The following is a 230,686-nucleotide window of genomic DNA, read 5'->3' on the forward strand; positions in this document are numbered from 1 at the left end:
GTCGCGGCGTGGCGGAGGCTGTCGCGCATCCGGGTGAGCCGGTCGATCGCGTCGTCGAGCTCGGTCGCCTTGACCGCCATCCGCTCGCGCAGCGCCTCGTCGCTCGGCGTCGCGACGAGGAAGCGCGCGATCTCGGCGATCGTGAACCCGGCGCCGCGCGCGCAGGCCACGAGGTCGAGCCGGCGCAGGACGTCCGGGTGGTAGGTGCGGCGCAGGCCGTTGCGGCCGGCCGGTTCGACGAGCCCGCGCTTCTCGTAGAACCGCAGCGCCGACGGCGCCAGCCCGGACTTCTCGGCGACTTCGGCGATGTCGAGCAGGGTCATGGCGCCTCCCGGAGGTTGACTTGAAGCGTAGTTCAAGTCCGACGATGGCGGCATGAAGATCCACCACCTCAACTGCGGGTCCGTGCGGCAGATCGAAGCCCCCGGCCTGCCATCCGCCCACGCCGTCAACCACTGCCTGCTCGCCGAGACCGAGCGGGACGGCCTCGTCCTCGTCGAGACCGGCCTGGGCCTCGGCGACGTCCGCGACCCCGACGGCACCCTCGGCGGTGACTGGGTCACCATGGCCCAGCCGCTGCTCGCCGAGGAGGAGACCGCCGTCCGGCAGCTCGCCCGGCTCGGCTTCGCCGCCGAAGACGTCCGGCACGTCGTCCTCACCCACCTCGACGTCGACCACTGCGGCGGCCTGCCGGACTTCCCGGCGGCTCGCGTCCACGTCCTGGCCGCGGAGCGCGACGCGGCGCTGGCCGAGGCGCCGAGCTTCCGGTACCGGCCCGCGCACTGGGCCCACGGCCCGCGGTGGGCGACCTACGAGCCGCCCACCGGCGACGACTGGTTCGGGTTCGCGTCGGCGCCGCTGACCGGCGTGGCGGCCGACGTCCGGCTCGTGCCCCTCGGCGGGCACACCGCGGGCCACGCCGGGGTCGCCGTGCACGACGGCACGCGCTGGCTGCTGCACTGCGGGGACGCGTACTACTACCACCGCGAGCTCGCCGCCGTGCCCGAGCCGCACCCGGTGCTCGACGTCGTCCAGACCCGCTCGGAGATCCACCACGACCTGCGTCTGGGCACGCAGGCGCGGCTCCGCGAATTAGTACGGCGGCACGGCGACGACGTGACGATCTTCAGCGCCCACGACCCGTGGGAGCTGGCCCGGCTGAGCGCCTAGGAGTCGAGCCGGGCCCGCGAAGCCGGGGTTTCGCCGGTCAGGTAGGTCATCGTCCCGGTGAGGGCGAGGAGCTTGTCCAGCGCGGGCCGCCGGTTGTCCAGGTGCAGCCGGGCGCCCGCGTCGGCGACCGCGCGGTGGACCAGCAGCAGCGTGGACAGCCCCGAGGAGTCGCAGAAGGCCAGCTCGCCGCAGTCGAGCCGGACCTCCCGGACGCCGGCCTGCCCGGCCAGCTTGTCCGACACCAGCCGCAGCAGCCGGTCGGCTGTGGGGAACTGGAGCTCGCCGACGATCGAGACGCGGGCCGTCGCGCCGTCCGGAGTGCTCCAGTAGCAGGTCAGCGTCATGCCGCCAGCCCCGTCCGGGCCGCGCGGAGCAGGCCGGTGGCCCGCGGGAAGTCCCGCAGCTCCGCTTCGAGCAGCTCGAGCGCGGGCACCAGGGACGCCGCCGGGACACCGCGAGCGGTGAGGATCCCCGCGGTCCAGGTCAGGAAGCCGGTGAACAGCTCTTCGTCGCCGACGTAGAGCGCGGTGGCCAGGAACTCGACGATGTGCGCAACGTCCTCGGCGGTGTGCTGGCGCTGCAGGTCGGTGTAGGCCCGCATGGCCGGGATCCGCTCTTCCAGGCCGGCCAGCACCGCCTTGACGAGCCGGCCGGAGCCGCGGCTGACCAGCGTGTACTCCTGGTCGGCCAGATGCGGCAGGTCGTCGATCGGCTGGTGTCCGGTGTGCGGGCGGGGGAGCGGCTCGGCCAGCCGGTCGGCGGCCGCGCGGGCGTCCGGCGCCCACGCTTCGGCGCCGAGCAGGCGGGCGTACCGGCCGTCGGGCCCGAAGGCCGCGCCGCCGGCGATGACCGGGGTCGCCGCCGCCTGGCACGCGGTGATCGTGGCGTGCGCGGTCGGCAGCCGGGTGGCGATCGAGCCGGACAGCGCGACCGCGTCCGGGCCGGTGCGGTGCAGGTGGGCGACCAGGTGCTGGGCCGGCACCTGCGCGCCGAGGTAGTCGACGCCGAACCCGCGCAGCCGCAGCACCTCGGAGAGCAGCCGGGCGGGCATCGCGTGCCACTCGCCGTCGACGCAGGCGACCGTGACCCGGCCCAGGTGCGGTTCCGGGCGCTTCAGGACGTAGCCGAAGGTGGCGATGACGCGGTCGTTGATCGCGGTCGCCGCGTGCTCCTGGGCGACGGTGAGGCGGTTGGCGGCCCACTCCAGCCCGACCTTCCGCTGCACCGCGCCGATCACGTCGAGCAGCAGGCTCTCCGGGTCGGCGCCGTCCTCGAGCGCCCGGACGACCACGTCGCCGGCGGCGTACTCGTCGCCGGTCGTGACGGCGTCCCAGAGCCGGTCGGCGTGCTCGGCCACGCCCGGCGTGCGAGTGGGGGTGCTCATGCGGTGTACCTCCCGCGACCGTGTCCGCCGACCGCGGCCAGGTGCTGCCCGCGTGGCGCCGTGATCGCCAGCACGGCCATGTCGTCGTGGGCGCCCCGCCCGATCCACTGCGACGCGAGCATCTGGATCCGCTCGACGACGGCGTCGGCGGGCATGTTCGCGCACTCGGTCAGCGCCTGCCGGAGCCGGTCCTCGCCGAACATCTCGTCGCCGAGCGGGCCGCCGCGCGCCTCGACGATGCCGTCGGTGTAGAGCAGGCAGGTCTCGCCGGGCGCGAGCGTGATGTCGGCGCCGGTCGATTCGATCTCCGGCAGCACGCCGATCAGGCTGCCGCGGCTGTCGGCCTCTTCGACCCGGCCGTCGGCGCGGACGATCAGCGCCGGCGGGTGCCCGGCGCAGGTCAGGCGCAGCCGGACGGTGGCGCCTTCCCGGCGGGCCGAAGCGAGCACGAGGGTGACGAAGCGGGCGTCACCGCGGTCGGCGAGCGTGCGGTTGAGCAGGGTCAGCAGCCGGTGGTGGTCGCCGGCCATCGGCAGCAGCGCCCGCAGGGTCGTGCGGATCTTGCCGGTGAGCACGGCGGCGTCGAGCCCCTTGCCGCAGACGTCGCCGAGCACGGCCAGCGCCTCGTCGCCCTCGGTGGTGGCCGGCGGGTGCACGTCGTAGAAGTCGCCGCCGATGCGCTCGCCGTCGCGGGCCGGCCGGTACCGGCCCGCGTACTCGACGCCGCCGATCTGTTCGAGGGTCGGCGGGAGCAGTTCGCGCATCAGCGTGTCGGTGATCGACGCCTGCAGCGCGAACACCCGCGCGGCCGACATCGCCGCGCCGGCCCGCGCGGCGAACAACCGGGCGAAGAGCTCTTCCTGCTCGGTGAACGACGCCCGGTCGTCGCGGCGCAGCAGGATCAGCGCGCCGGCGGGCACGCCGTGCCCCGGCAGCGGCGTCACGACGATCGACCCGGCCGCGCCGAAGCCGGCCGGCCGCACCCAGGCGGGGGCGGCGTCCGGGTCGAGCCAGCGCGAAGGCACCGGTGGGAAGCCCTGCAGGGCCTCGCCGAGCCCGGGCAGGTCGTCGGGGTCGATCTCCAGGCGGGTCCGGACGGGCTCGCCGCCGCGCACGCAGGAGACCGCGGGGAAGTTCCCGCCGGCGGCCGGCGCCAGGACGAGGGCGGCGTCGGCGAGGTGCTGCGCGGCCAGCCGGGCGGCGACCTCCATGCAGCGTTCGAGGTTGAGCGACCCGAGCAGCGCGGCGGAGGCGTCGCTGAGGAAGGCGGTCCGCTCCTGCTCCCGGGCCAGCGCTTCGCGGGCGGACCGGGTGTCGGTTTCGTCGACGAGCCACCAGGTGACGCCGTCACCGTGCGCGACCGGGTGGGCGGCGAAGACCCGCCGGCCGACCTCACCGCGGACGACGTCGGCGGAGCCGTGCTCGTGGGCCCGCGCCAGCCAGCCGGCCACGGTGGCGGACAGGGGACGGCTGGGTTCGGCGGCCGGGAAAAGGCGGCGCGCGGCGGCGTTGAGGAGCCGGACGACGCCGGAGTCGTCGGCGACGATCGCCGCGGTGGGGGCGGCTTCCCAGCCGGGTTCGCGGCCGCGCGCGGCCGCCACCGCCAGGTCGTCTGCGACCTGGGGCGCCGGCGCGGTGCGCGCCGGGTCAGCCACGGGCGCCCGCCGGGCCGGGGTCGGTGGCCAGCTCGGCCCAGAGGGTCTTGCCGCTCGGGCGGCGCAGCTGGCCCCACGCCGCCGCGCAGCGCTCGACCAGCAGCAGGCCGCGGCCGCCCTGGTCGGAGGGGGTGCGGCGGCGGGCGGGCTCGCCCCCGGCGTCATCGACCTCGATGCGCAGCTTCGCCGCGCCCGGCAGCAGGCGGACGTGGTAGGGCGCGCGGCCGTGCCGCAGGGCGTTGGACGTCAGCTCGTCCACCACCATGACCGCGGTGCTGATGACGTTGGCCGGCAGGTCGCACAGGACCGCGCGGACCCAGTGGCGGACCTTGGCCAGCTCGCTGAGCTCGGCCGAGATGCCGATTTCGTGCCGGACCCCACGCAGTTTCACATCCGCCTCCTCCGCCGTGCCGGACCCCGAAGGGAAGCCGTCCCCTTCTTCATGCCCGGATCCAGGCTCGCCGACACGGGTTTCGGAGGTGGTCATCGCGGTTCGCCCCAAGAAGCGCGGGCCGCGTCGATCGTCGGGTGCACCGGCATCACGTCGCCGAGGCCGAGCAGCTCGATCGGGCGGACGACGGCATGGACGGTCGACACCACCGCGAACCGGCCGCCGGCCTCGCGCAGGCGGGCGCTGAGCCGCAGGAAGACCTGCAGGCAGCTGGAGTCGCAGTACTCGACCCCGGTCATGTCCAGCACGATCCGCGCGGCACCGGGTTCGGCCGGGAGCAGCTCGGCGAGCTTCGGGGAAACCGCGAAGTCGAACTCGCCACGCAGTGTGTAGACGTGCGGGTCCCCGGTGTCGAAGACTTCCAGGGACCAGCCGGCACCCGAGTGGCGCTGCCGTGGCCGCGCTGCGTCGGTGGTCATGCGACTCCAGTATCCAAACCAGTATCCAAGATCGGTGTCCCGGGTCAGGGCCGGGAACGGGACGCGGGCTGGCGGCTCAACCTGCTCCGAACGCAATCTACCAGCGCCCCCGAACGGGGGCAGCGCGGTGCCCCATCACCGTCCTTTAAGGACTTCCTCGCGCCGGGCGGGTTCGGGCGCCGGCGCCGGGGTCGTCACGCCGGCCGGCACGATGGCCACGTTGACCGTCCTGGTCAGCCGTTCGTAGGGCGCCCGGTGCTCGTTGTCGAGCAGCACGGCCAGCGGTGTCCAGACGCCGACTACGAACACCGACGCGGCGAGCGCGACCGGCAGGAGCAGCTGCTCGGGGTGGTTGCCGAGGTCCCAGTGGTCCAGGTCCAGCACCAGCCAGCCGAGCCACAGCGGCGAGAGCAGGACGCCGTTGCGGACCAGCAGCGCGATCGGCCCGGCGCGGCGGCCGCCGCGCCGCGCCACGCGCAGCAGCATCGCCCGCTTGCCGGGGGTCGAGCCGGTAACCGAGGGCAGCACCACGAACCACACCAGGGCGAGGATCACCACCGGCGTGTCGCGGTGCGTCAGCTCCTCGCCGAAGAGCGTCAGCAGGCCGAACAGGAAGCCCAGCAGCGCGGCGAACCCGAGCAGGTCGGTGGCCAGGGCGAACAGCCGCCGCGTGAAGGTGACCTTCGCGGCGTAGCGACGTCGTTCGTGCTCCGGCTCGGGCGAGGGCAGCAGCCGGCCGAGCGGGCCCGCGAGCAACCAGCCGGCGACCACGCCGGCGGTGTTGAGGATGAGGTCGTCGACGCTGAAGAGCCGGTACGGGCACGGGTAGACGAACCACAGCCCGGTCAGCTGCGTCAGTTCGAAGAACAGCGAGACGCCGAAGCCGACGACGGCCGCGGGCACGAGCCGCATCCGCTGCGCGTAGCGGACGTAGAAGCCCAGCGGCGCCAGCATCACGACGTTGAGCGCGGTGGTCCAGACCGCCGGGTTGTGCAGCAGCGCACCCGGGCTCCAGTGCCCGCGGGCCCGCTGGGAAACCACTTCGACGAAGTAGAACGGCCGCAGCTGCGGGGAGCTCGCGTAGGTGTGCCCCGCGCAGTACGCCGGGTCGGCGGGCAGCGGCAGGACCGTCTGCGTCGCGATCGCCAGCAGGTAGAAGAGGAACGCGTAGAACACGAACGTCGGCCAGCCTCCGGCGCGGCCTCGGCGCCGGTAGCTGACGAAGGCGGCCGGGAGCATGACGGCCAGCACGAGGAACGGGAAGAGGATGAGGGCCGTCCGGACGGGGACGAGGTAGGTGGCGACCACGGAGCCGGTGGTACCCAGCCGAAGGGGGCGTGAAGCGTGCTTCCCCCGGACGGCTGGGCGGTCACCGGCGTGGGCTCACTGCGGGGGCGCGTCCTGCTGGCCGCCGCCCTGCTTGTGGAGGTAGTCCTTCACCTTCTCCGAGCCCTGGTCGATCTTGTCGGCGTGGTCGCCGAAGCGCTGCTTGGCGGCCTCCGCGGCCTTGTCGACGCCTTGGTCGGCCTTGTCCGGGTTCTTGCCGAGCGCTTCTTTCGCCTTGTCGAACAGGTTCATCGGACGGCCTTTCGTTCGGAATCCGATCATCGGGCCCTTCGAGGAGACCACTGGGCCAACCGGCTCGCAACCGAATGGCCGTGCACACTCACCTGAGGTGGGTATTCCCGTCCCTTTCCCGGGTGAAAGCCCGCCCGGCGGGTTTGAACGCGACGACGTCGGGTAGGGACCGATTCCTTTTCGGTCCGCGCCCGGTCGGTACGGGCATGAGCACTTCCACGAACGAACAACGGGTGGTCGCCGTCGTCGGCGCCACCGGACGCCAAGGCGGCGGGCTGGTCCGGTCGATCGTCGCAGACCCGGACGGCGGGCTCGCCGTGCGGGCCATCACCCGGGACGCGGGTTCACCACGCGCGAAGGAACTCGCCGCGCTCGGGGCGGCGGTGGTGGTCGCCGATCTCGACGACCCCGGTTCCGTCGAAGCCGCGTTCGACGGCGCGTACGGCGCGTTCTGCGTCACGGCCGGCCAGGAACACCCACCGGAGCGGGAAACGGCCCACGCCGCCACGATGGCCGCGGCCGCGCGCCGCGCCGGGCTCGCGCACGTGGTGTGGTCGACGTTCGAGGACACCCGCACCCTCGCCGACGACCGGGTCCCGGTGCTGCCCGGGGGATACCGCGTCCCGCACTACGACGCCAAGGGCGCGGCCGACGCGGCGTTCGAGGGCGTCCCGACGACCTTCCTGCGCACCGCGTTCTACTGGGAGAACTTCCTCGACGGCGGCGGCCCCCGCCGCGGCGACGACGGCGTCCTCGCCCTGGCGCTGCCGCTGGGACCCGCGCGGCTGCCCGGGATCGCGGTGGCGGACATCGGCCGCTGCGCGCACGCGATCCTGCGGCGGCCGGAGCTGGCGGGGCAGACGATCAGCGTTTCGGGGGAAAACCTCACCGGCGCCGAACTCGCGTCCGCGTTCGCGGAATTTCTCGGCGAACCCGTGCGGTTCGCCGACGTCCCGCCGGACGTGCTCCCCGCCGAACTGGCCAACATGTTCCGGTTCACCCGGGAGTTCGAAGCGGTTTACGCCGGCGCACGCGATCCCGCCGAAACCCGGAAGCTGCACCCCGGGCTCCTGACCTTTTCCGCTTGGCTGTCCGAAAGGAACCCTCGATGACCCTCGCCCTGACCGAAGCCGCCCGCGAAGTGCTCGACGGCCCGCACACGGCGGTGATCGCCACCTCGAACGCCGACGGCCGGCCGCAGTCGTCGATCGTCTTCGTCAAGCGCGACGGTGACACCGTCGTCTTCAGCACCATCGAAGGCCGGCTGAAGACCCGCAACATGCGGCGCGACCCGCGGGTCAGCCTGCTGGTGGCGAGCGGCCCCGGCCGGTACGTCGAGATCCGGGGCCGCGTCGAGCTCACCGACGACCCGGAAAAGGCGCTGCTGCTCGAAATGTACGACCGGTACATGGGCGGCAAGACCCCGCCGCCCGAACCGGAGGCGAAACGGCTGATCGTCCGGATCGTCCCCGAGAAGCTCTACGACTGGCCGCCGGCCGCTTGAACCGCACGCGGCCGGGGCCCGTATACCGGGGAGAGGATCGCGGGCCCCGCCGCACGGGCCGCGCGGTCACCGCCGCGAACGACGTGAGGCCCGCATGCTGGCAAGAACCGGTCCGAGCACCCCGGCAGCCGCGCTGCCCGACTTCGGGCTGCCGCGGCCCGGGCTCCGGCGGCACGTCGTCGCCGGCCGGGTCCTGACCACGCTCGCGGCGCTGCTGGTGCTGTTCGCGCTCCTGGCGCCGGACGACCTGAACTCATTCTCCGCCGAAGCCCTGGTCCGGGTGCCGGTGGAGGGCCTGATCGTCGCCGCGTTCGTGCTGGTCCTGCCGCCGCGGGCGCGGCGCGTCGTCGCGGTGCTCGTCGGCCTGTTCCTCGGGCTGCTCACCGTGCTGAAGGCGCTGGACACCGGGTTCTACGCGACGCTGGAGAAGCCGTTCGACCCGATCTACGACTGGAGCTTCTTCCAGGCCGGCCTCGAGTTCCTCGCCGGGCAGATCGGCGACGCGGCCGCCTACGCCGTGCTCGCCGGGGCCGCGCTGCTCGCGGTCGCCGTCGTCGTGTGCACGGTCCTCGCGATGCTGCGGCTGACTCGCGTCGCCGCCGGGCGCCGGACGTCGTCGACCCGGGTGGTGGCCGTGCTCGGCGTCGTCTGGATCGTCTGCTCGCTGTTCGGCGTGGAGATCGCGCCGGGCCAGCCGCTCGCCGCGCAGAACGCCGTCGCGCTGGCCTACGGCGACCTGCGTCAGGTCAGCGCGGACCTGCGCGAGCAGCGCCCGTTCGGCGAGGTGGCCGCCGACGACAGTTTCCGCGCCACACCGGGTAGCCAGCTGCTGAACGGGCTGCGCGGCAAGAACGTCGTGCTCACCTTCGTCGAAAGCTACGGCCGGGTCGCCCTCGACGACCCGGACTTCGGGCCGAAGATCGGCGCGACGCTCGACGCCGGCACCGCGCAGCTGAAGGCCGCGGGCATCGGGGCGAAGAGCGCTTTCCTGTCTTCTTCGACGTTCGGCGGCGGGAGCTGGCTCGCCCACTCGACCGTGCAGTCGGGGATGTGGATCGACAACCAGCAGCGCTACAACGACCTGCTCGCCAGCGACCGGCTGACCCTCGGCGGCGCGTTCCAGCGTGCGGGCTGGAAGACGGTCTGGGACGTCCCCGCGCACACCAAGGACTGGCCGGAGGGGCAGAAGTTCTACCACCCGGACGCCTACTACGACGCGCACCACGTCGGCTACCAGGGGCCCGGCTACGCCTACGCGACCATGCCCGACCAGTTCACGCTTTCGGTGCTGCAGCGCACCGAGCTCGCGAAGAGCACGCAGAAGCCGGTGATGGCCGAGGTCGACCTCGTCTCGAGCCACGCGCCGTGGTCACCGCGGCCCTGGCTGGTGGACTGGAACCAGGTCGGCGACGGTTCGGTCTTCGCGCCGCAGCCGGCCGCGGGCGAGGCGCCGGAGTCGGTCTGGAAGGACCCGGCGAAGATCCGCGCCGCCTACCGCGACGCCACCGACTACTCGCTGAAGACGCTGATCTCGTTCATGCAGCACTACGGCGACGACAACACGGTGCTGGTGTTCCTCGGCGACCACCAGCCGCCGGTCGTCACCCCGCAGGGCGCGGTGCACGACGTGCCGATCACGATCGTGGCGAAGGACCCGAAGGTGCTCGACCGGATCAGCGGCTGGGGCTGGACCGACGGCCTGCACCCGGCCGCCGGGGCCCCGGTCTGGAAGATGGACTCCTTCCGCGATCGCTTCCTCACCGCGTTCGCCCGCTGACCCTCCACTGAGGACTCCCGGGCCGACGGCTTCCCGCGGACCGCCCGGCGCGCCTATCCTGGAGGCGCCGGGCGGGGGAGCCCGGCCGATCCACGGACACGGGAGGGTAAGTGGATCAGCGAGGGGAGTCCGGTCCGGCGCGCCCGCCGCGTGGCGTCATGCCCTACTACCTGGCCGTCGAGGTCACCGCCGTCGCGTTGCTGCTGGTCGCCGTGCCGGCGACCAAGCCGGCACCGCGGGACTGGCTGTTCTTCGCCGTGCTGCTCGGCTCGGCGCTCGTGCAGGCCGAGCTGTCGGCCAAGGCCGAGCGGATGCGGCGGTTCCTTTCGCGGAACCCGCACGTCAGCGTCACTTCGGTGTGGTTGTTCGCCGCGGCGCTGTCGGTGCCGGTGGGACTGGCCGCCCTGCTCGCGATGCTGGTGTACACGCACCTGTGGGCGCGCACGGCGGGCGGCGTGCCCGGCGTCCGGCTGTACCGGGCGACCTGCTCGGCCGCGACCCACGTCGTCACCGTCTTCGCCGCGGGCACCGTCGCCGCGGTCGGCGGGCCGGTGGCGGCCGGGGTGGCGTTCGTGCTGGTCAACACGGTGCTCGTGATGATCGGCTTCAAGCTGCACGAGCCGGGGCGCCCGATCCTCGCGTTCGCGGGATCGGTGGCCGAGAACTTGCTCGACCTGGCGACGCTGTGCCTCGGCGCGGCGGCCGCGGCGCTGCTGCCGGTGCGGCCCTGGCTGGTGCCGCTGCTGGTGCTGCCGGTCGTGCTGCTGCACCGGGGCGAGCTCGGCCGGCGGCTGGAGGTGCAGGTCCACGACCCGAAGACCGGGCTGCTGGCCATCGCGGAATGGCGGTCGCGGGCCGAAGCCGAGCTGGGCCGCGCGACCCGGACCGGCGCGGACTGCGGGTTCCTGATGCTCGACCTCGACCACTTCAAGCACGTCAACGACACCCACGGCCACCTGGCCGGGGACGACGTGCTGCGCGCGGTCGCCGAAGCGGTCCGGGGCGAGGTGCGGGTCTACGACTCGGTGGGCCGCTTCGGCGGCGAGGAGTTCGTCGTGCTGCTGCCCGGCATCGGGCGCGGGCACTCGGTGGCGGTCGCCGAGCGGATCCGTGATGCCGTGGCGAAGCTCGTCGTGGTCGCCGGCGGCACGCGGATCGACGGGCTCTCGGTGTCGATCGGGGTGGCGGTGCACCCCGCCGCCGGGCCGGCGGTGGACGACGTGCTCGGCGCGGCGGACAAGGCCGTCTACGCGGCGAAGAACGCCGGGCGGGACCGGGTTTGCGTGAGCCGCTGAGGACCGGCTCACTCGTCCGTTCTGCGTTTCCGGCGTGGGCTAGCCCGGATGGAGCAGCGTGGTGACTTTCCGCTGCGCTCGTTTTCACTGGCCCGATGAATTGCCGGTAATTCCTTCGCGCTTCTACGCTTCACATTGTCGGGTCCCGCGTGCACTGAGGAGTGCTCATGCGAAGCAATGTATATAAAAAGCTGGCTGTTCTCGCGGTTGCGTTGTTTTCGCTGTTCGGATTGTCGGTCGTGCCCGCGGCCGCCGCCGGTGGCGACTTCGCGCCACCCGGCTGCTTCGGTGAGCGCTACGGCACCCTCTTCGGGGAAGGCGTTTCGGTCAGCTGTTTCCCGGGTGAGGGTTACGGATACCGCGTGATCGCGCACTGCTCGAACGGCAGCGCCTTCTGGTTCGTCGCCGGCGAATTCGTGCCGTACGGGTTCGGCCCCGCCGTCGCGGAATGCTCGGGAGCGCTGCTCGTTCCGGCGCGCGTGTACTCCTACCACGTCGACGAAATCTGATTTCGCGCGCCAACCGTCCGGCCGGCCGTTTTCGGGTGGCCGGACGGTGCTGTGCGGCGCCGCCGGGTGCCCCTCCAGGTGCCGCTCAGGGGGACGGTCATGCACGTCTGGTGCCCCGCAGACTCTGGTTCGGGCCTGCTCGCGCGCTCGCGTGGTGTACTGGTCCAAACCTCTCTCGGGAGGAGGGCAGGACCGTCGGCGCGGACGGGCGAGAGCCGTTCGCGCTCCTTTGGCGTTCACGAAAAGCCCTATGGCGCAACGGGTTCGATCGTGCAGTCCGCAGTGGACAGACGTTCGCCTCCGCAAAATCCGGACAGAAGACCGGACAAATCTGGACCAGCTTCGCAGCCGCGACGCACACTCGCTGGACAGTGTGTTTCTTTCCCCCGGCTCTGGAGGACACCTCATGCGTCGAAGAATCGCCCTGGCTCTCGGCGGCGCGGCCGTCCTGACCGCGTCCCTCGCCTCCGCTTCCCTCAGCCCGGCCGTCGCCGCACCCGGGTTGATCGCCGCCATGCAACGTGATTTCGGCCTGACCGCCGCCCAGGCCGAGACCCGGCTCGGCCAGGAGGTGACGGCCGCGCAGGTGATGCCGGCCGCGCAGAAAGCCGCCGGTGCGGCCTTCGCCGGCGCCTGGTTCGACCCCGGGCGCGGCAAGCTCGTGGTCGGCGTGACCGACCCGGCCGTGGCCGGCGCCGTCCGGCAAGCCGGCGCCGAGACCGCGCCCGCGCGGATCAGCGCGGCGAAGCTCGACGCGGCGAAGGCCGCGATCGACGCCTCGGCCAAGGCGAAGCCGGCGCCCGCCGCCGTCAGCGGCTGGCGCACCGACCCGCGTGCGGGCAGCGTCGTGGTCACCCTGCGGCCGGGCGCGCACGGCGCCGACGTCGACAGCTTCCTCGCGAAAGCACGCGAGGCCGGCCCGGTGACCGTGGCGACCGCCCCGGCCGCCGAGCCGTTCTCGGCCGGCACGGTCGGCGGCGATCCCTACTACATCAACGGGAACACCCGCTGTTCCATCGGCTTCTCCGTGCAGGGCGGCTTCGTCAGCGCCGGGCACTGCGGCGGCGTGGGCAGCTCGGTCGTCGGCTGGGACGGCTCGGCGATGGGCACCTTCGCCGGATCTTCCTTCCCCGGCAACGACTATTCGTTCATCCGGATCGGCAACGGCTGGTGGACCGCGCCGGTCGTGCTCGGCTGGGGCACGGTCAGCGACGCGCTCGTGCGCGGCTCCTGGGTCGCGCCGGTCGGCACGTCGGTGTGCCGCTCGGGCTCGACTACGCACTGGCACTGCGGGGTCGTGGAAGGGCTCAACGAGACCGTCAACTACTCCCAAGGTGCGGTGTACCAGGTGACCCGGACCAACGTCTGCGCCGAGCCCGGCGACTCGGGTGGCTCCTTCATCACCGGTGACCAGGCGCAGGGCGTCACCTCCGGTGGCTGGGGCAACTGCGGCTCCGGTGGCGAGACGTGGTTCCAGCCGGTGAACGAGATCCTGCAGACCTACGGGCTTTCGCTCGTCACTGCTTGACCGCGAGGAGACTGGCGAGCCAGCCGCCGAGGACCTGCTGGACCTCACCGCGCGTGCGGCCGGGGTCCTCGGCGGCGGCGATCATCCTCGCCGCCTCCATCACCGCGCTGAGCACGAGCTGGGCCAGGGCGCGGACGGGCTGGTCGACGATCAGCCCGTCGGCCTTGGCCTGCTCGAGCACGCTGACGAGCAGCCCGAGGCCGTACTCCTCCTCGATCTCCCGCCACGCCTCCCAGCCCAGCACGGCGGGCGCGTCGGTCAGGGAGATGCGGCGGACCTCGTCACGCAGGCAGGCGTCGAGGAAGACGCCGAGGCCGGTCAGCATGCCGGTCAGCGGGTCCGCGGCGCCGCCGAACGCGGCTTCGATCTCTTCGAGGAGTTCGCGTTCGAGCTCTTCGACGACCGCGCGGAACAACCCCTGCTTGTCGGCGTAGTGGTGGTACAACGCGCCGCGGGTGACGCCGGCGGCGCGGGTGATCTCGTCCGCCGGGACGGCCTGGTAGCCGCGGGTGGCGAACAGTTCGCGCGCGGCGGCGACCAGGGCGGCCCTGGTGCCGGCGGAACGGTCCTGCTGGGTACGTCGCACCCGCCTAATCTGCCATGACACCCGCGAACTCGACGATGTGCCCGGCCAGCGCGGCGGGCTGGTCCTCGGACACGAAGGTGTAGGAGTCCGGTATCTCGACGAGCTTCGCGTCCGGCAGCAGCTCGGCGAGCCGGTGGGCCAGCCGGATCGGGAAGAGCTTGTCTTCGCTCGCCCAGGCGAGCAGCACCGGCCGGTCGAACCTCCGCAGCCGCTCCGCGGCGGCCAGTGTGTGCCGCGGGTGGACCTCCCGCAGGAGCTTCCGCAGGTCCCGGCGCACCCCGGCGGACTTCCGCAGCGGTGAGAGGTAGGCCTGGGCGACGTCGTCCGGCAGCGGCCGCTTGGTGACCCAGCCGAAGAGCACGGGCAGCGGGTACAGCGCGCGGATCCGCAGCAGCTGCCCGAGCACCGCCATCGACCCGGGGATCCTGGCGACGGGCGGCAGCGCCTTGAAGATCGGCGGGAAGAAGTACTCGAAGCAGTCGGACGGGGTGAGCACGACCCGCCCGACCCGCTCCGGCCGGCGGCTGAGCAGGATCTGCGTCAGCGCGCCGCCGGTGTCGTTGGCGACGAGCGTGACGTCGCGCAGGTCGAGCGCGTCGAGGAAGTCGGCGATCAGGTCGGCGTTGCCGGTGGGGGAGAGCTCGGCGTCCGCGCGCATCGGGAGGTCGTGCGAACCGAGCGGCAGGTCCGGGGCGAGGCACCGGAACCCCTTGGCGGCGACGTCGGGGACGACTTTGCGCCACAGCTCGGCGTTGGTGAGCACGCCGTGGACGAAGACCACCGGCGCGCCGCTGCCGCGCTCGAAGTACCGCACCTCGCCGGCGGGCAGCCGGACGCGGTGCTCCTGACCCAGGGATTCGCTTCGGTTCGTCATCCCGGCATGGTTACATACGTGATGTATGTATGTAAATGGAGGACGCGGTGGCACCCCGGACTTGGCTTCGGGGAAAGGTCGGATCCGGGGTGTCACCGCCCGCGGGACAGCTGACACGGTGTCCTGCGGTGGACTCACCCTACGAACCGCCGGCGCGCCTGACCAGGGCCTCGATGCGGTGTCGAAGGTTTGTCGCCCGGTCGGTCACCGGCCGTACCGAGAGTGGGTCTCGGTGAGCGTCTCGGCCGGCCCGGGTTCGTCCGGCGGGCGGTCGGCGTGGCGGTGGACGATCTTCCACTCGCCGTCCTCTCTCCGGTACACGTGCGTGGCGCGCAGGGTGTAGGTCGTCGGCTCGCCGTTCACCGACACGGTGTTGTGCTCGAAGCCGATCGTGTACGCGAGGTCGCCGCTCGCGCCCGCGGCGACGACTTCGAAGCGGTATTCCCGGGAGTCGGAGAACTGGCCGGCGACGCGGCGGAACGCCTCACTGACGTCGGCCCAACCCGTCCGGATCGGCAGCCAGGCCCCGAAAAGGCTCACCGGGTCGGCCGTCGACCAGAGTGCGGTGCGGGGTCCCGCGTCCCCGCCGTGGATGGCCCGTTCGGCGGCGGTCTGCCGCGGCAGCATGTCGGTCAGGAACTCTTCGGCGGGTGCTGGCATGATGACTCCAATACAGTTGTGCTGTTTTCAATACAGTGAGGATGTATCCGATGAGCGGGCCCGTCAAGCGGCAGTACGACTCGAGCCGCCGCCAGGAGCAGGCGCGGGAGAACCGGCGACGCGTCATGCGTGCGGCGCACACCCTGTTCGTCACGAAGGGTTACGGCCGGACGACCATCGCGGACATCGCTGCCGAGGCCGGGGTGGCCCCCGAGACCGTCTACTCGGCGTTCAAGAACAAGGCCGGCCTGCTGCACCGGACGTGGGACCTCGCCGTGGGCGGCGATGAACAGGACATCCCGATGATCGAGCGGCCGGAGCTGCGGGCCGGGTTCGCCGAGCCCGACCTGCGGAAGCGCTTCACCGCCTTCGCGGTCGTCAACACCGCGGCCATGCGGCGGACCGCGCGGCTGCACATCGCGGTGCGCGCCGCGGCGGCGAGCGAAGCCGCGGCGGCGGCGCTGGTCGCCGACATCGACCGCGAGCGGCTGGCGGCCATGGCCGAGCACGCGCGGGCGGCCGCGGCCACCGGGCGGCTGGCGGTGTCCGAGGGCGAGTGCCGGGACGTCCTGTGGACCACGACCGACGGGACGCTGTGGCACCAGCTCGCCGAGCGGCGCGAGTGGTCCGACGAGCGCTACGCGGCCTGGCTCGGCCGGCTCTGGGTGTCGGCCTTCGTGCTACCCTGAAGTTGAAACTTCAACCTATTTGCGCGCAGCGCGGCCTGGAGCCCCGATGTCGATCTTCCGCCTGAACCACGCCGTGCTGTACGTCCGCGACCTGGCCGAGAGCGTCGCGTTCTACCGGGACGTGCTGGGCTTCGGCTACATCGAAGGCGGCGACCGCCACCGCGGCGCGGCGTTCCTGCGGGCGCCCGGCTCGACCAACGACCACGACCTCGGCCTCTTCGAGGTCGGCGCGCACGCGACGGACTCCGGTGCGGGGCAGTCGTCGGTCGGTCTCTACCACCTCGCCTGGGAAGTCGACACGCTCGGCGACCTGAAGCGCGTCGCGGAGAAGCTCGAAGCGGCCGGCGCCCTGGTCGGCTCGTCCGACCACGGGACCACGAAGTCGTTGTACGCCAAGGATCCCAGCGGCCTCGAGTTCGAAGTGGTCTGGATCATCCCGCGCGAGCTGCTGACCGACGACGACCGCGCGAAGAGCGCGGCCATCGGCCGGCTCGACCTCGCGGGCGAGCTCGCGAAGTACGGCCCCGACGCCCGCAGTGGGGTCGGGATCTCACGCTCCTAAGCCGTGACGCGGGTGCCTTCCGGCTGCGAAGTCCGTTGCAGTGCCGGAAGGTTGCCGAGCGCGAAGCGGCCCGGGCCGACGAACGCCACCAGCAGCAGGGCCCAGCAGAACAGGGTCGCCGCCTCGCCGCCGTTCTGGATCGGGAGCAGCCCGGCCGGCAGGTGCACGGTGAAGTAGGCGAACGCCATCGAGCCGGACCCGAGGACGGCGGCCGGCCGGGTGGCCAGGCCCAGGAGGACCAGGGCGCCGCAGACGAGCTGGATCACCGCCGCCCACCAGCCCGGCCACGCGCCGAACGCGGCGGTCGTCTTCGCGCCGAACAGGCCGAACAACGTCTTGAGGCCGTGGCAGGCGAACAGGAAGCCCAGGACGATGCGGTAGAGCCCGATGACGTGTTCGCGGGCCGGTTCCAGGCGGTGCATGGTGCCTCCGGGGTCGGGTGCGGGCGGCATCGGGCCGGCCGGCGGGTCGAGCCGGCCACCGCGGATTCAGGTGGTTCACATATACCGCTCGACCGGCGTGGTCACACCCCCCATAAGTTCTGTTAAGCGATTTCCTCGGTAATTGCGTACCGGTGGCCGCAGTGGTTCACTGAGGCGGAGATCTTGCTTAACCGTAAAGGGAAAACCGCCGTCCGGGTGATCTTCGCATTGTGGTCCAGACCAGTTAGCGCAGTGGTCCGGTTGCGGAAATGTTTCCGATTGTTTCGGCGTTGTGGCGACCTGCCGGACAAAGCGGTTGCTTGCGCCCGCTCAGCGGGGGACTAGCGTAGGGCGCGTGGCTGAGGGCGTCGAGCTGCGGTTGCGGTCCCGGACGTCGAGCGCGCTGGTGACCGTGACCGGGGAGCTCGACCTCGCCGGCTGCCCCCTCCTGCGCGACGGCCTCCTCAAGATCGGCGCCGACACCCCGCCGGGCGTGATCGCCGACATCGACGGCCTCGCCCTCGATGTCCGCTCGCCGAGCCTGTTCCCCTTCGTCGCCCAGCGGCTCGAAGAGTGGCCGGGCATCCCGATGGCCGTCGTGACCCGGTGCCCCGCGCACCTCGCCCTGTTCGAGCGCTACGGGCTCGACCGGTTCGTGCCCGTGCACCCGGACGTCGAGACCGCGGAACGCGCGCTGCCGCGGCGGATCCGCCGTCGGGCCGGCCGGGCGCTGGCGCGCGGCGAGGCCGGGATCGCCCAGGCGCGGGCCTTCGTCAGCGACCGGACCCGGGAGTGGGGGGTGCCCTCGCTCGAGTACGACGGCACGCTCATCGCGGCCGAGCTCACCGACAACGCGTCGCGCCACACGACGTCCGAACCGCGGCTGCGGCTCGACCTGCGGCAGGACCTCCTGACGATCGCCGTGAGCGACGACGACCCGCGCCCGGCCGTGCTGATCGAGCGCGCGGACATCCTCGAACCCGGGCTTGGCCTGCGGATCGTCGCTCAGACCGCGCGGGCGTGGGGCAGCAGCGGGCGCTGGACGGGCGGGAAGGTCGTGTGGGCGGTGCTGGCGCTGCCGGAGCGTCGCCGGGGCCGGGCGATCGGCCCCTGAGTGTGACCCGGGTCGCACGAACGTGTTCGTCACGAACGTGTTCGTTATGGTGGTGGCATGGCTCCGGAAAGCACCTACAACCGTCGAGAGCGCCCGGCGAAGCCGGCGTTGACCCGCGATGGGATCGTGACGACGGCCGTCGCGCTGATGCGTGCCGAAGGCGTCGAGCGGGTCACCATGCGCCGGCTCGCCAAGGAGCTCGACACCGGCGCGGCGTCGCTCTACGTGTACGTCAAGGACACCGAGGAACTGCACGCCGCGGTGCTGGACGAGCTGCTCGCCGAGGTCGACCTCGAGGGCGCGGGCGAGTGGCGCGAGCGGCTGTGGGCGGTGCTCGACTCCTACCGGGCGGTGCTGTACGCGCACCCGAGCCTCGCCCGGGTCGCGCTGGTGACCCGGCTGAGCGGGCGGCACTACCTGGCGCTGGTCGAGCGGGTGCTGGCACTGCTCGCCGAGGGCGGCATGGCGCCGGGCCAGGCGGCCTGGGCGGTGGACGTGCTCCTGCTGACCGCCACGGCGACCGCCGTCGAACACGGCACGCGCCGGGAGAAGCCGGGCGCGACCCGGGAGCACGAGGAGATGGTCGGCTCGCTGGCCACGGTTTCGGCCGAGACGCACCCGCACATCGCCGAGCTGGGCGCTGATCTGGTGTCGGGGCCAGGGCCTGCTCGCGCGCGGTGGGCGTTCGACGCGCTGCTGAACGGCGCGCTCGCCACGCCGCGGCCCGGATCGGGGGAGGCCTGATGCCCCGCCTGGCGTCGGCTGCCCGGGATTCCGCGCTGCGAATCGAGGACCCGTCACCCGCCCACGAAGCCGCCACCCCGGCGGCCTGAACCCGAGGAGACCCGATGACCACGATCGCCATCGTCGGGGGTGGGCTGGGTGGGCTCACCCTGGCCCGCGTCCTGCACACCCGCGGGATCGCGTCGACCGTCTACGAGCTCGACGCTTCCCCCACCGCCCGCGATCAGGGCGGCACGCTCGACCTGCACGAGGAGTCCGGCCAGCGGGCCCTCGCCGAAGCCGGCCTTTCTGCCGAGTTCCGCGCCGTGGCCCGGGAAGAAGGCGAAGCGCTGCGGATCCTGGACCGCCACGGCGTCGTCCACTTCGAAGAGACCGCCGAAGCGAGCGGGGGCACCCGGCCCGAAGTGGACCGTGGCACCCTCAAGCGCATTCTCGTCGACTCGCTGCCCGCGGGAGTCGTCCGCTGGGGAACCAAAGTCACGTCGGTCGCGCCCGGCCGGCTCACCCTCTCCTCCGGGGGCGTCGTCGAGGCGGACCTGGTCGTCGGCGCGGACGGTGCGTGGTCGAAGGTGCGGCCGGTGCTCTCCGCCGCCGTGCCCGGGTACTCCGGACTGTCCTTCGTGGAGGCTCATCTGTCCGATGTGGACCAAGAAACAGCCGCGCTGGTCGGCCCGGGCTCGATGTTCGCCCTGGCGGGTGGAAAAGGGCTGATCGCCCAGCGCAACAGCGGGGGCCGGATCCGGGTGTACGCCGCAGTCCGCAACGAGGACCCGGCCGCGGTCGAGCGGCTGGCCGACCGCGAGCGCCTGCTCGACGCCTTCGCCGACTTCAGCCCCGGCCTGCTCGAGCTCCTCGAGCACAGCGACGACCCGCTGATCCCGCGGCCGATCCACGCCCTCCCGGTCGGCCACCGCTGGGACCGCGTCCCCGGCGTGACCCTGCTCGGCGACGCGGCGCACGTGATGTCGCCCTTCGCCGGCGAGGGCGCGAACCTCGCCATGCTCGACGCCACCGAGCTGGCCCTCGCGCTGGCCGCGCACGACGACGTAGAAAGTGCTCTCACCACCTATGAAACCACGCTGTTCCCGCGGGCCGAAGAGGCCGCGCGGGACTCGGCGGACAACCTCGAAGCCTGCTTCCGGCCGGACGCGCCCGCCGCGATGGTCGAGCAGATGCTGGCCCACCACTGACCGAAAGGACACCCCGATGACCCGGACTCTGCGTCCCCATCCGGGACTGGACATCCCCCTCGTCGACACCGGCCGCGGCGAGCGCACCGTGCTGGTCCTGCACGGCGGCGGCGGGCCGGACGGCGTCGCCGGCGTCGTCGAGCACTTCGCGCCGCACGCACGCGTCCTCGCGCCCACCCACCCGGGCTGGGCCGGGACACCGCGGCCGGACTGGTTCAGCGGCGTCGACGACCTGGCCGTCACCTACCTCGACCTCCTCGACGACGAGGACGCCACCGACGTCGTCGTGGTCGCCAGCTCCTTCGGCGGCTGGGTCGCTGCGGAGATGGCCGTGCGGGACCGCGGCCACCGCATCGCCCGGCTGGTCGTCCTCGACGGCATCGGCCCGGCCGTCGACGGCCACCCGGTGCGGATGCCGCAGCCGCCGCCCGGCGCGCCCGGTCCGGACCCCGCCGACATGGCCGCGCTGCGGACCTACGCCGGACCCGAGGTCGCCGACCCGAAGCTGCTGCGCCGGCTCGCCCGGGTTCGCGTCCCGGCCCTGCTGATCTGGGGTGAAGACGACGTCGTCGTGCCGCCGGCGTTCGGCAAGGCCTACGCGGGCGGCTTCGCCGACGCGCGGTTCGAGGTCGTGGCGGGCGCCGGGCACGTGCCCCACGTTCAGGCCCCCGGCGAAACGTTCACCCTGATCGACGAGTTCCTCGCGAAAGCATGATCCACCACCCCGTAGAGTGGCTCCATGGTGGACGAAGAACTCGTCTCGGAGCGCATCCGGGAGATCGCCGCCACCCTCGCGGGCCGCGCGGGTGAGCTCACCGGCGAACTCGTGCAGCTGTACGCCGCCGACCTGCCCCAGCTGGTCAACGACGACGAGCGCATGGTCAGCCTGCTGTCGGCGAGCGTCTACCAGAACATCGAGACCGCCCTGCAGATCTTCCAGCACGGCATCGACCCCGGGATGGTCGAGCCGCCGGCCGCGGCGATGGAGTACGCGCGGCGGCTGGCGCAGCGCGGCACCCCGGTGTTCGACCTGATCCGCGCGTACGACCTGGGCCAGGCCGCGATGCTCGACTTCGGGTTCCAGGAGTGCATCCGGGTGGTCGACGACGCGGCCCTGCTCGGGGCCATGATGCGGCGGCTGCTCAAGGTCGCCTACGAGTTCATCACCCGGGTGGTCCGCCACCTGGTGAGCGTCTACCAGGACGAACGCGACAAGTGGCTGCTCAACCGGAGTGCCGCGCGGGCGGCGAAGGTGCAGGACCTGCTGAGCGACAACGGCGGCCCGCCCGACGTCGACGCGGCCGAGGCGCTGATCGGCTACCGCCTGCGCGGCACGCACGTCGGGATGATCGTCTGGCACGCGTCGGAGGCGTACGTCGACGACGCGCTGTCGCTGCTGGAGTCGGTGGCCGGCGCGGTGCTGGAACGCGCCGGCGGCCAGGGGCGGCCGCTGTTCGTGCCCCGCGACGAGGCCGGCGCGTGGGTGTGGCTGCCGCTCGCCCCCGGCGCGTCGGTCCGCCGAGAGCACCTCGACAGCGCGCTCGCGGAGGCCGACCCGGGGGTGCGGGTCACGGTCGGCGACCCGGCCACCGGCGTCGCGGGCTTCCGCGACACCCACCAGCAGGCCCGCCGGGTGCACGCGCTGGCGCTGGCGGCGGGGGAGCACTGCGACCGGGCGCTGACCTTCCGCGACGTCGGCACGGTGGCGCTGATGACGAGCGACCTGAACGCGGCGAAGCTGTGGGTGGCGAGCACGCTGGGGCCGCTGAGCGCGGACGACGAGAACTGCGGCCGGCTCCGCGACACGCTCCGGGTGTTCCTGGCGACCGGCGGCAGCTACACCGCGGCGGCGGCCGAGCTGACGATGCACAAGAACTCGGTGCAGTACCGCGTCCGCAAGGCGCAGGAGCTGCTCCCGCGGGAGCTCGCCGAAGGCCGGCTGGACATCGAGCTGGCGCTGAACCTGTGCCAGCGGCTGGGCGCGGCGGTGCTGTCCGCGGGCTGAACTGCCCTTTTGGTGCCCCGGACCATCGGGTTCGAAGATCGTTGGGTCGAGGGCACGAAGCTCTTGTACGCCGTTCGGCCTACCGTTCCGGTCATGGGTGAGAACGGTGGGATGCTCGCACTGGTGCGGCTACGCCGAGGCGTCGTCGGCGAGAGCAGACGCGTCTGTCACCTGATCCCCGTGCCGGCGGGCCCGGTGCCGTCGCACCTGACGGCGCTCTGCGGTGAGGCGATCTTCCCCGGCGAGGCCGAAGTGCTCGACGGGCTGCGTGGGATGCCGTGCCACGCGTGTCTGGTCGAGAGCGCGCCGTCCGGGCCGGGGTTCCTCGCCAACGCCGGCTGACGTCCCGGACCTTCTCCCGAGCCGGCCCCGCGGCCTCCGCCGCGGGGCTGGATCGATTTCGTGAAATCACCACCTCCCGCGTGCCGATTCAACAATTGCGCAATCCTCAGTCGGTGAATCTCCGACCACGGGAAAACATCTCCCGACATATCACGGTGGGTAGTCAATCGATTGTCCACGGTGGCCGGTTGTCGGGAATAAGTGGATTCCAGGGCGGATTCCACGGTGGAAGTCGCGGCGAACGGGTGGTCGCGGTCCGGGATAGCTGGTCCATTCGGACCAACTCTGCGGATTACGTATCCCCAGTCGGCGTCGAGAGCCTTAACCTTGCGTGATTCTTCACCATGAATCGCACTGGGGAGTGAGATGAAGACCTCGTCACCGCCGTGGCTGCCGCATGCCCATTCACCGTTGGAGCGGGCACTTCTCGAGCGATGACGCAAGCCGGCTGCATCAGACGTTTCGCGGAAGTCGCGCGGCAGTCGCCCGAGCGGATCGCCGTCGTCGAGGACGGCTCGGTGCTGCGCTACGCCGAGCTGGCTTCGCTGGCCGGTGGGCACGCCGCCCGGCTGCTCGACGCCGGCGTCCGGCCCGGTGAGTTCGTCGGGCTGCTGACCGGGCACGGCACGCCGTCGATCGCCGCGATCCTCGGCGCGCTCGCCGCGGGGTGCGTATACGTCCCGCTCGACCCGACCTTCCCGCGCGAACGCCTCACGCACCAGATCACCGCTGCCCGCGTGGCGGCCGTGCTCGCCGACCCCGAGCACGTCGAGCTCGCGGAAGCGTTGTGCCGCAGCAGCTCCGCGCGGGTCGTCCGGTCCGGGTCGGACACCGCGCCGCTGCCGGTGCCCGACCCGGACCCCGGCTCGCCGGCCTACGTGCTGTTCACCTCCGGCTCCACCGGCCCGCCGAAGGCGGTCGCGCAGACCCACCGCAACCTGCTGCACGTCGTCGACAACCAGATCGCGACGCTCGGCATCACCGCCGCCGACCGGGTCAGCCTCCTGGCTTCCTTCGGCTTCGACGCGGCGATCCCCGACCTCTACCCGGCGCTGCTGACCGGCGCCGCGGTGGTGCCGGTCGACGTCCGCGCCCACGGCGTCGCCCACGCCGCCCGCGAACTCGCGCGGCACCAGGTGACCGTCTACCACTCGACCCCGACGGTCTACCGCTACCTGCTCGACGCCCTCGACGGCGACCTGCCCTCGGTGCGGACCGTCCTCCTGGGTGGTGAGCAGGCGACCTACGCCGACGTCCGCCGCGGCCGGTTCGCCGCGGACTGCGTGTTCGTCAACGGTTACGGCGCCACCGAAGTGACCTTCGCGGCCCAGCACCGGCTGAGGGCGGCCGACGTCGGCCCGGACACCACCGGCCCGCTGCCGATCGGCGCCGCGCTGCCCGGCTACACCCTCACCGTCCTCGACGGCGGCGAGCTCGAAGTCAGCGGCCGGTTCCTCGTCGACGGCTACCTCGACCAGCCGAGCCCGGCGTTCGGCGTGACTGCCGACGGCGTCCGCACCTACCGCACCGGCGACCTCGGCCAGGTGCTGCCGGACGGCACCCTCGGTTGCCTCGGCCGGCTGGACCGGCAGGTCAAGGTGCGCGGGTTCCGCGTCGAGCTGACCGAGGTCGAGGCGCGGCTCGCCGACCGGCCCGAGGTGGCCGACGCCCGCGCGATCGTCCGCGACGGCGAGCTGCTCGCCTACGTCGTCCCCGCCGGGGAAGCCGACCCGGCGGCGTTGCGGGCGGCGCTGGCCGAGGTGCTGCCGCGGTACGCCGTGCCGTCGGCCGTCGTCGTGGTCGGCGCGTTCCCGCTCACCGTCACCGGCAAACTGGACGAGGCCGCCCTGCCGGATCCGCGCCCGGAGACGCCGACGCGGACCGGGCCGAAGAACGGCGCCGAGCGGCGCGTGCACGCGATCTGGTGCGCGGTGCTGGGCCACGACCGGTTCGGGACCGGTGACGCGTTCTTCGACGTCGGCGGGCATTCGCTGCTGCTGGGCGAGGTCCAGCAGCGGCTGGCCGCGGCGGCCGGGGTCGCCGTCCCGCTGCTCGGCCTGCTGGAACGGCCCACGGTCGCGGCCCAAGCCGCCTACCTCGAAGAGTCCACTTCGGACGAACGGCCGATCGCGGCGGCGGCGCCGGCCGAGGACGAGCCGGGCAGCGACCTGATCGCCGTCGTCGGGCTGGCTTGCCGGTTCCCCGGCGCGCCGGACGCCGACGCGTTCTGGTGGAACCTCTGCGCCGGGGTCGACGCGGTCCACGACTACGCCGACGACGAGCTGGCCGCGCTCGGCATCGGGCCCGGCCTGCGCGCCGACCCCGCGCACGTGCGGGCCGGGGGACGGCTGGACGGTGTCGAGGACTTCGACGCCGGGTTCTTCGGGTTCGCCACGGACGAGGCGGCCCGCACCGATCCGCAGCACCGCCTGTTCCTGGAAACGGCCTGGCGGGCACTGGAAGACGCCGGCCGCGACCCGGCGACCGAGCACGGCCCGGTCGGCGTGTTCACCTCGGCCGGGGTCAACCGGTACTTCCTGTTCCACCTGTTCGGGAACCCGGCGGTGAGCGGCGAGCTCGACCCGGACGACTGGGAGGGCCGGCTGCTCGGGCGCCAGCTCACCGACCACCTGCCCGGCCAGGTCGCCTACCGGCTCGGGCTGACCGGGCCCGCGGTCGCCGTCCAAAGCGCCTGCTCCAGCTCGCTGGCCGCGGTGGGACTGGCCGCGCAGAGCCTGGCCGAGTACCGGTGCGACCTGGCGATCGCCGGCGGGGTGAGCGTCACGTGGCCGCGTTACCGCGCCGGCGGCCTGGCGTCGGCGGACGGCCGGTGCCGCTCCTTCGACGTCGCCGCGGACGGCGCCGGGTTCGGCTCGGGGGCTGGGGTCGTGGTGCTGCGGCGGCTGTCGGACGCGCTCGCCGACCGCGACCACATCCACGCCGTGCTGCCCGGCTGGGCGATGACCAACGACGGCGCCGACCGGGCCGGCTACGCGGTGCCGAGCCCGGCGGGCCAAGCCGCGGCGGTCGCCGAGGCGCTGGCCGTCGCCGAGGTCGACCCGGGTGAGGTCCGGCTGATCGAGGCGCACGGCAGTGGCACCCCGCTCGGCGACGCCATCGAAGTGGCGGCGCTGAACCGGGTCTACCGGGACGTCCCGGCGGGCACGTGCGCGCTCGGCTCGGTCAAGACGAACATCGGGCACCTCGACGCGGCCGCCGGGGTGGCCGGCCTGATCAAGGCGGTGCTGGCCGTGCGCCACGGCGTCATTCCACCGAACCTGCACTTCACCGCACCGCACCCGGAGGTCGACCTGGCCGGCGGCCCGTGTTACGTTCCGGTCAAGGCGGCCGACTGGCCGGACGCGCCGCGGCGGGTGGCCGGGGTGAGCGCGTTCGGCATGGGTGGCGCGAACGTGCACGTGGTGGTCGAGGAGGCGCCGGCCGCCGGGCCGCGGATCACCGCCGAGGGCCCGCACGTCCTGCCGGTGTCGGCCCGGGACCCGCGGGCGTTGCGCGAGGCGCTTTCCGCGCTGCGGGACCGGCTCGTGGCCGACCCACCGGACCTCGCCGACGTGGCCTACACCCTGGCCGTGGGGCGCAAGGAGTTCGCGTGCCGGGCGGCGGTGATCGCGACGACGGTCGCGGATGCGGTCTCGGCGCTCGATGAGCTGACCGAGGGTGGGGAGCTGGCCGGCCCGGTCGGCGCGGCGCGCGAGCTGGCGGCCCGCTGGGTCGGCGGCGCGAACGTGGACTGGGCGGCGCGCCACGACGGCGCGACCCCCGGGCGGGTGCCGCTGCCCGGACATCCGTTCCGGCGGGCGCGGTACTGGGTCGATCCGCCGGGTGTGGGGGATCGGTCGTGAGCGCGATGCGAGGCGGGTCGGCGCTGGGCCGGGATGCCGGGGCGGGCGTGGTGGCCCGGCTTCGCCGCTCAGCCCGGGAAGCGGGCGCCGGAGCCGGCTTTCGCGGCCTGGCGGGAAGGGGCGTTGGAGCGGGGGCATCCGTTCTCCGGAGCCCGGCATGCGATCGACCCGGCGGCCGCGGGCGATCTTCCGCGATCGCCGCGCGCGGAGAGCCGGCGCGGGGTCGGACCGGCCGTGCCCGAGTGCGCTGCTCGGCGCGGAAGGAGGCACCGGACCGGGTGCGGTAGCCCGGCTTCGCCGCTTGACCGAAGGGGCGCCGGAACGGGGGCATCCGTTCCACCGCCGTCGAATCGACCCGCCGATCCGGGACACACCCGTGATCCGCACGCACCACCGCCCGGCCGCCACCGCGGTCCCGGGCACGCAACCGAACTGGGGAGTTCACCGTGACCGACACGCTGCCCGTCGCGGGCACGCACGGCCCGCCACTGTCCTATCCGGACACCACGGTCGCCGGACTGGTCCTGGCTCAGGCGCAGCGGACGCCGGACGCGCTCGCCGTGCGGCAGGGCGAGTGCCGGCTCACCTACGCCGAACTGCTCGCCGCCGCCGGGGGTGTCGCGGCTGCCCTGCGCGACCGCGGTGTCGGTCCCGGCACGCGGGTCGGCGTGTGCGGTCACCGGCGGCCCGCGCTCGTGGCCACCGTGCTCGGCGTCCTGCTCGCCGGTGGCTGCTACGTCCCGCTCGAGCCCGGCGGGCCCCGCGACCGGCTGGCCGGGATCGCCGCCGACGCCGGGGTTTCGCTGGTGATCGGTGACGCCGCCGTCGAGGAGTTCGGCGCCGCCGTGGGGATCGACGTCCCGCCGCCGGCCGCGCCGGGGCCGTGTCCGGCGTCGCCGGACGACATCGCCCACGTGCTCTACACCTCCGGGTCGACCGGCCGGCCGAAGGGCGTGCTGACCAGCCACCGCAACATCGTCGCGTTCGTCACCGGGTTCGCCGAGCGCCTCGGCGCCGGCCCCGGCAGCCGCGTGCTCGGCGTCTCCTCCCTGGCGTTCGACGCTTTCACGATGGACGTCTTCGTGCCGCTGGCCGTCGGCGGCTCGGTGCAGCTGGCCGGTGCCGCGGACCGGGCCGACCCCGAACGGCTGCGCCGGTTCGTCGTCGAGCACGACGTGAACTTCGGCTTCATCACCCCGGCCCTGCTGTCCCTTGTGGACCCCGCGGACGTGCCGGGCTGGCGGGTCGTGGCCTGTGGGGGCGAGCCGGTGCCCGCCGAGCTCGCCGCCCGCTGGCTGCCGGGCCGCCGGTTCTTCAACGTCTACGGCCCGACCGAGACCACCGTCGTCGTCCTCACCGGCGAGGTCACCGGCGTCCCGGCCGACCCGCTGCCGCTCGGCACGCCGACACCGAACCACCGCGCCCACGTCGTCGGCGACGACCTGCGGCCGGTCCCGCCCGGCGAGGTCGGCGAACTGCTCATCGGCGGGCCGGGGCTGGCCGAGGGGTACTTGGGCAGCCCCGGGCTGACCGCACGGAAGTTCGTCGACGACCCGTTCACCCCGGGGGAGCGGCTCTACCGCACCGGCGACCTGGCCCGGCTGCGCGCCGACGGCCGGCTCGAGTTCGCCGGCCGCGCCGACCGGCAGGTGAAGGTCCGCGGCCAGCGGATCGAGCTCGGCGAGGTCGAGACGGTCCTCGGCGCGCACCCGGGGATCGACGCCGTCGCGGTCGAGGCCGTGCCCGGCCCGGGTGGCACGCGGCTCGTCGCGTTCCTGACCCCGGCGTCCGCACCGTCCGATGAGGACATCCGCAGCCACGCCGGGGCCCGGCTCACCGAGGCGATGCGCCCGGCGGTCCTCCGGCGCCTGGACGCGCTGCCCGTCAACCCGGTCACCGGCAAGATCGACCGGCCGGCCCTGCGGGCGCTGGTCGAGGAGCAGCCCGAAGCGGACCTCGGGGACTCGCCGGTCGCCGCGGTGTGGCGCCAGGTCCTGGGACCGGGGGCCGGGCCCGACTTCCTGCTGGCCGGCGGGGATTCGATCACCGCGATGCGGCTGGTCGCGGCCTTGCGGAAAGACCTCGCCGCCGACGTCGCCGTCGAAGACGTCCTCATCGGACGGACCTTGGACGGGCTGACCCGGCGGGTCGCCGCGGCCGCGCCGCTGACCGGACCGGGTCTGACGACCGGGCACGCGCCCGCGTTGTCCCCACCGCAGCGGCGGCTGTGGTTCCTCGACCAGCTCGCTCCCGACGCGGCGCCGTACAACATCGCCATGGCGTTCCGGCTGTCCGGCCCGCTCGACATCGACGCGCTCCGCGCGGCATTGCGTGCGGTGGCCGAACGACACGACGTGCTGCGTTGGCGGATCCGGCCGGTCGACGGCGTCCCGGTCGCCGAGTGCCTGCCGCCGGGCGAGGTCGAGCTGCCGGTGGTCCCGGTGGCGGAGGCCGCCGTCCGGGACCGCCTGGCCGCCGACGCGGCGACACCGATCCGGCTCGACCTCGATCCGCCGTGGCGCGTCCGGCTCTACGCGGTGGGACCCCAGGACCACGTGCTCGGGTTCACGCTGCACCACGCCGTGTTCGACGGCTGGTCGCAGGACCTGCTCTGCGCCGACCTCGCCGCGGCCTACCGGGGTGCGGCGCTACCGCCGCTGCCGGCGTCCTATGCGGACTACGCGGTGTGGCGTGCCGACCGCGACCGCCGCCGGGAAGCCGTCGACCTCGCGTGGTGGAGCGAGCACCTCGCCGGGGCACCGTCCACTCTGGACCTCCCACGCGATCGGCCCCGGCCGGCCGTGCAGACCTATCGTGGCGCGACCCGCTTCCAGGCCTTCCCCGACGGTGTCGCGGAGGGCGTCGGAGAGCTGGCCACGCGCACCGGAACCACTCGCGCGGGTGTGGTCCTGGCCGCCTTCGGAGAACTGCTGCGCCGGCTCACCGGTGGCGACGACCACCTGGTCGCCACCGTCGTCGCCGACCGGCAGCTCGCCGAAACCCAGGACGTCGCCGGCTTCTTCGTCGACATCGTCCCGGTCCGGTTGCGCGGCGCCGACACGGACTTCACCACGCTCGTCCGGCAGGGCGGCGCGGAACTGCTGGCCGCCACCGCCCACCCGGCCGCCCCGCTCGACCGGCTCGTCGACGCGCTCGGCGTCACCCGCGACCCCGCGCGGGCGCCGCTGGTGCAGGTGATGGTCAACGTCCTCAACTTCACCGAACCGCGGCTCGGCCTGCCGGAGGTGACCAGCACCTGGCGGCCGGTCGAGAAGCCCGGCTCGCCGTTCGACCTGACCGTGTACGTCCTCGAACGCGGCGTGGAGCTGCTCTACAACCCGGACCTGTTCGACGCGGCACGGATGTCCGCGCTGGCGGAGGACTTCACGACGCTCCTCGCCGCGCTGGTCGCCGAGCCGGCCGGACCCGCCGGAAGCCGGGTGCCCGAGGTGCCACGGCCGTCGGTCCGGGCATCCGCGCCAGGCGCGTCGGCCCGAGAGCGGCCCGTGCCCCAGGTCGCCGTGGACCCGGCAGCCCTGGCGGTGACCGAGGCGCTGATCGCGGCGGTGTGGCGGGAGGTGCTCGGGCTCGACGCGGTGCGCGTGACCGACAACTTCTTCGACGTCGGCGGGCATTCGCTCGCCCTGGCCAAGGTCCACGCCGAGGTGACCACCCGGCTCGGCCGCCGGATCCCGATGGTGGACCTGTTCAGCCACCCCACCGTCCGGGCCCTCGCCACCCACCTGCACGCGGGCGCCGCTCCCCACCCGGAGCTCGCCCGCGCCGCCGAGCGGGTCGCCGCCCGCCGGGGGCGCACCCCGTCCAGAAGACCCCGCCGCAGCGCCGGCACGACCGGCCACGAACAGGAGCGACCGCTGTGACCCACGAACCCGAACCCGGCGCCGAGCCGATCGCCATCGTCGGGATGGCCGCCCGCGTCCCGGGCGCGAGCGACCTCCGGCAGTTCTGGCGCAACCTCGTCGACGGCGTCGAGTCCATCAAGCCGGCCACCCGCGAGGAGCTGCTGGCCCGCGGGGCCGAACCGGCCACTTTGGACGATCCCAGCTGGGTCAACGCGACCACGGTGGTCGACGGCTTCGACGAGTTCGACGCCGAGCTGTTCGGCATGACCAGCCGCGAAGCCGAGATCACCGACCCGCAGCACCGGGTGTTCCTCGAGGCGTGCCACCAGGCGCTGACCGACGGCGGCTACGACCCCGCCCGCTACGGCGGCGCGATCGGCGTCTACGGCGGCAGCGGACGCACCGGCTACCTGGTCGAAAACCTGCTGCGCAACGCGCGTGTGATGGCGTCGCAGCACGGCGGCATCGGGATGTCGACCGGCAACCAGCCCAGCTACCTGACGACGTCGGTGTCCTACAAGCTCAACCTGCGTGGGCCGAGCCTCACCCTGCACACGGCGTGCTCGACGTCGCTGGTCGCGATCCACCTGGCCTGCGAGGCGCTGCGCAACGGCGAATGCGACATGGCGCTGGCCGGCGGCGTGAACCTGGAGATGCCGCACGGCATCGGCTACATGGGCGTCGAGGGCTTCACCTCGCCGGACGGGCACGTGCGTGCGTTCGACGCGGGCGCCAACGGCACGGTGTGGAGCAGCGGTGTCGGCGTCGTGCTGGTCAAACGGCTCGCGCAGGCGCTGGCGGACGGCGACCACATCCGCGCGGTCGTGCTCGGCAACGCGATCAACAACGACGGCGCCACCAAGGTCGGGTTCTCCGCGCCGAGCGTCGCCGGGCAGACCGAGGCGATCGCGCAGGCCGTCGGCATGGCCGGGGTCGACCCGCGCACCATCGGGTACGTCGAGGCGCACGGCACCGGCACCGCGCTCGGCGACCCGATCGAGATCACCTCACTGTCCACTGTGTACGGCCACGGCGTGCCCGAGACCGGCTGGTGCGCGATCGGCTCGGTGAAGTCGAACATCGGCCACCTGTCCCAGGCCGCGGGTGTGGTCGCGTTGATCAAGACCGTGCTGGCGATGGAGCACGGGCTCATCCCGCCGACCATCAACTACGCCGAACCCAACCCGGGCATCGACTTCCCGAACAGCCCGTTCCACCCGGCGACGACGGTGACGAAGTGGGAGGCCGCGGCCACCCCGCGCCGCGCGGGGGTCAGCTCGTTCGGTGTCGGCGGCACCAACGCCCACGTCGTGCTGGAGGAGGCGCCGGCCCCGCACCGGACGCGGCAGCCGCGTCCGGCGCACCTGCTGCGCGTCTCGGCGAAGAGCGCGGACGCGCTGTCCGTCGCGGTCGACCGGCTCGCCGACCGGCTGGCCGGGGACGTCGACCTCGACCTGGCCGACGTCGCGCACACCCTCGCGGCCGGGCGCACGGAGTACCAGCACCGCGCGGCGGTCGTCGTCCGGGATGCGGAAGACGCGGTCGACGGTCTGCGTGACGCTCGCCGCCTGCTCACGGCGCAGGCCGACGAGCTCAAGGTGGCGTTCCTGTTCTCCGGACAGGGTTCGCAGTACGCCGGGATGGGCGCGGAGCTCTACCGCAGTGAACCGGTGTTCGCCGCGGCCGTCGACGAGTGCTGCGCACTCGCCGGCGTCGAGGGCCTCAAGGAGCTGATCTTCGACCGCGGTGGCGACGCGAAACTGCGCGAGACCCGCTTCACCCAGCCCGCGCTGTTCGTCGTCGAGTACGCGCTGGCCATGCTGTGGCGCAGCTGGGGGGTGCGGCCGGGCGCGATGCTCGGCCACTCGGTCGGGGAGTACGTCGCCGCGACGGTGGCCGGGGTGTTCACCCTGGCCGACGCGCTGCGGCTGGTCGTCCGGCGGGGTGAGCTGATGCAGTCGGTGCCCGCCGGCGCGATGCTCGCGGTCCAGCTCGACGAGGAGTCCGTCACCCGGCGGCTGCCCGAGGGACTCTCGATCGCCGGGGTCAACGGGCCGGGGACGTGCGTCGTCGCCGGACCGTCCGATGTGGTGGCGGACTTCGCGGCGTTGCTGAAGGCCAGCGACGTCCAGTGCCGGGAACTCGTGACCTCGCACGCGTTCCACTCGCCGATGATGGACCCGATCCTGGCCGGGTTCACCGAGGCCGTCGCCGCGGTGCCGCGTTCGGCGCCGAAGCTGCCGTTCCTGTCCGACCTGACCGGCGAGTGGATCACCGACGCGCAGGCCACCGACCCGGCGTACTGGGCCGCGCACCTGCGCCAGGCCGTGCGGTTCGGCGACTGCGTGCGGACCCTGTTCGCCGGTGGTGACCGCTGGGCGCTCGTCGAGTGCGGGCCGGGCCACCAGCTGGCCGGGCTGGCCCGCGGCCAGGTGCCGAAGGGCTCACCCGCGCCGCAGCCGAGCCTGCCGGGTCGCACCGAGCGCGACGGTGACGTCGAAACGCTCTTCGCGGCCGCCGGTCTGCTGTGGACACACGGCGTGTCCGTCGACTTCATGACGTCCGGGCACCGCGTGCCGCTGCCGGGTTACCCCTACGCCCGCAAGCGGTACTGGATCGACCCCGATCCGGCGGGCACGGTGACCGAGCCGGCGCGGCCGAGCGGGCCGCTGCCCCTCGACGAATGGTTCGCGGTGCCGTCGTGGCGCCAGGCCGGGCCCGAGCTGAGCCGGGAGCCGTTCGCCACGTGCCTCGCCTTCGTCGACGACGACGTCGTGGCGGGCCTGCTGCGCGACGCCGGCGTGGCCGTCACCGAAGTGCGGCCCGGACCCGCGTTCGCCGTCACCGCGACGGGGTTCACCCTCCGGCCCGGGGCACGCGAGGACTACGACGAGCTGGTCGCCGCCCTCGGGGAACGGCCGGAGCGGGTCGTCCACGCCTGGGCGCTCGGCGGGACCGAGACCGGGATGGCCGCCCAGGACCGCGGCTTCTTCAGCGTGCTCAACCTGGTCCAGGCCTGGGGCGAACCGGTGCGGATCGACGTGCTGAGCACCGGCACCGCCGACGTCACCGGCACCGACCTGACCCGGCCCGAGCACGCGACCCTCGCGGGCATCGCGCGGGTCGTCCCCCTCGAAGTCCCGGGCACGGTCGTGCGCTGGATCGACGTCGAAGCGGTGACCGAAGAAATCGTCGCCGAGCTGTTCGGCCCGGGCGAGGCCGAGGTGGCGCTGAGACGCGGCCGCCGCTGGGTCCTCGACCACACCCAGCTGAGCGTGCCGGAAGCGGCGTCGCCGGTGCTGCGCGAAGGCGGCCGGTACCTCATCACCGGGGGCACCGGTGGCATCGGCATCACCCTCGCCGAGGACTTCGCGCTCCGCGTGCGGGCCAAGCTCCTCCTGCTGACCCGCTCCGGCCTGCCGCCCCGCGAGGAATGGGACGGCTACGCCGGCGACGACCGGGTGGGCCGCGCGATCCGCGCGATCCGGCGGATGGAGGCGGCCGGCGCGGTGGTGCACGTGCTCGCCGCCGACGTCACCGACCCCGCCCGGCTGCGGGAGGTCCGGGAGCTGGCCGAGCGCGAGTTCGGCGGCCTCGACGGGATCGTGCACGCCGCCGGGCTGCCCGGCGGCGGGGTCGCCGAGGTCAAGGAGCGGGCGGCCGCCGAAGCCGTGCTCGCGCCGAAGATCGGCGGCACCCTGGCGCTGGCCGAGGCTTTCGCCGACCTGCCGATGGACTTCGTCGCGCTGTGCTCGTCGGTCACCGCGGTCTCCGGCGACTTCGGGCAGGTCGACTACTGCGCGGCCAACAACTTCCTCGACGCCTACGCCCGCGGTGACCACGGCTGGCAGGCGCGAGTCGTCTCGCACAACTGGGGTGGCTGGGACGAGGTCGGCATGGCCGCCGAGGTGGCGGCGCCGTCGGCGATCCGGTCCACGCGCACGCAGGTGGACGGGCCGGTCACGCACCCGGTGTTGACCACCCGCACCGCCGGTGACGTCCACGGCCTGGTCTCGGCCGCCGGGCACTGGCTGCTCGACGAGCACCGGATCGCCGGCGTCCCGGTCGTGCCGGGCACCGGTCACCTGGAGACCGTGCGGGCCGCGGTCGAAGCGGCGCTGCCGAAGCCCGGCGACGGCCACGTCGTCGAGCTGCGGGACGTCGCGTTCCTGGAGCCGTTCTCGGTGCCCGAAGGCACGGTCGCCGAGTACCGCGTCGGCTTCGACGGCGACGGCTTCGCGGTGACGAGCCGCGCGGCCGGGGTGACCAAGGTGCACGTCCGAGGCAGCGCGGGCTGGGTCCCGGCGCCGACGACGTCCACAGTGGACCTCGACGCGGTCCGGGACCGCACGAGCGTGCTCGACGACGGCAACGCCTTCGGCACCGGCCGGACCAGCATGGTCACCTTCGGACCGCGCTGGGCGGCGTTGCGCACCCACCACGTCGGCACGCACGAGGAGCTGGCGTCGCTCGTCGCGCCGGTCTTCGACCCCGGCTGGGGGCTGCACCCGGCGCTGCTCGACGTCGCGACGGCGTTCGGCCGCGGCCGGGGGAGCGGCACCTACCTGCCGATGAGCTACGGCCGGGTGGTCGTGCACGACGCGCTCCCGGCGAGCTTCCACAGCCACCTCCGCTACCGCGACTCCGCGAGCGACCAGGTCATCGCCGCCGACCTGACGCTGTGCGCCGACGACGGCCGCGTGCTGGTCGAGATCGAGGACTTCGTGCTGCGCCAGGTCGACGAAGGCGCGGTCAGCGGCGGGCTCACCGCACCCGCGGCGAAGTCCACTGTGGACTCCGCCGGGATCCGGCCGGTCGACGGCGCCGAGGCGTTCCTGCGGGCCCTGACGCCCGGCCTGGGTGGCCAGGTGGTGATCAGCACCCGCCCGGTGCACGACCTGTTCGCCCGCCGGGTGACCGCCGAAGCACTGGAGGAGACCGAAGAGGTCGCCGAGGTGACCGCGCCGCAGGCGCAAGACGACTACGTCGCCCCGCGCACCGACCTGGAGGCGGAGATCGCCCGCCAGTGGGCCGAGGTGCTGGGCGTCGAACGCATCGGGATCCACGACGACTTCTTCGCCCTCGGCGGCAACTCCCTGGTCGCCATCCAGCTCATCGCCCAGGTCCGCAAGACCACCGGCGCCCGGCTGGCCATGAAGACGTTGTTCGAATCCTCCACGGTGGCCGCGCTGGTCGAGCGGATCGAGGAGCTGCGGACGGCGGCACTTTCACGTGAAAGTGCCGCTTCCGCCGCGGAAGAGCCCGCCGCCACCACCATTCCCAAGCTCGAGCGCTGAAGCAGGAGATCATGACCGACACGAAGGAATGGACCTTCCCGGCGTCGTTCGGGCAGGAGCGGATCTGGCTGTCCAACCAGCTCGACCCCGCGTCCCCGGTGTACAACCTGCCCTGCCAGGTGCGGCAGGACCTGCCGCTGACCGACGGGCAGTGGCGGGCCGCGCTCGGCGTCATCGTCGGCCGCCACGAAGCCCTGCGCACGGCCTTCCGCATGGACGGCGGCGAGCTCGTCCAGGTGGTGCACGCCGACGTCCCGATCGACCTCGAAGTGCACGACCTGCGAGGCGACGACGACCGCGAGGCCCGGGCGGCCGAGCTGGCCCAGGCGATCGCCCGCCGGCCGATCTCCCTCGACACCGCGCCGCCGTGGCGGGCCCAGCTGTGCCGGCTGGGCGACGCCGACTGCGTGCTCACGTTCGTCGTGCACCACACCGTGTTCGACGCCGGATCCGTCGTGGTGCTGGCGAACGAGCTGAACGAGGCCTGCAACGCGGTCGCCGAAGGCCGGCTGCCGGAACTGCCCGAGCTGGCCATCCAGTACCCGGACTACTCGGCCTGGCAGCGTGGCCAGCTGCCGCTCGTGCGCGCCCAGCTCGGCTACTGGCGCGACCGGCTCGCCGGGCTGCCGCCGGTGCACAGCCTGCCCACCGACCGGCCGCGGCCGGCGGAGTTCGGCTTCGCCGGCGACCAGGTCGACTTCACCCTGCCCGACGGGCTCCTGGACCGGGTCGGCGAAGCCGGGCGCGGGCTCTCGGCGTCGTCGTTCATGGTGCTGCTGGCCGGGTACACGGCCCTGCTTTCGCGGCTGTCCGGTGCGGCCGACGTCGTCGTCGGCGTGCCGGTCGCCGGGCGCGACCTGCCGGAGCTGGCGCCGCTGATCGGGATGTTCGTCAACCAGCTCGCGATCCGGGTCGACTGCGGCGGCGACCCGTCGTTCGCCGAGCTGGTGGGCCGGGTCCGGACCGCGGTGCTGGACGCGATCGAGCACGGCCGGGTGCCCTTCCAGCTGGTCGCCGACGAGGTCCGCCCCGAGCGCGACCCGGGGGTGCAGGCGCTCTACCAGCTCGGCTTCAACTTCATCCCCGACTCGGGCATCGAGCCGGTCCGCTACGCCACGGCCAAGGACGACGTCGCGATCGACCTGACCGCGACCGGTGGCCGGCTGCTCTACCGCACCGACCTGTTCGACCGCGCCACGGCCGAGTCCATGGTGGACCGGTTCCTGCGGCTGCTCGCGGCCGGTGTCGAGGATTCTTCGGTCGCGGTCGCGGATCTGCCGCTGCTGTCCGACGCCGAGCGCGTGCAGGTGGAGTCTTGGAGCGGATCGTCCACTTCGGACTCGCCGCTGTTCGCCGAGCGGTTCGAAGACCAGGTGCGGGCGACACCCGACGCGGCCGCGGTCGACCTCGGCGGAGTCTCGCTGACCTACGCCGAGCTGAACGAGCGGGCCAACCGGGTCGCGCACCGCCTCGGCGGCGGTGGCGTGGTCGGCGTCTGCGCGCCGAACTCGGCCGACCTCGTCGTCGGCATCGTCGGCGCGCTCAAGAGCGGCGCGGCTTACGTCCCGCTCGACCCGGCCAACCCCGTCGCGCGGCAGGCGCTCATCCTCGCCGACGCCGGGGCCCGGGTGGTGCTGACCGCGGGCGGGAGCACGCTCGACGCCGAAACCCTGGCCCTCGACGACCCCGCGGTCTGGGCCGGCTCGTCTTCGGACAACCCGGCGCACCCGGCGGCCGAGGAGATCGCCTACATCATCTACACCTCCGGCTCGACCGGGCGTCCCAAGGGCGTGCGGGTCGGGCAGCGGGCGCTCGCCACGTACCTGGGCTGGGCGACCGCGGCGTACCCGAGCCTGGGCGGCCGCGCGTTGCTGCACACGTCGGCGTCGTTCGACCTGACCGTCACGACCCTGCTCGGCCCGCTCACCGCCGGTGGGTCCATTGTTGACTCCGGACGGCCGGACTTCGTCAAGGCGACGCCGACGCACCTCGCCGTGCTGCCGGCGGAGTCGTACCCGGCCGGGGACCTGGTGCTCGGCGGTGAGGCGCTGATGGGCGAGGCCGTGGCGCCCTTCGCCGGGATCGCCGTGACCAACGAGTACGGGCCGACCGAGGCGACCGTCGGCTGCGTCACGCACCGGGTCGACGGGCCGGTGTCCGGGCCGGTGCCGATCGGGCGGCCGGTCCCCGGCACGCGCGTCCACGTCCTCGACGACCGGCTCCGGCCGGTGCCGCCGGGGGTCGCCGGCCAGCTCTTCCTGGGTGGCGCGCAGCTCGCCGACGGCTACCTCGGCCTGCCCGAGCTGACCGCCGAGCGGTTCCCCCAAGGCCCGGGTGGTCGGCTGTACGCCACCGGCGACCTCGCACGCTGGCGCCGCGACGGCACCCTGGAGTACCTCGGCCGGGCCGACGACCAGGTCAAGCTGCGTGGCTACCGGATCGAGCCGGCTGAGATCGAGGTCGCGCTGCGGGAGCTGCCGGAGATCCGGGACGCCGCGGTGGCGGTCCGGGAAGGCACGCTCGTCGGGTACGTCGTCGGCACCGCGGACGGCGCGGCCGACGCGCTGCGGACCACCCTGCCGGAGTACCTGGTGCCGACGGTGTTCGTCACCCTCGAGGCCCTGCCGGTGGCGGCGAGCGGCAAGCTCGACCGGGCCGCGCTGCCCGATCCGCAGCTCGGTGGGGCGGCGGAGTACGTGGCCCCGGGCACCGCGGCCGAGGAGCTGGTCGCCGAGGTGCTCGGCGAGCTCCTGGGCATCGAGAAGCTCGGCGTGCACGACGACTTCTTCGCCCACGGCGGCAACTCGCTGCTGGCCATCCGGGCGATGGCCCGGATCCGCAAGCAGGTCGGCGTCGACCTGCCGGTGCGGGGGCTCTTCTCGTTCACCACGGTGGCCGGGCTCGCCGCCGAGGTCGAGCGGCGGCTGGAAGAAGACCTCGACCAGCTCAGCGACGAAGAGGTCCGGGCCCAGCTGGCCGAAGGTGAGCAGGCGTGACGACCATCGACGAAACCAGCAGCGCGGCCGCGCGCCGCGCGTTGCTGGAACGGCGGCTGCGGCGGCGCGCCGAGCCGGCCGCGACCATCACCCGGCGCCCGGACGGCGACCCCGTCCCGCTGTCCTACCAGCAGGAACGCGTCTGGTTCATGGAGCAGTTCGCGCCGGGCACCACGTCCTACAACATCCCGGTGCCGATCCGCCTCACCGGCCGGCTCGACGTCGCCGTGCTGCAGTCCGCTTTGGACGCGCTCCCGGCGCGGCACGAGGCCCTGCGGATGCGGTTCCCGGCGGGGGAGGACGGGCAACCCTCCGTCCACATCGAATCCGCGGTCACGGTGCCGCTGTCCCTTGTGGACGCCGGCTCCGAAGAGGTGGCTCGGACGATGGTCGACGCGGCCGCGGCCGAGCCGTTCGACCTGGCGGAAGGGCCGCTGCTGCGGGCCACGCTCGTGCGGATCACCGACACCGAGCACCTCCTGGCGGTGTGCACGCACCACATCGTCGGCGACGGCTGGTCGGTGGACCTGCTGCTGCGCGACCTCGCCGCGCACTACCACAGCACGGCCACCGCGCTCCCGGCGTTGCCGATCGGCTACGGCGACTTCGCGCACTGGCAGCGCCGGACGCTGACCGGCGCCGAACTCGACCGCCAGCTCGACCACTGGCAGGCGACGCTGCGCGGGGTCGAGCCCCTGGAGCTGCCGGCCGACCACGCGCGCCCGGCGACCCAGACGTTCGAGGGTGCGATCCACGAGTTCTTCGTCGAGAAGGACCTGGCCCAGTCGCTCGGCGAGCTGAGCCGCGAACACGGCGTCACGCTCTTCATGACGCTGCTCGCCGCCTACCAGGTCCTGCTGGCCCGGTACTCCGGGCAGGAGGACTTCGCCGTCGGGTCGTCGTCGGCCGGGCGCGGGCTGCCCGAGCTGGAAGGCGTGGTCGGCATGTTCATCAACATGCTGCCGCTGCGCGCCCAGCTCGAGGGCGACCCGAGCTTCACCGAGCTGCTGGCGCGGACCCGGCGGCACGTGCTCGACGCGTTCGACCACGCCGACGTCCCGTTCGAACGCCTCGTCAACGCCCTGGGCGTGCCGCGGGACGTCAGCCGCTCGCCGGTGTTCCAGGCGATGTTCGTGCTGCAGAACTACGAGATGGGCCGGATGGGCGCGGCGGGCGAGTCCGCAGTGGACTTCCGCTGGCTGCCGATGGACCTGCCCTCGACCCGGTTCGACTTCGAGTTCCACGCCATCGAGGTCGCGTCCGGGCTGATCGGCAAGTTCGTGCACAACACCGCGTTGTTCGGCGCGGACACCGTCGCCGGGATGGCCGAACGCCTGGTCACGCTGTTGCGCTCGATCGTCGCCGACCCCGCGAAGCCGGTGTCCGAACTGGACCTGCTGGGCACCCAGCGGGACCTGGTGCTGAACCGCTGGAACGACACCGCGGGCGAGATCCCGGCGGGCACCCTGCACGCGCTCGTCGAGGCGCAGGTGGCGCGGACACCCGACGCGCCCGCGCTGACCTTCCGCGGCGAGTCACTGTCCTATCGGGACCTCGACGAGCGCGCCAACGGGCTGGCCCACCGTCTGCGCGAGCTGGGGGTCCGGCCGGGCACACTGGTCGGCGTCTTCGCGAACCGGTCGTTCGAGCTGGTCGTCGGCCTGCTCGGGGTCCTCAAGGCCGGGGGCGCGTACGTGCCGCTCGACCCGGAGTACCCGGCGGACCGCCTGGCCTTCATGCTCGACGACGCGGCCGCGCCGGTGGTCCTCACCCAGGCCGCCCTGCGCGACAGCCTCCCGGCGAGCGACGCGACCGTCGTCGTCCTCGACGACCTGACCGGCCCGGCCACGCCCGTCGAACCACTGTCCGATGCGGACGATCCCGCGTACGTCATCTACACCTCGGGCTCCACTGGGCGGCCGAAGGGCGTCCCGAACGGCCACCGCGGTATCGTCAACCGGCTCGACTGGATGCAACGCGCCTACGGCCTCGACAGTTCGGACTCGGTGCTGCAGAAGACGCCGGCGAGCTTCGACGTCTCGGTGTGGGAGTTCTTCTGGCCGCTCATGACCGGCGCGCGGCTGGTGCTCGCCGAACCCGGCGGCCACAAGGACGCCGCGTACCTGCGGGAACTCCTCGACTCCGAGGGAATCACGACCGCGCACTTCGTCCCGTCGATGCTGACGTTGTTCCTCGCGGAGCCGGGCATCGAGTCGGTGGCGGCGCTGCGCCGGGTGGTCTGCAGCGGCGAGGAGCTCCCGCTCGACACCGCCCGCGAGTTCGTCCGGCGGCTGCCGCACTGCGAGCTGCACAACCTCTACGGCCCGACCGAGGCCGCGATCGACGTCACCGCCTGGCACTGCACGCCCGAGGCGCTCGAAAACGTGGCCTCGGTGCCGATCGGCGCGCCGATCCGCAACCTCCGGATCTACATCCTGGACCAGCGCGGCAACCCGTGCCCGGTCGGCGTTCCCGGCGAGCTGCACATCGCCGGCGCCGGCCTGGCGCTCGGCTACCACAACCGGCCCGAGCTGACCGCCGAACGGTTCGTCCCCGATCCCTTCCACGACGGCCGGATGTACCGCACCGGCGACCTCGCGCACTGGCGGCCCGACGGCACGGTCGCCTTCCTCGGCCGCCTCGACCACCAGGTCAAGCTGCGTGGCCTGCGGATCGAGCTGGGCGAGATCGAGGCCCGGCTGCGGGAGCAACCCGGTGTGGCCGACGCCGTCGTGGTGGTCCGCGAGGACACGCCAGGGGACAAGCGCCTGGTCGGCTACGTCGTCGGCGACGCGGAAGGCCTGCGGAGCGCGTTGAAGGAGACGCTGCCGGACTACATGGTGCCGCCGTCGTTCGTGCCGCTCGACGAGCTGCCGCTCACCCCGAACGGCAAACTCGACCGCAAGGCGTTGCCCGCCCCGGTCGTGGCCCGCGACACGACCAAGGAGCTGGTCGAGCCGTCGGCACCGCTCGAAGTCCTGCTCGCCGGCATCTGGCGGGACGTGCTCAAGGTCGAGGAGCTGGGCGTCGACGACGACTTCTTCGACCTCGGCGGCCATTCGATGCTGGCCACGCAGGTGGTCGCGCGGATCGCGAAGGCCGGGCACCAGGCCGGCGTGATGGACCTGTTCCAGCACCGCACGATCCGCGAGCTGGCGGCGTTCCTCGACGGCGACCGCGACGACTCCGGCCACCTGCTCCACGAGCTGACCAAGCCGATCGCGAAGCCGACGTTGACCTACGTCTGCTTCCCGTACGGTGGCGGCAGCGCGATCGTCTACCAGCCCCTGGCGGACGCGCTGCCGGGCGGGTACTCGCTGTTCTCGGTGGCGATCCCGGGCCACGACGTCGGCCTGTCCGAGGAAGCCGTCCCGTTCGACGAGCTGGTCGAGCGCCTGGCGGACGAGGTCCTCGAGCGCATCGACGGCCCGCTGGCCATCTACGGCCACTGCGGGGTCGGCAACGCCCTCGCCGTCGGCGTCGCGCGCCGCCTGGAGGAACGCGGCCGCGCACTCGAGGTCGTCCACATCGGCGCGATCTTCCCGTTCGCGCGGATCAAGGGCGCCGTCGGCACGCTGCGGACGCGCCTGGAGAAGCTGCGCAGCAACCGGTACTACTCGAACTGGCTCAAGGGCATGGGCGTCGACACCGACGACCTCGACCCGGCCCAGGCCGACCGGATCATCAGCAACATGCGGGCCGACAGCCGGGCCGCCGAGGAGTACTTCAGCGGCCTGCTCGACGCCCGCGTCGCCAAGCTGCGCGCGCCGATCATCTCCGTCGTCGGCTCGGAAGACCCGGTCACCGACTACTACGCCGAGCGCTACCAGGAGTGGGAGTTCCTCACCGACCGCACCGCGCTCGTGGTGCTGGACCAGGCCGGGCACTTCTTCCTCCGCTACCGCGCCGACGAGCTCGCCGAGATCATCACGAAGGTGCACCCCGCGCTGGACGACCCCGGCGACCTCCACGTCGAGGCCCGGGGCGAGGACGCCGGCTGGGCGGTGCACGACACCCATCGCTCCACAGTGGACGAGAAGCCGGCCGTCGAGCCGAGCATGGGCCGGTTCGTCACGGTGACCGCCGGCCAGCTGATCTCCTCGACCGGCTCCGCGCTGACGTCGTTCGCGGTGCCGATCTGGCTGTACACGAAGACCGGCTCGGTCACCGACCTCGGCCTGCTCTGGGCGTTGGCGCTGCTGTGCGGGGTGCTGATCCTGCCGGTGGCGGGCGCCCTGGTCGACCGCGGGGACCGGCGCAAGATCATGATCGCGGCCAGCGCGATCGCCGGTGTCATCCAGCTCGCGCTGGCGTTGCTGCTGACCGCGGGGAATCTGCAGCTCTGGTTCCTCTACGTGCTGATCCCGCTCGGGTCGGTCGCCGGGTCGCTGCAACGGATCGCCTACCAGTCGTCGGTCGCGCAGCTCGTGCCGAAGCAGTACCTCGGCCACGCGATGGGGCTTGCCCAGCTGTCGAACGGCTTCGCCCAGCTGCTGATGCCGGTGATCGCGGCCGGGCTGCTGGCGGCGATCCAGCTCTCCGGGATCCTGGTCCTGGACATGGCGAGCTACGTCTTCGCGATCATCAGCCTGCTGTTCGTGCGGTTCCCCGACCTGCTGGGCTGGCGCCCGCGCGAGCCGCTGCTGACGGCGATCGCGGGTGGCCTGAAGTACTCGTGGAACCACCGCGGCTTCCGCACGATGCTGCTGTACTTCGCGCTGGCCAACGTCTTCCTGGCGCCCGCGCTGGTGCTCGTCTCGCCGCTGGTGCTCTCCTTCGGCACGGTCACCGACGTCGCCCAGGTCGCGCTGGCCGAGGCGGTCGGCGCCGTGGTGGGCGGCATCGGGATGGCCCTGTGGGGTGGCCCGCGCACCCGGCGGATGGTCGGGGTGCTGGCCGGCAACGTCGGCATCGCGCTCGGCAGCCTGGTGATGGGCCTGCGGCCGTCGTTGGTGGTGGTGGCCGCCGGGGTGTTCCTGCTGGCCGCCGCGATGGCGGTGTCGCAGGGCATCTACGCGACGATCGTGCAGGTCAAGGTGCCGCAGCGCTACCACGGCCGGGTGTTCGCGATCAACCAGACGATCACCTGGTCCACGCTGCCGATCGGGTTCGCGGTGCTGGCGCCGCTGGCCGTCGGCTGGTTCACCCCGCTGCTGCGGCCGGACGGCGCGCTGGCCGGCTCGGTCGGCGCGGTGCTGGGCACCGGCGAGGGCCGGGGTGTGGCGCTCGCCTACGTCGGCTACGCGCTGATCCTGCTGGTGATCAACGCCGGTGGCTTCGCGCTGCGGCTGCTGCGCCGGTTCGACACCGAGGTGCCGGACTCGCTGCCGGACGACCTCGTGGGCGCGCAGGTGCGGGAGCGCAAGCTCGCCGGGAAGGAGGCCGCGTGAGCGTCGTGGCGCTGATCAGGGAAGCTCGCGGGCACTGGGTCGGCGAGGTCGCCGCGGCGGTGCACGCGGCCGGGCACCGCGCGGTGCTGTTCGCGCCGCCGGTGGCCGCCGCCGAACGCGCGTCGCTGCTGACGGTGGTGGACGACGTGGTGGCGGTCGAGGACGTCTACGACGCTTCGGCGGTCGCGGCGAGGATCCGTGCGGAGCTCGGCAACCCCGCCGCCGTGCTGACCGGGTCCGACGGGGCGATCGCGAGCACCGCGCGGGTCGCCGAGCTGCTCGGTGTCGCCCGCTGCCCGGCGTCGGTGTTCGCCTTGTGCGCGAACAAGTTCGCCGTCCGGGAGGTCCTGGGCGGGACCGCGTTCGCGTTGATTTCCTCGGTTGGTGAAGCCGCGTCGGTGGCGGCGCGCGTCGGGTTCCCGGCCATCGTCAAGCCGGTCAACGGCGCCGGGAGCAACCTGGTCCGCACGGTGTCCTCCGTGGCGGAGCTGGCGGCCGCGTACGAGCTGCTTGCTACCCGGCTGCCCGAATCCGCGGACCCGCGGTACCACCGTCCACTGGGGACACTCGACCCGGCGAAGACGTTCCTCGTCGAAGGGTTCCTCGACGGGCCCGAGTACGCGGTGGACGTGCTGATCCGCGACGGCGTCGTCGAACCGGTCGAGATCCTCGACAAGCCGCTGATCGACGAGCGCAAGTTCGAGCTGGCGCTGTCCTGCCCGCCGGCCGGGCTCACCGCCGAGCGGGCCGCGCTGGTCGTCGCGGCGGTGTCCCGGGCGGTCGTCGCGCTGGGGCTGGACAACACGGTCGCGCACGTCGAGGTGATCGACGACGCCGAGCGCGGCCCGACGATCGTCGAGGTCAACGCGGGCCGGCCGGCCGGGTCGATCATGCCGCTGCTGGGCAAGCTGCGCACCGGCGTCGACGTCTTCGCCGAGCTGACGGCGCTGGCCCTCGGCGCGCCGCCGCCCGCGCGGGAACCGGCGAAGCTGCCGATCCCGCTGGGCATGCTGATCCTCTACGCGTCCGGTTCGGGCACGCTGACCGGGATCGGCGGGCTCGACGAGGTCGCCGCGCTGCCCGAGGTCGTCGACGTCGTCACGACGGTGTCACCCGGCCAGGTGCTCACCGACGAGCAGGAGACCTACGCGGTCAACCTCGTCGTCGCGGGGTTCGCCGACCACGACGACCTCGCCGCACTGCACGCCGAAGCGTCGAAGCTGATCCGCTTGGAGGTCTCGTGAAGACCGTGTTCGTCGTCCGCGAGACGAGCGGGCACTGGATCCACGACTTCGTCGCGGCCATCCGCGGCGAAGGGTTCCGGGTCGAGGTCGTCACCGAACCGCTCGACGACGCCGAGCTCGCGGCGGCGGTGGACGGGCTCGTCGTCGTGCCCGACGTCCGGGACCCGGCGGCGGTCGCCGAAGCGCTCCGGGACCGCGAACCCGCCGCGGTGCTGACCGCGGCCGAAGGGATCATCGCGAGCACCGCCCGGGTCGCCGAGCAGCTCGGCGTCGCCCGCTGCCCGGCCGATGTGTTCACCCTGACGCACAACAAGTTCGCCGTCCGGCAGGCCCTCGCCGAGGCGGGCCTGCCGGGACCGCGCGCCGCGTTGTTCGCGGACCCCGCCGAGGCCGGGAAGATCGCCGAAGAGGTCGGCCTGCCCGCCATCGTCAAGCCGGTGAACGGCGCGGCGAGCACCCTCGTACGTACGGTGTCCACAGTGGAGGAACTACGCGCGGCGTACGAACTTCTCGCCGCCCGGCTGCCGGAGAACGCGGACGCGCGCTACCACCGCGTGCTGCCGGACGGGCTCGACCCGCGGCGCGTGTTCCTCGTCGAGGGGTTCCTCGACGGCCCGGAGTACGCGGTCGACGTACTGGTCCGCGCCGGCGTCGCCGAGCCCGTCGCGGTCGTCGGCAAGCCGCTGATCGACGACCGGAAGTTCGAGCTCGCCATGGTCTGCCCGCCGTTCGGGCTGGCCGCGGAGCGAGCGGCGGCGATCAAGAAAGCGGCCACTGACGCCGTCCTGGCCCTGGGCCTCACCTCGACGTGCGCGCACGTCGAGGTGATCGACGACGCCGAGCGCGGGCCGGTGGTCGTCGAAGTCAACGCCGGGCGGCCCGCCGGGGGAGCGCAACCCGCGCTGCTCAAGCTGGCCACCGGCATCGACGTCACCGCCGAAGCCGTCTCGCTCGCGCTCGGCACGCCGCCGCCCGCGCGGGGCGCAGGATTGCCCGTGCCGGTCGGCTACCTCGTCCTCTACGCCGAGCGCGCCGGGCGGCTGGTGCGCGTCGAGGGCACCGACGAGGTCGCCGACCTGCCCGAGGTGCTCGAAGTCGTCACCATCGTCGCGCCGGGCCAGGTCCTGAGCGACGATCAGGAGATCTACGCGGTCAACGTCCTCGTCGCCGGGTTCGCCGACGTCGACGACCTGGCCGCGCTGCACACCGAAGCCACCAAGCTGGTCCGTTTCGAACTGGAGGAATCATGACCGCTGCGACATCCGGGGCGTCGCTGGGGCAGCTCGAAGGCAACGAGCACACGCGCGTCGCCGTCTACCCGGCCACCGACCTCGCGTGGGTCGAGGCGCACCTGCCGCAGCTCCAGGCGCAGCTGCGGGACCACGGCGCGATCCTGCTGCGCGGCCTGCCCGTCGACCTCGATCTGTTCAACCGGGTCACCGAGACGATCGGCGGCGCGCTGCTCACCTACACCGAGCGCTCCACCCCGCGCTCGGCGGTGGCGGGCAACATCTACACCTCGACGGAGTACCCGCCCGCCGAGTCGATCCCGATGCACAACGAGAACTCCTACTCGGCGAGCTGGCCGGCGCGGCTGTTCTTCCTGTGCGACACCGCCGCGGAAACCGGTGGCGCGACGCCGATCGCGGACAGCCGGGCCCTGTACCAGCTGCTGCCGGACGACCTGCGCGAGCGGTTCGCGGGCGGCGTCACCTACACGCGCGCGTTCCGCGAAGGGCTCGGCCTGACCTGGCAGGAAGCGTTCCAGACCGAGGACCGCGCGGTCGTCGAGGACTACTGCGCCCGCAACGGGCAGACGTTCGAATGGACCGAGGACGGCCTGCGCACCCGGCACCTCCGGCCGTCCTTTGTGGAAGAACCGCACACCGGCGACACCGTGTGGTTCAACCAGGCCAACCTGTTCCACGTCTCCAGCCTCGGCGAGGAGGTCAGCGAGGCGCTGCTCGAGCTGTACCCGGAGGCGGACCTGCCGCGCAACGCCTACTTCGCCGACGGCAGCCCGATCCCGGTCGCCGACCTCGAGCGGATCCGTGAGGTCTACGACGAGGTGAGCTACGCGTTCCCGTGGCAGGCCGGTGACATCATGGTGATCAACAACATGCTGATGGCGCACGGCCGCGAGCCGTTCACCGGCAAGCGGCGCATCCTCGTGGCGATGACGTGACGGTGGTCGTGCTGCTCGCCCACCCGCGGCCGGGCAGCTTCAACCACGCACTGGCCGCCCGGGTGGTCGAAACACTGGAGCGCGCCGGGGCGCCGGTGCGGTTCCACGACTTGTACGCCGAAGGCTTCGACCCGGTGCTGACCGCGGAAGAGGCCTACACCAGCGGCACCCGGGCGGAGGCGTTCCTGGCCGCCGAACCGGATCCGCTGGTGCGCCGGCACCGCGAGGAACTGGGTGAGGCGACCGGGCTCGTCGCGATTCACCCGAACTGGTGGGGCAAGCCGCCGGCGATCCTCAGCGGCTGGCTCGACCGGATCCTCGTCCCCGGCGTCGCCTACCGCCTCGACGACGCCGGCGGCGCGCCGGAGTCGCTGCTGTCGCTGCGGCGGCTGCTGGTCGTCAACACCTCCGACACGACCGAGGAACGCGAGCGGACCCTGTTCGGCGACCCGCTCGACGCGATCTGGCGGCGCTGCCTGGCGCCCTACCTCGGCGAGCCGGCGGTGGAGCGGGTCGTGTTCCGGGTGGTCGCCGACGCGTCCGAAAAACGTCGTGCCGAGTGGCTCGACGACGTCGAAGCGGTGGTCCGGCGGTCACTGACCAGTTCCGGACAGTGCTCTTGAGCGGATTTTCCGCCGCGTGTCATCCTCGGGCGAGACGACAGCGAGGGGGAACCCGTGAGCATGCTCGAGCGGATGGCCGAAGAACGCCGTCTCCGTCAGGAAACCGCCCCGCAGGCCCCGGCCGGGCAGCAGTGGGGCACGTGCGTGAGCGTCCGCGGCGCCGGCGAGCGGCGCCGCCGGGTGGCGCGGGTGCTGCTGGCGAGCGGCATGGTCATCACCGCCTACCTGCCACTGGGCGCGGTCGTGCCCGCGGTCGACGCGCCCGTACTGGTCCAGACCAGGGCGATCGGCGACGGCCCGCAGGGCGACTCGGTGATCGTGTCGGCCATCGGTGACCAGCCGCCGACCGGCGACGTCATCGCGTTCTGACCGCCGTGCGCAAGGTTTCCCTGGTCACCTTGGGCTGCGCGCGCAACGAGGTCGACTCGGACGAGCTGGCCGCGCGCCTCGACGAGGCCGGCTGGGAGCTGGCCGGACCCGGCGCCGAAGCCGACGTGGTCGTGGTGAACACGTGCGGCTTCATCGAGGCGGCCAAGAAGGAGTCCATCGACACGGTGCTGGCCGCGTCGGCGACGGGCGCGAAGGTGGTCGCGGTCGGCTGCATGGCCGAGCGGTACGGCCGCGAGCTGGCGGACGCACTGCCGGAAGCGGCCGCGGTGCTGTCGTTCGACGACTACCCGGAGATCGGCGAGCGCCTCGGCGAGGTCGTGAACGGGCAGTCGCATGCGGCGCACACACCCCGCGACCGCCGGACACTGCTGCCGATCTCACCGGTGAAACGCCCTGCGGCGGCTACGGCTCATGTGCCGGGGCACGCTTCGCCGGGTGCGGCATCGGGGGTGAGGCCCGCTCAGGCTGCGGGGCCTGCCTTGCCGGGTGGGTCGGCGGTTGGTGCCGAGGTGCGGGGCGAGCCATCGGGGCTGCGGCCCGCTCAGGCTGCGGGGCCTGCCTTGCCGGGTGGGTCGGCGCTTGGCGCCGAGGTGCGGAGCGAGCCATCGGTACCGCGGCCCGCCCAGGCAGTGGGGCCCGCTTTGCCGGGTGGGTCGGCGGTTGGTGCCGAGGTGCGGGGCGAGCCATCGGTGCGGCGGCCCGCTCAGGCTGCGGGGCTTGCTTTGCCGAGTGAGCCTGCAGTCGGCGTCGAGGTGCGGAGCGAGCCATCGGTACCGCAGCCCGCCTCCACCGTCCCCGAGCACGGTCCGGCGAGCGGGCCGCGCGTGCTGCGGCACCGGCTCGGCGGCGGGCCCGTCGCGCCGCTCAAGCTGGCGTCCGGCTGCGACCGGCGCTGCACGTTCTGCGCCATCCCGAGCTTCCGCGGCGCCTTCGTCTCGCGCCCGGCCGCCGAAATCCTCGCCGAAGCCGAGTGGCTCGCCGGCCACGGCGTGCGGGAACTGGTGCTGGTGAGCGAGAACTCGACCTCCTACGGCAAGGACCTCGGCGACCTACAAGCGCTGGAGAAGCTGCTGCCGAAGCTCGCGGGCGTCGTCGACCGGGTGCGGGTGAGCTACCTGCAGCCGGCCGAGCTGCGGCCGACCCTCGTCGAGACCATCGCCGGGACGCCCGGCGTCGTGCCCTACTTCGACCTGTCGTTCCAGCACGCCAGCGGCCCGGTGCTGCGGCGGATGCGCCGGTTCGGCGACCGGACGCGGTTCCTCCAGCTGCTGGAGCGGGTGCGGGCGCTGGCGCCGGACGCGGGCGTGCGCTCGAACTTCATCGCCGGCTTCCCCGGCGAGACCGACGCCGACTTCGCCGAGCTGAAGGCGTTCCTCACCGAAGCGCGGCTGGACGTCGCCGGGGTGTTCGGCTATTCGGACGAAGACGGCACCGAGGCCGCCGGCCTGCCGGACAAGGTGCCCGAGCCGGTGCGCGCCCAGCGTGTCGAGGAGCTTTCGGTGCTCGCCGAGGAGCTGGCCTCCCGCCGCGCCGAGGAACGCGTCGGCTCGGTCATCGAGGTGCTCGTCGGGACCGGGGAGCGTGGCTGGGCCGCGCACCAGGCGCCGGAGCTCGACGGGCACGTGACGTTCCCCGGCGCGCGTCCGGAGCCGGGTTCGCTGGTCCGGGCCGAGGTCACCGCCGCCAACGGGATCGACCTGGAGGCGCGGCCGCTGCCATGATCAGCGGAGGCTGTCGAGCGCCAGCTTCGCCGCCTGGGCGATCAGCCGGTCGTCGGCCTTGGCGTTCGCGGTCTTCTTGTCCGACATGACCACCAGCACGATCGGCGCGCGCCCGGGCGGCCAGACGACGGCGATGTCGTTGCGTGTCGCGTACTCGCCGGTGCCGGTCTTGTCGGCGACGGCCCAGCCCGCGGGCGCACCCGCCCGGATGACCGTCGCGCCGGTGAGGTTGGCGCGCATCATGTCGGTCAGGATCGTCCGCTTCTCCGGCGGCAGCGCGGTACCGAGGGTGAACGCGCGCAGCGTCGTGGCCATCGCGCGCGGGGTGCTGGTGTCCCGGATGTCGCCCGGCGCGAGGTCGTTCAGCCCGGGCTCGGTCCGGTCGACGTGGGTGGTCGTGTCGCCGATCCCGCGCAGGGCGGCGGCGAGACCCGGCGGGCCGCCGAGCTCCTTGAACAGCAGGTTGGCGGCGGTGTTGTCGCTGTAGCGCAGGGCCGCGTCGATCGCGTCGCGCAGCGAGATGCCGGTGTCGACGTGCTTCTCGGTGACCGGCGAGTTCTCCTGCAGGTCGGCGCGGGTGTACTTGAGCACCTTCGCGAGCCCCTCGACGCTGGTGCGCTGCAGGACCGCGGCCGAGGAGAACGCCTTGTGGGTCGAGGCGTAGCCGAAGCGCTCGTCGGCGCGGTGGGTGAGCTCGCGGCCGGAGCCGGTGTCCACGGCGTACAGGCCGAGGCGGGCGTCGAACTCCTTCTCCAGCGGCGCGAAGTCCGGCTGGGGTGCGACGGCGGTGGCCGTCGTCGCGGCGGTGGTCGTGGCCGCGCTCGGGGCCGGGGCCTCGGCGGCGCAGGCGGCGAGCGGGACGAGGACCAGCGCGGCGAGCGCGGCGCGGCGGACGTGGGGGAACGGCACAGGGCATCCTTTCCGATCTTGATCGACATCCGCAGTCTCGCGAGGTTCGCTCATGCTGTCCAAGACGGAAACGCGCGGTTTCATGCCGGAAGTGCATAGAGTGGGCCGGGTGGACCTGGTCGGTGGGTGCAGGGCGTTCGTGAGCGTGAGCGAGGCGGGCAGCTTCACGGCGGGTGCGGCGGTCGCGCACATCCCGCAGCCGGTGGCGAGCCGGCGGATCGCGGCGCTGGAGCAGCACTTCGGCGCGCGCCTGTTCGACCGCTCGACGCGGCGGGCGCGGCTGACGCCGTTCGGCCGGGACGTCCTGCCCTCGGCCCGGCGGCTCGTCCAGCTGGCGGACGCGCTCGAGCACGACGCGAAGCACGCCCGTCAGCGGCCGATGCGGGTGGCTGTCCCGGACACGTGCGGGGTGCGTGACCTGGCCGAGCTCGCCGCCGAGGCGGGCGCGCTGGAAGTCCACCTGGAGTTCCGGGCGGCCGCGCCGGGGGAGCGGGCCGAGCTGGTCCGCACGAATGAGGTGCGGGCCGCGCTCACGGCCGTCCCGGCCGAGGAGGGCGTCTGGTCGGTGCCGCTGGGCCTGGCCGGGATCGCGGCACCGCCGGGCCGGGTGGTGCACCTGGAGACGTTGCGGGCGGGCCGGGGCGCGGGCCCGCGGCGTCGGGTGTGGCTGCAGCCGGAGGACGACGTCCCGCACGTCCGGGACCGGGTGCTGCGGGTCCGCGACGCGGTGGGCCTGCGACCGGCGCAGGTCGGCGTGGCCGAGTCGCTGACGTCGGCGGTCGCGGCGGTGTTCGGGTCGTCGGACCTGCTGCTGTGTTCGGCGGCGCAGGCGGCGGACCTGGGGCTGCACTGGCGTCCGGTCGGCGAGCTGGACTTGGCCCGGGGGTATGCGGTGGCGGCCACCGTGGGCGAGGACGCGGACCGCCTGCGCACGGCGTTGTCGGCGGCGGTCGCCCGGTGTCTGGGGGTCGAAGGATGAGCACGGAGGCACTCCTCCGCGGGTTGCGAGCGGACCTCGAAGACGGCGGCCTGCGCGGGTCGTTCCTGGTCCGGGACCTGAGGTCGGGCCACGAGCTGGCCATCGACCCGGATCGCGAGTACCCGATCGCGTCGCTGGTGAAGGTGCCCCTGGCGATGGCGACTCTGGAGCGCATCCGCCGGGGCGAGCTGGACGGCGCGACCCCGATGGAGGTGCCGCCGGGCGGGGTGAGCACCCCCGGCCCGATCGGGGTGACGCGGTTCCGCCACCCCGCCGTCATCGCGATCGACGACCTGGTCTACCTGAGCACGTCGCTGAGCGACGGCGCGGCGGCGGACGTCCTGTTCGACCTGACCCCGCCGGCGGAGATCACGCGGATCCTGGGGGAGTGGGGCCTGCGCGGGATCGCGGTGCGCCACCTGATGCGGGACCTGGTGGACACCCCGGCGGAGCGCTTCCCGGCGGCGGAGGCGGACTTGGCCCACACCTTGGCGATCGGCGCGGGGACGGCGGGCCAGGGCCATCGCCTCCCGCAGCTCGACGTGACCCGGGCGAACTCGGCGTCGGCGCGGTCGTTCGCGGAGGTGCTGCAGGCACTGTGGACACCGTCGAAGATCGACCCTTCGGTGGCGGCGCGGGTCCGGGAGCTGATGGCGAACAACGTGCTGCGCCACCGCCTGACCCCGGACTTCGCTTCGGACGCGGCGCGCTGGTCGTCGAAGACCGGGACACTGCTGAACCTGCGGCACGAGGCCGGGGTGGTCGAACACGCGGACGGCCGGGTGTTCGGGGTGGTGGCGCTGACCCAGTCCCGGGTGCCCGCTGTGGTCCAGCCGGAGGCGGAGGTGCTGATGGCCCGGGTGGCCCGAGCCCTGCGGGATCACCTGCGCGGGAGGTGAGCGCTCAGACCGTGGCCTTCACCCCGAACTCCACCTCGGCCGTCAGCACCGTCCCGGCGGTCCGTCCCGGCGCGGTGTGATCACCCCAGTACAGGTTCGTGTGTGCCACGACCGCCTCCGGGCCGGGCGCCCCGAACGCCGACAGGTCCTCGGTCGTGTGCGCGTCCGAAACCAGCACCGCGTCATACCCTCGCACGATCGCCCCGTGCAGGGTCGACCGGATGCACGCGTCCGTCTGCGCCCCGGCCACCACCAGCCGGCCCACACCACGCGCGGCCAGCTCCGGCTCCAGCGACGTCTCCTCGAACGAGTCGAAGTATTCCTTGTGCACCAAGGCCTCGCCTTCCCGCCGGGGCAGCTCCGCCACGTACTGCCACGGCTCGCTGTCGCGGGGCAGCTCGGCGCTCGTGTGCTGCACCCACACGACCTCGACACCCGCTTCCCGGGCCTTGGCCACCAACGTGACGATGTTCGAGATCACCGAGGCGCGCGCAAACGCCTCCCGCATGACGCCGTTCTGGACGTCGATCACCAGCAGCGCCGTGTTCGGGCGGTCGGTCAATGTGGTCATGCGGTCACGATAAACCCGGCCACCGACAGTTTTCGCCAGCTAGCATGCGGGCCATGGACTACGGGATGCTGTTGCTCGGGATCGTCCTGCTGGTGGCGGTCGTCGGACTGAGCTCGTCGACCACCGAACGGCGGCTCAGCCGGCGGCTCGACCGGATGGAACGGAAGCTGGACGCCATCGTCACCCAGCTCGGCGTGACCGTCGAAGAGCCGGGGCTCGCCGAGGTCACCGCGTTGGTGCGTGAGGGTAAGAAGATCCAGGCCATCAAGACCTACCGCGAACACACGGGCGCGGACCTCAAGGAGGCCCGCGACGCCGTCGAGCGGCTCGCTTAGACCTGGTCTCAAAACTTGAGGGTGTCACTGCGTAAGCGGGGATCTTGTTCGTGCTCGACACCGGCTGCCGCTGGCGAGACCTACCCGAGCAGCTCGGATGCGGTTCCGGGCACACCGCGTGGCGGCGGCGAACACCCACGACAGCATGCTGTTCGAGCCGCTGCTGGACACGAACCGACCGTGCGCGGCCACCACGGCCGGGTGGGCCGGCCACGATGCCGACCGGACAAGCTGCACGCCGACAAGGGCTACGACTACCGCCGCTACCTGACCCGCCGCGGTATCAAGGTCCGTATCGCCCGGCGCGGGATTGAGGGCGAGTCCCGCCTCGGCCGCCTCTTCAGAGGCGTTCGATGCGGTCGGCCTGCGGGCCCCGGTCGCTCTGACGCACCGCGTACCGGACCCGGTCACCCTTCTGCAGCGGCTCCGACCCCATGACCACGGACACGTGGGCGAAGAGATCGTCGCCGCCTGCGTCCGGGGTGATGAAGCCGAAGCCGCGGTCGGCGTCGTAGCGCGCGACGACGCCCTCGCCGCCTCGTACGGGCACCTCCCGCGCCGCCGGCCCCGCGGCCGCGGCAGGCGCCGGCCGCTGCGGCGCCGGCTGGGGCTCGGCGCCCCGGACCAGGTGCACGTCGCGGGCCTGCGGGCCCTTGTCTCCACTGGCCACCTCGTAGGCGACGCGGTCGCCCTCCGCGAGCCACGTCAGCCCCTCGGCCAGGGCCCGGGCGTGAACGAAGACGTCCCCGGCGCCGGAGTCGGGGTTGATGAAGCCGAAGCCCTTGTCCTCGTCGTACCAGGCCACCGTGCCGTCGGCACCGTCGGCGATACCGGCCGCAGCGGGTGAGCCGGCCCCTGCTCCCAGCGGGATCACGTGCCCGGCCTGCGGGCCGCGCTCGCCTTCGACGATCAGGAAGGCCACCCGCTGTCCCTCGCTGACCACGCCGCCGGTCACGATGGCGGAGCTGTGCACGAAGATGTCGGCGCCGCCGCCGTCCGGCGACGCGAAGCCGTACCCCTTGCCCGGCTCGTACCAGTTGATGGTGCCGAGCAGGCCCACGGCGCTGCCGGTGGCCGCCTCGGCGGTGACGCGAACGCGCAGCGCCTGGGGCCCGCGGTCGTTCTCGCCGACCTCGAACGCGACGGCCTGACCCTCGCGGAGCAGTTTCGCGCCGCCGTCCCCGACGATCTCGGAGGCGTGCACGAACACGTCCGGCGAGCCGTCCTCGGGCGCGAGGAAGCCGAAACCACGTTCGGCGTCGAACCAACGGACGGTTCCTTGCGGCATCAAAGGCTCCAGGTCGAGAGGTGTGCACTGGCCCCCAGTCTCTCTGACAGACCTCCGGTCCGTCGGGCCGGGTCCACAGGCGGGCGGTGCGGAGCCACGGGCGGGCCGTTGGTTCACCTGGCGACACGCCGAGTTTTGAGACCAGGTCTCAGGGCGCCCCGCCGATGTGCCTGGCCGACACCGCTTCCCAGACGGCGTCGAAGTCGTCGTAGCGGCCGGAGTCGGGCAGGCCGCCGAGGGATCCCAGCACGGAGTCGCCGCCGCCGGCCGCGGCCGCGCGCCGGAGGAGCTCGTCGCGGCCGCACGGGTACTGCGTCTCGGCCAGGTGCTGTTCGAGGCTGGGTCGGTCCGGTGCAGGCATGATCGAGGCGTACCCGCCGCTCCCGGCCCGAAACTCAGCCCACGACGATCGTGTGCGCCGACCGCGCCACCAGCTCGCCGATCACCGGGTGCCCCGGCAGCTCCCCGGCGACCAGCAGCCCGCCGGACGTCTGCGCGTCGGCCAGCAGCAACGCCTCGTCCGCCGAGATCCGCGAGACGTCCACGTGCGGGCTCACCCAGTCGAGGTTGCGGCGGGTGCCGCCGCTGACGTACCCGTCACGCAGTGCCTCGCGCGCGCCCTCGAGGTAGGGCACGGCCGCGGGGTCCAGCCGGGCCGTGACGCCGCTGGCCCGCGCCAGCTTGTGCAGGTGGCCGAGCAGCCCGAACCCGGTGACGTCGGTGGCGCAGACCGCCCCGGCGGCCAGCGCGGCCTCGGCGGCGGTGTCGTTCAGCGTCGTCATGACGTCGATCGCCTGCGCGAACCGCTCGCCGGTGGCCTTGTGCCGCGAGTTCAGCACGCCGACGCCGAGCGGCTTGGTCAGCGTCAGCGGCACGCCCGCGCGGCCGGCGTCGTTGCGCAGCAGCCGCGCCGGATCCGCGACGCCGGTGACCGCCAGCCCGTACTTCGGCTCGGGGTCGTCGATGCTGTGCCCGCCGGCCAGGTGGCACCCGGCGCGGCCGCAGACGTCGAGACCGCCGCGCAGCACCTCGGCCGCCAGCTCGAAGGGCAACGTCTCCCGCGGCCAGCCGAGCAGGTTCACCGCCACCACCGGGGTGCCGCCCATGGCGTAGACGTCGGAAAGCGCGTTGGCCGCCGCGATCCGGCCCCAGTCGTAGGCGTCGTCGACGACCGGGGTGAAGAAGTCCGTGGTCGCGATCAGCGCGGTGGTCCCGGAGATCCGGACCGCGGCCGCGTCGTCGCCGGTGTCGAGGCCGACGAGCAGCTCGCCCGCCGGGTTCGCGGGCGCGGAGCCGGTGAGGCCGCGCACGGCCTCCTCCAGCTCGCCGGGCGGGATCTTGCACGCACAGCCGCCGCCGTGCGCGTACTGCGTCAGTCGGTAACCCACGAGTTTCATCGTGCCCGCCGACCCGGAGCTTGGCAGGATGGCAGTCATGGTGCAGGGAGGCGTATCCGGCCTGGTGACCGGCACGGTCTTCAAAACCGTTGAGCGGCAGGTCCTGTCGCTGGCGGGTTCGATTCCCGTCCGCCTCCGCCATGCCTGACCCGCGTCGCGCGATCCCGCGCACCGACGCCGTGCTGGCCGAGCCCCGGATCGCCAAGGCCGCCGGGACGCTCGGGCGCGACCTGGTGAAGGCGATCGTCAACGCCGTCCAGCAGGCCGCCCGCGTGGGTGAGATCGCCCCGGCCGACGTCGTCGACACCGTCCTCGCGCGGCTCCCGGCGGGCGCGTCCTCGCTGCGGCCGGTGGTGAACGCGACCGGTGTCGTCGTGCACACGAACCTCGGCCGGGCCCCGCTTTCCGGGGCCGCCCTCGACGCGTTGACCGCGGCCGCCGGCGCGACCGACGTCGAGTTCGACCTGACGACCGGCGAGCGCGCCCGCCGGGGACGCGGGGCACTCGCGGCGCTGGCCGCCGCCGTACCGGACGCGGGTGGCGTGCACGTGGTCAACAACAACGCCGCCGCGCTGCTGCTGTGCGCGCTCGCCCTCGCGCCCGGCCGCGAGATCGTCGTCAGCCGCGGCGAGCTGGTCGAAATCGGCGACGGCTTCCGCATCCCCGACCTCCTCGCGTCGACCGGCGCCCGGCTGCGCGAAGTCGGCACGACGAACCGGACGTCGATCCGCGACTACGCGGCCGCGCTCGGCCCCGAAACCGGGTTCGTGCTCAAGGTGCACCCGTCGAACTACCAGGTCACCGGCTTCACCTCGGCAGTGCCGATCGGTGAGCTGGCCGGCCTCGGGGTGCCGGTGGTCGCCGACATCGGGTCGGGGTTGCTCACCCCGCACCCGCTGCTGCCCGACGAGCCGGACGCCACGAGCGCACTCCGGGCGGGCGCCGCGGTCGTCACCGCCAGCGGCGACAAGCTCCTCGGCGGACCGCAGGCCGGCCTGCTGTTCGGCGCGGCGGACGTCGTCGAACGCCTGCGCCGCCACCCGGCCGCCCGCGCCCTGCGCGTCGACAAGCTCACGCTCGCCGCTCTCGAAGCGACCCTGCGCGGGCCGGAACCGCCGGTGCGGGCCGCCCTCGACGTGCCCGTCGAAAGCCTCCGCCGGCGCGCCGAAGCCCTGGCCGAGGCGCTGGGCGCCGATGCGGTCGCGTCGGTGGCGGCCGTCGGCGGCGGGGGCGCACCCGGTGTCGAGCTGCCGAGCGCCGCAGTGAGCCTGCCCGCCCGGTACGCGGCCGCGTTGCGCGCCGGCGAGCCCGCGGTGGTCGGCCGGGTGTCGGGGGACCGGTGCCTGCTCGACCTGCGGACCGTCCGGCCGCAAGAGGACGTGAAGATCCTGGAAGCCGTCCGCCGATGCGGGTGATCGTCACCGCCGGCCACGTCGACCACGGCAAGTCCACCCTGGTCCGCCGGCTCACCGGGATGGAGCCGGACCGGTGGGCCGAAGAGCGCCGCCGCGGGCTCACCATCGACCTCGGCTTCGGCTGGACGAAGATCGGCGACGAGGACGTCGCGTTCGTCGACGTCCCGGGCCACGAACGGTTCGTGCCCAACATGCTCGCCGGTGCCGGGCCCGCGCCGGCGGTGCTGTTCGTCGTCGCGGCCGACGAGGGCTGGATGCCGCAGTCGGCCGAGCACCTCGCCGCGCTCGACGCGTTCGGCGTGCGGCGTGGCCTGCTCGTCGTCACGAAGGCCGACCGCGCCGACCCCGCCGCCGCGACGGCCGCCGCCCGGGCCGAGATCGGCCGGACGTCGCTGGGCGCGGTGCCGAGCGTCGCCGTCAGCGGCGCCACGGGCGCGGGCTTCGACGAGCTGCGCGCGGCGATCGACACCCTGGCCGGTGGTTTGCCGACGCCCGATCCGGCCGCCGACGTCCGGCTGTGGATCGACCGCGCGTTCACCGTTTCCGGGGCCGGCACTGTCGTCACCGGCACCCTCGCGGCGGGAACGATCGCGGTCGGCGACGAGCTGCTGCTCGGCGAGACGCGGGTGAAGGTCCGCGGCCTGCAGGCACTCGGCGAGCCCCACGACCGGGTGGCGGCGGTGGCGCGCGTGGCGGTGAACCTGCGCGGCCTCGCGCGCGGCGATGTCGGCCGCGGCGACGTCCTGCTGACCCCGGACCGCTGGTTGACCACCGCCGAGTTCGACGTCCGGGTGCACGGCGCCGACCTCCACCGGAACCTGGTGCTGCACTTCGGCACGGCGGCGCTGCCGGTGCGGGTCCGGCCACTGGGGACGGACACCGCGCGGCTCACGACGACCATCGCGCTGCCGTTGCGCGTGGGCGACCGCGGGCTGCTGCGCGACCCCGGCGAGCACCGGATCGCCGCCGGGTTCGATGTGCTCGACGTCCGGCCGCCGTCGCTGGTTCGCCGGGGCGCGGCCCGGACCCGCGGCGAGGAGCTGGCCGACCCCGACCTGGCCCGGACCTACCTGCGGCGGAACGGGTTCGTGCGGGCGGCGGACTTCGCGGCGATGGGCCTGCCGGAGACCGGCGACCGGATCGGGGACTGGTGCGCCGACCCGGCCCGCGTCGCCGGGCTGCGGGTCGAGGCCGCCGCGGCCGTCCGGGGCTGGGACGCCCTGGCCGCGGGGATGCCGGTCGAAGCGCTCCGGTACCGGCTCGCCGTCCCGGCGCCGGAGCTGGTCGGCCCGCTCCTGGCGGGCACCGGGTTCGAGGTCGCGGGCGGACTGGTGCGGCGGCCCGGCGCGGGCCTCGCCCCGGCCGTCGAGAAGGCGTTGGAGACGGTGGCCAAGCGGCTCGCCGAGCACCCGTTCCGCGCCCCGGAGGCCGACGAGCTGCGTGCGCTGGGCCTGGGCCGCCGCGAGCTGGCGGCGGCCGTCCGGCTCGGCCGGCTGACCGTGGTCGCGGAGGGCGTGGTGCTCGCCCCGGACGTCGAAGAGCGCGCGGCGGCGGAGCTGCGTCGGCTGGCTCAGCCGTTCACGGTGTCGGAGGCACGTCAGGCGTTCGGCAGTACTCGGCGGGTGATGATCCCGCTGTTGGAACGCCTCGACGCGGCGGGCGTAACGGAACCGCTGGGCGATGGGACTCGCATGGTGCGCGACTAGGCCTGCGTTGGGCGGAGCTGCGTCGGCTGTCCACGGTGTCCGAGGCGCGCAAGGTGTTCGGCAGTACTCGGCGGGTGATGATCCCGCTGCTGGAGCGCCTCGACGCGGCGGGCGTAACGGAACCGCTGGACGACGGAACCCGAAGGGTGCGCGGTTAGACATGCGTTGGCGGAGCTGCGCCGACTGGCTCAGCCGTTCACGGTGTCGGAGGCGCGTCAGGCGCTCGGCAGCACGCGCCGGGTGATGATCCCGCTGCTGGAACGCCTCGACGCGGCGGGCGCAACGGAACCGCTCGGCGACGGAACCCGAAGGGTGCGTGGTTAGACCTGCGTTCCGCGGGTATCGGGATTACCGTGCCAGGTATGAGCGTGCGACGGTGGATCGAAGGCTGGCCGGTGTACCGGCAGCTGACCGGTCCCGACCGCACCGCGCGTGGCGCCGCGGCCAAATCGGACGGTTCGGAGAAATGGCACGCCCGCACCGAAGACGCCGACCGGGTGGTCAAGTCCATCTGCCCGTACTGCGCCGTCGGCTGCGGTCAAAAGGTCTACGTCAAGGACGGCCGCGTCACGCAGATCGAGGGTGACCCGGACTCGCCCATCTCGCGCGGCAGGCTCTGCCCGAAGGGGGCGGCCAGCAAGCAGCTCGTGACCAGCCCGAGCCGCGTCACCGAAGTCCTCTACCGGCGTCCGTACGGCACCGACTGGGAACGCCTGCCCCTCGAGAAGGCGATGGACATGATCGCCGACCGGGTCCTCAAGACCCGCGACGAGACGTGGCAGGACACCGACGACCAGGGGCGCAAGCTCAACCGCACGCTCGGCTTCGCCAGCCTGGGCGGCGCGACCCTGGACAACGAAGAGAACTACCTGATGAAGAAGCTGTACACCGCGCTGGGCGCGATACAGATCGAAAACCAGGCCCGTATTTGACACTCCGCCACGGTTCCCGGTCTGGGGACCTCCTTCGGTCGTGGTGGCGCCACGACGTTCCAGCAAGATCTCGCCAACGCCGACTGCATCGTCATCCAGGGCTCGAACATGGCCGAGTGCCACCCGGTCGGGTTCCAGTGGGTGATGGAGGCGAAGGCCCGCGGCGCGAAGATCATCCACGTCGACCCGCGGTTCACCCGCACCAGCGCGGTCTCGCACGTCCACGCGGCGCTGCGCGCGGGCACCGACATCGCGTTCCTCGGCGGCCTGATCAACCACGTGCTGAGCAACGACCTGGACTTCCGGGAGTACGTGCTGGCCTACACCAACGCGGCCGCCATCCTGCGTGAGGACTTCCAGGACACCGAGGACCTCGACGGCGTCTTCTCCGGCTACGACCCCGAGAAGCGCCAGTACGACATGACGTCGTGGGAGTACGAAGGCGCGCCGACCGTGCCCGCGGCCGGCTCCACCGACCCCGAGCAGCCGGGTGAGCCGGGCTCGGAGAGCCACCACGGCGGTGAGGCGCACCAGAGCACGGCCCGTGCCGACACCTACGGCAGCGGCGGCGCGGCCGTCGGGGCCAAGCCGAAGACCGACGAGACACTGCAGCACCCGCGGTGCGTCTTCCAGGTGCTCAAGCGGCATTTCGCCCGCTACACGCCCGAGGCCGTCGCCGACGTCTGCGGCCTGCCGGTCGAGCAGTTCACCGAGATCGCCGAGGCGATCACCGCGAACTCGGGCCGCGACCGGACGACGGCATGGGTGTACTCGGTCGGCTGGACCCACCACACGGTCGGCGCGCAGTACATCCGGACGGCGTCGATCCTGCAGACGCTGCTCGGCAACATCGGCCGCCCCGGCGGCGGCATCCTCGCGCTGCGCGGCCATGCCAGCATCCAGGGCTCGACCGACATCCCGACGCTGTTCAACCTGCTGCCCGGCTACATCCCGATGCCGCACGCGCACCAGCACCAGAGCCTCGACGAGTTCGTCGCGGCCGACGCGGGCAAGACCGGCTTCTGGGGCAACATGCGCTCCTACGCCGTGAGCCTGCTGAAGTCCTACTGGGGCGATTCCGCCCAGCCGCACAACGACTTCCGCTTCGACTACCTGCCCCGCCTCACCGGCGACCACGGGACCTACGCGACGGTGCAGAAGCAGATCGAGGGGGAGTGCAAGGGCTACTTCCTGGTCGGGGAGAACCCGGCGGTCGGCTCGGCCAACGGCAAGTTCCAGCGCCTCGGCCTGGCCAACCTCGACTGGCTCGTCGTCCGCGACCTGCAAATGATCGAAAGCGCGACGTTCTGGAAGGACGGTCCCGAGATCGAGACCGGCGAGCTGAAGCCCGAAGAGATCGGCACCGAGGTCTTCTTCCTGCCCGCCGCCGCGCACACCGAAAAGGACGGCAGCTTCACCAACACCCAGCGCCTGCTGCAGTGGCACCACAAGGCCGTCGAACCACCCGGTGACGCCCGCAGCGACCTGTGGTTCTACTACCACCTGGGCCGGATCATCCGGGAACGGATCGGCGACGACCCGCGTGACGCGCCGATCCGCGACCTGACCTGGAGCTACCCCGTCGAGGGCCCGACCGGCGACCCGAGCGCGGAGTCCGTGCTCGCCGAGATCAACGGCCACGGCCCCGAAGGCCCGCTCTCGGCCTACACCGAACTGAAGGACGACGGCTCGACCGCGTGCGGCTGCTGGATCTACTGCGGGGTCCGCGCCGGCGGGAAGAACCAGGCCGCCAACCGGCAGCCGGGCCAGGACCAGGACTGGGTCGCGAAGGGCTGGGCCTGGGCGTGGCCGGCGAACCGGCGGATCCTCTACAACCGCGCGTCCGCCGATCCCGACGGCAAGCCGTGGAGCGAGCGGAAGAAACTGCTCAGCTGGGACGCCGAACAGGGCAAGTGGGTCGGCCCGGACGTCCCGGACTTCGAGCCCACCAAGGCCCCGGACCACGTGCCGCCCGAAGGCGCGAAGGCGCAGGAAGCGCTGGGCGGACGCGACCCGTTCATCATGCAGACCGACGGCAAGGCCTGGCTCTACGTCCCGGCCGGGCTCGCCGACGGGCCGCTGCCCACGCACTACGAGCCGTTCGAAAGCCCGGTGGACAACGCGCTCTACAGCCAGCAGGAGACGCCGACGCGCCAGACCCTCGAGAGCCCGTCGAACCCCTACAACCCGGCGCGGAGCAAGGTTTACCCGTACGTGTTCACGACCTACCGGCTCACCGAGCACCACACGGCGGGCGGGATGAGCCGGACGCTGCCCTACCTCTCGGAGCTGCAGCCGGAGTTCTTCTGCGAGGTGTCGCCGGCGCTCGCGGCCGAACGCGGGCTCGAGAACGGCGGCTGGGCGACGATCATCTCGGCGCGCACGGCCATCGAGGCCCGGGTGCTGGTCACCGACCGGGTGAAGCCGCTGAAGGTCCGCGGCCGGACCATCCACCAGGTCGGGCTGCCCTACCACTGGGGCCCGAACGGGCTTTCCCGCGGCGACGCGGCCAACGACCTGCTCTCGATCGTGCTGGATCCGAACGTGCACATCCAGGAGTCCAAGGCGGCGACCTGTGACATCCGGCCGGGACGCCGCCCGCGCGGCGCCGCGCTGCCGGCCATGGTCGAGGAGTACCGGAGGCGAGCCGATGGCTGAGTACGGCACCCAGCCCCGGATGGGGTTCTTCACCGACACGTCGGTGTGCATCGGCTGCAAAGCCTGCGAAGTCGCGTGCAAGGAGTGGAACGGCGTGCCCGACCGGGGCGAGCTGGACCTGCTGGGCTCGTCCTACGACAACACCGGCGCGCTGGGGTCGAACACCTGGCGGCACGTCGCGTTCGTCGAGCAGCCGAAACCCGCGGTCGACCTGGGGATGCCCGAGATCGGCGCCCCCGGTCGAGAAGACCCGGGCGTGCGCTGGCTGATGTCGAGTGACGTCTGCAAGCACTGCACGCACGCCGCCTGCCTCGACGTCTGCCCGACCGGCGCGCTGTTCCGCACCGAGTTCGACACGGTCGTCGTGCAGCAGGACATCTGCAACGGCTGCGGCTACTGCGTCCCGGCGTGCCCGTACGGAGTCATCGAAAAGCGCGAGACCGACGGCCGCGCGTTCAAGTGCACCCTCTGCTACGACCGGCTCGGCGCCGGCCTGGAACCGGCGTGCGCCAAGGCGTGCCCGACCGACTCCATCCAGTTCGGCGAGCTGGACGAACTGCGCGAACGCGCCGACGAGCGGGTGCGCGACCTGCACGGCTCCGGCGTCCCGGAAGCCCGGCTCTACGGCCGCGACCCGGACGACGGTGTCGGCGGGGACGGCGCGTTCTTCCTGCTGCTGGACGAACCCGAGGTCTACGGGCTGCCGCCGGACCCGGTGGTCACCACCCGCGACCTGCCCGCGATGTGGAAGCGCGCCGCGGTGACCGCGGCCGGGGTGGGCCTGGCGATCGCGGCGTCGTTCCTCGGACGGCGCCGGTGAGCCCGCGCCGCGAACGGGCGATGGTCGAGCCCGCCGAGTTCCGCTCCTACTACGGCCGGCCGATCCTCAAGGAGCCGGCCTGGAAGCAGCCGGACGTGCCGCTGTACCTGTTCCTCGGCGGCGCGGCGGGCGCGTCGGCGACGATGGCCGCGCTCGCCGACGGCACCGGCCGCCCGGGCCTGGCCCGCGTCGGCCGGCTGGTCGCGTCCGGTGGCTCGATCGCCAGCGTCGTGGCGCTGATCCACGACCTCGGCAAGCCGACCCGCTTCCTGCACATGCTGCGGGTGCTGAAGCCGACGTCGCCGCTGTCGGTGGGGTCGTGGATCCTGTCGCCGTTCTCGGGCCTGGCCGCCGTGTCGGCCGCGTCCGACCTGACCGGGAAGCTGCCCCTGATCGGCCGGCTGGCCGGGGCCGCCGCCGGCGTGCTCGGCCCGGCGATGTGCACCTACACCGCGGTGCTGCTGGCCGACACCGCGACGCCGTCGTGGCACGAGGCCCACGGCACGCTGCCGGTGCTGTTCGCGGGCAGCGCGGTGACCAGCGGTGTCGGCGCCGCCCTGCTGGCGGCCCCGGCGGGGGAGACCGGGCCGGCCGTGCGCGCGGGGCTCGTCGGAGCGGTCGCCGAGCTGGTGGCCGAGCACCACCTGGAGACCGGGCTGGGGCTGGTCTCGGAGCCGTACCGCACCGGCCGCGCCGGGAAGCTGCTGAAGGCCGCGAAGGCGCTGACCGCGACAGGCGCCGCGCTGTCGCTGGTGGCCCGCCGCAACCGGGCGGCCGGTGTCCTGGCCGGCGCGGCGTACCTGGCTTCGGGGCTGTGCACGCGCTTCGGCGTCTACGCGGCGGGCGTGGAGTCCACAAAGGACCCGAAGTACGTCGTGATCCCGCAACGTGAGCGGGTCAACCGGCGGGAAGGCCGCTGAAGAACCCGCTCAACGCGGCCGCGAGGTCTTCGGGGTTCTCTTCGGCCATGTGGTGCCCGGAGGCGATCGCGTGCCCACGCAGGTCGGTCGTCCAGGCCCGCCAGACGGCCAGGACGTCGCCGTAGAGGTCCTCGAGATCGTCGTCGCTCGACCAGAGCACCATCGCGGGGCAGGTGATCCGCCGTCCCGCGGCCTGGTCGGCGTCGTCGTGCGCGCGGTCCACGCCCAGGCCCGCCCGGTAGTCCTCGAGCATCGCGGTGACCGTCGCGGGGTTGTGGATCGCCCGGTGGAAGTCGGCGAAGTTCTCCTCGCCGAGCCGTTCGGGCGTGTTCTTGGTGCCGACGTCGTACCAGGCGTCCGGGTCGGCGGTGATCACCCGCTCCGGCTTTTCCGGCTGGGCGAAGAAGAACCAGTGGAACCACTCGCGCGCGAACCGGGCGTCGCAGCGGGCGAGGGCCTCACCGATCGGGACTGCGTCGAGGATCGCCGCGCCGAGGATCGCCGAGGGGTGATCCAGCGCCAGCCGCGTCGCGACGTACGCGCCGCGGTCGTGCCCCGCGACGAAGAACCGGTCGTGACCCAGCTTCCGCATCAGCGCGACGCAGTCGGCCGCCAGGACGCGCTTGCTGTAGGGCGTGTGCTCGGCGTCCGTGGGCGGTTTGGTGGATTCGCCGTAGCCGCGGGTGTCCGGGCAGACGACGGTGAACCGCCCGGCGAGGAGCGGCGCGACCCGGTGCCACGTCGTGTGGGTGCGCGGATGGCCGTGCAGCAGCAGGACCGGCGGGCCCGAGCCGCCGTGGCGCACCCGCAACGTCGCCTCTCCGACGTCGACGCGGTCGAGTGTGAAGCCTGCGAACACCGGTCACCCCCAACACGAACTGCCGCACCCCGGCGTCCGGGATGCGGCAGCTCGCGGACAGGTCAGTCCTTGTCCTTGATGCCCTTGACGGCGTCCTTGATCTTCTCGCCGGCCTGCTTCAGCGAGCCCTTGGCCTGGTCGGCCTTGCCTTCCGCCTGCCACTGCTCGTTGCCCGTGGCGTCACCGACGGCTTCCTTGGCCCGGCCCTTGAGTTCCTCACCCTTGTTTTCGAATTTGTCGCTCATGGTTCCGGGATACCCGCGTGCTTCCGGCCTACACATCACAGGAAGACGAGCCCCGTGAGCACGGTCACGCCGACCAGCAGCCAGGCGATGTAGTCCCCGACGTGCCCCGAATGCGCGCGGTGCAGCCCTTCGAGGGCGACGCGGACCGGCCGCGGCCAGGACGGCAGCCGCCGCGACCACAGCGCCGCGGCGGCGATCCCCAGCGCCAGCAGCACAGTGACCCCGCTGAGCAGCAGCCCGGACGCCGACCACTCGGCCGCCACCGGCGCCACCGGGCCGGGGGCGGCGACGGCGGGCAGGACGTCGTGCAGGTAGCCGGCCCGATCGGCGTCCTGCCGCCCGGCGGTCTCGGCGGCCGCGCGCAGCCAGGGGAGTGTGCCGACGGCCAGCGAGCCGGCCAGGACCGCGACGATCGCGGCGATCATCGTCGCCGGGGTGCGCTCCATCCGGCTGCCCGTCTCGGGTTCTTCGTCGGTGCCGGGGGTCTTCTCGCCGTCGTCGCGCCGGGGCGGCGTGCCGCGTCCGAAGTAGACACCCAGGCCGGCGCGCAGCACCGCGGCCGCCGTGACCGCGGTGACGACGACGAACACCGCCACCAGCCAGCCGTACCCGGTGTGCTCGAGCGCGTGCTCGGCGACGTCCTTGCCGAACGCGACGCCGAACGGCGGCAACCCGGCCAGCACCAATGCCGCCAGCACGAACAGCCCACCTTCGAGGCGGGAATGCCCGCACCTGCCGAACAGCTCGTCCTCGTCGACGCTGCCGTAGCGGTCCATCAGGACGCCGACCAGGAGGAACAGCGCGGCCTTGGCGCCGGCGTGCCCGGCCACCGCCAGCAGGAACCCCGTGCTCGCTGCACCATCGGCGGCCGCCAGGCCGCACAGGAACAGCCCGGTGTGCGCGATGGTCGAGTAGGCCAGCAGCCGTTTCAGGTGCCGCTGGGTGAAGCAGAGGACGGCGCCGAGCAGCGCGCTGCCGAGCCCGAGCACTAGCAGCACCCGGGCGAACAGGCCGTCGTCGAGCACTCCGCCGAACACCGTCTGCCGCACCCGCAGCACCCCGTAGGTCCCCAGCTCGACCATGACGCCGGAGAACAGCACGCACACCGGGGTCGGCGCGACTGCGTGCGCGTCGGCGAGCCAGAAGTGGAACGGCACCGCCGCGGCCTTCACCAGCAGGCCGGTGCAGACGAGCACGAACGCGGCGAGCACCAGCGCGTCGGCGGGCTTCCCGTCGAGGGCGACCCCGAGCTGTGCCAGCCCGAGCTGCCCGCCGCGGGCGTAGAGCAGGCCGATGCCCATCAGCGTGAAGTACGCGCCGAGGGAGTTCACGACCCCGAAGTTCAGGGCGCCCTGGACCGAGTCGGCCTCCTCGATCCGGTACCCGGTGAGCGCGTAGGCGACCCCGCTCATCAGCTCGAAGAACACGAAGAGGGTGAACAGGTCCCCGGTGAGCAGGAAGCCGAGCATGCCGGTCAGGAACAGCAGCATCATCGCGTGGTAGCGGGCGTCGACGGCGGCGAAGTAGCGCCAGCTGTAGACGAGCGCGCACGTCGTCAGGAACGAGGCCAGCAGCGCCAGCGTCGTGTTCAGCCCGTCGGCGGCCAGGACGATGCCCAGCGACCGCGCGCCGTCGGGCCGGTGCCCGCCCGGCCAGCTGACCACGCGGCCGTGCTGGACGGCCGCGAGCAGCACCGCCGTCAGGACCGTGACGGCGAGCGCGGCGGCGGTCGCGACGACGTCGGCCACCACGCGCGGCAATTTCACGCCCAGGCCGAGGAGCACGCACGCGGCCAGCAGCGGCACGGCGACGACGAGGGCCGGGAGGACGTTCATGCCTTCAGCCGCGCAGGGCGCGGAGCTCGTCGGGGTCGACTGTCCCGTGGCGCTTGGCGATCTGGATCGTCAGTGCCAGCAGGACCGCGGTGATGGTCGCGGACACCACGATGTCGGTCAGCGTCATCGCCTGCACCATCGGGTCGACCACCGGCTGCCGCTGGTCCTGGCCGACGATCGGCGCGCCCGCCTGGTCCTGGTAGCCGATCCCGAGCAGCAGCACGTACGTCCCGGCCTGCGCGACGGAGAGGGAGACAACGGTGTGCACGAGGTGGCGGCTGCGCACGATGCCGACCGCGCCGATCAGCAGCAGCCACCCGGCGACGCCGTAACAGGCCAGGCCGACCATCAGGTCTCCGCCGGGATCAGGGCCTGGCCGAGGAACTGGGCCAGCAGCACGACGAGCCCGGCCGCGACCTCGATCCCGACGAGCACGCTGAGCACCGGCACGGTGCCGGCCGAGAGCAGCGAGCCGAACTCGCCGAACGGCAGCACGTTGGCCAGGAACGCCCCGCCGGCGAGCAGCCCGGCGAGCCCGGTGACGACGTAGAGCCCGGTGGCCGCGGCTTCGGCGTACTCGCACCAGTCGATCGGGCGCAGCCGCGCCAGCGCCGGGTAGCTGCCGGAGATGTAGAGCAGGTGCCAGCCGGTGGCCAGCACGACCCCGCCCTGGAACCCGCCGCCGGGGGTGAGGTGGCCGTGCACCACGACGTCGATGCCGAGCAGGAGCGTCACGGGGAGCATCAGGTAGCCGGCGAACTTGACCACGGGCATGACGGTGCCGTGCTGGGGGCCGATCCGCTGTCGCTCCTCTTTGGACGGTTGCAGCAGGGACAGCGCGCCGACGACCGCCGCGGCGACGATCGTCTCCTCGCCGAGCGTGTCCAGCGCACGCAGGTCGAAGTTGACCGACGACACCAGGTTCGGCGTCGCGTGCGCGAGCGCGGCGGGCAGCGCGAGGTCGCGGTAGGCGTGCAGGGCCCCGCCGAACTCCGGCATCCGCAGGAACGCCGTCACCAGCAGCACGGCCACGCCGAGCGCGCCGGCGGCGCACAACCAGGTCCGGGTCCGCAGCGTCATCGCTTGCCCACCTTCCGGATGGTGAGCAGCACCAGCAGCGGCACCACGGCGGAGCCGACGGCCAGCTCGGACAGCGCGACGTCCGGCGCCTGGAGCGCGACGAACAGCAGCGTCAGGCACAGGCTGAACAACGACAGCGTGATCGCCTGCCGCCGCGGGTCCGGGGTGGCCACCACCGCGAACCCCGCGACGGCGACGAACGCGAGGGCGACCAGCAGTACGACGGTCCTCACGACGGCAGGTCCTCGTCGATGACGCCCTGCCGCTCGGCTTCGACGCGGCCGAGGCCGGACTGCAGCACCGGGCCGGTCGCCGCGAGCAGCACGACGGTGAGCAGGATGGCCGCGGAGCCGAGGTTCCAGCCGTTGGCCAGGGCGAGCCCGATCCCGACGAGCGGCGCGCCGAGGGTGGTCACCGGCGCCAGCAGGTGCAGTCGGTTGAGCAGCGTGCGGGCCCGCAGCATGGTCACCGCCGAGAGCACGACGACGGCGACCCCGGCGAACACCAGGACGTGCGCGATCACCGCGTCGTCCCCAGCAGCCGGATGAACACGAGCGTGCCGGCGAAGGCCAACACGGTGAGCGTCAGGGGCAGGATCACCGCGCTCGACGGGCCGTAGGCCTGCACGAGCAGCAGGAGCGTGAGCACGGTGACCGGGCCGGCGAGCAGCAGCCCGGCGAGGCGCGCGAGGGCGTCACCCCGGGCGGCCAGCCACAGCGCGGGGCCAAGACCGCCCACCATCAGCAGCACGGCCGCGACCAGCCAGCCGGTCACCGCCGCACCTCGTCGAGCACGCGCGAATCGCCGTCGAGCAGCCGGTGGACGACCAGGTCGTCGGGGCTCGCGACGACCATGGTGCCGGGGGTGCAGCCGATGACGACGGCCGCGGCGGCCGCGCGAGCGTCGTGCACGGCCTCGGGTTCGCCGGGCAGGCGAACGGTGTCGAACCGGCCCGCGCGCGGGTGCCGCACGACCTTCACCAGGGCCAGAGCCGATTCACGGACGGCCGTCCAGGGGAGGGTGAGCAGCCAGCGCACCCACCGGATGCGAAACCGCCAGGCGCCACCGACGGCGCGGCGAGCAGCACGGGCGGCGAAGGCGCACAGCAGCCCGGCCACGGCCGCGACCGCGATTTCGGGCAGCGACGGCGTCGAGAGCGTCAGCACCCACAGGCCGGTCAGGCCCAGCCACCACGGCAGCACCTCGAGCAACACCAGGGCCGGGTACCCCGCGTCCGGGGCCGTCAACCGGGGGTCAGTGGGCGGGCAGGTGGCCGCCCATCCGTTCGATCCGCTGGATGGCCGGCTCCGCGAGGATGCCGTGGACCAGCACCGACGCGGCGACAGCCAGGGCGCCGACCCGCCAAAGCACGTCCTGCTGCGGCACCGGCAGCCGGTTGAGCGCGTAGGCGAGGTAGTACAGCGTCCCGATCCCGCGGACGCCGAAGAACGCGATCGCCAGCGTCGCCGGTCTGCCTGCCGACGAGCCGAGCAGGGACACCCAGCCGACCAGCGGCCGCACCACCAGCACCGCGACGACCGCGATCACCACTTCGAGTGGCCGCAGACCGCGCAGCAGCCCGTCGCCGATGGCGAGCCCGAGCCCCAGCAGCGCGAGCGGGACGAACAGCCGTTCCAGCTGGTGGCCGAAGGCGTGCAGGACGCCGTGGTAGTCGTGCGAACGCTCCTGGGCACGCACGCACACCGCCGCGACGAACACGGCGACGAACCCGTTCCCGTGGGCGACTTCCGCCAGCGCGTAGGGCAGGAAGGCCAGGGAGAGCAGCACCAGCCCGTCCCCGTACTCGGCCAGCCGCAGCCGGTCCGACGACGTCCGGAAGATCGCCCAGCCGAGCAGCCGCCCGGTGAGCAGGCCGAGCACGACGCCGACCGCGAGCGGCAGCAGCAGGTCCACCAGCACCCAGCCGACGTCCAGCTCCGGCTCGCTGCCCGCCAGCGCCAGCCCGAGCAGGACGAACGGCATGGTCAGGCCGTCGTTGAGCCCGGCCTCGGTGGTCAGCGTGAAGCGGATTTCGTTGTCCCTGGCCAGTTCCGGCTCGACGTCCGGGTGCGGGACGCCGATGTCGCCCGCCAGCACCGGGTCCGTGGGTGCCAGCGCCGAGGCGAGCAGCAGCGCCACCCCCGGCGCGAGCGCGAGCCACCAGTACCCGAGCGCGGCGATGGCGAGGATCGACAACGGCATGGTCAGCGCGAGCAGCCGCCACGTCGAGCCCCAGCGCTTCGGGCCGAACGGGCGGTCGACCGACAGGCCGGCCCCGGCGAGCGCGACGAGAATGCCCAGCTGGGTGAACGACTCGACGCCGTGCAGGTGCGACGCGGGGTCGCTCCAGCCGTTGCCGTAGGGGGCGGGCAGGGGCAACAGGCCGAGCACGATCCCGGCGACCAGCATCACCAGCGGCACCGAAAACGGCCGGTCGGCGACCAGTTTCGGCACGATCGCCGCGGCCAGGGCGAGCAGGCCCGCCACACCGAACAGCACCGTCAACGACGACAAAGGTTCCTCCCACCCGCTCGTGCCTCGCCACTCGGGCGCGCGGGTGCCGGCCGAGCGTGAACCGGGTGCCGCCGCTGCGCTGTCCCCCGTCGATGCGCGTAGCGTGGCCAGGAGGTGCGCCGCGCCCGGAGTTCCCGGTGGTGCGCGCGGTGAAACCGGCGAGGAGGCGGCGTGACGGCGGCGAACGGGGCCGGTCGGCCCTGCCGGTTCTGCGGCACGGTCCGCGGCCCGCGGGTCCCCGGCAAGGCCGGGCCGATCTGCCTGGAGTGCGTGCGGACCGGGCTGCGGGTGGTCGGCGACGGCGCGGACCGCGAAACCACCGGCGGCGACGTGCTGGCGGCGGTGACCTCGCCGCTGGCCGCGGTGTGCGAGTTCTGCGGCCGCCGGGAGCGGCGGACGTTCCTGGGCCTGCGCCGCCCGCTGCTGCGCGTCGACTGCGCCGCGCGGGACGCGGTGATCTGCGCGGACTGCCTGGACCACGCGGGCGACGTGCTCAACGTCGCGCTGCGTCACTGACGTCAGTTCGAGGAAAACCCGCGACCGCAGTTGAAGCGCCCCAATGTGGCCTTCGGTGCGTGAGACGCACCGAAGGCCACATTGGGTGCGTCAGACGCAACCAAGGCCACATTGGGGCGCAGTCAGCTGGTCACGCCCGAGCCGTGAACACGTACGAACCCGCGGGCACGAAGTACGTCCCCGCGCCCGACGGCACCGCCTGCGCCGGCGCGGCGACCGAGCCCGGCTGGGACGTCGGCACCTGCACCGTGGCCGAAGCGCCGACCGGGACCGTCACCCGCAACGTCAGCTGGCCGCCCGAGACGGACCAGTCGCTGACCGCGTTGCCGTACGGCGTCTCCTACGCCGACTTCGCCGACGTCAACCCGCCACCCGGCTGCGGCGCGATGCGCAGTGCCGCGTATCCGGGGGACGCCGGGGAGAGCCCGCCCACCGAGCGGTAGAGGAAGTCGCCCACCGAGCCGAGACCGTAGTGGTTGAACGAGTTCATGCCCGGGTCGTTGAACGAGCCGTCGGGCTTGATGCCGTCCCAGCGCTCCCAGATCGTCGTCGCGCCGTGGCCGATCATGTAGCCCCAGCCGGGGAAGCCCGGCTGCAGCAGCACCTGGTACGCGACGTCGGCGTGGCCGTGCGCGGCCAGCACCGGCAGCAGGTTCTCCACACCGAGGAACCCGACGCTCAGGTGCCCACCGGCCGCCGCGACCCGAGCCGCCAGCTTGTCCGCCGCCGGCTGCACCCGTGAAGCCGGCAGCAGCCCGAACGCCAGCGCCAGCACGTAGCCCGCCTGAGAACCCGCACCCACCGTGCCGTCGGCCTGCGAAAAGCGCGAAGTGAACGCCGCCCCGACCTGGTCGGCCAACGTCCCGTACTTCGTGGCCTCGGTGGTGTGCCCGGTGGCCGCGGCCATCCGCGACACCAGCCGTGACGACCACGCGAAGAACGCCGTCGAGATCAGGTCCTGCGCGGTGTTGTCGTTGACGTTGAGCCAGTCGCCGTAGGTCTGGTGGTCGCGGATCAGGTCGGCGCCCGACGTCGAGCGCAGGTACTCGACCCACTTCACCATCGCGGCGAAGTGCTCGTCGATCACGCCGGTGTCGCCGTAGCGCTGCCACAGGGTGTAGGGCACGATGACGCCCGCGTCACCCCAGCCCGCGGTGCCCGAACCGCTCAGCACACCCGGCGCGACGTCGGTGAACGACCCGTCGTCGTGTTGCGCGTCGACCAGGTCGTCGCTGAACTTGCCGAGGAAGTTCGCGACGTCGAGGTTGAACGTCGACGTGCCGGCGAAGATCCCGATGTCCCCGGTCCAGCCGAGCCGCTCGTCGCGCTGCGGGCAGTCGCTCGGCACCGACAGCATGTTCGAGCGCTCACCCCACAGGATGTTGTGCTGCAGCTGGTTCACCAGCGCGTTCGACGACGTGAAGGTGCCGGTCTGCGCGCCGGAGGTCCACATCGCACGCCCGGTCAACGTCGCCGCGGTCGGCGCCGACGGCAGCCCGGTCAGCTCGACGTACCGGTAGCCGTGCACGGTGAACCGCGGTTCGTACGTCTCGGCGCTCCCGGTGCCGGCGAGGGTGAACCGGTCGGTGGCCTGCGCCGCCCGGAGGTTCGTCGTGTAGATCGTGCCGTCGGGGTTGAGCACCTCGGCGTGGCGCATGGTGACCGTGGTGCCGGCCGGGCCGGTCACCGAAAGCCGGTTCCAGCCGCTGAAGTTCTGGCCCAGGTCCGCGACCCACACGCCCGGCTTCGGCTGCGTCCACGACACCGGCTCGAACTCCTGCTGCACCGTGACGCCGTTGTCCACTTGGGACACCAGGTTCGGCTTGGCGCCGGACTTCACCCGCGGCGCCGCCCACCCGCAGTCGTCGAAGCCGGGCCGGTCCCAGCCGCTCGCGAGCCGCGCGTCGTACGTCTCACCCTGGTAGAGGTCGTCGGCGCGGATCGCGCCGTCGCCGGCCTTCCACGTGGTGTCGGTCGCGACGGTGGTCGACGTCCCGTCGGTGAACGTGAGCTTCAGCTGCGCCGAATACCACGGCTCGGTCCCGTACTTCTGGCTGCCGGCGATGCCGATGCTGCCGGCGTACCAGCCGTTGCCGACCAGCGCGCCGAGGACGTTCTCGCCGCCGCGGATCTGCTTGGTGACGTCGGAGACGCGGTACTGGACGCGCTTGGCGTAGTCGGTCCAGCCGGGCTCGAGGACCTCGCCGCCGACCTTGGCCCCGTTGAGGTGGGTCTCCTGCAGGCCGAGTGCGGTGGTCAGCAGGCGCGCGCTCGCGACCGGCTTCGAGACGGTGAAGCTCTTGCGCAGCAGGGGAGCGGGGGCGCTGACAGCGACGTTCGCGCCCCACGGTCCGGTGCCGTAGGCGGCCACCGCCTGGGCCGCGGGCCACGAGCTGTCGTCGAACCCGGTGCGCTGCCAGCCGTCCGGCCCGCTCCGGTCCGCCTTCCACGAGCCGTCGGTGACCACGGCCGGGCCACCCGGGACGGTCAGCTTCGCGATCATCCCGGCCGGGCTCTGGGTGGTGTTCTCCGCGCTGACCGCGATGGTGTTCGCGCCGGCCTTCAGGAGGCCGCCGACCTCGACGACGGCGGCGGTCTTCCACGAGTCGGTCACGCGCGGGGAGTCACTGACCTTCGTGCCGTTGACCCACACGGTGGCGGTGTCGTCGCCGGTGACCACGAGCGTGGCCCTGGCCGGCGCCGCGGCGAGGTCGACGGTCTTGCGGAAGAAGCGGGTCGACGGCGGGACACCGCCGGCCGGATCGCCTTCCGGGTACCAGACCCAGCTCGCCCCGGCCAGGTCCGGGCCCGCGGTGGCCCGGCCGAGGAACGCGCCGGTCCACTCGGCGCCCGGGTCGCGCAACGCGGTTTCGAAGCGCTGCACGGCACTCCAGCCACTCTGCCGGCCCTCGCCGTCCCAGACCCGGACCTTCCAGGTGTACGCGGTCAGCGACGTCAGCGCGGGGCCGCCGTAAGCGACGTCGGCTTGCTGCGCCGAGGTCACGCGGCCGCTGTCCCAGACGTCCTTGCCGGCCGCGGACACCACGACCTGGTACGCCGACTGCCGTTGCTGCGCCGCCGAAGACGCGAGTTTCCAGCCGAACCGGGGCTGGTCGACGCCGATCGGGTTCACCCGCTGCCCGACCGTCGCGCTCGCGACCGAGAGCGGTGTCTTCGCCGAAGGGCTCGGCGTGACGACCCGGTCACCCCACGGCCCGGTGCCGTAGGCGCCGAGGTCCGCGGCGGCGGCCCACGTCCCGTCGGCGAAGCCGGGCTGCTCCCAGCCTTCCGCCGCGGTGGTCGCGCTCTTCCAGCCCGGGCCGGTGGTCAGGTCGGTGGTGCCCGACGCGGTCGTCACCCGCAGCCGCCCGAGCAGCCCGGCGGCGCCGCCGGAGTTGCGGACGGCGACGGCGAGGGTGTTGGCCCCGGGCACGAGGGCGGGCCGCAGGTCGACCGACAACGCCGTGCGCCACGAGTCCTGCGTGCGGGCGGACGAGGCCAGGGGCTTGCCGTTGAGCCAGACGTCGGCGGTGTCGTCGCCGGTGACGACGAACCGCGCGTCGCTGACCGCGGCGGCGGGCACGGTGAACGTGGTGCGGAAGTACCGGGTGGCGGCGGGGGTGGCGCCTTCCGGGTACCAGATCCAGTGCGCGCCGGTCAGCTCGACCGGTGGCGCGGCGCCGGCCGGGGGAACCGACGCGGCTGAAAGGACCAGGATCGCGGCGAGCGTCGTGGTGGTCGCGCGCCAGAGCTTCGAGGGCAGCATGCAGGGCTCCCTTGGGGCGGGGATGGGGCGACATATTTAAACGTTTCAATAGTGCGTGTTAAGTGACTGTAATGACAGGAACACACGTTGGCAATACTCCACCGGGACGCCGGGCTGGTGAATCGCTTCGACGATCGGCCGATTCATAAATCGTTTTAGGTGACGTGGGAATGATCTTCCGGCGCTGGGACGAGCGGTGCGTTCTGTCCGGTTTGCCCGCGAATCGGAACGTTGACGAGGGCGGGGTCGCGGGGGATCATTCCGCCCTGGTAACGCTCACACCCTCGGTTCCCCCATGGAGGCTTTTATGGCCCGGGTCAGTGTCCGAAAGAATGTTAGCGCTAACAGTAAGTGGCGAAAATCGCTGCTTTCCCTCGCCGGAACCGCGGTGGTCGTGCTCGCGAGCGTCACGACGGCGTCGTCCGCGTCGGCGGCGGCCTCGCTGCCGTGTGACATCTACGGCGCGGCGGGGACGCCGTGCGTCGGCGCGCACAGCACCACCCGAGCCCTCTACGGCGCGTACAACGGGGCGCTGTACCAGGTCCAGCGCGCCTCCGACGGCGCGAAGAGCAACATCGGCCTGCTCGCCGCGGGCGGCTACGCCAACGCCGCCGCCCAGGACTCCTTCTGCGCCGGGACGACCTGCCTGATCACCGAGATCTACGACCAGTCGCCGCGGCACAACGACCTGACGATCGAAGGTCCCGGCGGCGCGGGCGGCCAGGACACCGGCGTCCCCGCGGACGCGCTCCCGGTGACGGCCGGCGGCCACCAGGTCTACGGCGCCTCGTTCTCCGGCCGGATGGGCTACCGCGACAACACCACGACGGGCGTCGCGCGCAACGGCCAGCCCGAGGGCATGTACATGATCACCTCCGGCACGCACGTGAACGGCGCCTGCTGCTTCGACTACGGCAACGCCGAGACGAACAACCAGGACACCGGCAACGGCCACATGGACGCCCTCAACTTCGGCACCGAGTGCTGGTTCCAGCCCTGCTACGGCGCCGGCCCGTGGGTGCAGGCCGACCTGGAGAACGGGCTGTTCCAGTCGAGCGCCGGCGGGAGCCAGAACTCCTCGAACACCGGCATCACCGCGCCGTTCGTCACCGCGTTGCTGAAGAACAACGGCCAGAACTTCTTCGCGCTCAAGGACGGCAACGCCCAGTCCGGCGGCCTGCGGACGACCTACTCCGGCCCGGAGCCGACGCGGGCCGGCTACTCGCCGATGCACCAGGAGGGCGCGATCGTCCTCGGCACCGGCGGCGACAACAGCAACGGCTCGATCGGGTCGTTCTTCGAAGGCGTGATGACCGCCGGGCTGCCGAGCGACGCGGCGGACAACGCGGTCCAGTCGAACGTCGTCTCCGTCGGGTACGGCGGCCCGACCGGCGCCACCGGGACGCTGAACCCCGGCTCGGAGATCTCCCTGCGCGCGACCACCGCGTGCTGCACGAGTGACTACCTCCGCCACCGGAACAACAACGCGGTGATCTCGCCGGTCAGCTCCACTTTGGACAAGAGTGACGCCACCTGGATCGTCCGGCGCGGCCTCGCGAACGCCTCCTGCGTGTCGTTCGAGTCCCGCAACTACCCCGGGGACTTCCTGCGCCACTTCGACTTCCAGGTGTTCCGGCAGCCGATGGACGGCAGCGCGGCGTTCCGCGCCGACGCGACGTTCTGCCCGGTCGCCGGGAAGAACGGGCAGGGCTCGTCGTTCCGGTCGTACAACTACTCCGGCAAGTACCTGCGCCACTACGACAACACCGTCTACATCGCCGACACCGGCGGCGCCCACGCGTGGGACGCCGCCGGGTCGTACAACGACGACGTCAGCTGGGTCGTCGCTCAGCCCTGGGCGCCCTGACCCGGCGCACGACGACGATGGCGGCCACGCCCAGCAGGACCAGGGCGAGCGGCAACGCCGTCGGCAGCCACGGCCAGGCCCGGCCTTCGAACACGACACCGTCGGTGGGCAGCTCCAGCGCCTTCGCCGTCCACCGCGCGGTCGCGACGTCCGTGCTGCGCGCGAGCGCGCTCACGGCGGTGTCGTAGGCGAATCCGGGCCGGTCGTGGACGTACTCCGGAGCCGGCAGGCCGGGCGACGGCGTGACCCCACGCGTCGCACCGGGCACGAGCAACCGGTCGAGGTCCGGCGCGCCGGCCAGGCTCGCGCGGGGGACGAAGGTCAGCCCGTGCCGCGACCGGATCGGCGCGCCGTCCGCGCTCAGGGCCAGGGTGCGCGAGGTGAGCGACTGGCCCTGGGTGTCGAAGACGGACGCGAGCTCGAGCTCGCCGACGCCGCTCGCCAGCAGCACGCCGATCTCGTCGGGCGCCCAGCGGAAGGCGCCGTTGACGATGGCGACCGCGTCCGGCATCCCGGCCGCCGGGGTCACCGGGACCGTGGTGCCGTAGCGCCGCCAGCCGATCGTCTTCGCGGTCTCGGCCGCCACCTCGCGGCCGGCGAGGCGCTCGACCCAGTGCAGCGTCCCGTCGACGCCGGACAGGATGCCGGCCGTGGTGACGACGTCGCCGTCGTCGACGAAGCGCTGTCCCCGCACCCAGTGCACGGCCGGGTAGTCCGCGGCCCAGGTGTCGACCTTCAGCCAGTGCGCGGTGGCCGGCCGGCCGTCGAGCAGCCCGGCCGAGGCGAGCACCCCGGCGCCGTTGCAGACGCTCAGCAGCTTCGCGCCGTTCGCGGCCTGGGCGCGCAGCCAGGTCTTGACCGACTCGGTGCTCGGCTCGCCGACGTCCGGCAGCGCGGGCACGACGACGAGGTCCGGCGCCTTGGGGCCGAGCCGGGCGGCGAGGTCGGCGAAGCTGAGGTCCGGGACCAGGTCGAGCCCGCCGGTCAGCGGCTTCGGCTCGCGCTTCGCCGTGACGGTGTAGACGTTGAACCGGCCGGTGTCGGCGAGGATCTCGTACGGCGCGAGGACATCGGAGACGACGGCGCCCTCGTCCCCGACGACGACCACCGCGGTCGGCTTGGCCGGGTCGTAGGGCGACGGCGTCGCGGCGGGGACGGCGCGCTCGGGGCCGGGGGCGTACAGGGCGCCGAAGGCCGACAGCACCGAGACGGTCGCGCCGACCGCGGGCACGGCGAGCACGGCGACGACGAGCGCGAACCACTTCAAGACGGTCTTCACGTCAGTGCCAGTACTCGGCGCGGCGCCACACCATGGCGGCCAGCATCAGCGGGAACATGAGCACGTGCCCGGCGACCATCAGCGTGTCGCCGGAGAGCGCGTCGAGCCAGAACGGCACGAGCAGCACCACGAACGGCAGGTACATCGCCGCCGCCATCTCGGCGATCCGCGGCCAGGAGTGCCGCCGCAGCAGCATGGCCGCGGTCATCGCGACGGTCATGTTCGTGGCCATCACGATCGCGTCGACGTCCGGGCGCTCGAGCCAGGCCGAGGGCCACAGCGGGTGGAGCGCGACCATGCCGATGAGCATGGCGGCGACCATCTCGACGTAGTGGCCGGTGAACCGGGCGAGCTTGCGGGTGGTGGTCCGGGTGGTTTCGGTGGTGGTCATGAGTCCCTCCAGGTGGGTACCCGGACGAGAATCCCGGCTGCCGGCCGGATCGGGACGTGCCGGAAGTCATGACCCGGGTCATGTGACCGCGGGTCAGAGCAGCCCGAGGTCCCGGGCGCGCAGCGCGGCCTGGGTGCGGTCGCGCGCGCCGAGCTTGCCGAGCACGTTGGTCACGTGGTTCTTCACCGTGCCCTCGGCCAAGAACAGCTTCGCGGCGATCTCCCGGTTGCTGCGGCCGTCGGCGAGCAGCCGCAGCACGTCCCGCTCGCGCTCGGACAACGGCGCCACCAACGGCTGCGGCGCGGGCTCGGACAGCTGCGCGAACCGCGCGACGACCTTCGCGGCGACCGAGGGCTGCAGCACCGACTCACCCCGCGCGGCCGCCAGCACCGCTTCGATCAGCCGCGCGGACGAGACGTCCTTGAGCAGGTACCCGACCGCGCCGGCGCGCAGGGCAGCGAAGACGTCCTCGTCGTCGTCGAACGTGGTCAACGCGATGACCTGGACGTCCGGGTGGGCGAGCCGCAGCGCCCGGGTGGCGCCGACGCCGTCGAGCACCGGCATCCGCAGGTCCATCAGGACGACGTCCGGCTTCAGGGCCGCGACCCGGCTCAGCGCTTCGTCGCCGTTGCCCGCCTCACCGACGACAGTGATGTCGTCGTTGGTGGCGAGCAGGGTGGCGAGGGCTTCGCGGAAGAGGGCTTGGTCGTCGACGAGCAGGACGCGGACCGGCGTCATCCCGGAACCTCCATGCTCAGCGCGCTGCCCTCGCCCGGCGCCGAGGTGAAGCCGAGCTCGCCACCCAGGTGCTGCGCGCGTTCGCGCAGCCCGACCAGGCCGAAACCGGTGGCCGGCGCACCATCCGTGCCGACGCCGTCGTCGCGCACCTCGACCCGCACCGCCGTGGCCGTGTAGTCCAGCACCACCTCGACGGCGCTCGCGGCCGCGTGCTTGCGGACGTTCGTCAAGCCTTCTTGCGCCGCTCGGAAGAGCGCTTCGCGCGGCTCCTCCGCCAGCGGCCGTTCGGTGCCGGACACCGCCAGCCGGGCCGGCACCCCGGCCGCCGACATCTCTTCGGCCAGCGCTTTCAGCGCCTCGAGCAGCGGTGGCATCGGCCGCGGTTCACGCAGCGCCCGCACCGAGCGGCGCACCTCGGCCAGCGCCTCCTCGGCCTGCTCCTGCGCCTTGCCCAGGACCTCGTCGGCCTTGCCGGGATCGGTCGGCAGCACCGCGCGGGCGGCCTTCACCTGCATCTGGACGACGGTGAGCGAGTGCCCGAGCCCGTCGTGGATGTCGCGCGCGACCCGGTTGCGCTCCTGGGCCGTCGCGAGCCGCTCGGCCTGGGTGGCGTAGTCGCGCAGCTTCTCGTGCGCCTCGGCGAGTTCGCCGCGCGAGCGCTGTTCGCGCAGGAGCAGTTCGGTGATGACGGCCGCGAACAGCACCGAAACCAGGGTGCCGAGGCCCTCCCGCAGGCCCGCGCCCAGCGACATCCCGAGGTGCACCAGCGGCACCACGGCGATGACCAGCGCGATCACCGGCAGCGGCAGCCGCAGCAGCACGCACTGGCTGACCAGCACCACGAGGAACAGCGTCGCCCCGACCCCGGCGTCGATGGTGAACGTGACGAACGCCAGCGGCAGCTGGACGGTGACGTAGGCGGCCGGCCACGCGAGCCGGCCGCGGGCCCGCACCCAGCCGAAGCCCGCCGTCGCGAGCAGGCTGAACACGGCGCCCAGCACGAGGGACGCCACGGGCTCCCCGGAGCCGAGGACCCCGAGCACGATCGAGAGGTACGCGCCGCAGGTCAGCACCCCGAGGGCCCGGTTCATGGGGTCACTCTGGGGTGTCCGGCCCGCCCGGTCAACCACTTCGCTCACGCGGCCGACCGGCGGCGCGCCGCTTAGGCTGGATAAGACGGCGAAGCCGACACGGGGGTCCGACATCGATGTCAGTGCTCTGGGGAGTTTCCTTCGACGCGACTCCGCTGTCCGGTGTGGTGGTCGAGTTCCTCAAGACCGCGGGCCGCCTCGGCGGCCGCCGCGTCCACCTCGACCTGGGCTACGACATCAAGGCCGACAAGGGCGCGTTCTTCCGGCCGTACCGCGGCGAAGCCGGGCTGCTGCCGGACTGGATCACGCTCGACCGGATCGACGGCGTCGAGGAGATCCGGGGCTACGACCGGGAGTTCGTCGAGCGGACGCTGACCGAGGTCGTCCAGGCCGGGAACCCCGCGCTGCGCCCGGAAGTCGACCGGATCGCCGGCGCGCTGGCCGACCGGATCGTGGCGACCTGGGAACGCCTCGGCGTGACGATGGTGATGGTGGAGAACGGCACCCTGCCCGAGAACATCACCTACACCGAAGCGCTCTACCGCGCGATCGAGCGCTACGGCACGCGGCATCGCCTGGGCCGGTTCGTGTTCTGGCGCGACCACGACCTGATGTGGCAGAGCGAGCCGGGCATCGCCAAGTACGGCCGGTTCCCGTACCCGGGCGTGCCGGCGCCGCGGAACTCCCCGCACATCCACTACTTCGCGCTGCACGAACAGGCGTTGGCGAAAACCCTGGAGTGGGTTCCCGGCCTGCGGAGCATCGACGTCCTGCCCAACGCCTTCACCATCGCACCCGCCCGGATCGACGAGCGCAACGCCGGGTTCCGGGCCGACCACGGGATTCCCGCCGGGGTGCCGCTGCTCGCGCGGATCACGCGGATCATCCCGCAGAAGCGCGTCGACCGGGACCTGCACCTGCTGGCGCTGCTGCCGGACGCGTGGCTGTTCGTCGCCGGGGACGTCGAAGAGGCGCCGGCCGAGCACGCTCGGCTGGTCGCACTCGCCGACCGGCTCGGCGTGCGGGACCGCGTCGTGTTCGGCGGCTGGCTGACGCCGTACGACACGGCCGTGCCCGGGCGGTACTCCGTGCGGGACCTCCTCGCGCACGCGACCGTCGTGTCCTTCCTGACCTCCTACGACTACGAGAGCTACGGCAACCCGGTCAGCGAAGCGATCGCGTCCGGCACGCCGTACATCACCAGCGGGTACGAGCTGTACAACGCCGTTTACGGCGGCTTTCAGGCGCCGGTGCTGGACATCCGGGCCCGCGACCTGCCGGACGCGGCGTTCGCCCGCGAAGTCGCCGAGCTGATCACCGACGAAGGGAAACGAGCGGACGTGGTGCGCGCGAACTCCGAACTCGGGCGGGCCCGGTTCGGCACGAAGGTCGTCGACGAGCTGGTCGACCGGCTCTACCCGCCGCCGATGGGCGCGGGCACGCGGCTGAGCGTCGTGCTGCCGGTGTTCAACGAGGCAGCGAACCTGCCGGAAGTGCTGCGGACCCTGCACGACCAGCGCGGACTCGACCGGAGCCGGTACGAGGTGGTGCTCGTCGACAACAACTCGACCGACGACACCGTGGCCGTCGCTCGCGCTTTTGCGGCGTCGCACCCGGAGCTGGCCCTGCACGTGATCCACGAGCCCGAGCAGGGCGTGTCGTGCGCGCGGCGGGCGGGGATGGACTTCGCCGTGGCGCGCAGCCGGAACCGGCCCGACAGCGACCCGGGGGAGCGGTTCTACCTGGTCTCGGCCGACGCCGACTGCCGGGTCGACGCCGGCTGGCTGAGCGAGCTGTTCACCGCGATGGAGGAGAGCAAGGCCGCGATCGGCGTCTGCGACTACTACTACAACACCGGCCACTTCACCGGCCGCCCGCGGCTGTGGGACGCGATCCAGCGGACCTTGCGCTGCCGCGCGGTCACGTTCGCCCTGTTCGGCGGCTTTCCCGACGGGAAGGGCTTCGCCGTCGAGCGCGACGCCTACGAGCGCGCCGGCGGCATCGAGATCTTCTACCAGCTGCGGGACGGGAAGTTCGTCAGCCACCTCTCCGACGACTGGGACTTCGGGATCAAGGTCGCCAGCGGCGGCGACGCGATCACCTACGCGCCGCGGTCGCGCGTCGAGATCAACCCGCGGCGCGTCGACCACGCCATCGACGAGGTCATCGCCGGCCGGGCGTACGGCTCGGACGGCATCATCGTCATGCGTGACATCCGGCCGTCGGCGCCCGCGGCCGCTTCGGACCTGAGCGAGGCCGAGGCGAAGCAGGCGTGGGAGTTCTCGATCAAGGACTTCACGCCGAAGAACACCATCCTGCCGGTGCTGCTGACGCCCACTCTCCTCGAGGATGACGCGGTCGTCGCATTCTTCGGCCCGGACCTCGCGGCCCGGCTCTCCCGGCGGATCGCCGAAATCCGCGACGAGACGCGCGTCGTCGACTTCACGCCGATCCACGCCTACAAGACGCCGTCGTACCGGCTCTACTTCGAGTTCGCCGACGAGCTGTTCGCGTGCCTGCGGCGGCACGTCGGCGAGGACATCGGGTACCCGCCGCCCCTGCCGCCCTGCCTGGCGGAGGTGCCGCCGGAGCGCTTCGCGGAGTTCGTCCACTACTACTGCGAAGACCGCGAATCGGGAGAAGCCCACAACTACTTCGGCAACGGAGGCGTGTTCTGATGACGCTCGCGTACGAAGAGGCGATCGGCTCGCTGCACGCGATCGACCCGGCGTGGCCGCGGCCCGCGGTGCTCGACGTCCTCGAGGCGCCGGAGAACCGGCACTTGCTCGACTTCGTGCAGGAGGACCCGTTCGGGGCGCACGTGTTCCCGGGCAACGTCCCCGGCTCGCCCGAGGACTTCCTGCGCGACCTGGACGCGCAGCTGGCGACGTCCGGCCCGATCCACCTGTGGTCCTACATCCCGACGTGCGCCTACCGCTGCCGCTTCTGCCAGTACCCGGTCGTGCTGGTCAAGGGCAACCCCGAGGTGGCGTACGAGAAGGCGAAGCACTGGGTCGACCTCAACATCGCCGAAGCGCGGCTGTGGCTGGCCGCCGTCCCGCACCTGGCGGGCGCGGAGGTGGGGGAGTTCAACGTCTTCGGCGGCACGCCGTCGCTGCTGCCGGAGCCGGAGATCCGCCGGCTGCTGGACTTCTACCGGGCGCACTTCGGGTTCACCGCGGACACGACGGTCCGGTTCGAAGGTGACCCGAGCACGTTCACGCCGTCGAAGCTCGAGCTGCTGCGGGAGCTGGGCTGCACCAAGCTCTCCAGCGGCGTGCAGTCGTTCGACGACCACGTGCTCGAGCTGTGCGGCCGCGAGCACAGCGCGGCGATGTGCGTCGACTTCGTCCGCAACGCCCGCGCGCTGGACTTCGACTGGGTGAGCATCGACCTGATGTACGGCCTGCTCGACCAGACCCTGGACAGCGTGCGCCGTGACCTCGAAGTCGTGCTGGCGAACGAAGTCACGGCGGTGGTGTGCACCAAGCTGCACCTGGCGTCCTACAGCGACACGCGCACCGGCGTCACCGGGGAGAAGCCCGCCGCCTGGCAGCTGCCGTCCTATCGGGACAAGCTGGTCCGCGACGGGCACCGCTGGCCCACCCTCGGTGAGCAGTACCAGATGCGGGAGCTGCTCACCGAGGGCCTGCGCGCGGCGGGCTACATCGAGCACCCGACGATGTACTTCGCGCGCGACGGCCTCGGGCCGGAGAAGTGGAAGTCCATCATGGTCGACCAGGACCGGCAGGAGGCCGAGGTCGCGATCGGGCTCGGCGGGTCGTCGAGCTGCCGCGCGTCGGAGGCGATCACCGACGTCAACTCGAAGCGGTACGCCGAAACGGTGTCGGCCGGGCGGATCCCGCTGGGCTCGGCGACCCGGTTCACCCCCGAAGCCCAGGAGGCGCGGGCGGTGAAGATGGCCCTGACGACCTTGCAGCCGCTGCGGGACGCCCTGCACCGCACGCGGTTCCCCGGCCGGTCGCTGTTCGCGGAGCCGTGGCTGGGGAAGTTCCGGTCGCTGGCCGCGCGCGGGCTCGTCGAACTGCGCCCGCGCGAAGGCGTCGTCGCCCTCACCCCGGTGGGGGAGGTGCTCGTCGAAGCGATCATCACCACCGAGCTATAGATCACTACATCGAGTGACACATCGCTCGCGCGGAGCGACACGGGCAGGCAGCATGGGCTTCGAACGTGCCAGTACCGAGATCGGAGCCCCGATGAGCCGAACCGTTGCCGGACACGACGAACAGCGGTGGCGGGCCCGGCTCGCGGGCGCGGGCGTGCTCGCCGCGCTCGCGTCCGCGGTCGTCGTCACCCCGGCCGAAGCCGCGTCACCCGACTACTCGCTCGCCGGCACGAACTTCGCCGGCACCCAGATCGCGCTGCACGAAGGCGTCCAAGGCACCGCCCGGGCCGACGTCGCCGGGCAGACGCTCGGCCACGACGTCAGCGGGCACCAGGGCCCGGTCGACTGGCCCGCCGCGGCCGGCGCCGGCGCGAAGTTCACCTACGTCAAGGCGAGCGAAGGCACCGGCTTCGTCAACCCCGAGTTCATCGGGCAGTACAACGGCGCGCACGCGTCCGGGATGATCCGCGGCGCCTACCACTTCGCCCGCCCGGACGTCTCGGGCGGCGCGGAGCAGGCCGAGTACTTCATCGCCCACGGCGGTGGCTGGAGCGCCGACGGCACGACGCTGCCGGGCGCGCTGGACATCGAGTACAACCCGTACGGCGACGCCTGCTACGGCAAGAGCCAGGCCGACATGACGGCGTGGATCGCCGACTTCACCCGCGCTTACCTCGCGAAGGCGAAGCGCAGCGCGCTGATCTACACGAGCACGTCGTGGTGGAAGCTGTGCACGGGCAACACGGACCGGTTCGGCGACACCGACCCGCTGTGGCTGGCGCGCTACGCCCCGGAGATCGGCGAGCTGCCGGCGGGCTGGGACAAGCAGAGCATCTGGCAGTTCGCCCGCGGCGGCGGCCTGCCGGGCGACCAGAACTACTACAACGGCCCGTTCGACCGGGTCCAGTCGCTGGCGAAGGGCCAGGCGGCGGCCAAGGCCTAGCGGGGAGGCCACCCGCGCAGGTCCGGCCACGGCGGCCGGTGCAGCACGGCGAGCGCGCCGAGGGTGGCCGCGACCAGCCCGGTGGACACGGCGATGACCGCGACCAGCGTCGCGTTCACCGCCGGCTCCCACTTGGCCACGCCGTCCCGGATCGCGAACACGCCGGGCGGGTCGGAGACGGTGATGACCGTGGTGCCGTCCGGGGTCTCGTGCGGTTCGCCGAACAGCCGCGGTGCGGGTTTGCCGGGGCGGGGGAGGCCTCGAAGTGTCATGTCTCCCGATCGAACTCGCATCCGCGGCCGTTGACAAGATCGGACAGTCCGCCTCGGCGTGCTTGTCGCGCTGTGAGCGCCTGCCTACGATCGGTCAGAAGCGGTGACGACGGTGTCACCCCGGGTGTCCTTTGTGGACGAGGGAGGCACCGTGCGCAGATTCGCCCTGCTGGCCGCGGTTTCCGTAGCCGCGGCCGTCGTCGTGTCCGCCCCGGGCGCCGCGGGGGCCGGCAAAGCCTGGTTCACCTCGTGGGCCCAGTCGCAGGACGGCCGGGCCGACGCCCCGGTGTCGGCGCAGACGGTGCGGATGGTCACCCACCTCAGCCAGGGCGGCGACGCGGTGCGCGTGCGGCTCCAGAACACCTTCGGCACCGGACCGCTGACCATCGGCCATGCCACGGCGGGTCTCAGCACGAGCGGCGCCGCGGTTTCGGGCCCACGAGAGCTGACCTTCGCCGGCCGCCGCGGCGTCACGATCCCGGCCGGCGGCGAGGTCTGGAGCGACGAAACCCGCCTGGCGACGCGGCCGGACACGAACCTCGCCGTGAGCATGGCGGTCGAGGGCACGGCGGTGCTCGGGCGGCACGGCGCGGGACTGCGGGACAACTACCTCACCCCGGCGGGCTCGGGCGACCACGCCGCCGACACCTCCGGCGCGGCCTACACCTCGACGGTCTCCTCGACACTGGTGGTCAGCGCCGTCGACGTGCACAACCCGGCGTTGAAGGGCACGGTCGTGCCGTTCGGCAGCTCGGTCGTCGACGGCATCGGCAGCACCAACTGCGGGCCGGGCTGCACGCAGCTGGGCGCGGACAAGCGCTGGACCGATGACCTGGCGCGGCGGATCGTCGCCGCGTCGGCCCCGTTGGCGGTGGCGAACGCGGGCGTGTCGGGCACGACGAGCGCCCCGTCGTGCCCGGGGATGCCGCCGTCGGTCGCGGGCCTGGACGCCGGGAGCCGCCTCGACCGCGACGTCCTGGCGCTGCACGGCGTCACCGCGGTCATCTACTACTACGGCACCAACGACCTCGCCTACGGCTGCGACGGGCCGGCGATCCTGGCGAGCTACCGCGCGGTGTTCCAGCGGCTGCGGGCCGCCGGGATCGCCGTCTACGTCACGCCGAGCACGCCGCGGCCGGGCTACGACGACCGCGCCAACCTGGCCCGGCACGAGATCGGGCTGTTCGTGTCCCAGTGGAGCTCCTGCGGCGGCACGTGCTCCGGCGTCGTCGACTTCGACCAGGTGCTCAAGGACCCGCTGAAGCCGAACAGCATCCTGCCCGCCTACGACAACGGCGACGGCATCCACGCCAACGTCGCCGGCCAGCAGGCGCTCGCGGACTTCGTCTCGGTGCCGATGCTGACCGGGGCTCGATGACCCGATCCGGGCCGGTTCTTCACACGATGGCGTGACCCCGCGAGTCGGAACGACGGGACTGTGCCCGCGGGTCCGCAGAGTACGTCCCGTGATGAACGACTCGATGGACGACGCGGGGTGCTGCCTGCTGTCGGTGGCCTGGAACGTGGCCCCGCTGACCGAAGGCCGCCCGCAGTCCCGCCGCGAGGACCTCCGGCGCACCGTGGTGTCGGTGTGCCGCACGGCCGGCCACGGCGCGCGGGACTGGGCGGCGCGGAACGGGACGGGCGCCGAAGCCGAGTACCGGCCGTTCCTGCGGCTGGCCGACGTCGCCTACGAGATCGCCACGTTGTTGTTGCTGGTGGAGGACTTCCTGGTGCCGGACCTGGAGCGCGAGCACCGCCGCTGGGCCGAGGTCGAGGAGCTGGCCGCGCGGATGACGGAGCTCGCCGACTGGACCTCGGCCTTCCTCTTGTCAGGCTCCGCCTTACGGCTGTAAGGTTCAGCCTGACACAAGGAGGATCCCATGCCCGCTGCCGTGATCGCGCGCTGTTCGTTCTGCGCGAAGCCGAACACCGAGGTGGAGACCATGGTGGGCGGCCCGGGTGTGTTCATCTGCGACGGGTGCGTCCGGCTGTGCGTGTCGGTGATCGAAGGAAAGCCTTCGGACGCACCGATGATCGCACCGTGGGAGCACGACCTCCCGCTCGAGCAGGTGCTCCAGAACCTGGCCCCGGTCTCGGCGGCGACGACCCAGGTCCAGGAGAACCTGGCGGCCTGGGTGGGCAAAGCGCGGTCGCTGGGCGCGACGTGGTCCCAGGTCGGCGAGGCGCTGGGGATGAGCCGCCAGTCGGCGTGGGAGCGGTTCGCCTAGCGCTTGACGCCGACGCCGGCGTAGAGGCCGTCTTCCTCGGGGTCGACGACGGCGGCGAGCCGGTCGGGCCGCCAGTTCGCGGAGGTGGTCAGCCCGGGTTCGACGAGGTCGAACCCGTCGAAGAGGGCAAGCACCTCGGCTTCGGTCCGCGGGAGGATGTGATCCTGCGTCTGCCGCATGGTTTCGGCGATCTTCGGGTCGTTGAGGACGGCGAAGTCGTTGGTCAGGTGCGTGAGGGCGAGGTAGCTCCCGGGCGCGAGGGCGTCCCGGTAGTGCTTGAAGATCTCGCTGACATCCGGCAGGTAGTGCCCGAGGGTGATGGCGAGCAGCCCGACGGGCTTGTCGAGGTCGAGAAGCCGCTTGGTCACATCGGCCCCGAGAACGGCTTCGGTATCGGTGGCATCGGCTTCGAGAGCGGCGGCGTGGGAGTTGCCCTTGAGCAGCATGAGACTGTGCGCGACGGCAACGGGTTCGTAGTCGACGTACACGACTTTGGCTTCGCGGTCGACGTCCTGGGCGACTTCGTGCACGTTGCCGACGGTGGGGATGCCGGAGCCGAGGTCGAGGAACTGCCGGACGCCCTGTTCGAGCATGAACCGCACAACGCGCCGCAGAAAGGCCCGGTTACGCCGCGCAACGGTGGCAACCTGCGGCTGGATGGCTTCGAGCTGCTGCGCAACGGCCCGATCGGCGGCGAGGTTGTGCGCCCCGCCGAGCAGGAAGTCATAGATCCGCGCGGCACTGGGCCGCGAGATGTCGGCCCCGGCCGGAATCCAGTCGGCGCCTTCCTGTTCGATCACGATGAGTCCCCCTCGACTTCGGCTCGGGCCACTTTAGCGCCGGAGCCGAGTCGATCGACAGCGGCCGCGACGCGGGCGGCGGAATACCGCGTGTGCGGATGGTCGTCGCCGAGGACGATTTTCCGGCGAGCCAGGGTGTCTTGATGGAGTTCGAGGGCCCGTCGGTGCCGGCCGAGTGCGGAGAGAGCGACCGCGAGGAAGTAGGCCGCGGTGAGGGTGTCGGGATGGTCATCGCCCAGAACGTCTTTGAAGCGGGCGAAAGCGTACTGGTGCAGCTCGTGGGACTGCTGGTGCTGACCGAGCGCGTTCAAGCTGGCGGCGAGGTTGCTCGTGGATGCGAGTGTTTGGGGGTGGTCTTCGCCGAGGACGGTCTTGCGCCGGTCGAGGGTGATTTGGTGGAGGTCGCGAGCGCCTTCGCGATTTCCGAGTGCGCTGAGTGTAGTGGCGAGGTTGCTCGCGGAGATGAGTGTCTGGGGGTGGTCTTCGCCGAAGACGGCTTTGCGGCGGTCAAGGGTGTTTTGGTGGAGGTCGCGAGCGCGTTCGTAGTCTCCGAGTGAGCTGAACGTGTTGGCGAGGTTGTTGGCGCACGTGAGGGTTTCCGGGTGGCTTTCGCCGAGGACGCGAACGCAGCGCGCGAGTGTGTCCTCGTAGATGTCGTGGGCGCGATGGCCTTCACCGAGGCCTTCCAAACAGGCAGCGAAGTCGCCCGCGTAGTCGAGGGTGTCGGGGTGGTCGGCGCCGTTGGTGTCGGCTGACAAGTGGTAACTCCGTTCCAGCAGCGGCAACGCCCCGCGCAGGTCGCCGCGGCTGTGCAGATAGTTGCCGGTGTCGTGGAGCAGCCGAGAGTGTGCGGGGACTACGGTGCGCAGATCTCGTGAACTGTCGGTCGCAGTGCGCAAGTGGGGCAAGAGCGGAGCCCACAGCGGCCACAAGGGCGGGTTCTCCCACGGGTTTTCCGGAAGCCCGGCCTGGAGCACGCGCAGGACGGTGACGGGCCAGCTTTCGCCGTCCGCGACGGTGTCGTGCTGGGTACGCGCACGGAGCAGCGCGGCGGGAACCCGGTGCAGCTGCGCGGTGGTCGGCGTGACCTCGAGCATGCCGCGCGTGTGCAGGATCGTCATGGTGTCGGAGAACGCGAGCGGGTCGCGCACGATCGAGGCAAGCGCTCCGGGCAGCCGCTCGGGGTGCTGGGTGAGCAGCGTCAGCGGGACGGGCTCGGGGGCGAGCCAGGCCATGCAGGTCAGGATGAGGAGAGCCGAGGGATGGTCCTCGGCCAGCCGGTCGAAGGACAGCGTCCACGCCGCCGCCACGGAAGTCGGATAGCCTGGGCGGTCGAGCAGCTCCTCGGCCCGTTCGGCCAGGAGCGCCAGATAGGTGTCCGGCGTCCACCCGGCCAGCGACAGGAGCCGAGCGGCTTGGTCGACGGCCAGCGGGAGGTCGCCGAGCGCCTCGGCGACACGGTCGGCGTCGCGGTCGTCGATGTCCGGCAGGTGCGAGCGCAGGAGCTGCACGGACTCGGCACGCAGGAACTGCTGGACCGGCAGCGCGGCGGCCACCCCGGTCCAGACGGGATTGCGCGAGGTGATGATCACGTGCCCTTCCCCGCCGGGGAGGAACGGCTGCAGGGCGGCCGCGTCTTCGGCGTTGTCGAAGATCAGGAGCCAGCGGTTCCGCGCACGCAGGGCACCGAGCAGCCGGGCGAGCGCGGTGCGCGTCGAGTCCTGGTCGGTGGCGAGGTCGAGGGCCCGGGCAAGATCGGCGAGCCGCCCGGCGACGAGGCCGGGGTCTTCGGCCGGCACCCACCAGGCGACGTCGTAGTCCCGGCTGTATCGGTGGGCGTATTCGACGGCGGTGGTGGTCTTGCCGACCCCGCCCATCCCGTGGACGGCCTGAACCACGGCCGGCTGTCCGCGGCGAAGGGCGTCGTGCAGGGTGGTGAGCAGGTCCTCACGGCCGGTGAAGGTCGCGGTCCGGGCGGGAATCTGCCAGATCCCGCCGGCGGGCATGGAAACCTGCTCGGGGCGCCGGAGTTCGGTCAAGGCCTGCAGCAGAGCGGTCTCGAGCTGGTCGGGAGTGCTGACGGTCGAGACGGTGAGGCCGCCGGCCCGTAGCCGCTGGCGGAAGGCCTCTTGGCGGGCGCCGTGGTGGAGGTCCCGGAAGAGGGCTTGCGGGCCTTCGGTGTCGTCGCCGAGGAGGAAGACGAGCCGGGGAAGCCCGGTGCTGGTGGCGGTCTGGAACTCCTGCTCGGTGTAGGAGAGATCGGAGCGCCCGTCGACGAGGGAGCCATAGTGAAAGCCGGCGATGAGAACGTAGACCTCGGCTTCGGCGAGCTTCTCACGGTCAACCTGCGCCGGGCTGAGGTCCCGCGCGGTGAAGTAGGCCATGTCGGCGACGGCATCCCCAGCACGCGCCACGGCTGCCTCCGCCGCTTCGACGTACGACTTGGGGTGGGGGAGGTCGCGTAATTCGCTGGTGTGGCTCAGGAACACGCGCCGCGCCGACTCGGTGCGCCGGGGCCAGAGATCACCCCAGGGCACGCGGTGGTGGACGTGCATGGTGTTGCCGTCGCCGATCTGCACGCCCTGGCTGCCGGTGATGCGCATGGAGGGGCCGTCGTCGTCCCCGGCTTCGCGGCTGTCCATCGCCACCCCGTTCCCGTCGGTCTGTCTGCGGCTACTGGGAACAAGTCTGCCAAGGGTGAACGGCTGTTACGGCGCGGTGTCGTGGCGGGGCCAGAGACGACGAAAGCCACCTCTACCTGCGTAAAGGTGGCTTGTCCGTCGGGCTGACAGGATTTGAACCTGCGACCCCTTGCTCTAGTCGAGCCTCGGCTCGACCTGCGTGGGGGACGTCGACATGATCGCTGACCTGCATAGAGGTGGTCGTCATTGGTCGTCGCGGGCGGCCGTTCGGTGGTGCGGTGAGACATGGATGTGACATGTCGGAGGAGGTACTAGTCGGGGAGCGGCTTGCTGGCGCGTGGCGTTCGAGCTCGGTGACGAGGCTAGACGCTAGGGTGTCGTCGTTAACGCTGACTTTACGAGCTGCGAGGTGTCGTCGTGTTGCCGCCTACAGACCAGGGGCACCTCCGTAAGTATCTAGCAACACTAGGTGTCGCCATCGTTGTTGCGGCTATAGCGGTTGGTGGATTTCTTCTTCAAGCTCAAAATGATTTGCTTATCGAGCAAAGTAAGCTTAATCAAGCTAGCGCTACTGGGCGCGCGGCAATCGAGCAAAAGCAACGCATCATCCTCTTTGTGCTTCAATGGTCTCCGCTTGCGCTGGGGATTCTTGCCGCTGGCGGCATTGGCTTGGCAGTTTTCGGCCTTTGCGGATGGGCGAAAAGGCAAAAAGTTCTCGATCAGAAAGACGCTCTAGAAGTCGAGAAGGGGACCGCGGAGCTTGAAGGGCTTCGTGCAACCAATCGAATGAGAGAGCAGGAAAGAGAGCGCGCTGTAGACGAAGTTATTGCTGACTCGACCGAAGGGGAGGCTGTCGGACTCGCGTCTTCTGGCGGCGACTCCGAGTCTTCGACGGCCCCTGGGAAGTCGGGGGCCAGGGGTGATGGTGCTGCAATTTCCATTGAGTCTGTTGATGGCGAAGATGCGGCTCCTCGAAGTTCGGTCCGGGACGAAATCATTGCGGTTGAGCGAGAGCTCATGCGGAAACTCTCGCAAGTATTTGGCGAGGCTTACGTCGTCAATGGTGCACAGATTGGCGGCGAAACGCCAGGGGAAGCCGGGCCGGAGCGACTCGTGTACCTAGATGCCGTGGCGGTTGATCCGGCCACAAAGCAAGGATTTGCGATAGACGTCAGGTTGATGCGATCGACTTCATCTTGGCGCTACTATAGCGGGCTGGTAAATTGCGTCAAGGGTGCAATTGAACTAGAGCGACTCAGGCTTCATGATGCATCTAGTTTTACCCCTGTTATGATTGCTGTTATCGAAGACCATGAAATAGGCATGTCGCGAATTGCTAGGTTTAGAATTCTTCTCGAAGAGGCGGCAACGCTTTTTATTAACAGGCCAAAGGTGCTTATTTACTCGCGAGAGCAATTCTTCGCGATGGCTGACAATAGATTTCTTTTCGATCTGAACTAGTTCCGTGACTGCTTTTCGCGCATCAAGTGTGCGGCCTTTCGGCATCTCGTCGACCTGGCGCAGCCCGATCATGCTGTGTCAAGGGGGCACGTTCCACTTGACTGCCGCTGACCTGCGCGGCTGCCCCCTTGACGCGGCGTGATAGCCCTCCGGGAGGTCGTCGAGATGCCGTTTGGCCGCACACGGACGCAACCGCCACGCTCGACTCGGCTATCTCGGAGACCTGCCCGTCCGGCGAGGACATTCTCTTCTTCTTGAGCTGCGGCCTCCGGTGCAGCCGCCGGCCGGTCGCGTGGGTGCCGGAAACGGGCCCCGCGCGTGCCGGCCGATAGCGGCGCGGCCCCGGAGGGGCCGCCTTGATCCGGACCCCGGGAGCGTGTGACACGTATGTGACATGCCCCGGGGTTCTCGGTGCCCGAACCGGCCCCGGATACGACGAAAGCCACCTCTACCTGCGTAAAGGTGGCTTGTCCGTCGGGCTGACAGGATTTGAACCTGCGACCCCTTGACCCCCAGTCAAGTGCGCTACCAAACTGCGCCACAGCCCGGACCCGCACTCGCTGAGTGCGTGAGAGGTACTCTAGCGCGCCCGCCTACCCGCCCTGCAACCGGCCCCCGGAACCGCCTGACCTGCGAAAACAGGCCAGGCGGCGCCAAAAGCACTCAAGCCGGGTTGCCGGCGTGCGTCAGCGTCTGCCACGCCACGAACAGGTTGTTCGAGCCCGCCGGGCGCTGGCGCTCCGTCAGGGTCTGCGTGTTCGTCATCGCGATGCCCAAGCGCGTGTGCAGCGCGTTGAACCCCACCTCCGTCACCGGGCCCAGGCCGAGCTTCAACGAGCCGTTGCACAGCCACGATGGCACCGCCGTGCCCAGCTGGTACTTCGACTGGAAGCCCAGTGCCTGCCTCAGCCGCTCGCCGACGTCCGTTCCGTACACGTCCTGGCCCTGGATGCGCAGCGTCTCCGCCACGTCCGCGATTGCCGCTATTCCGTACCCCGTGTGGGTGAAGTCGCGGCAGGTCTCCTGGGTCAAGCCGTCCACGAAGGTTCCCTGGCCCTGCCAGTAGCTCACGATCTGGGCTCGGGTGGACAGTCCGCTGCCGGGGACCGTCTTGGGCAGGGCGCCGTCCGAGGACAAGTACACGTACGCCGCCGTGCGGTTGCGGTAGCGGGTTACCGCCTTGTCGAAGTTCGTCTTGTCCTCCAGGAAGACCGAGATGCCCACCGCGGCCTCCATCATGGACAGTTCCCAGTTTCCGTTGCTGTTGCTGCCGTTGATGATTTTGTTCAAGTACACGTTGCGCAGCATCGTGCCGAAACGGCCCGAGTTCGGCCAGCTCGTGTACGTGTACTTGATGATCTCCGCCGCGCGGGGCCAGGACGAGCCCGACCAGCCCGTCTGCAGCGGCGCGTTGCTGTTGGTGTGACTCGTGATCGTCGCCGACCACGCGTCCATCAGGGCGATCGCCTTCTGCGCGTAACGCGCGTCTCCCGAGATGTACCAGATCAGGGCGTCCGTGTAGGCCGCTATCGCGTCTTCCCGCTCGTCGGTACACCCGTAGTTCGGGTTCGAATAGGACCCGCATTCCACCACCGCGCGGGGTTTCGGGGTGCGGGAAAGCGACGCGTACGAACTCGACACAGCCTGGTCGTACGCGGCTTTCCACGGCTGGGCGCCGGCTTTCACCTGCGTCTTCACGAAATCCAGCTGCGGGCGGCTGACCAGCACGCCCGGGTGGGTGAACGTCGCGGGTGCGGCGGGCGCGGGAGTGGCTACCAGGCCCAGTGCGAGGGGTACCAGGGCGGCGAGCGTGACGACTTTTCTCAAGCGGGACATGGCTCTCCTCGAGACGACGGTGTCCGGGGGTAGCGCGCGCTCCGCTCAGTCTCATGGTCCAGACCACCGCTCGTCAAGAACCGGACCGGCCTTTCTTCGCCTCCTGAAGAAAAGAACCGGAAAATGTTCAGCCCGCTGAACGGAAAGGCAATTCCGTTCAGCGGGCTGAACGAACTCAGCCGAGCCCGGCGCTCACCGCGTTCATCAACGTCCCGGTGTCACCCGACATCTCCCACGCCATCACGCCGAGCAGACCACGTTGCTTCAGCCACGTCGTCTTCAGCCCGATCGACCAGGCGTCGTCGAACGTCCACCACTGGCCGCCGTTGCCCGTGTAGCACGACGTCGCCACCGCGGCCGTGTCGTGGTACACCGTGCACGCCGGGACGCTCGCCACCAGGTTCGCGTACCCGCGCGTGCCCGCTTCCTCGGCGAACTGACCCGGCGCCGCGCCGGTCGCGGACTGCCACTCGCCGTGCTTCCCGCCGTCCGCGACGCCCTGCCAGCCGCGGCCGTAGAAGGCCAGGCCGAGGGTCAGCCGCCGTGGATCGACGCCCGCGTTCGTGTACGCGTTGATCGCCGCTTCGGCGCTGAAGTGGAAGTTGTACGGGTCGTCGGCGTCGGCGTACAGGTTGCCCTGGTGGCCGGTCCGGTTCGGCTCCCACGAGTTGTCACTGCCCGACCCGTGGAAGTCGTACCCCTGCACGTTCGCCACGTCCAGGGAGTCGAAGACGCGCGACAGGTCCCAGCCCGCCGCCACCTTGGCCGGGTCGGCCGGGGTGAACGCGTGCAGCTGGTAGCGCTTGCCGGTCGTCGCGCCGTACGCGTCGAGCTGCGTGCGGAACTCCGCCAGCAACGCGGTCAGGTTGTTCTTGTCGTTCGGGCTCCAGTGGTTGCCGGGGTGCCCGTCCGCGCTGGCCGGCCACTCCCAGTCGAGGTCGATGCCGTCGAAGATGCCGGCCGCCGTGCCCGGGCCGCCCGCGCCGCCGTAGGAGGCGATGTTGCCCTTGATCCACGTGTCGACGCACGACGACACGAACTTCTTGCGCGAGGCGTCGGTGGCCGCGACGTCGGAGAAGTACTTGGAGTACGTCCACCCGCCCAGCGACACCAGGACCTTGAGGTTCGGGTGCTTCGCCTTGAGCTTCTTGAGCTGGTTGAAGTTGCCGCGCAACGACTCCCAGCCCGTGTCGGCCACGCCGTCGACCGACTGCGCCGCGGAGAACGGCCGCGAGTAGTCGGCCTCGGCGTCGCCCGCGCCGTCACCCTGGTTGGGGTCCTGCGGGTTCGCCGTGGTGCCCTTCGTGACGCCGGACAGGCAGGTCAGGTTCACCGGGTCGATGTTCTCGAACGCGTAGAGCAGGTGCGTCAGCTTCGACGCGGCGCCCGACGTCTCGAGGTTCTTCACGAAGTACTGGCGCCCGTAGATGCCCCACTGCACGAAGTAGCCGACCTTCGCGTAGCCCGACACGATGTCGCCGGTCTTCGCCGAAACGGAGTTGCTCGGCGCCGACACGTTGTCGTAGCCGTCGCGCGCCCGCACCGTGAACGTGTACGAAGTGGACGGTGCCAGCCCGGTCACGACGGCCGACGTCGTGGTCACCGTGGTGGCCACAGTGGACCCGCGGTAGACGTCGTAGCTCACGACGCCGGTGTTGTCGCTCGACGCCGCCCAGGTCAGCGAGACGCTCGTCGCGTCGGCCGCGGTCGAGCGCAGCGAACCCGGCGCGGACGGCGGGGTGGTGTCGTCGGCCGGGTTGTTGGTGGTCACCGAGAGCGCCGCGCTCGCCGGGGACGTGTTCCCCTTGGCGTCCTTCGCCTTCACCGTGAACGAGTACGCCGTGCCCGGCGTGAGCCCGGAGATCGTCGCGCTGGTCCCGGTCACCGACGTCGCCAGCGAACTGCCCTGGTAGACGTCGTAGCCGGTCACCGGCAGCGAGCCGGCCACCGACGTGTTCCAGGCCAGCGCGACCGTCTTGGTCGTCTTCGCGACCAGCCGCAGGTTGGCCGGCGCGCCCGGTGGCGTGTCCGGAGAACCGTCGCAGTTGGCGTTGTCGACGCGGCATTGCGTGGGGCTCGCGGCCGCGCTGAGCCGGAACGTGGGGCTGTACGGGTAGGTCGTGCGGCCCGGCGCGAGCGTCGCGATGTAGTACGCCGGTGTCAGCGTGACCTGCGTGCCGTTCTGGGTCACCGTGCCGTTTTCGCCGGTCGAAGCGGTGACGCCGGCGGGCAGCGTGAAGGTGATGGCCCAGTTGCTCACCGAGGCGGTCCCGGTGTTGGCGACGGTGTAGGTGCCGGTGGTGCCGCTCATCGCCAGCGTGGCGGTCAGCGAACCGGCCGCGGCGGCGGGTGGCGCGAGGGCCGCGGTGCCACCGAGTGCTATCAGCAAGGCGGCGAGCGCGGAGCGTAGTCGGGTGGAGGTGCGTCTCATGGCGGTTTCTCCAGACGGCACGGGGGCGGGGACGACGTGGTCTAGACCACATCGAATGTAACCCGGTGCGGGGAGAACCGCGCAGGCCCGAACGGCGGCAACCGCCGTCCGAACGGACGGTTAACTTCCCGAGAAGCTCGCCTTGCCCGGTCCGTCGGCCAAGAAGGACTTCACGGCGTTGCGGAGGTCTTCGGTCTCGAACAGTGCGGCGGCGATGGTGGTGATGTGCGCGTTCGCCTCCGGGACGCCGCCGGCGGAGAAGTGGTCGAGGACGCGCTTGGTCGCCGCGTGCGCCAGGGTGGGCCCCGAAGCGAGCCGGGCCGCGAACTCGCGACAAGCGTCGTCGAACCCCTCGTCCGGCAGGACGCGGTTGACGACGTTCCAGCGTTCGAGCGTCGCGGCGTCGTAGGTGTCGCCGGTCATCACGAACTCCTTGGCGCGGCCGACGCCCGCCCGCGCGGCGAGCCGCTGGGTGCCGCCCATGGTCGGGGTCAGGCCGACGACCTTCTCGACGAGCCCGAACTTCGCCCGCGACGCGGCCAGGATGAGATCGCAGGCCACCGCGACCTCGAACGCCCAGGTCAGGCACAGGCCGTGGGCGGCGAACACGGTCGGGAACGGCAACGCGGCGATCCGGTCCGGCACCGCGAGCATCTCGTCGAACAGCACCTTCGCCTCGGCGGGCGAACCCTGCGCGTCGAACAGCGAGACGTCCACGCCGCCGCTGACGACCTTGCCCTCGGCGCGGATGAGCAGCGCCCGCGCGGGCGACGCTTCCAGCTCGTCGAGGGCCGAGGACAGCGAAGCCTGCAGGGAAGCGGTGTAGAGGTTCAACGGCGGAGCGTCGATCGTCAGGACGGCGAGCCCGCCGTCACGGTCGAGGCGGACGTGCTGAGCCATGTTCACCCTGCTTCTTCGGCGGAGACGATGTCGTCCCAATACTGCTGGGCCTCCGGGCGCCAGTCGACGTGTTTGTGATGGAACAGTTCCGCGGCTTTCGTCCCGCTCCACTTCGCCGGCAGGAGCTCCGCGGGCAGTTGCGGGTCGAGGAACGGGAACCGCCGCCACTCGTGCACCAGCTCGGTCTGCGCGCGCAGCACCGCCTGGCCGCCGGTCGGTCGCAGCCCGGTGAACCGGTCGATGAAGTCCTCGTAGCGGTCCTTGAGCTCGGTCAGGTCCCAGGACCGGGCCACCATCGTCTCCTGCTCGCCGACCTCGCCGTACGCGGCGGTGAACGACATCGCCTGCGCCTCGAGGCCCAGCTCGGTGACGATCTGCTGGGCCTCCCGCTGGCGGCTCAGGTCCGGGCTGACCCAGACGCCGGCCACCGGCGAGCCGAAGCCCGCCCAGGTCAGCCGGGTGCGCAGCCGGTGGCGCAGGTCGCGCTTGGCCTCCGGCACCGACACGATGAGCATCAGCCACCGCCCGTCCCAGCTGCGCTCCTCGCGGCCGAACGCGTAGATCCGGTCGGCGCCCTCGGTCAGCAGACGGCGGCCCGGCGGCGTCAGCGACCAGCGCACCCGGCGCCCGACGCGCTCGGAGACCACCCAGCCTTCGGCGGCCGAGCGGGCCAGCGCCTGCCGCGCCGACTTCTCCTCGATGTCGAGCACACCGAGCACCTCGACCAGCATCGACGTCCAGACCGGCTTGTCCCGCGGGAGCGCGTACTCGCCGAGCACGGTCATCAGCAGCGACCGCGCGCTGGCGTGGCTGACCTCGCGGCGCCGGCTCACCGTCGGCCGGGGCGCGGACGGGCGGCCTTCCCTCGGCTTCGGCCGGCGGCCGAGGGTGACCGGGGGAGCGGGTTCGCCCATCTGAGTTCACCAACCTCACTGCACAGGGGGTCTCGACAACCGAACAGGGTACCCACACTCAGTGATCAAAGCGCCACCGGACACACACAGTCGGTGGCTTTGACCATGATCTGACCCTTCACCACCGCCCCGTAGACTCGGCTACCTCATGAGCGCAACTCTCGTCGCGAAGGACCTGGCCGCGGGCCACGGCGATCGCACCCTCTTCTCGGGCCTCGACCTCGTGGTCGCGCCGGGCGACGTCGTCGGCCTGGTCGGCGTCAACGGCGCCGGCAAGTCGACGCTGCTGCGGACCCTGGCCGGGCTCGCGAAACCGGACGGCGGGGAGATCCGGCTGAACCCGCCGACCGCGACCGTCGGGCACCTCCCGCAGGAGCCGGAACGCCGGGAAGGCGAGTCGGTGCGGGAGTTCCTGGCGCGGCGCACCGGCGTGTCGTCGGCGCAGGCCGACCTGGACGCGGCGACCGAAGCGCTGACGGCGGGCTCGCCGGGCGCGGACGACCAGTACGCCGCGGCGCTGGACCGGTGGCTCGCCCTCGGCGGCGCCGACCTCGACGACCGTGCCGCCGAAGTGGCCGCCGACCTGGGCCTGGCTGTCGACCTGGACCAGCCGATGACGTCGTTGTCCGGTGGCCAGGCCGCGCGCGCCGGGCTCGCGTCGCTGCTGCTGAGCCGCTACGACGTCTTCCTGCTCGACGAGCCGACGAACGACCTCGACCTCGACGGCCTGGCCCGGCTGGAGCGGTTCGTGGCCGGACTGCGGGCGGCGACGGTGCTGGTCAGCCACGACCGCGAGTTCCTCGCCCGGACCGTCGACCGCGTCGTCGAGCTGGACCTGGCGCAGCAGCAGGTCAACGTCTACGGCGGTGGTTACGAGTCCTATCTCGAGGAACGCGAGGTCGCGCGGCGGCACGCGCGTGAGGAGTACGAGGAGTACGCCGACACGAAGGCTTCGCTGGAGGCGAGGGGGCGGATGCAGCGGGCGTGGATGGAGAAGGGCGTCAAGAACGCCCGCCGGAAGCAGCCCGACAACGACAAGTCCGCGCGCAAGTTCCGGACCGAGGCGACGGAGAAGCAGGCGTCGAAGGCGCGGCAGACCGATCGGATGATCGAGCGCCTGGAGGTCGTCGAGGAGCCGCGCAAGGAGTGGGAGCTGCGGATGGAGATCGCCGCGGCGCCGCGGGCGGGCGCGGTGGTCGCGACGCTGCGGGGTGCGGTCGTGCGGCGCGGCGGGTTCACGCTCGGGCCGGTCGACCTGCAGGTCGACTGGGCGGACAAGGTCGCCATCACCGGCGCGAACGGCGCCGGCAAGTCGACGCTGCTGGCCGCCCTCCTCGGCCGGCTGCCGCTGGACGAAGGTGCGGCCGCGCTGGGGCCGGGCGTGGTGGTCGGCGAGGTCGACCAGGCACGGCGGCTGTTCCTCGGCGACGTTCCGCTCGCGGCGGCTTTCGCCCGGGAAGTGCCTGAGTTCCCGGACGCGGACGTGCGGACCCTGCTGGCCAAGTTCGGTCTCAAGGCCGCACACGTCATGCGATCCGCGGCGACGCTCTCGCCGGGCGAGCGGACGCGGGCGGCGTTGGCTCTGCTGCAGGCGCGCGGGGTGAACCTGCTGGTGCTGGACGAGCCGACCAACCACCTCGACCTGCCGGCGATCGAGCAGCTGGAGTCGGCGCTGGACAAGTACCCGGGGACGTTGCTGCTGGTCACGCACGATCGCCGGATGCTGGACGCGGTGCACGTGACCCGTCGTCTCGAGGTCGACGGGGGGAAGGTCCGCGAGCTGTGATCGTGCGGCCGGCGGGCCGGTCGGACTTCGGCTTTCTCGCTGACATGCTCGTCGAGGCGGTCAACTGGTCGCCGGAGTGGAAGCGGAAGTCGCGCCGGCGTGTGCTGGCGGCGCCGAACACCGCGCATTACCTGGCCGGGTGGCCGCTCGAGGACGATCTCGGGGTGGTTGCCGAGTCATCCGGGGAGCCGGTCGGTGCGGCTTGGCTGCGGTTCTTTTCGGCTGAGGCACCTGGGTACGGGTTCGTTGCCGCCGATGTGCCGGAGTTGACGATCGGTGTGGTCGCTTCCTGGCGTGGGCGGGGTGTCGGGCGGGCGTTGCTCGCTGGTGTCGAGGCGTCGGCGCGGGGCTGTGGGATCGGGCGGATCAGCCTCAGTGTCGAGCGGAAGAACTTTGCGCGGGAGCTTTATCTCGCCGTGGGGTATGAGGTCGTGGGTCGAGGGGTGGACTCCGACACCATGGTGAAGGTGCTCTAGCGGGTGCTTGTGTGTGAGCGGTGCTCTTGGTTCAGAGCGGCGGGCTGTGGGTGCCGAGAGCAGTGCTCTCGACTTTGAGCGGCGTTCCGCGGGGCGGGTGAGCAGTGCTGCGTGGAGTGAGCGGTGCTCTCGACTTGCGGGGGCAACTTGCGGTCGCAGCGAGCAGTGCTCTCGGTTTTGAGCGCCTTGGCGGACGGCATGTGAGCGGTGCTCTCGGCCTTGAGCGGTGGCCGCGCCGGAGGGTGAGCGGTGCTCTCGGTTGAGAGCGGCGGGTGGCACGGGTCGCGAGCGGCGCTCTTCGGGTGGGTGCGGCGGCTGCGCGGGGTCATGAGCGGTGCTCCCGGGTGGGTATGACGGGCTGTTCAAGCCGCGAGCAGTGCTCTGGGTGGGCTGGCGGCTGCGCGGTTCGTGAGCGGTGCTCTCGGGTGGGTGCGGCGCTCCGACCCGACCGAGAGCGATGCTCTCGCAGGTGAGCCGTGCGGGCAAGCACGGCGAGAGCGGTGCTCTCGGAGGTGAGCCGTGCGGGCAAGCATGGCGAGAGCGGTGCTCTCGGAGGTGGGCCGTGCGGGCAAGCATGGCGAGAGCGGTGCTCTCGACCTCAAGCGGCGTTCGCGGCGGTGGGTGAGCGGTGCTCTCGGGTGGGCATGGCGGGTGGCGCAGGTTGTGAGCGGTGCTCTCGGTTGGGTGCACCGCTCAGACCTGGCCGAGAGCGGTGCTCTCGGAGCTGAGCAGTGCTGGCAGCGCTGGCCGAGAGCGGTGCTCTCGGAAGTGAGCGCCGCCCAGCACCCGCGCGACCAACGCTCTCAACCGAGAGCACTGCTCACCCCTTGGTGGCCCCGCCGGTCAAGCCCTTCACGAACTGCTTCTGCAGCGCCAAGTAAAAGATCAACACCGGCAACGTCGCCAGGAACATCAGCGCGAACACGCTCCCGAGATCCGCCTGGTACTGGCCGATGGACCGGTAGATACCGGTCGTGATCGTCGTGCCCTGGCTGGGGCCCAGGATGATCAGCGGGTCGATGAAGTCGTTCCAGATCCACACTCCCAGGAAGATCAGCACCGACGCCGTCGCCGGGCGTAGCAGCGGGAAGACCACCCGCCAGAACACCTGCATCCGGCTCGCGCCGTCCAGCAGCGCCGCCTCCTCCAGCTCCACCGGCACACCACGGATGAACCCGGTGAACACGAACACCCCGAACGGCACGTAGTAACCCACGTTGAACAGCACCAAGCCCTGCAGCGTCGCCATCAGGTGGGTGACCCGCAGGACGTCGGTGATCGGGATGAGGATCACCTGTGGCGGGATCATCAACCCGGCCAGGAGCACGAGCGTCAGCACCTTCGTCCACCGCTTGCCCGAGCGCGCCAGGTAGTGCCCCAGCAGGGCCGAAAGCACCGTCAGCACCAGGATCGACAGCACCGTCACGACGATCGAATTGGTCAGGCTGACCCAGAACAGGCCGTCCGGGCGGGTCAGGACCGCGTGGATGTTGGCCAGCGTCGGCGGCAGCGGGAGGGAGGCCGGCGAAGAAGCGATGTGGTCGCCTTGCTTGAAGACGTTCGTCAGCACTAGGTACAGCGGCACGAAGAACACCGCGCTGACGACGAGCGCGACCGACGGCCGCAGCCAGGAGCGCGTCACAGGTCCACCTCCCGGCGGCGCAGGAAACCCAGCACGACCGTCGTCACCACCGCGACGATCACCAGCATCAGCACCGCCATCGCGGACGCGTACCCGACGTGGTTCGAGTCGAAGCCGGTCTGCAGCACGTCGAACGCGATGGTCGCCGTCGCGCCCGAGCCCGGGCCGCCGTTGGTGATCACCTTGACGTAGTCGTAGGTCTTGAACGCCGAAATGAGCAGCACCACCGTGTTGATCGTCAGCGACGGCGCCAGCAGCGGCCAGGTGACCGCGCGGAACCGCCGCAGCGGCCCGGCGCCGTCGATCTCCGCCGCCTCCAGCAGCTCCTGCGGCACGCCCTGCAACCCGGCGAGGTAGACGACGACGCAGAACCCGAGCATCTGCCAGCACACGATCGACGCCACCGAATACAACGCGACGTCCGGGTCCGACAGCCAGCCCGGCGGGTGCTCGACACCGAGGGAACGCAGGACGGTGTTCAGCGGGCCCTGATCGTCGAGCAGCCGCGACCAGACGATCGACACGACGACCGAGCTGAGGATCACCGGCGTGAAGAACACGCTCCGCAAAGCGTTGTACAGCCAGCCCTTCCGGTCCAGCAGCAACGCCACGCCCAGCCCCAGCACGTTCGGCACGATCACCACGACCAGCGTCAGGATCGTCGTGACCTCGAGCGCGGTGAGGAACTGCTCGTCGGTGAACAGCAGCCGGTAGTTGTCGAAGCCGACGAACTTCACCGGCGGGTTGAACGGGTTGTAGTTCGTGAGGCTGTAGCCGAAACTGATCAGGATCGGCGCCAGCACGAAACACAGGTAGACGAGCACCCCCGGCGCGCCGAACGAAGCGAAGTGCCACACCCGCGGCAGGATCGGCTTGCGCCGGCGGCGGTGCGCGGGCACCCGTCGCGACGACGGGGGAGCGGGAGGACTGACGACGGCGGCCAAGTGCGTCAGCCCGCCTTCGCCCACTCGGTGTCCAGGAACGCGCACGCGTCGGCCACGGACTTGCGGCCGGTGATGACGTCCTGGGCGGCCTGGTCGACCTTGTCCTTCATCCCGGGCAGCAGCCCGTCGTCGGCGGTCTCCCAGCGGAACGCGTGCACCACCGCGTTCTGCTGCACGGCTTTCGTGTAGAGGTCGTAACCCGCCTTGAACGTCGGCCCGACGCCGGCCGGCGGGGTGTAGCCCTTGATCGCCGGGAACAGGCCGTCGGCCTTGACCGACGCGTCGAGTTGGTCCTTGTCGAGCTGGAAGCCGAGAGCGAACTTCTTCGCCGCGTCCAGGTGGGTGGCCTTGGCGTTCACGATCATGCCGCCGCCGGTGTAGGCGGGGACGACGAGCTTGCCGTCCTCGGTGGGGAAGTCGAAGACGCCGATCTCGAAATCGTGCTTCTTGGAGTCCGCGTTGGCGGCGAACCAGTTGCCCATCGGGTACATCGCGCTCTTGCCGTCGAGGAACGCCTGCTCGGTCGCGGCGTAGTCGCGGGACACGCTGGTCTTGTCCACATACCCCTTCGCCGCGAGGTCGGCGAGCTTCGAGAACGCCTTCTGGAACGCGGGATCGGCGAACTTGACCTTGTCCTGACGGCGCTGGGTGAGCCAGTCCGGCATCGTGTCGTACACCTCGGTGCTGACGAGTCCGGAGAGGATCATCGACGACGGGAAGCCGTCCTTGCCGCCGCCGATGGTGAACGGCGCGAAACCCTTGTCCTTGAGCTTGCCGGCGTCGGTTTCCAGCTCGGCCCAGGTCTTCGGCGTCGTCGTGATGCCCGCGTCGGCGAACATCTTCTTGTTGTAGTAGACCGGCGGGATGGTCTGGGTGTTCGCCGGCAGCTGGTAGTACTTGCCGTGCACCGGGTTGGCTTCGGGGAACTGGAAGTCCTTGAGCTCGTCGGGTGTCCACGCGTACAGGTTGCCCGCTTCGGCGAAACCCGCCGAGTCGACGGCGATCATCACGTCCGGGAACTGGCCGGACTGCAGCAGCTGCTTCGCGTACGAGGTCCGGCCGTCGGCGGTCGGCGCGACGAGCTTCTTGACCGTGATCCCCGGGTTCTTGTCGGTGACGCGCTTGATCGCCGCGTCCCAGTAGGCGGGGGTGAGGTTCGGGGTTTCGAACGTCAGGAAGGTGATCTCCGCGGCACCGCCGCCGCCGGAGTTCGTCCCGACCGAACACCCGCTCACCGCCAGGAGCACCGCCGCTCCCAGCGCCAGGGACCTTCTCATCGCGCCTCCCACATGCCACCCACCATATGTGATGTACGAGGCATTTGATCGGACGTCTGATGCGGTGTCAAGGCTCGAATTCCGGCGAATTGCGGGCAAGAACCGTCGAGAGATCAGATCTTTCGCTGCAATCGGATGACTGCACTCGAGAAGTCGCCGGTCGGCAGCCCGAGGGGCAGCCCGTGGGCGAGCAGGACCGCGCCGCTGTGCGTGCGCCCGGAATCCGGATCCAGGTACCGGTGAGCGGGATCGAGGCCGTCGAGCCGCAGCGGTCGCGCGGGGTCGTTGAAGTGCGCGGCTTGCCGGTAGGCGAAGACGACCACCCGGTCCTCGTGGACGTACTGCAGCGCGGTGACGCCGTCGTCGGCCGGCGGCCGCAGCCGGTACAGCGCGCCGAGCTGGACGACCGGCCGGATGTCCCGGTACAGCGCGATCATCTCCCGCGCGAACGCCAAGTCTTCGTCGGACCAGTGCACGATGTCGCCGCCGACGCCGAGCACCCCGGCCATGGCGACGTGGAACCGGAACCGCAGCGGCGCCGACCGCGCCGTGACGAAGCTGGGGTTGTCGGTGACCCACGCCGACATCGCGCGCGCCGGGTAGAGCTGCCCGAAGCCGTGCTGGATCCGCAGCCGGTCGAGCGTGTCGGTGTTGTCCGACGTCCAGACCTGGTCGGCGCGCGCGAGCACGCCGAGGTCGAGCCGGCCGCCCCCACCGGCGCACGCCTCGATCCGCAGGCCGGGATGGTCGGCGCGCAACCGGTCCATGAGCGCGTAAACCGCGTCGGTGTGCTCGGTCCACAGCCGGTCGGGGTCGTCGTCCCCGGGCCAGCCCGCCTCGCTGAACGGGCGGTTCATGTCCCACTTGAGGAAGTCGACGCCGTGCTCGCCGACGAGCCGGTCGAGCCACTCGTGGGCCCACGCGGCCACGTCGGCGCGGGCGAAGTTGAGCACGAGCTGGTTGCGCAGCTCCGACCGGCGGCGGTGCGGGTGGTGCAGCACCCTGTCCGGGTGGGCGCGGTAGAGGTCGCTGTCGGGGTTGACCATCTCCGGCTCGACCCAGATGCCGAACCGCATCCCGAGCCCGTGCACCGTGGCGACGAGCGGCTTCAGGCCGTCGGGGAAGCGCTCGCGGTTGACGTGCCAGTCGCCGAGGCCGGCGTGGTCGCCCGTGCGCGCGCCGAACCAGCCGTCGTCCATGACGAACAGCTCGACCCCGAGTGCCGCGGCCCGCTCGGCGAGCGCGCGCTGGCCGGCCTCGGTGACGTCGAATCCCGTGGCCTCCCAGGAGTTGTAGAGCACCGGGCGCAGCTCGCCGGGGTGCGGGAGGACATGCTCGCGGACGTACGCGTGCCAGGCGCGGCTCGCGGCGCCGAACCCGCCCCGCGTGTACAGCCCGGCCATGACCGGCGTGCGCAGCGGCCGGCCGGGCCCGACGCGGTGGGTGACGCCGTCCTGGCCGAAGCCGCCGCTCACGGTCAGCCGCCCGGTGGACGCCCGGGTGGTGGTCAGCCGCCACGAGCCGCTCCACGCCAGGGCGACGCCGTAGACCTCGCCGTGGCGCTCGGTCGCCGTGCCGTCGTCGACCATCACCCACGGGTTGGCGTGGTGGCCGGTGATCCCGCGGCGGCTCGCGAAGACGGTCTCGCCGTGCGGCGCGGAAACGCGGCGGAGCTGGGTCTCCGCGGCCCAGCGCCCGGTGACGTGACTGAGCCGGTAGTCGTCGGACACGGGCAGCGCCCAGGTCGCGGAGTCGGCCCGGACGACCTCGACGTCGGTGTCCGCCGACAGTTCGGTCCAGCGCTCGACGACGTCGCCGCGCAGCCGGTAGTGCAGGCTGACCCGGAGCGGGTAGTGGCGGTCGGCGAACCGGATTTCCAGGTGCGGCCCGGTGATTTCGTGGTCCTGGTACCGCCATTCGAGGGCTCGGGTGCCGTCGCCGAAGCGGACTTGCAAGGCCGGGGTCCAGTACCGGGTCCCGCCGTCCGCGGCGAGTTCGCCGATGCCCTCGTCCGGATCGTTGAACCCGTCCCACCAGGGCCGGGTTTCGGTGTCGAGCTCACGGACTTCGGCGGCGGTCAGCTTCGGGCCCCAGAAGACGTGGGTCGGCACGTCGTCTTCGTCGAGCCGCAGGGCGTAGGTGCTCGACTCGCCGCTGAGCACCCAGCCGCGGCGGTCGGCGTCGAAGCTGATCTCGGCCATGCGCGCCATCCTGCTGGCGGGACGGCCGCGCGGCCAAGCGGCGTCCCGCTGACCGGTTCCCCGGAAGGTGTATCCACGCCCGGGCGAGGCGCTCTGAACTGACGAGCGAGGGGAGATCGCGATGGTGGTCAGCAGCAGGACGATCGGCGTGCCGCCGGACCAGGCGGAGCAGGCGCGGGGTGACAGCCCGGGCGTGTACGACCTCGTCGTGGCGTACCAGGAGCCCGGGCGCCCGCGGTTCGCGGCGTTGCGCACGGCTTACGAGGCCGCGCAAGGGAAGATCGTGGAGGAGTACTACGCCAACAACTTCCGGGCGGCCCTGCTGCTCGTCGCCAAGGACGGCGTCTTCTACAAGACCCGGCTCTTCTACGACCCGGTCGAAAGCAGCACCGAGTTCGACGACGTGTTCCGCTCGGCCCGCCGGGTGGAGCGGAAGTACTCCGTGCTGCTGCACGGACAGACGCAGGAGATCCTGGCGCAGGGCATCTACACCACGGCCGTCGCGCTGCTGAGCGTGCTCGACGCGATGGTGGGAGCCGCGCAGAAGCGCGAACGGGTGACCGCGGCGGTCGCGTCGGCCCGCAAGGAGATCCGCCAGATCGAGCAGAACGCGCGCGAGGCGGCCCTGGACCGGGCGCTGGTCCGCTACCTCGGCGGGCTCGCGGTCGGGGTCGTCGCGGCCACCGCGGTGGCCGTCGCCGTCTCGTTCCTGCCCTTGGCGGTCGAGATCGGCTCGCAGCTGATCATCTGCCTGGTGTCCGGCGCCGTCGGCGCGATCCTGAGCGTCATGACGCGCACGGCGAACCGGCAGAAGGTGCGGGTGAGCCTCGAGCAGGGCTGGCTCGTGGTCATCCTGTCCGGCTGCTTCCGGCTGATCATCGGCGCGGTGTTCGGCGCGGCGATGTTCGTGCTCGTCCGCGCCGGGCTGGTGCCGATCGCCGTGCCCGGCGCGGGTGAGCAGGTGACGTTGTTCTTCGCCGGCCTCGCGTTCCTCGCCGGGTTCAGCGAACGCCGGGCGCAGGACACGATCGTGCGCACCTTGCCCGGCGCCGCGGACCGGACCACGGCCGAACCGCCGGCGCGGGGCAAGGACGACTGAGCAGCTCAGGGCCGGTCGGTCAGGTACCCGCCCATCGTCTTGAAGTACTCGGCCGCCGGCAGGTCCGTGCCGTCGGCCGTGCGGACCCGCTCCACCAGCAGGCCCGGGGACTGGCCGCGGCGCGCGTCCGGGCCGGCGACGATCACCACGCCGTCGCCCTCGCGGATGAAGATCCGGCCCGGCGTGCCGCCGTAGTGCCCCTTCGACACCGACGCCCGCAGGATCCGCAACTCCTGGCCGCGGTGGTAGGCGAACGCGTTCGGGTACGGGTCCGACAGCGCCCGCACGAACCGCTCGATGTCGGCCGGGTCCGCCGTCCAGTCGATGAGGCTGTCCCGTGCCGCGCGCTTGTGGAAGAAGCTGGCCTTCGTCCGGTCCTGCGGCACCGGCGTGTAGCCGTTTTGGATGAGCTGGATGGCCTCGGCGGTGATCGGCGCGATCAGGTCCACCGTGCGGTGGAAGAGGTCGGTCGTGGTGTCCGCCGGGCCGACCGGGATCGCGCGCTGGAGGACGATGTCGCCCGCGTCGAGCTCGCCGTCCATCATGTGGGCGGTCACGCCGACCTCCGGCTCGCCGTTGATCATCGCCCAGATGAGGGGCGAGAAGCCCGCGTAGGCCGGCAGCAGCGAGTCGTGGATGTTGAGGGTGCCGTGGCGCGGCAGCTCGAACAGCTCCGGCGGGAGCCAGGTGCGCCAGTTGTTCGCGACGATCAGGTCGAGGTCGGCGGCCTTCAGCTCGGCCAGCAGCTCGGCGTCGTCCGGGCGGTTGCGCAGCAGGACGCGGATGCCGTTGGCCTCGGCGAGGTCGGCGACCGAGTCGGCCCAGATCCGCTCGTAGGCGTGGTCGCTCTTCGGGTGCGTGACCACGAGCGCGACCTCGTGCCCCGCGTCGATGAGCGCCTGCAGGGTCCGGTGCCCCCAGGTCTGGTAGCCGAACATCGCCACGCGCATTCGAGTGTGCCCTTTCGTGATCGGGGGACGAACATCACCACGAACGTACTAGGCGAGGCTCGCCTTAGTTAGGTTAGGGTTCCCTGAACCGTACCGGAGCGCGCGAGGGAGCAACATGAGTGCAGAGGTCCCGATCTACGACATCGTCGGCGTGGGCTTCGGACCGTCGAACCTGGCCCTCGCGATCGCCCTCGCCGAGCACAACGCCGGTCCTGGCGAACCCGTCACCGCGCACTTCCTCGAGCGGCAGCCTGAGTTCGGCTGGCACCGCGGGATGCTGATCGACACCGCGACCATGCAGGTGTCGTTCCTCAAGGACCTGGTCACCATGCGCAACCCGACCAGCGAGTTCAGCTTCCTCAACTACCTGCACGCGGCCGGCCGGCTGGTCGACTTCATCAACCACAAGAACCTGTTCCCGCTGCGCGTCGAGTTCCACGACTACTTCGAATGGGCGGCCGCGAAGGTCGACGACGTCGTCTCGTACGGCACCGAAGTGGTAGCGGTGAAGCCGGTGTACGACGGCTCGGAGGTCGCCTTCTTCGACGTCGAGGCCTCGGACGGGTCGTCGCTGCGTGCGCGGAACCTGGTGGTGGGCACGGGTCTGCGGCCGCAGCTGCCCGAGGGCGTCACCGCGGGTGAGCGGATCTGGCACAACAGCGAGCTGCTGTTCCGCGTAGAAGCCCTGCGCGATGCTTCGCCGCGGCGGTTCGTCGTGGTCGGCGCCGGGCAGAGCGCGGCGGAGGTCGCGGCGCTGCTGCACGACGAGTTCCCGCGCGCCGAGGTGTGCGCGGTGTTCGCACGCTACGGCTACAGCCCGGCCGACGACAGCGCGTTCGCGAACCGCATCTTCGACCCGGACGCGGTCGACCAGTTCTACCGCGCGGGCGAGCCGGTCAAGGACCGCCTGATGCGCTACCACGGCGCGACGAACTATTCGGCGGTCGACATCGAGCTCATCGACGAGCTGTACCGCCGCATGTACCGCGAGAAGGTGCTGGGCGTGGAGCGGTTGCGGCTGTTCAACGTCTCGCGGCCGGTGGAGGTGACGCCTTCGGGCGCGGTGACGGTGGAGTCGCTGACGACGGGTGCGCGGACGGTCTTGGACGCCGACGCGGTGGTGTACGCGACGGGCTACCGGCCCGCGGACCCGACGCCGCTGCTCGGCGACCTCGGCGGCAGCTTCCTGCGCGACGAGTCCGGCCGCCTGCGCGTCGAACGCGACTACCGGCTGACGACGGAGCTGCCCCTGCGTGGGGGGATCTACCTGCAGGGCGGCACCGAGCACACGCACGGCATCACGTCTTCGCTGCTGTCGAACACCGCCGTGCGGGTGGGGGAGATCCTGCAGTCCATTGTGGACCGGCGGGTGGTCGCCGAGCCGGCGGGGGAGTACGCGGTCAGCGCGCGGTGAGCTGCTCCCGCAGGATGTCGCCGTGGCCAGCGTGCCGGGCGAAGTCCTCGATCAGCAGCAGGTAGACGAACCTGAGGTTGACCTCGCCCAGGACGTCGTGGGTCCACGTGTCGTCGAGGGCGAAGCCGGCCGCGATCTCGCGGGACCGGGCGCTCGCGCGCTCGAAGTCGGCGATCACCTCGGGCAGCGTTTCGTCCTCGGCGACCACGAAACTCGGGTCGCCGGGGGTGGTCGGGCCGTCGCACTCGGACTCGGGCAGGTCCAGCAGGAACAGCTGGAACCACCGGCGTTCCGCCATCGCGGCGTGCTTGACCAGGCCGATCGGCGTCGTCATTGACGTGACCAGCCGTTCCCGCGCGTCGGCTTCGGAAAGGCCGCGCGCGGTGTCGATCACCGCGCGGCGGTTGCGGTCCATCGTCGCCTCCAGCAGGCGGCGCTCGGGTCCGGTGGTGGTTTCGGGCAGCACGAACACAGGTCAGCTCCAAACGTGGGATGGTGGCCGGACGAACCTCGGGACGACACGAGGTGGGCCGCGTTCAGGATAGCGCCCATGGTCGCTCCGGCAGAAGACACCCCGGGGCCGGACTTGCCGGCGATGGTGGCCGCTGCGGCGAACGGGTCAAAACCGAGTCTGGTTACGCCTCTTGTGTAACGCCCGGGTGACGCTACGGCGACCCACCGGTTCGAGGGTGACCCGTTCCGCTCGGCACTACACTGACTTGTGAGCGTGACCTGATGAAGGTTTTCATAGTTGGCTCTCCCCGTGGCGCTGGAGCCGAAGGAGAGGCTTTCCGGGAGTTCTGCCGGGAGCTCGGTCAGGTTCTGGTGCAGAAAGGGCACCAGGTTATTCTGTGCTCGACCAGCGAGACAACGGCGGACAGGTACGTGTTCGAGGGCGTCGACCGGGCCGCGGTCAACGGCAAAGTCGTCCATTTCAGGTTGGACCAGACCCAGGGCGACCCTGGTCGCCGGCTCAAGGCCGAGTCATTCCTGCACGCCCTCCGCAGTGTCGACGTCGACCTCAGGTACGTTGAAGGTGGTCAGCGCGTCGTCCACCTCAGAGCCATTCGTGAGGCAGACCTGATCGTATCCGTCGGCGGGTCGTCGGGAACTGCGGCGGCCGTATATTCGGCCGCGGTACTGGAGAAGCCGGTAATGGTGGTTCCGTCGTTCGGTGGAGCGAGCAAGGACGCCTGGTCCGACTTTCGAGGGTTCTACAACACCGATGAGAAGAACCTGCTTCAGAAGAGTCCCCAGCTGAGCTCGAACTGGACTCAGGAGTTCATCGAGCTGGCCGCTCGTTTCGTGCGCAGGAATCCCATGGTGGAGGTCAGGGCCGCGGAAGTCGTCGCCTCGGTGGCCACCAGCGTCGTTCTCGTCGGTGGCTGGATCGCAGCCTTCGTCAGGGTGAACCTGGGTTTCCTGCCGCCGGTGGCGTGGACGTATGTCCTGATCATGATCGCCACGTACCTCGGCGTGTTGCTGAGACATTCGTTCTCAAGTGCGAAGTACTCATGGCGCCATCGGGTCAATGATCTTTTCCAGGCGCTGATCATCGCTTTCGCGGTCCTGATCTTCGCTGAAGGCGTCAATGCGCTGGTGGCCGGCTCCGGGCTTCTCCTGGCCAAGGGGAGCGATGTGCAGCTCCTGGGATGGCGGCTGTCGATCGTGGGGTTTTCGTCCGGCTTCCTCTTGGACGAGTACTACAAAGTGATCCAAGCGAAGGCGCGCAAGTTCGTGACCTGAGCACGCACCGCCTCGGGGCTAGTCGACCGGCGCCGGGTGGTGGCGGCTGATCGGGATCACCATCGGCGTGCCGCTCACCGGGTCCGGGGTCACCTGGCAGCGCACGTCGAAGACCTCGTCGACCAGCTCCTCGGTGATCACCTCCACCGGCTTGCCCGACGCCACGACCCGGCCGGCCTTCATCGCCACCACGTGGTCGGCGTAGCGGCACGCCTGCGGCAGGTCGTGCAGCACCATCACCACCGTCCGGCCCTCGGCACGGTTGAGGTCGACCACCAGGTCCAGCACGTCGATCTGGTGGGCCAGGTCGAGGTAGGTCGTCGGCTCGTCCAGCAGTAGCACCGGTGTCTCCTGCGCGACCGCCATCGCGATCCACGCGCGTTGGCGCTGGCCGCCGGACAGCTCGTCCACCGGGCGGTCGGCGAGGTCGGTCATCGACGTCGCCGCCAGCGCCGACGCGACCGCGCCTTCGTCCGAAGTGGACCATTGCCGCCACCAGCTCTGGTGCGGGGCGCGGCCGCGGCCGACGAGGTCCGCGACCGTCATGCCCTCCGGCGCCACCGGTGACTGCGGCAGGATCCCGAGCCGCTGCGCGACCTGGCGCGTCGGCAGGTCGTGGATCGAGCGGCCGTCGAGGTACACCCCGCCCGCCTTCGGCGTGAGCAGCCGGGCGATGGTGCGCAGCAGCGTCGACTTGCCGCACGCGTTCGGCCCGACGATCGCGGTGATCTGCTCCGGCGGGATGTCGAGGTCGAGGCCGTCGATGACGACCCGGTCGTCGTAGGCGACGCGCAGGTCCTGAACCCGAAGGGAAGGGGTCGTCATGCTCAGCCTCCGGAGCCGGATCGGTTGGCCCTGGCCAGCAGCCAGAGCAGCAGGGGAGCGCCGAGCACGCCGGTCACGATGCCGACCGGGAGCGCCGACGCCGTCAGCGAGCGGGCGATCAGGTCGCTGCCCAGCACCACGACCGCGCCGGTGAGCGCGGACGCCGTGATCGGCGGCGAGGACAGCCGGGCGAGCCGCTGCGCGATCTGCGGCGCGGTCAGCGCCACGAACGAGATCGGCCCCGCCGACGCCGTCGCGAACGCGACCAGGCCGGCGCCGGCCAGCAGCAGTCCCAGCCGGACCGGCTGCACCGGCGTGCCGAGCCCGGCGGCCACGTCGTCGCCGAGCAGGAGCGTCTGCATCCACCGGGACAGCGCCAGCACCACCGGGAACAGCACGAGGAGCGCGAAGAACAGCGGGACGACGTGCTCCCAGCCGCGGTTGGCGAGGTTGCCGACCAGCCAGCCGATCGATGCCTGCGCCTCGGTGATCTGCGCCTTGCTCAGCAGGTAGTCGGTGAGGCTGGTGCACATCGCGAAGATCCCGATGCCCACCAGCAGGATCCGGTAGCCGGTGGTGCCACGCCGCCACGCCAGCGCGTACACCAGCACCGCGGTCAGCAGCCCGCCGAGGAGACCCAGGGTGGTGGTGCCGAGCCCGCCGCCGAAGCCGAACGCGATCCCGGCGACCACGAACGTCGCCGCGCCGGCGTTGATGCCGATCATGTCCGGGCTGGCCAGCGGGTTGCGGGTGATGGTCTGGAACACCGCGCCGGACGCGCCGAACGCGAGCCCGGCCAGCAGCCCGGTCAGCGCCCGGGGCAGCCGCAGTTCCTGCACGATGTAGCCATTTCCGCTGTCGCTGCCGCCGAAGAGGCCCGACAGCACGTCGGACACGCTCATCGGGACGTCGCCGATCGTCATGCCCACGCAGAACAGGACGAACGCGAGCACCGCGAGCAGCACGGAAACGAGCACCAGCCGCGGCCGGATCCGGCCGGACACCGCGCCGGCGCGGAAGGTCACGCGGTCGCGCCGCAGTTGGAGCACGCTCATGTCAGGACTCCACGAGCTTGCGGCGGCGGACGAGGTAGATGAAGAACGGCGCGCCGAGGAATGCGACGATCACACCGGCGCGGATCTCGCTCGGCCGCGCCATGACCCGGCCGAGGATGTCCGCGGCCAGCAGCAGGCTCGGCGCGACGACGGCGGTGTAGGGCAGCAGCCACCGGTGGTCCGGGCCGATGACGAACCGCACCGCGTGCGGCACGATCAGGCCGAGGAACACGATCGGCCCGGCGACGGCGACGGCCGCGCCGGTCAGCAACGTGATCGCCAGTGCGCCGCGCAACCGCAGCGGGCCGAGCTTGCGGCCGAGCGCGATCGCGACGTCGTCGCCGAGGGCGAGGCTGTTGAGCGCCGGGCCGCTCGCGATCGCCAGCACCACGCCGACCACCAGGAACGGCAGGACCTGCAGCAACGCCGTCGCGTCCATGCCGGACAGCGAGCCGGCCGACCAGAAGCGGTACCGGTTGAGCGCCACCGGGTCCGACAGCACCATCGCGCTGGTGAACGAGGTGAGCAACGCCGTGACGGCGGCGCCGGCGAGCGCCAGCTTGACCGGGCTCGACCCGGCTCGTCCGCGCGTGCCCAGGAAGTAGACGACGGCCGTCGCGGCGAGCGCGCCCGCGAAGGCGAACCAGATGTAGCCGTAGAGCGAGCTGATGCCCAGCACGGTGATCGAGAACACGATGGCGAACGCGGCCCCGGCGCTGACGCCGAGCAGACCCGGGTCGGCCAGCGGGTTGCGGGTCAGCGCCTGCATCACGGTGCCGGCGAGCCCGAGCCCGGCGCCGACGAGGACCCCGAGCAGCGTCCGCGGCATCCGGACACTGTGGATGATCACGGCGTCCGCGGAGCCGTCGTTGTGCCACAGCACCTGCCAGACCGCGCCGAACGAGATCTCCTTCGACCCCAGCCAGACGCTCAGCAGGCAGAGGAAGACGAGGACACCGAGGGCGGCCAGGAAGCCGAGCGCGCGGCCCGTGTGTGGTGGGCGTCGCGTGAGAGCGATCCCTCCGGGGTCTGTTCGCACCGCACCTCCGACTGGTACTTCTTTTAGGTAAGGCTAACCGATGGTACAGCAGTGCCTTTTCACCGTCGGTTTGTTAGGTTGCCCTAAGTCCATACCCGGTTTCGGGTGTCTTGAGCAGCGGGAGGCTGGTCTACCGGTGAGCAACGGTGACGCTGTGCAGCAGGTGGCGGAGCTCGGCTACTGGCGTGACCGCCTCGCCTCGGCGCCGAAGGAGCTCCCGCTGCCGGCCGACCGGCCGCACCTCGCGGAGCCCGTCCCGGCGCGGCTGGCGCGGCCGCTGCCGGCGGTCGACGAGCTGACGCTCCTCGCGGCCTTCACGGTGCTGCTGTCCCGGTACGCGGGGACCGCCGACGTCGTGCTCGGCATCGGCGCGCTGGTGCCGCTGCGGGTCGACCTGGGTGGCTCGCCGGGCTTCGCCGATGTCGTCGCTCGCGTGCGCGAGGCCCGCGATGAAGCGCTCGCCCACGAAGTCCCCTTCGCCGACCTGGTCGCCGAACTCGACCCCGAGCCCGGCCGCGGGGGATCGGTGCTGGTCAACGTCGGCTTCGGCGCCGAGACAGACCTGCCGCTCGACGTGAACCTGACCGGAGACGGCGTGCGCTACCGGGCCGACGTCCTCGACGAGTCCACTGTGGACCGCATGCTCGAGCACCTCGAGCACCTCTTGGCCGCGGCGCAAGAGCGTCCACAGTGGCCGGTGGCGCGGCTGGACCTCGTGCCGGCGCCGGAACTGCGCCGGATCGTCGAAGAGTGGAACGACACCGACCTCGACACACCGCTGTCGACGCTGCCGGAGCTGTTCGCCGCGCGCGTCGCGGAGGCGCCGGACGCCGTCGCGCTCGTCTTCGAGGACGAGGAGCTGACCTACGCCGAGCTGGACGCGCGCGCCAACCGGCTCGCCCACGTGCTCATCGGGCGGGGCGCCGGACCGGAACGCGTGGTCGCGCTCGCCGTGCCGCGCTCGGTCGAGATGATCGTGGCCGAGCTGGCCGTGCTCAAGGCCGGCGCCGCCTACCTGCCGGTGGACCCGGACTACCCGGCCGAGCGCATCGCGTTCATGGTGGCCGACGCCCGCCCGGTGTGCGTGCTGACCACCGCCGAGCTGGCCGAGCACTTCGCAAGTCCGGTCCTGCTCGACGAACTCGACCTCACCGCGGCGCCGGACACCGACCCCGCCCCGGCGATCGTCCCGGCGAACGCGGCCTACGTGATCTACACGTCCGGCTCCACCGGACGGCCCAAGGGGGTCGTCGTCTCGCACGCTGGGGTCGCGAAACTGGTGGCCACCCAGTCCGAGCGGTTCGGGGTGGGCCGGCACAGCCGGGTCCTGCAGTTCGCGTCGCCGAGCTTCGACGTCGCGTTCTGGGACCTGTGCCTCGGCCTGCTTTCCGGCGGGCGCCTGGTGGTCGTGCCCGCCGAGCGGCGCGTGCCCGGTCCGGAGCTGGCCGAGTACGCGCACGCCAAGGGCGTCGACTTCATGATCCTGCCGCCCGCGCTGCTCGCCGAGTTCCCCGAGGACTGCGACCTGCCGCGGGACAGCGTCCTGCTGGCCGGGACCGAGCGGGTGTCGCCGGAGCTGGTCCGGCGGTGGGCGCCGGGGCGGCGGATGTTCAACGCCTACGGCCCGACCGAGGCCACGACGAACTCGACGCTCGGACTGTGCGACCCGGAGATCGCGCCGGGCTCGGCCGTGCCGATCGGCGTCCCGGACCCCGGCACGCGCGCCTACGTCCTCGACGCCTTCCTGGCCCCGGTCCCGGTCGGCGTGGTGGGCGAGCTGTACCTCGCCGGATCCGGCCTGGCCCGCGGTTACCTCGGGCGGCCGGCGTTGACGTCGGAGCGGTTCGTGGCCGACCCGTTCGGTTCGGGCGGGCGGCTCTACCGCACCGGTGACCTGGTGAAGTGGCTGCCGGACGGCCGGCTCGTGTTCCTCGGCCGGGCGGACGATCAGGTGAAGATCCGCGGCTACCGGATCGAGCTGGGCGAGATCGAGTCGGTGCTCGCCGAGCACCCGCGGGTCGGCCAGACGGTCGTCGTCGCCCAGGACGGCCGGCTCGTCGCCTACGCCGTGCCGGTGCCCGACCGCGACCAGGCGGCCGAGCAGGGCCACGTCGAGGAGTGGCACGCCGTCCACGAGGAGATGCTCGCCGGGTCGACCGGCATCGAGGAGAACTTCGCCGGCTGGAACTCCAGCTACGACGGCTCCGACATCCCCCTCGACGAGATGCGGGAGTGGCACGCGGCAACGATCGACCGCATCCGTTCCCTGAAGGAACCGTCGCTTTCACGTGAAAGCGGCGGCTTGGGGCGGGTCCTGGAGATCGGCGTCGGCAGTGGGCTCATCCTGTCCCGGATCGCGCCGGACGCCGAGGCGTACTGGGGTGTCGACCTGTCCGAGAGCGCGATCGAGAACGTCCGGCGCGAGGTCGCCGCGACGCCTTTCGCCGATCGGGTGCACCTCGCCGCCCGCCCGGCGCACGACCTCGGCGAACTGCCCGACGAGCCGTTCGACACGGTGATCGTCAACTCGGTCGCGCAGTACTTCCCGAGCGTCGACTACCTCACCGAGGTGGTCCGCACGGCCGCCGGTCTGGTGAAACCCGGCGGCACGATCTTCCTCGGCGACCTCCGGAACCTCCGGTCGCTGCGGGCTTTCCGCACCGCCGTCGAGCTGCGGCACGGCCGTGGCGACGTCGCCGCGGTCGACCAGGCGATCGCGCGCGAGGGTGAGCTCGTCCTCGACCCGGACTTCTTCCCGGCCCTGGCCCGCGACCTCGACGGCTTCGACGACGTCGACCTCTGGGTCAAGCGCGGCGAAGCGCACAACGAGCTGACCCGGCACCGCTACGACGTCGTCCTGCGGAAGGCGACGGCGCCGGAACCCGCCGACGAGCAGGTGGTCGCCTTCGGCGATCTCGGCTCGGTGGCACGGTTCCTGGCCGCCGAGACGCCCGAGCGGCTGCGCGTCACCGGGATCCCGGACGCGCGGCTGTCCGGCGAGCTGGCGGCGGTCCTCGCCCTGGACGAAGGCGACGCCGACGCGGCGCTTGCCGCCCTCGACCGTCACGAAGGCGTCGATCCGGAAGCCCTGCACCGGCTCGGCGAACGGGCCGGCTACCGGGTGGCGGTGACCTGGGCCGCCGACAGCGGTGGGCTCGAGGCCGTCTTCTCGAGGGGGGAGGACGGCCCCGCGGCCTACCGCCCGGTCCGCCGGACCGGCGCACCCGCGTCCTACGCCAACAACCCCGCCGCACGCCGCGAGACCGGCGCGCTGGTGGCGTCGCTGCGTGCCCACGTGCGGGACCGGCTGCCGCTGTACATGGTGCCGTCGGCGTTCGTCGTGCTGGACAAGCTGCCGGTGCTCGCCTCGGGCAAGCTCGACCGCAAGGCCCTGCCCAGCCCGGACCGCTTCGCCGCCGGGCCGGGCCGCACGCCCCGCAACCCCGTCGAGCAGCTGCTGTGCGAGATGTTCGCCGACGTCCTCGGCCTCCCGCAGGCCGGTCCCGACGACGACTTCTTCGCCCTCGGCGGGCATTCGCTGCTGGCGACGCGGCTGATCCAGCGGATCCGCGCGGCCGTCGGCGCCGAGGTGCCGGTGCGCGCGGTGTTCGACGCGCCGACCCCGGCCGCGCTCGCCGAACTGCTGGCCGGGGCGGTCACCGGCACCGAGCGGCAGCCGCTCGCCCGCGTCGCCGAACGCCCGGACCGGCTGCCGCTTTCCTTCGCGCAGCAACGGCTCTGGTTCCTGCACGGCCTCGAAGGCGGGTCGGCGACCTACAACGTCCCGCTCGTCATGCGGCTCGCGGGCGAGCTGGACGTCGAGGCGCTGCGCACCGCGTTGCACGACGTCCTCGACCGGCACGAGGCGCTGCGCACGGTCTTTCCGGTCGCCGACGGCGTGCCGTACCAGCGAGTGCTGCCTGAAGCGGAGGTCGAGCTGACCGTCCGCGAAGTGTCCGATGTGGACGCGGGCGTCGACGACCTGGTGCGGGGCGTGTTCGGCCTCGGCGCCGGGGTTCCGGTGCGAGCCGCGCTGCTGACCGTCGACGAGCGCAGGCACGTGCTGGTCCTCGTCGTGCACCACATCGCCGCCGACGGCTGGTCGCTCACCCCGTTGTGGCGCGACATCGCCACGGCCTACCGCGCCCGTCTCCGCGGCGACGCTCCCGAGTGGACTCCGCTGCCCGTCCAGTACGCGGACTACACGCTGTGGCAACGAGAACTCCTCGAAGCCGAAGAGGCCACGCAGCTCGACTACTGGCGCACCACTCTCGACGGCCTGCCCGAGCGCATCCCCCTCCCGCTCGACCGGCCGCACCCCACGGTGTCGGCCTACCGCGGCGAGTTCTTCACCTTCGGCTGGGACGCCGGGCTGCAGGCCGGGCTCACCGACCTCGCGCGGGCCTGCGGCGCCAGCCCGTTCATGGTCGTCCACGCGGGCCTGACCGCCCTGCTCTCGCGGCTCGGCGGCGGCACGGACATTCCGATCGGCACCCCGATCGCCGGCCGGACCGACCCGGCGCTGGACGACCTCGTCGGGTTCTTCGTCAACACCCTGGTCCTGCGCGTCGACACCGGCGGCGACCCGACGTTCCGCGACCTCGTGGCCCGGGTGCGCGACCGCGGTCTCGACGCCTACGCCCACCAGGACGTCCCGTTCGAGCGGCTGGTCGAAGCGCTGAACCCGGCGCGGTCGCTGGCGCACCACCCGCTGTTCCAGACGATGCTCGCCTGGCAGAACACGCCGGGCGCCGGGGTCGAGCTGCCCGGCCTGACCGTCACCGAGCGGCCGGTCGGCACCGGCACGGCCAAGTTCGACCTCTGGTTCTCCTTCACCGAGCGCGGCGACGGCATCCACGGCCAGGCCGAGTTCAACGCCGAGGTGTTCGACCACACGACGGTGACTGGCATCCTCGACCGGCTGGAAGTCCTGCTGCGCCAGGTCGTCTCCGCCCCGGACCGGCGGCTCGGCGAACTCGACATCCTGACGGCCGCGGAACGCGACCGGCTGCCCGCCCTCTGGTCGGGCACGGCCGCGGAAGTTCCCGCGGTGACCGTGCCCGAGCTGTTCGCCGCCCAGGTCGCGCGGACGCCCGACGCGACGGCGCTCGTCTTCGAGGACGAAGAGCTGACCTACGCCGAGCTGGACGCCGTCTCGAACCGGCTCGCCCGGGTTCTCGCCGAGCGCGGTGCCGGGCCGGAACGCGTCGTCGCCTTGGCGTTGCCGCGCTCGACGCACCTGGTCACGGCCATCCTCGCGGTGCTCAAGACCGGCGCCGCCTACCTGCCGCTCGACCCGGGGTACCCGGCCGACCGCATCGCGTTCATGCTCGACGACGCCGCGCCGGCCCTGGTCCTCGCGACCGCGGAGACCGCCGTCGAAGGCGCGTTGCTGCTGGACGACCCGGACGTCCTCACCGGAGTGCCGGACGCCGCGCCGGAAGTGGCCCTGGAGCCGCGGCACCCGGCGTACGTCATCTACACGTCCGGCTCGACCGGCCGCCCCAAGGGTGTCGTGGTGCCGCACGAGGGGATCGTCAACCGGCTGTTGTGGATGCAGGACGAGTACGGCCTGACCGGCGACGACCGGGTCCTGCAGAAGACGCCGTCCAGCTTCGACGTCTCCGTCTGGGAGTTCCTCTGGCCGCTGATCACCGGCGCCACCGAGGTCCTCGCCCGGCCCGACGGCCACAAGGACCCCACCTACCTCGCCCGCCTGATCCGCGAACGCGGGGTCACGACCGTCCACTTCGTCCCGTCGATGCTCCAGGTCTTCCTGCAGGAGCCGACGGCGGCGGAGTGCACGAGCCTGCGCCGGGTGCTGTGCAGCGGGGAAGCGCTGCCGCTCGACGCCGTGACCCAGTTCGGCCAGGTTCTCGACGCCGAACTGCACAACCTCTACGGCCCCACCGAAGCGTCGGTCGACGTCACCTCGTGGCAGACGTCCACTGCGGACACTTCGGTCCCGATCGGCCGTCCGGTGTGGAACACCCGCACCCACGTCCTCGACGCCGCTTTGCGCCCGGTTCCGCCGGGCACCCCGGGTGAGCTGTACCTGGCGGGTGTCCAGCTCGCCCGCGGCTACCTCGGCCGCCCCGGGCTCAGCGCGGAGCGGTTCGTCGCTTCGCCGTTCGAGCCGGGACAGCGGATGTACCGCACCGGCGACGTCGCGCGGTTCCGCACCGACGGCGTCCTCGAGTTCCTCGGCCGCGGCGACGAGCAGATCAAGATCCGCGGCTTCCGCGTCGAGCCCGGCGAGATCGCCGCGACGCTGGCCACGCACGACGACGTCGCGCACGCCGTGGTCGTGGCACGGGAGGACCGCCCGGGCGACGTCCGCCTGGTCGGGTACGTCGTGCCCGCGGACACGGAGAGCACGGCGGCCGAGACCGAGCAGGTCGGCGAGTGGCGCGAGCTGTACGAAGCGATGTACGCGGGCGCCGAGGACGAGTTCGAGGGCTGGAACTCGAGCTACACCGGCGAGCCGATCCCGCGGGACGAGATGCGGGAGTGGCGGGACACCATCGTCGCGCGGATCCGGTCGCTGCAGCCGAAACGCGTGCTGGAGATCGGCGTCGGGACCGGCCTGCTGCTGACCGAGCTGGCCCCGCACTGCGAGTCCTACTGGGGCACCGACTTCTCCGCCGAGGTCATCGCGTCGCTCGGGCGCCGGGTCGCGGCCGACCCCGCGCTGGCCGAGCGCGTCGAACTGCGCACCGCCGACGCCGCGGACGTCTCCGGGCTGCCGTCCGGGTTCTTCGACACGATCGTGCTCAACTCCGTCGTCCAGTACTTCCCGAGCGGCACCTACCTCCTCGACGTGGTGCGGAAGGCGCTCGACCTGCTCGCCCCGGGCGGGGCGCTGTTCGTCGGCGACGTCCGCGACCTTCGCCAGGTCCGGGCGTTCCACACCGCCGTGGCCGACGCGCGTGGGGGCGACGTCGAGCAGAACCTCCTGCGGGAGAAAGAACTCCTCGTCGCGCCCGAATTCTTCGCCGGGCTGGACGGGGTCGTCGCGGACGTCCGGGTCAAGCGCGGCCGGGCGGTCAACGAGCTGACCCAGTTCCGCTACGACGTGGTCCTGCGCGCGGGTTCGGCCGCGGAACCCGACGTCCCCACGCTCGGCTGGGGGACCGATGTGTCCACTGTGGAGGATGTGGCCGGGCCGTGCCGGATCGAAGGCGTGCCGAACGGCCGCACCGCACCGGACGGGGTGGACCCCGAGGACTGGTACGCGTTCGGCGAGACGCACGGCTACCGCACGGCCGTCACCTGGTCCCCGGCCGGCGACGGCTCGGTGGACGTCGTGTTCACCACCGGCGACCCCGCGGGCGCGTTCCGGCCGGGTGCCGGCCCACTGCTGTCCTACACCGGCAACCCCGGCCGGTTCCGCCGGATCAGCACCCTGACCGCCCACCTGCGGACCCTCGCCGCCGAGCGGCTGCCGGAGCACATGGTGCCCTCGGCGATCGTCGTCCTCGACGCGCTGCCCGTGACGGCCAACGGCAAGCTGGACCGCCGCGCGCTCCCGTCGCCGGACCCGGTCGCGCCGACGTCCGACCGCGAGCCCCGCACCCCCGTCGAACGGCAGCTGTGCGAGCTGTTCGCCGACGTGCTCGGCCTGCCGCGGGTCGGCCCGGACGACAGCTTCTTCGCCCTCGGCGGCCATTCCCTGCTGGCCACCCGGCTGATCGCCCGCGTCCGCGCGACCTTCGACGCCGAACTGGAAGTCCGGTCCGTCTTCGAGACGCCGACCGCCGCCGGGCTCGCCGGACTGCTCGCCACGGGCCGCGGCGCCGCCCGCCCGCCGCTGGTCCCCGCGGCCCGGCCGGCTCGCGTGCCGCTGTCGGGCGCGCAGCAGCGGCTGTGGTTCCTGCACCACCTGGAAGGCCCGTCGGCCACCTACAACGTCCCGCTGATCATGCGCCTCGACGGCGAGATCGACGTCGCCGCGCTGCGCACCGCACTGTCCGATGTGGTCGCCCGGCACGAGGCCCTGCGGACGCGCTTCCCGCAGGCGGACGGCGTGCCGTACCAGGAGGTCCTCCCGGCCGGCGAGGTCGACCTGCCGGTGCGGGAGGTCGGCGACCTCGACGAGGCCCTGACCGGGCTGGTCCGCGGCTCGTTCGACCTCGAACAGCACGCGCCGATGCGCGTGGAGCTGCTGCGGCTGGACGCGCGTGAGCACGTCCTGGCGCTGGTGTTCCACCACATCGCCTCCGACGGCTGGTCGATGGCGCCGCTGTGGCGGGACATCGCCACGGCCTACGCCGCCCGGCGCGCCGGTGAGGCTCCACAGTGGACGCCGCTGCCGGTGCAGTACGCGGACTACACGCTGTGGCAGCGGGACCTCCTCGGCCGCGAGGACGACCCGGACAGCGTCCTGTCCGCCCAGCTCGACTACTGGCGCGACACCCTCGACGGCCTGCCCGACCGCGTCGAGCTGCCCCTCGACCGGCCCCACCCGGCCACCGCGACCTTCCGCGGCGAGCTGCACACCTTCACCTGGGACGCCGACCTGCACGCACGGCTCTCGGACCTGGCCCGCGAGTGCGGCGCGAGCGTGTTCATGGTCGTGCACGCGGCGCTCGCGGCGTTGCTGACCCGGCTGGGCGCGGGCACCGACGTGCCGATCGGCTCGCCCATCGCCGGCCGCACCGACCAGGCCCTCGACGACCTCGTCGGGTTCTTCGTCAACACCCTGGTCCTGCGCGTCGACACCGACGGCGAACCCTCGTTCCGCGAGCTGGTCGGCCGCGTCCGCGAGCGCAACCTCGACGCCTACGCCCACCAGGACGTCCCGTTCGAGCGGCTCGTCGAGCTGCTCAACCCGGCGCGGTCGCTGTCGTACCACCCGCTGTTCCAGGTGATGATCGCCGGGCAGAACAACACCCGCGCCGAGGTGACCCTGCCCGGTCTGAGCGTCACCGAAATCCCGGTGACCACCGGGACGGCCAAGTTCGACCTGTCGATCTCGCTGACCGAGCGGGACGCGGGGATCGCGGGCGTGCTGGAGTTCAACACCGACGTCTTCGACCACCCGGGCGCCGACGCGATCCTGCGCCGGCTCGAAGTGCTGCTGCGTGCGGCGCTGGCCGAGCCGGACCGCCCGGTCGGCGCCCTCGATCTCCTCGCCGGCGACGAACGCGACCGCGTCCTGACCGAGTGGGCGGGCTCGCTGGAGCCGGCGGGCACCGAGACGTTCCCCGGCCTGTTCGCCCGCCGCGTCGCCGAAGCACCGGACTCGGTGGCGCTCGTGTTCGAGGACGTCGAGCTGACGTATGCCGAGGTCAACGCCCGGGCCAACCGGCTCGCGCACCTGCTCCTCGCGCGGGGAGCCGGTCCGGAGCGCGTGGTGGCGCTGGCGGTCCCGCGATCGATCGACATGATCGTCGCGGAGCTGGCCGTGCTCAAGGCCGGCGCCGCGTACCTGCCCGTCGACGTCGACTACCCCGGCGACCGCATCGCGTACATGGTCGAGGACGCGGGTCCGGTCTGCGTCGTCACGACCCGGGAGATCGACGCCAAGCTGCCCGCGGACGTCCCGCGGGTGCTCTTGGACGACCCGGCGCTCGAGTCGATGTCCACAGCGGACCCGGCCGTCGTGGTCAAGCCCGAGAACGCCGCCTACGTGATCTACACGTCGGGCTCGTCCGGGCGGCCGAAGGGCGTCGTCCTCCAGCACTCGGGCGTGGCGAAGCTCGTCGCGACCCAGGTCGAGCGGTTCGGGATCGGCCCGCACAGCCGGGTGCTGCAGTTCGCGTCGCCGAGCTTCGACGTCGCGTTCTGGGACCTCTGCCTCGGCCTGCTCTCGGGCGGCCGGCTGGTCGTCGTCCCGGCCGAGCGCCGGGTCGCCGGGCCGGCGCTGAGCGAGTACGCGTTCGCCCACGACGTCGACTTCATGATCCTGCCGCCCGCGCTCCTCGACGCGATGCCCGCGGACTGCGACCTCCCGCGCGACAGCGTGCTGCTCGCCGGGACCGAACGCGTGTCGCCGGAGCTGATCCGCCGCTGGGCGCCGGGGCGGCGGATGTTCAACGCCTACGGCCCGACCGAGGCGACCACCAACTCCACGCTGGGCGAGAGCGACCCGGTCGAGCTGGCCGACGCGACCGTCGTCCCGATCGGCATCCCCGACCCCGGCACCCGCGCGTATGTGCTCGACGCCGGGCTGCGGCCGGTCCCGCCCGGCGTGGTGGGGGAGCTGTACCTCGCCGGATCCGGGCTGGCGCGCGGCTATCTCGGGCGCGCGGCCCTGACGTCCGAGCGGTTCGTCGCCGATCCGTTCGGCTCGGGCGGGCGCCTCTACCGCACCGGTGACCTGGTGAAGTGGCTGCCGGACGGCCGGCTGGTGTTCCTCGGCCGGGCGGATGACCAGGTGAAGATCCGCGGCTACCGGATCGAGCCGGGTGAGATCGAGGCGGTGCTTTCCGAGCACCCGGCCGTCGGGCAGTCCGTCGTGCTGGCCCAGGACGGGCGGCTCATCGCCTACGCCGTCCCGGCCGCCGGCCGCGACGAAGAAGCCGAGCTGGACCACGTCGGCGAGTGGCGTGAGCTGCACGAGAACGTCTTCACCGAGGCGGCGTCCGGCGGGCTGGAGGAGAACTTCACCGGCTGGAACTCCAGCTACGACGGCTCCGACATCCCCCTCGACGAGATGCGCGAGTGGCACGCGGCAACCATCGACCGCATCCGTTCCCTGAAGGAACCGTCGCTTTCACGTGAAAGCGGCGGGTTGGGGCGGGTTCTCGAGATCGGGGTCGGTTCGGGGCTCATCCTGTCCCGGATCGCGCCGGACGCCGAGGAGTACTGGGGTGTCGACCTCTCCGAGCGGGCCATCGCCAACCTGCGTCGCGAGCTCGCGGCGACGCCGTTCGCGGACAAGGTCCACCTCGCCGCCCGCCCCGCGCACGACCTCGGGGAACTGCCCGACGAGCCGTTCGACACGGTGATCGTCAACTCCGTCGCGCAGTACTTCCCGAGCGTCGACTACCTGGCCGAGGTCATCCGGACCGCCGCCGCACGCGTCCGCCCGGGTGGTGTGATCTTCCTGGGCGACATCCGGAACCTGCGCTCGCTGCGGGCCTTCCGGACCGCGACGGAGCTGCGGCACGGCCGCCGGAGCGTGGTCGCCGTCGACCAGGCCATCGCCCGGGAAGGCGAGCTGGTCCTGGATCCGGACTTCTTCGCGGCGCTGGCCCGCGGGCTGGACGGCTTCGACGACGTCGACCTGTGGACGAAGCGCGGGCAGGCGCACAACGAGCTGACCCGCCACCGCTACGACGTCGTCCTGCGGAAGGCGCCGAAGCCGGCCGCGGTCGACGAAACCGTCGTCGCGTTCACGTCGATCGAGGAACTGGAGCAGACGCTGGCCGGGCGTCCGGCCCGGCTGCGGGTCACCGGGGTGCCGGACGCGCGGCTGTCCGGCGAGCTGGCCGCCGTCGCCGCGCTCGCCGACGGCGACGCCGACGCGGCACTGTCCGCTTTGGACGCCGAGCCGATCGGTGTGGACATCGAGAAGCTGCAGGACCTCGGTTACGACGTCTACGCGGCGCCGGCGCAGCAGGGCGTGCTCGAGGTCGTGTTCACCACCGGTGCGCCGACCCGGATCCACCGCGCCCGCCCGGTCCGGGCCGCCCTGGACACGCTCGGGAACCACCCGGCCGGGCAGCGGGACACGAGTGCGCTGGTCACAGCTCTGCGGGCGCACGTGCGTGACCGCCTGCCGCAGTACATGGTGCCCTCGGCGTTCGTGGTGCTGGACCGGCTGCCGCTGCTGGCCTCGGGCAAGCTCGACCGCCGGGCGCTGCCGAGCCCGGACCAGCAGGTGATCACCGCCGGCCGGGCGCCGCGCACGCCGGTCGAGGAAGTCCTCTGCGGACTGTTCGCCGAAGTCCTCGACGCGCCGTCGATCGGCGTCGACGACGACTTCTTCGCCCTGGGCGGGCATTCCCTCATGGCGACGCGCCTGGTCGCGCGGGTCCGCGCGGTCTTCGGCGTCGAACTGCAGGTGCGCTCGGTGTTCGAGACGCCGACCGTGGCCGGGCTGGCCGCGCTTCTGGCCACTTCGGACGCCTCGGCCGCGCGGCCGGCCCTCGTCCGCGTCGAGCCGCGGCCGGACCTGCTGCCGCTGTCGTTCGCCCAGCAGCGCCTGTGGTTCCTGCACCGGCTGGAAGGTCCGTCGGCGACGTACAACATGCCGACCGCGATCCGGCTGACCGGTGACCTCGACGTCGCTGCCCTGGAGCTGGCCCTGTCCGATGTGGTCGAGCGCCACGAGGCCCTGCGCACGGTCTTCCCGGAGATCGAGGGCGAGGCGCGGCAGCGGATCCTCGACGACGTCACGATCCCGTTGCCGGTCCGCGAGGTCACCGCGGCCACCCTCGCCGACGCCGTGTCCGACGCGGCCGGCACGGTGTTCCGGCTGGAGTCCGAGATCCCGCTGCGCGCCGAGCTGCTCCGGCTGGACGCGAGCGAGCACGTGCTGGTGCTCGTGTTCCACCACATCGCCTCGGACGGCTGGTCGACCGCGCCGCTGTGGCGTGATCTCGCGACGGCCTACACCGCGCGGCAGGCCGGTGACGCTCCTCAGTGGACACCGCTGCCGGTGCAGTACGCGGACTACACGCTGTGGCAGCGCGACGTCCTCGGCGAGCCGGTGATCGAACCGCAGCTGGCCTACTGGCGGGAAGCACTCGCGGGCCTGCCGGAGCGGATCGAGCTGCCGGCCGATCGGCCGCACCCGGCCGAAGCGTCCTATCGGGGCGAGCAGTTCGCCTTCGGCTGGGACGCCGAGCTCCACAGTGGACTCGTCGAGCTGGCCCGGGCCTGCGGCGCCAGCGTGTTCATGGTCGTGCACGCCGGGCTCACCGCGGTGCTGACCCGGCTCGGCGCGGGCACCGACGTCCCGCTCGGCACGTCCATCGCGGGCCGGACCGACCAGGCGCTGGACGATCTCGTCGGGTTCTTCGTCAACACCCTGGTCCTGCGCGTGGACACCGGCGGCGACCCGACGTTCCGGGACCTGGTCGCCCGGGTGCGCGACCGCAGCCTCGACGCCTACGCCCACCAGGACGTGCCGTTCGAGCGGCTGGTCGAAGCGCTGAACCCGGTGCGCTCACTGGCCTATCACCCGCTGTTCCAGACGATGCTCGCCTGGCAGAACAACGCCGTCGCCGACGTGGCGCTGCCGGGCCTGACCGTCGCGGAGGAGCCGGTGCGGACCGGCACCGCCCGGGCCGACCTGACCTTCTTCGTCGGCGAGCGGCCCGGGCACCAGGCCGGGATCCGCGGCACGGCGGAGTACAACAGCGACGTCTTCGACCGCGCGAGCGTCGAGGCGATCCTGGACCGGCTGCGGATGCTGCTGCGTGCCGTCGTGCGCGAGCCGGACACCCGGATCGGCGCGGTCGACCTGCTCACCGACAGCGAGCACGAGCAGCTGGCCGCGGCTCCGGCCACGGCGATCCCCGCGGAGACGGCCGCGGAGCTGTTCTCCGCCCAGGTGACCCGCACGCCGGACGCGACGGCTCTGGTGTCCGGCGGCGAAAGCCTCACCTACGCCGAGCTGGACGACCGCGCGACGACGCTCGCGCGGGCCCTGCTCGCGCGGGGCGCCGGGCCGGAGCGGGTGGTGGCCGTGGCGCTGCCGCGGTCGGCCGACCTGGTCGTCGCGCTGCTGGCGGTGCTCAAGACCGGCGCCGCTTACCTGCCGCTGGACCTGAACCACCCGGCCGAGCGCGTCGAGCTGATGCTCACCGACGCGTCCCCGCACCTGGTCGTCGCGAACGACGGCTTCGGCGACCGGCTGGTCCGGCCCGGTGACACCGGGGCCGACGGCGCCTGGCCGTCGATCCGTCCGGACAACCCGGCGTACGTGATCTTCACGTCCGGCTCCACCGGCCGCCCGAAAGCCGTCGCCGGGACCCAGCGCGCACTGGCCAACCGGCTGCACTGGGGCCGGGACCTGGCTGACGGCGTGCGTGTCGCCAAGAGCGCGTTGACCTTCATCGACGGCTCGACCGAGCTGCTCGGCGGGCTCGTCGCGGGCGACCCCGTGGTCCTCGCCGACGACGCGACGGCGACCGACCCGCACGCGCTCGCCGAACTCGTGCGGACCTCCGGCGCGCAGGTGCTGACCGTCGTCCCGAGCCTCCTCGACAGCTTCGCCGAGGACGCCCCGGCCGACGCGTTCGCGAGCGTGACCACGTGGATCACCAGTGGTGAGCCGCTTTCCGACGCCCTCGCCGAGAAGGTGGCCCGGCGGTGGCCGTCGGCGAAGCTGGTCAACCTCTACGGCTGTTCCGAGGTCGCGGGCGACAGCCTGGCCCAGGTCTGCGGCCCGGCCGCGATCGGCACGCCGATCGCGAACACCCACGCGCACGTCCTCGACGCCGGTCTCCGGCCGGTCCCGCCGGGGGTGCGCGGCGAGCTGTACCTCGCGGGCGCCGGGCTCGCCCGCGGTTACCTCGGCCGGCCGGGACTCAGCGCGGAACGGTTCGTCGCGTCGCCGTTCGAGGCGGGGGCGCGAATGTACCGCACCGGCGACCTCGTCCGCCGCCGTCCCGACGGCGCCCTGGAGTTCCTCGGCCGGGCCGACCAGCAGATCAAGATCCGCGGGTTCCGCGTCGAGCCGGGCGAGGTCGAAGCCGCGCTGACGGCCGACGCGTCGGTGTCGCGCGCGGTGGTGATCGCCCGCTCGGGCACCCTGCTCGCCTACGTCGCGCCGGCGGGCGACCCGGCCGCACTGCGGGCGCGGCTCGCCGAGCGGCTGCCGGGTCACCTGGTGCCCTCGGCGATCGTCGTGCTGCCCGAACTTCCGCTGAACGCCAACGGAAAGCTCGACCGCGCAGCCTTGCCCGACCCCGAGGTCCGGGCCACGGACCGGGGCGCGCGGACTCCGGCCGAGCAGGCGCTGTGCGACCTGTTCGCCGATGTCCTCGGCGTGCCGTCGGTCGGCCCCGACGACGGGTTCTTCACCCTCGGCGGGCACTCGCTGCTGGCGACGCGGCTGGTCAGCCGGATCCGCGCGCTGCTCGGCGTCGAGGTGCCGATCCGGGCGGTGTTCGACGCGCCGACCCCGGCCCGGCTCGCCGAGCTGCTCGACCCGGGCCGGGAAAGCCGGCCGGCGCTGGTCCCGGCCCGGCGGCCGGAGGTGCTGCCGCTTTCGTTCGCCCAGCAGCGGCTGTGGTTCCTCGACCGCCTCGACGGGTTGAGCGCGACCTACAACATCCCGTGGGCGTGGGAGCTGACCGGACCGGTCGACACCGACGCGCTCGGGGCCGCGCTCGCCGATGTCGTGGCGCGTCACGAGGTCCTCCGCACGATCCTGGTCGAAGAGCAGGGCGTCCCGCGGCAGGTCGTGCTGGCCCCCGGCGACGACCGCGCCCGCCCCGAGCTGGTCACCGAGACGGCGGCCGACCTCGACGAGCGCGTCACCGCCGCGGCGTCGTACTGCTTCACCCTCGACGCCGAGATCCCGGTCCGCGCCACGCTCGTTTCAGCGAGTCCGGAGCGGCATGTGTTCGTGCTCCTGGTCCACCACATCGCGGGCGACGGCTGGTCCTTGCCGCCGCTGAAGCGGGACCTCGACACGGCCTACGCCGCGCGGCGGCGCGGCGAGCGTCCACAGTGGACGCCGTTGCCGGTCCAGTACGCGGACTACACGCTGTGGCAGCGGGAGATGTTCGGCCGCGCCGACGACCCCGGCAGCCTCCTCGGCCGGCAGGCGGCGTTCTGGCGGGACGCGCTCGCGGGCCTCCCGGACGAGCTGGCGCTGCCCGCGGACCGGTCGCGCCCGGCGCGGGCGGGCAACCGGGGCGCCGCCGTGGGGTTCACCGTGCCCGCCGAGGTCCACCGCGGCCTGCGCGAACTGGCCCACGGCAGCGACACCAGCACGTTCATGGTTCTGCAGGCGGCCCTCGCCGCGCTGCTGACCCGGCTCGGCGCGGGCACCGACATCCCGCTGGGCACGCCGGTGGCCGGCCGCATCGATCACGCGCTGGAAGACCTGGCCGGGTTCTTCGTCAACACGCTGGTCCTGCGTACCGACACCGGCGGCGACCCGACGTTCCGGGAGCTGCTGACCCGCGTCCGGGAGGCCGACCTCGCCGCGTACGCCCACCAGGACCTGCCGTTCGAGCACCTCGTCGAGCTGCTCAACCCGACGCGGTCCCTGGCGCGGCACCCGCTGTTCCAGGTGATGCTCGCCGTCTACCACTCGGGGACCGAGAAGGAGCGGCTGCTCGGCCTGGAAGCGTCCTATCGGGACACCGGGCTGCGGCAGGCGAAGTTCGACCTCTCCTTCGACCTGGTCGAGACGCCCGAGGGCATCGACGGCGACCTCGAGTTCAGCCTCGACCTGTTCGACGAGGAGACCGCGCGGACGCTCACCGAGCGGCTGGTGCGGCTGATGACGGCCGTCGTCGCGGACCCGGACCGGCCGTTGAGCCGGATCGACGTCCTCGCCGCGGCCGAGCGGCAGCGGATCCTCGGCGAGTGGGGCACCGGCGCGCCGGTGACGACGGCGGCGCCGACCGTCGTCGACCGGCTGGCCGCGCAGGTGGCGGCGACACCGGACGCGACCGCGGTGAGCGACGCGGTTTCGGGCGTGACGTTCGCCGAGCTCGCCACGCGGACCGACCGGCTCGCCCGGTGGCTGGCGGCGCAGGGCGCGGGCCCGGAGAAGATCGTCGCGCTGGTCCTGCCGCGCTCGGCGGCGGTCGTCGAGGCGATCTTCGGTGTGTTCAAGACCGGTGCGGCGTACCTGCCGGTGGACCCGGACCAGCCGGCGGACCGGATCGCGGCGATCCTCGATGACGCCGGGGCGTCCTTGGTGCTCACCAGCCGCTCGCTGCCCTCGCCGGTTCCCGGGGCGCTGTTCGTCGAGGACCTGGCTGAGGACACAGTGGACAGTTCCGTTGTGCTCACCCCGCCGTCGCCCGCGAACCCGGCGTACGTGCTCTACACGTCCGGTTCGACGGGCAAGCCCAAGGGGGTCGTCATCCCGCACTCCGGGCTGGTGAACCTGTTCCACAGCCACCGGGAGACGCTCTACCGCCCGGCGGTCGCCGCGGCGGGCGGGCGGCGGCTGCGGGTCGGGCACGCGTGGGCGTTCTTCTTCGACGCGTCGTGGCAGCCGCAGCTGTGGCTGCTGGACGGGCACGAGGTGCACGTCGTCGACGACGAGACGCGCCGGGACCCGGACCGGCTGGCCGCCGTGGTGCGCGAGCGCGGGCTCGACTTCCTGGAGCTGACGCCGTCGCACTTCGCGCAGCTGGCCGCGGCGGGGGTCGTCGAGGACGGGAAATGCGCGCTCGGCGTCGTCGGTGTCGGCGGTGAAGCGGTGTCCCAGGCGCTGTGGGAGCAGCTGCGCGCGATGCCGGGCACCGCGGCGTACAACCTCTACGGCCCGACCGAGGCCACAGTGGACGCTCTGGTCGGGCGGTTCGCCGACGCGGACCGCCCGGTGGTCGGGCGGCCGGTGCACAACGCCCGCGCATACGTCCTCGACGGCGGCCTCGGCCCGGTCCCGGCCGGCGTGCCCGGCGAGCTGTACCTGGCCGGCGCCGGGCTGGCGCGTGGCTACCACGGCCGTCCTTCGCTGACCGCCGACCGGTTCGTCGCCGATCCGTTCGGGCCGCCGGGGGAGCGGATGTACCGCACCGGCGACCTGGTGCGGTGGCGGCCGGACGGGCAGCTCGAGTACCTCGGCCGCACCGACGACCAGGTCAAGATCCGCGGCTTCCGGATCGAGCCGGGCGAGATCGAGACGGCCCTGACCCGGCACGAGGACGTCGCGCAGGCGCTGGTCGTCGTCCGCGAAGACCGGGACAAGCGGCTGGTCGCCTACACCACCCCGGCGACCGCGGACCCGGCCCAGCTGCGGGCGTTCGTGGCGCGGTCGCTGCCGGAGTACATGGTGCCCGCGGCGATCGTCCCGCTGGCCGCGTTCCCCGTGACGCCCAACGGGAAGCTCGACCGGGCCGCGCTGCCGGCGCCGGAGTTCGAAACCCGGGGACGGGCACCCGAGACGCCCCTGGAGAAGACCCTCTGCGAGATCTTCGCGGAGGTGCTGGACGTCGCCGCCGTCGGCGCCGACGACGACCTGTTCACCCTCGGCGGGCATTCGATGCTGCTGGTCGTCCTGCGCAACCGGATCACCGAGCGGCTCGGGACCGAGCTGCCGATCGCCGAGTTCTTCCGTACCCCCACGGCGGCCGGACTGGCCGCCTTGCTGACCTGAGACGCGAGGTAGACGTGCACCGCACTCTGATGAACGCCAAGATCCACCGGGCCACCGTGACGCAGGCCGACCTGCACTACGTCGGCTCGCTGACGATCGACGCGGACCTGATGGCCGCCGCGGACATCGTCGAAGGGGAGCGCGTCCAGGTCGTCGACATCACCAACGGCGCCCGGCTGGAGACCTACGCCATCACCGGCGAACCCGGCTCCGGCGTGATCGGCGTCAACGGCGCCGCGGCGCACCTCGTGCACCCCGGCGACCTCGTCATCATCATCACCTACGCCCAGGTCGACGAGGCCGAGCGGGCCGGGCACCGGCCGCGCGTGGTGCACGTCGACGCCGACAACCGGCAGGTCCACCTGGGACACGACCCGGCCGAGCCGGTGCCGGGCGCGCAAGCCCAGCTTTCGGGCCGGAATTGACGCAGGTGGGGGTGGACACAGGTCGGTCGCGACAGTTGCTTTCGGCAGCCTCACCTAAATAAGGTGTGCCTACCCTAAAGTCTGGTGAGAGGTTCTCATGTCCGTGTTTCAAGGCGCTGCCGGGCTCAGCCGGCGTGGATTCCTGATCGGGGCCGGTGGCCTCGCGGCGGCCGCCGCCCTCACCGCGTGCGGGAGCGGCGAGGACAAGCCCGCCGCGTCGTCGGGCCCGTGGGAGTTCACCGACGACCGCGGGCAGAAGGCCACTCGCGACCAGCGGCCGTCCCGCGTGGTCGCCTACGCCAGCTCGGCCGCGGCGCTGTGGGACTACGGCGTCCGCCCGGTCGGTGTGTTCGGCCCGCAGAAGACCGCGGACGGCAAGAAGGAGATCCAGGCCGGCAACATCGACCTGAACGCCGTCACCTCGATCGGGAACGCCTGGGACGACTTCAGCATGGAGAAGTTCGCCGCGCTCAAGCCCGACCTGGTCGTCACCGGGCTCACCGGGACCAAGCCGACCGACCTGTGGGTGCTGAAGGACGACCTCGGCCCCAAGGTGCAGCAGATCGCCCCGATCGTCGCGATGTCGGAGTACAAGGTCACGCTGCCGAAGGTGATCGAACGCTTCGAGCAGCTCGCGGTGGCCCTGGGCGGCGACGCGAACTCCGACGTCATCAAGAAGGGCAAGGACGACTTTCAGAAGGCGTCCGACGACCTCAAAGCGGCGATCAAGGCCAAGCCGGGCCTCCGGGTGCTCGTGGTGTCCAGCGACAAGGACAACATGTACGTCTGCAAGCCGGAGTTCTTCGCGGACCTGGCCTACTACCGCGAGCTCGGCCTGGACATCGTCGACGGCGCCGGCCCGGACGACTACTTCGAGACGCTCAGCTGGGAGCAGGCGGGCAAGTACCCGGCGGACCTGATCCTGACCGACAGCCGCACGTTCGCGCTGTCGCGTCAGCAGCTCGCGGCGATCCCGACGTGGGCGCAGGTGCCCGCCGTCAAGGCCGGCCAGCTCGCCGACTGGTCGACCGAACCCCGGTTCAACCCGGTGCTCGCGGCCCCGGTCATCCAGAAGCTGACCGAGGTCGTCAAGGGCGCCCGCACGGACATCACCGCCTGAGGAGGCCTGGCATGACCAACCCGTTCGAAGACCCGGCCGGCACGTACCTGGTGCTGGTCAACGCGGAGAACCAGCACAGCCTGTGGCCGGAGTTCGTCGACGTCCCGGCCGGCTGGACGACCGCGTTCGGCCCGGCGGGCCGCCAGGAGTGCCTGGACCACGTGGAAGCGAACTGGACGGACATGCGCCCCAAGTCCCTGGCCGACGCCATGGACGCCTAGCCACCTGGCCGGGAAAGCGCCGGGAGCCATCGGGGGCTCCCGGCGCTTTCGCACGTCGCCGCGCGTGATGCCCCTCCAATCACGCGAGATGCCTCTCCAGACACGCGAGATGCCCCTTCAATCACGCGAGCCGACTCCCCAGGCACGCGAGATGCCCCTTCAAGCACGCGAGTTCCGCCTCCAATCACGCGAGTTCCGTCTTCAATCACGCGAGATCCGCTCCGGATCACGCGGATCCCGCGTTCGGGAAGGTCGGCTCGCGTGCCTGGAGGGTCGGCTCGCGTGCTTGGGGAGTCGGCTCGCGTGCTTGGACGGTCGGCTCGTGTGTCTGGCGGGGCATCACGTGTGTCTGGAGGGGTATCGGGTGTGATTGGCGGGGCATCACTCGTGATTGGCGGGACGACACGGCGTCAGGCGCGTTGGCCTGACCATGCCGACCACAGCTTTGCGTACCGACCGCCCGCGGCGACCAGCTCCTCGTGCGTGCCGGACTCCACCACCGCGCCCGCGTCGAGGACCACGATGCGGTCCGACGCCGCCGCCTGGGTGAGGCGGTGGGCGACCACCAGCGCCGTGCGGCCTTCGAGGGCCGCCGCGGCGGCCGACTCGAGGACTCGGGAACCCGCGCTGCCCGCCTCGGCCGTCGCCTCGTCGAGGATCGCGATCGGTGGGTCCGCCAGCACCAGGCGGACCAGGGCCAGCTGCTGCGCCTGCGTCACCGTGAGCTGGTGACCGCCTTCGCCGACCACCGTCGCGAGCCCGGACGGCAGGCTGTCCACCCAGGTCAGCGCCCCCACCTTGGCCAGCGCCGCCCGCAGATCGGCGTCGGACGCCGAGGGGTGCGCCAAGCGCAGGTCGTCCGCCAACGGGCCCGCGAAGACGTGGACCTCCTGGCTGATCAGCGCGACACTCCGGCGGGTCTCCTCCGGCCCCAGCTCGTCCAGGGACACCCCGCCGAGCGTCACCGACCCCGAAGCCGGCCGGTGGATGCCCGCGACCAGCTTGGCCAGCGTCGTCTTCCCGGCCCCGCTCGCCCCGACCAGCGCCACCCGCTCACCGGGCGCGACGTCGAGGTCGATGTCCCGCAGCACCGGGTGGCCGTCCACATAGGAATAGCCGGCCGCCGCCGTCTTCACCGACGCGTCCAGCGGGCGGGCCGGCCGCGAAGGCGACGCGTCGGCGGGCAGGTCGGCGACGCCGATCAGCCGCGCGAGGCCGGCCGCGGCCGCCTGGGCGTCGTCGACCAGCGCGAGCGCCGTCGTGATCGGCCCGAACAGGCTGTGGAAGTACAACGCCGCCGCCGTCGCGACACCGACCGTCACCGCGTCCGCCCCGACGAGCAGGAACCCCATCGCCAGCACGGCCGACAGCCCGACGAACTCCGCCAGGTTGAGCCGCGCGTAGAACCGCGTCACCAGCCGGATCCCGCGCAGTGCCAGCTCGACGGCCGTGTCCGACCGCTTCCGCACCCGGTCCAGGTGGGCGTCACCGAGCCGGAACGCGCGGACGGTCTTGGCGCCGCCGATGGTGTCGAGCAGCTGCTGCTGTTGCACCCCGACGGCCTCGCGCTGACTGGCGTACAACGGCTTCGCGCGCGGCACGTACCAGCGCACCGTCCAGAGCTGGATCGGCACGGCCACCAGCGCGGCCAGCAGGAACCGCCAGTCGAGCACGGCCAGCGCGCCCAGCGTCAGCACGACCGTCAACACCGACCGGCCCAGCTCGGGCAGTGCCTGCCGCACCGCCTCGGCGACCACCGAGACGTCGTTCGTGACGCGGGTCGTGAGGTCGCCGGACCCGGCGCGTTCGAGCTGTTCGAGCGGCAGCCCGAGGGCGCGTTCGACGAAGCGCTCGCGCAGCTCGGCCAGGATCGTCTCGCCCAGGCGCGCCACCATGGACACGCCGATCGCGGTCGCGACCGCCTGCGCCAGCGCGACGAGCACCAGGCCCACCACGGGAACGACGAGCTCGGACGCGGGATGGCGCGTCGCGACGAGGTCGACGATCCGGCCGAGCAGGGGAGCGGTGAGCAGGCCGATCGCGGTGGCCGCGACGAGCATCGTGAACGCGGCCGCGGTGCGGCCCGTCGCCCGGCCGAGGAGCTCGCCGACGACGGCGCGGATCCGGCGGCCGTCGGCCACGGGGAGGAGTTCACGGGTCATGAGAGCACCGCCGCCCGGTAGTCGGCCCGGCCCGCGAGGTCGGCGTGGCTGCCCTCGCCGGCGATCCGGCCGTCGTCGAGGAGCACGACGCGGTCGGTCGCGGCGAGCAGCGCCGGGCTGGTGGTCACGAGGATGGTGGTGCGGCCGCGCCGCAGTTCGGCCAGCCCGGCGGCGATGCGCGCCTCGGTGACCGTGTCGACGGCGGTCGTCGGGTCGTGCAGCACGAGCACCGGCGCGTCGACCGACAGCGCCCGCGCCAGCGCGACCCGCTGGCGCTGGCCGCCCGAAAGCGACCGGCCGCGTTCGGTGACGGCCGTGGCGACGCCGTCGGGCAGCGCGCTCACCACCTCGTCGACGGCGGCCGCGGTCATCGCTTCGCCCGCCTTCGGCCCGGTTTCGAAGTTCTCGGCGACGGTCCCGGCGAACAGGTCGGCGTCGTGCGCGGCGACCAGCACCACCTCGCGGACCCGGCTGGGGTCCACAGTGGACAGGTCCACGGCGTCGACCGAGACCGAGCCGGTCGCGGGGTCCGCGGCGCGGCCCAGGCAGTCGAGCAGGTCGGTCGCGGCGGCCGGGTCGGTGGCCACCACCCCGAGCAGCTCGCCCGGGCGAGCCTCGAACTCGACGTCCCGCAGCGCGCCGCGGCTCAGCGCCGACAGCCGCACGTGGCCGGCGGCGGGGGCGGGCAGCGTGCCCGCTCCGGCGTCGACGGCCGGCGGCGCGTTCAGCACGTCGGCGATGCGCGCGGCCGACGCCCGGCCCTGCGCGAGCTCGCCGTTGACCCAGGCGAAGATCGAGAACGGCGTGATCAGGTACTGCGCCAGCCCGACCGCGGCGACGAGGTCGCCGACGCTGATGTCGCCCGCGGCCGCGAGGTTGCCGCCGACGAGCGCGACGACGGCGATGAAGATCCCCGTCAGCGCGAGCAGTGCGCCGTTGTGCCAGGCCTGGGCACGGGCCGCGCGCAGCGTCGCTTTCAGCGAGTCCTGGCTGGTGCGGCGGTAGCGGTCGACGGCCGCGCGTTCGGCGCCGACACCCTTCAGCACCCGCAGCCCGGCGACGAGGTCGGTCGCGACACCCGAAGCGAACGCGGACCGTTCCTGCTCGGCTTCGCTGCGCCGCTCGAGGGGTTTGCCGATCAGGTGCGCCAGGTACAGCATCGGCGGGGTGCCGAGCAGCACGAGCAGGCCCAGCGGCAGCGACATCGTCAGCAGGACGACGGCGCTGACCAGCAGCCCGGCCAGGCCCGCCACGCCGAAGGGCGCGACGCCGTTCACCTGGCCGACGCGCTTCGCGTCGGACGTCCCGATGCTGACCAGCTCACCGGCGAGGTTGCCGGCTTCGGCGCCGCCGCCGGGGTGCAGCACCCGGCGTCCGACGTCGAGGCGCAGTTCGTGGGCCGCGCGCTCGGCAGCGCGTTCGCCGAAGCGGGCGCCGAGCCGGTAGCTGGTGGACAGCGCGGCGAACAGCACGCCGAGCACCGCCAGCCAGATCACCAGCGTGCCTGCCGAACCGCCCGCGACGGCCTGGTCGATCACCACGCCGATCACCACCGGCACCAAAGCCTCACCGCCCTGGTGGCACGCGGTCAGCAGCGCGGCGAGCGCCACCGATCGTCGTTGCCCGGTGATCGAACGGCGGAGGACTTCCCGTCCCGTCGTGCTCACCCGCGCCTCCCTGTCCTACGTCTGGATAGGTAAGGCTAGTCTAAGTAAACGACTGACGGGAACACGGTTGCCTTCGTCTCAGTTGACAGTTTCGGTGGCCGGTTCCCCGAAGCGGGCGAGTGCGAGCGCGGCCGCGACGGCGAGCGCGAACCCCGCGACGGCCACCACGGCGAACCCGGGCCGCGTGCGGTCGCCGAGGGCGAGGACGCCGACCAGCGACGGGAACACCGTCTCGCCGAGCACCATCATCGCGGTGCTCGTGGTGACGCTGCCGCGCTGCAACGCCGTCGCGTAGAACAGCATCGCCATCCCGCCCGCGACCGCGACGGTGTAGGTGGCCGGGTCGGTGAGCAGGTCCAGCGGGGCGAGGCTGGGGATGATCCGCCCGGCGATGGCGACGACGCCGAAGCTGAGCCCGGCGACGAGCCCGAGCGCCGGCGTCCGTACCCGGCGGCCGGTCTTGCCCGCGACGATCCCGGCCACGGCGAGGACCGCGACCGCCCCGATGAGCACGAGCCGGAAGCCGAGCCCGACGGGGTCCGAGCCCTCGCTTTCGGCGGCCGCGCCGAGCAGGGCGAGCCCGGCGCACACGACGCCCACGGCCAGCCATTCCCGCTTGCCGAGCCGCACGCCGAGGAACCGCGCGGCGACCGCGGTCACGGCCAGGCTCGCGGCGAGCGCGGCCTGCACGACGAACAGCGGCAGCACGTGCAGGGCGACGATCTGCGCGAGGAAGCCGAGGAAGTCCAGCGACAGCCCGAGCACGAACTTCCACTGGCCGAGGACGCGCACCAGCAGCTTCGGGTCGACGCCGTCGCCGCCGGTGTCGGTCGCGCGGGCGGCGACCGCCTGCATCACCGAAGCCACGCCGTACGCGCATGCCGCCCCGAGGGCGCAGAGCAGTCCCCACCACATGCCGGTCACTCTATTTTGTCGGTGGCGTGCGGTACGTTCCGGTCATGTCGAACACGAGTTCGAAGGCGCACCGTCGCTGGCCCGCTCGCCTGGCGGCCGACGAACTGCGCCTTCAGCTGGACTTCCTGCAGTTCCTGCGTGCGACGGCGGTGAACAAGCTGGCGGGGCTGCCGCCTTCGCCGGCGGCGGCGACACCGCTGCCGACGTCGCCGCGGTTGAGCGCGCTGGGGGTGGTGAAGCACCTCACGGCGGTCGAGCGCTGGTGGCTGTCGATCGAGGCCGGCGGTGCGGACCTGCCGTCGTTGTGGGCGGGGTCGCCGGATCCGAGCTGGGATCTGTCGCCATCGGACACTCCTGCGTCGGTGGTGGCGGCGTACCGGGCCGAGTGGGCCCGGGCCGAGAAGTCGCTGCGGGGGCTGGGCCCGGACGACCGGACGCGGCGGCGCGGGGAGTTCACCGTGCGGTGGGTGGTGGCGCACGTCGTCCAGGAGACCGCGCGGCACTTGGGGCACCTGGACCTGCTGCGGGAGCTGGCGGACGGGGAGGTGGGGGAGTGAGCGCGGGGGTCGCGGGCGGGAAAACCGCGTGACGGCGGCGTTAGCCTGGGTTCATGGTCGCGTGCCGCCGATTTACGAGCCCCCTGGCCCTGCATGAGCGCCAGTGGGTTCCGGTGCCGCGTCCGGTTTCGCCGTGACGCGCACGCGCTGACCTCACCGGGTGTCCGGGCCAGGGGGCTGCCCCCGACCAGCCCGACTCACCCAGGAGGTCCTTCATGCCCGAAACACTCACCCCGGCCCAGCTCGCCCGCGATCTCGCCGTCCGGGACCTGACCGACCCGGCCGCCGGGCCGCACGCGATCCAGCTCGTCGTCGACCGGGCCGTCTCGGCACTGGCCGCGCGGTGGGGCTGCGCCGTCCGGCGGCGGCCGGGCGAGCGGATCGTCACGGTCGCCGACAACTACGACAACCTCGGCTACGACCCGGCCGACGTCACGCGCGACGCGCGCTACACCCGGTACGTCGACGCGGACCACGTGCTGCGCAGCCACTCCAGCGCGCTGGTCCCGGCCGCGCTCCGGGCCCTGGCCGCGAGCCCGGCCGAAGACGTCCTGCTCGTCTGCGCGGGTCTGGTCTACCGCCGCGACAGCATCGACCGGCTGCACACCGGCACCCCGCACCAGCTCGACCTCTGGCGCGTCACCCGGCGCACGATGACGCGCGCGGACCTGGAGGAGATGGTGGCCGCCCTCGTCCCGGACCGGCGGTGGCGCCTCGAGGACCGCCGCCATCCGTACACAGTGGACGGAGCCCAGCTCGACGTCGAGCACGACGGCGAGTGGGTCGAGATCGCCGAGTGCGGCCTGGCCCACGCCGCCGTCCTGGCCCGGGCGGGCCTGGCGGACGGCTGGTCCGGCCTCGCCCTCGGCCTGGGCCTGGACCGGATGCTGATGCTTCGCAAGGGCATCCCGGACATCCGCCTGCTGCGCTCACCGGACCCGGCGGTCGCCGGCCAGCTCACCGATCTTTCGCCGTACCGCCCGGTGTCGGCACTGCCGGCGATCCGCCGCGACCTCTCGATCGCGGTCCCGGCCGGCGACGAGGCCGAGAACCTGGGCGACCGGGTCCGCGACGCCCTGGGCGCCGACGCGGAGGTGGTGGAATCGGTCGACATCCGGCAGGAGACGCCGTACGCGGAGCTGCCCGCGCGGGCCCGCGAGCGTCTCGGCGCGCGGCCGCACCAGAAGAACCTCCTGATCCGCCTGGTGCTGCGGCCCCTCGACCGGACCCTGTCGGACGCGGAGGCGAACGTGCTCCGCGACCGGGTCTACGCGGCCCTGCACCAGGGGACGGTCCACCAGTGGGCGACGAACGATCTTGATGCCTGATCAAGTCGTAGAGGAAGTTCACCCCGACCCCGAGGGGGATCGAGGAGAAGAGGCCGGCAAGAAAAAACAATCATTGTTGGCGCTTCGCAGGTCGCTCCGCGTGAGCCTGGGCGCTTTCGATCGTGCTGGCGACCAGTTGTTTTACGGCTTCAGCCTCGTCCGCATGCAGTGCAGACAGCCGTTGGTACTCCTCGGAGTCTGCACGGATACGGTCGAGCGCTTTCGAGCGGAGGGTGAGACTCCTGAAGACGGCGGCTCCGAGCAAGTACGGCCTGCCCCGTAGGGTGTGGCCATGGCAGATCGGCTCTACTTCCGGCAGCTGCTCGCCGGGCGGGACTTCGCCGTCGGGGATCCCGTCGCGACGCAGATGGTGAACTTCGCCTACCTCATCGGGGATCGGGAGACGAAGGACGCCGTCATCGTCGACCCCGCCTACGCCGTGCAGGATCTGCTCGGGGTGCTCGAGGCCGATGGCATGCGGCTCACCGGGGTGCTCGCCACCCACCACCACCCCGACCACGTCGGCGGCGCGATGATGGGCTTCGAGCTGCCGGGCATCGCCGAGCTGCTCGCCGAAAAGCCCGTGCCGATCCACGTCAACGGCGCCGAGAGCGAGTGGGTCAAGCGCGTCACCGGGGTCTCCGACACCGACCTGCGCGCCCACGACCACGACGACGTCCTCGAGGTCGGCGCCATCCCCATCCGGCTGCTGCACACCCCCGGCCACACCCCAGGCAGCCAGTGCTTCCTCGTCGAGGACAAGCTCGTCTCCGGCGACACGCTGTTCCTCGAAGGCTGCGGCCGCACCGACTTCCCCGGTGGGGACGCCGAGGAGATCTACCGCAGCCTGCAGGCCCTCGCCGGGCTGGCCGGCGACCCCGTCGTCTACCCCGGGCACCAGTACTCGGCTGAGCCGTCGGCCGCGTTGTCCGAGGTGAAGCGGACCAACTTCGTCTACCGGCCGCGGTCGCTCGACGAGTGGAAGGTCATGTTCGGCGGCTGACTCACGCCGAGACGGCGGCCTCGATCGACGCCGCCGCCTCGGTGGCCAGCGCCCCCAGCTCCGCGAACCGCGCGGGCGTCGCGGCCGCGGTCAGCGGCCCCCACACACTCACCACCGCCAGGGGCCGGCGGCGGCGGTCGAACACCGCCGCCGAAACCCCGTACAGGTTCGTCTCCATCTCGCCGACGCTCAGCCCGTACCCCCGCTCCCGGACCACACCCAGCTCGACGCGCAGCCGGTCGCGGTCGACGATCGTCTCGTCGGTGTAGCGGGTCAGCTCCGCCGGCAGCAGCGCCGCCACCTCCGACCACGGCAGCCCGGCGAGGAACGCCTTGCCCGTCGACGTCGCGTGCAGCGGCGCCTGCCAGCCCAGCCAGCGCGCCGAAAGCACCGCCGACGGCACCGCTTCGTCCACATAGGTCAGTCCGAACTGCCGGGGCACGGCCAGGTTCGCCGTCTCCCCGGTCCGGTCCGAAAGGGACACGACGGTCTCGTGCGCCCGCCGGACCAGCCCGTCCACGCCGGCGCCCGCCGCCCACCGGTCGACCGCGAGGCCGATCGTGTATCGGTTGCTGCCCGGGTCGCGCTCGAGGACGCCGTGGTGTTCGAGCGTCGCCAGCAGGCGCCACGCCGTCGCGCGGTTGAGGCCGCAGCGTTCGGCCAGCGTCGCCGCCGTCTCGCCGAGCGGCCCGCTGTCGGCCACCGCGTGCACGAGCGCGACCGCCCGATCCACGGACTGGACGCGCCCGTTGCCCCGCTCCTCCATCTGGCCTCCTCGGCGGGCAGCGTAGCGAGCGCCCGTTCGGACGCTTGACGGCTCGCCCGGCCCGTCCGTACCGTCGCGCATTACGAACGACCACCGCACATTATGCAACGCGGAGGTAGGCCATGCACTTCGCCCTCACCGACGAGCAACGGATGATCGCCGACACCGTCGCCGCCTTCGTCCGGACCGAGCTCTACCCCCACGAAGACGAGGTCGAGCGCCTCGACGAGGTCCCGGCCGAGCTCGCCGCGCAGATCCGGAAACGCGCGCTCGACGCCGGGCTCTACGCCCCGAACATGCCCGCCGAACTCGGTGGCGGCGGTCTCGACGGCGTCGGCGTCGCCCTCGCCGAACGCGAGCTCGGGAAGGCGTCCTACGCCCTGCACGCGCTGGTCGCGCGGCCGAGCAACATCCTGCTCGGCTGCGAGGGCGCGCAGCGCGAGGAGTACCTGCTGCCGACCGTCCGCGGCGAGCGCGTCGACTGCCTGGCGATGACCGAACCCGGCGCCGGCTCCGACGTCCGGTCGATGACCACGCGCGCGGTCCGCGACGGCGGCGACTACGTCATCACCGGCGGCAAGCACTTCATCAGCCACGCCGACGTCGCCGACTTCGTCATCCTCTTCGCGGCCACCGGCGTCGAGGACAGCGGCAAGAAGCGGATCACCGGGTTCCTGGTCGACCTCGACACGCCGGGCGTGACGGTCCGGAAGGCCGCCGGCTGCGTCTCGAACCGCGGCTACCACACGTGCGAGCTGATCTTCGACGACGTCCGCGTGCCCACGGGGAAACGCCTCGGCCCGGAAGGCCTCGGCTTCGAGCTGATGAACGCATGGCTCGGCTCGACCCGACTGTCCGTCGCCGCCACCTGCGTCGGCCGCGGCCGGCGCGTGCTGGACCTGACCACCGGGTGGGCTGCCCGGCGCGCACAGTTCGGGCAGCCGATCGGGCGCTTCCAGGGGATCGCCTTCCCGCTGGCCGACCTCACGACCGAGCTCGACGCCGCCGAGCTGCTCACCCTGCGTGCCGCGTGGAACTTCGACCAGGGGCGCCTGACCGACCGCGACGTCGCGATGGCCAAGCTGTTCGCCTCCGAGACCCTCGGCCGGATCACCGACCAGGCCGTGCAGGTGTTCGGCGGGCTCGGCCTGATGGCCGAAACCCGCGTCGAACGGTTCTGGCGCGACGCCCGCCTCGAGCGCATCTGGGACGGCACCAGCGAAATCCAGCGGCACATCATCGCGCGGTCGCTGCTGCGGCCGCTGGGCGCGTGAACCCCGGGCTCCGCCGCCTCCTGAACCCCCGGCGCGTGGTGGTCGCCGGCGGCGCCGCGGCGGCGGAGGCGGTGGTGGTGCGGTCCCGGGAACTCGGCTTCGCCGGCGAGATCTGGCCGGTGCACCCGCGGCGGCGCGTCCTCGCCGGGCTGCCGTGCTTCCCGTCGGTGGCGGACCTGCCTGGCGTGCCCGACGCCGCCTTCCTGTCCGTGCCCGCGAGGTCCACTGTGGATCTGGTGGGCGAGCTGGCCCGCGTGGGCGCCGGCGGTGTGGTCTGCCACGCCTCGGGGTTCGCCGAAGCCGGCGACGCCACGCTGGAGGCCGAGCTGGCCGCCGCGGCCGGCGACCTCGCGCTGCTCGGCCCGAACTGCCTCGGGTTCGTCAACTACCTCGACGGCGTCGCGCTCTGGCCCGAGCAGCACGGCGGGCACCGGACCGGACGCGGCGTGGCGGTGCTCAGCCAGAGCGGCAACGTCGCGCACAACCTGTCCATGCAGCGCCGCGGCCTCCCGCTCGCCTGCCTGGTGACGATCGGGAACGCCGCCGTCACCGGCGTCCCGGAACTCGTCGACACGCTCGCCGCGGACCCGCGCGTCACGGCGATCGGGCTGTACCTGGAAGCCGTCGACGACCCGGCCGGGCTGGCCGCGGCGGCCCGGCGGTCACTGGCCGGCGGGGTGCCGGTGGTGGCGGTCAAGTCGGGGACCTCCGAAGCGGGCGCCCGGGCCACCCTCAGCCACACCAGCGCACTGGCCACCTCCGACGCGCTGTGCTCGGCGTTGTTCGCCCACGCCGGGATCGCGCGCGTGCCCGGCCTGCCCGCGCTGGTCGAGACGCTCAAGTTCCTGCACGTCCACGGCCCCCTCGACGGCCCGTCGCTGGTGTCGGCCAGCTGCTCGGGCGGCGAGGCCGCGCTCGTCGCGGACGCCGCGGAAGAGCGCGGCCTGCGTCTGCCCGGACTGCCGCGGCCGGTCCGCGAGCGGCTGCGGGCCGTCCTCGGTGACCGCGTCGAGGTGGCCAACCCGCTCGACTACCACACCTACATCTGGGGTGACGCCGCCGCGCAAGAGGAGTGCTTCACGGCGTTGCTCGGCGCCGGCGCCGACAACCACCTGCTGGTGCTGGACTTCCCGCGTGAAGACCGGTGCCGGACCGGCGCTTTCGACTCCACAGTGGACGCTTTCGTCCGGGCCGCGCGCACGACGGGCGCGCCGGCGAGCGTCGTGGCCACGCTGCCGGAGAACCTGCCCGAAGAACGGGCACGGCGGCTCCTGGAAGCGGGCATCGCCCCGATGCACGGACTCGGCGAGTGCCTCGACGCGATCGCGGCCGCGGCGTGGGCCGGGCAAGCCCGGCTCGCCCGGCCCGGCCCGCTCGCCGTGTCGACGGCGACCGGCGCGACCGTCCAGGTCGACGAATGGGAGTCCAAACAGGACCTCCGACGAGCGGGAGTGCCGATACCCGAAGCCCTGCTGACCGACCCCCGAGGCGCCGTCGAGGCAGCCGAAGCACTGGGCTACCCGGTGGTGCTCAAGGCGGTTTCGGCCGAACTGGCCCACAAAACCGAGGCCGGCGCGGTGCGGCTCGACCTTCGCGACGCCGAGGCCGTCCGGCTCGCGGCGAAGGAACTCGGGGAAATCTCCCCGCGGCTGTTGGTGGAGCGGATGGTCACCGGCGTCGTCGCCGAACTGATCGTCGGCGTGCGGGCCGATCCGCGGTTCGGGCTCGCCCTGACGCTCGGCAGCGGCGGCACCCTCGTCGAACTGCTCGCCGACGCCGCGACCGTGCTGCTTCCCGCCACCCGGGCGGACTTCACCGCGGCGATCCACGGGTTGAGAGCCCGGAAGCTGATCGACGGCCACCGCGGCCGCCCGCCCGGCGACCTCGACGCCCTGCTCGACGCGGTCGAATCCGTGGCGGCCTACGCCCTTTCCGAGGCGGATCGCCTGGTCGAGCTGGACGTGAACCCGCTGCTCGTGCTCCGCCACGGTATCCGGGCGGTGGACGCGGTGATCGTCCGTTCCACGGGCTGAAACACGCCGAGTTCACGGACTGGGCACCGATTGACTTCCCGGGGAACCGGCTCGAAGCTCGGGGCAGCAAATCCCGAACATCCCCGTCCCCGGGAGAAATCCGTGTCGATTTCCACCACGGGCGTGCTGCCGCGCGCCCGGAAACGCGCCGAAGGGCTGCCGCGCAGGGCGGTGCGGCGGCCCGACCTGCGGCGTTGGATCAGCCCGGTGGTGCTCGTCGCCGCCTGGCAGGTCTTCAGCGCCACCGGCGTGCTGCCACCCGACAAGCTCAGCTCGCCCTGGACGGTCGTGCAGGCCGGTGTCGAAGTCGCGCGCAGCGGCGAACTCGGCGACGCCTTCGCGGTGTCGCTCGGCCGCGTCGGCGCCGGGTTCGCCCTCGGTCTCGTCGCCGGAGTGGTGCTGGGCATCGTCTCCGGGCTGTCCCGCTGGGGCGAGGCACTGGTCGACCCGCCCGTGCAGATGCTGCGCACGCTGCCGTTCCTCGGCCTGATCCCGCTGTTCATCCTGTGGTTCGGGATCGGCGAGGAAACGAAGATCGTGCTGGTCGCGCTCGGCGTGGCCTTTCCGCTCTACCTGAATGTCCACTCGGGAATCCGCAGTGCCGACCCGAACCTCGTCGAAGCCTCGCGGGCGCTCGGGTTCAGCCGCGCGGAACGGCTTTGGCACGTCGTCCTCCCGGGCGCGCTGCCGCAGGCGCTCGTCGGGCTGCGGCAGTCGCTCGGGCTCGCGTGGCTCGCGTTGATCGTCGGCGAGACGGTCAACGCCGACGCCGGGGTCGGGTACCTCATCAACAAACGCGCGGGAGTTCCTGCGCACCGACGTCGTGGTCGTCGGTCTCGTTTTGTACGCCCTGCTCGGCCTGGTCACCGACGCGCTGGTCCGGCTGCTCGAACGGAAGGTGCTGCGGTGGCGAACCCGGTAGCCGAGGTCCGTGACCTCACGAAGCGCTTCGGCGAGCGGACCATCCTCAGTGGACTCGAGCTGACCGTCCAACGGGGTGAGTTCGTCGCGCTGCTGGGCCGCAGCGGCTCCGGCAAGTCGACGCTCCTGCGGGTCCTCGCCGGGCTCGACGACGACGTGGCCGGCCGCACGACCGTGGCCGGCACCGTGTCGGTTGCCTTCCAGCAGCCACGGCTGCTGCCGTGGCGGAGGGTCTGGCGCAACGTCGTCCTCGGCCTGCGCCAGGACGGCGTCTCGAAATCCCGCAACCGCGCGCTGGCCGAAAGAGCATTGGGTGAAGTGCAGCTCGCCGGCCACGCCGACGACTGGCCGCTCACGCTGTCCGGTGGTGAGGCGCAGCGCGTGTCACTGGCCCGCGCCCTGGTGCGTGAGCCTGACCTGCTGCTCCTCGACGAACCGTTCGGCGCGCTCGACGCGCTCACCCGGATCGCCATGCACGAGCTGGTGCTGGACCTCTGGCGGCGGCACCGGCCGGGCGTGTTGCTGGTGACCCACGACGTCGACGAGGCCCTGCGCCTCGCCGACCGGGTGCTGGTGCTCGACGGCGGCCGGATCGTCGCCGAGCACCGGCCACGGGAGACCGGCGATCTCCGGCACCGGGTGCTGGCGGACCTGGGGGTGACCGAAGATGCGGTGGCGTAACGGAATCGCGGTCGCGGCGACCGCAGTCGTCCTCGCCGGGTGCGGTTCGGCGGCGTCGTCGGACGCGGTGCCGGGCCCGGTGAGCCCGGCGGACCTGGCCAAGGTGACCCTCAAGGTCGGTGACCAGAAGGGCGGCGTGAAGTCGCTGCTCACCGCGGCCGGCCAGCTGGACGACACGACGTACAAGATCGACTGGGCGACGTTCACCTCGGGCCCGCCGCTGCTCGAAGCGGCGTCGGCCGGGGCGATCGACACCGGCCGGGTCGGCAACACCCCGCCGATCTTCGCGGCCGCCGCGAAGGCGAAGATCAAGGTGATCAGCGTGTCACGCAGCAACGTCGAGCGCGAGGCCGTCCTCGTCCCACCCGACTCGACGCTGCCGGACGTCGCCGCGTTGAAGGGCAAGACGATCGGCGTCGCCAAGGGCACTTCGGCGCACGGCCAGCTGCTGAACACGCTGCACCGGAACGGACTGTCCACGAAGGACGTCAAGCTGAACTTCCTGCAGCCGTCCGAGGCCTACGCCGCGTTCACCCAGCACACGATCGACGCCTGGGCGATCTGGGACCCCTACACCGCGCAGGCCCAGCTCGAAGCGCACGCCCGGGTGCTGGCCGACGGCCGGGGCGCGTCCAACGGCCTCGGCTTCCTGACCGCGGGCACCGCGGCGCTGGCCGACCCCGGCAAGAACTCGGCGCTGCGCGACTTCGCCGTCCGGGTCGTCAAGGCGCAGAAGTGGGCCGACACGCACCGCGCGGAATGGGCGGCGGCCTGGGCGAAGGAGACAGGACTCAAGCCCGAGGTGGCGCGGAAGACCGTCGACGCCGGCCGGGACCTGCCGATCGCGCTCGACGACACCGTGATCGCCTCCGAGCAGCAGCTCGCGGACGCGTTCACCGACGAGAAGACGCTGCCCGGCAAGGTGGACTTCGCCGCGTTCGCCGACCGGCGGTTCGCGGCAGACCTGGATCAGGCGAGGAGCACCGGATGAGCGTCACCCTGCACTGGTTCCTGCCCACCAGCGGCGACGGCCGCACGATCGTGGAACGCTTCCACGCCAACCGGTCCCAGGGCCCGTCGGCCCAGCGCCAACCCGATCTGGACTACCTGGCCCAGGTCGCCCGCGCCGCAGAGCGGCAGGGCTTCGAAGGCGTGCTGACGCCGACCGGCACGTGGTGCGAAGACGCGTGGCTGACCACGGCCGCGCTGATCCGCGAGACGACCCGGCTGAAGTTCCTGGTCGCGTTCCGCCCCGGCGTCATCTCGCCGACGCTCGCCGCCCAGATGGCCGGCACGTTCCAGCGCCTGTCGGCGGGCCGGGTGCTGCTCAACATCGTCACCGGCGGCGACGCGGTGGAGCAGCGGCGCTTCGGCGACTGGCACGAGCACGACGCCCGGTACGCCCGCACGGACGAGTTCCTGACGATCGTGCGCGGGGTCTGGTCCGGGCAGCCGTTCAGCTTCGAAGGCGAGCACCTGCGCGTCGAGGGCGCGACGACGCTGGCGGCGCCGGCTCCCGTGCCGCCGATCTACTTCGGCGGGTCGTCCCCGGCCGCGCTGCCGGTCGCGGCGCGGCACGCCGACGTCTACCTGACCTGGGGCGAACCACCCGCGCAGGTCGCCGAGAAGATCGGGAAGGTCCGCGCGCTGGCCGGCGACCGGCCGATCCGCTTCGGCGTCCGGCTGCACACGATCTCCCGCGACACCTCGGCCGAGGCGTGGGCGGAGGCGCGGAAGCTCCTCGACGCGCTGAGCCCCGAGCAGGTCGCGAAGGCGCAGGCGCAGCTGGCCGCGAGCGAGTCGGTCGGGCAGCAGCGGATGGTCGCGCTGCACGGCGGGAAGCTCGACGGCGGTGTCCGCGGGCTGGAGATCCACCCGAACCTGTGGGCCGGCGTCGGTCTGGTCCGCGGCGGCGCGGGCACCGCGCTCGTGGGCAGCCACGAAGAGGTCGCGGACCTGATCGAGGAGTACCACAGCGTCGGGGTGAGCGAGTTCGTGCTGTCGGGTTACCCGCACCTGGAGGAGGCGTACTGGTTCGGCGACGGCGTCTGGCCCGAACTGGCGCGACGCGGTCTGCTCAAGGAGTACTAACCCCAGCGCGTCGAGGCGTAGACGACGATGTTGTCCCGATAGGACCGTTTCGCCGCGTCGAAGCTGCCGCCGCAGGTGATCAGCCGCAACGCACTGCCCGGCGCGGGCCCGTAGACCGCGTCGGTCGGGAAGGCGTTCTTCGGGTAGCGCTGGACGGTGTCCACGACGAACCGGGTCTCCTGGCCGTCGGAGCGCGCGACGAACACTTGGTCCCCGTCGCGCAGGTCGCGCAGCCGGAAGAACGGCGCCGGCCCGGACCGGGAGTCGACGTGCGCGGCGATCACCGCCGGCCCGGGATCTCCCGGCACCGGGCCGGCGGCGTACCAGCCGACGTCTTCGAACCGCGCGGGCGCCTCCAGCTGATGGTCGCCGCCGAGGCCAAGCGGGACGAGCGCGGCCGCGTCGACCCCGATGGCGGGGATGCGCAGCCGCACCGGCCGGACGTCGGCCCGCGCGGGTAGCGGCCGCGGCCCGGTCGCCGTCGGGGTCACGGGAGCGGACGGGGACGGAGTGACCGGTGGGGGCGCGGCCGGGGCCGCCGAGCAGCCCGCGGCCAGCACCGCCACGACGAGCAGCGCGCCGAGGTCAGCGCGCACGAGCCGCCCGGCGTCCCACCAGCACCGCGGCCAGCAGCAGCCCGGCCGCGGCGAAGGCCGGCCACAGCGGCGGACCGGACGAGGGCGCCGTGCCGCCGCCCCCGGTCTCCACGCCGAGCTTCGGCGGTTCGGGCAGCGACGCGCCGTCGGAGATCGGGTTCACCTTGAGCGCCCCGGCGTTCTCGGTCACCAGCAACGTCGTCGACGTCCCGGCCTTGACGTCGACGTCCGCGGTCGACTGCACCGTGCCGCCGGTCAGCTGCAGCGGCCAGCGGCCCTCCGGGACGTCCACATAGGACGATGTCTGGCCGTAGGCGGCGTCCTTGGCGATGGTGACGCCAGTGGGGCCCGAGACGCTGACCGGCGTGATCGCCGCCGAGCCTTCGACCACCCGGACCCGGCCCTTGCCCGCGCCGGGCGCGGTGAGGTCGTCGGTGACCAGGTCGCCCTTGAGCGTGCCGTCCGGGCCGTTCGCGAAGACCAGCAGCGAGTAGGCGCTGCGCTCGGCGACCTCGATGGTGGCCGACAGCGCGGGCGGCGTGCTGGCCGCGGCGTCCGCGGGCCGCATCGACAGCGTGTACTTGCCGGGGTCGAGCGAGGAGTACGGGGTGACCGCGCCGTAGCCGGCCTTGCGGATGACGACCTTTTCGGCCTGGCCGAACGGCGCGAAGTAGATGTCCACCGGGGGCACCTTCGGGGACAGGTGGCCGACCCGGATCCAGCCGACACCCGGGCCGGGGGCGGTCGCCGCCTCGGCCGTCATCGGCGTGAGGGCGACGAGCAGGAGGGCTGCGGCAATCAGCCCGCCGGGTCTGAGCAGGGTACGCATCGGCAGATCCTTTCGCCGGTCAGGGGGAGGAGAACGGGACGAGCAGTCCCGGGGGAGCGAACAGCGGATAGGTGACGAGCACGCCGCCGCCGGTCCGGGTGACCGACGCCGGGCGGAACAGGTCGCGCTGGCCGGTGTAGAACGCGGCCACGCCGTCTTCGCCGCCGGTCAGCAGCACCTGGCGGCGCGGCTGCCCGGCGCTTTCCTCACCGGGGACCGCGGGGAAGGCCGCGACCCGGACCGGCTGGAACGCGGCGAGGGCGGCGATCGTCGCGATCAGCCGCGGGTCGACGTGCCCCGCGCGGAGCACGGCGGCGGCGTCCGGGGCGAAGGCGATCCGGGTCGACGCCGCCAGTGCCGCGCCCGCGTGGGCCCGCGCCGAGGACTCGGACGGCGCGGTCGGGTCGGTCGGCGGCAGGCCGAGGCGGGAGACGGTCACGTCGCCGAAGATCGCGGTCGGCCCGGAGCCGTCGAAAGCGGCGTCGATGGCCGGGTAGCGCGTGCGCAGATCCGCCGCGTCACCGGCGAAGACAGCCCATTCGGCGGGCGGGCACTCGGCCGCGCAGGCCGCGGGCGCGACGAGCATGCCGGTCGGCCAGCCGGCCTTGGCGAGCTCGGCCCAAGCCGCGTCGTCGACCAGGACGCGCGCGCCGGAAGCGTTGGCCCGCAACCATTCTTGCGCGCCGGCGAGCGGCCCGGCCCGGTCGGTCGACGGCCGCAGGGCGGGGTAGCCGTACACCCAGCCGGCGGCCACGATCGCGACCAGGACCAGCGCCGCCACGGTGATCCCGCCGCGGCGGCGCGGGTTCCCGCGGTGGGCCGGCGCGCGGTGCCGGGTCACCGCCTGGACGACGCCGGCCAGCAGCAGCGGTGTCAGCGGCAGCAGGAGGGCGAGCACGGCGGTGTCCGGCACGCCCGGGACCAGCAGGGCGCCCACGAGCAGCAGCCCGGTCACCGCGAACGGACGCAACGACGCCACGGCCAGCGCGGCCACCAGCGCGACCGTCGAGAGCACGGCCCACGCCGGGTCGAGCGCGACCCAGTCGGCGACCGACGGCCGGCCGGGGTCGGCGAGGTGCGGCCGCAGGGCGTCGGCCGCGGGGCCGAAGGCGATGCCGAGCCCGAGGTTGAGCAGCACCGCCACCAGCGCCGCCCGGACCGGCGAGCGCCGGACCAGCAGCCAGCCCGCCGCGGGCAGGAACACCAGCGCCAGCGGGGAGGTGAGCGCCGCCGCCAGCAGGCAGAGCGCGGCCAGGACGTCGTGCCGGATCCGCGCGCCGGGCCGGGTGAGGAGCACCAGCGCGCCGAGCGCCCAAACCACCGCCAGGTGCTCCACGACGACCAGCCGCTGCAGGCCGAGCGCCAGCGGCGACGCCGCGAGCAGCAGCGCCGCGGCCGCCGACGCCCACCGCGTCAGGCCGGTCCGGCGCGCCAGGAACCACAGCAGGACCACACCGATCACGCTCGCGACGATCATCGTTTCGCGGACCGCGGCCAGCGCGGTCGCCGAGCGGCCGAACGCGTCGGTGACCATGGTGTAGGCCGACAGCTGCCACCAGCCGAACGGGCTGACCCCAGCGCCGCCGGCGTCGGTGAACGGGGTGAGGTGACCGAGTGCGTAGGCGTGGGCGACGTTCGCGGCCTCCGCGGGCAGCGCCGGGGCGGGCGCGGCGAGGTAGAGCACGCGCAGCCCGCCGGCCAGTGCCAGCAGCGCGAGCACGATGTCGAGGGCCAGCAGCCGGTGCCCGGCTGCCGGTCCGGGGAGCGTCGCGGGGGACTGACCCGGGACGGTCGTCCCCCGGCTGTGCTGGGCCATTGGACGGATCGTAGCGGCTTCCGATCACCGGTCCAGCTCGGGACGATTACGTCAGCCAGACGGCCTAGACACGGGGAAAGCCTTGTCCCGCAAGATTATTTCCGACTGTCCCGAGTGGAGGCGGACAGTGTCCGGGTCAACGCGAGCGCGACCGTCCGGACGGCGGGCGCGACCCGTTCGGTCCGCATCCGGTTGGCCCAGCCGGAAATCGAGACGGCGGCGACCGCGACGCCGCGCGCGTCGAGCAGCGGGCTCGCCGCGCACACGACGCCGACACCGGATTCCTCGCGCTCCAACGCGACGCCGTCCTCGCGCACCCGGGTCAGCTGGCGGCGCAGCAGCCCGGGCGCGGTGATCGTCTTCGGGCTCATCCGGGGTAATCCGGCGTCGATCACCTGGTTCACCACGGAATCCGGAGAGAACGCGAGGATCGCCTTGCCGACGCCGGTGGCGTGCGCGGGGAACCGGCCGCCGATGCGCGAGGGCAGGGTCGGCGCGTCCGGGCCGCGCAGCACGTCGAGGTAGACGACTTCGGTGCCTTCGAGGATCGCGAGGTGCACGGTGTTGCGCGTCGCCTCGCGCAGGTCGGCCAGGTACGGGCGGGCCGCTTCGACCAGCCCCCGCCTGGGTGAGGCCAGTTGGCCGATTTCGAACAGGCGCAGCCCGAGCCGCACGGCGCCGTCCTCGCGTTCGAGCAGCCCGGTCTCGGCCAGGTGCCCGACGAGCCGGTGCACGGTCGTCTTGGCGAGCCCGGTCCGGCGGGCGAGCTCGGACACGCCGAGCGTGTCGTCACCCGGCCGGAAGGCCTCCAGGAGCGCGGTGAGCCGGGCCGCGATGAGACCGTCACCGCTCGCGCCGTCGTTCCGCCCAGCGGTACGCATGGGTTGAGTGTGCCCGATCCGGCGCGCGACTGTCACGAGGTCGGAGGTGAGGTCAGTGGTCGTCGGCGCCGAGCACGAGTTTCACGCAGTGGGCGACGAGCCGCTCGCGCGAGACCTTCAGCGAGCCGTCGAGGTAGGCGATGAACACGTTGCTCAGCGCGCCGACCAGCCCGACGGCGACCATCCGGCGTTCGGTCTCGTCGCCGTGGGACAGCTGCTCGCCGACGAGCGCGGCGAACACCGGCAGCAGGTGCAGGCCCCGGCGGGTGAGCGCGGGGTCGGTCAGCGGCGCGAGCAGCAGGACCCGGCCCTGGCGCGGGTCGTCGACGATCAGCTCGACGAACGCGCGCACGGCGTGCTCGGCCCGCAACGTCGGGTTCGGCGCGTCCCGGACGGCGTCGACCAGGGCTTGCCGGGCCTGTTCGCCGACGTGCTCGTAGACGGCCGCGACGAGCTCTTCGCGGTCGGCGAAGCTCTCGTAGAAGTAGCGCTCGGTGAGCTTCGCGTGCCGGCACACCGCGCGCACGCTCGTCCCGGCCGACCCCTCGGTGCCCAGCAGCTCGAGGCCCGCGGAGACGAGCTGTTCGCGCCGCAGCGCCTTCCGGTCGTCGAGTGTCGTGCCCGCCCACGTGCGGCCCGGCATGGCTGCTCCTCGGTTGACTACGTGTGTTGTCAGATCCTAGCCTGACAACAGCCGTAGTCAGTTTCGACGCGACGAGGAGCTGCCGATGACGCCGGAACCGCTGGGTCCCGACTCGCTGACGTGGAAGTACTTCGGCGACTGGCGCGGCCTGCTCATCGCGCTGTGGGCCGGGTCGATGCAGAACATGCACCCCGGCCTCGGCGCGGGCGTCGAGCAGCACTCGCGGTTCTTCGAGGAACGCTGGCAGCGGCTCTTCCGCTCGCTCTACCCGATCGGGGGAGTCGTCTACGACGGCCCGCGTGCCCACGCGACCGCGTTGCAGGTCCGCGGGTACCACGACCGCATCAAGGGCGTCGACGCTCGCGGGCGGCGGTACCACGCGCTCGACCCGGACACCTACTACTGGGCGCACTCGACGTTCTTCGTCAGCACGATCCTAATCGCCGACCACTTCATGGGCGGCATCGGCGAGGCGGAGAAGCGGCGGCTGTTCGACGAGCACGTCACGTGGTGGCGGATGTACGACATGACCATGCGGCCGGTGCCGGAGAGCTGGGAGGACTTCCAGCGCTACTGGAAGCACATGTGCGCGGAAGTCCTGGAGGACAACAAGGCCACCCGCGACGTCCTCGACCTGCGCGGGATCGCGAAGCCGCCGTTCCTGCCGTGGCTGCCGGACCTGCTCTGGCGGCCGGTGAGCGCGCTGATCGCCCGCAACTTCGTCTGGCTGACCACCGGGCTCTACGACCGGGAGGTCCGCGACCTGCTCGGCCTGCGGTGGTCGTCGCGGGACGCGCGCCGGCACCGAAGGGCCGGGAAGCTGATCAACGCCGTGTTCAAGCTCGTCCCGCACGATCGCCGCTACCACCCGCGGGCCCGCGCCGGCTGGCGACGCGTGCGGGGCGAGGTGGCTCCGGGAACCGCGTTGGTCGAGACTCCACGGAGGAACCTGCCGCCGCTGTCCGAGCGGGGCAAGCCCGAGCACTACGCGCCGAACGTCTAGGAGGCATTCGTGAAGCTGGGATTCCACGTCGGGTACTGGGGCAGCGGCCCGACCCCGGGCGCGCTGGAGGCGGTCCTCAAGGCCGAGGAGCTCGGCTTCGACTCGGTGTGGACGGCGGAGGCGTACGGCTCGGACGCGTTCACGCCGCTGGCCTGGTACGGCGCCGCCACCAGCCGGATCCGGCTCGGCACCAACATCGTGCAGATGGCCGCGCGCACCCCGACCGCGACGGCGATGAGCGCGATGACGCTGGACCACCTCTCCGGCGGCCGGATGGTGCTCGGGCTCGGCGCGTCCGGCCCGCAGGTCGTGGAGGGCTGGTACGGCCAGCCGTACCCGAAGCCCCTCGCGCGGACGCGGGAGTACGTCGACATCGTCCGCCAGGTGATCGCCCGCGAAGCCCCGGTGACCCTCGACGGCGACCACTTCCAGCTGCCGCTGAAGGGCGGCGCGGGGCTCGGCAAGCCGCTGAAGCCGACCGTGCACCCGCTGCGCAAGGAGATTCCGATCCACCTGGCCGCGGAGGGCCCGAAGAACGTCGCGTTGTCGGCGGAGATCGGCGACGGCTGGCTGCCGCTGTTCTTCTCGCCCAAGAGCAACGCCTTCTACAAGGCCGCGCTCGAAGAGGGCTTCGCTCGTGAAGGCGCTCGGCACACCTTCGAGACGTTCGAGGTGCCGTGCTCGATCCCGGTGCTCGTCCACGACGACGTCGAGGAGGCGGCGTCGTGGATCAAGCCGTCGCTGGCGCTCTACATCGGCGGGATGGGCGCGAAGTCGGTCAACTTCCACCACGACGTGTTCGCCCGGCTCGGCTACGAGGACGTCGCGGACAAGGTGCAGGAGCTGTACCTGGCGGGGCGGAAGGACGAGGCGACCGCGGCGATCCCGACGTCGCTGGTGGAGGACACGTCGCTGATCGGGCCGGCCGCGAAGATCCGGGACGAGCTGCAGGCCTGGGAGGAAACGGTGGTCACCCAGCTCCTCCTGCGGGGGGACGCGGCGACGCTGACGAAGATCGCCGACGCGCTGGGCTGAGCCCGGACACGCCGGTCTGCAGCAGCTGCGGCGACACCGCGAACCCGCGCCGCTCGTAGGCCGGCACGGCGCGTTCCGACGAATGGACCGTGACCCGCTCCAGGCCGAGCTCCTCGGCCAGGCGCAGGGTCGCGTCGATCAACAGCCCGCCGAGGCCGCCGTCGCGGGCTTCCGGGAGGACGTACACGCTCTGCACGTCGCCGGAGGCCCGCGCGAACACCCGCGGGGTCGGCACGCGCGAGGTGATCGCGAGGAACGCCATCCCGATCACCTCGTCGTCGCGGGCCAGCACCAGACACCGGTGGGTGGCTTCGTTGGCGCGCGCCCACGCGGCGAACTCGCGGACGAACCCGGCTCGCCCGCCCTCGGGCGGGCCGTCTTGTTCGACGACCCAACGCCACCTCAGCGCGGCGACGGTGGCGAGTTCGGCGGGGTGGGCGGGGCGGACTTCGATCTTCGGCACGGAACCCATCGTGGCGCGTGTCGGCACTTTTGTCGGGTTGCCGGGGTGGCGGCGCTCACGTACGGTCCCCGACTAACGCGAAAGTAGTTCACGTTAGTCGGGAGACCGTATGCGGGTGAGTCGTCGTACCGTCCTGGCCGGAGCCGCCGCGCTGCCTTTCGCCGCCGCGCTGGCGAGAACCGCCGAAGCCGCCGAACCGGCGCTGAAGGTCGGCGTCGGGATCGGCGACGTCACCGGGCCCGCCGCCGAGAACGGCATGATGGGCTACTCGATGCCGCAGCAGCAGACCGCCGGCATCCACCTGCGGACCCGGGCCCGCGCCTACGTCGTCGACGACGGCTCGAAGCGGATCGTCTTCGTCACCGCCGAGCTGGGCGCCCTCTTCCAGTCCGTCCACCAGGGCGTGCTGCGCGAACTCGCACAGAAGTACGGCGACCGCTACACCGAGCAGAACGTCCTGCTCAACGCCACCCACACGCATTCGGCGTGCGGCGGGGACTCGCACTACGCCGCCTACGACCTGTCGATCCTCGGGTTCCAGCAGCAGACCTACGACGCCGTCGTCGCCGGGATCGTCGACGCCATCAGCCGGGCCCACGACGACCTCAAGCCCGGCGACCTGACCCTCGGCCGCACCGAGCTGACCGAGGCCAGCGCCAACCGGTCCCGCGTCGCCTTCGAACGCAACCCCGACAAGGACCACTTCCCGCTCTCGATCGACCCCGCCGTCACCGTGCTGCGGTTCCGCCAAGGCGGCAGGGACGTCGGCGCGATCACCTGGTTCGCCACCCACGGCACGTCCATGAGCAATGGCAACCACCTGATCAGCAGCGACAACAAGGGCTACGCGGCCTACACCTGGGAACACGACCACGCGGGCGTCCGCTACCTCGACGGCCCGCCCGGCTTCGTCGCCGCGTTCGCCCAGACCAACTCCGGCGACATGACGCCGAACCTGAACCTGAAGCCCGGCACGCCCGAGACGGAGTTCGAAAACACGCGAAGGATCGGCGAACTCCAGTTCCAGGCGGCGAAACGCGCGTTCGACGCCGCGGCCGAGCCGGTCACCGGCGGCGTCGACCACCGGCTGACCTACGTGGACATGTCCGCCGTCGACGTCGACGCCCGGTTCACCCCGGACGGCCGCCCGCACCGCACCTGCACCGCCGCCATCGGCGTCTCGATGCTGGCCGGCAGCACCGAAGACGGCCCCGGCCTGCCGCTGCCCGAAGGCGTCAAGAACCCGTTCATCGACTGGCTCGGCGGCATCGACGCGCCGATCCCGCAGGCGCTGGCCGACGCCCAGGCGCCCAAGGTCGTCGCCGTGCCGTTCGGCGCGATGAAGCCCTACCCGTGGGCGCCGGAGGTGCTGCCGCTGCAGCTCGTCCGGATCGGGCAGCTGCACCTGGTCGCCGGGCCCGCCGAGTACACCATCGTCGCCGGGCTGCGGATCCGGCAGACCGTCGCCGCCGCGCTGGGCGTGCCGCTGGAGAACGTCCTCATGCAGGGCTATTCGAACGCCTACAGCCAGTACGTCACCACCCCCGAGGAGTACGACTCCCAGCAGTACGAAGGCGCGTCGACGCTCTTCGGCCGCTACACCCTGCCCGCCTACCAGCAGGAGTTCGGGAAGCTCGCCGCCGCGATGAAGTCCGGCGCGAGCGTGCCGCACGGGCCCGTGCCCCGCGACCTCCGCGGCAAGCTCGTCAATTTCCAGCCCGGCGTTGTCTTCGACAGCGCGCCGCTGCTGAAGAGCTTCGGCGACGTCGTCACCGACGCGAAGGGCAGTTACCGGCGCGGCGAGCAGGTGTCAGTCGCGTTCGTGACCGGCCACCCGAAGAACGACCTGCGTCGCGACGGCACGTTCCTGGAGATCCAGCGCCTGGTCGACGGCCGCTGGACCCGGCACGCCGACGACGGCGACTGGGCCACCAAGTTCCACTGGACCCGGACGTTCGTGAGCGAGTCCCGGGCCGAGGTCACCTGGGACATCCCCGCGAACACACCGGTCGGCCAGTACCGCGTCGTCCACTTCGGAGCCTGGAAGCACGGGCTCACCGGCGCCATCGCCCAGCTCAGCGGGACTTCCCGCGCCTTCGTCGTCTCCTGAAAGGACCCCGCGTGCGCAGGACCGCCCTTCTCGCCGCCGCCGTCGTCATCGCCGCCCTCACCGCCGCGCCCGCCCAGGCCGCGGCCGCCGGCGTGAGCGTGCTCAGCTTCAACCTCTGGCAGCTGCCGTGGATCGCCAACCCGGACACGGCCGACAAGGAAGCCCGGGCCCAGGCGGCCGAACACGTCATCCGCGCCCAAGACACCGACGTCGTCGTCCTCGAAGAGGCGTTCAGCGCCCAGGCCGAGGACCTGCGCGACCGGCTCGTGGACACCTACCCGTTCCAGACGCCGCTGGTCGGGCAGTCCTGCTCGACCTCGCCCGGCTGGACGTCGGTGAGCGGCAACTGCTCGAACTCGCCGATCGTCGTCAACGGCGGGGTCACCGTGCTCAGCAAGTACCCGATCACCGAAAAGCACCAGCTCGTCTACCGCAACTCCTACGCCGGCACAGCCGACTACCTCTCGAACAAGGGCGCCGCGCTGGTCCGGATCTTCGCCCACGGCAAGGCGCTCTGGCTCGCCGGCACGCACCTGCAGGCCGACGAAGCCCCGGACACCCTGCCCAAGGCCCACCAGGTCCGGCTGGCCCAGCTCGGCGAACTGCGTGACCTCGCCGCCGCGCGCGTCCCCGGAGGGGACGCGGTGGCCGTCGCCGGGGACCTCAACATCGAGTACTGGGCCGGGCAGGGCCGCCGGGACGCGGCCGGGCGCACCCAGGCCGAGCAGGGCGCGGCCGCGCTCGGCGGCACGCTGGCCACGACCGGCGCGGGGGAGTACACCTTCGACGCCGTCACCAACCCCGACGCGGCGAAGTCCGTCCCCGCGACCTACCGCGACTCGCTGGACTACGTCGGCTCGCTGCGACGCGCCGAGGTCGGCCCGGTACGGCTGGTGCATTACGACGGTGGCACGATTCCCTCCGACCACTACCCGGTGCGGGCCGAGATCCACTACTGATCCCCTCATCGGATTCGTTCTGCGAGGAGGACCATGGCGACGCTGTCCGGCCGGACGAGGTTTCGCTATTCGCTCGGCTCGTTCGTCACCGGGTCCTTCGGCACGGTCCCCGGCCTGGTCCTGGTCAAGTACCTGACCGACACGATGGCCGTGCCCGCCGGGTGGGCCGCGGCGATCGTGTTCGTGCCGAAGGCCTGGGACTTCTTCTTCAACCCGGTCGCCGGCCGGCTGTCCGACGCCGACCTGATCAAGACCGGCAGCCGGCGGCGCTTCCTGCTCATCGGCGGCGTCGGCGTCGCGATCCTCTTCGCGGCGATGTTCGCCCACCCCGGGCTCGGCGGCCCGCTGCCGGACGCGCTGTACGTGGCGGTCCTGTTCGCCGCCTGCGCCACGGCGTACGCGCTGTTCCAGGTGCCGTTCAACGCGCTGCCCGCCGAGCTGACCGAAGACGCCACCGAGCGGACGAAGCTCACCAGCGTCCGCATCGGCGTGCTGGCCGTGACGATCCTGATCTGCGGCGGCGGCGCCCCGGCGATCACCGCCGCGATCGAGGGCGTGGCCGGCTACCGGATCATGGCCGTGGTGATCGGGCTGATCGTGCTGGCCGCGACGCTGCTGGTGTACTTCGGCCTGAAGGACGCGCCGGTCGGCTCGCTGCGGCCGAACACCGTGAGCCTCAAGGAGCTCGTCGGCACGCTCGCCGGCTGGCGGCCGTTCCGCTGGCTGCTCGGCACCTACTTCATCCAGGCGCTGGGCATCGGCACCGTGCTCGCCGCGATCCCGTTCTTCGCCCAGCGCATCCTCGGCGACGACGCCTACGGCACGATCCTGTTCGTCATCTTCGTCGGCCCCGCGCTGGTCACCATGCCGCTGTGGCCGCGCCTGGGCGACCGCGTCGGCAAGCTCAACGGCTTCCGGCTGGCCACCGGGGCGTTCGCGATCGGCCTGCTCGGCCTGGTCTTCGCCCAGTCGATCCCGCTGGTCGTGTCGTTCGTGTTCGTGGCGCTCTGCGGCGTCGGCTACGCGGGCATCTCGGTGTTCCCGCTGGCCATCCTGCCCGACCTGATCACGGCCGAGGAGGAGCGCACGGGCGAGACCCGCGCGGGGATCGCGGCCGGCGTGTGGACGGCCGGGGAGACGCTCGGCCTGGCCTTCGGCGGCGGGCTGTGGGCGCTGATCCTAGCCTTCGGCGGGTACGTCTCGAGCACGGACGCGACGGCGTTCCAGCCGCACAGCGCGATCGTGGCGATCCTGATCGGGTCGTCGATCATCCCCGGCGTGCTCATCGCGCTGGCGCTGCCGCTGCTGCGGCGCAAGGTCCTGGAGCCGCGCCCGTGATCCCGCCCGAGGACGTCCTCGCGGCGCTGCGGGAGCTGCGTGCGGGTGACCTCCCGACGCACGGCGGCCGCACCCTGGCCTACGTCTACGACAGCGGGCTGTCCGAAGTGGACACCCTCGGCGCGGCGGCGCACGCGCTGGCGTCGTCGGCGAACGGCCTCGACCCGACGGCGTTCCCGAGCCTGCTGCGGATGGAGAACGACCTCGTCTCGGCGGCTTCTTCGTTGCTCGGCGACGTTCCCGGGGTGGTCGGCTCGGTGACTTCGGGTGGCACGGAGTCGTGTCTGCTGGCGGTGCTGGCGGCCCGCGACGCGCATCCCGCGGTGGCGTCGCCGTCGATCGTCCTGCCGACGACCGCGCACGCGGCGTTCCACAAGGCGGCGCACCTGTTCGGGCTGCGCCGGATCGACGTCCCGGTCGACCCGGTGACGTTCCGCGCGGACCCGGCGGCGATGGCGGCGGCGATCGAAGACTCGACGGTGCTGGTGGTGGCGAGCGCGCCGTCGTATGCGCACGGCGTCCTCGACCCGATCGAGCCGATCGCGGCGGCCGCGCTCGAACGCGGCGTCCGGATGCACGTCGACGCGTGCATCGGCGGCTGGGTGCTGCCGTACTTCGCGCGGCTGGGCGCGGACATCCCGCCGTTCGACTTCCGCGTGCCGGGCGTGACGAGCATTTCGGTGGACCTGCACAAGTACGCGTACTGCCCGAAGGGCACCTCGGTGCTGCTGCACGCTTCGGCGGAGCTGCGGCGCTCGCACTACTTCGCCAGTGCGGCCTGGCCGGGCTACACGATGCTGAACACGACGATCCAGAGCACCCGCTCGGGCGGCCCCCTCGCCGCGGCGTGGGCGGTGGTCCGCCACCTCGGCCCGGAGGGCTATCTCTCGCTGGCCGCTGCCACGCGCGAGGCGGTGTCCCGGATCCGGGCCGGCATCTCGGAAATCGCAGGCCTGCGCATCCTCGGCGACCCGGTCTCGACGCTGATCGCGTTCACCGGTTCGGACGGCTTCGACCTCTTCACGGTGGCGGACGAGATGAAGGCGCGCGGCTGGTACGTCCAGCCGCAGTTCGCTTTCGAGTCTTCGCCGGCGAACCTGCACGTGACGGTGACGGCGGCCAACCACGGCAGCGAGAAGGAGTTCCTGACCGACCTCGCGGCCTCGGTGGACGCGGCCCGCCAGGCCGGTCCGGTCGTGGTGGACCCGGCGGTGGCGGAGTTCGTGGCGGCGCTGGACCCGGCGACGTTGACGTCGGAGCAGTTCGCCGGCCTCCTGGCGGCGGCGGGTCTGGGCGGCGCGGCCGGTCTGCCGGAGCGGATGGCGGAGATCAACGCGCTCCTCGCAACGGCACCGGCGCCGTTGCGGGAGCGGCTGTTGCTGGAGTTCCTGGGCGCGCTCTACGCGCCCTGACTCACTGGTTCCGCGAAGCCAGCCCCTCGGGCGCGGACTTGACGGCCGCGTGGATCGCGTCCGCCAGCGCCAGCGCGTCTTCCTCGGTCAGCTCCAACGCGACCCGGGCCGAAGCGCCCAGGCCCGGGTTGCGGAAGTCGATGTTCACCGTGTGCGCGTAAGGCGCGTGGACCGGGTGATCCACGTACACGGTCCCCTCGTCGAGGCGGAACCAGCCGCGGGCGCCCTTTCCGCTGCCTTCGAGCTCGAACTTCTCGGTCAGGTAGGTGCACATGAGCGGGTCCTCTCAGGCGGAAAGCGTGCGGGCGTAGAAGTCGAGGATGCGTTCCCAGCCGTCCTTCGCGGCCTCCGGGCGGTAGCTCGGGCGGTCGACCGCGAAGAACGCGTGGCCCGCGCCCGCGTACGTGTGGAACTCGTGCTCCTTGCCCAGCTTCTCCAGCTCGGCCGTCAGCACCGCGACCTCGTCCGGGCTCGGGAACTGGTCGTCGGCGCCGAAGATGCCCAGCAGCGGGCACGACAACTGCGGGGCCAGGCCCAGCAGCGGCTTCATCTGCTTCATGGCCTCCGGCGGGTCGTTGACGACGAACGCGCCGTAGCAGTCGACCGCCGCGTCGATGTCCAGTGAGCACCCCGAAAGGAACGCCTGGCGCCCGCCCGAGCAGTGCCCGATGACCCCCACCCGGCCGTTCGCGTTCTCCAGCGCGCGCAGGTAGTCCGCCGCACCCGAGACGTCGCCGACGAGGCGGTCGTCCGGGACGCCGCCGGCCGCGCGGGCCGTCGCCGCCGCGTCGTCCGGGTCCGCGCCCGGGGCTTCACGCGTGTACAGGTTGGGGCAAAGCGCGTTGTAGCCCTCGACGGCGAAGCGGCGCACCATCTCCTTCGTCGAGGCGTCGTAGCCGGGCATGTGGTGGATCACCACGACGCCGCCGCGGGCCGTCGTGTCGGTGGGCTTGGCCAGGTAGGCCTCGAGCTCGTCACCGCCGTGGCCGGTGATGGTGACGGTCCCGGCGACGATCTCGTCGGTCATCGGTTCTCCTTCGATCCCTCGGGGGTGTGGAAGTAGCGCTTGCCGCGGGAAGCGGACGCCACCGCGGCGACGACGGCCATCACCGCGGCCGCCGTGAATACGACCACCAGGCCGTGGTGGAACGGGCCGGACACCAGCCGCGGGAAGAACTCCCCGCCGGTCAGCGCCGACCGGTCGGCCGGCGCCAGCCCGGCCAGGACGTCCGGGCCCAGCAGGTGCCCGACCGGGTTGCTGCCGAGGAACGCCGCGAACAGCGTGCTCACCGGCGGCAGCTGCGCGACACCGTCGGCGACCGGCGCCGGGACGCCGTGGGCCTGCAACCCGCTGGTCAACGTCTGCGGCAGCGACGACGCCAGCCCGGCGATCATCAGCGAGAAGAACACGCCGATCGACAACGACGTCCCGGAGTTCTGGAACGTCGCCCGCATGCCGGAGGCGACTCCGCGCTGCTCGGTCGGCACGCTGCTCATGATCGCCGAGGTGTTGGGCGCGGAGAACATGCCCTGGCCGATGCCGCTGACGACGAGCAGCGCGGCGAACGCCGGGTACGGGAAGTCCACCGGCAGCAGCAGCAAGCCGAGGAACGCCGCCGCGACCAGCGCCAGCCCGCCGGTCGAGAACAGCCGCGCCCCGAACCGGTCGGAGAGGTAGCCCGACACCGGCCCGGCGACCAGGAACCCGACGGTCAGCGGCAGCATGTAGATGCCCGCCCACAACGGCGTCCGCTCGTAGTCGTAGCCGTGCAGGGGCAGCCAGATCCCCTGCAGCCAGATGATGAGCATGAACTGCATGCCACCACGGGCGACGGCGGTCAGCAAGGCGGCGATGTTGCCGGCGGCGAACGCGCGGATCTTGAACAGCGAAAGCTGGAACATCGGCGTGGCGACGCGGGTCTCGATGACGCCGAACAGCAGGAGCAGCAGGACGCCGGCGCCGATCCCGCCGAGCACCAGCGGGCTGCCCCAGCCCGTCGCCGCGTCGCCGTAGGGCTGGATGCCGTAGGTGATCGCGGCCAGCAGCAACGCCGTCCCGGCCGCGAAGGTGATGTTGCCGCCCCAGTCGACCTTCGCGCGCTTCGGCGTGCCGACCTCGCGGAGGCTGCGGATCGACCAGATGGTGCCCAGCAGCCCGAACGGGACGCTCACCCAGAACACCGCGCGCCAGTCGATCTCGGCCAGCAGCCCGCCGACGACCAGGCCGAGGAACTGCCCGGCCAGCGCGGTGATCTGGTTGACGCCCAGCGCCATCCCGCGCTGTTCGGTGGGGAAGGCGTCGGTGAGGATGGCGGCCGAGTTCGCCGTCAGCATCGACCCGCCGACGGCCTGCACGATCCGCCAGCCGATCAGCCAGAGCGCGCCACCACCGGCGTGGAACGGGTCGAACGACAGCGCCACCGACGCGACGCTGAACACGACGAACCCGAGGTTGTACATCTTGACCCGGCCGAACATGTCGCCGAGGCGTCCGAGCGTCACCACCAGCACGGCCTGCACGAGCAGGTAGCCGAGGATCATCCAGAGCAGGTAGCCGATGTTGCCCGGCGCGAGGGGGTCGAGGCCGATGCCGCGGAAGATGGCCGGCAGCGAGATGATGACGATCGAGCCGTCGAGCGCGGACATCAGCACGCCGAGCGTGGTGTTCGACAGCGCGACCCACTTGTAGCGGCTCGGGGTTACGGTGCCGGTCACAGCTCGTCCGCCAGCCGCTCGATCAGCGGGATGGCCGCGACGAGCTCGCGCTGCTCGGCCGCGGTGAACTTCTCGGCGAGCACGGTGGCCATCTTTTCGGTGGTCCGCGAGCGCCGGTCGGTGAGCAGCCGGACGCCGGCCTCGGTGACCGACATCAGCACCTTGCGGCCGTCGGAGTCGTCCTTGCGCCGCCCGACGAGCCCGCGCTCGACCAGCCCGGCCAGCGTCACGCCCATGGCCTGCGGTTTCACGCGTTCGAGGTCGGCGAGGCAGCCCGGGGTGGCCGGGCCCTCCCGGTCGAGCCGGGAGAGCACCGACCGCTCGGGCAGCGTCAGCTCCCCGACGACGTACCCCTGCCGCAGCCGCCGGATGAGCCGACCGAGGGCGACCCGGAGGTCGGTGCTCGCCTGGAGGAGGTCCTCGTCCGTCACGATCATCAACCTAGACTGATAAACCTGGGTTGATCAACTCGGACGGATCGACCGCTATCGGGTGAGCCGGGAGCTTTCGCCCGGCTGTTCGCGGGCGCCGGGGTTAGCGTCCGAAGTGGACACTTTCCGGAGGGAACCGCCGATGACCTTGCCGCACGCCGTGCACGCCGGCCACGACCACGTCCACCGCGAGGGCTGCGGCCACGCCGCGCTCCCGCACGGCGACCACGTGGACTACGCGCACGAAGGCCACCTGCACCGCGCCCACGACGGCCACTTCGACGAGTGCGAGATCCATGGCCACGTCCCGCACACCGGCCACGAGCACGCCCACGGCGAAGGCTGCGGCCACGTGGCGGTGCCCCACGGCGACCACGTGGACTACCTCCACGACGGGCACCGCCACGCCACCCACGAAGACCACTACGACGACCACTAGTGCGCGTGGACCGGGCCCCACTCCGGGAACGGGTCCGGCCCGGTCGCGGCACCCAGGCACTCGCGCAGCGCGGCCAGGAGCGCCTCCCCGGCCAGGTCGACGCCGATGAATACCAGCTCCTGACCGGGTTCCGGCGCGACGCCCTGCGGCTCGAACCGCGCCACCGCGCCCGCCTGTGACCACAGCCCGGTCACGCCGGGCCGGGACGCCAGCGTGAAGAACCCCTTGGACCGCAACACGGTCCCGAACTCGCCCGAATCGAAGCGCCGCGTCACGAAGTCCCACAGCGCGGCCGGGTCGAACGCCTCCGACGCCCGGAACACCACGCTGGAAATGCCGTACTCCTCGGTCTCCGGCACGTGGTCGCCGTTCAGCTCGGCGACCCACCCCGGCGCCTCCTGAGCACGCACCGGGTCGTAACGGCCGGTGCCGAACACCCGCTCCAGCGGGACCTTGCCGAAGCTGCCCGTGACGACGTCCGCGGCGGGGTTGAGCCGCCGCAGCGTCGCCACCAGCCGGTCGACGTCGTCGACCAGGTCGGTCTTGTTCAGCAGCAGGACGTCGGCGAACTCGACCTGGTCCACCAGCAGGTCGCTGACGGTCCGCTCATCGTCGTCGTACTGGTCGAGCCGGCGCTCCACGAGGGAGTCGCCGGCCGCCAGCTCACGCGCGAAGTTCGCCGCGTCCACCACCGTCACCATCGTGTCGAGGTGCGCGACGGACTCCAGGAAGGTGAACGTCGCCGCCACCGGCATCGGCTCGGAGATCCCGCTCGACTCGATGAGCACGTGGTCGAACCGGCCCTCCGCGCACAACGCCGACACCTCGTCGAGGAGGTCTTCCCGCAGGGTGCAGCAGATGCACCCGTTGGTCAGCTCGACGAGACGCTCCCGTGAGCGCACGAGGCCGGCGTCGATGTTGACCTCGCTCATGTCGTTGACGATCACCGCCACCCGCGGCCCCGCGTGGTTGGCCAGGATGTGGTTGAGCAGCGTCGTCTTGCCCGCGCCCAGGAAGCCCGACAGCACCGTGACCGGGACGGTCACGAGTGGAAGTGCTTGATCAGGCGACGCGGGACCAGCTTGGTCTCACCGTCGACCTTGATCGGCACCAGGTCCACCGCGGCGGCCTTCCACTGGGACCGCCGCGACCGGGTGTTGCTGCGCGACTTCTTCCGCTTCGGGACGGCCATCAGCGCGTCCCCCGCTTGCCGTAGCGGCGGTGGAACTTCTCGACCTGGCCGGCGCTGTCCATGATGCGCTGGGTGCCGGTCCAGAACGGGTGCGACGCCGAGCTGATGTCGACCAGCACGAGCGGGTAGGTCTGCCCGTCGGTCCACTCGATGGTCTTCTCGGAAGTGATGGTGGAGCGGGTCAGGAACGCGTCGCCGGTCGACGAGTCCTTGAACACGACGGGGTGGTAGTCGGGGTGGATTCCGGTCTTCATCGGTCTTCCTTTCGGTTCGCCGCGGAGTGCCGCGCCGGGTCGGGTTCGGTGTCCTCGCACGGTTCTTCGTGCCAGTCGCCGAACGGGTCGGGATAGCGCTGCCACGCTTCGGGGCCCGCGGCCAGTTCCGCGTCAGTGAGTAGAGCGCCGCGCAGGGCCGCGTCGATCTCGTCGGGCGTTGTCTGGTCCGTCACCACGACGAGCTCCTGCGCGCGGTCGCCGTGCACCGGGTGCCAGCGCAGGGACGCCAGGGTGCGGCGCTCGGGGGAGACGTCCGTCCACTCGGGACCGTCCGGAGCGGCGAGCCACGGCCCGGCGTGCCCGATGCCGAGCCCGCCGCCCGCCGATTCGATCCAGAACGCGACGTCGGGCTGGCTGGCCACCCACGCCCGTCCGCGGGTGCGGACGACGCCGTCGAGGAGGACGTCGAGGGCGTCGTGCAGGCGTTCGGGGTGGAACGGCCGCTGGGCGGTGAAGGTGACCAGGCCGATGCCGCAGTCGACGTGCACGGGCGGCTGGCCGCGCAGCAGCGCGCCGTGCATGTCGGTGACTTCGCCGCGGCGGGCGTCGGCCGGGACGGCGTCGAGCACGGTGTGCCCGTCGATCCGCGCCAGCTCGACGCGCGGGACCGACGGCGCGACCCGGTCGAGGACCGCGGACGCCTTCGCTGCGGTCCAGGCGTCGGTCGCCGCGCCGGCGAGCACGAGGACGTCGGCGAACTCGACCTGCGAGAGCGCGACCTGGGCGACCGTGCGCTCGTCCTCCGGGCTGGCCTGCAGGTTCCGCTCGGCCAGGACGTCGTCGCCGGTCGCGTCGGCCAGGAAGGTCGCGCAGTTCACCACGGTGAGCACCGCGCGCAGGTCGACGTCGTCGCGCACCGGGTGGTCGCCGACCAGGACGTTGCGGATCGCCCAGCTCACCGGCTCCGGCTCCATGGCCTCGTCGAGCCGGACGACGATCCGGCGCACCTGCGGCATCCGGGCGAGGCGCCGCAGCAGCGGCAGCAGGTCCTCGCGCAGGGTGCAGGACACGCAGCCGTGGGCGAGTTCGAGGACGGTCAGCTGGTCGCGCTGCTCGAGGCGCAGCCGGCGGCGGACGACGCCGGAGTGGATCTCACGCAGGTCGTGGTGGACGACGGCGGTGCCGGGCTCGGCCACGCGCAGCAGCTCGGCGAGCGTGGCGTTCGGTCCCGGCGCGAGGCCGCTCACCAGGACGAGCGGGATGCGGGGTTCATGGGTCACTGCGGCTCCAGGAATACGGGCGGGGTACGGTGCGCAGAGTAGATGAAAACGACAACCACTATCAACTTGGGAGGGTCCGTGTCCGCCGTGTGCCAGGTCACCGGCCGCAAGCCGGGCTACGGCAAGCAGGTCTCGCACTCGCACCGCCGCACCTCGCGGCGCTGGGAGCCGAACCTGCAGAACCGTCGCTACTTCGTGCCCAGCGAGGGCCGGTGGGTGCGGCTGCGCGTCTCCGCCAAGGGCATGAAGACGATCGACAAGCGCGGCATCGAGGCCGTCGTGGCCGAACTGAAGGCAAGGGGAGTGAAGCTGTAATGGCGAAGAGCACCGACATCCGCCCGATCATCAAGCTGCGGTCGACCGCGGGCACGGGCTTCACCTACGTCACGAAGAAGAACCGGCGGAACAACCCCGATCGGCTGGTCCTGCGCAAGTACGACCCGGTCGCGCGCAAGCACGTCGAGTTCAAGGAAGAGCGCTGATGGCCAAGAAGTCCAAGATCGCGAAGAACGAGCAGCGGAAGGTGGTCGCCGCGCGGTACGTCGAACGCCGTCGCGCGCTGAAGGCCGTGATCGCTTCGCCTTCGTCGTCTCCGGAGGCCAAGGGCGAGGCCGTCGTCGCGCTGCAGAAGCTGCCGCGGGACGCGAGCCCGACGCGCATCCGCAACCGCGACGCCGCCGACGGGCGTCCGCGGGGATACCTGCGGAAGTTCGGGCTGTCGCGGGTGAAGACGCGCGCGGCCGCGCACCGCGGCGAGCTGCCCGGCGTCACGAAGTCGAGCTGGTGAGCCGGATGCCGAAGCCGAACCGCGACCGTCCCGGCAAGCGCAAGGTGAACCTGTTGCACGCCAACCGGATCACCCACGTCGGCTGGAAGGACGTCGAGCTGCTGCGGAAGTTCATCTCCGACCGCGGCAAGATCCGCGCTCGCCGCGTCACCGGATTGACGCCGCAGCAACAAAAACAGGTCGCCACCGCGATCAAGAACGCCCGCGAGATGGCCTTGCTGCCGTACCCGGGCCGCGCGTCGTAATTCGGATGCGCACGCCGGGCGGGCGCGCGATCATGAGCGGACGAAAGGGGGCGTCGCCAGGGATGTCCTGACTCAGGAGGTCCACGCTTGCACGCCCAGCTCACGGTCACGCCCGCCCAGCTGCCCGAAGTCCTGCTGAACACCGCCGTCGTCCGGCCGGTGTTCCTCTGGGGCGCGCCCGGCATCGGGAAGTCCTCGCTGGTGCGGGAGTTCGCGGCGTCGCTGGGTCTCGAGTGCGTGTCGCTGCTCGGGACCCAGCTCGCGCCGGAGGACCTCATCGGCGTCCCGCAGATCGTCGACGGCCACAGCCGGTTCTGCCCGCCGGAGCAGATCGCCCGCGACGAGCCGTACTGCCTGTTCCTCGACGAGCTGAACGCCGCCGCGCCCGACGTCCAGAAGGCGTTCTACTCGCTCATCCTCGACCGCCGCATCGGCTCGTACGAGCTGCCGGCGGGTTCGGTCATGATCGGCGCCGGCAACCGCGCCACCGACCAGGCGCTGGCCCGCCCGATGGCGTCGGCGCTGGTGAACCGCCTGGTGCACGTCCACCTGCGGGCCGCGGCCGGCGACTGGCTCGCCTGGGCGGCCGGGAACGCGATCCACCCGTGGGTGATCGAGTACCTGACCCAGCGCCCGGACCACCTGTGGAGCCCGCCGCCGAAGACCGAAGAGCCGTTTTCGACGCCGCGGTCGTGGCACATGCTCTCGGACCTCCTGCACTCCTACGGCGACCCGGACAGCGACGAGACGATCGCCCTGCTCGCGTACGCCACCCTGACCCCGCAGCACGCGGGCGCGTTCCGCGCGTACCTCAAGGTGGCGCGGCACGCCTTCGACCTGGACGCGATCCTCAAGGGCGACGCGCGCTGGCCGGCCGACCGCGACCTGCTCTACTTCCTCGCCGAGACCTTCCGCGCCCGGCTGGTCAAGGACCTGCCCGCCGACAAGCGGCACGCGTCGACGGCCGTCCGCCAGTTCGCGTTCCGCGCGAAGAGCCTGCTCGTCGAGCTGGCCGAAATCTCGCTGGAGATGGCGCAACTGGTCATCGCCGACGACGAAGCCGGGAACCCGCGGCTGCCGGCGTGGTTCCTCGTCGAAGCCGCGCGCGACCTGCCGCGGCTGGTCGCGGCGCGGGCATGAACGGCAAGACCGAGGCCCAGCGCCGCGACCGCCGGAACAAGGCGATCGAGGCCGGCTGGGCCCAGGCGCGCTCGCACACGGTCCTCGAGCACCTCGGCCGCGGCGCGAGCCTGAGCACGGAGAGCGTCGCCGGCTGGGGTGTCGTCAACGACCGCGGCGTGATCACGCCGAACCGCGGCCGCGACGCCGAGCCCGCCGAGTGGGCGTGGGTGTTCGCGCACCTGCTGCTGCACCTCGGGCTCGGCCACCTCGACGACGAGCCGCTCCTCGACGAGGCCTACGGCGCCGCGTGCTGCGTCGCCGTGCACCGGTTCGCCGAGGCGGTCCGGGTCGGGACGCCCGTCGTGGAGCCGCCGGAGCTGCCCGGCGGCGACGAAGAGACGCTGACCCGGGCGTGGCGCGAAACCGGTGTCCCGGAGCGGTTCGCCGACCTGGGCGCCGGCCGGCCGTGCCTGCGGCTCGCGCCGCCGCTGTCGCGCTGGGAGCTGGCTTACCGCGGGAAACCGACCCCGTGGACCGAGCGGTTCGCGCGCGGGCTGATCGCGTCGGCCACCGAGGCGATGGAACGCGCCGCCGACGCGCGCGGGCAGACCCGGCACCGCCGGGCGCTGGGGGAGTGGGACCGCGCGCTCGGCTGGTTCGTCTCGTCGTTCCCGCTGCTCGGCGCGACCGCCGCTGGGTTCACGCTGGTCGTCGACGCCGAGGTGGTGCGCGCCTGGGACATCGCCTTGGCCGCGGTCGACGCCGAGCACGGCGAGATCTACGTCAACCCGGCCGCCGCGCTCACCGCCGAGGAGTGGCGGTTCGTGCTGGCCCACGAGATGCTGCACGCCGCGCTGCGGCACGACCGCCGCGCGCACGGCCGCGACCCGTACCTGTGGAACGTCGCCTGCGACTACGTCGTCAACGGCTGGCTGGTCGCCATGGGCGTCGGTGAGCTGCCCGACGGCTCGCTGCACGACCAGCAGCTCACCGGGATGTCCGCGGAGTCGGTCTACGACACGCTGGCCACGGACATCCGCCGCGCCCGGAAGCTGCGCACGCTGGGCTCACGCGAGGCCGGCGACGTCCTGGGCGACTGGCTGTCCGAACCCGACGCGGCCCAGCGGCGGTCGTCCCGGCGTTCGCGGCCACTGCCGTGGGGTGACCGTGTCCAGGGTGTCGACCTCGACGAGTTCTACCGCCGCGCGCTCACCCAGGGCCTCGAGTACCACCACGCGAAGGCTCGTGGGCTGCTGCCGCTCGGCCTGGAGCAGGAGATCCGGGCCCTGGACCACCCGCCGCTGCCGTGGGACGCGCAGCTCGCGCGCTGGTTCGACGAGCACGTCCGCGTCGAGCTGCCGGTGCGCAGCTACGTGCGGGCTTCGCGGCGCCAGCCGGCGACGCCGGACATCCCGCGACCGGGCCGCGTCCGGCCCGAGCGGCTGGACCGGCGGGTGACCTTCGGCGTCGTGCTCGACACGTCCGGGTCGATGAGCGCGGAGCTGCTGGGCAAGGCGCTGGGCGCGATCGCGTCGTACGCGCTGGCCCGCGACGTCCCGGCGGCGCGGGTCGTGTTCTGCGACGCCGTCGCCTACGACGCCGGCTACCTCGCGGTGGAAGACATCGCGGGCCGGGTCAAGGTGCGCGGGCGCGGCGGGACGATCCTGCAGCCCGGCGTCGACCTGCTGCAGCGCGCGGACGACTTCCCGGCCGACGGCCCGATCCTGATCATCACCGACGCCCAGTGCGACCACGTCCGGCCGCGGCGCGAACACGCGTACCTGGTGCCGCGGGGCGCGCGGCTGCCGTTCGTGGCCCGCGGGCCGGTCTTCCGCGTGGCGTAACGCACGCTGGGCTGGCGGGACGGTGAACCGTCAATAAACTCCCGCCCATGGACGACCCGCACTACCTCTCCGGCCTCCAGCTGTCCGGCCGCCGCGTTGTCATGTTCGGCGGCGGTTCGGTGGCCCAGCGGCGGCTGCCCCGGCTGATCAGCGCGGGCGCCCGCGTCGAACTGGTGTCACCGCACACGACGCCGTCGGTGCAGGGGATGGTGGACGCGGGCGAGCTGGTCTGGCACGAGCGCCGTTACGCCGCCGGGGACCTGAAGGACGCCTGGTACGCGCTGGCCTGCACGGACGACCCTTCGGTGAACGAAGCGATCTGCGCCGAGGCCGAGCGCGAGCGGGTGTTCTGCGTCCGCGCCGACGAGGGCGAGTCGGGCTCGGCGGTGACCCCGGCGTCGGGCCGGCACGGCGGCCTCCTGTTCGGCGTGCTCTCGGGCGGCGAGCCCCTGCGCTCGGCGGCGGTCCGCGACTCGATGCTGGACGGCCTGCACGACGGCACGATCGAGGACGGCCGCCAGCCGCACCCGGAGGGTTCGCTCCCCGGCGTCGCGCTGGTCGGCGGCGGCCCGGGCGACCCGGAGCTGATCACGGTCCGCGGCCGGCGGCTGCTCTCGCGCGCCGACGTCGTGGTCGTCGACCGGCTGGCGCCGCGCGAGCTGCTGGACGAGCTCGCGCCGGAGGTCGAGATCGTGGACGCGGCGAAGATCCCGTACGGTCGCGCGGCCAGCCAGGACGTCATCAACCAGACGCTGGTCGAGCGGGCCAAGGAAGGCAAGTTCGTGGTCCGCCTGAAGGGCGGCGACCCGTACCTGTTCGGCCGCGGCTTCGAAGAGGTGCTGGCCTGTGCGGAGGCGGGCGTCCCGGTGACGATGGTCCCGGGCATCACGAGCGCGTTCGCGGTCCCGGCGGTGGCGGACGTCCCGGTGACCCACCGCGGCGTGGCCCACGAGGTGGTGGTGGTCTCGGGCCACGTGGCCCCCGGCGACGACCGGTCACTGGTGGACTGGGAGCTGCTGGCCCGGATGCGCGGCACGATCGTGCTGATGATGGGGGTGGAGCGCCTCCCGCAGTTCGCGAAGGCCCTCCTGGACGGCGGCCGCCCCGCGGAAACCCCGGTGGCGATCATCGAGGACGGCACGATGCGCACCCAGCGAGCACTGCGGTCCACATTGGACACGGTGGTCACCGACGCGGCGGCCTCGGGCGTGCGCCCACCGGCGATCATCGTGATCGGCCCGGTGGCCGGCCTCGCCCCGGTCGAGCGCTCGTAAAGGGGCATCACGCGTGATCCCACGGGCATCACACGTGATCAGCGGGGCATCACGCGTGATCCGAGGGGCATCACCCCGATGCCCCTTCAATCACGCGTGATGCCTCTCCGGACACGCGTGATGCCCCGCTGATCACACGGCGGGTCAGTCGTAGCAGCTGGCCGCGAAGTCTCGGATCGCGTCCGACAGGCGGGTCGGGTCGAACCTCAGCTCCACCGGGCTGCGGGCCTGGACGAACTCCGCGTCCGGCATGTCCAGCGCCAGGGTGTCCGCGTCGCCGAACGGGTGGATCGGGTCGCCCTGGTGGCCGATCACCAGCGCGCGGGTCGTGATCTTGCGGCGGACCGACTTCGGCGGGGCGATCCGGCCGAACAGCACCCCGTGCAGCAGGGCCGCCATCGGAGCCGGGCGCTGCGACAGCGTGTCCGTCACGACGTCGACCCACTGGTTGCCGTGCGGGACCACGGAGGCCGCCAGTGCCACCGCCTGGACCGTCACCGGGAGGAAGCGGGCCGCCATCAGCAACGGCGCGAACGTGATCAGGCCCGCCACGATCGCGTTGTCCAGCACCGGCATCTCGACGATCAGCCCCCGCGCCCGCGACGGCGCGACGACCGCGACTTCCAGGGAGACGTTCGCGCCCAGCGACGTCCCGCCGATCACGGCCGACGAGACCTCGAGGTGGTCCAGCAGCGCCAAGGTCTGCTCCGCGAACGAGGGCATCGAATAGAGCCACGACTCGGTCGGGCGGTCCGAGTCGCCGTGGCCGAGCAGGTCGAGGGTGATCACCCGGAAGCCCGCCCGGGCCAGCCGCCGCGCCAGCGGGGCGTGCATCCGGCGGGTCAGCATGATGCCGTGGGTGAGCACGACGACGCGGTCGCCGCTGCCGAACTCGGTGTACCAGAGCCGGTGGCCCTCGTGCTCGAACGAGCCGGTCAGCTCGATCGGCCGCGACGCCCGCCGGACGGGCGGGGGCTCGGGCTCGATCGCGGTCGCGCTGCTGGCCGGGCTCATGTCCCACCGTCCTCCCCGCGTCGTGGTGACCTCTGTCCAGGAAAGCATCCCGTGCCGTCCTCGGCACAGTGACCCTGAGACACAGTGACCCTGACGTCAATTGACAACACGCCAATGGCGGGTCGTCGCGGGCATGGGTCAAGATGACCCCATGACCGCTACTGCTGACAGCTTGCCCGACCTCGTCTCGCTGAAGGTCGAGGTCGACGGCACCGTCGCCGAAGTGACGCTGCTCGGCCCCTCCAAGGGCAACGCGATGGGCCCCGACTTCTGGCGCGAGCTGCCGCTGGTGTTCCGCGCGCTCGACGCCGACCCGCAGGTCAGGGCCGTCGTGCTGACCGGCAGCGGCGCGCACTTCTCCTACGGTCTCGACCTCCCGGCGATGATGGGCGACTGGGCGCCGATGCTCGGCGGGGACAACCTGGCCGGCCCGCGCACCGCGTTCCTCGACCAGGTCCGCTCGCTGCAGGCCGCGGTCAGCTCCATCGCCGAATGCCGCAAACCGGTCATCGCCGCCGTGTCCGGGTGGTGCATCGGCGGCGGGGTCGACGTCGTCGCCGCCGCGGACATCCGCCTGGCCAGTGCGGACGCGAAGTTCAGTGTCCGCGAGGTGCGCGTCGCCATCGTCGCGGACCTCGGCAGCCTTCAGCGGCTCGCCTCCATCGTCGGGGAGGGGCACCTGCGGGAGCTCGCGCTGACCGGCAAGGACATCGACGCCGCCCGCGCCGAGAAGATCGGCCTCGTCAACGACGTCCACGCCGACCAGGACGAGCTCTTGAAGGCCGCGCGGGAACTCGCCGGGTCGATCGCTGCGAACCCGCCGCTCGTGGTGCAGGGTACGAAGCAGGTACTGGCGACGAACACCGAGCGCCAGGTCGCCGACGGCCTCCGGTACGTCGCGGCGTGGAACTCGGCGTTCCTGCCCAGCAAGGACCTCGGCGAAGCGGTCCAGGCGTTCATGGAGCGTCGTTCGCCGGAGTTCAAGGGCGAATAGAGGAGGCAGCCTTGACGGCTTCGGAGGTCCACCACGCGTTCCGCGTCGCGCGGGACTACCTGCTGACCCACCGCGAGGACTACGAAACCGCCTACCGGGACTTCGCCTGGCCGGAGCTCGACGAGTTCAACTGGGCGATCGACTGGTTCGACGTCGTCGCGCACGACCCGGACAACGCCGAGCGGTACGCGCTGTGGATCGTCGAGGAGGACGGCACCGAGAACCGCTGGACCTACCCGGAGCTGTCGGGGCGGTCCAACCAGGTGGCGAACTGGCTGCGGTCGCTGGGCGTCCGCCGCGGCGACCGGCTGATCCTCATGCTGGGCAACCAGGGCGAGCTGTGGGAGACCATCCTCGCCGCGATCAAGCTCGGCGCGGTGATCATCCCGGCGTCCACGCTGCTCGGGCCGGCCGACCTGACCGACCGCGTGGAGCGCGGCGCGGCCAAGCACGTCGTGGTCCGTTCGGTGGACGCGCCGAAGTTCGAGAACGTCGAAGGCGACTACACGCGGATCGCCGTGGGAGAGCCGGTCGACGGCTGGCAGCAGTACTCGGCGGCGTTCGCGGAGTCCCCGGAGTTCGCCCCGGACGGCGTGACCAAGGCCGCCGACCCGCTGCTGCTCTACTTCACCTCCGGCACGACGGCGAAGCCGAAGCTGGTGCAGCACACGCAGATCTCGTACCCGGTGGGCCACCTGTCCACGATGTACTGGATCGGGCTGCAGCCGGGCGACGTCCACCTGAACATCTCCTCGCCCGGCTGGGCGAAGCACGCGTGGAGCAACTTCTTCGCGCCGTTCAACGCCGAGGCGACGGTCTTCCTCTACAACTACAGCCGCTTCGACGCGGGCGCGCTGATGGCGCAGATGGACCGCTGCGGCGTGACGAGCTTCTGCGCGCCGCCGACGGTGTGGCGGATGCTGATCCAGGCCGACCTGACGGCGCTGAAGACCCCGCCGAAGAAGGTCGTCGGCGCGGGGGAGCCGCTCAACCCCGAGGTGATCGAGCAGGTCCAGAAGTCGTGGGGCGTCACCATCCGCGACGGCTTCGGCCAGACCGAGAGCAGCGTCCAGATCGCGAACACGCCGGGCCAGGACGTGGTGCCCGGCTCGATGGGCCGGCCGCTGCCCGGGTTCGTGGTGGCGCTGGTCGACCCGGTCAGCGGCGAGCGCGCGACCGAGGGCGAGATCTGCCTCGACCTGCAGCACCGCCCGGTCGGCCTGATGACCGGCTACACCGGCGACGACGAGCGCACGTCGGCGGCGTTCGCCAACGGCTTCTACCACACGGGAGACGTCGGCTCGATCGACGAACGCGGCTACATCACCTACGTCGGGCGCACGGACGACGTGTTCAAGGCGTCGGACTACCGGATCTCGCCGTTCGAGCTGGAGAGCGTGCTGATCGAGCACGAGGCCGTGGCGGAGGCGGCGGTGGTCCCGGCCCCCGACCCGATCCGGCTGGCGGTGCCCAAGGCGTACGTCGTGCTGGCTTCGGGGTTCTCGCCGGACGCCGACACCGCGAAGGCGATCCTGGCGTACTGCCGCGAGCACCTGGCGCCGTACAAGCGGATCCGGCGGCTCGAGTTCGCGGAGCTGCCGAAGACGATCTCGGGCAAGATCCGCCGCGTCGAGCTGCGGGGCCGCGAGAACGACCCGGCCCGTGGCGCCGGCACCGAGTTCCGCGAAGAGGACTTCCCGGACCTCAAGTCCTGACCCGGGTCCCAAGCGCCCCAATGTGGCCTTCGGTGCGTCAGACGCACCCAATGTGGCCTTCGGTGCGTCTGACGCAACCAAGGCCACATTGGGGCGCTCGTCAGCTGCGGGTGCCCTCGACCTGGCGGCCGTCCTCCGTGGAGCACGCCGTCACCGGGTCGTTCGGGCCGCTGCCGCACGTCCACTCGTCGAGGACGATCGGGCCGGGGCCGTCCGCCGAGGCCGCCTCGGCCGGGGTCAGCTTGGCGAAGTAGTCCTTCAGCAGCTGGGTCGCCGCGGCGCAGTCGACCTTGCCGTGCGCGACGACCGCCGTCTTGGCGCCGCCGGTGGCGGTGACGTCGCCGCAGGGCACACCCGGTGCCGTCGACGCGGCCGCGGCGGCCGCGGCAGGGGCGGCCGCTTCGGCGGACGGTGCGGCGGGCGCGGGATCGGCGCCACAGCCGGCCAGCGCAGCGGCCGAGGCGACGAGCAGGAACGGGTACGCGAGTGTCCTCATGGGCCCTTCAGGAGCGGACGGGACGGGGGTTCTCACTCGGACGGCACGACGGCGGCGAACACCGTCTGCTCGCCCTTGGTGCAGGTGGTGCCGCCCTGCGCGGCCGGCGGCCCGGACGTGCACAGCCAGCCGTCGACGGTCTCGTTCACCGCGTCGTTCGACCCGGCGCCCTGGCGCCCGGCGATCTTGCGGTGGAAGTCGCCGACCAGCTTCGTCGCCGCGACGCAGCTGACGCCCGTCGAGCCGCTGTCGAACACGTAGAGCGTCAGCCCGCTGGCCGCGGTCACCGTGCCGCACGAGCCGGGCACCGGCGGCGGCGCGCTCGCGGGCTTCGTCGCCGGAGCCGGCGCGGACGAGCCGCCGGTCGAGGGCGGCGGGGGAGGCGTGCCGGTCGACGTCGGCGAGGAAGACGACGTCGCCGGGGGAGGCGTCGAGGAGGGCGGCGGTGCGGCGGATTCGCTCGAGCAGGCCGCGAGCGCGGGCACGGCGAGGCAGGCGGCGAGCAACGGCCGCCACGTCCTCGTGGTGGTCGGATGGGGCACCGCGATCGTTCCTCCCCGGTCAGGCTGGCCCGGTCATTCTGGCCCATCCGGGCCGGGGCCCCGTGGCCGACTCGCCCACAGGTGTGCGGGAGATTACTCCAGCCGGGTGGTGCCCGGTCGCGGTGGCCGCGGAAACACTGTCCACAATGGACGTTTAACATTCCGTGCACGCTCCGAAACCTCAGGCTGCATCCGAGAATCGATCGGTCTAATTCGCGCCGCGCCGGTTAACATCCCGGCCCCGCGTGCCGAAGATCTTGGGGGAGGCCGAAGCGCGTCCCCGTCCCCGACACCCGTCCCGAGCCCGTGAGAGCGATGAACGCCGACGCTGTGACCAGCACCGAAGCCAGCACCGACGAGCACACCGATGCCCCCGCCGACCCGCCGACCGTCCCGAGCAGCGTCGTGTGGTGCTGCGGGCGGCCGTACGTCCTCGAGGCGCGCCCCGGCCGCGCCCGCTGGATGGGCACCGACTACCGGGGCCGTCCCGAGGCGCTGAGCAGCGCCGAACTGCGCCGACGCGGCTGGAGCCACCGCCGCGCCTGCTGACTACGCTGAGCGGGTGAGCCCAGCCGCACCCGAACCGACCGCCGCGCCGGAACCCTCAGCCGCGCCCGAACCAGCCGCCGCCGAGCCCTCCTTGCTCCGGCAGGCGTTCAACGTCCCCAACATGCTGTCGCTGCTGCGGCTGGCCGGCGTGCCGGTGTTCCTCTGGCTGCTGCTCGGCCCGGAGGAGGACGGCTGGGCGCTGGCGCTGCTGGTGTTCAGCGCCCTGACCGACTGGCTCGACGGCAAGCTGGCCCGCTGGCTCAACCAGATGTCCCGGCTGGGCCAGCTCCTCGACCCGGCGGCCGACCGGCTCTACATCCTCGCGACCCTCGTCGCGTTCCTGGTCCGCGACATCATCCCCTGGTGGGTTGTGGTCCCGCTGGTGCTGCGCGAGGCCGTGCTGGGCGTGTGCGTGCTGACGCTGCGCCGCCGCGGCTTCGCGCCGCCCGAGGTCACCTACATCGGCAAGGGCGCGACGTTCGTGCTGATGTACGCGTTCCCGTTCCTGCTGCTCGCGCAGGGCGGCTCGACGATCGCGGCGATCGCCCGGCCGATCGGCTACGCGTTCACGATCTGGGGCGCGGTGCTCTACGTGTGGTCCGGCGTGCTGTACGTCGTGCAGGCGCGCAACGCACTGCGCGGCGCGGCTCCAGCACAGGACTGAGCGCGGCCGCACCGCGCCGCCGGCGACTGAGGGCGACCGAATTCCCGGGTCCCGCCCGCGGCTGCGCCGTGTGGGTGTAAGACTTCGCCCAGCACGTTTCGCCAGTGAGGGCATGAAAGGGGACCGGCGGTGTCCGCTCCTGAAGAGCTTCGCTACACCGAGGAACACGAGTGGGTCGCCACCCGCGAGGAGACGCTCGTCCGCATCGGCATCACCGAGTACGCGCAAGACCAGCTCGGTGACGTCGTGTTCGTCGACCTGCCCGAGGTCGGGCGCCAGGTCAGCGCCGGCGACGTCTTCGGCGAAGTCGAGTCGACGAAGAGCGTCTCGGAGCTGTTCGCGCCGGTCGACGGCGAGATCGTCGCGGTCAACGACTCGGTCGCCGACTCGCCGGAACTGATCAACAGCGACCCCTACGGCGAAGGCTGGCTGATCGAGATCCGGCTCGACGACCCGGCGGGGCTCGAAGCCCTGCTCGAAGCCGAGGCGTACGACGCGTTGATCAAGGGCTGAACCCCGCTCCCACCCGGTCGGACCAGCGCTGCGCCGGTTCGGGGAGCCGGGGCTCGGAGAATCGATCAGGCACGGTACGTTGGCAGCTACACGTTCTTGAGTACTAGGCATCACAGCATGTGTGGAGGAGAGCTCAGGTGAGCACGAACGACGGGCCCGGCGGCGTTCCCCCGGAGCAGTCTCCGGAGCGGACCTCTGTCTTCCGGGCCGACTTCCTGGCCGAAGTCGAAGGCCACGAGCCCGCCCCGGCCGCCGAGGCGCCGGTCCAGGGTGTCGACGCCCTGCCGCCCGGCTCGGCCCTGCTGGTCGTGAAGCGCGGACCCAACGCCGGGTCCCGGTTCCTGCTCGACCGCGACACCACCAGCGCCGGCCGGCACCCGGACAGCGACATCTTCCTGGACGACGTCACGGTCTCCCGCCGGCACGCCGAGTTCCGGCGTGAGGGCGGCGAGTTCGTCGTCATCGACGTCGGCAGCCTCAACGGCACCTACGTCAACCGGGAGCCGGTCGACCAGGCCGTGCTCGCCGGCGGCGACGAGGTGCAGATCGGCAAGTTCCGCCTGGTCTTCCTGACCGGCCCGGGTCACGGGGGCCAGGGGGCGCAGTGACGGCGGCCGGGCGGCCACAGAACCACGGACTGAGCATCGGGGCCGTCCTGGCGCAGCTGCGCCAGGACTTTCCCGACGTCACCATCTCCAAGATCCGGTTCCTCGAAGCGGAAGGCCTGGTCCAGCCGGGCCGGACGCCTTCGGGCTACCGGCAGTTCGCCCCGGCGGACGTGGAGCGCCTGCGGTTCGTCCTGGCCGCCCAGCGGGACCACTACCTCCCGTTGAAGGTCATCAAGGAACAGCTGGACGCGGCGGACTCGGGCGCCGGGCCGGTCACGGCCCTGCCCCGCCCACCGCGCCGGCTGGTGCCGATCGACGCCCCGGCGGAGAACGTCGGCCTGCCCGTGGCGGACGACTTCGCCACGGGCAAGGACCTGCGCCTGACCCAGGAGGAGCTCCTGGAGCAGGCCGGCATCGACGCCGGCGTGCTGGCGGAGCTGCAGCAGTACGGTCTGGTCCGCCCCGGCCCGGCGGGGTTCTTCGACCCCGACGCGGTGCTGGTCGCGCGCACGGTGAAGGCGATGACCGAATTCGGTATCGAGCCGAGACACCTGCGTGCCTTCCGCGCCGCGGCCGACCGCGAGGTAGGGCTGCTGGAGCAGATCGTGACTCCGGTGTATCGGCACCGTGACCCCGAGGCCAAGGCGAGGGCCGATGAGGTGGTCAGGGAGCTGGCGGCACTGTCGGTGACCCTGCACACGCTCCTCGTCAAGGCCGGAATCCGCGGCGTCGCCGGGTGTTGACCATCGATGGGCCGCTGAGATCCTCTTTGCGGTCCCATGTCAATGACTGAATGTTCGGCACCGCATGCCGTACCGTGAAGGCAAGGGTTTGCGGCAGGCGAACCGAGATAGTCTCGACAGCGAGCACAGCGCACGGATGACGGGTAGCGTCGGCGATGACGGCGTCCGGCCGAACCAGCGCCTGCGCCCGTGTGCACGAGAGGGAGGCGAAGCCCGATGAGCGAAATGCGCGTCGTCGGTGTGCGGGTCGAGCTGCCCGCGAATCAGCCGATCTTGTTGCTGCGGGAGACCGAAGGTGAACGGTACCTGCCGATCTGGATCGGCTCGGTCGAAGCCACCGCCATCGCCTTGGAGCAGCAAGGGGTCCGCCCCGCCCGTCCGCTCACGCATGACCTGCTCAAAGAGGTCATCGGAGCGCTCGGCCGGGAGCTCGAACAGGTCGTGATCACCGACCTCAAGGAAGGCACGTTCTTCGCGGAACTGGTCTTCGACGGCGACATCCGGGTGTCCGCCCGGCCGAGCGACTCGGTCGCGCTGGCCCTGCGGATCGGTGTCCCCATCCACGCCGTGGACGCGGTGCTGGAAGAGGCCGGCCTGATCATCCCGGACGAGCAGGAGGACGAGGTCGAGAAGTTCCGCGAGTTCCTCGACTCCGTGTCGCCCGAGGACTTCCGGGGAGCGGACACGTAAGACCTTGCCTTGACGCGGACGTCAACGTCTAGCGTCGAAGGCATGCGGATCGGAGAGCTTGCGCAGCGCACGGGTGTCACCACCCGTGCGCTGCGTTTTTACGAGGCCCAAGGCCTCCTGGCGGCCCGTCGCTCGGCGAACGGCTACCGCGAGTACGACGAGGACGACCTGCACCTGGTCCGGGAAATCCAGACCCTGCAGACGATCGGCCTGACCCTCGACGAGACCCGGCCCTTCGTGGACTGCCTCCGCAGCGGCCACGAAACCGGCGACGCCTGCCTGAGCTCGATCGAGGTCTACCGCCGCAAGCTCGAAGAAGCGGACGCGCTGCTGGCTCGGCTCGGCGGCATCCGCGCCGAACTGGCCACGAAGCTCGCCACCGCTCTGGCCCGGCAGGCGCCCGATCCGTGTGTCGTGCCCGATTCCCCGCGCCCCTGAAGGAGCCCGTCATGTCCGAAATCCCCGCAGTCACCGACGCGACGTTCGCCGAGGTCGTCGGCAGCGACGTCCCGGTGCTCGTCGAGTTCTGGGCCACCTGGTGCGGCCCGTGCCGGATGGTCGGCCCGGTCCTCGAGCAGCTGGCCACCGAGCGGGCCGGGAAGCTCGCCGTCCGCAAGATCGACGCGGACGAGAACCCGGAGACCATGCGGTCCTACCAGGTCATGTCGTTGCCGACGATGATCCTGTTCGCGGGCGGCGAGCCGGTCGAGACGATCGTCGGCGCGTTCCCGAAGGCCCGCATCGAAGAGCGCCTCGACCGGGCGCTCACGGCGCCGTCGCTTTGACGAACGCGTCCGCCACCTCGCGTTCGTACTTCTCCAGGTCCAGCGCCGGGTCCGCCGCGTAGGCCGCGGCGACCCCGTCGATCGCCTGCGCGATCGACATCGCCATCACCTCCGGCGTGAAGGCGCCGAAAGCGCCTTCCGCCTGGCCCTGCTTGAGCTGGCGGGCCAGCCCGTGCACCCGCATGTCGTCGACCAGGACCTTCGTCATCGACCAGCCCTCGGCGTCGTCCGAGTTGGCCGAGAGCTCCGTCAGCACCCGGACGCACTCCGGGTACGCGCGCAGGAACGCGATCGACGTCTCGATGTGGGCCCGCAGGTAGCCGGGCCGGTCCGCCGGGTCGAGGGCGCCGCCGGTGCGCGCGGCCAGGAACTCGTTCTTCGTCTCGACGACCGTGCTCAGCACGGCCTGCATCAGGCCGGCCTTGTTCGTGAAGTGGTAGGAGATCATCCGCGTGCTGCTGAGGCCGGCGCGTTCCTTGATCTTGGCGAACGTGGCTTTCCGGTAACCCAGGTCGGCGATGACGCCGATGGTCGCGCCGATGATCTGGGCGCGGCGGGCCGCCTCCGTCACGCTGAGGCCCATCTCGGCCATGAGGTCGGTGTTTACTTGCATGAGTAAAAATGTACTCGCCTGAGTAAATCGACGCAAGAGGTTTGAACAACCGGCTCCGGGGTACGACGAACGGCTCAAAGGCTCATCCGACCGTTGAGGCTTGCCGCGCGTCGCGTTGACCGGCACTCTCCCGGCGCTTACCGTCGAAGGAGGTAAATCGCCACGGTGTGATTCACGGTCTGGGGCCGGACCGTGGTGATTGATCTCCGGTGGGTCCCGCTCCTGGGACTCCTCCGGCTGTCATTCGCCGGCCGTCAGGTCGGGCGAGGGGAGGCTTGCGTGGTCGAGGCTGGTTCCGAGAAGCAGCCTGTTGAGGTCGCGAGTGGCGAGCAGGGTGAGCTGTTCCCCGACAACTCGCTGCCGGACGAGCTGGTGGGTTACCGCGGCCCGGCCGCGTGCCAGATCGCCGGGATCACCTACCGCCAGCTCGACTACTGGGCCCGGACGAAGCTGGTTGCGCCCAGCATCCGCACGGCGCACGGCTCCGGCTCGCAGCGGCTGTACTCGTTCAAGGACATCCTGGTCCTCAAGGTCGTCAAGCGGCTGCTGGACACCGGGGTCTCCCTGCAGAACATCCGGGTCGCGGTCGACCACCTGCGCGTGCGCGGGGTTCGCGACCTGGCCCGGGTGACGCTGTTCTCCGACGGCACCACGGTCTACGAGTGCACGTCGCCGGAGGAGATCGTCGATCTGCTCCAGGGCGGCCAGGGCGTGTTCGGCATCGCGGTCAGCGGCGCCATGCAGGAGATCAGCGGCACGATCCACGAGTTCCCGGCCGAGCGCGCCGACGGCGGAGTCGTCGAGACGCACGAGCCGGACGAGCTGACCCAGCGCCGCAACGCCCGCCGGACCGGGTGATCACCGCCGCGGGGAGGCGAGTAAGGTTCCCCCTGCGGTCGACGAATCCGCGCGGGAGAGTCCGAGCCACACCTTGAGCTCGGCGCCGAAGGAGCAAGTCCTCCCCGGAACCTCTCAGGCACCCTGGACCGCGCGGACGAGACGCCTCTGGAAAGCGGGTCGTCAGGACACAACCTGATGGCCCCGCCGACGGTGCAAGCCCGGCTCAACCTGCGGGCGAAACTCTCAGGCGCCTGCTTTCGCGGGTACGGACAGAGTGGGGAGGGTGCCTCGCTCGTCGCGAGGCTCCGCTCGCGCTACGCGCTCGCCGATCTCGCTCCGGCGTGTCTTGTGGGGGTGCAACCCCCACACCCCGCCCGGGGGCTCTGCCCCCGGACCCCCGTCGTGGTCGCCTTTCGCCCCGGGCTTCGCTCCCGGACCTCCACCGTGGTCGCCTTTTGCTCTGGGGCCGCCCCGGGCTTCGTCCCCGGATCCCCGCGGTGGTCGCCTTTTGCTTTGGGCCTGCCCCGGGCTTCGTCCTCGGACCGCCGCGGTGGTCGCCTTTTGCTTTGGGGTCGCCCCGGGCTTTGCCCCCGGATCCCCGCCTTGGTCACCTTTCGCTCTAGGGTTGGGTTGTACGTCACCGCCCTTCTGAGGAGGCCATCGTGGATCTCTCGCTTGCCTCGCTCGAGCAGGGCATTCCCTTCGCCGACCGGCACATCGGGCCCGGTCCGGCGCACCTCCGGCGCATCCTCGACGTCATCGGCGTCGCCTCCCTCGACGAACTCGCCTCGCGTGCCGTCCCCGAGTCGTTGCGGCAGTCCGCGGAGCCGCTCGAACTGCCGCCCGCCGCCACCGAAGCCCAGGCGCTCGCCGAGCTGAGGGAGCTCGCCGCCCGGAACCGGCCCATGGCGCAGATGATCGGGCTCGGCTACCACGACACCGTCACCCCGCCCGTCATCCGCCGCAACGTCCTCGAGAACCCCGCCTGGTACACCGCCTACACGCCCTACCAGCCCGAAATCTCGCAGGGACGGCTCGAAGCCCTCCTCAACTTCCAGACCATGGTCGCCGACCTCACCGGGCTGCCCGTCGCCAACGCGTCGATGCTCGACGAGGCCACCGCGGCCGCCGAGGCGATGACGCTCGTGCGCCGGGTCGGGAAGTCGCCGTCGAACCGGTTCGTCGTCGACGAGGACATCCTGCCGCAGACCCTCGCCGTGCTCCGGACCCGCGCCGAGCCCCTCGGCATCGAACTCGTCGTCGAGGACCTTTCGCAGGGGCTGACCGGACTCGGCCTCGGCGGCGACTTCTTCGGCATCCTGCTGTCCTACCCGGGCGCGTCCGGCGCGGTGCGCGAGTACGACTTCACCATCGCCGACGCCAAGAAGGCCGGCGCGGCGGTGGTCGTCGCCGCCGACCCGCTCGCCCTGACCCTGCTGCGGCCACCCGGCGAGCTCGGCGCCGACGTCGCCGTCGGCTCGACGCAGCGCTTCGGCGTCCCCCTCGGCTTCGGCGGGCCGCACGCCGCCTACCTCGCCGTCCGGACCGGGCTCGAACGGCAGCTGCCGGGGCGGCTGGTCGGCGTCTCGAAGGACGCCGACGGCGCGCCCGCGTACCGGCTCGCGCTGCAGACCCGCGAGCAGCACATCCGCCGCGAGAAGGCGACGTCGAACATCTGCACCGCACAGGTCCTGCTGGCCGTGATGGCGTCGATGTACGCCGTGTACCACGGGCCCGACGGCCTGCGCGGCATCGCGCTGCGCGCCCACCGGATGGCCACCGTGCTCGCGGCCGGCCTCTGCGAAGGCGGTGTCGAGGTCGTGCACGGCGAGTTCTTCGACACGGTCGTCGCGGCGGTGCCCGGCCGCGCGGACGCGGTCGTCGAGGCGGCGCGTGACCTCGGCGTGAACCTGCGCCGGATCGACGAAGACCACGTCGGTGTCGCCTGCGACGAGACCACGACCCGCGAACGGCTTTCCCTCGTGTGGAAGGCGTTCGGCGTCTCGGTGTCCGATGTGGACGGACTCGACGCGGACACCGCGGACGCGCTGCCGGCGCCGCTGCGGCGGACGGGTGAGTTCCTGACGCACCCGGTGTTCCACGCCCACCGCTCGGAGACGGCGTTGCTGCGCTACCTGCGGCAGCTGGCCGACAAGGACGTCGCGCTCGACCGCAGCATGATCCCGCTCGGCTCCTGCACGATGAAGCTCAACGCCACCGCCGAGATGGAACCGGTCAGCTGGCCGGAGTTCGCCGGGCTGCACCCGTTCGCGCCGGCCGAGGACGCCGCCGGGCTCCTCGAAGTGGTCGCCGACCTCAGCGCGTGGCTCGCGCGGATCACCGGCTACGACACGGTTTCCCTGCAGCCGAACGCGGGCAGCCAGGGCGAGTTCGCCGGGCTGCTGGCCATCCGCGCCTACCACCGTTCGCGCGGCGAGGGCGAGCGGGACGTCTGCCTGATCCCGGCCAGCGCACACGGCACGAACGCGGCCAGCGCGGTGATGGCGGGCATGCGGGTGGTGGTCGTCCGGTGCGACGACGCCGGGAACATCGACCTCGCGCACCTGTGGTCCACTGTGGACGCCCACCGCGGCGACCTCGCCGCGATCATGCTGACCTACCCTTCGACGCACGGGGTCTACGAGGACACCGTCGGCGAGGTCTGCGCGCTGGTGCACGACGCGGGCGGGCAGGTGTACGTCGACGGCGCCAACCTGAACGCGCTGATCGGCGTGGCGCAGTACGGCCGGTTCGGCGCCGACGTCTCGCACCTGAACCTGCACAAGACGTTCTGCATCCCGCACGGCGGCGGTGGGCCGGGCGTCGGGCCGATCGGGGTCCGCGCGCACCTGGCGCCGTTCCTGCCGAACCACCCGCTGCAGCCGGCGGCCGGGCCCGCGACGGGCGTCGGCCCGGTCAGCGCGGCGCCGTGGGGGAGCGCGTCGATCCTGCCCATCTCGTGGGCGTACGTCCGGATGATGGGGGCCGACGGCCTGCGCCGGGCGACGCTCGTCGCGGTGGCCAACGCCAACTACGTCGCGCGGCGGCTGGGGGAGCACTACCCGGTGCTGTACGCGGGCCACGACGGCCTGGTCGCCCACGAGTGCATCCTCGACCTGCGGCCGCTGACGAAGGCCACCGGCGTCACGGTCGACGACGTCGCGAAGCGGCTGGCGGACTACGGCCTCCATGCGCCGACGATGTCGTTCCCGGTCGCCGGCACGCTGATGGTGGAGCCGACCGAGAGCGAGGACCTGGCCGAGCTGGACCGCTTCTGCGCGGCGATGATCGCCATCCGCGCAGAGATCGACCAGGTGGCGGCGGGGCAGTGGCCCCTGGCGGACTCGCCGCTGCGGCAGGCCCCGCACACGGCGCGCTGCGTCGCGGGGGAGTGGGACCGCCCGTACAGCCGCGAGACGGCGGTCTTCCCGGCCGGCCCGGCCGCGGCGAAGATCTGGCCGCCGGTCCGCCGTATCGACGGTGCGGCCGGTGATCGCAACCTCGTCTGCTCCTGCCCGCCGCCGGAGGCTTTCGCCTAGCGGAGGTGCACCATCAGCTCGGTGCGGCTCGCGACGCCGAGCTTGCGGTAGCTCTGCTGCAGGTGCTTCTGCACCGTCCGCGCGCTGATGCCCAGCCGTCGGGCGATCTCGCGGTCGGTCGCCGCCCTGGCGACCAGCTCGGCCACCTCGCGCTCGCGGGTCGTGAGCACGTCGGCCGACACACCGGCGAGGGGCTGGACCGCCGGGGCCTCCGCGCGGGCGAACGCCTGACCCAGGTGGGGCACCAGGAGGTCCGCGAGCGCGTGCTCACGCGGTGAGAACCCGGGCCGTGAGCGGCTCAGCGTCAGGATCCGCCCGTGCCGGGCGTCGACCTGGACCACGCAGAGCAGCTGGTCGACCGTGCCCCGCGGCCGGTAGAAGTCGGTGTACAGCGGCAGTGCGCGCAACGTGCGCAGGTCCGCCAGGTCGGTCAGGGCGACCGCCGTCCCCAGGGCCAGCCGCCCCTCGCGGTGCGCCGCGAACGCCGGGTGCTGGTGGGCGTTCGCCCGGAACTCCGGGTGCCGCATGAGGTTGTGCTCCGGGCGGTCGGTGACGGTGCCGGTCAGCCGCCGCGTCGTGTGCTCGGTGCTGGTGCACGAGACGATGTCGCAGCCGATCAGCCGGCCGAGCCCGGCGAGACCTGCCGCCGGGCCGGCCGCGCGGAACTCGTTCACGACGTCGAGGGCGCGGTGCAGGCACCGCGCCGTCAGCTCACTGCTCATCCATCCCCCTCGCCTCTCCCGGACAGGAAAGACCCGGGAGAGGCGAGGGAGATACGAACCGGACGTTACCGGGCGATCCGGACGTTCAGCGTCGTGTTCGAACCGGCACTGACGATCGACTGGGCGATGCTGCTGACCCCCGCCGGCGCGCTGTAGGAGTTGTTGTTGCTGTCGTCCTCGTCGTCGGTGTGGAAGAAGCCCGACGAGTCCACCCCGGAGAACACGAGGTAGCTGAAGCCGACGTTCGGGAACGCCGTCGTCGTGGCGACCCCGGGCGCGAACAGGCAGAACCGCAGGAGCGTGTTGCTGTCGCTCACGTTCGGGAAGATGTTGCCCGAGAACGAGTTGTTGTTGCTGTCGTCCTCGTTGTCGAACCGGCGCGAGAACTCCTGCGAGCCGTTCGGGCAGTTCGCCCCGAGCTTCAGCACCGCGTAGGGCCGGAACGAGCCGGACTGCGTGACCCCGCGGAACGCGGTCCCGTTGACCCGGCAGAAGAACATCTCCGTGTTGCTGGTGCTGCTGACCGCCCCGATGAACCCGCCCCGCGAGTTGGCGTTGCCCGAGTCCTCGTCGTCCATCCGGATGACGACGGCCTCGGTGCCGACCGGGCACGACCGGCTCGCCGGGATGATCCCGACGTCGGTCGTGGCGGCCTGGGCGGGCGCGGCCGACACGGTGAGGGCCCCGGCGAGCGAGGCCAGCAACAGCGCCGGAACGGTGAAGAGTCGTTTCATGGTGAGCCTTCCTCCCCATTGCTTCCTGACCCGACAAGGACACCAACCCGGCGCCGCCGGCGGCCATACGCACTTCTGCGTACGCGGGCCCACGAAGGCCACACAGGGTCGGCGGGTAGGTTGACGCCATGGCGAGTGCGCACGGTCCTGATCGGACGTCCGTGGTCGTGACCGGCGGCAGCGGCTTCATCGGCCGGGCCGTCGTGCGCGCCTTCCGCGACCGGGGTGTCCCGGTCACCGTCGTGGACCGGGTCCCGTTCCCGGACGACGCCGGCGGTGTCCGCGTCGTGACCGGCGACCTGCGTGACGCCGCCGTCCGTGAGGAAGCCGTGACCGGTGAGACCGCCGGGATCGTGCACCTCGCCGCGCTGACGTCGGTGCTGAAGTCGGTCGAGCTGCCCGAGGACACCTTCGCCGACAACGTGCTCGTCACCCAGGAGCTGCTGGAGCTCGCGCGCCGCCGCGAGGTGCCGAAGTTCCTGCTCGCCTCGACCAACGCGGTGATCGGCAACGTCGGCACCGCGACGATCACCCCGGACCTGCCGCTGCGGCCGCTGACGCCCTACGGCGCCACCAAGGCGGCGTGCGAAATGCTGCTCTCGGGCTACGCCGGCGCGTACGGCATGACGACGTGTGCGTTGCGGTTCACCAACGTCTACGGCCCGGGAATGTCCCACAAGGACAGTTTCGTGCCCCGGATGATGCGGGCCGCGCTCACCGGCGGCGGCGTCAAGATCTACGGCGACGGCCGCCAGCGCCGCGACCTCGTGCACGTCGACGACGTCGTCCGCGCGCTCCTCTCGGCCTTCGACAGCGGCCACACCGGCCGGGCGATCGTCGGTGCCGGGCGTTCGGTGTCGGTGCTGGAGATGGTCGAGGCCGTGCGCGAGGTGACCGGCGCCGAGCTGCCCGTCGAGCACATCGAGGCGCCGGCGGGGGAGATGCCCGCGGTGGTCGTCGACGTCTCCGGCAGCGCCGAAACCATCGGGTACCGGCCCGAAGTCTCGCTGACCGACGGCCTGGCCACGGCGTGGAAGTACTTCTCCGGTCTCGACCGTCCACAAGCGACACAGTGAGAGCGTTCCTCCGGCGGCACTGGCTGCTGCTCCTGCTGCTCGTTCCGGCGATCGCGCTCCGGGTGCTGACCTGGCTCGCCTACCGGCCGGCGCTGCTCTACATCGATTCGTTCCGCTACATCGACAACCTGCACGCGCTGCGCGCCGACCAGCTCGACCCGATCGGCTACGACCTGGTGCTGCGCCCGCTGCTGGCCGTCGGCGGGCTGGCGTGGGTCGCGGCCGTGCAGCACGCCGGCGGGATCCTCATCGCGATCGGCGTCTACGCGCTGGTCCTGCGCCTCGGCGGCCGCCCGTGGGTCGGCGCGCTCGCCGCGGTGCCGGTGCTGCTCGACGCCTACCAGCTGCAGATCGAGCAGAACATCATGTCCGAGGTCGTCTTCGAGGCGGTGCTGCTCGGGCTCCTCTGGCTGCTGCTCGGCTGGGGCACCCCGGGCTGGAAGCGCGCCGGCGTCGCGGGGCTCCTGCTCGGCTTCGGCGTGCTGACCCGGCTCATCGGGATCTCCCTGGCCCTGCCGCTGCTGGTGTTCCTGGTCGCCGCCGGGGGCGCGTGGCGGCACTGGGTGGGCTGGCGCCGCGCCGGCGTGGGGCTGCTCGGCCTGCTCGTCGTGCTCGTGCCGTACTCCGCGCGGGTGCACTCGGAGACCGGCAAATGGGGGCTGACCGGGCCGTCGGGCAACATGCTCTACGGCCGCACCGCCGCCGTCGCCGACTGCGCGAACCTGGACCTCTCGGCGGAGCTGAAGGTCTTCTGCCCGGCCGAGCCGCGCGAGACGCGGCTGGTGGACAACTACACCCACGCCGACCTCGACCCGAACTGGCCGGGACCGTTGCCACCGGGCGCGGACAAGGCCGCGCTGGCGCACGAGTTCGCGGTCGACGTCCTGAAGGAGCAGCCGGGCGACGTCGCCGCGGCGATCCTGAACGACTTCGCCAAGAGCTTCGCCTGGACGCGCGAGCAGGACCCCACCGACGTCCCCCTGGACCGGTGGCAGTTCCAGCTGAGCTACCCGCAGTGGGCCGACCAGTCGCTGATCGACCTGGTCACGCAGCAGAACGACGGCGTCAACGCGAGCGTCGAGGAGCCACTGGCCAAGATCCTGCGCGGCTACCAGCTCGGCGGCGGTTACGTCCCCGGCGCGGTGCTCGGCATCGGCGCGCTCCTGGGGCTGCTGACGGTGTTCCGCCGCAAGAAACCCCTGGACCGGGCTCGAGCGGGAGCGTTGCTGGCGGCCTCGAGCGGGCTCCTGCTGCTGTTCGCCTCGGCGGTGTTCCAGTTCTCGTGGCGCTACCAGATCCCCGCGCTGGTGCTCTTCCCGGTGGCCGGCGCACTCGGCTTCACGGCGCTGACCTCCGCCAGCCGGAAGCGCCTCGCCGCGTTCCCCGACGACGTCGACTCCGGTGCGCTGGCCGACTTCCGGGGCCGGCACCCGGACCTGAAGCTCGCGCCGCTGACCGTCGTCATCGCCGCCTACAACGAGGCAGGTGGCATCGGCGAAGTCCTGGAGAAGATGCCGGACGAGTGCCTGGGCATGCGGGTCGACGTGCTCGTCGTGGTCGACGGCGGCACCGACGACACCGCCGCGATCGCCGAAGACCACGGCGCGTATGTCTGCGTCGCGCCGCGCAACCGCGGCCAGGGCGCCGCGCTGCGCCTGGGCTACCACCTCGCGGCCGAGGCCGGCGCGGAGTACGTCGTGACGACCGACGCCGACGGCCAGTACGACAACAGCGAGCTGGAAGCCCTGGCCGGCCCGGTCGTCGACGGCACCGCGGACTTCGTCACCGGGTCGCGGCGGCTCGGCCACGAAGAGGCCGACAGCCGCGTCCGGTGGCTGGGCGTGCGCGTCTTCGCCGTGCTGGCGTCGGTGCTGACGGCCCGGCGGATCACCGACACGTCGTTCGGGTTCCGCGCCATGCGGGCGGAGCTGGCCTGCGCGGTCCCGCTCAACGAGCCGCAGTACCAGTCGTCGGAGCTGATGCTCGGGGTGACCGCGCGCGGCTCCCGGATCCTCGAACTGCCGATGAGCATGCGGCTGCGCAAGGCGGGCAAGAGCAAGAAGGGCGGCAGCCTCGTCTACGGCGCGAACTACGCCCGCGTCATGACGGGGACGTGGTGGCGGGGGTACGTGCTGCGCCGCGGCCGAACACGAGCCGGTCGAGCAGCGTGAACTTGACGACGAACACGAGCGCGTAACTGGCCACGTACGCTCCGTCGACGAGCACGACCCACCAGAAGTGGGGCAGGTTCAGCGGGGTCAGCAGCGAGCCGGCCAGCGTCGTCAGGCCGATCGACGCGAGGCCCCCGAGACCGATGACGACCAGGTAGGGCAGCAGTTCGCGGCGCACCCGCGGGCGCCCGGTCCGGCCCCACACCCAGCGGCGCGTGACCAGGAAGTTCAGCACCGCGCCGGCCGCCCAGGCCAGCGTGGAGGCGAGCGCCGCGGCGCCGCCGCCGGCGAGCACCGCGAGCAGCACGACCTGGCTGAGGACCGTGGCGGCGACCGACGTCGCGGCGGCGCGGGCGAGGCGGGCCCAGCCCCGGCGGCGGGTCTTCTCCGTTGTGCGGGGCCGCACCTCGTTGGTTACGGTCGTCATGCCCCCATCCTCCCCGCGGGTCCGGAGCGCCGCCGTCCGGGTCCCCTACGCATAGGAGATTCACAGGCTATTGCCAGGTCTTCATCAGTGAGTGATCTATACCGTCGGGTGCGGTAAACGAGCAGGAAAGGCGGCACAATGCGAGTGCTGGTTCTCGGCGGTGACGGATATCTGGGCTGGCCGACCGCGTTGCACTTATCGGACAAAGGCCACGAGGTAGCCGTTCTCGACAATTTCGCCCGCCGTGGGTACGACGTCGAACTGGGCGTCGAAAGCCTCGTCCCCATCGAGTCCCTCGAGGACCGGATCGCCGCCTGGCACGAGGTGTCCGGACGCACGATCGGCCGCTACGAAGGCGATCTGCTGGACGCGGAGTTCCTCTTCGCCGCGGTGCGCGACTTCGCGCCGGACTCGATCGTCCACTACGCCGAGCAGCGGTCCGCGCCGTACTCGATGATCGACCGCGAGCACGCGGTCTACACCCAGCACAACAACGTGATCGGCAACCTGAACCTGTTGTACGCGATCGCGGAGATCGACCCGTCGATCCACCTGGTCAAGCTGGGCACGATGGGCGAATACGGCACGCCGAACGTCGACATCGAAGAAGGCTGGCTGGACCTCGAGCACAAGGGGCGCAAGGACCGGGTCCTGTTCCCGAAGCGGCCGGGTTCCTTCTACCACCTGACCAAGGTCCACGACTCGCACAACATCGAGTTCACCTGCCGCGCGTGGGGGCTGCGCGCGACGGACCTCAACCAGGGCGTGGTCTACGGCCAGCAGACGCCGCAGACGGCGCTGGACCCGCGGCTGGCCACCCGGTTCGACTACGACGCCGTGTTCGGCACCGTGCTGAACCGGTTCGTCATCCAGGCGGTGCTGGGGCAGCCGCTGACGGTGTACGGCAAGGGCGCCCAGACGCGCGGGCTGATCGACATCCGCGACACCGTGGAGTGCATCCGGCTGGCGGTGGAGAACCCGGCCGAGCCGGGCGAGTTCCGCGTTTTCAACCAGATGACCGAGAGCATGTCCGTCGCGGCCATCGCCGACCTCGTCGCGGAGCGGTTCCCCGGCCCGGTGCAGATCGAGCAGCTGGAGAACCCGCGCACCGAGGCCCCGGAGCACTACTACAACGTGCAGCACACCGGGCTGGTCGGGCTGGGGCTGGCGCCGCACCTGCTCTCGGACACGCTGATCGAGTCGATGTTCGACATCGTGGGGGCCAACAAGCACCGGGTGAACCCGGAGAAGCTGCGCCCGACCGTGCGCTGGCGGGGTGCGCTCAAGAGCTGACGCGGCGCGGGAGGCGTGCGGGTTCCCCTGCCCGGGAACCCGCACGCCGTTTCCTCAGCCCGGCATCTTGTCCAGGAAGCCGTGCACCCGGGCGATCCGGCCGTCCGCGAGCTCGACGACGTCGAAGCCGATCGCGACCGGCTCGGCGCCCGGCGTGCCGAGGTGCCACTGGAACCGCGCGAGGTCGTGGTGCGCGTCCGGGTCGGCGGGCAGGCTGAAGGTCAGCCCGGCGAACTGCTGCTGCGCCCCGCCGACGAACTGGTCGATCCCGTCGTGGCCGGTGACCGCGCCGAGCGGGTCGGTGTAGCCGGCGTCCTCGGTGAAGACGTCGGCGATGAGGGCGCGGCGCTGGGCGGCGTCGGTCTCGTTCCAGACGGCGATGTACTGCTCGACGAGCCCGCGGACGTCACTCATGGTGGTTCCTTTCGTTGGGGGACAACGGCTTCCGTCGTCCTGCGCTGGGACCCACTCTGGCGGCGCGGCGGCGGCGCGTCGATTACGCGGGAGGTAATGCGCCGTCATTACCCCGGAGGTAATGGCCGCGGCTCGGTGATCGCCGTAGCGTCGCCCGGGTGACGACTACGGTGCACCGGCAGCGGCCGGTGGGGCAGCTGCTGCGGGAATGGCGCGACCGGCGCCGGATCAGCCAGCTCGACCTCGCGATCTCGGCGGACATCTCCACCCGCCACCTCAGCTTCGTGGAGACCGGCCGCTCGAAGCCGAGCCGGGACATGGTGCTGCGCCTGGGCGAGCACCTCGAGGTCCCGCTGCGCGAGCGCAACCGGCTGCTGCTGGCCGCCGGGTACGCGCCCGCCTACACCGAAAACGCGTTGGGGGACCCGGAGATGAGCGCCGTCCGCCAGGCGGTCCGGCAGCTGCTCGCCGGGCACGACCCGTACCCGGCCGCCGTCGTCGACCGGAACTGGGACCTCGTCGACGCCAACGCCAGCATCGGGCTCTTCGTCGCCGGGATCCCGCCCGAGCTGACCACCAATGTGCTGCGCGCGACCCTGCACCCCGCCGGCATGGCCCCGCACATCCTGAACCTGGGGGAGTGGCGGGCGCACCTGCTGGGCCGGCTGCGGCGGCAGGTGGAGCAGACCGCCGACGCCGGGCTCACCGACCTGCTCGCCGAGCTGCGCGGGTACCCGTGCGATCAGCCGGTGCCCGAGGTGGAGGTCCCTGGACCGGGTGACATCTTCGTCCCGCTGAAGTTCCGCCACGAGGGCGCCGACCTCACGTTCTTCAGCACGGTGGCCACGTTCGGCACCCCGTTGGACGTCACGGTGGCGGAACTGGTGATCGAGTCGTTCTTCCCGGCCGACGCGGCGACGGCCGGATACCTGCGCGAGCGGACGCCGTCGGTGGAATGATGGAGGACACCCGCGCCGCATCCGAAGTGAGGATCACCGGTAGATGGCCGTCCCGCCTTCGCTCGCCCTGTCCGACGGAGTCCGCATCCCCCAGCTGCTGTTCGGCGTCGCGGGGCTGACCGCGGCCGAAACCGGCCGGGCCGTCCGCATCGCCCTCGACACCGGTTACCGCGGCATCGACACCTCGCCGGGCACCGAAGCGGCCGTCGGCGCCGCCCTCGCCGTGGCCGAGATTCCCCGCGAAGACCTGTTCGTCAGCGTCAAGGTGCCCGCGCAGGGCTACGACGCCGCACGCCGGGCCGCCGACCAGGCGCTGGCCGCGCTCCAGCTCGACCGGGCCGACCTGTGCCTGCTGGACGGCACCAAGGGCGCGTTCCCCGACACCTGGCGGGCGCTGAGCCGGCTGCGTGCCGACGGCCGCGTCCGGGCGCTCGGCGTGGCCGGGTTCGGGGTGGCGGAGCTGCGCCGGCTGATCGACGCGACCGGCGCCGTCCCCGCGGTCAACCTGGTGGAGCTGCACCCGTGGCTGCAGCAGCTCCCGCTGCGCGAGTTCCACACCGAGCGCGGCATCGTGACGGCGGCGTCAAGCCCGGCGGCGAACGCGGGCCTGCTGGCCGACGAGACGGTCACCGCCCTCGCGGCCAAGTACGGCAAGACCCCGGCCCAGATCGTGCTGCGGTGGCACCTGCAGGCGGGCACGGTCGCGGTGGCGGCCTCGGCGACGACGACCCGCACCCGCGAGAACTTCGGCATCTTCGACTTCGAGCTGGCCGACGACGACCTGGCGGTCGTCGCCGAGCTCGACAACGGGACCCGCGTCTAGGTCGACTTGATCCCGGCGGCCGCGAAGTCGGCCTGCTGGGCCGGCTGCTCGAGGTACTCGCGGAACGTCTGGGCCGCGCGCAGCAGCGTGTCGTCGACGCCCTGGCCGGCGAGGCCGATGAACGGGTAGTCCGCCGAACGGGCGTTGGCCACCGACTGCGCGGGGGAGCCGATCATCTCCGGCTTCTTCGTGGTCAGCTCGCTGACCCAGTACGACGACTCGGGCAGCCACGCGGCCGGGAGCCCGCCGATCGCGCTCAGGTTGGAGCGCCCGACCAGCGCGTCGAGCACCTGCGAAGACGGCTTGGCCTCGACCATCACGTGCACGCACTGGCCGTGCACGACGGTGGCGGCCTTGTTCCACCGGTCGGCCGCGGCGGTCATCGGCTTCTGCACGCTCGGGGTGACGATGATCCGCATGTGCGAGGTGCCCTGCGAGCAGCTGGTGGCCTGCGCCTCGGCGCGGCTGTTGAGCTCGCTGTCGGCCCAGTTCCAGCCGATCACGCCGAGCCCGATGAGGGCGGCGAGCACGGCGCAGGCGATCGGCCAGCCGGCGATCCGCCGCCGCGGCGCCTTCTTGCCGACGATCCGGTGCGAGCCGGTGGCCTCGCCCTTGCCGAGGGTGCGGTGGGAGCCGGTGGTTTCGCTCTTGCCGGCGGTCCGGTGCGGACCGGTGCTGTCACCGCGGCCGGGCATCCGGCGGCGGCCGGGGGTCTCGAGTTCGGTGGTGGCGTCGGCGCCGCCACGGCGGGAGCGGGTCTCGCCCTCGGCGGTCTCGGCGCGGCGGCGGGAACCGGTGGAGTGGTTCTCGCTTTCGGCGGGCGCTTCGGTGCGGCGGCGGCCCCGGCGGGACCCGGTGGTCTCGGTTTCGCCCTCGGGGGGCGCTTCGCCGCGGCTGGCGGCCCGGAACGACCCGGACGACTCGCTTCGGGCGGTGATCGGGTAGTTGCCGGAGGTCTCCCCGTGCCGGGTGATGACCTCGGTCCGCTCGGCGGCACTCTCCGGCTGCCGGGCGACGGGCTGCGAGCCGGTGCGCGGGGCGCCCTTGCGGCCGGCGGCCGGGTGCGCACCGGACGCCTCGCCCTGGCGGTTGGCAACCGGGTACGCACCGGACGCTTCGCCACGTCGAGCCGAGGGCTGGGCGACGGCGGCGGGGTGGGCTCCGGAGGCTTCGCCGCGCCCGGCCGGGGCGTGGAAGCCGGAAGTCTCGCCGCGGCGGCCGGCACTCATGGCGGGATAGGAGCCGGAGGCTTCCCCACGGCGGCCGGCCGGCGGGGCGGCGGCGGGGTACGAGCCGGAAGCCTCACCGCGGGCAGCGGGATACGAACCCGAGGACTCTCCACGAACGGCGGGGTAGGCGCCGGAAGCTTCACCGCGGGCAGCGGGATACGAACCGGAAGAAGGAACAGCCGGGTGGGAGCCGGAGGCCTCACCACCGGAGACGAAGAAGGACCCCGACGCCTCACTACGGCCTTCACCCCGCGCAGAGCCGCGGCCGGGCTTGCGGAACGCGTCGGAGATCGAGCTGCGGCCCGGCTTCCGGAAGGCGCCCGAAGCTTCACTGCGGCCCTCGGCCGCCTCGCGGCCGGCGGGCTGATGGGGTCCGGAAGGACGGCCCTCGGTGCGGTCGAGAGGGTGCGGCACCGGCTCCTCGTCCCGGGTGTGTCGCCCCATCGTCATCCTTTCGGGGGTGAGCGCATGCCAAGCACGCGCTGCGATGCAACCAAACCGTTATCACCCTAACAGGTGAGTATCGGAGAGAGAATAATCTGACTCACAGTGGCCCGCGCTCAGGGTGCTGCGCTGACCAGGCGATCGCAATGCGCGATCAGGCGATGACGCAGGGGCTCCGACCGGCGGGCGAACTCGGCCTGTCTTCGCGCGTACTCGGCGCGTCCAGCCGCCGTTTCGATCCGCACCGGCGGGTAGCCGAGCGCCGCCAGGTCGTACGGGCTCGCCCGCATGTCGAGCGTCCGGATCTCCACCGCCAGCTCGAAGCAGTCGGCCACCAGCTCGGCGGGCACGAACGGATCGAGCTTGTACGCCCATTTGAACAGGTCCATGTTCGCGTGCAGGCACCCGGGCTGCTCGAGTGCGACCTGCGTCTCCCTCGTCGGCGCCAGCTCGTTGCGGGGCCGCGCGGGCGAGGTGAAGAACCGGAACGCGTCGAAGTGCCCGCAGCGGATGTCGAGCGCCTCGACGACCTCGTCGGTGCCCGCGGACCCGAGCCGCAGCGGCACCTGGTTGTGCCGCACCGAGTCCGCCGGCTCGCGGTAGACCATCGCCCACTCGTGCAGGCCGAAGCAGCTCAGCCGCGGCGCGCGGGACGCCGTCGCGCTCAGCAGGCCCAGGACGAACTCGGCGGTCCGCGCCTTGTTCTCGGTGAAGCCCGCCGGATCGAGCACGACGCCGTCCGCGGTCGGGACGTAGCCCTTGCGGTCCAGGAAGCGGCGTGCCGCGGGCCCGGCGAGCGCGACGCCGGGCCCGGGCTGCCACCGTTCCAGGTGCGAGGGCCGGTACGAGTAGTACGTGAACAGGAAGTCCAGCACCGGGTGCTTCTCGCCGCGCGAGCGCCGCTCCTGGTGCGGGACCGTCCACTCGCGCATGCGTGAGACGTGCGCCGCCTCCCGGGCCAGCCAGTCCGGTTCCGTGAGCACCTCCACGGCGGTCATGCGCCGACGTGGGTGCCGTCGCGCACGGTGCCCACGTACTCCTCGACCAGGTCCTCCAGTGCGACGACGCCGACGGCGTTCCCGCCCGGGTCGAGCGCCCGCGCCAGGTGGCTGCCCTCCTTGCGCATCGCCGACAGCGCGACGTCGAGCCGGGCGTCGGCGCGCAGCTCGGTGAGCGCGCGGGTCTTCTCCGGCGGCACGGCCGTCGCCGGGTCGTGGCCCGCCAGGTCGAGGACGTCCTTGACGTGGATGTAGCCGGTGAGCCGCCCGTCGTCGGTGCACACCGGGAACCGCGAGAAGCCGGTCGAGGAGACCGCCTGCTCGACGTCGCCGACCGTCGGCCCGCAGGGGAGCGTGGTCAGCTCGGCCGTCGGCACCAGCACGTCGGCGACCGTCTTCTGCACCGACGACAGCGTCTGGGTGAGCCGCTGGTGCTCGGACTGGTCGATCAGGCCCTCCCGCCGCGACTCGCTGAGCAGCTCGGCCAGCTCGTCGGAGGTGTAGGCGGTCTCCAGCTCGTCCTTCGGCTCGACCTTCACCGCGCGCAGCAGCGAGTTGGCCACGAAGTTCAGCAGCCAGATGAACGGGTTGGCCACCTTCACCCACGCGACGTGCACCGGCACCAGCCACAGCGCGAGCCGCTCGGGCTCGGCGATGGCGAGGTTCTTCGGCACCATCTCGCCGATCAGCACGTGCAGCACGGTGATGAACGCCAGCGCGATGGCGAACGACACCGCGTGCAGCAGCGTCTCGGGCAGGCCCAGCAGGTCGAAGAACGCCGAGAGCCGGTGCGCGATGGCGGGCTCGCCGAGGCGGCCGAGCAGCAGCGAGCAGATGGTGATGCCCAGCTGCGCGCCGGCGAGCATCAGCGAAACGTGCTTGCTCGCGTTGATGACGATCTTCGCCCGGGTCTTGCCCTGTTCCAGCAGCGCTTCCAGGCGGTCCCGCCGGGACGAGATCAGCGTGAACTCCGCGCCGACGAAGAAAGCGTTGGCCAGCAGCAGGACGACGACCAGGGCGATGTTCAGCCAGTCGCTCATGACGCCACCTCGGGCTCGGCCGCAGCGCGGACCGGGGCCACCTCGACCTCGGCGATCCGGTGCTTGTCCATCGTGGTGACGGTGAGCCGCCAGTCGTCGACCTCGGTGGCGTCGCCCTCGGCGGGGATCTTGCCCAGCCGCTCGAGGATCAGCCCGGCGATGGTCTCGTAGTCGCCGTCGGGCATCCGAAAGCCGGTGACGTCGGTGACCTCGTCGGCGCGCAGCTGCCCGGACACGAGCCAGCTGTCGGTGCCGACCTGCTGCGCGGCCGGACCCTCGTGGTCGTCGTGCTCGTCGCGGACGTCGCCGATGATCTCCTCGACGACGTCCTCCAGCGTCACCAGCCCGGCCGTGCCGCCGTACTCGTCGACGACGATGGCCAGCTGGAAGCGGGAGTCGCGCAGGCGGTTGAGCAGGTCGTCACCGGGCAGCGACTCGGGCACGGTCGGCACCGGCCGCATGACCGAGCCGATCGGCACCTTCGCCCGGTCGGCCGCGGGCACCGCGAAGGCCTGCTTCACGTGCACCGCGCCGCGGACGTCGTCGAGGTCCTCGGCGTGCACCGGGAACCGCGAGAAGCCGGTGCGGCGCGAGAGGTCGATGAGGTCCTCGATGGTGTCGTCGATCGCGAGGGACTCCAGCTGCACGCGTGGTGTCATCAGCTCTTCGGCGGTGCGGTCGCCGAACCGCAGCGAGCGGTCCAGCAGCTCGGCGGTCGAGGTGTCGAGCGTGCCGCTTTCGGCGCTGGAGCGCACGATCGAGCCGAGCTCCTGCGGTGACCGCGCGGACCGCAGCTCTTCCTGGGGCTCGATGCCGAACTTGCGGACGAGGAAGTTCGCGCTGTTGTTCATCAGCGTGATGAGCCAGCGGAACAACGCGGAGAACCGCGAGTGGTACCCGGCGACGGCGCGCGCGGTGGGCAGCGGCCGGGCGATCGCGAGGTTCTTCGGCACCATCTCGCCGAGGATCATCGACAGCGAGGTGGCGATGACCAGGGCGAGCACGACCGACGCGCCGGCGGCGAACGCCTCGGACAGGCCGACGCCGGTCAGCAGCGGCCGGACGAGCTCGCCGATCAGCGGCTCGGCCAGGTAACCGGTGATCAGCGTGGTGAGCGTGATCGCGACCTGGGCGCCGGAGAGCTGGAAGGACAGCGTCCGGTGGGCCTTCTGCACGGTCAGCGCGCGCCGGTCGCCGACCTGGCGCACGTTGGCGTCCACGGTGCTGCGTTCGAGCGCGGTGAGCGAGAACTCGGCGGCGACGGCGAGACCGGTGCCGACCGTCAGCAGCACGAAGAGGAGGACGCCGAGCACGGCGAAGAGGACTTGGATCACGTCGCACCCGCCCTGGTGGCGGGGGATGAACCTATCGGACAGCCGGGTCGGTCACCCGGCCCGGTACTGTCACCGGGTGACTGCGCTGCGCGCACGAAACGGTCACTCCTAGCAGGGGAATCGGTGTGTACTGCGGTTTTGCGGACAATCTTAACGTGTCCCCGGCCCGGCTCGCCGGAAGATCCGTGTGGCGGCGCGCTCACCTCGGTGGGTGACTCAGCGGGGCTGCCGTCCCAGCAGCGCCACGAGCCGGGCCGTGGCGCCGGCGTCGCGGGAGACCGCCACCGGCGGGTCGAAGATCCCGAGCCCCTGCCACTCGTCCACCCACGGGCGGACCACGTCGAGGAGCCGCTCGGCGAGGTCGGACGTGACCGGGCACGGCAGGCCGAGCGCGGTGGCCAGGTCCCACGCGTGGACGGCGGCGTCGATCGTCATCTGCCAGGCGTACTCGCGGGCGGGCACCAGGCCGAAGGAGAGGTGGACCGCGCGTTCGAGCACGCCGTCGTCCAGGAAGGCCTCGCGGGCGGCTTCCGCGGCGGCGTCCCAAGCGGACACCGGGTCCGGGCCGAGCACGTCGCCGTCGAAGCGGTCGCCGACGTCGTCGAGGGTGGCGCCGGCCAGCAGCGAAGGCGCCCACAGCTGCTCGGCGACGAGGTGGTTCACCAGGTCGCGGACCGTCCACTCGGGACACGGCGTGCGGTGGCCCCACTCGGCTGCGCCGGCGGCGTGGACGGCGTCGCCGAAGGCCCGCAACGCCTGGCCGTGCGCCTCGAGGAGATCCACGCGGGCCATTGGACCACGCCGGGTCAGGCCGTGCCGGGCCGGTGCCGCCGCACCGTCTCCTCCACCAGGTCGAGCACCGGGCCCAGGCCCGCGGCGGGCAGGCCCATCGCCAGGTGCGAGACGAGTCCTTCGAGGACGAGCTCGAGGAACGCGGTGAGGACGTCGACGTCGACGTCGTCGCGCAGGTTGCCGGCTTCCCGCTGGCGCAGCAGACGCAGCCGGGTGGCGGTGGTCAGCTGCTCGGACCGCTCGGCCCAGCGGGCGCGGAACTCCGGGTCGGTGCGCAGCCGCCGGCTCACCTCGAGCCGCGTGCCGAGCCAGTCGGCCGGGTGGTCGCCGCCGGCCAGCAGGTCGCGCATGACCTGGACCAGGCCCTGCTCGGCGACGACGTCGGCCATCCGGATGGCGTCGTCCTCGGCGAGGGCCAGGAAGAGCGACTCCTTGTCGCGGAAGTGGTGGAAGATGGCGCCCCGGGACAGCCCGGTGGCTTCCTCCAGGCGCCGGACTGTGGCACCTTCATAGCCGTAGCGCGCGAAGCACACTCGCGAGCCGTCGAGGATCTGGCGCCGTCTTGCGTCGAGGTGATCCTGGCTTACGCGTGGCATCCTGAAATCCTGGCACCGCGGACCACCTTCTCGCAATCCGTACGTACGTACTGTGACCAGGAGTGCCCGGGAACCGATCCGCTGACACCGACGTCGGAACGTTGCGGCGATTCGCTGACAGGTCGTGAGACAGTTGGCTAATCTTTGCACCATCACAGTGGGTGAACTGAGGGGAAGGTGCGGGTCGTGTTCATCGGCGAGGCCGGCCAGGCGGCGAAGGATCTTTGGGGAGATGTCTTCGAGAACTCGGCTCCCGTCTACGGCGGGGGCAAGGGCGGTCAGTTCAAGATGGACCCGGAGGAGCTGTCCGGTGTGATCGGCCAGTGGGAGGACCTGCTCGACCAGATCGTCCACGACGGTCAGCTGATCGAGCGGATGCGCGGCAACCCCGCGCTGGCCCCGGGACGCGACTCGGTGAGCGACAACTACGCGGGCAAGACGGTCGAATCGCTCGGCGCCCTGCAGAAGCAGAACGAGTCGATGCGCAAGTACGCGCAGGACTACATCAAGAAGCTCAAGGACGCCCGGTCGAAGATGCTGGTGACCGACGCGGGCCTGGCGACCACCTTCAAGCCGTCGGCGACATGAGGGTGACCCGCAACGCGCTCCTCGCGGGCGCCTTCTCGATCTCGGCCTGCGTTCTTCTCGCGGCCTGCACGTCCACGACCGGCGGTGAAGCCAGCCCGGCTCCGGCCACTTCGGACTCGACGGCGCCCTCGAGCGGCGCGGCCGACCCCGACGTGCCGAAGGTGACCGCGCCGCCGCTCGACGCCGGCAAGTACACGACCGACACCTGCGCCCTCGTGCCGCAGGACGTGCTGGGTTCCCTGCGCTACACGGACGCGGGGGAGTTCCGGCCGCAGGGCACGTCGTCCGACACGGCGGCCGGGCCGTCGTGCGGCTGGACCATCCACGGCGAGGGCATGGGGCTGCAGGTCATCCTCGGCACCGGGAACCGCGAGAAGGGCGTCGGCGGCCTGGCGGGGTTCTACGCCGCCTACCGCGACGGCAAGCTGATCAAGTTCCTCGAGCCCGCACCGGCCACCGAGGGCTATCCGACCATCTACGTCGACATCTCCGACCGCCGCGCGGACGGCAGCTGCGCCATCGCGGTGGGGGTGGCCGACGACCTCGCCATCGACGTGCAGGCCGAGGGCTACCAGGGGCAGGACGACTCCTGCGGCGCCGCCACGCAGGCGGCGGCCGCGGCGATCAAGACACTCAAGGGGGCTTGACGAGTGGACGGCAAGCAGATCTACGACAACTTCAAGCAGGGGGACACCCGCGGCCTCCGCGACCTCTCCTCGGACGTGAACGCCCTGTCCTCGACCTACCGGGAGCGCGGCGAGACCATCAAGGCGCTCCAGGCCCGGATGGTGGAGTCCTGGAGCGGCGACGCCGCCGACGCGGCCAACGCGGGCGCGGGGCCGATGGAGCGGGCCTTCTACGACAACGCGGCGCCGATGGACGGCACCACGCAGTCCGTCGACACCCAGGCCGAGGTCTTCGACCATTCCGGTGGCGCGGTCGTGGAGATCCCGCCGAAGCCCGACAAGCCCAGTCCGTGGAGCATCGGCCTGAAGTCCGCGATCCCGATCGCCGGGCCGTTCATGGCCAAGAACGACATGGACAACTACGAGGAGGGGATGGCGAAGTACAACCAGGCGAACGAAACCAACGTTCGCGTCATGGACCAGTACAACACCGTCACCGAAGGCAACATGTCGGGCCTGCCCACCGACTACGGCCTCCTCCAGTCCGACGGCTCCACGATCTCGGTCGAGTACGAGGGCGGCGGGCCGCCGCCGATCAAGCCGCCGCCCGTGATCCACGAGCTGAAGCCGAACCCGCACGAGTCCGTCGACGACCACACCTCGACCACGAGCGTCGACACCAACCAGACCCACGAGACCGGCCGGCCGACCGACGTCACGGGCCGTCCCACGGACGTCACCGGCCGCCCGACGGACGTCACCGGACGGCCGACCGATGTCACCGGTCGGCCCACGGATGTCACCGGGCGCCCGACGGACATCACGCAGCCGACCGACACGACCCGGCCGACGAGCACGACCCGGCCGACCAACCGGCCCCTGCCGTCGACCGACCGGCCGGGCAAGACGCCGATCGGCACCGACGGGATCGACTTCTACCCGACCGGCACCGGCGGGGGCGGCGGCCAGAACTACTCGACCACCTTCGGCAGCGACCCGAACTCGAGCACCGGCGGCCGTGGGCCGACCAGCGGGAACGCCGGCAGCCGGCTGCTGGACTCGAACGGCCGTCCGATCGGCGGCTCCGGCACTGGTGGCAGCGGCGGCAGTGGCGCGGCGGGGGAGCGCGGGCTCGGCAGCGGTGGCCGCTCCGGCATGGGCGGGCTCGGCAACGCGGCCGCGGCGGAGGCCGCCGCGGCGCGGTCGGCTTCGGGCCGCTCGGGCCAGATGGGACCGATGGGTGCCGGCGGCCGGCGTGGCGAGGGCGAGGACGATGATGAGCACCAGCGGCCGGACTACCTGATCGAGGCGGACCCGGACGCGATCTTCGGTACCGACCAGCGGACCAGCCCGCCGGTCATCGGCGAATAGGCGGGTGGACGTGGCAACAGGCCGGGTGGACGTTCCGGTCGAGGCGCTGGCCGCACTGGCCGAGCGCGAGCAGGTCGGTCAGCTGCACATCACGCTGCGGCCCGAACCGCTGTGGCTCTCGCCGCGGGAGCGCGACGAGGCCGACAAGCGGGTCGATGCCGCGCTGGCGGAGGCCGGGCTGGTCGACGCCCGCGGCCGGGCGACGGTCGACTTCCTCGACTGGCTCCCGCTGCTGGTCAGCCCGGCGCGGGAGTGCTACGGCTGGGTCGGCGTCGACGGCCAGACCTACGGCGTGCTCGCCGCGGCGAAGGGACTGCAGGCGGTGCTGGCGGTCTCCGACGGCACGCACGTCGGTGTCCAGGAGATCGACCGGAACCTGCTGGCCGAAAGCCTCGTCGAGCAGCTGCCACCGTTGGGGGCGGGCGGCGGGCACCCGCGTTCGGTACGGGTGGCGGACCTGACCGAGGCGGCGCGCCTCGGTCAGGAGGCCTACCCGCTGTCGCCGGCGATCGCCGACGTCGTCAAGCTGGTGCAGCGGCCGGTGTCGGGCAGCGGCGAGCTCTACGCCGGGCGCCGGGACGAGGTCGGGCGGCACACCTGCCTGCAGCAGCCGTTGCACTACGCCGACACGGACTGGGGCCGGTACCTGAGCTACACCTCCGGCGCCGGCGACGACACCGTCATCCACATCGGCCCGGCGGGCCCGCGCGAGCTGGCCGAAACGCTGACGGAGCTGGCCGGCACCCTGGTCTGACGCTGAAAAGGTGGCGCTTCGGCTTGGCTCAGCCGCTAATGTGACAGCGCTGTTGTAGTTCGGTGGCGGAAGGATGCGTCGATGGCTGGGCTGTACCCCGAGATCGAGCCGTACGAGAGCGGCATGCTCGACGTCGGCGACGGGCACGAGATCTACTGGGAGACCTGCGGCAACCCGGACGGCAAACCCGCGCTGGTGGTGCACGGCGGCCCCGGGTCCGGGTGCTCGGCGAACGTCCGCCGGTTCTTCGACCCGGCGCGCTACCGGATCGTGCTGGCCGACCAGCGCGGGTGCGGCCGCAGCACCCCGCACGCGGGCGCGCCGGTCGCGGACCTCTCGGCCAACACGACCGAGCACCTGGTGGCCGACTTCGAGCTGCTCCGGACCCGGCTCGGCATCGAGAAGTGGTTGCTGTTCGGCGGTTCCTGGGGCTCGGTGCTGAGCCTGACCTACGCGCTGCGGCACACCGGCCGGGTCAGCGAGATCATCCTGATGGGCCTGGCGACCGACCGCTTCGTGGAGGTCGAGATGCTCATCCGCGGTCTCGGCGCGTACTTCCCGGAGGGCTTCGCGAAGTTCCGCGAGGGAGTCCCGGAGACCGACCGCGACGGCGACCTTTCGGCGGCGTATCACCGGCTCCTGATGGACCCGGACCCGGCGGTCCACCACCAGGCCGCGGCGGACTGGTGTGCCTGGGAGGACGCGATGCTCCCGGGCGTCCCGCCGCACGACGTGTTCGAGGACCCGGCGTACCGCCTGTGCTTTGCCCGCCTGGTGACGCACTACTTCAGCAACCGCGCGTTCCTCGAGGACGGCGTGATCCTGCGCGAGGCCGGCAAGCTGGCGGGGATCCCGGGGGTGCTGGCGCAGGGGGTGCTGGACACGAGCAACCTGGTGGGCACGCCGTGGTTGCTGCAGCAGGCCTGGCCGGGGAGCGAGCTGGTGATGCTGAACGACGTGGGGCACACCGTGTCGGCGGCTTCGATGCAGGACGTGCTGGTCGGGGCGACCGACCGGTTCGCGAGCTGAGGGCTTTCCACGCGGCGCCGGCCCGCCGGCGGCCGGTTGGTCGCGCGGTGTCGGTGCGGTAGTGCGCGGGTTCGGGCCTGCGGGCGGCCGGTCGATTCCGCGGCGCCGCCCCGCGTCCAGCGTCGGCCGGATCACCGAGGGTTCCCGCGCGGCGCCCACCCACCAGGGCGCCGCGCGGACCCCCGGGTCACGGGATGAGCAGCCCCGGCTCGCCCGCCGGTGTCAGTGCCGCCTCCGCGCGCTGGGCGCGGTTCGTCTCCGCCAGGCGCAGCCCCGTCACGCGCAACGGCAGGCGGTCCAGCTTCCACTCCGTCAGCAGCAGGGCCACCTTCGACTGCATCTCCGTGCGCAGGCGCAGGAACGAGTCGGCCGGGTCCGCGCCGACCTCGCCCAGCAGCAGCCACCACGCCCAGGCCGCCGCACCCGCGTTGGCCACGAAGTCCGGCACCACCGCCACGCCTCGCGCGGACAGCGCCGCCTCCGCTTCCGGTGTCGTCGCCGCGTTCGCCGCCTCGACGACCACCGAGGCCTTGACCAGGTTCTCGTTGTCCGGGCGCAGCGCGTACGAGATCGCCGCCGGGACGAAGACGTCCGCGTCGATGCCCACGATCGTCTCGCGGGGCAGGGCACGCACGCCCGCCGGCAGGCGGGACCGGTCCACCTCGCCGAAGCGGTCGCGCAGCTCCAGCAGCGCCGGGACGTCGAGGCCGACCGGGTCGTAGAGCGTGCCCGCGGCGTCGGCCACCGCGACCACCTTCATCCCCGCCTCGTGCAGGTACCAGGCCGCGCCACCACCCATGGTGCCGATGCCCTGGATCGCCACGGTCGTCTCGCGCACGTCCCAGTCCCACGCCGCCGCGACGCCGAGGCACGCCTGCGCCACGCCGTAGCCGCCGACGACGTCGCCGAGCAGCAGCCCGCCCGGCACCGGTGCGTTGAGGCCCGCCTGGACCCGCCGCAGCGTGCGCCCCGGGTCCGCCGAACGGCGGATCGCCGCGTGGTACGACTGCTCGAGCCCGAGCTCGGCGAACACCTCGTCGATCAGGTGCTGCGGGACGCCGAGGTCCTCGGCCGTCACCCAGTGCGCGTCGAGCCACGGCCGCAGGAACGCGCAGAACCGCTTCAGCACGTCGAACGCCCGCGGGTCCTTCGGGTCGAAGTCGATGCCGCCCTTCGCCCCGCCGACCGGCAGGTTGAAGGTCGCGGTCTTGTTGGCCATGCCCCGGGCGAGGTCCTCGACCTCGGTCATCGTGCAGCCCGCCCGCATCCGGGTGCCGCCGGTGGCGACGCCGGAGACCAGGCTGTGCACAACCAGGTAGCCGTGCGCGCCGGTGATGGGGTCGGTCCACGTGAGCCGCATCAGCGGCTCGGCGTTGCGCGGGGTCATCAGGCCACTCACCTCCAGGGAAGTCCGGGGCGGTCCGTCGGGACCGCCTCCCCCGAGGGTGCGCCCGGGCGAGCGGCCGCGTCCATTTAACGCTGCTGCACGATCTCGTTTAGGTTTGGTGTATGGAGCTTTCGTTGCACCGCTTGAGGATGCTTCGCGAGCTGCAGCGCAAGGGGACGGTGACGGCGGCGGCCGCGTCGTTGCACTACACCGCCTCCGCCGTTTCGCAGCAGCTCGCCCAGCTGGAGCGCGACGTCGGCGCGAAGCTGTTCGAACGGCTCGGCCGGCGCGTCCAGCTGACCGAACTGGGCAAACTGCTCACCGAGCACGCCGAAGAGATCCTCGGCTCGGTCGAGCGCGCGACCCTCGCCTTGGAAGAAGCGCAGGACGCCCGCACGGTCCGGCTCACCGCCGGGGTGTGGGCGTCGGTGGCCTCCGGGCTGCTCCCGACGGCGCTGAACGCGCTCGCCGGTGAGCACCCGGGCATCGAGGTCCGCACGCGTGAACTGGCGCCGGAAGACACCGCGGAGGCCGTCCGCGACGGCACGCTCGACCTTTCGTTCGTCATCGACTACTCCGATTCGCCGATGCCGTGGGACGCCGGGCTCGAACGGGCCGTCGTGGCCGTCGAGCGGCTGCACGCGGCCGTGCCGCGGGGCGCGGTGCCGTCAGGCACGGCCTCTTTGGACGACCTCGCCGAGCACCCCTGGATCCTGGCCAGCCCGAAGTCGCACTTCGGCCGGGCGATGCGCACCGCCTGCCGCCGGCACGGGTTCGCGCCGAAGATCAACCACGAGGTCGAAGAGCAGTCCACGGCCATGGCGATGGTGGGCGCCGGCCTCGGCATCACCCTCGTGTCGGACCTGGGGCTGCGGCTGCTGCGGCCACCGGGGATCGACGTCGTCACGCTCACGACACCGCTGCTGAGGACGGTGTCGATCGCCTACCGCAGCACCGCGTTCCGGCGTCCGGCGTTGCACCTGGTGATCGAGGCGGTCCGGGCTTCGGCGGCCGAACTGGGCCTGGGCACCGAGTCCGCTTTGCCCTGATCCGGGACTTCTTACGGAGTGGTGACCGGCTCCCGGTGGGCAAGATCCGGCCTGTTTTTGTCGTACCCCGCGTGTAGCGTCCGAAGTCAAGAAGTTCCACCACACGGAACAGGAACGGACATGACAGCGGTGCACCATTTTCCCGAGAAGTCGGGTAGTGCGTCGAACCGCACCGCGCGGGTCCTGGCGGACCGCGCGGCCGGCGAGGCGTACGTGGCATCGGTGTGCTTCAAGCACGGCCCACCCCGCCTGACCGGCGTGGAGCTGGAGTTCACCGTGCACCACGCCGAAGACCCGGCCAGACCCCTCGACACGGACGTACTCGCCACGGCGCTGGGCCCGCACACCCCGCGGACGCTCCGCCCCGAAAGTCCCGCTTCACCGCTCCCGGCAGGTTCACCAGTGAGCCTCGAGCCCGGGTGCCAGGTCGAAATCTCCGCTCCTCCCCAGGCCTCCCTGCGCGAACTCGACGCAGTCGTCACGGCCGACCTCCACCACCTGCGTGACCGCCTCGCCCGGCACGGCCTCGAACTGGGCGAAACGGGCATCGACGCCCACCGCGCGCCACGCCGGGCCCTGCAGACCCCGCGCTACGCGGCGATGGAACGGCGGTTCGCGCAGATCGGTCCCGGCGGCCTCACGATGATGTGCAGCACCGCCGGCCTGCAGATCTGCCTCGACGCGGGGGAGCAGGAGCAGTACGCGGCCCGCTGGGCGGCCGCCCACGCCATGGGCCCGCCACTGCTGGCGCTGTTCGCCAACTCCCGCGTCCACGCCGGACACGACACCGGGCACGCCTCCGCCCGGTGGCTCGCGGTGCACGACACGGAAGCGGTCCGCACGCGCACGTCCGGCGTCGCGGACGACGACCCCGCCGGAGCGTGGGCCGCGCGGCTGATGGACGTCCCCCTGATGGTGCTGCCCCGCGGCGACCGGCCGTGGGACGCGCCGGAGGGGCTGACGTTCGCCGACTGGATCGACGGCAAGGGCGCGGCCGCCCTGCTGCCGAAGCCGACCGCGGCCGACCTCGACTACCACCTCACCACGATGTTCACCCCGGTCCGGCCCCAGGGGTACCTCGAGATCCGGTACCTCGACGCGCAACCGCCGGACGAGTGGCTGGCGCCGGTGGCGCTGGTCTCGGCGCTGCTCGCCCGGCCGTCCACTGTGGACAAGGTGCGGGCGGTCTGCGCGCCGGTGGCGGACCGGTGGACCCAGGCCGCGGACCGCGGCCTGGCCGACCCGGAGCTGGCGGCCGTCGCGGCGGCGCTGGCCGACCTCGGCTGCGCCGAGCTGGGCGCCACGGGACTCGCGGCGGAGTCGATCACCGAGATCAGCGAAAGCGTGCAGGGGCGCGCGTACCGATCGAGGAGCGAAGCATGAGCACGGAAGCACTGAGCGGCCTGAGCGAGCAGGACCTGCGCGCCCGGGCGGCCGAAGCCCTGACCCGGGCGCGGGCGCGCAGCGTGGCGCTGACCGACGCGGTGGACGACGAAGACCTGATCCGCCAGCACTCCAAGCTGATGTCGCCGCTGGTCTGGGACCTGGCGCACATCGGCGTCCAAGAAGAGCTGTGGCTGGTCCGCGACGTCGGCGGCCGCGAGCCGCTGCGCCCGGACATCGACGACATCTACGACGCCTTCCAGCACGCCCGCGCCGACCGCCCGGAGCTGCCGCTGCTCGGCCCGGCAGAGGCACGCGCGTACGTCAAGCAGGTCCGCGAAAAGGCGTTCGACGTGCTGGAACACGCGCCGATGACGGGCCGGCGGCTGACCGAGCAGGCCTTCGCGTTCGGCATGATCACCCAGCACGAGCAGCAGCACGACGAGACCATGCTGGCCACCCACCAGCTGCGCCGGGGCGAACCGGTGCTGCACGCGCCGGAGCCGCCGCCCGCCCGCTCGGGCGCGCTGCCCGCCGAAGTCCTCGTCCCGGGCGGGGCGTTCACGATGGGCACGACGGCGGAGCCGTGGGCCCTGGACAACGAGCGCCCGGCGCACGAGATCGTCGTCGAAGCGTTCTGGATGGACACCGTCCCGGTCACCTGCGGGCCCTACGCCGAGTTCCTCGACAGCGGCGGCTACGAAGACGAGCGGTGGTGGAGCCCGGCGGGCTGGACCTACCTGCGGGAGCACGGCATCACCGCCCCGCGGTTCTGGCAGCGGGAGCAGGACGGCTGGTGGCGCACCCGGTTCGGCGCGTACGAGCGGATCACCGCCGACGAGCCGGTCGTGCACGTCTCCTACTTCGAAGCGGAGGCGTACGCGGCCTGGGCCGGGCGGCGGCTGCCGACCGAGGCCGAGTGGGAGAAGGCCGCCCGGTTCGACCCGGCGACCGGCCGGTCGCGGCGGTTCCCGTGGGGTGACGGCGAACCGACGGCCGAGCACGCCAACCTCGGCCAGGCGCACCTGCGCCCGGCGCCGGCGGGGGCGTACCCGGCCGGCGCGTCCCCGGCCGGGGTGCACCAGCTGATCGGCGACGTCTGGGAGTGGACGAGCACCGACTTCCACGGCTACCCGGGCTTCGCGCCGTTCCCGTACCGGGAGTACTCGGAGGTCTTCTTCGGACCGGAGTACAAGGTGCTGCGCGGCGGCTCGTTCGGCACCGACTCCGCGGCGATCCGGGGCACGTTCCGCAACTGGGACTACCCGATCCGGCGGCAGATCTTCGCCGGCTTCCGCACGGCCCGCGACGCGGCGCCCGGCGAGGTGGGCTAGGCGCATGTGCCGCCACCTCGGATACCTCGGCGAGCCGGTTTCGCCCGCCGAGGCGGTTTTCCGCGCGCCGCATTCGCTGCTGGTGCAGTCCTACGCGCCGGCCGACATGCGCGGCGGTGGCTCGGTCAACGCGGACGGGTTCGGGCTGGGGTGGTACCCCGGCCCTGGCTCGGCCCCGCTGCGGCACCGGCGGTCCACGCCACTGTGGACCGACGAGACGCTGCCGCCGCTGGCCGCGTCGGTGACCTCGGGCGCGTTCGTCGCCGCGGTCCGCAACGGCACCACCGGCATGCCGGTGACCGAGGCGGCCGCGGCGCCGTTCACCGCCGGGCGCTGGCTGTTCAGCCACAACGGCGTCGTCCGCGGCTGGCCGGACTCGCTGGCCGAGCTCGCCAAGACCCTGCCCGTGACCGAACTGCTGACGCTGGCGGCGCCGACGGACTCGGCGGTGCTCTGGGCCCTGCTGCGGGCCCGGCTGGCGGCGGGTGAAGACCCGCTGACGGCGGTGGCGGAGCTGACGACCGCCGTCGAGGCCGCCGCGCCCGGCTCCCGGCTCAACTTCCTGCTCACCGACGGCTCGACCCTCATCGGCACCGCCTGGACGCACGCGCTGTCCGTGCTGCGGACCGCGTCCGGCGTGCTGCTCGCCTCCGAACCGGTTGACGGCGACCCGCGCTGGAAGCCCGTTCCCGACCACCACGCCGTGCGCGCCACCGCGGCCGGCGTCGACCTGCTTCCCCTGACCCAGGAGCGTTCATGACCGAAGTCGATCTCGACCACCACCGCTCGGGCGACGCCGTCACCGAAGAACTGCGCGCGGACGTCGTCGCCGGGCTCACGGCCGAGCGGAAGTGGCTGCCGCCCAAGTGGTTCTACGACGCCGAGGGCAGCGAGCTGTTCGAGAAGATCACCCAGCTGCCGGAGTACTACCCGACGCGCAGCGAGCGCGAGGTGCTGGCCGCGCACGCCGTCGACGTCGCGCGGCTGTCCGGCGCGCACACGCTCGTCGAGCTGGGGTCCGGGTCGAGCGAGAAGACCCGGCTGCTGCTCGACGCGCTCACCGGCCACGGCACGCTGGAGGCGTTCGTCCCGCTCGACGTCTCCGAGTCGGCCTTGGCCGAAGCCGCCGAAGCCATCTCGAAGGACTACCCGGGACTCACGGTCCGTGGTGTCGTCGGCGACTTCACCCAGCACCTCGCCCTGCTGCCCGGCGGCCAGCCGCGGGTGGTGGCCTTCCTCGGCGGCACGATCGGCAACTTCCTGCCCGCCGAGCGCGCGGTCTTCCTGCGCTCGGTGCGGGAGGTCCTCGACGAAGGGGAGTGGCTGCTGCTCGGCACCGACCTCGTCAAGGACGCCGGGATCCTCGAACGCGCCTACGACGACGCGGCCGGCGTCACCGGTGAGTTCAACAAGAACGTGCTGCGCGTGATCAACGCCCGGCTGGGCGCGAACTTCGACCTCGACGAGTTCGAGCACGTTTCCCACTGGGACGCGGAAAACGAGTGGATCGAGATGCGGCTGCGGGCCCGGCGCGCGCTGACCGTCGAGATCCCGGGGGCGGACCTGACGGTGCGCTTCGCCGAGGACGAGCACATCCGGACGGAGATCTCGGCCAAGTTCCGCCCGGGCGGAGTCGAGGCGGAGCTGGCCGCGGCCGGCTTCGCGCTCGAGCACTGGTGGACCGACTCCCAGCAGCGGTTCGGGGTGAGCCTGGCAAAATCCGTGCGTGGTTAATCCTCTCCGGGCACTGGCCCGGGCCGTCGGCACGAAGCCGTGGCTCATGCGCACCTCGCGGTTCGTCGTGTGGGCCGACAAGAAGCTGCACCGCGCGTTCGGTGGCCGGGTGAGCCTCGTGGCGCTCGCCGGGCTGCCGTCGCTGCGGCTCACCACGACGGGACGCAAGAGCGGGCTGGCGCGCAGCACCAACCTGCTCTACTTCCCGCACGGCGGCGACTTCGTGCTGACGGCGTCCAACTGGGGCCGGCCGAACGACCCGGCGTGGGCCCTCAACCTCCGCGCGAACCCGAAGGCGGAGGTGGCCTTCGCCGGGCGGCCGGTCGAGGTGGTGGCGCGCGAGCTGACCGGTGACGAGTACATGGCGATGTGGGCGGAGCTGCTCGAGTTCTGGCCGGGGTACGCGATGGAGCAGCAGGAAGCCGCCCGGCCGTTACCCGTTTTCGTACTCTGCCGGGCGGACCGGTAGCTTCCCACCATCCTTTCGGCCGGTGCCGGTATTCGGCGGTTTGTGCCAGTGTCTCCCCCGTAACGCGCCGTGACGTCTCGGACGCGCGGCGAGTACGCCACTACGGGAGGAGACGTCTTGCGGAGATCCACAAGAGGCCGGGTGCGGTCGTTCGCCCTGGTGGGGGCGCTCGTGGCCGGGCTCGGCGTCACGGGGACGGCCGCCGCGTCCGCGGCCGAAGACGCGGCCGTCAAGCCCGCCGTCGTCGGCGCGACCGCGGCCGTGAACTGGGGCACCTGCTCGGCCGCCACGCTGGCCGGCGTTCCCGCCGACCAGGTGAAGTACTACAGCTGCGCGCGCTACCGCGTGCCGATCGACCACGACAACGCCGCGCTCGGCACCATCGACATCGCCCTGCTCAAGCGCGCCGCCCGCACGCCCGGCACCCGGGTCGGCTCGCTGTTCCTCAACCCCGGCGGCCCGGGCGGCTCCGGCCTGCGGATGCCGATCAGCGGCCAGTTCTACTTCCAGCCGCCGGTCCTGGACCGCTTCGACCTGATCGGGTTCGACCCGCGCGGCGTCGGCCAGAGCAACCCGCTGCGCTGCTTCACCACCCAGGAGGACGCCGACGAGGTCTTCGGCGCCCAGATCCCGGTGCCGCTGAGCCGCGCCGACATCGCCGGCACCCTGGCCAGCTACCGCGACTACGGGCAGTTCTGCAAGAACAACGCGGGTTCGCTGCTCAACCACATGTCCACCAAGGACGTCGTGCGCGACCTCGACACGCTGCGCGCGGCGGTCGGCGACCAGAAGCTCACCTTCGTCGGCTTCTCCTACGGGACGCTGATCGGCTCGACCTACACCTCGATGTTCCCGAAGCAGTCGCGCGCGATCGTCATCGACGGCAACGTCGACCCGGCGCTGCGCACCAGCGACGGCGTGCAGTACGACCGGGAACGTGCGCAGGGCTTCGAAATCTCGCTCGACGGGTTCCTCAAGCGCTGCGACCAGGTCGGCGCCAAGTGCGCGTTCAGCGACGGCACCCCGCGCGCGAAGTTCGACGAACTGCGCGAGTACCTCCGCAAGCAGCCGATCACCATCCCCGGCGGCGGCACGGTGGACATCAACTCGTTCACCGGCGGCGTCTCGAGCGTGCTGTACTCGCCTTCGGCGTTCCCCGGCCTCGCCGAGGACCTGCAGGCGCTGTACAACGTCCTCCACCCGGCGGGCGCGCAGGCGCAGACCCTGGCCGCCAAGCAGCTGAAGGTGCTCACCGGTGGCAAGCAGGGCCTGGCCGACCAGAACCCGGACAGCCCCTACACCAGTGACGACTCGTACTTCGCCGTCAACTGCGCCGACAAGCCGTTCAAGATCAAGCAGGAGCAGGTGCCCGACATCGCCGCCAAGTGGGAGCGCGAGTCGCGCACCTTCGGCCGCTACCAGGCCTTCGCCGACACGGCGGGCTGCCCGGTGTGGCCGGCGAAGAAGCCGGACGCCTACCGCGGCCCGTGGCGGGCCAAGACCGACGTGCCGGTCGTCGTGGTGAGCAACTACTACGACCCGGCGACGCGGTACAAGTTCGGCCAGCGGATAGCGGCCGAGCTCGGGAACTCCCGCCTGCTGTCGGTCGACGCGTTCGGTCACTGCATCCTCGGTGACGCCCTCGGCGTCGACAAGGCCGTGGCGGACTACCTGACCGACCTGAAGGTCCCGGCGAACGGCCAGGTGTTCCAGCCGAACGTCCAGCCCTTCGAAACCGCGTAGCAGCACGGAACCGGGCCGGGGCGACGCTGTCGCCCCGGCCCGTTCTCACGTGCCGAGCAGCCGGTCGAGCAGGTCCCCGGCCGCCTCTTCGGCTTCTTTCGCGGCGCTCGTCGAGTCGTCCGCGCGGGCGACCAGCATCGCGATCTCGTTCATCCCGGCGAGCAGCACGTGCGCGAAGACCTCGACGCGGGCGGCCGGGATGCGGCCGTCGCGGCGCAGCGCCACCTTGATCTTGCCGAGCGTGCGGGCTTCGTCGCCTTCGCGCCAGCGCTGCCAGCCGAGCACGGCCGGCGCGTCGATGAGCATCACCTGACGCACCACGGGATCCGCGGTGCTCCGGATCCACGCCAGGCAGGCCGCGCGCAGCGCCGCCGCCGGCTCTTCGATGCCCTCGACGGCTCGAGCGCCTTCCTTGCCGACCCGGTCGTAGACGGTGTCCAGGACGGCCTCGAACAGCGCGTCCTTGCCGGGGAAGTGGTGGTAGAGCGCGCCCCGGCTCACGTCCGCGGCCCGCAGGACGGCCTCGATCGACGTGCCGTCGTAGCCGTGGTCGGTGAACAGGCCGGTGGCGACCGCGACGAGGTGGTCGCGGGTCGCCTGGCCGCGGTCGATCTTCTTGTTCATGCGGGTCGGCAGCCTCCGTCGTTGACAAACCGACTGTCGGTCTGTTGATACTAGACCGTCAGTCGGTTTACTTCTGGAGGGACTCTACCGATGGACCTGCGAACCTGGGAGGACCTGCGCGGCCGCGTGTCGACGGCGGCCGGCGACGTGAGCTACACCGACGTCGGCGAAGGACCGGTCGCGCTCTTCGTGCACGGCGTCGGAACGAACAACCTGTTGTGGCGCAAGGTGATGACCGAACTGGCGGGGGAGCGCCGCTGCGTCGCGCCCGACCTGCCGGGGCACGGCGCGTCGCCGGTGACGCCCGAGCAGGACCTCAGCCTGAACGGGCTCGCGCGCCTGCTCGAGGACTTCTGCGACTCGCTGGAGCTCGACGAGGTCGACCTCGTCGCGAACGACACCGGCGGTGCTGTCGCGCAGGTCTTCGCCGTGCGGCAGCTCGGGCGCGTCCGCACGCTCACCCTGACCAACTGCGACACGCAGGGCAACCTGCCGCCCGAAGCGTTTCGCCCGGTCGTCGAGCTGGCCGAACGCGGGAAGCTCGCCCCGCTGCTCGTCCGGCTCGCCGCCGACCCGGCGCGGGCGCGGACCGGCGCGCTGGGCGGCGGTTACGAACACCCCGAGCTGCTGCCCGACGACGTCCTGGCCGCTTTCGTGCGGCCGGTCGGTGCCGCGGCGCGGCAGTTCGAACGCCTGCTGACGTCGGTCCGCGGCGAGGAGCTGGACGCGATCGAGCCGCTGCTCGAGGAGTTCCGCGTGCCGACGCTGCTGGTGTAGGGGACCGGCGACCCGAACTTCACCCTCGAATGGGCGCACCGGTTCCGGGACGCGGTTCCCGGCGTCACCGAGGTCGTCGAGGTGCCCGGCGCGAAGCTGTTCTTCCCCGACGAGCGTGCCGAAGATCTCGTACCGCACCTGCGCCGGCACTGGAAGTAAGCGCTACAGTGGCCGGGTTGATCAATCACGAGAAGCGGAAGCGAGGTGAGCGGCACATGCCAGCGGACAGTCAACGGACGACCGGGCGTGCGCTCACCGGAGGCTTCCGGCTGGGCTGATCACCTCCGGTCTCCTCCTGTCCGGCAGTGCGCGCACGCCGGAAAAGAGTCGGACATGACCATCTTCGAAATGCTGCTGCGCGTCGGGACCGGCGTCGGCCTGGGCGCGGTCATCGGGGTCGAGCGCCAGTTCCGGGCCCGGATGGCCGGGCTGCGCACCAACGCCCTGGTCGCGGTGGGCGCGACGTTGTTCGTGCTGCTGTCCGCCCACGGTTTCGGTGGGCTGGCCTCGAGCGGCGACGCCGACCCGACGCGGGTGGCGGCGCAGATCGTCTCGGGCATCGGGTTCCTCGGCGCGGGCGTGATCCTGCGTGACGGCCTCAACGTCCGCGGCCTCAACACCGCGGCGACGCTGTGGTGCTCGGCGGCGGTGGGCGCGCTGGCGGGGGCCGGGCTGTACGTGGTCGCGGCGGCCGGCACCGCCGTGGTCGTCGGCGTGAACGTGGTGCTGCGGCCGCTGGGCCGGGTGGTCGACCGCCGCCCGGACGCGGGCGAGGAGACGCCGACGAAGTACGCGTTCCAGGCCGTCACCCGCGACGCGACCGAGGCCCACGTGCGGGCGTTGCTCGTGCAGTCGTTGACCCGCACGGACTTCCGGCTGCTCTCGGTGCTGAGCACCGACCGCGAGGACCGCACGGTCGAGGTCCGCGCCGAGCTGATCGGCGACCAGCGCGACGACGCCCAGATGGAGTCGGCGGTTTCGCGGCTCTCGCTGGAGCCTTCGGTGTCCAGCGTGCGCTGGGAAGCCGTCCCGGCGTAGCGGACTCAGGCCACGCTGGGCAGGCATTCGCCGAGCAGGGCGAGGATGTCGCGCCAGGCACGCCCGGCGTGCTTGGCGTGGTAGCCGACACCGGGCAGCACGGTCTGGCCGGGCCCGACCGGCGGGTGGTGGAAGGCGTGCTCGGCGCCGCCGTAGGTCACCAGGCGCCAGTCGACGCCCGCGGCCTGCATCTCGGCGGTGAACGCCTCGCGTTGCGCGGGCGGCTGGATCGGGTCCTCCGACCCGACCCCGGCCCACACCGGGCAGGAGATGTGGGCCGCCTCCCCGGGCCGGCCGGTGATCAGGCCGTTGACCGTCGCGATCGCTCGCAGCGGGGCGCCGGCGCGCCCGAGCTCCAGCACGACCGCGCCGCCGGTGCCGTAGCCGATGCCGGCGACGTGGTCCGGGTCGGTCCGGGGTTCGGCGCACAGCACGTCCAACGCCGCGAAGCCGATGTCCCGCAACCGGTCGGGGTCGGCCAGGATCGGATCGAGCCGGGCCAGCATCTCCTGCGGGTCGGTGTACCAGCGGCCGCCGTGCAGGTCGAAGGCCAGCGCCACGTACCCGAGTTCGGCGAGGGCGTCGGCCCGGCCGCGCTGGAAGTCGTTCAGCCCCGGTCCCTCGGGTCCGATGAGCACCGCGGGCCGCCGGCCGGCGCCGGCGGGCAGCGCGAGGTGCCCGACCATCGTCAGGCCGTCGGCCGGGTACTCGACAGTGCGTGTCGTGACAGTCGCCATGGAAGGGACAGTAGTGATCGCCGAGCCCGGCCGGGCCGAAGTTCACCGCGGGCGGAAACGAGCGAAGGCCTCCTCGCCGGACTGCCGGTGAGGAGGCCTTCGCCGAGCCGAAACCCTTACGCCTGCGTCATCTTCCGCAGCACGTACTGCAGGATGCCGCCGTTGCGGTAGTAGTCCGCCTCACCCGGGGTGTCGATGCGGACGTCCGCCTCGAACTCCACCTTGGTGCCGTCCGCCTTGGTGGCGGTGACGTGCACCGTGCGCGGGGTCTCGCCGTCGTTCAGCTTGGTGATGCCCGAGATGTCGAACGTCTCGGTGCCGTCCAGCTTCAGCGACGCCGCCGACTCGCCGGCCGGGAACTGCAGCGGGATGACACCCATGCCGATCAGGTTCGAGCGGTGGATGCGCTCGAACGACTCGGTGATCACCGCGCGCACGCCCAGCAGCGACGTGCCCTTGGCCGCCCAGTCGCGCGACGAGCCGGAGCCGTACTCCTTGCCGCCCAGCACGACCAGCGGGGTGCCCTGGGCCGCGTAGTTCTGGGCCGCGTCGTAGATGAACGCCTGCGGCGCGTCGTCCTGGGTGAAGTCGCGGGTGTAGCCGCCCTGCACGTCGTCCAGCAGCTGGTTGCGCAGCCGGATGTTCGCGAAGGTGCCGCGGATCATCACCTCGTGGTTGCCGCGCCGCGAGCCGTAGGAGTTGAAGTCCTTCTTCTCCACGCCGTGCTCGGTCAGGTACTGCGCGGCCGGGGTGCCCGGCTTGATCGCGCCGGCGGGGGAGATGTGGTCGGTGGTGACCGAGTCGCCCAGCTTCGCCAGCACGCGCGCGCCGGTGATGTCGGTGACCGCCGCCGGCTCCGGCGTCATGCCCTCGAAGTACGGGGGCTTCCGGACGTAGGTGGACTCGGCGTCCCACTCGAAGGTCTTGCCCTCCGGGGTGGGCAGCGACTTCCAGCGCTCGCCGCCGTCGAAGACGTCGGCGTAGTCCTTGGTGAACATCTCCTGCGTGATCGCGTAGTCGATGGTCTCCTGGATCTCCTGCGCGGTCGGCCAGATGTCCTTGAGGAACACGTCGTTGCCGTCCGTGTCCTGGCCCAGCGGCTGGTTCGTGAAGTCGAAGTCCATCGTGCCGGCCAGCGCGTAGGCGATGACCAGCGGCGGCGACGCGAGGTAGTTCATCTTCACGTCGGGGTTGATCCGGCCTTCGAAGTTCCGGTTGCCCGAGAGCACCGAGACCGCGGTGAGGTCGTTCTCCTGGATGGCCGCGGAGATCTCGTCCGAGAGCGGGCCGGAGTTGCCGATGCAGGTGGTGCAGCCGTAGCCGACCAGGTGGTAGCCCAGCTTCTCCAGGTACGGCCACAGGTTGGCCTTGGTGTAGTAGTCGGTGACGACCTGCGAGCCCGGCGCCATCGACGTCTTCACCCACGGCTTGACCGACAGGCCCTTGTCGACGGCGTTGCGCGCGAGCAGCGCGGCGCCGAGCATGACCGACGGGTTCGAGGTGTTGGTGCAGGAGGTGATCGAGGCGATCACCACGGCGCCGTGGTCGAGGACGAACTCACCGCGGTCGGCGCTGGACACCTTGACCGGCTTGGACGGCCGGCCGTTGCCGCCGTTGGCCGCGGACTGGAGGTCCACGGCGTCCTCGTCCTTGAAGGACAGCGCCGCCGGGTCCGAAGCCGGGAAGGACTCCTCCACGGCCTCGTCGACCTTGGTGTGCGGGGTCGGCTGCTCGCCGTCCACGTAGTCGTGGATCGACTTGCGGAACGACGACTTCGCGTCCGACAGCTCGATGCGGTCCTGCGGGCGCTTCGGGCCGGCGATCGACGGGACGACCGTCGAGAGATCCAGCTCGAGGTACTCGGAGTAGGACGCCTCGTGCGACGGGTCGTGCCAGAGGCCCTGCTCCTTGGCGTACGCCTCGACCAGCGCGACCTGCTCCGCGGAGCGGCCGGTCAGCTTGAGGTAGCGCACGGTTTCGTCGTCGATCGGGAAGATCGCGGCGGTGGAGCCGAACTCCGGGCTCATGTTGCCGATGGTGGCGCGGTTGGCCAGCGGGACCGCCGACACGCTCTCGCCGTAGAACTCGACGAACTTGCCGACCACGCCGTGCTTGCGCAGCATCTCGGTGATGGTCAGCACGACGTCGGTGGCGGTGACGCCGGCCGGGATCTCGCCGGTCAGCTTGAAGCCGACGACGCGCGGGATCAGCATGGAGACCGGCTGGCCCAGCATGGCGGCCTCGGCCTCGATGCCGCCGACGCCCCAGCCCAGCACGCCCAGGCCGTTGACCATGGTGGTGTGCGAGTCGGTGCCGACGCAGGAGTCGGGGTAGGCCTGCCCGTTGCGGGACATCACCGTGCGCGCGAGGTGCTCGATGTTGACCTGGTGCACGATGCCGGTGCCCGGCGGGACGACCTTGAACTCGTCGAAGGCGCCCTGGCCCCAGCGCAGGAACTGGTAGCGCTCGCGGTTGCGCTCGTACTCGATCTCGACGTTGCGCTCGAAGGCGTCGGCGCGGCCGAAGACGTCGATGATCACCGAGTGGTCGATGACCAGCTCGGCCGGCGCGAGCGGGTTGACCTTGTCGGGGTCGCCGCCGAGGTCGGTGACCGCCTCGCGCATGGTGGCGAGGTCGACGACGCAGGGAACGCCGGTGAAGTCCTGCATGATCACGCGGGCGGGCGTGAACTGGATCTCGATCGACGGGTCGGCGTTCGGGTCCCACGAGCCCAGCGCGCGGATGTGGTCGGCGGTGATGTTCGCGCCGTCCTCGGTGCGCAGCAGGTTCTCGAGCAGGATCTTCAGGCTGTACGGCAGCCGCGCGGCGCCGTCGACCTTGTTCAGGCGGAACACCTCGTACGAGGCGTCGCCGACCTTCAGCGTGTCTTTGGCGCCGAAGCTGTCCTTGCTGGCAGGTGCGGTCACGTCTAACTCCAGTGGCGTGGACTTCCGCGCCGGTGCGGCGGTCGAGTCCCGGGTCAGTTCGGTCGGGTTCGGTGGGGGCGAGTCTTGCGCACCCCCACCGTAGGACCGGATTCGGGATGGCACACCTCGCGGTGCCTCAAACAGTACGCGTGTCCTGTTTAACGGACAAGACGACACGCGGTGTGGGCTGCGCCATCCGCGACGAGGGTCCCTCAATAAGGGGAATTGGTGCCTACGGTGTGTAAGTTTCCGGTGATGCTTGTGATAGTGGTGTGACTGCAGTGACGCGCGATGTGCGCAGGTGAGTGGAGGTGGGCGGTCGTGGCGAGACGGCGTGGAGGCCGTGGACTCACTGTGAGCGCGCTCACGCTGGTGATCTTGTTCGGCGCCGGCGGCACCGGCCTGGCGGCGCCCCCGCCACCGCCGAACCCCAGCGACTCGGACATCAACTCGAGCAAGGCCGACGCGAACGCGAAGGCCGGCGAGGTCGGCCGGCTGACCAACCAGCTGGCCCAGGCCGAGCAGAAGCTGTCGCAGCTGCAGGACGACGTCGAGCTCAAGCAGGAAGAGGCCAACAAGGCCCTGGTCGACCTGCAGTCGGCGCAGGACGCCGCGACGCAGGCGGAGAACGACGCGAAGGCCGCGCGCGGCGAGGCCGACGCCGCCGCCGGGGCGATCGAAAAGGCCCGCAACGACCTCAAGACCTTCGCCGCCGCGAGCTTCCAGCAGGGCAGCACGGTCGGCTCGCTCTCGGCCTACCTCAGCGCCGACAGCCCCAAGGACATGCTCGCCCGCGCGCAGCTGCTCGACGCCGTCGGCGGCAACCGGCTCAACGCCCTCGACCGGCTCCAGCAGGCGCAGACCGAGAAGTCCAACAAGGACGCCGCCGCCCGCAAGGCCGCGGAGATCGCCCAGCAGAAGCAGGACGCCGCCCGCGAGGCCAAGACCAGCGCGGACTCCGCGCAGTCCGCCGCGATCAGCGCGCAGGACAGCCAGGCCACGCAGAACACGCAGCTCGAGAAGAACAAGTCGGACGTCGAGCAGCAGCTCTACACCGCCCAGGCCAAGGTCAGCGGCCTGCAGGGGCAGCGCCAGCGTTATCAGGACTGGCTCGCCGAGAAGCAGCGCGAGGACGACGAGCGTGCCCGCCAGGCCGCGCTCGGTTCGTCCGGCGGTGGTGGCCGCCCGGCGAGCAAACCGGCGGCCGGCCCGGCCGGCTCGTCGATCGAAGCGGTCATCGCGCGGGCGCTGTCGAAGGTCGGCCTGCCCTACGCGTGGGGCGGCGGCAACCAGAGCGGCCCGACCCGCGGCATCCGCGACGGCGGGGTTGCCGACCGCTACGGCGACTACAACAAGATCGGCTTCGACTGCTCGGGCCTGATGATCTACGCGTTCGCCGGGGTCAGGGGCCTGCCGCACTACAGCGGCTACCAGTACACGGCCGGGCGGCGGGTCCCGCTGTCGCAGATGCGGCGCGGCGACATGCTGTTCTGGGGCGGCGCGGGTGGCATCCACCACGTGGCGCTCTACCTCGGCGGCGGCCAGATGGTCGAAGCGCCGCAGTCCGGCCTGCGCGTGCGGGTCGCGCCGGTGCGCTACGGCGGGATCATGCCGTACGCGACCCGGTTGATCGGCTGAAACCCGGTCGACGCCGTGGTCGTCCGGCCGCCAGGATCGCCGGGTGGACGATGAGCTGAACGCGCTGCGGCGCTCGCGGATGCGCTGGAACACGCCCCTGTCCGAGACCCATGCTTCGCTGCTGCTCGACCGGATGGCCCTGGACACGGGCCACCTCGTCGACCTCGGCTGCGGCTGGGGTGAGCTGCCGTTGCGGGCGGCCGCGCGGGCGCCCGGCCTGCGGGTGACCGGCGTCGACACCGACGTGACCGGCCTCGAGCGCGGCCGGGCGGCGGCCGCCGAGCGGGGCTTGGCGATGGACTTCACCGAGGCGGACGCCGCGACCTGGGACGTTCCCGTCGAGCGCGCCTTCTGCATTGGTTCCGCGCACGTCTTCGGCTCGACGAAGGCCGCGTTGGCGCGGCTGGCCGAGGTCGTGCCGTCCGGCCGGCTGCTCTACGGCGACGGTTTCTGGGCGACCCCGCCGAACCCGGCGGCGCTGGAGATCTTCGGCCAGGACACGCTGACGCTGCCGGAGCTGCTCGACGCCGCGGCCGACGCCGGCTGGCGCGTCCGGCACCTCAGCACCGCCGACCCGCTCGAATGGGACGACTTCGAGTCGACCTCCCGGGCCGGCTGGGAGGAGTGGCTGGCGGTGCATCCGGACGACCCGCGGGCGGGCGAGGTCGGGGCGTGGCTCGACCGGCGGCTGCGCGAGTACGTGGGCGTTTACCGGGGTGTGCTCGGCCTGGCTTACCTCGTGCTCACCCGCGCTTGAGCTTGCGCCACCCGCCCGCCCGGTTGTTCGCGATGATCTGCCGGAACATCGCGGTGAGCGCCGGCGCGTTGATCGGCTCGCCTTCGCGGAAGGCCACCGTCCGGGCGGTCTTGTTGTCGTGCCCGGCGGTGATGATGCCCTCGGGGTCGGGGACGATGCCGCCGTCGTAGACGAAGACGTTGACGTGGTCCTTCGCCGCCAGTAGCGCGCAGATGTTGCCCTCGAGCACGAAGTAGGGCTGCCGGGTGCGCTTGATGGTCTCGACGACCTCGGGATCGGCCGCGTGCACCAGCTCGCGGACCTCCCGGCAGATCGCCTGCTGCCACGCGGGCAGGGCGTCGATGTAGGAGTCCACGCGGGGCTCGACGGTGTAGGACACGCGTCCAGTATGGGCTAGATTCCCGGGATGCGGTACGCGGGGATCGTGGTGGCCGGGGGTTCGGCCCGCAGACTGTCCGGTGTGGACAAGCCGGCGCTGTCGGTGGGCGGGAAGCCGTTGCTGGCCCGCGCGATCCACGCGCTCGAAGGGGCCGAACGGGTGATCGCCGTCGGGCCGCGGCGGGCCGGGTTCGACGTCGTCTGGACGCGGGAGCCGGTGCCCGGCACCGGGCCGGTCGCCGCGCTGGCCGCCGGGCTCGCCTTCGTCCCCGAAGACGTCGAGGCGGTCGCGGTGCTGGCCGCCGACCTCCCGGGCGTCCGCCGGTCCACAGTGGACCGGCTGGTGGCCGGCATCGGGGACGGCGACGGCGCGGTGCTCGTCGACGCCACCGGGTCGCGGCAGTGGCTGCTCGGCGCCTGGCGCGTCGCCGCGCTGGCGGCCGCGCTGCCCGAGCAGCTGGAGAACGCCGCGCTGCGCCGCACCCTGGCCGGTCTGCGGATCACCGACGTGCCCGCCGAGCGGGGCGAAGCGGACGACATCGACACGCCGGAGGACCTCGAGCGCCACCGCTGAGCGCGTGCTTCACAGATGTCACACCGGGGGAGGTGTTGGCTACTCACGGGGCACCGCGTGCCGGATGCGGCGAACGATCCGGGGACGCAGTACGGTCGCACCGCGTGATCACCGTCGCGGGGGCGGCGCACGAACTTTCGAGGAGGCAGAGTGACCGAGCCCGGCTACGCCGAGGGCGGGAACGGCCAGCAGGCGACACCGGCGCGGGACGCCCAGTTGCTGGAGCGGACCGTGTTCGAGGTCAAGCGGATCATCGTCGGCCAGGACCGCCTGGTCGAGCGGATGCTGGTCGGCCTGCTGGCCAAGGGCCACCTGCTGCTCGAAGGCGTGCCCGGCGTGGCGAAGACCCTCGCCGTCGAGACGTTCGCCCGCGTCGTCGGAGGCTCGTTCTCCCGCGTCCAGTTCACGCCCGACCTGGTGCCCGCCGACATCCTCGGCACCCGGATCTACCGCCAGGGCGCCGAGCGCTTCGACGTCGAGCTCGGCCCGGTCGTGGCGAACTTCGTCCTCGCCGACGAGATCAACCGCGCGCCCGCCAAGGTGCAGTCGGCGATGCTCGAGGTGATGGCCGAGCGGCACGTGTCGATCGGCGGGCAGACGTTCCCGATGCCCGACCCGTTCCTCGTGCTGGCCACCCAGAACCCGATCGAGAACGAGGGCGTGTACCCGCTGCCGGAGGCGCAGCGCGACCGGTTCCTGTTCAAGATCGTCGTCGAGTACCCGACGGCCGAGGAAGAGCGCGAGATCATCTACCGGATGGGGGTCGCCCCGCCCACCCCGCACGAGGTGCTCAGCCCGACCGAGCTGGTCCGGCTGCAGGGCGTCGCGTCGCAGGTGTTCGTGCACCACGCCCTGGTCGACTACGTCGTGCGGCTCGTGCTGACCACCCGCACGCCGAACGAGCACGGCCTCGCCGACGTCGCCGGCTGGGTGTCCTACGGCGCCTCACCGCGCGCGAGCCTCGGCATCATCGCCGCCGCGCGGGCGCTGGCCCTGGTCCGCGGCCGCGACTACGTGCTGCCCCAGGACGTCGTCGACGTCGTGCCGGACGTGCTGCGCCACCGGCTCGTGCTGTCCTACGACGCGCTGGCCGACGGCGTGCCGATCGACCACATCATCACGCGCGTGCTGCAGACGGTGCCGTTGCCGCAGGTCTCGGCCCGGCCGCAGGGCGGGGCCGGCCCGGTCCCGGCGGGCGCGCCGGTCAGGTAACCCGGCGATGGCGAAGAACGAGAAGGGCACCCGCCCTTCGTGGGCGCCGCCGGTGTTGCGCGGCGACCGGATGGAAGCCGGGCTCCGGACCCTCGAGCTCGACGTCCGTCGCCGGCTCGACGGGCTGCTGCAGGGCAACCACCTCGGCCTGGTGCCGGGGCCGGGGTCCGAGCCCGGCGAGGCCCGGCCGTACCAGCCCGGCGACGACGTGCGCCGGATGGACTGGGCGGTCACGGCCCGCACGACGACCCCGCACATCCGCGAGACCGTGGCCGACCGCGAGCTGGAGACGTGGGTGGTCGCCGACCTGTCGGCGAGCCTCGACTTCGGCACGGCGCTGTGCGAGAAGCGCGACCTCGTGGTCTGCGCGGTCGCGGCGGTCGCGCACCTGACCGGGGGCGGCGGCAACCGGATCGGCGCGCTGATCTCGACCGGGGCGGAGACTGCCCGCGTCCCGGCCCGGGGCGGCCTCGCGCACGCCCGCGGGCTGGTGCGCAAGCTGGCGGAGACGCCGCGGGCGCCCGAGGGCACGCGGGGTGACTTCGCCGAGGCCCTGGAGCAGCTGCGCCGGCCTCCGCGCCGCCGTGGCCTGGCCGTGGTGATCTCCGACTTCCTGGGCGACAGCTCGTGGGAGCGGCCGCTGCGGGCCCTCGGCGGGCGGCACGAGCTGATCGCGATCGAGGTCCTCGACCCGCGTGACGTCGACCTGCCCGAGGTGGGCACCGTCGTGCTGGCCGACCCGGAGAGCGGGAAACAACGCGAGGTGCACGCGTCGGCGTTGCTGCGCAAGGAGTTCGGGGCCGCGGCGCACGCCCACCGGCAGCAGGTGGCGGCCGGGCTGCGGCGCGCGGGTGCGGCGCACCTGACGTTGCGCACCGACGCCGACTGGATCGCCGACATGGTGCGATTCGTCGTCGCCCGCAAGCGTCGCTGGTCGGGGGGTGTGGCGTGAGTTTGACGGGGTTCACCGCGCCGTGGTGGTTCCTGCTGCTGATCGCCGTCGCGGCGGTCGCGGTCGGGTACGTGCTGGCGCAGCGCGCGCGGCGGAAGCGGACCATGCGGTTCGCGAACCTGGCGCTGCTGGAGAAGGTCGCGCCGAAGACCCAGGGCTGG

198 protein-coding genes, 2 tRNA genes, 4 pseudogenes and 1 riboswitch (2 of these 205 only partly in view) are annotated in these 230,686 nt (G+C 72.1%); of the genes and pseudogenes, 117 read left to right on the plus strand and 87 right to left on the minus strand.

Features of this window, described 5'->3' with window-relative positions:
• Nucleotides 1–323 carry the 5' portion of a MerR family transcriptional regulator gene (locus M8542_RS04010; RefSeq protein ID WP_257918618.1) on the minus strand. 55 nt of this gene lie to the left of the window's left edge, so the window shows 323 of its 378 coding nt (coding positions 1–323); the start codon lies at nt 321–323; its stop codon lies off the left edge, out of view.
• Between the two features lie 52 nt (nt 324–375).
• Here M8542_RS04010 and M8542_RS04015 point away from each other — a divergent pair, with 52 nt between their 5' ends.
• Complete coding sequence (locus M8542_RS04015; protein WP_257918619.1) at nt 376–1,170, plus strand: MBL fold metallo-hydrolase; 795 nt, start codon at nt 376–378, stop codon at nt 1,168–1,170.
• On the opposite strand, the gene M8542_RS04020 is transcribed toward M8542_RS04015, so the two are convergent.
• The 7 genes from M8542_RS04020 to M8542_RS04050 all read right to left on the minus strand — a co-directional run bounded on the left by M8542_RS04020 (nt 1,167) and on the right by M8542_RS04050 (nt 6,657).
• Nucleotides 1,167–1,514 carry an STAS domain-containing protein gene (locus tag M8542_RS04020; protein ID WP_257918620.1) on the minus strand — a complete coding sequence of 116 codons (348 nt, stop codon included), beginning with the start codon at nt 1,512–1,514 and terminating at the stop codon, nt 1,167–1,169. The genes M8542_RS04015 and M8542_RS04020 overlap by 4 nt on opposite strands.
• Nucleotides 1,511–2,554 carry a cobalamin B12-binding domain-containing protein gene (locus M8542_RS04025; RefSeq protein WP_257918621.1) on the minus strand — a complete coding sequence of 348 codons (1,044 nt, stop codon included), beginning with the start codon at nt 2,552–2,554 and terminating at the stop codon, nt 1,511–1,513. The genes M8542_RS04020 and M8542_RS04025 overlap by 4 nt, the downstream gene beginning before the upstream one ends.
• Nucleotides 2,551–4,209, minus strand: coding sequence for a PP2C family protein-serine/threonine phosphatase (locus tag M8542_RS04030; protein WP_257918622.1), 1,659 nt, complete (start codon nt 4,207–4,209; stop codon nt 2,551–2,553). Before M8542_RS04030 ends, M8542_RS04025 begins: the two co-directional genes overlap by 4 nt.
• Entirely contained in the window at nt 4,202–4,600 is a 399-nt protein-coding gene (locus M8542_RS04035) for an ATP-binding protein (RefSeq protein WP_257918623.1), read from the minus strand. The genes M8542_RS04030 and M8542_RS04035 overlap by 8 nt, the downstream gene beginning before the upstream one ends.
• 92 nt (nt 4,601–4,692) lie before the next feature.
• The gene (locus M8542_RS04040; protein ID WP_257918624.1) at nt 4,693–5,079 is read right to left on the minus strand and encodes an STAS domain-containing protein; all 387 of its coding nucleotides are present in this window, start codon (nt 5,077–5,079) and stop codon (nt 4,693–4,695) included.
• Nucleotides 5,080–5,214: 135 nt separating this feature from the next.
• Complete coding sequence (locus M8542_RS04045) at nt 5,215–6,387, minus strand: VanZ family protein (protein ID WP_257918625.1); 1,173 nt, start codon at nt 6,385–6,387, stop codon at nt 5,215–5,217.
• A 75-nt stretch (nt 6,388–6,462) separates the two neighbouring features.
• Nucleotides 6,463–6,657 (minus strand): antitoxin, encoded by a 195-nt coding sequence (locus M8542_RS04050; RefSeq protein WP_257918626.1) that lies wholly within the window; start codon nt 6,655–6,657, stop codon nt 6,463–6,465.
• Nucleotides 6,658–6,863: 206 nt separating this feature from the next.
• Here M8542_RS04050 and M8542_RS04055 point away from each other — a divergent pair, with 206 nt between their 5' ends.
• From M8542_RS04055 to M8542_RS04080, 6 genes are all read left to right on the plus strand, one after another.
• Nucleotides 6,864–7,769 (plus strand): NmrA family NAD(P)-binding protein, encoded by a 906-nt coding sequence (locus tag M8542_RS04055; protein WP_257918627.1) that lies wholly within the window; start codon nt 6,864–6,866, stop codon nt 7,767–7,769.
• Nucleotides 7,766–8,161 carry a PPOX class F420-dependent oxidoreductase gene (locus tag M8542_RS04060; RefSeq protein ID WP_257918628.1) on the plus strand — a complete coding sequence of 132 codons (396 nt, stop codon included), beginning with the start codon at nt 7,766–7,768 and terminating at the stop codon, nt 8,159–8,161. The genes M8542_RS04055 and M8542_RS04060 overlap by 4 nt, the downstream gene beginning before the upstream one ends.
• A gap of 94 nt (nt 8,162–8,255) precedes the next feature.
• Nucleotides 8,256–9,938 (plus strand): sulfatase-like hydrolase/transferase, encoded by a 1,683-nt coding sequence (locus M8542_RS04065; protein WP_257918629.1) that lies wholly within the window; start codon nt 8,256–8,258, stop codon nt 9,936–9,938.
• Nucleotides 9,939–10,048: 110 nt separating this feature from the next.
• Nucleotides 10,049–11,233 carry a GGDEF domain-containing protein gene (locus M8542_RS04070; protein ID WP_257918630.1) on the plus strand — a complete coding sequence of 395 codons (1,185 nt, stop codon included), beginning with the start codon at nt 10,049–10,051 and terminating at the stop codon, nt 11,231–11,233.
• 167 nt (nt 11,234–11,400) lie between these two features.
• Nucleotides 11,401–11,742, plus strand: coding sequence for a hypothetical protein (locus M8542_RS04075; RefSeq protein WP_257918631.1), 342 nt, complete (start codon nt 11,401–11,403; stop codon nt 11,740–11,742).
• 406 nt (nt 11,743–12,148) lie between these two features.
• Nucleotides 12,149–13,270, plus strand: a complete 1,122-nt coding sequence (locus tag M8542_RS04080) for a S1 family peptidase (RefSeq protein ID WP_257918632.1) — start codon at nt 12,149–12,151, stop codon at nt 13,268–13,270.
• Here M8542_RS04080 and M8542_RS04085 read toward each other — a convergent pair.
• The 3 genes from M8542_RS04085 to M8542_RS04095 all read right to left on the minus strand — a co-directional run bounded on the left by M8542_RS04085 (nt 13,260) and on the right by M8542_RS04095 (nt 15,390).
• The gene (locus M8542_RS04085; RefSeq protein WP_257918633.1) at nt 13,260–13,856 is read right to left on the minus strand and encodes a TetR/AcrR family transcriptional regulator; all 597 of its coding nucleotides are present in this window, start codon (nt 13,854–13,856) and stop codon (nt 13,260–13,262) included. The two genes, M8542_RS04080 and M8542_RS04085, sit on opposite strands and share 11 nt — an antisense overlap.
• A 4-nt stretch (nt 13,857–13,860) precedes the next feature.
• Entirely contained in the window at nt 13,861–14,730 is an 870-nt protein-coding gene (locus tag M8542_RS04090; RefSeq protein ID WP_257918634.1) for an alpha/beta fold hydrolase, read from the minus strand.
• 204 nt (nt 14,731–14,934) lie between these two features.
• On the minus strand, nt 14,935–15,390 hold the full coding sequence (locus M8542_RS04095) for a YybH family protein (protein ID WP_257918635.1): 456 nt from the start codon (nt 15,388–15,390) through the stop codon (nt 14,935–14,937).
• A gap of 50 nt (nt 15,391–15,440) precedes the next feature.
• Between M8542_RS04095 and M8542_RS04100 the strand changes: the two genes are divergently transcribed.
• Both M8542_RS04100 and M8542_RS04105 read left to right on the plus strand, forming a co-directional pair.
• Nucleotides 15,441–16,079 (plus strand): TetR/AcrR family transcriptional regulator, encoded by a 639-nt coding sequence (locus M8542_RS04100; RefSeq protein ID WP_257918636.1) that lies wholly within the window; start codon nt 15,441–15,443, stop codon nt 16,077–16,079.
• Between the two features lie 46 nt (nt 16,080–16,125).
• On the plus strand, nt 16,126–16,641 hold the full coding sequence (locus tag M8542_RS04105) for a VOC family protein (RefSeq protein ID WP_257918637.1): 516 nt from the start codon (nt 16,126–16,128) through the stop codon (nt 16,639–16,641).
• Here the strand turns inward: M8542_RS04105 and M8542_RS04110 are convergent.
• Entirely contained in the window at nt 16,638–17,063 is a 426-nt protein-coding gene (locus M8542_RS04110) for a DoxX family protein (RefSeq protein WP_257918638.1), read from the minus strand. The two genes, M8542_RS04105 and M8542_RS04110, sit on opposite strands and share 4 nt — an antisense overlap.
• Nucleotides 17,064–17,418: 355 nt before the next feature.
• On the opposite strand from M8542_RS04110, the gene M8542_RS04115 reads away from it, so the two are divergent.
• The 17 genes from M8542_RS04115 (at nt 17,419) to M8542_RS04195 (ending at nt 50,030) form a co-directional block, all read left to right on the plus strand.
• Nucleotides 17,419–18,177 (plus strand): ATP-binding protein, encoded by a 759-nt coding sequence (locus M8542_RS04115; protein ID WP_257918639.1) that lies wholly within the window; start codon nt 17,419–17,421, stop codon nt 18,175–18,177.
• 57 nt (nt 18,178–18,234) lie between these two features.
• Entirely contained in the window at nt 18,235–18,921 is a 687-nt protein-coding gene (locus M8542_RS04120) for a TetR/AcrR family transcriptional regulator (RefSeq protein WP_257918640.1), read from the plus strand.
• A 104-nt stretch (nt 18,922–19,025) separates the two neighbouring features.
• Complete coding sequence (locus M8542_RS04125) at nt 19,026–20,111, plus strand: FAD-dependent oxidoreductase (protein WP_257918641.1); 1,086 nt, start codon at nt 19,026–19,028, stop codon at nt 20,109–20,111.
• Between the two features lie 16 nt (nt 20,112–20,127).
• Nucleotides 20,128–20,826: an alpha/beta fold hydrolase gene (locus M8542_RS04130; protein ID WP_257918642.1), complete on the plus strand. Its 699-nt coding sequence runs from the start codon at nt 20,128–20,130 to the stop codon at nt 20,824–20,826.
• Nucleotides 20,827–20,850: 24 nt separating this feature from the next.
• Complete coding sequence (locus M8542_RS04135) at nt 20,851–22,116, plus strand: PucR family transcriptional regulator (protein ID WP_257918643.1); 1,266 nt, start codon at nt 20,851–20,853, stop codon at nt 22,114–22,116.
• Between the two features lie 93 nt (nt 22,117–22,209).
• Entirely contained in the window at nt 22,210–22,458 is a 249-nt protein-coding gene (locus M8542_RS04140) for a hypothetical protein (protein WP_257918644.1), read from the plus strand.
• A 434-nt stretch (nt 22,459–22,892) separates the two neighbouring features.
• A complete protein-coding gene (locus M8542_RS04145; RefSeq protein ID WP_257918645.1) occupies nt 22,893–26,321 on the plus strand; it encodes a beta-ketoacyl synthase N-terminal-like domain-containing protein in 3,429 nt (1,142 codons plus the stop codon).
• Nucleotides 26,322–26,767: 446 nt separating this feature from the next.
• Entirely contained in the window at nt 26,768–30,202 is a 3,435-nt protein-coding gene (locus tag M8542_RS04150; RefSeq protein ID WP_257918646.1) for a non-ribosomal peptide synthetase, read from the plus strand.
• Nucleotides 30,199–35,481 carry a type I polyketide synthase gene (locus tag M8542_RS04155; RefSeq protein ID WP_257918647.1) on the plus strand — a complete coding sequence of 1,761 codons (5,283 nt, stop codon included), beginning with the start codon at nt 30,199–30,201 and terminating at the stop codon, nt 35,479–35,481. The genes M8542_RS04150 and M8542_RS04155 overlap by 4 nt, the downstream gene beginning before the upstream one ends.
• Before the next feature lie 11 nt (nt 35,482–35,492).
• Entirely contained in the window at nt 35,493–38,477 is a 2,985-nt protein-coding gene (locus M8542_RS04160; protein ID WP_257918648.1) for a non-ribosomal peptide synthetase, read from the plus strand.
• Nucleotides 38,474–43,867 carry a non-ribosomal peptide synthetase/MFS transporter gene (locus tag M8542_RS04165; protein ID WP_257918649.1) on the plus strand — a complete coding sequence of 1,798 codons (5,394 nt, stop codon included), beginning with the start codon at nt 38,474–38,476 and terminating at the stop codon, nt 43,865–43,867. Before M8542_RS04160 ends, M8542_RS04165 begins: the two co-directional genes overlap by 4 nt.
• A complete protein-coding gene (locus M8542_RS04170) occupies nt 43,864–45,111 on the plus strand; it encodes an ATP-grasp domain-containing protein (protein ID WP_257918650.1) in 1,248 nt (415 codons plus the stop codon). The genes M8542_RS04165 and M8542_RS04170 overlap by 4 nt, the downstream gene beginning before the upstream one ends.
• Nucleotides 45,108–46,361, plus strand: a complete 1,254-nt coding sequence (locus M8542_RS04175; RefSeq protein ID WP_257918651.1) for an ATP-grasp domain-containing protein — start codon at nt 45,108–45,110, stop codon at nt 46,359–46,361. Before M8542_RS04170 ends, M8542_RS04175 begins: the two co-directional genes overlap by 4 nt.
• Nucleotides 46,358–47,296 carry a TauD/TfdA family dioxygenase gene (locus tag M8542_RS04180; RefSeq protein WP_257918652.1) on the plus strand — a complete coding sequence of 313 codons (939 nt, stop codon included), beginning with the start codon at nt 46,358–46,360 and terminating at the stop codon, nt 47,294–47,296. Before M8542_RS04175 ends, M8542_RS04180 begins: the two co-directional genes overlap by 4 nt.
• Complete coding sequence (locus M8542_RS04185; protein WP_257918653.1) at nt 47,293–47,919, plus strand: NAD(P)H-dependent oxidoreductase; 627 nt, start codon at nt 47,293–47,295, stop codon at nt 47,917–47,919. Before M8542_RS04180 ends, M8542_RS04185 begins: the two co-directional genes overlap by 4 nt.
• Before the next feature lie 54 nt (nt 47,920–47,973).
• Nucleotides 47,974–48,288 (plus strand): hypothetical protein, encoded by a 315-nt coding sequence (locus M8542_RS04190; protein WP_257918654.1) that lies wholly within the window; start codon nt 47,974–47,976, stop codon nt 48,286–48,288.
• Nucleotides 48,285–50,030: a MiaB/RimO family radical SAM methylthiotransferase gene (locus tag M8542_RS04195; RefSeq protein WP_257919220.1), complete on the plus strand. Its 1,746-nt coding sequence runs from the start codon at nt 48,285–48,287 to the stop codon at nt 50,028–50,030. The genes M8542_RS04190 and M8542_RS04195 overlap by 4 nt, the downstream gene beginning before the upstream one ends.
• Here M8542_RS04195 and bla read toward each other — a convergent pair whose 3' ends face one another.
• Entirely contained in the window at nt 50,031–50,939 is a 909-nt protein-coding gene (bla, locus tag M8542_RS04200) for a class A beta-lactamase (RefSeq protein WP_257918655.1), read from the minus strand. It lies immediately after the preceding gene.
• 82 nt (nt 50,940–51,021) lie between these two features.
• On the opposite strand from bla, the gene M8542_RS04205 reads away from it, so the two are divergent.
• Nucleotides 51,022–51,918, plus strand: a complete 897-nt coding sequence (locus M8542_RS04205) for a LysR family transcriptional regulator (RefSeq protein ID WP_257919221.1) — start codon at nt 51,022–51,024, stop codon at nt 51,916–51,918.
• Nucleotides 51,915–52,817, plus strand: a complete 903-nt coding sequence (locus tag M8542_RS04210; RefSeq protein ID WP_257918656.1) for a serine hydrolase — start codon at nt 51,915–51,917, stop codon at nt 52,815–52,817. The genes M8542_RS04205 and M8542_RS04210 overlap by 4 nt, the downstream gene beginning before the upstream one ends.
• 4 nt (nt 52,818–52,821) lie before the next feature.
• Here the strand turns inward: M8542_RS04210 and M8542_RS04215 are convergent, their stop codons facing one another.
• Nucleotides 52,822–53,388 carry an isochorismatase family protein gene (locus M8542_RS04215; protein WP_257918657.1) on the minus strand — a complete coding sequence of 189 codons (567 nt, stop codon included), beginning with the start codon at nt 53,386–53,388 and terminating at the stop codon, nt 52,822–52,824.
• A 53-nt stretch (nt 53,389–53,441) separates the two neighbouring features.
• Here M8542_RS04215 and M8542_RS04220 point away from each other — a divergent pair, with 53 nt between their 5' ends.
• The 3 genes and pseudogenes from M8542_RS04220 to M8542_RS50570 form a co-directional block, all read left to right on the plus strand.
• A complete protein-coding gene (locus M8542_RS04220; RefSeq protein WP_257918658.1) occupies nt 53,442–53,723 on the plus strand; it encodes a hypothetical protein in 282 nt (93 codons plus the stop codon).
• Nucleotides 53,724–53,761: 38 nt separating this feature from the next.
• Nucleotides 53,762–53,851: pseudogene (locus M8542_RS04225) on the plus strand (transposase); the annotation flags it as partial.
• Nucleotides 53,842–54,059 (plus strand): annotated as a pseudogene (locus tag M8542_RS50570) (IS5/IS1182 family transposase); the annotation flags it as partial. The pseudogenes M8542_RS04225 and M8542_RS50570, both read left to right, overlap by 10 nt.
• Before the next feature lie 4 nt (nt 54,060–54,063).
• Here the strand turns inward: M8542_RS50570 and M8542_RS50575 are convergent.
• From M8542_RS50575 to selD, 3 genes are all read right to left on the minus strand, one after another.
• On the minus strand, nt 54,064–55,011 hold the full coding sequence (locus M8542_RS50575; protein WP_276585956.1) for a cold-shock protein: 948 nt from the start codon (nt 55,009–55,011) through the stop codon (nt 54,064–54,066).
• Nucleotides 55,012–55,159: 148 nt separating this feature from the next.
• Entirely contained in the window at nt 55,160–55,372 is a 213-nt protein-coding gene (locus M8542_RS04255; protein ID WP_257918659.1) for a DUF2795 domain-containing protein, read from the minus strand.
• A gap of 34 nt (nt 55,373–55,406) precedes the next feature.
• Entirely contained in the window at nt 55,407–56,408 is a 1,002-nt protein-coding gene (gene selD / locus M8542_RS04260) for a selenide, water dikinase SelD (RefSeq protein WP_276585957.1), read from the minus strand.
• Between the two features lie 46 nt (nt 56,409–56,454).
• Between selD and M8542_RS04265 the strand changes: the two genes are divergently transcribed.
• The 8 genes and pseudogenes from M8542_RS04265 to nrfD all read left to right on the plus strand — a co-directional run bounded on the left by M8542_RS04265 (nt 56,455) and on the right by nrfD (nt 64,859).
• Nucleotides 56,455–56,549, plus strand: a tRNA-Sec gene (locus M8542_RS04265).
• Nucleotides 56,549–57,823 carry an L-seryl-tRNA(Sec) selenium transferase gene (gene selA / locus M8542_RS04270; protein ID WP_257918661.1) on the plus strand — a complete coding sequence of 425 codons (1,275 nt, stop codon included), beginning with the start codon at nt 56,549–56,551 and terminating at the stop codon, nt 57,821–57,823. Before M8542_RS04265 ends, selA begins: the two co-directional genes overlap by 1 nt.
• Nucleotides 57,814–59,529 carry a selenocysteine-specific translation elongation factor gene (locus M8542_RS04275; protein WP_257918662.1) on the plus strand — a complete coding sequence of 572 codons (1,716 nt, stop codon included), beginning with the start codon at nt 57,814–57,816 and terminating at the stop codon, nt 59,527–59,529. Before selA ends, M8542_RS04275 begins: the two co-directional genes overlap by 10 nt.
• Nucleotides 59,530–59,564: 35 nt before the next feature.
• Entirely contained in the window at nt 59,565–59,687 is a 123-nt protein-coding gene (locus tag M8542_RS50580; protein WP_372508473.1) for a SelB domain-containing protein, read from the plus strand.
• Between the two features lie 4 nt (nt 59,688–59,691).
• Nucleotides 59,692–59,853, plus strand: a pseudogene (locus tag M8542_RS04280) (SelB domain-containing protein); the annotation flags it as partial.
• 38 nt (nt 59,854–59,891) lie between these two features.
• Complete coding sequence (gene fdh / locus M8542_RS04285; RefSeq protein ID WP_257918664.1) at nt 59,892–63,119, plus strand: formate dehydrogenase; 3,228 nt, start codon at nt 59,892–59,894, stop codon at nt 63,117–63,119.
• Nucleotides 63,112–63,939, plus strand: a complete 828-nt coding sequence (locus tag M8542_RS04290) for a 4Fe-4S dicluster domain-containing protein (protein WP_257918665.1) — start codon at nt 63,112–63,114, stop codon at nt 63,937–63,939. The genes fdh and M8542_RS04290 overlap by 8 nt, the downstream gene beginning before the upstream one ends.
• Complete coding sequence (gene nrfD / locus M8542_RS04295; RefSeq protein ID WP_257918666.1) at nt 63,936–64,859, plus strand: NrfD/PsrC family molybdoenzyme membrane anchor subunit; 924 nt, start codon at nt 63,936–63,938, stop codon at nt 64,857–64,859. The genes M8542_RS04290 and nrfD overlap by 4 nt, the downstream gene beginning before the upstream one ends.
• Here the strand turns inward: nrfD and M8542_RS04300 are convergent.
• From M8542_RS04300 to M8542_RS04345, 10 genes are all read right to left on the minus strand, one after another.
• Entirely contained in the window at nt 64,837–65,718 is an 882-nt protein-coding gene (locus tag M8542_RS04300) for an alpha/beta fold hydrolase (protein WP_257918667.1), read from the minus strand. The two genes, nrfD and M8542_RS04300, sit on opposite strands and share 23 nt — an antisense overlap.
• Nucleotides 65,719–65,780: 62 nt before the next feature.
• A complete protein-coding gene (locus M8542_RS04305) occupies nt 65,781–65,963 on the minus strand; it encodes a CsbD family protein (RefSeq protein ID WP_257918668.1) in 183 nt (60 codons plus the stop codon).
• A gap of 35 nt (nt 65,964–65,998) precedes the next feature.
• Entirely contained in the window at nt 65,999–67,798 is a 1,800-nt protein-coding gene (locus M8542_RS04310; RefSeq protein ID WP_257918669.1) for a complex I subunit 5 family protein, read from the minus strand.
• A gap of 4 nt (nt 67,799–67,802) precedes the next feature.
• Nucleotides 67,803–68,147 (minus strand): sodium:proton antiporter, encoded by a 345-nt coding sequence (locus M8542_RS04315; RefSeq protein WP_257918670.1) that lies wholly within the window; start codon nt 68,145–68,147, stop codon nt 67,803–67,805.
• Nucleotides 68,147–68,878, minus strand: a complete 732-nt coding sequence (locus M8542_RS04320; protein ID WP_257918671.1) for an MnhB domain-containing protein — start codon at nt 68,876–68,878, stop codon at nt 68,147–68,149. The genes M8542_RS04315 and M8542_RS04320 overlap by 1 nt, the downstream gene beginning before the upstream one ends.
• The gene (locus M8542_RS04325; protein WP_257918672.1) at nt 68,875–69,111 is read right to left on the minus strand and encodes a Na(+)/H(+) antiporter subunit B; all 237 of its coding nucleotides are present in this window, start codon (nt 69,109–69,111) and stop codon (nt 68,875–68,877) included. Before M8542_RS04325 ends, M8542_RS04320 begins: the two co-directional genes overlap by 4 nt.
• Nucleotides 69,108–69,401: a monovalent cation/H(+) antiporter subunit G gene (locus tag M8542_RS04330; RefSeq protein ID WP_257918673.1), complete on the minus strand. Its 294-nt coding sequence runs from the start codon at nt 69,399–69,401 to the stop codon at nt 69,108–69,110. The genes M8542_RS04325 and M8542_RS04330 overlap by 4 nt, the downstream gene beginning before the upstream one ends.
• Nucleotides 69,398–69,652, minus strand: a complete 255-nt coding sequence (locus tag M8542_RS04335; protein WP_257918674.1) for a hypothetical protein — start codon at nt 69,650–69,652, stop codon at nt 69,398–69,400. The genes M8542_RS04330 and M8542_RS04335 overlap by 4 nt, the downstream gene beginning before the upstream one ends.
• Nucleotides 69,649–70,125 (minus strand): Na+/H+ antiporter subunit E, encoded by a 477-nt coding sequence (locus M8542_RS04340; RefSeq protein ID WP_257918675.1) that lies wholly within the window; start codon nt 70,123–70,125, stop codon nt 69,649–69,651. Before M8542_RS04340 ends, M8542_RS04335 begins: the two co-directional genes overlap by 4 nt.
• Nucleotides 70,126–70,132: 7 nt before the next feature.
• Nucleotides 70,133–71,392 carry a cation:proton antiporter domain-containing protein gene (locus tag M8542_RS04345; protein ID WP_257918676.1) on the minus strand — a complete coding sequence of 420 codons (1,260 nt, stop codon included), beginning with the start codon at nt 71,390–71,392 and terminating at the stop codon, nt 70,133–70,135.
• A gap of 171 nt (nt 71,393–71,563) precedes the next feature.
• Between M8542_RS04345 and M8542_RS04350 the strand changes: the two genes are divergently transcribed.
• Nucleotides 71,564–71,908 carry a hypothetical protein gene (locus M8542_RS04350; protein ID WP_257918677.1) on the plus strand — a complete coding sequence of 115 codons (345 nt, stop codon included), beginning with the start codon at nt 71,564–71,566 and terminating at the stop codon, nt 71,906–71,908.
• A gap of 130 nt (nt 71,909–72,038) precedes the next feature.
• Here the strand turns inward: M8542_RS04350 and M8542_RS50265 are convergent, their stop codons facing one another.
• On the minus strand, nt 72,039–72,191 hold the full coding sequence (locus M8542_RS50265) for a hypothetical protein (RefSeq protein WP_308210237.1): 153 nt from the start codon (nt 72,189–72,191) through the stop codon (nt 72,039–72,041).
• Between the two features lie 57 nt (nt 72,192–72,248).
• Nucleotides 72,249–75,674: a family 78 glycoside hydrolase catalytic domain gene (locus tag M8542_RS04360; protein WP_257918679.1), complete on the minus strand. Its 3,426-nt coding sequence runs from the start codon at nt 75,672–75,674 to the stop codon at nt 72,249–72,251.
• Nucleotides 75,675–75,981: 307 nt separating this feature from the next.
• On the opposite strand from M8542_RS04360, the gene M8542_RS04365 reads away from it, so the two are divergent.
• On the plus strand, nt 75,982–77,541 hold the full coding sequence (locus M8542_RS04365; RefSeq protein ID WP_257918680.1) for an alpha-L-arabinofuranosidase B: 1,560 nt from the start codon (nt 75,982–75,984) through the stop codon (nt 77,539–77,541).
• On the opposite strand, the gene M8542_RS04370 is transcribed toward M8542_RS04365, so the two are convergent.
• The 4 genes from M8542_RS04370 to M8542_RS04385 all read right to left on the minus strand — a co-directional run bounded on the left by M8542_RS04370 (nt 77,507) and on the right by M8542_RS04385 (nt 81,040).
• A complete protein-coding gene (locus M8542_RS04370; RefSeq protein WP_257918681.1) occupies nt 77,507–78,820 on the minus strand; it encodes a DJ-1/PfpI family protein in 1,314 nt (437 codons plus the stop codon). The two genes, M8542_RS04365 and M8542_RS04370, sit on opposite strands and share 35 nt — an antisense overlap.
• A 1-nt stretch (nt 78,821) precedes the next feature.
• Nucleotides 78,822–79,211 carry a hypothetical protein gene (locus M8542_RS04375; protein WP_257918682.1) on the minus strand — a complete coding sequence of 130 codons (390 nt, stop codon included), beginning with the start codon at nt 79,209–79,211 and terminating at the stop codon, nt 78,822–78,824.
• A 93-nt stretch (nt 79,212–79,304) separates the two neighbouring features.
• Nucleotides 79,305–79,949, minus strand: coding sequence for a response regulator (locus tag M8542_RS04380; RefSeq protein ID WP_257918683.1), 645 nt, complete (start codon nt 79,947–79,949; stop codon nt 79,305–79,307).
• Complete coding sequence (locus M8542_RS04385; RefSeq protein WP_257918684.1) at nt 79,946–81,040, minus strand: sensor histidine kinase; 1,095 nt, start codon at nt 81,038–81,040, stop codon at nt 79,946–79,948. Before M8542_RS04385 ends, M8542_RS04380 begins: the two co-directional genes overlap by 4 nt.
• A 116-nt stretch (nt 81,041–81,156) precedes the next feature.
• Here M8542_RS04385 and M8542_RS04390 point away from each other — a divergent pair, with 116 nt between their 5' ends.
• The 3 genes from M8542_RS04390 (at nt 81,157) to M8542_RS04400 (ending at nt 86,109) form a co-directional block, all read left to right on the plus strand.
• Nucleotides 81,157–83,718, plus strand: a complete 2,562-nt coding sequence (locus M8542_RS04390; protein ID WP_257918685.1) for a glycosyltransferase — start codon at nt 81,157–81,159, stop codon at nt 83,716–83,718.
• Entirely contained in the window at nt 83,718–85,166 is a 1,449-nt protein-coding gene (locus tag M8542_RS04395) for a radical SAM protein (protein ID WP_257918686.1), read from the plus strand. Before M8542_RS04390 ends, M8542_RS04395 begins: the two co-directional genes overlap by 1 nt.
• A 91-nt stretch (nt 85,167–85,257) precedes the next feature.
• Entirely contained in the window at nt 85,258–86,109 is an 852-nt protein-coding gene (locus tag M8542_RS04400; RefSeq protein WP_257918687.1) for a GH25 family lysozyme, read from the plus strand.
• Here the strand turns inward: M8542_RS04400 and M8542_RS04405 are convergent.
• A complete protein-coding gene (locus M8542_RS04405; protein ID WP_257918688.1) occupies nt 86,106–86,381 on the minus strand; it encodes a hypothetical protein in 276 nt (91 codons plus the stop codon). The two genes, M8542_RS04400 and M8542_RS04405, sit on opposite strands and share 4 nt — an antisense overlap.
• 550 nt (nt 86,382–86,931) lie before the next feature.
• Between M8542_RS04405 and M8542_RS04410 the strand changes: the two genes are divergently transcribed.
• The 3 genes from M8542_RS04410 to M8542_RS04420 all read left to right on the plus strand — a co-directional run bounded on the left by M8542_RS04410 (nt 86,932) and on the right by M8542_RS04420 (nt 88,612).
• The gene (locus M8542_RS04410) at nt 86,932–87,759 is read left to right on the plus strand and encodes a GDSL-type esterase/lipase family protein (protein ID WP_257919223.1); all 828 of its coding nucleotides are present in this window, start codon (nt 86,932–86,934) and stop codon (nt 87,757–87,759) included.
• Nucleotides 87,760–87,850: 91 nt separating this feature from the next.
• A complete protein-coding gene (locus M8542_RS04415; RefSeq protein ID WP_257919224.1) occupies nt 87,851–88,237 on the plus strand; it encodes a hypothetical protein in 387 nt (128 codons plus the stop codon).
• 27 nt (nt 88,238–88,264) lie between these two features.
• Nucleotides 88,265–88,612, plus strand: coding sequence for a ClpX C4-type zinc finger protein (locus M8542_RS04420; RefSeq protein WP_257918689.1), 348 nt, complete (start codon nt 88,265–88,267; stop codon nt 88,610–88,612).
• Here M8542_RS04420 and M8542_RS04425 read toward each other — a convergent pair.
• Both M8542_RS04425 and fxsT read right to left on the minus strand, forming a co-directional pair.
• Complete coding sequence (locus M8542_RS04425; protein WP_257918690.1) at nt 88,609–89,412, minus strand: SAM-dependent methyltransferase; 804 nt, start codon at nt 89,410–89,412, stop codon at nt 88,609–88,611. The genes M8542_RS04420 and M8542_RS04425 overlap by 4 nt on opposite strands.
• Nucleotides 89,409–92,054 carry an FxSxx-COOH system tetratricopeptide repeat protein gene (gene fxsT, locus M8542_RS04430; protein WP_257918691.1) on the minus strand — a complete coding sequence of 882 codons (2,646 nt, stop codon included), beginning with the start codon at nt 92,052–92,054 and terminating at the stop codon, nt 89,409–89,411. Before fxsT ends, M8542_RS04425 begins: the two co-directional genes overlap by 4 nt.
• Before the next feature lie 417 nt (nt 92,055–92,471).
• Between fxsT and M8542_RS04435 the strand changes: the two genes are divergently transcribed.
• Nucleotides 92,472–93,515: a hypothetical protein gene (locus M8542_RS04435; protein WP_257918692.1), complete on the plus strand. Its 1,044-nt coding sequence runs from the start codon at nt 92,472–92,474 to the stop codon at nt 93,513–93,515.
• 474 nt (nt 93,516–93,989) lie between these two features.
• Here M8542_RS04435 and M8542_RS04440 read toward each other — a convergent pair.
• The 5 genes from M8542_RS04440 to M8542_RS04460 all read right to left on the minus strand — a co-directional run bounded on the left by M8542_RS04440 (nt 93,990) and on the right by M8542_RS04460 (nt 99,596).
• A tRNA-Pro gene (locus M8542_RS04440) sits at nt 93,990–94,063 on the minus strand.
• A gap of 115 nt (nt 94,064–94,178) precedes the next feature.
• Nucleotides 94,179–95,351 carry an alginate lyase family protein gene (locus tag M8542_RS04445; RefSeq protein ID WP_257918693.1) on the minus strand — a complete coding sequence of 391 codons (1,173 nt, stop codon included), beginning with the start codon at nt 95,349–95,351 and terminating at the stop codon, nt 94,179–94,181.
• Nucleotides 95,352–95,526: 175 nt separating this feature from the next.
• Nucleotides 95,527–97,740 (minus strand): glycosyl hydrolase family 18 protein, encoded by a 2,214-nt coding sequence (locus tag M8542_RS04450; protein ID WP_257919225.1) that lies wholly within the window; start codon nt 97,738–97,740, stop codon nt 95,527–95,529.
• Between the two features lie 162 nt (nt 97,741–97,902).
• A complete protein-coding gene (locus M8542_RS04455) occupies nt 97,903–98,682 on the minus strand; it encodes an enoyl-CoA hydratase/isomerase family protein (protein ID WP_257918694.1) in 780 nt (259 codons plus the stop codon).
• A 2-nt stretch (nt 98,683–98,684) separates the two neighbouring features.
• A complete protein-coding gene (locus M8542_RS04460; RefSeq protein WP_257918695.1) occupies nt 98,685–99,596 on the minus strand; it encodes a PaaX family transcriptional regulator in 912 nt (303 codons plus the stop codon).
• A gap of 148 nt (nt 99,597–99,744) precedes the next feature.
• Between M8542_RS04460 and M8542_RS04465 the strand changes: the two genes are divergently transcribed.
• Together M8542_RS04465 and M8542_RS04470 are read left to right on the plus strand one after the other, a co-directional pair.
• On the plus strand, nt 99,745–101,382 hold the full coding sequence (locus M8542_RS04465; protein ID WP_257918696.1) for an ABC-F family ATP-binding cassette domain-containing protein: 1,638 nt from the start codon (nt 99,745–99,747) through the stop codon (nt 101,380–101,382).
• Nucleotides 101,379–101,858, plus strand: a complete 480-nt coding sequence (locus tag M8542_RS04470; protein ID WP_257918697.1) for a GNAT family N-acetyltransferase — start codon at nt 101,379–101,381, stop codon at nt 101,856–101,858. The genes M8542_RS04465 and M8542_RS04470 overlap by 4 nt, the downstream gene beginning before the upstream one ends.
• Nucleotides 101,859–102,678: 820 nt before the next feature.
• Here the strand turns inward: M8542_RS04470 and M8542_RS04475 are convergent.
• The 4 genes from M8542_RS04475 to M8542_RS04490 all read right to left on the minus strand — a co-directional run bounded on the left by M8542_RS04475 (nt 102,679) and on the right by M8542_RS04490 (nt 107,922).
• Nucleotides 102,679–103,500 (minus strand): carbohydrate ABC transporter permease, encoded by an 822-nt coding sequence (locus tag M8542_RS04475; protein ID WP_257918698.1) that lies wholly within the window; start codon nt 103,498–103,500, stop codon nt 102,679–102,681.
• Nucleotides 103,497–104,468, minus strand: a complete 972-nt coding sequence (locus tag M8542_RS04480; protein WP_308210238.1) for a carbohydrate ABC transporter permease — start codon at nt 104,466–104,468, stop codon at nt 103,497–103,499. Before M8542_RS04480 ends, M8542_RS04475 begins: the two co-directional genes overlap by 4 nt.
• Nucleotides 104,450–105,721, minus strand: coding sequence for an extracellular solute-binding protein (locus M8542_RS04485; RefSeq protein WP_257918700.1), 1,272 nt, complete (start codon nt 105,719–105,721; stop codon nt 104,450–104,452). Before M8542_RS04485 ends, M8542_RS04480 begins: the two co-directional genes overlap by 19 nt.
• A gap of 113 nt (nt 105,722–105,834) precedes the next feature.
• Nucleotides 105,835–107,922 (minus strand): alpha-galactosidase, encoded by a 2,088-nt coding sequence (locus M8542_RS04490; RefSeq protein ID WP_257918701.1) that lies wholly within the window; start codon nt 107,920–107,922, stop codon nt 105,835–105,837.
• Nucleotides 107,923–108,043: 121 nt separating this feature from the next.
• On the opposite strand from M8542_RS04490, the gene M8542_RS04495 reads away from it, so the two are divergent.
• Entirely contained in the window at nt 108,044–109,021 is a 978-nt protein-coding gene (locus M8542_RS04495; protein WP_257918702.1) for a hypothetical protein, read from the plus strand.
• 5 nt (nt 109,022–109,026) lie between these two features.
• On the opposite strand, the gene M8542_RS04500 is transcribed toward M8542_RS04495, so the two are convergent.
• Nucleotides 109,027–109,971 (minus strand): methionyl-tRNA formyltransferase, encoded by a 945-nt coding sequence (locus M8542_RS04500; RefSeq protein WP_257918703.1) that lies wholly within the window; start codon nt 109,969–109,971, stop codon nt 109,027–109,029.
• Nucleotides 109,972–110,086: 115 nt separating this feature from the next.
• Here M8542_RS04500 and M8542_RS04505 point away from each other — a divergent pair, with 115 nt between their 5' ends.
• Nucleotides 110,087–111,385 (plus strand): lysine N(6)-hydroxylase/L-ornithine N(5)-oxygenase family protein, encoded by a 1,299-nt coding sequence (locus M8542_RS04505; RefSeq protein ID WP_257918704.1) that lies wholly within the window; start codon nt 110,087–110,089, stop codon nt 111,383–111,385.
• Here the strand turns inward: M8542_RS04505 and M8542_RS04510 are convergent.
• Nucleotides 111,372–111,857, minus strand: coding sequence for a DinB family protein (locus tag M8542_RS04510; protein WP_257918705.1), 486 nt, complete (start codon nt 111,855–111,857; stop codon nt 111,372–111,374). The genes M8542_RS04505 and M8542_RS04510 overlap by 14 nt on opposite strands.
• Nucleotides 111,858–112,120: 263 nt before the next feature.
• On the opposite strand from M8542_RS04510, the gene M8542_RS04515 reads away from it, so the two are divergent.
• Nucleotides 112,121–113,131: a hypothetical protein gene (locus M8542_RS04515; RefSeq protein ID WP_257918706.1), complete on the plus strand. Its 1,011-nt coding sequence runs from the start codon at nt 112,121–112,123 to the stop codon at nt 113,129–113,131.
• Nucleotides 113,132–113,149: 18 nt separating this feature from the next.
• Here the strand turns inward: M8542_RS04515 and M8542_RS04520 are convergent, their stop codons facing one another.
• The 3 genes from M8542_RS04520 to M8542_RS04530 are packed head-to-tail and all read right to left on the minus strand — an operon-like array spanning nt 113,150 to nt 116,050.
• Nucleotides 113,150–113,956, minus strand: coding sequence for an ABC transporter ATP-binding protein (locus M8542_RS04520; protein ID WP_257918707.1), 807 nt, complete (start codon nt 113,954–113,956; stop codon nt 113,150–113,152).
• A 2-nt stretch (nt 113,957–113,958) separates the two neighbouring features.
• Nucleotides 113,959–115,011, minus strand: coding sequence for a FecCD family ABC transporter permease (locus tag M8542_RS04525; protein ID WP_257918708.1), 1,053 nt, complete (start codon nt 115,009–115,011; stop codon nt 113,959–113,961).
• 1 nt (nt 115,012) lies between these two features.
• Nucleotides 115,013–116,050 carry a FecCD family ABC transporter permease gene (locus tag M8542_RS04530; protein ID WP_257918709.1) on the minus strand — a complete coding sequence of 346 codons (1,038 nt, stop codon included), beginning with the start codon at nt 116,048–116,050 and terminating at the stop codon, nt 115,013–115,015.
• Nucleotides 116,051–116,186: 136 nt separating this feature from the next.
• Between M8542_RS04530 and M8542_RS04535 the strand changes: the two genes are divergently transcribed.
• The 4 genes from M8542_RS04535 (at nt 116,187) to M8542_RS04550 (ending at nt 136,060) form a co-directional block, all read left to right on the plus strand.
• Entirely contained in the window at nt 116,187–134,294 is an 18,108-nt protein-coding gene (locus M8542_RS04535; protein WP_257918710.1) for a non-ribosomal peptide synthetase, read from the plus strand.
• Nucleotides 134,295–134,308: 14 nt separating this feature from the next.
• On the plus strand, nt 134,309–134,719 hold the full coding sequence (panD, locus tag M8542_RS04540) for an aspartate 1-decarboxylase (protein ID WP_257918711.1): 411 nt from the start codon (nt 134,309–134,311) through the stop codon (nt 134,717–134,719).
• Nucleotides 134,720–134,816: 97 nt separating this feature from the next.
• Complete coding sequence (locus M8542_RS04545) at nt 134,817–135,839, plus strand: ABC transporter substrate-binding protein (protein ID WP_257918712.1); 1,023 nt, start codon at nt 134,817–134,819, stop codon at nt 135,837–135,839.
• Nucleotides 135,840–135,850: 11 nt separating this feature from the next.
• Complete coding sequence (locus M8542_RS04550; RefSeq protein WP_257918713.1) at nt 135,851–136,060, plus strand: MbtH family protein; 210 nt, start codon at nt 135,851–135,853, stop codon at nt 136,058–136,060.
• Nucleotides 136,061–136,470: 410 nt separating this feature from the next.
• Here M8542_RS04550 and M8542_RS04555 read toward each other — a convergent pair whose 3' ends face one another.
• From M8542_RS04555 to M8542_RS04565, 3 genes are all read right to left on the minus strand, one after another.
• On the minus strand, nt 136,471–138,222 hold the full coding sequence (locus tag M8542_RS04555) for an ABC transporter ATP-binding protein (RefSeq protein WP_257918714.1): 1,752 nt from the start codon (nt 138,220–138,222) through the stop codon (nt 136,471–136,473).
• Nucleotides 138,219–139,889: an ABC transporter ATP-binding protein gene (locus M8542_RS04560; RefSeq protein ID WP_257918715.1), complete on the minus strand. Its 1,671-nt coding sequence runs from the start codon at nt 139,887–139,889 to the stop codon at nt 138,219–138,221. Before M8542_RS04560 ends, M8542_RS04555 begins: the two co-directional genes overlap by 4 nt.
• A gap of 78 nt (nt 139,890–139,967) precedes the next feature.
• Complete coding sequence (locus tag M8542_RS04565) at nt 139,968–140,804, minus strand: DMT family protein (protein WP_257918716.1); 837 nt, start codon at nt 140,802–140,804, stop codon at nt 139,968–139,970.
• A gap of 44 nt (nt 140,805–140,848) precedes the next feature.
• On the opposite strand from M8542_RS04565, the gene M8542_RS04570 reads away from it, so the two are divergent.
• From M8542_RS04570 to M8542_RS04580, 3 genes are all read left to right on the plus strand, one after another.
• Nucleotides 140,849–141,361: a DinB family protein gene (locus M8542_RS04570; RefSeq protein ID WP_257918717.1), complete on the plus strand. Its 513-nt coding sequence runs from the start codon at nt 140,849–140,851 to the stop codon at nt 141,359–141,361.
• Between the two features lie 215 nt (nt 141,362–141,576).
• A complete protein-coding gene (srmL, locus tag M8542_RS04575; protein ID WP_257918718.1) occupies nt 141,577–142,689 on the plus strand; it encodes a PheS-related mystery ligase SrmL in 1,113 nt (370 codons plus the stop codon).
• Nucleotides 142,690–142,981: 292 nt separating this feature from the next.
• The gene (locus M8542_RS04580) at nt 142,982–143,692 is read left to right on the plus strand and encodes an MBL fold metallo-hydrolase (protein WP_257918719.1); all 711 of its coding nucleotides are present in this window, start codon (nt 142,982–142,984) and stop codon (nt 143,690–143,692) included.
• A 1-nt stretch (nt 143,693) separates the two neighbouring features.
• Here the strand turns inward: M8542_RS04580 and M8542_RS49835 are convergent, their stop codons facing one another.
• Nucleotides 143,694–144,458, minus strand: a complete 765-nt coding sequence (locus tag M8542_RS49835) for an IclR family transcriptional regulator (protein WP_276585959.1) — start codon at nt 144,456–144,458, stop codon at nt 143,694–143,696.
• Nucleotides 144,459–144,580: 122 nt separating this feature from the next.
• On the opposite strand from M8542_RS49835, the gene M8542_RS04600 reads away from it, so the two are divergent.
• The 6 genes and pseudogenes from M8542_RS04600 to M8542_RS04625 all read left to right on the plus strand — a co-directional run bounded on the left by M8542_RS04600 (nt 144,581) and on the right by M8542_RS04625 (nt 151,458).
• Nucleotides 144,581–145,732, plus strand: a complete 1,152-nt coding sequence (locus M8542_RS04600) for an acyl-CoA dehydrogenase family protein (protein WP_257918720.1) — start codon at nt 144,581–144,583, stop codon at nt 145,730–145,732.
• Nucleotides 145,729–147,765: an acetate--CoA ligase family protein gene (locus M8542_RS04605; protein WP_257918721.1), complete on the plus strand. Its 2,037-nt coding sequence runs from the start codon at nt 145,729–145,731 to the stop codon at nt 147,763–147,765. Before M8542_RS04600 ends, M8542_RS04605 begins: the two co-directional genes overlap by 4 nt.
• Before the next feature lie 102 nt (nt 147,766–147,867).
• Nucleotides 147,868–148,687: pseudogene (locus tag M8542_RS04610) on the plus strand (ABC transporter permease).
• Entirely contained in the window at nt 148,672–149,367 is a 696-nt protein-coding gene (locus M8542_RS04615) for an ABC transporter ATP-binding protein (protein WP_257918722.1), read from the plus strand. The pseudogene M8542_RS04610 and the gene M8542_RS04615 overlap by 16 nt, the downstream one beginning before the upstream one ends.
• Nucleotides 149,354–150,358, plus strand: a complete 1,005-nt coding sequence (locus tag M8542_RS04620) for an ABC transporter substrate-binding protein (protein WP_257918723.1) — start codon at nt 149,354–149,356, stop codon at nt 150,356–150,358. The genes M8542_RS04615 and M8542_RS04620 overlap by 14 nt, the downstream gene beginning before the upstream one ends.
• Complete coding sequence (locus M8542_RS04625; protein ID WP_257918724.1) at nt 150,355–151,458, plus strand: LLM class flavin-dependent oxidoreductase; 1,104 nt, start codon at nt 150,355–150,357, stop codon at nt 151,456–151,458. The genes M8542_RS04620 and M8542_RS04625 overlap by 4 nt, the downstream gene beginning before the upstream one ends.
• Here M8542_RS04625 and M8542_RS04630 read toward each other — a convergent pair.
• From M8542_RS04630 to M8542_RS04650, 5 genes are all read right to left on the minus strand, one after another.
• Complete coding sequence (locus tag M8542_RS04630) at nt 151,455–152,054, minus strand: class F sortase (RefSeq protein ID WP_257918725.1); 600 nt, start codon at nt 152,052–152,054, stop codon at nt 151,455–151,457. The two genes, M8542_RS04625 and M8542_RS04630, sit on opposite strands and share 4 nt — an antisense overlap.
• A complete protein-coding gene (locus M8542_RS04635) occupies nt 152,044–152,883 on the minus strand; it encodes a DUF4397 domain-containing protein (protein ID WP_257918726.1) in 840 nt (279 codons plus the stop codon). Before M8542_RS04635 ends, M8542_RS04630 begins: the two co-directional genes overlap by 11 nt.
• A gap of 19 nt (nt 152,884–152,902) precedes the next feature.
• Complete coding sequence (locus M8542_RS04640; protein WP_257918727.1) at nt 152,903–154,699, minus strand: glycosyl transferase; 1,797 nt, start codon at nt 154,697–154,699, stop codon at nt 152,903–152,905.
• Between the two features lie 95 nt (nt 154,700–154,794).
• On the minus strand, nt 154,795–155,580 hold the full coding sequence (locus tag M8542_RS04645) for an IclR family transcriptional regulator (protein WP_257918728.1): 786 nt from the start codon (nt 155,578–155,580) through the stop codon (nt 154,795–154,797).
• A gap of 52 nt (nt 155,581–155,632) precedes the next feature.
• A complete protein-coding gene (locus M8542_RS04650; protein WP_257918729.1) occupies nt 155,633–156,223 on the minus strand; it encodes a TetR/AcrR family transcriptional regulator in 591 nt (196 codons plus the stop codon).
• A gap of 85 nt (nt 156,224–156,308) precedes the next feature.
• On the opposite strand from M8542_RS04650, the gene M8542_RS04655 reads away from it, so the two are divergent.
• Complete coding sequence (locus M8542_RS04655; RefSeq protein ID WP_257918730.1) at nt 156,309–157,226, plus strand: oxygenase MpaB family protein; 918 nt, start codon at nt 156,309–156,311, stop codon at nt 157,224–157,226.
• Between the two features lie 9 nt (nt 157,227–157,235).
• Nucleotides 157,236–158,261 carry an LLM class F420-dependent oxidoreductase gene (locus M8542_RS04660; RefSeq protein ID WP_257918731.1) on the plus strand — a complete coding sequence of 342 codons (1,026 nt, stop codon included), beginning with the start codon at nt 157,236–157,238 and terminating at the stop codon, nt 158,259–158,261.
• Here M8542_RS04660 and M8542_RS04665 read toward each other — a convergent pair.
• A complete protein-coding gene (locus M8542_RS04665) occupies nt 158,197–158,733 on the minus strand; it encodes a GNAT family N-acetyltransferase (RefSeq protein ID WP_276586019.1) in 537 nt (178 codons plus the stop codon). The genes M8542_RS04660 and M8542_RS04665 overlap by 65 nt on opposite strands.
• A 100-nt stretch (nt 158,734–158,833) precedes the next feature.
• Between M8542_RS04665 and M8542_RS04670 the strand changes: the two genes are divergently transcribed.
• The 4 genes from M8542_RS04670 to M8542_RS04685 are packed head-to-tail and all read left to right on the plus strand — an operon-like array spanning nt 158,834 to nt 164,543.
• Nucleotides 158,834–160,834, plus strand: a complete 2,001-nt coding sequence (locus M8542_RS04670; RefSeq protein ID WP_257918733.1) for a neutral/alkaline ceramidase — start codon at nt 158,834–158,836, stop codon at nt 160,832–160,834.
• 11 nt (nt 160,835–160,845) lie between these two features.
• The gene (locus tag M8542_RS04675) at nt 160,846–161,793 is read left to right on the plus strand and encodes a sphingomyelin phosphodiesterase (protein ID WP_257918734.1); all 948 of its coding nucleotides are present in this window, start codon (nt 160,846–160,848) and stop codon (nt 161,791–161,793) included.
• Between the two features lie 33 nt (nt 161,794–161,826).
• The gene (locus tag M8542_RS04680; protein ID WP_257918735.1) at nt 161,827–163,131 is read left to right on the plus strand and encodes an MFS transporter; all 1,305 of its coding nucleotides are present in this window, start codon (nt 161,827–161,829) and stop codon (nt 163,129–163,131) included.
• Nucleotides 163,131–164,543 carry a pyridoxal phosphate-dependent decarboxylase family protein gene (locus M8542_RS04685; RefSeq protein WP_257919226.1) on the plus strand — a complete coding sequence of 471 codons (1,413 nt, stop codon included), beginning with the start codon at nt 163,131–163,133 and terminating at the stop codon, nt 164,541–164,543. Before M8542_RS04680 ends, M8542_RS04685 begins: the two co-directional genes overlap by 1 nt.
• Nucleotide 164,544: 1 nt before the next feature.
• On the opposite strand, the gene M8542_RS04690 is transcribed toward M8542_RS04685, so the two are convergent.
• The 4 genes from M8542_RS04690 to M8542_RS04705 are packed head-to-tail and all read right to left on the minus strand — an operon-like array spanning nt 164,545 to nt 167,695.
• Nucleotides 164,545–164,817, minus strand: a complete 273-nt coding sequence (locus tag M8542_RS04690) for a DUF6295 family protein (RefSeq protein WP_257918736.1) — start codon at nt 164,815–164,817, stop codon at nt 164,545–164,547.
• A 12-nt stretch (nt 164,818–164,829) separates the two neighbouring features.
• Nucleotides 164,830–165,570, minus strand: coding sequence for a dienelactone hydrolase family protein (locus M8542_RS04695; RefSeq protein ID WP_257918737.1), 741 nt, complete (start codon nt 165,568–165,570; stop codon nt 164,830–164,832).
• The gene (locus M8542_RS04700; protein ID WP_257918738.1) at nt 165,567–167,258 is read right to left on the minus strand and encodes an MFS transporter; all 1,692 of its coding nucleotides are present in this window, start codon (nt 167,256–167,258) and stop codon (nt 165,567–165,569) included. Before M8542_RS04700 ends, M8542_RS04695 begins: the two co-directional genes overlap by 4 nt.
• Nucleotides 167,255–167,695, minus strand: a complete 441-nt coding sequence (locus M8542_RS04705; protein WP_257918739.1) for a MarR family winged helix-turn-helix transcriptional regulator — start codon at nt 167,693–167,695, stop codon at nt 167,255–167,257. Before M8542_RS04705 ends, M8542_RS04700 begins: the two co-directional genes overlap by 4 nt.
• A gap of 136 nt (nt 167,696–167,831) precedes the next feature.
• Here M8542_RS04705 and M8542_RS04710 point away from each other — a divergent pair, with 136 nt between their 5' ends.
• Nucleotides 167,832–168,128: a hypothetical protein gene (locus tag M8542_RS04710; protein WP_257918740.1), complete on the plus strand. Its 297-nt coding sequence runs from the start codon at nt 167,832–167,834 to the stop codon at nt 168,126–168,128.
• On the opposite strand, the gene M8542_RS04715 is transcribed toward M8542_RS04710, so the two are convergent.
• From M8542_RS04715 to mrf, 4 genes are read right to left on the minus strand one after another with little or no spacing between them, the layout of a single operon-like run.
• The gene (locus M8542_RS04715) at nt 168,125–169,174 is read right to left on the minus strand and encodes a GTP-binding protein (RefSeq protein ID WP_257918741.1); all 1,050 of its coding nucleotides are present in this window, start codon (nt 169,172–169,174) and stop codon (nt 168,125–168,127) included. The two genes, M8542_RS04710 and M8542_RS04715, sit on opposite strands and share 4 nt — an antisense overlap.
• Nucleotides 169,171–169,320: a 50S ribosomal protein L32 gene (gene rpmF / locus M8542_RS04720; protein WP_257918742.1), complete on the minus strand. Its 150-nt coding sequence runs from the start codon at nt 169,318–169,320 to the stop codon at nt 169,171–169,173. The genes M8542_RS04715 and rpmF overlap by 4 nt, the downstream gene beginning before the upstream one ends.
• A complete protein-coding gene (locus M8542_RS04725; protein WP_257918743.1) occupies nt 169,320–169,574 on the minus strand; it encodes a type B 50S ribosomal protein L31 in 255 nt (84 codons plus the stop codon). Before M8542_RS04725 ends, rpmF begins: the two co-directional genes overlap by 1 nt.
• Entirely contained in the window at nt 169,571–170,815 is a 1,245-nt protein-coding gene (gene mrf, locus M8542_RS04730) for a ribosome hibernation factor-recruiting GTPase MRF (protein ID WP_257918744.1), read from the minus strand. Before mrf ends, M8542_RS04725 begins: the two co-directional genes overlap by 4 nt.
• A gap of 78 nt (nt 170,816–170,893) precedes the next feature.
• On the opposite strand from mrf, the gene rpmB reads away from it, so the two are divergent.
• The 7 genes from rpmB to cobA all read left to right on the plus strand — a co-directional run bounded on the left by rpmB (nt 170,894) and on the right by cobA (nt 176,087).
• On the plus strand, nt 170,894–171,130 hold the full coding sequence (rpmB, locus tag M8542_RS04735; protein WP_257918745.1) for a 50S ribosomal protein L28: 237 nt from the start codon (nt 170,894–170,896) through the stop codon (nt 171,128–171,130).
• Nucleotides 171,130–171,297 (plus strand): 50S ribosomal protein L33, encoded by a 168-nt coding sequence (rpmG, locus tag M8542_RS04740; RefSeq protein ID WP_257918746.1) that lies wholly within the window; start codon nt 171,130–171,132, stop codon nt 171,295–171,297. Before rpmB ends, rpmG begins: the two co-directional genes overlap by 1 nt.
• Entirely contained in the window at nt 171,297–171,602 is a 306-nt protein-coding gene (rpsN, locus tag M8542_RS04745) for a 30S ribosomal protein S14 (RefSeq protein WP_257918747.1), read from the plus strand. The genes rpmG and rpsN overlap by 1 nt, the downstream gene beginning before the upstream one ends.
• A complete protein-coding gene (rpsR, locus tag M8542_RS04750; protein ID WP_257918748.1) occupies nt 171,599–171,847 on the plus strand; it encodes a 30S ribosomal protein S18 in 249 nt (82 codons plus the stop codon). Before rpsN ends, rpsR begins: the two co-directional genes overlap by 4 nt.
• 87 nt (nt 171,848–171,934) lie before the next feature.
• A complete protein-coding gene (locus M8542_RS04755) occupies nt 171,935–172,987 on the plus strand; it encodes an ATP-binding protein (RefSeq protein WP_257918749.1) in 1,053 nt (350 codons plus the stop codon).
• Nucleotides 172,984–174,813 (plus strand): vWA domain-containing protein, encoded by a 1,830-nt coding sequence (locus M8542_RS04760; RefSeq protein ID WP_257918750.1) that lies wholly within the window; start codon nt 172,984–172,986, stop codon nt 174,811–174,813. Before M8542_RS04755 ends, M8542_RS04760 begins: the two co-directional genes overlap by 4 nt.
• 47 nt (nt 174,814–174,860) lie before the next feature.
• Nucleotides 174,861–176,087, plus strand: coding sequence for a uroporphyrinogen-III C-methyltransferase (gene cobA / locus M8542_RS04765; RefSeq protein ID WP_257918751.1), 1,227 nt, complete (start codon nt 174,861–174,863; stop codon nt 176,085–176,087).
• A gap of 144 nt (nt 176,088–176,231) precedes the next feature.
• Here cobA and M8542_RS04770 read toward each other — a convergent pair whose 3' ends face one another.
• Entirely contained in the window at nt 176,232–177,101 is an 870-nt protein-coding gene (locus M8542_RS04770) for an alpha/beta fold hydrolase (RefSeq protein ID WP_257918752.1), read from the minus strand.
• Between the two features lie 151 nt (nt 177,102–177,252).
• Between M8542_RS04770 and M8542_RS04775 the strand changes: the two genes are divergently transcribed.
• A complete protein-coding gene (locus M8542_RS04775; RefSeq protein WP_257918753.1) occupies nt 177,253–178,095 on the plus strand; it encodes a crotonase/enoyl-CoA hydratase family protein in 843 nt (280 codons plus the stop codon).
• 11 nt (nt 178,096–178,106) lie between these two features.
• Nucleotides 178,107–179,810: an AMP-binding protein gene (locus M8542_RS04780; protein WP_257918754.1), complete on the plus strand. Its 1,704-nt coding sequence runs from the start codon at nt 178,107–178,109 to the stop codon at nt 179,808–179,810.
• Nucleotides 179,811–179,910: 100 nt separating this feature from the next.
• On the opposite strand, the gene M8542_RS04785 is transcribed toward M8542_RS04780, so the two are convergent.
• Both M8542_RS04785 and M8542_RS04790 read right to left on the minus strand, forming a co-directional pair.
• Entirely contained in the window at nt 179,911–180,306 is a 396-nt protein-coding gene (locus M8542_RS04785) for a hypothetical protein (RefSeq protein WP_257918755.1), read from the minus strand.
• 32 nt (nt 180,307–180,338) lie between these two features.
• Nucleotides 180,339–180,848, minus strand: coding sequence for a hypothetical protein (locus tag M8542_RS04790; RefSeq protein ID WP_257918756.1), 510 nt, complete (start codon nt 180,846–180,848; stop codon nt 180,339–180,341).
• A gap of 315 nt (nt 180,849–181,163) precedes the next feature.
• On the opposite strand from M8542_RS04790, the gene M8542_RS04795 reads away from it, so the two are divergent.
• The 8 genes from M8542_RS04795 to trxA all read left to right on the plus strand — a co-directional run bounded on the left by M8542_RS04795 (nt 181,164) and on the right by trxA (nt 185,400).
• Nucleotides 181,164–181,397: a hypothetical protein gene (locus M8542_RS04795; RefSeq protein WP_257918757.1), complete on the plus strand. Its 234-nt coding sequence runs from the start codon at nt 181,164–181,166 to the stop codon at nt 181,395–181,397.
• A gap of 91 nt (nt 181,398–181,488) precedes the next feature.
• On the plus strand, nt 181,489–182,061 hold the full coding sequence (gene clsA, locus M8542_RS04800; RefSeq protein ID WP_308210242.1) for a cardiolipin synthase ClsA: 573 nt from the start codon (nt 181,489–181,491) through the stop codon (nt 182,059–182,061).
• A 129-nt stretch (nt 182,062–182,190) separates the two neighbouring features.
• Entirely contained in the window at nt 182,191–182,574 is a 384-nt protein-coding gene (gene gcvH, locus M8542_RS04805) for a glycine cleavage system protein GcvH (RefSeq protein ID WP_257918758.1), read from the plus strand.
• A gap of 137 nt (nt 182,575–182,711) precedes the next feature.
• Complete coding sequence (gene garA, locus M8542_RS04810; RefSeq protein ID WP_257918759.1) at nt 182,712–183,182, plus strand: glycogen accumulation regulator GarA; 471 nt, start codon at nt 182,712–182,714, stop codon at nt 183,180–183,182.
• The gene (gene ftsR, locus M8542_RS04815) at nt 183,179–183,925 is read left to right on the plus strand and encodes a transcriptional regulator FtsR (protein ID WP_257918760.1); all 747 of its coding nucleotides are present in this window, start codon (nt 183,179–183,181) and stop codon (nt 183,923–183,925) included. The genes garA and ftsR overlap by 4 nt, the downstream gene beginning before the upstream one ends.
• A 216-nt stretch (nt 183,926–184,141) precedes the next feature.
• The gene (locus M8542_RS04820; RefSeq protein WP_009078856.1) at nt 184,142–184,615 is read left to right on the plus strand and encodes a bifunctional nuclease family protein; all 474 of its coding nucleotides are present in this window, start codon (nt 184,142–184,144) and stop codon (nt 184,613–184,615) included.
• Nucleotides 184,616–184,657: 42 nt separating this feature from the next.
• Nucleotides 184,658–185,053 (plus strand): MerR family transcriptional regulator, encoded by a 396-nt coding sequence (locus tag M8542_RS04825; RefSeq protein WP_257918761.1) that lies wholly within the window; start codon nt 184,658–184,660, stop codon nt 185,051–185,053.
• 11 nt (nt 185,054–185,064) lie between these two features.
• Nucleotides 185,065–185,400, plus strand: coding sequence for a thioredoxin (gene trxA, locus M8542_RS04830; RefSeq protein ID WP_257918762.1), 336 nt, complete (start codon nt 185,065–185,067; stop codon nt 185,398–185,400).
• Here trxA and M8542_RS04835 read toward each other — a convergent pair.
• Nucleotides 185,381–186,013 carry a TetR/AcrR family transcriptional regulator gene (locus M8542_RS04835; RefSeq protein ID WP_257918763.1) on the minus strand — a complete coding sequence of 211 codons (633 nt, stop codon included), beginning with the start codon at nt 186,011–186,013 and terminating at the stop codon, nt 185,381–185,383. The two genes, trxA and M8542_RS04835, sit on opposite strands and share 20 nt — an antisense overlap.
• A 279-nt stretch (nt 186,014–186,292) precedes the next feature.
• Between M8542_RS04835 and M8542_RS04840 the strand changes: the two genes are divergently transcribed.
• Nucleotides 186,293–186,871 carry a MerR family transcriptional regulator gene (locus M8542_RS04840; protein ID WP_308210239.1) on the plus strand — a complete coding sequence of 193 codons (579 nt, stop codon included), beginning with the start codon at nt 186,293–186,295 and terminating at the stop codon, nt 186,869–186,871.
• Nucleotides 186,872–186,913: 42 nt separating this feature from the next.
• Nucleotides 186,914–187,012, plus strand: a riboswitch (glycine riboswitch).
• A 500-nt stretch (nt 187,013–187,512) separates the two neighbouring features.
• Nucleotides 187,513–190,392 (plus strand): aminomethyl-transferring glycine dehydrogenase, encoded by a 2,880-nt coding sequence (gene gcvP, locus M8542_RS04845; protein ID WP_257919229.1) that lies wholly within the window; start codon nt 187,513–187,515, stop codon nt 190,390–190,392.
• On the opposite strand, the gene M8542_RS04850 is transcribed toward gcvP, so the two are convergent.
• Together M8542_RS04850 and M8542_RS04855 are read right to left on the minus strand one after the other, a co-directional pair.
• Nucleotides 190,389–191,114 (minus strand): helix-turn-helix transcriptional regulator, encoded by a 726-nt coding sequence (locus M8542_RS04850; RefSeq protein WP_257918764.1) that lies wholly within the window; start codon nt 191,112–191,114, stop codon nt 190,389–190,391. The two genes, gcvP and M8542_RS04850, sit on opposite strands and share 4 nt — an antisense overlap.
• Before the next feature lie 65 nt (nt 191,115–191,179).
• Nucleotides 191,180–191,848: a hypothetical protein gene (locus M8542_RS04855; protein ID WP_257918765.1), complete on the minus strand. Its 669-nt coding sequence runs from the start codon at nt 191,846–191,848 to the stop codon at nt 191,180–191,182.
• Between the two features lie 128 nt (nt 191,849–191,976).
• On the opposite strand from M8542_RS04855, the gene M8542_RS04860 reads away from it, so the two are divergent.
• Both M8542_RS04860 and M8542_RS04865 read left to right on the plus strand, forming a co-directional pair.
• Entirely contained in the window at nt 191,977–192,924 is a 948-nt protein-coding gene (locus M8542_RS04860) for an NAD-dependent epimerase/dehydratase family protein (protein WP_257918766.1), read from the plus strand.
• The gene (locus M8542_RS04865; RefSeq protein WP_257918767.1) at nt 192,921–195,095 is read left to right on the plus strand and encodes a glycosyltransferase family 2 protein; all 2,175 of its coding nucleotides are present in this window, start codon (nt 192,921–192,923) and stop codon (nt 195,093–195,095) included. Before M8542_RS04860 ends, M8542_RS04865 begins: the two co-directional genes overlap by 4 nt.
• Here the strand turns inward: M8542_RS04865 and M8542_RS04870 are convergent.
• Entirely contained in the window at nt 195,025–195,522 is a 498-nt protein-coding gene (locus tag M8542_RS04870; protein WP_257918768.1) for a GtrA family protein, read from the minus strand. The genes M8542_RS04865 and M8542_RS04870 overlap by 71 nt on opposite strands.
• A 138-nt stretch (nt 195,523–195,660) precedes the next feature.
• Here M8542_RS04870 and M8542_RS04875 point away from each other — a divergent pair, with 138 nt between their 5' ends.
• Nucleotides 195,661–196,815 carry an NAD-dependent epimerase/dehydratase family protein gene (locus M8542_RS04875; RefSeq protein ID WP_257918769.1) on the plus strand — a complete coding sequence of 385 codons (1,155 nt, stop codon included), beginning with the start codon at nt 195,661–195,663 and terminating at the stop codon, nt 196,813–196,815.
• A 54-nt stretch (nt 196,816–196,869) separates the two neighbouring features.
• Here M8542_RS04875 and M8542_RS04880 read toward each other — a convergent pair whose 3' ends face one another.
• A complete protein-coding gene (locus M8542_RS04880; RefSeq protein ID WP_257918770.1) occupies nt 196,870–197,229 on the minus strand; it encodes a nuclear transport factor 2 family protein in 360 nt (119 codons plus the stop codon).
• Between the two features lie 158 nt (nt 197,230–197,387).
• Between M8542_RS04880 and M8542_RS04885 the strand changes: the two genes are divergently transcribed.
• Together M8542_RS04885 and M8542_RS04890 are read left to right on the plus strand one after the other, a co-directional pair.
• The gene (locus tag M8542_RS04885) at nt 197,388–198,188 is read left to right on the plus strand and encodes a helix-turn-helix domain-containing protein (protein WP_257918771.1); all 801 of its coding nucleotides are present in this window, start codon (nt 197,388–197,390) and stop codon (nt 198,186–198,188) included.
• A gap of 43 nt (nt 198,189–198,231) precedes the next feature.
• Nucleotides 198,232–199,011, plus strand: a complete 780-nt coding sequence (locus M8542_RS04890) for an aldo/keto reductase (protein ID WP_257918772.1) — start codon at nt 198,232–198,234, stop codon at nt 199,009–199,011.
• Here the strand turns inward: M8542_RS04890 and M8542_RS04895 are convergent.
• From M8542_RS04895 to M8542_RS04920, 6 genes are all read right to left on the minus strand, one after another.
• On the minus strand, nt 199,008–200,240 hold the full coding sequence (locus M8542_RS04895; RefSeq protein WP_257918773.1) for a hypothetical protein: 1,233 nt from the start codon (nt 200,238–200,240) through the stop codon (nt 199,008–199,010). The two genes, M8542_RS04890 and M8542_RS04895, sit on opposite strands and share 4 nt — an antisense overlap.
• A gap of 560 nt (nt 200,241–200,800) precedes the next feature.
• Nucleotides 200,801–201,682: a 3-methyladenine DNA glycosylase gene (locus tag M8542_RS04900; protein WP_257918774.1), complete on the minus strand. Its 882-nt coding sequence runs from the start codon at nt 201,680–201,682 to the stop codon at nt 200,801–200,803.
• Nucleotides 201,679–202,722: a hemolysin family protein gene (locus M8542_RS04905; protein WP_257918775.1), complete on the minus strand. Its 1,044-nt coding sequence runs from the start codon at nt 202,720–202,722 to the stop codon at nt 201,679–201,681. Before M8542_RS04905 ends, M8542_RS04900 begins: the two co-directional genes overlap by 4 nt.
• A complete protein-coding gene (locus M8542_RS04910) occupies nt 202,719–204,056 on the minus strand; it encodes a hemolysin family protein (RefSeq protein ID WP_257918776.1) in 1,338 nt (445 codons plus the stop codon). Before M8542_RS04910 ends, M8542_RS04905 begins: the two co-directional genes overlap by 4 nt.
• A 216-nt stretch (nt 204,057–204,272) precedes the next feature.
• A complete protein-coding gene (locus tag M8542_RS04915; RefSeq protein WP_372508479.1) occupies nt 204,273–204,848 on the minus strand; it encodes a TIGR03086 family metal-binding protein in 576 nt (191 codons plus the stop codon).
• Nucleotides 204,849–204,862: 14 nt separating this feature from the next.
• Entirely contained in the window at nt 204,863–205,444 is a 582-nt protein-coding gene (locus M8542_RS04920; protein WP_257918778.1) for a TetR/AcrR family transcriptional regulator, read from the minus strand.
• Between the two features lie 186 nt (nt 205,445–205,630).
• Here M8542_RS04920 and M8542_RS04925 point away from each other — a divergent pair, with 186 nt between their 5' ends.
• The 5 genes from M8542_RS04925 (at nt 205,631) to pip (ending at nt 209,812) form a co-directional block, all read left to right on the plus strand.
• Nucleotides 205,631–206,032 (plus strand): hypothetical protein, encoded by a 402-nt coding sequence (locus tag M8542_RS04925; protein WP_257918779.1) that lies wholly within the window; start codon nt 205,631–205,633, stop codon nt 206,030–206,032.
• The gene (locus tag M8542_RS04930; RefSeq protein WP_257918780.1) at nt 206,029–206,679 is read left to right on the plus strand and encodes a DUF3558 domain-containing protein; all 651 of its coding nucleotides are present in this window, start codon (nt 206,029–206,031) and stop codon (nt 206,677–206,679) included. Before M8542_RS04925 ends, M8542_RS04930 begins: the two co-directional genes overlap by 4 nt.
• Before the next feature lie 3 nt (nt 206,680–206,682).
• Nucleotides 206,683–208,029 carry a hypothetical protein gene (locus M8542_RS04935; RefSeq protein ID WP_257918781.1) on the plus strand — a complete coding sequence of 449 codons (1,347 nt, stop codon included), beginning with the start codon at nt 206,683–206,685 and terminating at the stop codon, nt 208,027–208,029.
• Nucleotides 208,030–208,054: 25 nt separating this feature from the next.
• Nucleotides 208,055–208,783 (plus strand): ESX secretion-associated protein EspG, encoded by a 729-nt coding sequence (locus M8542_RS04940; protein ID WP_257919230.1) that lies wholly within the window; start codon nt 208,055–208,057, stop codon nt 208,781–208,783.
• A gap of 81 nt (nt 208,784–208,864) precedes the next feature.
• Nucleotides 208,865–209,812 carry a prolyl aminopeptidase gene (gene pip, locus M8542_RS04945; protein WP_257918782.1) on the plus strand — a complete coding sequence of 316 codons (948 nt, stop codon included), beginning with the start codon at nt 208,865–208,867 and terminating at the stop codon, nt 209,810–209,812.
• A 187-nt stretch (nt 209,813–209,999) separates the two neighbouring features.
• Here the strand turns inward: pip and M8542_RS04950 are convergent, their stop codons facing one another.
• Nucleotides 210,000–211,199, minus strand: coding sequence for a Glu/Leu/Phe/Val dehydrogenase dimerization domain-containing protein (locus M8542_RS04950; protein ID WP_257918783.1), 1,200 nt, complete (start codon nt 211,197–211,199; stop codon nt 210,000–210,002).
• Nucleotides 211,200–211,321: 122 nt separating this feature from the next.
• On the opposite strand from M8542_RS04950, the gene M8542_RS04955 reads away from it, so the two are divergent.
• The 7 genes from M8542_RS04955 (at nt 211,322) to M8542_RS04985 (ending at nt 218,911) form a co-directional block, all read left to right on the plus strand.
• Complete coding sequence (locus M8542_RS04955) at nt 211,322–212,248, plus strand: LysR family transcriptional regulator (RefSeq protein WP_257918784.1); 927 nt, start codon at nt 211,322–211,324, stop codon at nt 212,246–212,248.
• A 120-nt stretch (nt 212,249–212,368) separates the two neighbouring features.
• The gene (locus tag M8542_RS04960) at nt 212,369–213,631 is read left to right on the plus strand and encodes a glutamate-cysteine ligase family protein (RefSeq protein WP_257918785.1); all 1,263 of its coding nucleotides are present in this window, start codon (nt 212,369–212,371) and stop codon (nt 213,629–213,631) included.
• Nucleotides 213,628–214,965, plus strand: coding sequence for an ergothioneine biosynthesis protein EgtB (gene egtB, locus M8542_RS04965; RefSeq protein WP_257918786.1), 1,338 nt, complete (start codon nt 213,628–213,630; stop codon nt 214,963–214,965). The genes M8542_RS04960 and egtB overlap by 4 nt, the downstream gene beginning before the upstream one ends.
• A gap of 4 nt (nt 214,966–214,969) precedes the next feature.
• Nucleotides 214,970–215,725: an ergothioneine biosynthesis protein EgtC gene (egtC, locus tag M8542_RS04970; protein ID WP_257918787.1), complete on the plus strand. Its 756-nt coding sequence runs from the start codon at nt 214,970–214,972 to the stop codon at nt 215,723–215,725.
• Nucleotides 215,722–216,699 (plus strand): L-histidine N(alpha)-methyltransferase, encoded by a 978-nt coding sequence (gene egtD, locus M8542_RS04975; RefSeq protein WP_257918788.1) that lies wholly within the window; start codon nt 215,722–215,724, stop codon nt 216,697–216,699. Before egtC ends, egtD begins: the two co-directional genes overlap by 4 nt.
• A gap of 46 nt (nt 216,700–216,745) precedes the next feature.
• Nucleotides 216,746–217,168, plus strand: coding sequence for a nitroreductase family deazaflavin-dependent oxidoreductase (locus M8542_RS04980; RefSeq protein WP_257919231.1), 423 nt, complete (start codon nt 216,746–216,748; stop codon nt 217,166–217,168).
• Between the two features lie 141 nt (nt 217,169–217,309).
• Nucleotides 217,310–218,911 (plus strand): alpha/beta hydrolase, encoded by a 1,602-nt coding sequence (locus M8542_RS04985; protein ID WP_257918789.1) that lies wholly within the window; start codon nt 217,310–217,312, stop codon nt 218,909–218,911.
• Between the two features lie 45 nt (nt 218,912–218,956).
• On the opposite strand, the gene M8542_RS04990 is transcribed toward M8542_RS04985, so the two are convergent.
• On the minus strand, nt 218,957–219,535 hold the full coding sequence (locus M8542_RS04990; protein WP_257918790.1) for a TetR/AcrR family transcriptional regulator: 579 nt from the start codon (nt 219,533–219,535) through the stop codon (nt 218,957–218,959).
• A 90-nt stretch (nt 219,536–219,625) separates the two neighbouring features.
• Here M8542_RS04990 and M8542_RS04995 point away from each other — a divergent pair, with 90 nt between their 5' ends.
• Together M8542_RS04995 and M8542_RS05000 are read left to right on the plus strand one after the other, a co-directional pair.
• Nucleotides 219,626–220,312, plus strand: coding sequence for an alpha/beta hydrolase (locus tag M8542_RS04995; protein ID WP_257918791.1), 687 nt, complete (start codon nt 219,626–219,628; stop codon nt 220,310–220,312).
• 333 nt (nt 220,313–220,645) lie between these two features.
• Nucleotides 220,646–221,350, plus strand: a complete 705-nt coding sequence (locus M8542_RS05000) for an MgtC/SapB family protein (RefSeq protein WP_257918792.1) — start codon at nt 220,646–220,648, stop codon at nt 221,348–221,350.
• A gap of 5 nt (nt 221,351–221,355) precedes the next feature.
• Here the strand turns inward: M8542_RS05000 and M8542_RS05005 are convergent, their stop codons facing one another.
• Both M8542_RS05005 and acnA read right to left on the minus strand, forming a co-directional pair.
• Complete coding sequence (locus M8542_RS05005) at nt 221,356–222,087, minus strand: dienelactone hydrolase family protein (protein ID WP_257918793.1); 732 nt, start codon at nt 222,085–222,087, stop codon at nt 221,356–221,358.
• Between the two features lie 116 nt (nt 222,088–222,203).
• Nucleotides 222,204–225,014 carry an aconitate hydratase AcnA gene (gene acnA / locus M8542_RS05010; RefSeq protein ID WP_257918794.1) on the minus strand — a complete coding sequence of 937 codons (2,811 nt, stop codon included), beginning with the start codon at nt 225,012–225,014 and terminating at the stop codon, nt 222,204–222,206.
• A 291-nt stretch (nt 225,015–225,305) separates the two neighbouring features.
• Between acnA and M8542_RS05015 the strand changes: the two genes are divergently transcribed.
• Together M8542_RS05015 and M8542_RS05020 are read left to right on the plus strand one after the other, a co-directional pair.
• The gene (locus M8542_RS05015; RefSeq protein WP_257918795.1) at nt 225,306–226,652 is read left to right on the plus strand and encodes an NlpC/P60 family protein; all 1,347 of its coding nucleotides are present in this window, start codon (nt 225,306–225,308) and stop codon (nt 226,650–226,652) included.
• Nucleotides 226,653–226,695: 43 nt separating this feature from the next.
• Entirely contained in the window at nt 226,696–227,409 is a 714-nt protein-coding gene (locus M8542_RS05020; protein WP_257918796.1) for an SAM-dependent methyltransferase, read from the plus strand.
• On the opposite strand, the gene M8542_RS05025 is transcribed toward M8542_RS05020, so the two are convergent.
• Entirely contained in the window at nt 227,396–227,788 is a 393-nt protein-coding gene (locus M8542_RS05025) for a DUF1801 domain-containing protein (RefSeq protein ID WP_257918797.1), read from the minus strand. The two genes, M8542_RS05020 and M8542_RS05025, sit on opposite strands and share 14 nt — an antisense overlap.
• Before the next feature lie 27 nt (nt 227,789–227,815).
• Here M8542_RS05025 and mobA point away from each other — a divergent pair, with 27 nt between their 5' ends.
• From mobA to M8542_RS05045, 4 genes are all read left to right on the plus strand, one after another.
• Nucleotides 227,816–228,361: a molybdenum cofactor guanylyltransferase gene (gene mobA / locus M8542_RS05030; RefSeq protein ID WP_257918798.1), complete on the plus strand. Its 546-nt coding sequence runs from the start codon at nt 227,816–227,818 to the stop codon at nt 228,359–228,361.
• 150 nt (nt 228,362–228,511) lie between these two features.
• Complete coding sequence (locus M8542_RS05035; RefSeq protein WP_257918799.1) at nt 228,512–229,573, plus strand: AAA family ATPase; 1,062 nt, start codon at nt 228,512–228,514, stop codon at nt 229,571–229,573.
• A gap of 7 nt (nt 229,574–229,580) precedes the next feature.
• On the plus strand, nt 229,581–230,525 hold the full coding sequence (locus M8542_RS05040; RefSeq protein WP_257918800.1) for a DUF58 domain-containing protein: 945 nt from the start codon (nt 229,581–229,583) through the stop codon (nt 230,523–230,525).
• Nucleotides 230,522–230,686 carry the beginning of a VWA domain-containing protein gene (locus tag M8542_RS05045; RefSeq protein WP_257918801.1) on the plus strand. Its footprint extends 816 nt past the window's final position, so the window shows 165 of its 981 coding nt (coding positions 1–165); its start codon is at nt 230,522–230,524; its stop codon lies off the right edge, out of view. Before M8542_RS05040 ends, M8542_RS05045 begins: the two co-directional genes overlap by 4 nt.

Origin of the sequence: Amycolatopsis iheyensis, from assembly GCF_024703995.1 — a bacterium.
Lineage (GTDB): Bacteria > Actinomycetota > Actinomycetes > Mycobacteriales > Pseudonocardiaceae > Amycolatopsis > Amycolatopsis iheyensis.

Coding starts and splice junctions, on each gene's coding strand:
- M8542_RS04420 (WP_257918689.1), top strand. CDS start 88,265: ATGCCCGCTGCCGTGATCGCGCGCTGTTCGTTCTGCGCGAAGCCGAAC.
- M8542_RS04220 (WP_257918658.1), top strand. CDS start 53,442: ATGGACTACGGGATGCTGTTGCTCGGGATCGTCCTGCTGGTGGCGGTC.
- M8542_RS04090 (WP_257918634.1), bottom strand. CDS start 14,730: ATGACGAACCGAAGCGAATCCCTGGGTCAGGAGCACCGCGTCCGGCTG.
- M8542_RS04400 (WP_257918687.1), top strand. CDS start 85,258: ATGAGCCGAACCGTTGCCGGACACGACGAACAGCGGTGGCGGGCCCGG.
- M8542_RS04515 (WP_257918706.1), top strand. CDS start 112,121: ATGAAGGTTTTCATAGTTGGCTCTCCCCGTGGCGCTGGAGCCGAAGGA.
- M8542_RS04705 (WP_257918739.1), bottom strand. CDS start 167,695: ATGATCGTGACGGACGAGGACCTCCTCCAGGCGAGCACCGACCTCCGG.
- M8542_RS04495 (WP_257918702.1), top strand. CDS start 108,044: ATGGTGGTCAGCAGCAGGACGATCGGCGTGCCGCCGGACCAGGCGGAG.
- M8542_RS04670 (WP_257918733.1), top strand. CDS start 158,834: ATGCGGGTGAGTCGTCGTACCGTCCTGGCCGGAGCCGCCGCGCTGCCT.
- M8542_RS04950 (WP_257918783.1), bottom strand. CDS start 211,199: ATGACCCCGCGCAACGCCGAGCCGCTGATGCGGCTCACGTGGACCGAC.
- M8542_RS04850 (WP_257918764.1), bottom strand. CDS start 191,114: ATGAGCAGTGAGCTGACGGCGCGGTGCCTGCACCGCGCCCTCGACGTC.
- M8542_RS04930 (WP_257918780.1), top strand. CDS start 206,029: ATGAGGGTGACCCGCAACGCGCTCCTCGCGGGCGCCTTCTCGATCTCG.
- M8542_RS04025 (WP_257918621.1), bottom strand. CDS start 2,554: ATGAGCACCCCCACTCGCACGCCGGGCGTGGCCGAGCACGCCGACCGG.
- M8542_RS04555 (WP_257918714.1), bottom strand. CDS start 138,222: ATGACCCGTGAACTCCTCCCCGTGGCCGACGGCCGCCGGATCCGCGCC.
- M8542_RS04130 (WP_257918642.1), top strand. CDS start 20,128: ATGACCCGGACTCTGCGTCCCCATCCGGGACTGGACATCCCCCTCGTC.
- M8542_RS50575 (WP_276585956.1), bottom strand. CDS start 55,011: ATGCCGCAAGGAACCGTCCGTTGGTTCGACGCCGAACGTGGTTTCGGC.
- M8542_RS04760 (WP_257918750.1), top strand. CDS start 172,984: ATGAACGGCAAGACCGAGGCCCAGCGCCGCGACCGCCGGAACAAGGCG.
- fxsT (WP_257918691.1), bottom strand. CDS start 92,054: ATGGACAGCCGCGAAGCCGGGGACGACGACGGCCCCTCCATGCGCATC.
- M8542_RS04255 (WP_257918659.1), bottom strand. CDS start 55,372: ATGCCTGCACCGGACCGACCCAGCCTCGAACAGCACCTGGCCGAGACG.
- M8542_RS04120 (WP_257918640.1), top strand. CDS start 18,235: ATGGCTCCGGAAAGCACCTACAACCGTCGAGAGCGCCCGGCGAAGCCG.
- M8542_RS04570 (WP_257918717.1), top strand. CDS start 140,849: ATGTCGAACACGAGTTCGAAGGCGCACCGTCGCTGGCCCGCTCGCCTG.
- M8542_RS04125 (WP_257918641.1), top strand. CDS start 19,026: ATGACCACGATCGCCATCGTCGGGGGTGGGCTGGGTGGGCTCACCCTG.
- M8542_RS04405 (WP_257918688.1), bottom strand. CDS start 86,381: ATGACACTTCGAGGCCTCCCCCGCCCCGGCAAACCCGCACCGCGGCTG.
- cobA (WP_257918751.1), top strand. CDS start 174,861: ATGGACGACCCGCACTACCTCTCCGGCCTCCAGCTGTCCGGCCGCCGC.
- M8542_RS04100 (WP_257918636.1), top strand. CDS start 15,441: ATGAGCGGGCCCGTCAAGCGGCAGTACGACTCGAGCCGCCGCCAGGAG.
- M8542_RS04525 (WP_257918708.1), bottom strand. CDS start 115,011: ATGAGCGTGCTCCAACTGCGGCGCGACCGCGTGACCTTCCGCGCCGGC.
- M8542_RS04505 (WP_257918704.1), top strand. CDS start 110,087: ATGAGTGCAGAGGTCCCGATCTACGACATCGTCGGCGTGGGCTTCGGA.
- M8542_RS04465 (WP_257918696.1), top strand. CDS start 99,745: ATGAGCGCAACTCTCGTCGCGAAGGACCTGGCCGCGGGCCACGGCGAT.
- M8542_RS04880 (WP_257918770.1), bottom strand. CDS start 197,229: ATGAGTGACGTCCGCGGGCTCGTCGAGCAGTACATCGCCGTCTGGAAC.
- M8542_RS04650 (WP_257918729.1), bottom strand. CDS start 156,223: ATGCCGGGCCGCACGTGGGCGGGCACGACACTCGACGACCGGAAGGCG.
- M8542_RS04655 (WP_257918730.1), top strand. CDS start 156,309: ATGACGCCGGAACCGCTGGGTCCCGACTCGCTGACGTGGAAGTACTTC.
- M8542_RS04545 (WP_257918712.1), top strand. CDS start 134,817: ATGTCCGTGTTTCAAGGCGCTGCCGGGCTCAGCCGGCGTGGATTCCTG.
- M8542_RS04785 (WP_257918755.1), bottom strand. CDS start 180,306: ATGAGGACACTCGCGTACCCGTTCCTGCTCGTCGCCTCGGCCGCTGCG.
- M8542_RS04320 (WP_257918671.1), bottom strand. CDS start 68,878: ATGACGCTGCGGACCCGGACCTGGTTGTGCGCCGCCGGCGCGCTCGGC.
- M8542_RS04040 (WP_257918624.1), bottom strand. CDS start 5,079: ATGACCACCGACGCAGCGCGGCCACGGCAGCGCCACTCGGGTGCCGGC.
- M8542_RS04795 (WP_257918757.1), top strand. CDS start 181,164: ATGAACGCCGACGCTGTGACCAGCACCGAAGCCAGCACCGACGAGCAC.
- egtD (WP_257918788.1), top strand. CDS start 215,722: ATGACCGAAGTCGATCTCGACCACCACCGCTCGGGCGACGCCGTCACC.
- M8542_RS04145 (WP_257918645.1), top strand. CDS start 22,893: ATGACGCAAGCCGGCTGCATCAGACGTTTCGCGGAAGTCGCGCGGCAG.
- rpmF (WP_257918742.1), bottom strand. CDS start 169,320: ATGGCCGTCCCGAAGCGGAAGAAGTCGCGCAGCAACACCCGGTCGCGG.
- M8542_RS04065 (WP_257918629.1), top strand. CDS start 8,256: ATGCTGGCAAGAACCGGTCCGAGCACCCCGGCAGCCGCGCTGCCCGAC.
- M8542_RS04055 (WP_257918627.1), top strand. CDS start 6,864: ATGAGCACTTCCACGAACGAACAACGGGTGGTCGCCGTCGTCGGCGCC.
- M8542_RS05005 (WP_257918793.1), bottom strand. CDS start 222,087: ATGGCGACTGTCACGACACGCACTGTCGAGTACCCGGCCGACGGCCTG.
- M8542_RS04990 (WP_257918790.1), bottom strand. CDS start 219,535: ATGAACAAGAAGATCGACCGCGGCCAGGCGACCCGCGACCACCTCGTC.
- M8542_RS04895 (WP_257918773.1), bottom strand. CDS start 200,240: ATGAGTGCCGGCCGCCGCGGCGAGACTTCCGGCTTCCACGCCCCGGCC.
- M8542_RS05040 (WP_257918800.1), top strand. CDS start 229,581: ATGGCGAAGAACGAGAAGGGCACCCGCCCTTCGTGGGCGCCGCCGGTG.
- M8542_RS04380 (WP_257918683.1), bottom strand. CDS start 79,949: ATGACGCCGGTCCGCGTCCTGCTCGTCGACGACCAAGCCCTCTTCCGC.
- M8542_RS04520 (WP_257918707.1), bottom strand. CDS start 113,956: ATGACGACCCCTTCCCTTCGGGTTCAGGACCTGCGCGTCGCCTACGAC.
- M8542_RS04050 (WP_257918626.1), bottom strand. CDS start 6,657: ATGAACCTGTTCGACAAGGCGAAAGAAGCGCTCGGCAAGAACCCGGAC.
- M8542_RS04390 (WP_257918685.1), top strand. CDS start 81,157: ATGTCAGTGCTCTGGGGAGTTTCCTTCGACGCGACTCCGCTGTCCGGT.
- M8542_RS04275 (WP_257918662.1), top strand. CDS start 57,814: ATGCGGGTGATCGTCACCGCCGGCCACGTCGACCACGGCAAGTCCACC.
- M8542_RS04105 (WP_257918637.1), top strand. CDS start 16,126: ATGTCGATCTTCCGCCTGAACCACGCCGTGCTGTACGTCCGCGACCTG.
- M8542_RS04640 (WP_257918727.1), bottom strand. CDS start 154,699: ATGGCCCAGCACAGCCGGGGGACGACCGTCCCGGGTCAGTCCCCCGCG.
- M8542_RS04875 (WP_257918769.1), top strand. CDS start 195,661: ATGCGAGTGCTGGTTCTCGGCGGTGACGGATATCTGGGCTGGCCGACC.
- M8542_RS04625 (WP_257918724.1), top strand. CDS start 150,355: ATGAGCGTCACCCTGCACTGGTTCCTGCCCACCAGCGGCGACGGCCGC.
- M8542_RS04995 (WP_257918791.1), top strand. CDS start 219,626: ATGGACCTGCGAACCTGGGAGGACCTGCGCGGCCGCGTGTCGACGGCG.
- M8542_RS04160 (WP_257918648.1), top strand. CDS start 35,493: ATGACCGACACGAAGGAATGGACCTTCCCGGCGTCGTTCGGGCAGGAG.
- M8542_RS49835 (WP_276585959.1), bottom strand. CDS start 144,458: ATGGAGGAGCGGGGCAACGGGCGCGTCCAGTCCGTGGATCGGGCGGTC.
- M8542_RS04565 (WP_257918716.1), bottom strand. CDS start 140,804: ATGTGGTGGGGACTGCTCTGCGCCCTCGGGGCGGCATGCGCGTACGGC.
- M8542_RS04665 (WP_276586019.1), bottom strand. CDS start 158,733: ATGGGTTCCGTGCCGAAGATCGAAGTCCGCCCCGCCCACCCCGCCGAA.
- M8542_RS04500 (WP_257918703.1), bottom strand. CDS start 109,971: ATGCGCGTGGCGATGTTCGGCTACCAGACCTGGGGGCACCGGACCCTG.
- M8542_RS04305 (WP_257918668.1), bottom strand. CDS start 65,963: ATGAGCGACAAATTCGAAAACAAGGGTGAGGAACTCAAGGGCCGGGCC.
- M8542_RS04870 (WP_257918768.1), bottom strand. CDS start 195,522: ATGACGACCGTAACCAACGAGGTGCGGCCCCGCACAACGGAGAAGACC.
- M8542_RS04385 (WP_257918684.1), bottom strand. CDS start 81,040: ATGAACCGGGCCCTCGGGGTGCTGACCTGCGGCGCGTACCTCTCGATC.
- M8542_RS04415 (WP_257919224.1), top strand. CDS start 87,851: ATGAACGACTCGATGGACGACGCGGGGTGCTGCCTGCTGTCGGTGGCC.
- M8542_RS04825 (WP_257918761.1), top strand. CDS start 184,658: ATGCGGATCGGAGAGCTTGCGCAGCGCACGGGTGTCACCACCCGTGCG.
- M8542_RS04060 (WP_257918628.1), top strand. CDS start 7,766: ATGACCCTCGCCCTGACCGAAGCCGCCCGCGAAGTGCTCGACGGCCCG.
- M8542_RS04365 (WP_257918680.1), top strand. CDS start 75,982: ATGGCCCGGGTCAGTGTCCGAAAGAATGTTAGCGCTAACAGTAAGTGG.
- M8542_RS04770 (WP_257918752.1), bottom strand. CDS start 177,101: ATGAGCCCGGCCAGCAGCGCGACCGCGATCGAGCCCGAGCCCCCGCCC.
- M8542_RS04695 (WP_257918737.1), bottom strand. CDS start 165,570: ATGACCGACGAGATCGTCGCCGGGACCGTCACCATCACCGGCCACGGC.
- M8542_RS04485 (WP_257918700.1), bottom strand. CDS start 105,721: ATGAGAAGGTCCCTGGCGCTGGGAGCGGCGGTGCTCCTGGCGGTGAGC.
- M8542_RS04905 (WP_257918775.1), bottom strand. CDS start 202,722: ATGAGCGACTGGCTGAACATCGCCCTGGTCGTCGTCCTGCTGCTGGCC.
- M8542_RS04775 (WP_257918753.1), top strand. CDS start 177,253: ATGACCGCTACTGCTGACAGCTTGCCCGACCTCGTCTCGCTGAAGGTC.
- M8542_RS04710 (WP_257918740.1), top strand. CDS start 167,832: ATGACCTTGCCGCACGCCGTGCACGCCGGCCACGACCACGTCCACCGC.
- M8542_RS04020 (WP_257918620.1), bottom strand. CDS start 1,514: ATGACGCTGACCTGCTACTGGAGCACTCCGGACGGCGCGACGGCCCGC.
- M8542_RS04820 (WP_009078856.1), top strand. CDS start 184,142: ATGAGCGAAATGCGCGTCGTCGGTGTGCGGGTCGAGCTGCCCGCGAAT.
- M8542_RS04180 (WP_257918652.1), top strand. CDS start 46,358: ATGACCGCTGCGACATCCGGGGCGTCGCTGGGGCAGCTCGAAGGCAAC.
- M8542_RS04095 (WP_257918635.1), bottom strand. CDS start 15,390: ATGCCAGCACCCGCCGAAGAGTTCCTGACCGACATGCTGCCGCGGCAG.
- M8542_RS04860 (WP_257918766.1), top strand. CDS start 191,977: ATGGCGAGTGCGCACGGTCCTGATCGGACGTCCGTGGTCGTGACCGGC.
- M8542_RS04395 (WP_257918686.1), top strand. CDS start 83,718: ATGACGCTCGCGTACGAAGAGGCGATCGGCTCGCTGCACGCGATCGAC.
- egtB (WP_257918786.1), top strand. CDS start 213,628: ATGAGCACGGAAGCACTGAGCGGCCTGAGCGAGCAGGACCTGCGCGCC.
- M8542_RS04310 (WP_257918669.1), bottom strand. CDS start 67,798: ATGAACGTCCTCCCGGCCCTCGTCGTCGCCGTGCCGCTGCTGGCCGCG.
- M8542_RS04835 (WP_257918763.1), bottom strand. CDS start 186,013: ATGCAAGTAAACACCGACCTCATGGCCGAGATGGGCCTCAGCGTGACG.
- M8542_RS04290 (WP_257918665.1), top strand. CDS start 63,112: ATGGCTGAGTACGGCACCCAGCCCCGGATGGGGTTCTTCACCGACACG.
- M8542_RS04140 (WP_257918644.1), top strand. CDS start 22,210: ATGGGTGAGAACGGTGGGATGCTCGCACTGGTGCGGCTACGCCGAGGC.
- M8542_RS04110 (WP_257918638.1), bottom strand. CDS start 17,063: ATGCACCGCCTGGAACCGGCCCGCGAACACGTCATCGGGCTCTACCGC.
- M8542_RS04490 (WP_257918701.1), bottom strand. CDS start 107,922: ATGGCCGAGATCAGCTTCGACGCCGACCGCCGCGGCTGGGTGCTCAGC.
- srmL (WP_257918718.1), top strand. CDS start 141,577: ATGCCCGAAACACTCACCCCGGCCCAGCTCGCCCGCGATCTCGCCGTC.
- M8542_RS05000 (WP_257918792.1), top strand. CDS start 220,646: ATGACCATCTTCGAAATGCTGCTGCGCGTCGGGACCGGCGTCGGCCTG.
- M8542_RS04455 (WP_257918694.1), bottom strand. CDS start 98,682: ATGGCTCAGCACGTCCGCCTCGACCGTGACGGCGGGCTCGCCGTCCTG.
- M8542_RS04375 (WP_257918682.1), bottom strand. CDS start 79,211: ATGACCACCACCGAAACCACCCGGACCACCACCCGCAAGCTCGCCCGG.
- M8542_RS04080 (WP_257918632.1), top strand. CDS start 12,149: ATGCGTCGAAGAATCGCCCTGGCTCTCGGCGGCGCGGCCGTCCTGACC.
- M8542_RS04635 (WP_257918726.1), bottom strand. CDS start 152,883: ATGCGTACCCTGCTCAGACCCGGCGGGCTGATTGCCGCAGCCCTCCTG.
- M8542_RS04445 (WP_257918693.1), bottom strand. CDS start 95,351: ATGTCCCGCTTGAGAAAAGTCGTCACGCTCGCCGCCCTGGTACCCCTC.
- selD (WP_276585957.1), bottom strand. CDS start 56,408: ATGAAACTCGTGGGTTACCGACTGACGCAGTACGCGCACGGCGGCGGC.
- M8542_RS04580 (WP_257918719.1), top strand. CDS start 142,982: ATGGCAGATCGGCTCTACTTCCGGCAGCTGCTCGCCGGGCGGGACTTC.
- M8542_RS04135 (WP_257918643.1), top strand. CDS start 20,851: ATGGTGGACGAAGAACTCGTCTCGGAGCGCATCCGGGAGATCGCCGCC.
- M8542_RS04315 (WP_257918670.1), bottom strand. CDS start 68,147: ATGGTCGGCCTGGCCTGTTACGGCGTCGCCGGGTGGCTGCTGCTGATC.
- egtC (WP_257918787.1), top strand. CDS start 214,970: ATGTGCCGCCACCTCGGATACCTCGGCGAGCCGGTTTCGCCCGCCGAG.
- M8542_RS04205 (WP_257919221.1), top strand. CDS start 51,022: ATGCCGGAAGTGCATAGAGTGGGCCGGGTGGACCTGGTCGGTGGGTGC.
- trxA (WP_257918762.1), top strand. CDS start 185,065: ATGTCCGAAATCCCCGCAGTCACCGACGCGACGTTCGCCGAGGTCGTC.
- M8542_RS04075 (WP_257918631.1), top strand. CDS start 11,401: ATGCGAAGCAATGTATATAAAAAGCTGGCTGTTCTCGCGGTTGCGTTG.
- M8542_RS04920 (WP_257918778.1), bottom strand. CDS start 205,444: ATGCCACGCGTAAGCCAGGATCACCTCGACGCAAGACGGCGCCAGATC.
- M8542_RS04915 (WP_372508479.1), bottom strand. CDS start 204,848: ATGGCCCGCGTGGATCTCCTCGAGGCGCACGGCCAGGCGTTGCGGGCC.
- pip (WP_257918782.1), top strand. CDS start 208,865: ATGGCTGGGCTGTACCCCGAGATCGAGCCGTACGAGAGCGGCATGCTC.
- M8542_RS04210 (WP_257918656.1), top strand. CDS start 51,915: ATGAGCACGGAGGCACTCCTCCGCGGGTTGCGAGCGGACCTCGAAGAC.
- M8542_RS04600 (WP_257918720.1), top strand. CDS start 144,581: ATGCACTTCGCCCTCACCGACGAGCAACGGATGATCGCCGACACCGTC.
- M8542_RS04460 (WP_257918695.1), bottom strand. CDS start 99,596: ATGGGCGAACCCGCTCCCCCGGTCACCCTCGGCCGCCGGCCGAAGCCG.
- M8542_RS04620 (WP_257918723.1), top strand. CDS start 149,354: ATGCGGTGGCGTAACGGAATCGCGGTCGCGGCGACCGCAGTCGTCCTC.
- M8542_RS04980 (WP_257919231.1), top strand. CDS start 216,746: ATGCGCACCTCGCGGTTCGTCGTGTGGGCCGACAAGAAGCTGCACCGC.
- M8542_RS05015 (WP_257918795.1), top strand. CDS start 225,306: ATGTGCGCAGGTGAGTGGAGGTGGGCGGTCGTGGCGAGACGGCGTGGA.
- M8542_RS04725 (WP_257918743.1), bottom strand. CDS start 169,574: ATGAAGACCGGAATCCACCCCGACTACCACCCCGTCGTGTTCAAGGAC.
- M8542_RS04645 (WP_257918728.1), bottom strand. CDS start 155,580: ATGCGTACCGCTGGGCGGAACGACGGCGCGAGCGGTGACGGTCTCATC.
- rpsN (WP_257918747.1), top strand. CDS start 171,297: ATGGCCAAGAAGTCCAAGATCGCGAAGAACGAGCAGCGGAAGGTGGTC.
- M8542_RS04955 (WP_257918784.1), top strand. CDS start 211,322: ATGGAGCTTTCGTTGCACCGCTTGAGGATGCTTCGCGAGCTGCAGCGC.
- M8542_RS04410 (WP_257919223.1), top strand. CDS start 86,932: ATGGCGGTCGAGGGCACGGCGGTGCTCGGGCGGCACGGCGCGGGACTG.
- M8542_RS04550 (WP_257918713.1), top strand. CDS start 135,851: ATGACCAACCCGTTCGAAGACCCGGCCGGCACGTACCTGGTGCTGGTC.
- M8542_RS04215 (WP_257918657.1), bottom strand. CDS start 53,388: ATGACCACATTGACCGACCGCCCGAACACGGCGCTGCTGGTGATCGAC.
- M8542_RS04360 (WP_257918679.1), bottom strand. CDS start 75,674: ATGCTGCCCTCGAAGCTCTGGCGCGCGACCACCACGACGCTCGCCGCG.
- M8542_RS04690 (WP_257918736.1), bottom strand. CDS start 164,817: ATGTGCACCTACCTGACCGAGAAGTTCGAGCTCGAAGGCAGCGGAAAG.
- M8542_RS04890 (WP_257918772.1), top strand. CDS start 198,232: ATGGCCGTCCCGCCTTCGCTCGCCCTGTCCGACGGAGTCCGCATCCCC.
- M8542_RS04960 (WP_257918785.1), top strand. CDS start 212,369: ATGACAGCGGTGCACCATTTTCCCGAGAAGTCGGGTAGTGCGTCGAAC.
- M8542_RS04855 (WP_257918765.1), bottom strand. CDS start 191,848: ATGAAACGACTCTTCACCGTTCCGGCGCTGTTGCTGGCCTCGCTCGCC.
- M8542_RS04015 (WP_257918619.1), top strand. CDS start 376: ATGAAGATCCACCACCTCAACTGCGGGTCCGTGCGGCAGATCGAAGCC.
- rpmG (WP_257918746.1), top strand. CDS start 171,130: ATGGCGAAGAGCACCGACATCCGCCCGATCATCAAGCTGCGGTCGACC.
- M8542_RS04900 (WP_257918774.1), bottom strand. CDS start 201,682: ATGACCGCCGTGGAGGTGCTCACGGAACCGGACTGGCTGGCCCGGGAG.
- selA (WP_257918661.1), top strand. CDS start 56,549: ATGCCTGACCCGCGTCGCGCGATCCCGCGCACCGACGCCGTGCTGGCC.
- M8542_RS04680 (WP_257918735.1), top strand. CDS start 161,827: ATGGCGACGCTGTCCGGCCGGACGAGGTTTCGCTATTCGCTCGGCTCG.
- mobA (WP_257918798.1), top strand. CDS start 227,816: ATGCGGTACGCGGGGATCGTGGTGGCCGGGGGTTCGGCCCGCAGACTG.